Genomic DNA, 230,686 nt, shown 5'->3' with positions numbered 1-230,686 from the left:
TGGTCTACATATTGTAAAATGATTGCGTAGTTTCTTAAAACGTCCTCTCGCATATCAGGAATTGAAAGGCAACCTTCTACTCCCTTACGCATCAAAGCGGAACGCCATACGATTTTAGGATTGATGTAATAATTAAAGTCGTTTTCGTTTTTGTCAAAACGCTGCACACATATAATGTTTTTATTAATGCCAACCTGTGGAGCCGCAATTCCTACGCCCGGATGTTCGGGGTCGGTGACTGTTGCGTACATCCTTTTGGTCAGATGTTCAAGGAGTGGGCTATCAAATTTGATGTCATCCGATTGGGTCCGTAAAATGATAGAATCTTTTTCTAATGTCGTTTGTAACACGTACATTTTTTCATCAGGTTCACCAGATAGTATGATTTTTTTTTCTCTAGCAGTAAAATCTTTAGCCATAATGGGTTTTTCTTCTCGATGGTTTTTTGGGCCTGTATATTTCTTTTCGCCTACAGGAATGGCAATGTTAATGAAATTTTCTTTGGGTGGTTGGGGGCAACGATAACCATTGCTATATGCACAATAAGGGTTATACGCTTTGTTGAAGTCAATACGCACTTTTCCATTCTTAATATCTTGACGTTTTAAATCAATATAACGCCCGCTCTCGTAAGTGCTGTCACCGGTGGTAAGATCCATAATCGGGAAAAATAGGTAATTAGCTTGCATCTTCGTTTGGAAAAGACTCGCATTTTCGTATACCGGCAGGCTTAAATCATTTCCCTGAAGACTAAAATGTAACAATGCAAATCGTTTAAACACTTTACTGGTTCCATCAGAAGTCGGCAAACGAATAGTTGGTTCCTCGTATAGAAATTCGACCGTTGCTTCAACATCGAACTCTGGATCGAATGAGAAATAATTTACAAATCGGATATTTTCCGTTGCAATTGGACCGCCCGCGCTTTTTTCTAGCGAACGACGTTGATTTTCTCGGAATACTTCTATTTCATTATGGTCATCTTGCGCAAAGCCAGTTTGTACAGCAGCGAGCAGTAGCGTCAAAATAATAGATGCGTATTTCATGCATATTAAATTAGTATAGCAAAGATATAGATTTTTTATTTCAGCGGGGTTTCGTAGAACATCCTAAATGAATTGTACTTTTGTATAAAAATTGTTTTATGCGGATAATGGCTTTTGATTATGGCACCAAGCGTATTGGAATTGCGGTCACAGACCCGATGCAAATTATTGCTACTTCGTTGACAACGGTTCATCCTGAAAAAATTTGGGATTTTTTGATGACCTATTTGGAGCAGGAAGACGTTGAAACGTTTGTGGTGGGGAAGCCCTTGCAAATGGATGGTACGGCATCGGAGTCGGCGCAGTATGTGGTGGGGTTTGTTCGTCGATTAAAAAGGACTCATCCAGCTATCAATGTCGTTGAAATTGACGAGCGCTTTACTTCAAAAATGGCGTCCAATGTAATTGCACAAAGCGGGATGAAAAAAGGTAAGCGTCAACAAAAGGGACTTATTGACACTGTTTCAGCGACTATCATTTTGCAAACCTATTTAGAAACTAGAATACAATAATAAAATGGCGTTAAGAGATATTGTTTTTTTCAATGAAGAGATTTCCTATACTATAAAAGACAAGCAAAAGATTCGTCAATGGATTTTCGATACCATTAAGGCGGAGGGGTTTCGACGTGTTGGGGAACTTAGTTTTATACTCTGTTCTGATGAGTATCTTTTGAGTATTAATCAAGAGTATCTCGACCACGACACGTATACGGATATCGTTACTTTTGATTCCTCGGAAGAGGAAGATATTATCGAAGGTGATATCTTTATTTCTGTTGAAAGGGTGATCGAGAATGCCCAAAAATTCAACGTGTCGCAAAAGGACGAGCTACATCGTGTTATCATACACGGAGTTCTTCACTTATGTGGGTATTATGATAAAAACAAAGAAGATAAGGAGCTTATGACGCAGAAAGAGAATGAATATTTATTAAAAAGAACATTCTAAAAAACACAAAGGAGGCCGTTTTCAAAAAACGCCTCCTTTGTGTTTAATTTATGTGGCCGATTAGAATCGTTCGAATTGTGAAAAGTAGAAATTACCCTCAATTTCTGCATTGTCATCAGAATCAGATCCATGAACAGCATTGGCTTCGATTGAGTTTGCATATTTATTTCGGATCGTTCCCGGTTCAGCTTTACTTGGGTCTGTAGCGCCGATTAATGTGCGGAAGTCTTCAACAGCATTATCTTTTTCTAAGATGGCAGCGACAATTGGGCCAGAGGACATGAAGCTAACTAAATCATTATAGAAAGGTCTTTCCTTGTGTACGGCATAAAATGCGCCAGCAGTTTCCTTTGAAAGCTGGATATATTTCATTGCGATAATTTTGAATCCACCAGCGTTAATGTCATTTAAAATAGCACCGATATGGCCATTTGCTACGGCATCGGGCTTAACCATTGTAAAAGTTCTGTTTGTAGCCATCGTTTTAATTGTTTGTGCAAAGTTAATAAAATCATTTTTAGTAGATGATTAAAGTTGTCTCCATTTTCATGATAAATTACCCTTGAATGCGTAACTTTGTGTTATGGCTAAAGATCTTCAAGTAACGATAGATAAGGATTCGGGCTTTTGTTTTGGGGTAGTATACGCAATTGATATGGCGGAAGAAATCCTAGAGGAAGACGGATACCTGTACTGCCTAGGTGATATAGTACATAATGATGAGGAGGTTGCTCGTTTGAAAAACAAAGGGCTGCGAATCATCGAGCACGAAAATCTTAAAGATCTAAAGAACGAAAAGGTGCTAATTCGTGCACATGGCGAAGCGCCAGAAACCTATCGAACGGCGTTAGAAAATGATATAACACTCATCGATGCCTCCTGCCCGGTAGTTCTGAAGCTACAAAATCGAATAAAGACATCTTTTGATTCCCACGAAAAAATCTTAATTTTTGGTAAGCATGGACATGCCGAAGTTGTTGGCTTACAAGGGCAGACCAATAACGAGGCTTTAGTGTTTCAAGATATTGCTGAACTTGACGAGGTGGATCTACCGGATTCGTTTACTTTATATAGTCAGACTACAAAAAGTGTCGATAAATTTTATGCGATCAAAGAGGAACTATTAAACCGTGGTTACGACGTAAAGGCCAATGACACGATTTGCCGCCAAGTATCGAATCGGTATGAAGACTTAGGTGATTTCGCCCGCGGTTATGATAAGGTTGTGTTTGTTTCTGGTAAAAAGTCATCAAATGGGAAGGTGCTATTCGACGTATGTAAATTGGCGAACGAAAATAGTTTTTTCATCTCCGGTCCTCAGGAGCTTGACCCAACGATGTTTAATGATGGCGATTCCATTGGTATCTGTGGCGCGACCTCTACGCCAATGTGGTTGATGAAAGATGTCAAACAGGCTTTAGAGCTGTTTTAAGCGTCATGATATTCTCATTTTCTATAACTTGGACCTTGGTCGCATAAATTATAACTATTTTTGCTTTAATGAGTAAGCGTGCAACGAAAGGTGTGTTATTAGTACAATTAGGTACTCCTAATGCCCCGACTACCCCCGAGGTTCGTAGGTATTTGACGGAGTTCCTCATGGACCCGCGAGTTATGGATATTTCTTATTTGGGGCGATCTTTACTAGTGAAAGGGTTAATCGTACCAAAACGTGCGCCGCGCTCGGCGGCAACTTATAAAACGATCTGGGATGCGAAGACCGGATCTCCGTTGTTATATTACAGCGAAATACAGCGAGATTTATTACAGAAGGAGCTCGGAGATGATTATCACATCGAATTAGCGATGCGTTATCAAAATCCATCGATTGAATCTGCTCTTAAAAACCTTGAAGAAATGATGCTCGATTCAATTCGCGTCATACCTCTTTTTCCGCAGTATGCCTCGGCTACAACAGGATCCATTATTGATAAAGTAATGGAAATCATGCGAAAATGGCAATATTTTCCAACGCTTTCATTCGTGAGTAATTATTGCGATGATCCGCAAATGTGTGGGATCTATGCGCGGCACGCTTCGAAAAATAAGCTTGAAGAATTTGATCATATTCTGTTTAGCTATCACGGTTTGCCGGTACGCCAATTGGGAAAGGTTGACCCGAGTGGACAACTTCGCTGCCCCGATTCCGGATGTGACAGATGTAAGGTGGAGAAAAATAGTTTTTGCTACTTATCCCAATGCTACGCCACCACCCGTGCAATAGCAGAAAAGCTCGGGCTCTCTGAAAGTCGATACAGTGTGTGTTTTCAATCGCGCTTAGGTAAAACGCCCTGGATACAACCCTATACGTCCGATACACTCCATCAACTCGCACAAAAAGGTGTAAAGAAGCTTTTAGTATTCAGTCCCGCTTTTGTGTCGGACTGTATTGAAACGCTCGATGAGATACAAGTGGAGTATGCCGATGAGTTCAAGGCTGCAGGTGGGGAACAAGTGACAATGGTTGAGAGTTTAAACGATGATCCAGAGTGGATTGAGGTGCTGAGGAGACTTGCACTAGACTAAAAATATTTATATGTTAATTTTTAATGCGATACTACTTCTTATTTTTGATATCTACATCTTTTTTGCCTTACGGGCAACGAAAATTAAGGTCGTAAAAAAGAAATGGTTTTCGATTTTATGGTGGGGGTATTCAATCGGATTATTGTTGGGGGTATTCATTTCGGCTAAATTTAATATTCCGTTGATGTACCGCTCGATAATCCTTGTGGCTTTCTTCATGACTGCGGTCAGTAAATTTTTGTTCATCGTTATATTATTAGTGGATGATTTGCGACGGGGTGGGGTTTGGGTTACGCGACTTTTCTCACCGCGCAGAAACGAGACAATATCCGAACGCGTCGAAGAATTAAGTGAGCCTCTTCCAGAAAAATCACAGAATGGTATTACGCGTTCCGAATTTCTGACAAAATCCGGAATAGTTATCGCTTCTTTACCGATATTTCCGCTTTCATGGGGAATGATCTCTGGAGGGTACGATTATAAAGTGCGACGGCAGAAGCTATATTTACCGAATCTGCCCGCGGCATTTCATGGGATGCGTATTGGACAGATATCCGATGTGCATTCTGGTTCTTTTTACAACAAAAAGGCGGTTCTTGGTGGCGTGGAGATGCTTTTGAATGAAAAGGCTGATACAATCTTTTTTACAGGTGATTTAGTAAACAACGTAGCCTCTGAGATGCGTGATTACCAAGATATTTTTTCAAAAGTAAAGGCCGATCTTGGCGTTTACTCGGTGTTGGGGAATCACGACTATGGCGATTACTATTATGGACGTGAAGATTCGTCAGCCAAGCGTAAGAATTTAGTGGATGTTAAACAGACGCACAAAGCTATGGGCTGGGACTTACTGCTAGATGAAAATCGTGACCTGATTGTTGATGGCCAGAAAATATCCATTGTTGGAGTCGAGAATTGGGGAACGGGGAGATTTCCAAAAAAAGGAGACCTGAACCGAGCGCTTAGGGGGACTGAAGAGTCTCCAGTTAAATTATTGCTATCCCATGATCCGTCGCATTGGCGCGCACAAGTGCTCGATACAGATGTCGATGTGATGTTCGCTGGACATACACATGGCATGCAGTTCGGCGTGCGTGGAGAACATTTTCAATGGAGTCCTGCAAAGTACGTATATAATGAATGGGCTGGTCTATATCAAGAGAAAGCGCAACAACTATACGTCAATGTTGGGTACGGCTTTCTAGGCTACCCTGGACGAGTGGGTATTTTGCCCGAAATAACAATTTTCGAACTCATTAAAGGTGAAAGGCCCATAACGGGTTAATTGAAGCTGCACGGTAAAGTATAAGCCTATAAATTTTATAGGCTTTTTTTGTTTTTAACTTTTAAAAAATGGATATTTAAAAAAATATTACATGTTAGATTTCTCAGAACAACCCCATAAACGAAAGAATCTGTTGACCGGTGAATATATATTAGTTTCACCCCACCGCAGCAAGAGACCTTGGCAAGGACAGCTTGAGGATTTAGCACCGGATGATCGACCTTCTTATGATTCGAAATGTTATTTGTGTCCAGGTAATATGCGTGCCGACGGTACTCAAAACCCTGATTATAAAGATAGTTTTGTATTCGTGAATGACTTTTCTGCTTTATTGAAAGATACACCCGAAGAAAACTACGATGAAGGTGGTCTTTTGGTTGCGGAATCCGAAAGAGGAATATGTAAAGTAATCTCATTTTCTCCGCGCCATGATCTCACCTTACCACAAATGAGTTCCAATGAAATAAAAGCGGTGGTAGATCTTTGGCAAAAGGAATTTGAAGAACTCGCTAGTAAAGACTGGATTAAATATATTCAGATTTTCGAAAACAAAGGCGCAATCATGGGGTGTAGCAATCCGCACCCCCATGGTCAAATCTGGGCACAGAGTTCTATTCCGGTCGAAATTGAAAAGGAAACCAAGCAGCAACAGGAATATTTTGATAAGTACGGCCGAAGCCTCCTTTCGGATTACCTTAGTTTGGAGCTGAAAAAGAAAGAGCGGATCATCGTTGACAATGAGTATTTTGTAGCGCTTATCCCATTTTGGGCTGCGTGGCCCTATGAGACAATGATCATCAGTAAGCGCGCGGTGCAAAATATTGGTGAATTTTCAAAGGCGGAGAAAAAAGATCTAGCGCGCACGATCCAGGAACTGACCGTGCGTTACGATAATATTTTTGAGACTTCATTCCCATATTCTGCTGGAATGCACCAAGCTCCAGTGAATTCCGGTGATAGCCCAGCATGGCATTGGCATATGCACTTTTACCCGCCACTTTTACGGTCAGCGACTGTGAAGAAGTTTATGGTGGGTTACGAAATGCTAGCCACACCACAACGTGATATAACGCCAGAACAGGCAGCTAACACGTTACGAGAACAATCGACCATACATTACAAACAGAAATAAAAAAATGATCGCTAAGCAACAGATAGAAGAACGATTTACAACATTATTTCACACGAACCCCGCACATATTGTTCGATCCCCCGGACGGATAAATATTATAGGCGAACATACGGATTATAATGAAGGCTTTGTTCTGCCAACAGCAATTGATAAAGCTATTTATGTAGCGGTTTCAAAGCGGGAAGATAATCTTATAGAACTATATGCGGAAGATTTTCAGGCGTCGTTTGAAGTTGCCCTAGATGCTATTCAACCGGTAGAGCAAGGCTGGCCGAACTATATCTTGGGTGTGGTTAATCAGCTTGTGGAAAGAAGGCTGCCCGTTGGAGGGTTTAATCTATATGTCAACGGTGATGTTCCTTTGGGGGCGGGCTTGTCATCTTCCGCCGCTTTAGAATGTGCGACTGGATTCGCGTTAAATGTATTATTTGACCTCCAGATTGAACGCATGGAACTCGCAAAGATTGGTCAACTAGCAGAACATACATTTGCAGGTGTGAACTGCGGTATCATGGACCAATTTGCATCGGTGATGAGCAAAGCAAATCACGTTATTAAACTCGACTGTAGGGATCTTTCGTTTGACTACAAGCCACTTGAGCTGGGCGAATATGCCATATTGTTGTTAAACACCAATGTGAAACACTCTCTTGCTTCTAGCGCATACAATGATCGGAGAGCATCGTGCGAGAAGGGCGTTGCAATTGTGAAGGAGCATCATCCACAGGTAAACAGTCTTCGCGACGTTTCTGTCGAGATGCTTGATGAATTTGTCAAACCTGTCGATCAAGACATGTATATCAAGTGCCGGTTTGTTGTTCAAGAGAACGAGCGTCTAAATGCGGCATGTAATGCGTTAGAAGCTGGCGATCTGGAAACCTTAGGTCAAGAAATGTTTAAGGCGCATATGGGGCTAAGTCAAGAGTATGAAGTTAGTTGTGATGAGCTGGATTTTCTGGTTGAATATGTAAAACAGTTCCCAGAGGTACTCGGTGCACGGATGATGGGCGGAGGCTTCGGCGGTTGTACCATCAATCTGGTGAAAACGTCCTTCGTGGACCTGCTTATCGAACGTATAACACCTGTTTATAAAAATAAGTTTGAGCTTGATCTCACAGCTATTAACGTTGTCCCTTCGGATGGAACTTCCCTCATGTAAAAGTAAAGATTTTCGTATTTCGTAAAGAAAAGCTCCTGTGCAGGAGTTTTTCTTATACGATTAAAAGGAACTTCAAAAATCCGCTTCAGCGGTTACCACATCGGCCGTGCCAGCAAGAGGTGACCTTTAACTAATGCTCTGTGCTTAAATTTTTGCAAGTGCTTGGCTGAAGTCTGCGATTAGATCCTCGATATGCTCAATTCCGACAGAGAGACGTAAAGTGCCATCTGTGATACCTGATTTTTTCTTTTGTTCTTCGTTACTGGAACTCCACATGCTTGCTGGATGCGCAATTAATGACTCAACGCCACCTAAACTTACCGCATTGGCAAAGACTTCAAGGCTATTGAGGATTGTTTGTGCCTTGCCAAACGCATCATTCCCTTCAATTTCGATGACTAGCATTCCCGTATATCCTTTCATCTGCTTTTTAGCTAGTTGGTGTTGTGGATGACTTTCAAGACCCGTATAACCGACCTTACTAATTTGGGGTTGCTTTTCTAACCACTGGGCAAGGGCAAGGGCATTTTCATTTATCTGACGTACGCGTAAGGCCAATGTCTTTAATCCACGCAATAATAACCAGGAGTCAAATGGACTTAACGATGCGCCTAAGAGTAACGAACGTTTCCATACTTTAGCAATCATCTCCTTACTCCCGCAAACAGCGCCAGCGGTAAGGTCACTATGCCCACCGAGATATTTGGTTGCACTATGGACCACAACGTCTATTCCATATTCGGCTGGTACTTGATTTATCGGAGAGGCAAATGTATTGTCAATCATCGTGAGGATTCCTTTATCCTTGCCTAATTTGCCTATATATTCGAGGTCAGTTATCTCTAAGTTCGGATTGGAAGGGGTCTCAATATAAATTAGTTTGGTGTTCCCTTTGACAGCGCTTGCAAACGCCTCGTTATCGATTTGATCCACTAGCGTGACTTCGACGCCGTAATCGCTAAGGAAATCCAGAAGGAAAGTACGCGAAGCAGCGTAATGAGTGTGCTGAGCGATTATGTGGTCGCCCGATTTTACGGCTGCCAGAATCGCTGTACTTATTGCGGCCATTCCAGTAGCGAGGATCAGCGCATCTTCCGTTTTTTCAAGACTGGCAATGACGGCCGCTGCTTGGCTACTAGTTGGGTTACCGTGACGGTGATAGAATTCTGGAAATTTTACGGTCGAGGTTGAATGCGCAAATTCGGCGATATCCTCGCTGACAAAATAAGTTGAAGTTTGGTATATGGGGCTAACAACGGACTTCGTGGTGTTATGTTCTTCACCTTCGTGAATCAATTTTGTTTCAAGTTTTGCCATAATTTGTTTCTGTTTACTAAAGGTAAATAAAAAAAACTACTGATTTAATAGATATTATGTCTGTGTTTCTGATTAAACCATCTCCTGAAGCAGTGTTAAGGCATAGCGTATGCTGCTCACATTACTTAAGGCCAATCGTAGCTGACCTTTCACTTCTTTTAAATTCGAAATTGTCGGATGCTTTTGTACAAATGCTAATACATTGCCAAATTGATCTGACTCGAAGTAGCTTGATTTCGCATTATTAATGAAATAACCCCGAAGCATATTTTTCTTGTAGGAAATCTTCTCAAAACCAATCTGTTTGCCATACCATTGTAATCGAAGCGTACTAAATAACTCATAGACGGGGGGCGGTATAGGACCGAAACGGTCCTGGAGTTCCTTTTCAAAACTCACTAATTGCTCTTCGTTTTCCAGCTTAGCAATTTCATTGTATAAATTATATCGTTCCCCAATATTTGTAACGTACTCATCGGGAATCATTACTTCTAAATCTGTGTCAATTTGGGTAAAGGTGACATATTTACGGTTTGAGTCCTCAGTAAACAGCGTACTAAATTCATCGTCTTTAAGCTCTTGTACAGCTTCGTCGAGAATTTTATTATACATTTCGAAACCAATTTCTGCAATAAAACCGGATTGTTCGGCGCCCAAAAGATTTCCTGATCCGCGAATATCAAGATCGCGCATTGCTACATTAAATCCGGATCCCAGTTCGGAGAACTCCTCAAGAGCTGACAGCCTTTTGTACGCCTCGTTTGTTAAAGTAGATAGTGGAGGACTCAAAAGGTAACAAAACGCTTTCTTGTTAGAGCGACCCACTCGGCCACGCATCTGATGTAAGTCACTCAAGCCAAACATATGCGCATGATTGATAATTATCGTGTTGGCATTTGGAATATCGAGTCCTGCCTCGATGATTGTGGTTGCGACAAGAACATCGAATTCATGGTTGATGAATTTTAACATCACATCTTCGAGCTCGTCACCTTCTAGTTGCCCGTGCGCTATTCCGACACGTGCACTCGGGACAAGTTTTGCAATCATACCTCCGAGTTGCTTCAAGTCTGCTACCCTGTTGTGAATGAGAAATACTTGACCACCACGCTCGAGTTCGAAGGATACGGCTTCTTGTATTAATGTCTCATTGAATACGTGAAGCTCAGTTTGTACAGGCTGCCTGTTGGGTGGGGGGGTAGAGATTATGCTCAAATCACGAGCACCCATTAATGAAAAATGTAACGTACGGGGGATAGGTGTCGCTGTTAGCGTTAATGAATCGACATTAGCGCGCATTACTTTTAGCTTCTCTTTGACCGATACACCGAATTTCTGTTCTTCGTCGATAATCATTAATCCCAGATCTTTAAACTTAACATCCTTACTCACCAGACGGTGGGTACCGATAATGATATCTACCTTCCCTTCTTCTAGTTTTTTTAATGTCTCTTTTATCTGCTTGGAGGATTTAAAACGATTGATATAATCAATATTGGCGGGCAGTCCTTTCAGACGTTCACTGAACGTACGAAAGTGTTGCAGTGCTAAAATCGTTGTCGGCACCAAGACTGCGACCTGTTTGCTGTCTGCTACTGCTTTGAATGCCGCGCGGATAGCGACTTCTGTTTTCCCAAAACCAACGTCACCACATACTAATCGGTCCATTGGATGAGGCGACTCCATATCGCGTTTAACGTCATTGGTGGCTTTTTCTTGATCCGGCGTATCTTCATAGATGAAGGAGGCTTCGAGTTCATTTTGAAGATAGCTGTCGGGACTAAAAGCATTTCCGGTTTGGGCTTTACGTTGAGCGTATAGCTTAATCAAATCGCGCGCAATATCCTTGACTTTCTTTTTGGTGGTACGTTTGAGCTTTTCCCAGGTGTCGGTGCCTAATTTATTCATTTTAGGTATTGCGCCTTCTTTACCCGAGTATTTAGAAATGCGGTTTAACGAGTTGATATTAACGTAAAGTAAATCGCTATCGGCATACACCAGTCGAATCATCTCCTGGGTTTTTCCATTTACTTCAACTTTCTCCAGACCGGCATATTTTCCCACCCCGTGGTCTATATGGGTGATATAATCTCCTGGTTTTAGTTCGCGGAGATCTTTGAGGGTAATAGCCTGCGAACGTTCATAACCTTTTTTACGTTTATATTTATAATAACGGTCGAATATTTGGTGATCGGTATAACATGCATATTTTAAAGAGTCGTCACGAAAGCCCTCACGTAGTGCATGGTGAATCGGTGTGAAGGTAACGGACTTATCGATGTCATCCAAAATACTGTATATCCGCTCAATCTGCTTTGGAGAGTCGGAGAATATGAAATTGTGGATGCCTCGACTAATGTTTTCATTAAAATTATGAATAAGTAGATTGAAATCTTTATTGAATGATGGTTGGGGGTGTGTGTCGAAGCTGAAGTCGGCATCTGCTTTGTAGAAAAATTGTTTACCGAACTCGACATTTGGAAAATCGAACATAATTTCACTGAGCATTCGCTCGGCAGTGAAGGTTAAGCGTGGATCCACCCATTCGGCATTGGCCTTGATTTCTTTTTCATCTAATGCATTCCAAACTGTGGAGGCCTGTTTGTAACCATCTTTGATCACATCAAGCGTAAATTGTACGTCTTTATGCCATATAATGGAGTCTTTATCTGTATATTCTAGTAGTGATATGTGGTTGTTGCTCAGAAATTTAGCTTGTACATTGGGGATAATGGTCACCGTATGCATTTTGTTAACGGAGAGTTGTGTTTCAATGTCGAAGGTGCGTATACTTTCGATTTCATCACCAAAAAACTCAACGCGATAAGGGAGGTCATTGGAAAAGGAGAAAATATCCACAATGCCGCCACGGATAGCAAACTGCCCCGGGCGATAAACAAAATCGACACGTTCGAAGTCATATTCATAAAGAAATTCATTTATGAACTCGATACTGAGCTTCGTGTCTTGCGTAATAGGTAGTGTATTTTTCTCGAGATCGCCGCGGTTTATTACCTTTTCTGCAATTGCCTCTGGATACGTTACGACCATTTTAGGTAGATCCGATGTACGGTTTAGCGCATTGAGCGTTTCTGCACGCTGCAATACGTGGGTGGAATCAATTTGCGTAAATTCAAAAGCCTTACGGTAGGAGGCAGGAAAAAATAAAATTTGTTTATCCAGGATACTTTCGAGGTCGCTCAGAAAGTAAGAAGCTTGTTCGTGTGTTGGAAAAATAAATATAAAAGGACGCTCAAGCATGGTATATGCAGCTGCTGCAACCATTGCATCGCTCGAACCAATTAAGCCTTTAAGATGAATTTTAGGATTTTTGCGTTGAAGAGCTTGAGCCAAAGCGTTTACTTGTTCACTTTGCGTGTATTGTTCGAGAATTTCTTTTATACCCACGATTAACCAGTCTTTTTTGCGAATTTAAGAAAATTATCGATGGTAGGCTTATCTCCTTCCAGAAAAAACGTTTCAAAATGAATGGAAAAAGCCTGCCCATTGGCAGGCTTAATGAATTATTGCGGGTGAATTTAGGTTTCCGGGTAGGTAGATACTACTTTAGTTATTTTCCACCCATTCTCCTGGCGACATAATGTGATGTAGTCTACGCGCGAGAAATTAGCGAAATTCATTGTGACTTTCGCGACGCATGCTTGTTCGGTTTCATCTAAAATTTCATAGCTGTTAGTACTGTTAAGCTGTAAGTTTTTCATGTTGCTTAAGTACTTTAAATATTCTGACTTGCTGTATGTTTTTTGTGCGGCGGAGTTTGTAAACTGGAAGTCTTTGCTAAACAAGAAGTTATTGAATTTGGTGTTTCCCATTGTGGACGCTTCGAGGTAAGTTTGGACGATTTGTAGCGTCTTGAAATTTTTTAATGGGTTTACAATTGTAATTGCCTTAGTTTGGGCTGCGGCAATCATGATTACTGCAGCGATAATGAATGTGATCTTTCTTTTCATGGTAGTATTGCTTAAATTTTTCTGTTAATTGATACATCAAAACTACAGCACGAATGGATATTGGGGAATAGCAAATAGATCAGTGCAGTTTTTTTTTCGGTGAAGGGGAATAATGTTTCGGTGAAATATATCGATACGAAAATACAGTCGGTAAAAATCCTTGGAGTGCTGGGGTTTCTTACAAAGTGCTAATATATAGTGGTGTGTGATGAAGTTTTGTGTGCGATAATGGCGGAAAATGCTATTTCCGTATACGCGACGGTGTGCGCATGCGACCGAGCGATGATTGCATGCTAGCTGCATGCCGCGTTTATTGCCTATGAATTAACTGAAATGTGTGGTTCCTTTATGCTGCTGGCGGGCGAATGTGGTAGGAGACACGCCGAATTTTAGTTTAAAACTCTTTCTAAAATACTCTGGATCATTGAAGCCTACCATATAAGCGATTTCGCTTACGGTTAGTTTTTGCTCGCGCAGGAGTTGGGCAGCGCGGCCGAAACGTACCTCTTTGATAAAGTCACTCATGGAATAGCCTGTTAAAGCTTTCATCTTTCGGTAGAGTTGGGCGCGACTTAAGCCGATTGAATCGCATATTTTGTCAATCTTTAGATCGGAGTCTGCGAGGTGATTTTCTACATAATGCATCACTTTTTTTAGCAGTATTTCGTCAGCAGACTGCACCTCTTGTTTGCTCGGGTGTAGTGCGATTTGCTGTTTGAATCTCTCTTGCATACGTAACCGGAGTGCGAGCTGGTTACGGACCTTAAGGGCGAGAATGGGGAGATGGAACGGTTTGACGACATAATCATCGGCACCGGTTTGGAGTCCTTCAATCTCATATTCAACTAGCGTGCGTGCGGTTAATAGGATCACCGGAATATGACACAAGAATATATTGTTTTTGATGTGCCGTACGAAGTTGATCCCGTCTAACTTGGGCATCATTACATCGCTAATGACAAGATCGGGCAAATGTTTACGTGCGAGCTCTATTCCTTGCAGACCATCCGGTGCTTGGATAACTGTGTACTCCTTTTTGAAAAAGTTTGTCAGATACTCCCGCATCTCTTGATTGTCTTCTACGAGTAGCAACGTGCTTGTACGAGCCTGCGATAGCGCGACTGAGGATGCTGTAATAGGTAGATATGCAGTCTCTTGGGATGTTGCGTCGTCAGATGGTTTTCCTGGCAGTGTTGCATTTCCTACTATCGGTGTTAGGGCGGTGAAAATCGTTAGGTTACGACCTTTTGTGCCACGCCGACTTTGGACGGTAAGGGACCCGCCATGCATTTCCATTAAGGATTGACTGTAGGTTAGCCCTAGACCCGATCCGCCAGGGACGGGCGTTTTACCTTGTAAAAATGGTTTGAAAATCAAATTGAGATCTTCGCTATCGATCCCAATACCATTATCGATCACGTCCAACTGGATTTGAGACTGCCGTGCTCTGATGCGTAGTTTTATTATTCCGTCCTGGGTATATTTAAATGCGTTTGAGAGTAGGTTGTATAAAACTTTCTCGAGTTTGTCCGCATCAGCAAAGATGAACAACGTAGGCGGTCTGACAGCGAGTTTAAGACGGATGTTTTTTCGCTTTGCTTCCTGATCAAAGGAGTTTAATACTTTCCTAGCCAGGGCAGTAAGATCGAAGTGTTCACCGTGGAACGTCTCTTTTCCATTCTCAAAACGACGTATATCTAATAACTGGTTTACCGTTTTTAATAATCTAGTACCGTTTTTCTCCATGGTTAGGAGCTGTTCTTGGGCTTCGGGAATTTTCTGATACCAATCCTTGAGTTGCTGGATAGGAGAAAGGATTAAGGAAAGCGGCGTTTTAATTTCGTGGGATATATTGGTGAAGAACTGTACTTTACTGTCGTGAAGTTGTTTTTCTTTCGCATGAAGTAACGCCTCGTAATTTAGTCGTGACTTCAGCCTAGTGTAGCGCTTGATATAGTAATAGAAAGCATACAGCATCGCAATGCCTATCAATGAATATAATGCATAAGCTGGACCACTCGCCCAGATAGCCGGAGCGACCTGGATTTGTAGTTCCGCCGGTTGACGTGTCCAAATTCCATCGCTATTACTCGCACGAACTTTAAATGTATAGGCTCCCGGGGCTAAATTCGAATAGCTCGCTACCCGTTTTGTCGCCCCGGTATATATCCAATCTTGATCAAAACCTTCCAACATATAGGCGTATTTGTTTCCTCCGGGATTTGCAAAATGTAGCCCTGCAAACTCGATGCTTATCGCTTTGTCGCGGTGGTTAAGGCTAAGCTCCTTCTGCAGGTACAAGGGTTCGTGCAGTACTACGCGGCCGTTAACCTGTTGATTTACTTCGACCGACTCGTTTAAAATCCTTAATTCGGTGAATACAATTTTTGGCGGTCTGGTGTTCGTTTTGATACTGTCTGGAGAAAAATGAGTAACCCCTTGGTTTCCTCCGAAATACAATCTATTCTCACCCGCTGATTTAAAAAGGGATCCCTCAATGAATTCACTGTTCAACAGCCCGTCTTGTTTAGTGAAAGTACGTATAGAGAAGTCCTTTTTATCGACCCTGGAAATGCCCTGCTTGTGGCTCACCCAAATATAGCCCTGCTCATCTTCGAGAATGCCGGCAATGGTACCTTTTGGCCATTGGCTCGATACACGGGAGAGGTGTTTTATCGTTTCGGTGTTAGGCTGGTAAAGGTCTAATCCATTTCCCGTACCGATCCAAATACGGTGTTCGGTGTCCTCAAGTATGCTATAGATACGGTTGTCGCTTAGTGGTCCGGTACCGTCGGGCTGATGTTGAAAGCGGTTTAGTGTTTTAAGTTTGCCTGCCCCTTGTTCGCCCAGTACAACAATTCCGCCGCCTTCGGTGCCAACCCAGAATTGTTTTTTGCTATCCTGGATTACGGTCCAGACATGCGTATTGGACAGAGGAGTGTCTGTTGAAAGGAGTTGAAGCTGGCCGCTCTGACGGGTATATTTATACAGTCCGTTCCAGGTACCAAACCAGAGGTTTGTGTCTTCATCCTCCATGATGCTGAATACCGCGGTGTTGAAGATCGATGGATCATCAATGCGGTGTATGCTATTGTCTGCAGGGTCGTAATAGTCGACGCCCGTTTGACTGCCGATCCAAATTAAGCCGTCAGAGTCGCTAAATACTTTTTTTATGTAGTTGTTCTGTATGGAATGGATGTCATTAGGGTTATGTTGAAATTGATGATAGGTCCCGTCCGAAGTAATTAGGTTGAGTCCTTTGCTTCTCGTTCCCAACCACAAGTTTCCCAACTTGTCTTTTGTAAGGGAACGTATGGTATTCTCGATCAGGGTGTTGTTTCTTCCAGGATGACGATATATGTTGTGAAAAGGGGTAGCATCTAGGTAGCTGCGGTTGATGCCATTTCCGTAGGTCCCTAACCACAGCACATGCTCATCGTCGAGAAAAATATCACTAATATAGCCGTCATTGAGCCCCCACGGTTCGCTCGCCGTGGCATGATAAAATTTTTCTTGACCTGTGGGTAAAAAGGTTTCCACGACCGAGGTGGTTGCCTCATCTAGGTGCCACCGGGTTTGATTGTAAGAAAAATTGATGCTGAGCTTATGTGAGCGTCGGTTGATATTCGTTTTGAAATCGATCGGTAAAGTCTGTAGTGCGATCCGGTCGAAATCATCCGTTGTGTAATTGTACCGGCAGATGAAGTCTTCATCGAAAGTAGATATCCATAGATCACCCTTTTGGTCGAGTAGGATGTTGTGTATTCTATTATTTACGATACTTTTTGGGTTTTGATTGTCGTATCGGTATATCCGTAAGTTATAGCCGTCATATCGGCATAGCCCGGACCAAGTTCCAAACCACATGAACCCATATTTGTCTTTAGCGATGCCGTGAATTGTACTGTGAGGGAGTCCGTTGCCGGCGGTGATATGGTCGAATTTTAACTGTAAAAATTGTCCATATGCCATGTTAGGTAGACCCCAAATGCTGACAAGCATAAAGGTGTATAGGACCAAATTTAGGGATCTATTTATAAAAGGTATCACGACAAGTTAAATTGTATGGGCTAAAAATACGAAAAAGTATATAGAATATCATGAGCGCGTTACGTAGCGCTAGAAACCTCTTGGATGAATCAATATTATGGGGATTTTGAGTCAATTTTACGGGGTAACGACATGTAATCTCCGTTAGCTTTGATTAACTGATATATAAATCCAATTCCTATGGAAACTTTAATACTCCCGTCGAGCCCGCGAAGCGTCGTCAACGCGGACTTAATACGCTCAATTCGAATAAATGATTTTTCTGCGACGCCTAAATATATACAACTGGCTGAAGCAATTATCGAGGCGATAAAAAGTAAAATCGTTGTCGTTGGCGACCCACTACCCTCCATAAATGACTTAAGTTATCAGCTACAGATCGCCAGAGATACGGTTGAGAAAGGGTACAGAAAATTACGTAACGAAGAAATCATTGCTTCCTCACCGGGTAAAGGTTATTTTGTGGCAAGCGAACGAACTTTTACGCTACGTATTGCGGTATTTTTAAATAAACTAAGTGCCCATAAAAAAATTGTATACGATGCCCTCGCCGAAGAGCTCGGTGCGCAGGCGTCTATCGATTTATTTGTGTACAACAGTGATATCAATTACTTGCGCACCTTGATTCAAGGGCTTTCGCGCAATTATGATAACTATGTTGTCTTTCCGTATTTCAAGGACGGCCGTGATAAAGCGGTCGAGGTACTGCAGCTGATACCGCAGGGCAAACTGCTGCTATTAGGTCATGCCGTGGAGGGGCTCAACGGTTCCGTTTCCGGGGTGTATGAAAACTGTGAAAAGGATATCTATGAAGCCCTTTCGAGTATACGGGTTCCGCTTTCAAAATATGGCCGGATGAAATTGGTATTCCCGGACCATAGCGATTACCCAAGAGCCATCATTAAAGGGTTTTACAAGTTTTGTCAAGACTATGCTTTTGAACACTCATTAGTGGACTCGCTTAGAAGCGAACATATCAAAGAGGGCACCTGTTATTTAAATCTCGTAGAAGACGATCTTGTTTATTTGCTCGATAAAGTGAGTGCCAAGGGGCTCGAAGTTGGACGTCAAGTAGGGGTGATATCCTATAATGAGACACCTTTGAAAAAGTTTATTCTCAACGGGATCACTACCGTGTCGACGGATTTCAAGTTGATGGGTGAGTTTGCTGCCGCCGCTATTTCGGATAATCTCAAAATAAAGCTTGAGGTTCCATTTTACACTATATTACGCCCATCGGTTTAGTCTTTTTGCATACCGGGGAGCAATTGCCTGCAGGATACCTCAGGATGCCAGATTGATTATTCCTGCATAGTTTCGTGGCTATATCCGCAAAAATTATTGATTATCATGTTTAGTTTAGCTCGCCATATTTTAACTTGTATTTTTATCCTTGTAACCCTAGTCGATTTGCGCGCGCAATCACAAAAGCTAGTGCACTACCTTTCCGGGAAGGATAATGAACATACCGTTGCGTGGGATTTTTGGGTTACTGGGGGGCGGCAATCCGGAAAGTGGGCTAAGATCCAAGTGCCCAGCCATTGGGAGCAGCAGGGTTTTGGTTCGTACAACTATGGACGGGATTATGTCACCTATGGCAAGAACTTTCGTTTTCATGACGAAAAAGGGATATACCGTCACACTTTCCAGGTGCCTGCGCAGTGGAGAGGGAAAAAGATTACCATCGTATTTGAGGGCTCGATGACCGACACGGAAGTGAAAATAAATGGGCAACTCGCAGGCAGTATTCACCAGGGGTCTTTCTATAGATTTGAATACGATATTTCTGAGGTCGTTAATTATGGCAAAGAGAATCAATTGGAAGTTACGGTTTCAAAAATGTCGTCGGATCGGTCGGTGAACAATGCAGAAAGACTAGCAGATTATTGGATTCTTGGTGGAATTTTTCGCCCGGTTTACCTGCAGATCACCCCGAAAGAGCACATTACTTGGAGTTCGATCGATGCAAAAGCCGATGGGGCGTTTGCCAGTCAAGTGTATTTAGAAAATATTTCACAGGCCACAGCGCTTCAAGTTGCTATTAAAGATAATAATGGTAGGGTGGTAGGCACAAATCGAGTCCCTGTATCTTCGGCTGACAGCGTTAAATTAATCAATCTTACTATTCAGGGAATAAAGCAATGGACAGCCGAGTCGCCAAATCTTTATCATGCGGAGTTTACCCTGCTTGATGGGGATACTCCGTTATATTTAACTCGTGAACGATTTGGGTTTCGAACGATAGAAGTCAGGCAAGGCGACGGGATCTATGTGAATGGCGTGAAGGTAAAGATGAAAGGTGTCAATCGTCATGTTTGGTGGCCCGAAACCGGTCGGTCGGTTAACGCGAAGGTGGACTTACAGGATGTGGAACTCATTAAGCAGATGAATATGAATGCAGTTCGTTGTTCCCATTATCCGCCAGATAAATCGTTCTTAGCATATTGTGATTCCTTGGGGCTTTATGTGCTGGACGAGCTCGCTGGCTGGCAGAAAGCATATAGTACGCCTGTAGGGAAAAAACTCGTTCGCGAGATGGTGATCCGCGATGCGAATCATCCGTCGATTATCTTTTGGAGCAACGGTAATGAAGGAGGGCATAATATGGAGCTGGTAGACGAGTATGCAAAATATGATTTTTCCAACAGGACAGTCATTCATGCGCATCATCGGCCCGGTCATGCTATTCACGGAATTGACGGGAATCATTATGAAGACTACGCCTCGACCCAAAAGATTTTACAAGGTCCTAATATTTATATGCCTACGGAGTTTCTTCATGCCCAAGATGACGGCGGCGCGGCTGCAGGACTCGCCGACATGTGGGAGTTACATTGGAATGCGAAGCTGGGAGCGGGTGGTTTTATCTGGGACTTTGCGGACGAGGGCATTGTACGGACTGATTTTAATAATGTTATCGATGTAAATAAGGTTAACGCACCCGACGGCATACTAGGCCCGCACCGCGAAAAAGAAGGGAGTTTCTACGCGATCCGCGAAATATATGCGCCTATCCATATCACGATGAAAAAAATCCCGACGGATTTCAAAGGCGATATTTTATTGGAAAATAGATATCATTTTACGGATCTATCCGCATGCCACTTTAGTTACAAGCTTGTGGAATTTCAGGCTCCTTTTTCGGATGCGGCGGGCATCGCAAAGGAAAAGTCATTTTCTGTAGACGCTCCCTCTATTGCCCCGTTAAGGAAGGGGACTCTTTCCTTGGACCTACCGGCAGACTGGCGGAACTTTCATGCTATTGTGCTAACTGCGAATGACACATACGGAAAAGAGATCTACACATGGACTTGGCGTATCGCGAATAACCAAGAGATTATCACACATATGTTACCTGATCAGCCAGCTGGAGACGTTGATCTTCGATTAGACAGCGCTAGTGGGAACTACGAGCTTAAAGCAGGTGGAATCACTGCTTTTATTGCCAAAAACACGGGGTTTCTTGTGGATTTAGCTAACGATTACAGCATGAAACTTGCTTTCAATAATGGCCCGGTGTTAATTGACGGTTCTTCAACATTGAAATCTGCCAGCGTGTTTGAAGAAAATGGCGTGAAAGGAATTTTATTTTCCTACCAAGGCGATCTTTCTTATGTGCGCTGGAGTATGCGGTCAGATGGTTGGTTGAAGCTAGATTACAAATATCGGATGCTTGGTGAACTCCCTTATGCTGGGGTGAGTTTCGATTTTCCGGAAAATTATATTATCTCGGCAAAATGGTTGGGAAATGGTCCTTACCGCGTATGGAAAAATAGACTGCAGGGTGTTACGCTGAATACATGGCAAAATATGTATAATGATTCAAAAGCTGGAATTGGACCCTGGGTATTTCCGGAATTTAAAGGTTATTTTTCTGACGTCAGCTGGGTGCAGTTCAACACCACGCAAGGGAAGTTCGTGGTTGCAACTGCGCAAGAAGACATGTTCTTGCGCTTATTTGATTTTTATGGCATTTCCGGTCCGAAGAATTATCCGGAGCTTCCACAGGGCAATATCTCCTTTCTTGATGCTATCCCAGCAATAGGTACCAAGCTAGCGATGGGGATCAATAGTCGACCACAAGTAAATGGGCCTGCCGGAGCAATGAGTAAAATGGAAGGCCCCATTTCGCGAACCTTGTATTTTTATTTCGGCACTCCTAAAAATCAGCAAGCACCGGTGCAATTCGTGATGCCCGAGGAGAATATACTTACCGACTAGTTTATTTGCGGCAAGGGAATGATTTAACAGTTTAGTTAGTTTATGTAAGGATAGGATGGCGCCACTCGGTTAGTCATCCTTCCTGTTTGTAAACCCAGGGGTGGCGCGCAGCGATAAGGTCTATTCGTTTTTTTTTCGCACGCTCAGTGTGCTGCAAGCGAGAGACGCGGAAGTATCAAAACCGAGTAATACTAACATAAACAGCTGCTATTTCGCTAGTCGAGCAACAGCATTTTTACAGTCTAAATGCGGGTGATAAAATCAGGGTTTATCGTCGCCTGCGTGCCGTTTCTAAGGTTAACGGTTTTTTATAACAGGACACTACAGGTTGCCCTTGATTGTATTTGTTGATAGATTAGGACAATAATAACATCGTATGGGACATCGGTTTGTGGCCGATTTGCTTAGACGCCCGGACGAGTAGCTTTTGCTATCACGCGGCACGGTCAGTCGTGTTGGGGGAAGCGCTGATTTTAATGTGGTTTCAAGTTAATCGCCAGGGCAAACATAGGTGTCACACGTTAGTTTATTTAGTTAAAAGAATGCTGAAAGAACAATACTAACCACGAGTAGTTCGAAGAATCTACTGTTTAAAGAGTAATAGAATATCCATGAAAAATAAAACTGTATTATCGTTTATCTTTTTAGTTTTGATGACCATGAGCGCACTTGCGCAGGGTCGTTTTCCCGACGGAACACCTATTTCAGATTGGTTTACTAAAGTCCAGGAAACACGAATTGAAACGTTAGGTAAAGCCTACCGCATTACTGACTACGGTGTGCTACACGATAGCACAAGTTTGCAGACCGAGAAGATACAGGCTGTAATTGATAAAGCTTACGAGAATGGTGGCGGCGTGGTCGTAATTCCTATGGGTACGTACCTGAGTGGTTCGTTATTTTTTAAACCGAATACCCATCTGCATTTGGAAGAAGGTGCCGTTTTAAAGGGGAGTGATGATATCAGCAATTTCGCCTTGCTAGAAACCCGCATGGAGGGCCAAACAGTTAAATATTTCTCGGCGTTAGTGAATGCCGATAACGTTGATGGCTTTACCGTATCGGGCTCTGGTGCGCTCGACGGTAACGGCTTACGATACTGGAAAGCATTTTGGTTACGCCGCAGCTTCAACCCGGATTGTACGAATATGGATGAGATGCGTCCGCGGATATTATATGTATCTAATTCGAAGGATGTGCAGATCTCCGGTATAAAGATGAGAAACTCACCGTTTTGGACCTCACATTATTACCGTTGCGAGAACTTGAAGCTTCTCGATCTCCACATTTCCGCACCAGAGAAACCGGTAAAAGCACCGAGCTCCGATGCTATCGATCTGGATGTATGTCATAATGTTCTTATCAAGAACTGCTACCTTTCGGTTAATGATGATGCTATCGCCCTCAAGGGCGGAAAGGGCCCACATGCTGATAAAGATCCGAACAATGGTGCCAACTACAATATAATTATCGAAAACTCTGTTTTTGGATTTTGTCATAGCGCCCTAACGTGTGGTAGTGAATCTATTCATAGTTACAATATTATTTTTAGGAATAACACCTTGAATAAGGCTAAAAAATTATTACAGCTTAAGATGCGTCCGGACACGCCTCAACTATACGAATTTATCGTATTAGAGAATGTGAAAGGAAATGTGGGAAGTATGCTTTTTGTAAAGCCGTGGACTCAATTTTTTGATTTAAAAGGAGAAGAGGGCATCAAGAAATCTTTCGCGAAAAATATTACGCTCTCAAATATCGAGTTGGATGTCAATATTTTGTTCGATGTGGTTAATTCAAACCAATACGAGCTTTCTAATTTCGTGTTTGAGAAAATGAACATTCAAGCCAATAAGCCGGAAATTCACCAAGACTATATTAAAAACTTTACAATAAACGATGTAACGGTGAATAATAACGCTCTCAAGTCGAATTAATACTTGTAGCCTCTCTAACCTAACTTTAAAAAGATGTATAAACATCCTATTCATACTTCAAGGGTAACGCAAGGGAAAATACTTATCCTTACGCTTGCGCTGCTACTATTAGGCGGCGCTGTACGCGCGCAGCGCTACATGGAATACCTTGATCGAGGGATGGTAGGGGTAAAAACCAGTAACTCGTCTTCATTTATTAGTTGGCGTTTGCTAGCTTCCGATGAATTTGATACTCCGTTCCACCTTTACCGCCAATATGCGGGCGAATTAAAGGTCCGTTTAACTCAAGGGCCGCTAGTGACGAGTACTTGCTTTGAAGATAAGGATTTAGACCCCGGCAAAAGTGCGACCTATATCCTAACGCGGGTGGTTGGCGAGCAGGAGGTGACCGAATGTCAAATCCTCATCAAGCCGCAGGCTCCCGTTCAGCCTTATTTTGAAATCCCCATGAACACGCCGGAAGGCTATTCGCCAGGTGATATGTCCGTGGGAGATCTCGACGGGGATGGTAGCTACGAGCTTATCGTTCACCAGACGGGTAATGCCCACGATAATTCACATGTTGGGTTAACTGATAACGCGATTTTTCAAGCATATCGGCTCGACGGTACGATGCTATGGGAAATTGACTTAGGCGTAAATATTCGTGAAGGTGCACACTATACCCAGTTTATGGTTTATGACCTTGATAGCGATGGAAAAGCCGAATTTGTATGCAAGACGAGTGATGGAACACGTGACGGACAAGGGCGGGTAATCGGTGAGGCAGCAGCCGATTACCGAGTGCTTGATAGCAGCTCCCGACATTATGGACATATTCTGGAAGGTCCGGAGTATCTAACTGTATTTGACGGATTGACAGGTGGTGCGGTATCCTCTGTCGATTATTTACCTCAGCGTGGTGCGTTGAGTTCCTGGGGCGATAACAACGCGAATCGTAGTGAACGCTACCTTGCAGGTATCGCGTATTTAGACGGTATTCACCCGAGCCTAGTCATGACAAGGGGGTATTATGAGCGAACTTCGTTAGCGGCGTGGGATTACAAAGATAAAAAATTGGTTTCGCGCTGGGTGTTTGATACCAAGTCCGGTGAACATCCCTACGCGGGGCAGGGCTTCCACAGCCTAGCAGTCGCCGATGTGGATAGCGATGGTAAAGATGAAATTATTTTTGGCGCTATGTGTATCGACGATGATGGCACAGGTTTATATTCCACCGGATTAGGTCATGGCGATGCCCTTCACGTTTCGGATCTCGATCCGGATCGGGCTGGACTTGAAGTTTTTGGAATCCATGAGTTAAAAGGAGGGAAAAAAGGTGTCGGTGCCTCCTTAACAGATGCTAAAACAGGGGACATGCTCTTTCAGGGCGCTATCGATCAAGATGTTGCGCGCGGGGTGGCGGCTAATATAGACCCTAACCATCGCGGAGCTTATATGTGGTGGCTTGGATCAAAGCTCTATGACATGCAGGGGGAGATCGTAGGAGCGGCTCCTAGGCAAGCTAATTTTTTAATTTGGTGGGACGGCGATTTGAGTCGGGAGCTGCTTGATCATCAGTCGATCTCAAAATTTAAACAGGGCGTTATCTTCCAAGCCGAGGGCGCGACATCGAATAACGGTACCAAACGAACGCCAGCGCTCAGCGCCGATATCCTTGGCGATTGGCGGGAGGAGCTTATCCTCCGGCAAGCAGACAATCGGGCGATCAGAATATACACCACGAGTATCCCGACAAAGCATCGTTTATATACGCTGATGCATGACCCTGTATATCGTCTGGGGGTCGCGTGGCAAAACGTCGCGTACAACCAACCTCCTCATACAGGTTACTACCTTGGTACAGGGATGGACGAGCCTAAAATAAATGAAAATATTCGCATTGTTGATGCACGGAAGAATAGCGCCGTTCAGAGCCCCAAACCGCTCTACCGAGATCCCGTATACGACGGGGCTGCCGACCCTGTAGTCGTTTGGAACAAAGCGTTAAAGAGATGGTTTATGTTCTATACTAACCGGCGCGCAAATAAGGATGGTTTAACGGGTGTAGCGTGGGCCCATGGCACGGCAATAGGTATTGCCACCTCGCCCGATGGCGTGAGCTGGACCTACTTAGATACCGCTAAATTTGATGGACCTGATAAGATGGAGACCCTGTGGGCGCCTGAGGTGATAGAGCATGATGGAGTCTACCATATGTATTTAACGATCGTGCCGGGTGTGTTTGATGATTGGAATCACCCGCGGCACATCGCGCATTTCAGTAGTAACGATTTGCTGAGTTGGAATTACGAATCAACCCTAGCGCTTGCAAATAACAAAGTTATTGATGCGGCAGTAAAGGCGCTACCCGGAGGGGGATGGCGCATGTGGTACAATAATGAGAAAGATGGCAAATCGGTGTATTATGCCGATAGCGACGATTTATATCACTGGCACGATAAAGGTAAAGCGCTGCAAACAAGAGGCGAAGGGCCGAAAGTTTTCGCTTGGAAAGATTTCTATTGGATGGTTGTTGATACCTGGAAAGGACTCGCTATCTATAGATCGCAAGACATGAACGATTGGACGCGGCAGACGGAACTTATATTGTCGGATCCAGGTACGGGGCGAGATGATCAGGTGATTGGTGGACATGCGGACGTGCTCGTGGTGGGCGAACAGGCCTATATATATTATTTCACACATCCTGGTCGCAGAGCAGACAATAAGGATAAAGATTCATACGAGCAGCGGCGTAGCAGCATACAGATTGCGGCGCTTTCATTCGATAATGGAGTTATTAGATGCGACAGAAACCAAACGGTACCAGCATTTTCCAGAACCGACGTGCAGAAACATACTGCCCGATACACAACTACAGTTTTTCCATGACAAGAAGGAACTTGACCGTATTGCTTATTACAGGCTTTTTATTGTCGTTCACGATGCAGCATCGGCCCACAGTTTACCTGATTGGAGACTCTACTGTTCGTAACGATAATAAAGTAAATTGGGGATGGGGCAGTCTGCTTGCAAATTTTTTGGATACCACGCGGATTCAAGTGGACAACCAGGCGATGGCCGGACGCAGTACACGGACATTTCGAACGGAGGGGCGATGGGATCGGTTATTAGCCGTTATGAAGCCAGGCGATTATCTGTTGATTCAGTTTGGGCATAACGAAGGCAGTCCGCCTGATACCAGCCGCCAGGGATACCGTGGGGTACTAAAAGGAATTGGAAAGGATTCGTTGGTGCTCGACTGGGGAGACAATAAAAAGGAAACGGTGTATAGCTACGGCGAAAATCTACGACGATTCGTGCTACAGGCTAAAGCGTTCGGTGTGCAGCCGATCATTTTATCGATGATTCCTCGAAATCAGTGGGATGATTCGGGGACGGTAAAACGGGCAGATAAGGATTATGCACTTTGGGCCAGGCAAATCGCCGAGGAGCAACAAATTCCTTTTATTGACCTTAATGAAATTACTGCTAGGCGTTACGAGGAACTGGGACAACAGAAGGTGAAGGAATATTTTCCGCAGGATCATACCCACACTAATTATCAAGGCGCATTGCTAAATGCCAGATCGGTGATACAAGGCTTATTAGTAAGTGGGCACACATTAGTGAATTATATTCGGACAAATTAAATATGAGAAAGAAAAAGAAAGTTTTGGGAAACCTGGTGCCGCTTCTGCTATCCGTGATCATATTGAGCTCGTTTTTACCAGAGAGGGAAAAGCCGACTCTATTCATCATTGGAGATTCGACCGTTAAAAATGGTCAAGGTAAGGGCGGGAATGGACAGTGGGGGTGGGGAAGTCTCTTAGGTGAGTACTTTAGACCAAGCGACATCGAAGTGCGTAATAAAGCTTTAGGTGGTACCAGCAGCAGAACATTCTATAATAACCCAAAGTTGTGGCAACAGGTTCTCGATAGCATTCAACCTGGGGATTTTGTAATGATGCAGTTTGGGCATAATGATACTAGTCCGGTGGTGGATACAACGCGTGCACGGGGTACTTTTAAGGGCAATGGTGATAATTATGAAATTGTTAACAACCCATTATTGGAACAGAAAGAGGTCGTATATAGCTATGGTTTTTACCTGCGACGATTTATAAAAAATATACATGATAAAGGGGCGGTTGCGATCGTCTGTTCGCCAATACCACGCGATAGTTGGGTGGATGATCAGGTTCGTCGGAACGATTACCCTTTATGGGCAAAGCGGGCGGCCGATCAAATGGGGGCACTCTTTATTCCGCTGAATAGTTTAATTATTGATCATTATGAAAAAGAAGGGATGGAGCATGTTCACGCCACCTATTTTGGGGATCTTGATCATACCCATACAAGCTTAGATGGAGCGCGCCTGAACGCGGAAATACTCGAAGCTTTCATCGCTGAAAATGATCTTGCCGGACTCTCGGATTACCTACGTTGAAAATCTACATTGAGGTGTATCCAAAGAGGGACCCGTAGGAGGAACGATAACCTTTTTCTGGAGCGAGATGCAAGTAAAATATTATTGTCAAATTGAATTTATAAATACACTATTTACATGCCACAAATTAAAATATTCTGTTGTTTAATTGTCTTTTCCCTATTTCTTGGGATCGGCTGCGCGAGTAAACGTAATATACCGGTAGCACAACCCCAAAAGACCGAGATAATTGCTGTGCTTCGGCAAGCGAACGACTATTTTATGAATAAATGGCCGGATACAGGAGAACCATTATATACTACCCGCTGGCGTCCTAGTAATATTTGGACGCGCGCAGTGTATTACGAAGGTTTGCTGGCGTTAAATCAGGTTGATCCGCAGCGGCGGTACTATGATTATGCGGTAGACTGGGGTGAAAAACATCAGTGGGGAATGCGTAATGGGATCCAGACAAGAAATGCCGATGATCAAGCTTGTGGGCAAACCTACCTGGACCTTTATCAGATCGACCAGCAGGAAGAAAGAATTGCAGCGATAAAGGAAAATATTGATTTTATTATCTCTTCAGGAAAAATTGATGACTGGACCTGGGTGGACGCCATACAGATGGCTATGCCAGTGTATGCCAAGATGGGTGTTTTATTTGGGGATGAGAAGTATTTCGATTATATGCATCAACTCTATCTTTATTCGCGTAATGTGGAGGGCGGCGGTTTATATAATGCAGCCGATAAACTCTGGTGGCGTGATAAAGATTTTGTTTCGCCGTACAAGGAACCTAATGGAGAAGACTGTTATTGGTCGCGTGGAAATGGCTGGGTCGCTGCAGCACTGGTTCGCGTGTTAGAGGTGTTGCCCATCGATGCGCAGTACCGTGAGGTATATCTGCAGGACTACCAAGAATTGATGGCAGGCGCGCTTGCCGCACAGCGGGCCGACGGTTTTTGGAATGTCAGTATGCATGATCCAAGTAATTTTGGTGGCCGCGAAACCTCCGGTACAGCACTTTTTGTATATGGCATGGCTTGGGGGGTACGCAACGGCATACTCGACGCCTCGATATACAAACCCGCATTACACAGAGGTTGGACGGCAATGGTCCAGGAGGCTGTACATCCGTCGGGTTTCCTGGGGTACTTGCAAGGTACCGGGAAAGAACCCAAGGATGGCCAGCCTGTTAGTTTTTCGAGCGTTCCGGATTTCGAGGATTACGGTCTAGGATGTTTTCTATTAGCCGGGAGTGAAGTTTATAAGCTCCTTGATATAAAAGATTAAAATATGTGTGTGATAGTAAACGGTAATAGTTTGAAGTTATACATATTGTTGGTCTTTCTTGCGTTTTTTCAGGCGCGTGGCCAACGGCAACAACTGAGCTTTAATGCGGGATGGCGTCTGCATGTGGGGGAGTTACCGCAAGCACACGCTGCCGACTTCGATGATTCTCAGTGGGAGCAGGTGACCCTACCACATGCGTGGAACGAGAAAGAAGCCTTCGCTAAAGCCATCCACGAACATAGCACGAATGTCGCTTGGTATCGAAAGAAGTTTATCCTTCCCGACAATGTACCCTGGGACAAAGTGTTTTTGGAATTTGAAGGGTTGCGTCATGGCGCGGAATTTTATATTAATGGAAAATTTGCAGGGCGGCATGAAAACGGTGTGATGGCCGTTGGTATCGATATTTCAGAACAATTATTGCGAACAGGAGAGAATGTGATCAGCGTTCGTACCGATAATTCCTGGGATTATCTTGAAAACGATAGCCAGAGCCCTTATCAGTGGAACGACAAAAACTTCAATGCAAATTACGGTGGTATCCCCAAGAATGTATGGATTCATTTTACTTCGGCAGAATACCAGACGCTTCCGTTGTACGCTAATTTAGGTACTACGGGTGTATATGTTTATGCAAAAGATATCGATATTTCTGCAAAGACGCTCGAGTTGAACGTGGAGTCGCAAGTTCGAAATGAGACGCAAGTTTCAAAAAATGGTACCTTCTTAGTTCAGGTGCTTGACGCCGCGGGTAAACTAGTGAAAGAATTTGCTACCGATTACCAACTTAAGGCAGGCGAAACCAAAGTCCTTAAGGCCGTCGATAAGCTGCAAGAGGTGAACTTCTGGAACTGGGGCTATGGGTATTTATACACCGTAAAGACCAAACTTGTGCACCAAGGTACGGTCACCGATCAGGTAGACACAAAAACTGGATTTCGTAAAACGGACTTTCATTCGGGGATGGTTTATCTCAATGATCAGGTGTTGATGATGAAAGGCTATGCACAACGAACGAGTAATGAATGGCCTGCCGTTGGTCTTTCTGTTGCACCCTGGTTGAGTGATTATAGTAACAAGATGATGGTCGAGAGTGGTGCCAATTTGGTGCGATGGATGCATGTTACACCATGGAAGCAGGATGTCGAATCGTGTGACCGTGTTGGTTTAATGCAGATGTTACCTGCCGGGGATGCCGAGAAGGATGTTCAAGGACGTCGCTGGGAGCAGCGCAAAATGCTCATGCGTGATGCTATTGTGTATTTTCGCAATAGTCCGAGTGTACTTTTTTACGAGAGTGGCAACGAATCAATATCGGAAGAGCATATGGCCGAGATGATTGACATAAGAGACCAGTACGATCCCCACGGAGGACGGGCGATCGGATCCCGCGAGATGCTCGATAGTAAAATTGCTGAATACGGAGGGGAGATGCTTTATGTTAATAAATCGGCACGACACCCGATGATCGCTACAGAGTATATGCGCGATGAGGGGCTGCGGAAATACTGGGATGAATATACGTACCCCTATCATAAAGAGGGCGATGGTCCTCTTTACAAGGGCAATGATGCTAGTGATTACAATCGCAATCAAGACCAACACGCTATCCAAGCGGTACGTCGTTGGTGGGAATTTTACCGCGTTGGTCCCGGGACCGGCTCAAGGGTGAGCGCAGGCGGATTAAATATTATATTTTCGGATTCCAATACACATTTTAGAGGAGCCGAAAACTATCGTCGTAGTGGCGAGGTTGATGCGATGCGGATTCCTAAGGATGCCTTTTTTGCACACCAGGTGATGTGGGACGGTTGGGTAGCCCCGGATCCCACAGGCCTTCATATTATAGGACACTGGAATTATTCTCCAGGAATTAAGAAAGATATTTTCGTGGTGAGCGCAGCCGCCAAGGTAGAGCTTTTTGTGAATGATCAAAGTCAAGGTTTAGGCACACGTTCTGACGGGTTTTTATTTACCTTTCCCAATATTAACTTCAAGGAAGGAGTTATTAAAGCTCAATCTTTCGACGATAAGGGCAATATGCTTAACGAATCCGCCATACATACCGCTGGCCGGCCGCATCATGTGAAGCTTAACTATAAACACGGGCCGAATGGACTTTATGCCGATGGGAATGATATGGTTTTGGTGGAAGTAGAAGTGGTTGATAAGCAAGGGCGCCGTTGCCCGATCGCAACCAATATGATTGATTTCTCTTTCCACGGCCCGATGGAGTGGCTCGGAGGGATTGCGCAAGGTCCTGATAATTATGTCCTCAGTGAATCATTGCCGGTGGAAGGAGGGGTGAATAGAGTCTTGCTTCGAACGCGCTATATGCAGGAAGGGATAACGAAACTTTATGCGCACTCGAATGGACTTTCCTCCGATAGTATAACATGGGCAGTTACACCGATAGAGGAAAATAACGACTTGTTTGTAAAGCAGTCTAACCGAGGATTGCCGTCAAATCTCGATCGTGGTGAAGGGTTGAATGAGTCAGCATTAGATCCGGTGCGTAAAAGTTTACCCATTAAACAGGCCAAGGCAGGGGCTAACAGTGCACAGGTTGGCGCTTCGTTTGACGACAATGAACTCTCTGATTGGGCAAACGATGGGGTGCTGGAAAACGGTTGGGTGGAATTCACCTTAGAAGAAACCGCCAGGGTCGATGAGCTTGAAATTAAGTTTAACAACTTTCGTACGCGCAGCTATCCGATTAGCGTGTTTATCGACGATAAACTCGTATTTGTCGGGCGATCGAAGACTTCATTAGGTTACGATTGTATTTCCCTGGAGCCCACCCGTGGACGCCGAGTGAAAATACAATTGAACGCCGCCGCTCAACTAGCGGGTGAGAATATGCATGCCGAGATCGGCGGCAAGAAATTGGATGATGGCGTCGCACGCGAGGAGGCGTCGTCCTCGCAAATTTTAAGTATTATTGAAATTGATATTTACCAAAGGATTAAATAATGGAAAAGATTGCATTTAAGATGAAATTGAAGCCCGGAATGCGGGAGGAGTACGAGCGGCGACATGCAGCGCTATGGCCTGAAATGGTTTCCTTATTAAGCGAAAATGGTATTAGCGATTACAGTATTTTTTTGGATGAACAGACCGACACATTATTCGCTGTACAGTGTCTTACTAAAGGATCTTCGCAGGATTTAGGAGGTAATGAACTCGTGCAACGCTGGTGGAAATATATGGCCGATTTGATGGATACCAATCCGGATTTTTCACCCGTTACCATCCCTTTAATTCCAATGTTTCATCTTGATTAAATGAGCAGAATGAACAAAATTTTTATAGCATTACTTTGCATTTGTAGTTGGTGCACGAATCCCGCTGCAGGGCAAGCACTGTGGCCTGAGGTGACCAAAGAGATGAAACCCTGGACACGATGGTGGTGGTTGGGTTCGGCCGTGGATAAGGAAAATATTCAACGCGAGTTAGACCTGTTTAATAAGGCCGGGTTTGGTGGTGTTGAAGTGACACCTATTTATGGCGCCAAGGGATACGAATCGCGCTATATTCCGTTTCTTTCGCCTGAGTGGATGGATATTCTTGATTACACCACCCGTACAGCCGAGGCACTTACAATGGGTGTGGACATGAATCTTGGAACCGGCTGGCCCTTTGGAGGTCCTCAAGTAAGCCAGGAGCAGGCTGCTACAAAGCTCTTTTTGGATGAGATACCTTTAGAAAAAGGAGAGACTATAAAGTTCCCTATCAAAGTAAGCGATCCTAAGCAAACCTATGTGCATCTAAAAGCCCTTCGTGCTTTTGATAGTTCGGGCGCGGAAATAAACTTAGATCAATACCTAGATGACACTATAGGAAGTTGGAGCGCACCATCAAAGGTGCGGTTAATAGCGCTGTTTTCAGGTCGTACGCGTCAACAAGTGAAGCGAGCCGCACCTGGAGGTCAGGGGTATACCCTGGATCACCTGGGATCAGCGCCGGTGCAGGCATATTTTGAGCGTTTTAGAAAAGCTTTCGGTGGTCGCAAACTGAACGTAGAAAATTTTTTCAACGATAGTTATGAAGTGTATGGAGCCAATTGGACGGAAGGCTTTCTTGAGGAATTTTCATCACGCAAACATTACAAACTCGAAGATCATCTACTTGCATTTTCTGGGCTTGGAACGGAATCGGATTTAGAAAAGCGCGTGAAGGCAGACTATCGGGAGGTTGTAAGTGACGTGCTGCGCGCAAATTTTTTAATTCCATTTACCGAGTTTGCCCATGAGAACGGAGCTTTGTCTCGTAATCAGGCGCACGGCTCGCCCGGTAACCTCATCGATTTGTATGCCAGTACTGATATTGCAGAATGCGAAACATTTGGCTCGAGCGCTTTTGATATCCCTGGCTTGCGCCGTGATTCGAACGATGTACGTAACGTGGATCCTGATCCGATGATGTTTAAATTCGCCTCGTCGGCTACGCACACCGCCGGTCGGAAATATACAAGTTCGGAGACATTTACATGGCTGACAGAACATTTTAAGACCGCGCTCTCACAAACCAAACCGGAAGTGGAACAGCTATTTCTAGCAGGTGTGAATCATGTGTTTTATCATGGCACGACCTATTCGCCGCAAGATGTTCCGTACCCGGGTTGGCTGTTTTACGCGTCCGTAAATTTCACGACCAATAATTCCTTTTGGCCGCATTTGAAAGGACTAAATCAGTACGTTACACGTGTGCAGTCTGTCTTGCAAACAACCAAAGCGGATAACGAGCTGTTGGTCTATTGGCCGATCTATGACGTATGGCACGACACCAATAGCGCATTTAAAACGCTTTCGGTGCACCATGTTGATCAATGGCTCCATCCAACGGAATTTTATAAGCAGAGTGTTAACTTGCAGCGCCGCGGCTACAGCTTCGATTTTGTGAGTGATGCGATATTGTCGGGATCGAATGTTCACGAAAATAAAATTCAAACGGCGGACGCTGCACACCCCTACAAAGCATTATACATTCCGTCTAGCCACTATTTCTCAGAGAAAACGATGGCCGCTATTTTAGAACTTGCAGAAAATGGGGCAACGGTCGTATTTGAATCCCTGCCGGCAGATGTACCAGGTCTTGCCGATTTGCAGGCACGCCGTCAGCGTCTACAACAGCTTATCAAAACATTAGGATTTAACGGTCAGGATGCCAACCAATATACAAAATACGGCAAAGGTAAAGTTTATCTGACGCGTGATGCTTACTCTGCATTCGAAACAGAGCAAATTTTCGCCGAAGGGATCACCAGGACGGGGTTAAAGTTCGCCCGACGCGTGAACGAAAATGGATACTATTATTACATGGTGAACCATACTGCAGAGACTATTGACAGGTCTATTCGCCTTTTAAATAAAGCGGCAAATTACGTTTTACTCGATCCACAGACAGGACAGACATTTTCCTTACCGGTGAACGATCGGGGGGAGGTTCGTTTGCAAATTCCTGCAGGCTACGCTTGGGTCGTTCTGGCGGCGAAAAAGAGTGTTACATTGCCTGATTATCAGTATATAGACCAGCTGCGCGAGGTTGCTGTCTTCAACCAACCTTGGGAAGTGTCCTTCATTCATGGAGGTCCGAAATTACCGAAGAGCCGCAAGATCGATGCGCCAAGCTTCTGGACGAGTTGGGACGACCAACAGGCAAATAGTTTTGCGGGTACGGCAGCCTATCAAACGAACATTTCCCTAGAGAAACGGGATGGGAAATCATATCGACTGAATTTAGGGAAGGTTGGCCACAGTGCTGAGCTGATTATAAATGGAAAGCGAGCCGGCATCTTATGGGCGTACCCTTTTGAGCTGGATATCACTCCGTTACTTACGACAGGTACGAACACCATTCGTATCGAGGTTGCCGGATTAATGGCGAACCGGATGCGCGATATGGATAAGAAAGAGATACAGTGGCGAAACTATCATGAGATAAATTTTGTGAATATCAATTACAAAGATTTTGACGCAAGTGTATGGCCAGTTATGGATAATGGTCTTCAGGGTCCAGTGCGCTTACTAGAATATTAAATATTTTTAAATTAATCAGGCGGCTACCGGGTTGGGTAGCCGCTTTTTTTTTGGGGTCAAATGCGCTGGTTTACGCTGTTTGAAGCAGCATCTTGCCTTGGGAGCCATACTTCTGGAAACTGGGTGGGCGAATTGGTGCTTACGGTACAGGTCTTTCTTGTTTGAGCTTTGTTACTTAATTTATGTTTATCGCGCCTCCTTAGTGGTTGAATATTATGTTATTGACCGCATTGCACAAGATGTTCGCTTTCGGGCATGAAACCACATGACGGTTATCTTTTTTTGACTTGCTACATTAGGAAATCGTTAACTATTATTACAAATATAAGTCCTAATATTAATTCTATGTTTACAAAAAATTGGTTAAGATACTTGCTCGTTCCTTTGGTCTGTTGTTGGTCAACAATTTATGCTCAAGAGCTATTACACGGGACCGTGCAGGATCTTTCGCAGTCTCCTATAGTGGGAGCTTCGATTAACGTGGTGGGGCACAGTGATCGTGCCACTTCTTCGGACACAAATGGAGCTTTTGTTATCGCGGTCAAACTCGGCGAAACACTACAATTTACGTCCGTCGAATATCAAACGCAAACTTTTAAAGTTGCCTCGATGCAACCGATTACAATAACTCTACAGGCGCAAGATGAGCTTCTTGACGAGGTCGTAGTTATCGGTTATGGATCGCAACGTCGTTCTAATTTAGTCGCACCGGTTTCAAAGTTTAATGCGGAGGGATTGGAGGAGCGTCCTGTTGCGCGCGTCGACCAAGCACTTGTGGGGCAGATGTCAGGTGTACGGGTGAAACAAACCACTGGTATACCCGGAAAAGGCATGAGTGTCCAGGTACGCGGTTCTGGGTCGATTACTGCCGGTAGCGAGCCTCTTTACGTTGTTGACGGCTTCCCGCTTAATACAGAGGGGCCTAATGGATCGGGGAATTACAGCAGCGGAAACCCCTTAGATAATATGAACCCCAGCGACATTGCATCGGTGGAGGTACTTAAAGATGCTTCTGCGGCGGCTATTTATGGTTCGCGTGCCGCAAATGGCGTTGTGCTCATTACCACGAAAAGGGGTAAATCGGGTGAGGCAAAAATAAATTTCAATACCTACGTCGGATCTTCCAAGGCGTACAAGACACTCGATATGTTGAGTCCTACCGAGTGGATGGACCGCTCTATTGAGATGACAAATGCCCAGTGGGTTGCATCGGGTTCGGGAAGAACAGCTTCCCAGACCGTGGATGAACGCCGGGATATATTGGGACTTGCCCCCGGAACATACAACACGACCTACATGTATGATGAGCGTTGGGATCAACAGGGCTATCCTGGGTTATATTTGATCGACTGGCAAGATGAAGTGTACCGCAACGGATTGGTTCAAAATTACCAGCTTGCAGCGTCCGGTGGTACCGATCACGTGAATTATTACGTTTCAGGAAACTATATGGATCAAAAGGCGATCGTTAAAGGGATTGACTACAAGAACTACTCGATGCGGGCAAATGTGGATGTAAAAGCAAATGATAAGATCACTCTGGGTATGAATCTGGCACCGACTTATTCTATTCAGAATGACCCCGGTACCGAGGGGAAAGACAATATTATGCACCAAGTATATTCCATGAGTCCCGTGCAGGAACAGCCGGCTGGTCTGGTTAATGTATTTGAAAATGATAAATACCCGTGGAGCACCTCGACAAATGACCCACTGGCGAAATTAACCAACAATATTGGAGAGAATAAAACGACCCGGATCCTGGCTACCGTATACGGCTCATACAAGATCCTGGACAACCTTACTTTCAAGACGACGGTCAACTACGATCATACCGATAGGAATGCTTTTAGTTTTCGGCCGTATACCATTGGTAGTACGCTTGAAAACCGGTTAAGAAAACCTAATGAAGCGACTTATGGCGCCGATAATAAGTTTACTAAACAAACATTTGTCAATGAAAATACGCTAAACTATGACTTAGAGGTCGGTAAACACAGTATAAATGCACTATTAGGGCACGCTTATAATTACTACCGTTTTGACGCATCTTCGATTTCTTCACAAGGCGGATATACAAACAGCTCGATCAAAACGTTGAACGCAGCGGTATCGACGGTCGCTTCAACCGAGGCCTCGAAAAACTTGATGATTTCCTATTTTGGCCGCGTGCAATATGCTTACAATGATAAATATTTGCTATCTACAAGTATGCGACGTGACGGATCGTCTCGGTTTGGGTTAAACACAAAATGGGGCTGGTTTCCGTCAATGTCAGTAGGCTGGAGACTCTCTGAAGAATCATTTTTAAAGGGAAAGAATATTTTTCAAGATTTAAAGCTTAGAGCAAGCTACGGAGAATCAGGGAATAATAACATCGGTGACTATAGCTCTATTGCACTGCTTGACTTCTACAGCTATGCCTGGGGAGAGAATTTAGGTTCCGGTCAAGCGCCAAGCAATATCATTAATCCAGATTTGACCTGGGAGAAATCAAGAACGTATGACGTGGGTGTCGATTTCGCTGTGCTGGACTCACGCCTGTCGGGATCATTTGATTGGTATAAACGCAATAGCAGCAACCTATTGTTGAACGTGCCTACCATGTATTCAACAGGTTTCTCCTCCTTTTTGGATAATGCCGGCGAGGTGGCGAGCAAGGGATGGGATTTGGAACTAACCTCCCGAAATATCCAGCGTAGCGACTTTTCATGGTCCACTTCACTTAATATTTCTCATAATAGCAATAAAGTCACCAAGCTCGTTGGTGATCAACAAGAGATACTTATTCCTTCGTCTTTTGATATCGAACATTCGATTTTACGTGTGGGGGAACCCATGTATAGTATTTATGTCGTTCAACAGGACGGTATTTTATCTCAACAAGATATTGACAGAGGTGCTGCGTTATATGGGACGCAGAAAGCTGGGGATCCACGTTACGTGGATGCCAACGGTGATAATGTTATTGATGCCAATGACCGGGTTATTGTTGGTCACCCGAATCCGGATTATGTTTGGGGAATCACCAATAATTTCAAATACAAGAATTTCGATTTGAGTTTTATGTTTCAAGGCCAACAAGGGGGGCATATTTACTCGCTACTAGGACGCGCACTTGGCCGTACTGGGCAGGGCGCTACGGACAATGCTTTAGGATTTTTTCGTGACCGCTGGCGCTCAGAAGAAGATCCAGGGGGAGGGCGTGTAGGTGCAGCATATTCAACGTTTGGGCGAATCAAGAATACGGACTGGTTGTATTCCTCGGATTACTGGCGCCTGAGAAATGTAACGTTTGGTTATAATTTCAAGGACCTTAAACTTGGCGGAAGTTCGCAGCTTAATGCCGGAAGATTGTATGTAACTCTAGAGAATTTTTGGGGGCACGATAAATACGACGGAGGCTTGAATCCAGAATCGGCCAATACGAACCTTAGCGGGAGTACGACTTTTCCTGAAGCGGGTGACTACGGCGGATTAGCCTTACCCAAGACCTTTACATTTGGTATTAATTTAACATTTTAAGATCATGAGAAAGATATTATATATAACGTTGAGTTTAGGCCTGCTGTCATCTTGTGACATAGACCTGGATCAACAGCCAATTTCGGAAGCATCCTCAGAAACCTACTTTGTTACCGTGAATGATTTCACCCAAGGGCTAAATGCGGTATACAGCTCCACACGGGGCTATCCCGATAGACTTATGAACCTCTCCGAGACGCGTTCAGATAACCTTTATGCAATTTCCGATGGCGGGGTGCGTGATTGGGAAGGGATAAACAGTTTTCACAAAACGATTGATGCCAACCCTTACGTAACGGAAGCATGGCAAACTAATTATACGGGCATCTTCCGCGCGAATAATTTTCTAGAACAGTTACAGACTAAAGGAGAGAATGTCATTATTGATGCGGATGTGCGTACACAGATGGAAGGGGAGGCGCGCTTTTTACGTGCTTTTTATTACTTCGATCTCATTCGTTACTTTGGGCAGGTGCCTTTGATTGATCATGTAGTTGAGGCTGCCGAAGCGAAAACAATTCCGCGCAGTGCTGTTGCGGAAGTTTACAATTTTATTATTCAGGACCTTACTCAGTCCGCCGATATGCTGCCTGCCAAGAGTGAGTACGAAGGTGCAGAAAAAGGACGCGTGAGTAAGCACGCCGCAAAAATGCTATTAGCGCTCGTGTATATGACGCGCTCGGGACCAGATTTGGGAGTACAGGGCGCGGGAATGAATAGTGGTGAGTGGGACCAAGCAGCCGTACTTTTGAATGAAATCATAGCAAGTAATGAATATCAGTTACTAGACTCGTATTCCGAGATATTCGATTACGCCAAAGAGCGGAATGATGAGGTAATCTTTAATATTGAGTATGCTACGGGATTGACTCCGGTTGCCGGAGCCACATTTCCGTGGGTGCTGGTACCCGACACTTGGTTTCAATCGGAAGGCTTCGCTACACAAGGCGGATTGACGATTCGTCCGGTATCGACCGATCTTTTGAATACATTTGAACCGGACGACATTCGCAAAAGCTTCGGTATTCAACAAGGCTATAAAAACGGCACGGTAGTAGAGAACCGAGCTTTTATTAAAAAGTTTGTGGATCTGAATAATGTTCCAACCTCCAGCCGGATGGATTGGCCGATAAATTACATTGTCTTTCGCTATACCGACCTGTTGCTGCTAAAAGCGGAATGCGTGTTGAACGGTGCTGCTGGATCCGTGGTGAACGATGTGGACGTTGTTGTAAATAAAGTGCGCGAGCGGGCAGGTATTAGCGATGATTTGACTGATGTGTCAAAGGAACAGTTGCTGGCCGAACGGCGGCGTGAATTTATTGGAGAAGGGGTACGTTGGTTTGACCTTATCCGTTCGGGCACTATCGAGCAAACGATGAGTAGCTGGATTGAGGCGGAAGATGGGGGACGACAGATGCAAAGTTTTAACGTGAATTATGTGTTATATCCTGTGCCGCAATCGGAATTAAATACAAGCCCGGGTTTGTATGAGCAGAATATGGGTTATTGAGCGGGTTAGAGAATACAATCAATATGCATGAGCAGTTAGTTTCACCCCACGGAAACTAGCTGCTTTTTTTTGTTTTTGTTTTCAGAAATTGTTGACAAACCAGCACGCCGCGGCTAATTAAAATTGGAAATTAATCTAAAAAAGTGTTTCTTTAGCGTGCCGTATGTAAACACATGTCATGAACAATATTGATTTTATTAAGAGTATTCAGATAAGTGACTTTTCCTCAACACCTAAATATCTACAGCTCGCCGATGCAGTCACCGATGGAGTGCGCAATAAGCAACTGAAGCTTGGCGATATATTGCCTTCTATTAACGAATTAAGTGTGCACCTTGATATTTCACGTGATACGGTTGAAAAAGGTTATAAGCATTTGAAAACTCTTAATATTATTTCATCCACCCCTGGCAAAGGGTACTTTGTAGCTAACGCTGAAGTGATAAGCAAGCACAAGATCGCCCTGTTTCTCAATAAACTTAGCGCACATAAAAAAATTGTTTATGATGCATTCGCCCGTGAATTGGGGGAGGCTGCTTCTTTAGATTTGTTTGTTTATAATAGTGATATATCACATTTACGTACCCTGCTGTTAAACCTCACAAAAAATTACGACCGTTACGTTGTTTTCCCACACTTTAAGGAAGGCCGCGATCAAGCTGCTGGAGTCTTGGCGAGTATTCCCCAGGATAAGTTACTGCTCCTGGGAAAGAAAATTGAGGGAATGGAAGCCTGTGATGCGGTCTTTGAAAATTATGAAAAAGATATCTTTGGAGCTTTAGAGAAGGCGCAAGAGTCGCTCTCGTGTTACAGCCGTTTGAAGCTCGTATTTCCGGATAATACCGACTACCCGAAAGCTATTATAAAAGGATTCTATAAGTTTTGCCAACAGTATGGATTCGACCATATTTTAGTCGATAACCTGAACGATGAACATATCAAAAAAGGTGAATGCTATATCAACATCGCCGAGAATGATTTAGTACTTATTCTTGAGAAGTGCATCGAAAAAGGTTTTAAAGTTGGTAAAGATATTGGTGTCATTTCCTATAATGAAACACCGCTGAAAAAGTTTATTCTTAATGGTATAACCACTATATCTACCGACTTCGAGTTGATGGGTAAATACGCTGCCCAGATTATCATTGAACAAGAAAAGAGACAAGTAGAAGTTCCTTTTTACATCAATATTCGCCCTTCAATTTAATTCATTTTCAACCCGCACAGGATGCGGCAGGTTGCGGCCTCTATATGCTTTCTTTACCTTGGATACTAGAAATTCAAAATAGTATTTTGTTAACCAATTTTTAAGGAAAAGTAAATCAATTAAGCATAATTTTCGAACGGTCTATACCTTGCCTGCAATTTCTTTTGCGCGTGTTAGTGTTAATCCTTCTCGTTGTAAGCTATTAATTGTAGAAACGACATTTAACACCGAATCGGTATGCGCCCATGTTGCTCTTCTGATTTTTCATTGGTGGCAAACTATTTATGGATAAAACAATCAATTATAAAAGTTAAAATCTTGATCATGCAAATGAAACAAAATGTGATTGAAGGCGGGGTAGGCTTGTTTATGAAGCAATTTATGCTTGTCTTTTTAGGGGTATTGCTGGCATTCCCCTCATCGGCGCAGACGGCAGTTTCGGGCGACGTAAAGGATGAATTAGGCGGCGCCTTGGTTGGTGTGACGATCACTCTCAAGGGGAGCACGACTGCCACAACGAGTAACAGTACAGGCGCATTTGTCCTGCAAGTACCGGCATCGGCGACACTGGTTTTTAAGATGCTCGGGTATCAGCAAAAAGAGGTTCCAATTGCGAATCAAAATAGGCTGTCTGTTGTTTTGAGTGAATCGAGTGAGCTTGTTGAGGAAGTGGTGGTCGTGGGTTATAACGTTGTTAAACGTTCGGATCTCACCGGATCGATCACTTCGATCGGGAGTGAAGAAATTACCGCCATGCCAGTGACCAACTCGTTGCAGGCCTTACAAGGACGCACGGCGGGGGTTGATGTAACCTCTAATGAACGTCCCGGGGAAATGGGCCAGATTCGCGTGCGCGGGAACCGCTCATTACTGGCTTCAAATTCGCCACTGTATGTGGTGGACGGCGTTCCGCTGAGTTCCGGGGGGATTGAATTTATTAATCCCAAAGACATTGCCACAATGGACGTTTTGAAGGATGCTTCGGCAACAGCTATTTACGGATCTCGCGGGGCCAACGGTGTGATCATCGTTACCACCAAACGAGGAAGCGCAGGACGGTTGACCTTAGATTATTCGGGAACAACGACAATCGAGAATCTACAGGATCGAACAGAGATGATGGATGCGGCACAATATATACAGTTTAGAAGGAATGCCTACCGTCAAGACGGGAAATATCCCGCCCAACCTGATCAAGCGCGCGACCAAGAGATTTTTGGTTCTGACCCCACAGCGTGGGCCAATGTATTAAAGGGTTGGGCAAACGGCGCTTGGGATCCGTCGGCCGTTTCTACTACCGACTGGACCGATTACGTGACGCAAACTGGATTTACCCAGGATCATATCCTGTCTGCTTCCGGGGGAACCGATAAAATGCAGGCTTACGGGTCATTTGGTTACCTCAAACAGGATGGCACCCAGCTCGGGCAAGATTATCAGCGTTATTCGGGAAAAATGAGTGTTGATATCACGCCGGTAGATTGGTTTAAACTGGGGGCGGTGATGAATACCACCTTTGGTGATCAAAACTATGGTTTCGCTACCAGTAACGCCACGGGGCCGGGAAACCTTTATTTTGCAGCGCAGGGAATGCTTCCTTATGCGCAACCCTACGATGATGATGGTAACAGAATTAATCTCCCGGGTGGCGATGTAAATATTCAAAACCCGATTCTGGAGGCAGATTATAATATAAATGAAAGACACGTATGGCGGAATTTCGGAAACATTTTTGCCGAGGTTGAGCCGATGGCAGGTCTACGTTACCGCGTGAACTTCGGCCCCGATTACTATAGTAACCGCAACGGCCGTTTTATGGATGCCAATTCCATAAATAGGGGCGCTGGCGAGCCCGGGTCGACTAACTATGCGCAGCTCAATAATACGATGCGTTTTTCGTGGACTTTAGATAACCTGATTTATTATAATCGCACATTTAATAAACATAACGCTGGACTAACGATCTTACAAAGTGCGACTTCCACGCGTACAGAGACTTCTTCGATGACGGCATCAAACTTACCATGGGACAGTCAGAAGTGGTATCAACTAAATTCAGTAGATGCATTGGATCGCTTCTCGAGTGGCCTTGTGGAGAGTCAATTATCTTCGTATATGGTGCGGGGTAATTACGATTATGACGGCAAATATTTATTTACTGGTTCGGTACGTTGGGATGGTTCCTCGGTGCTGGGTGATGGCTATAAATGGGACTGGTTCCCGTCGATGGCCTTAGCATGGCGTCTTGATAGGGAAGCATTTTTAGAAAATAGCAGTTGGGTGGATATGCTTAAAGCGCGTATCGGATACGGGGTCGTTGGAAATTCTTCTGTTGATCCGTACGGTACGCTGGGTGGGCTACAGACCCTTTACTATACCTGGGGAGCAATTGTAGAACCTGGCTACGTACCCTCCGACCCTTCCAGCGCTGATCCGCAACCGATGCCAAATAAGGAACTGGCGTGGGAACGGACCGCACAGATCAATTACGGCGTTGATTTCTCCCTCCTCGGCGCACGTGTATCGGGGTCTTTAGATTATTTCACATCCAAAACGACAAATTTATTATTAGCGCGGGAAATACCTTCAGTAAATGGATATACCTTTACGTATGATAATATAGGGTCTACCTCGAATAAAGGTGTCGAACTGACTTTAAACACGGTGAATATCACGAACCCAAATTTCACATGGGAGTCAACACTAAGCTTTACGCATACGCGCGACCGTATCGAAGAGCTCTCGTTGGGGAAAATGGATGAAGTGGGAAACGGGTGGTTTATTGGTGAGCGCCTTTCTGTTTATTATGATTACGTAAAAGAAGGCATCTGGCAGGATACTCCTGAAGACCGAGCCGAGATGGCGAAGTTTAACGCGGACAACAACGCAAACTTTGTCCCGGGTAGTATTAAGATCAAAGATTTAAACGGAGATTACATAATCGACGCCAACAACGATCGCAAGATTGTAGGCCACTCTACCCCAGACTGGAACTTTGGTTTCGGTAATACATTTACCTACAAGAATTTTGATCTTTCCTTCTTCATATACGGTAGAGGAGGTTTTATGATTGAGTCAGGGGAAGAGGTTTTGCAGGGGCGTTACGCTCAGCGTGTGGTGGACTACTGGACACCCGAAAACCCGACAAATAATTACCCTTCACCAAATTATGCAAGTGCGGCAGGGGATACTTATAAAAGTTCAATGAACTACCAAGACGGCACTTTCATAAAGCTTAGAAATGTATCATTTGGCTATTCATTCGGAGAAAGCGTGCTGGAACGCTTAAAGCTGTCCAAGCTACGGATTTATGCGCAGGCGATGAATCCAGGTTTGCTCTACTCGAAAGTAGATTGGATTGATCCTGATTTAGGTGGATCCACATTCAATAGAGGTGTTGTTTTTGGTTTGAATATAGGTTTGTAAAAGTATCAATTATGAAAATTTTAAGAAATAAATATACGTATTGCTTGCTTGCAGCGCTCCCATTTATGGCCATGCAAAGCTGTAACAAGGACTTTTTAGATGAGGATTTAATCACCGCGCGCAACACGAGCGACTTTGAAACCGTTACCGGACTTGAGGGTTTGGTTACAGGATTATACCAAACCTTAAAATTCCACTTTAATTATGAATGGGCCTACGCCACAACAAACTACGGTACCGATGAATTTTGGATTGGTGGAGACCGCACCAAAGAGATGTGGGGAACCTATAATGCAACCTTAAATAGCTTTACTGGAGAAACGGAGAACGTTTGGGATAATATGTACGGCGCTATAAATTCAGCCAATACAGTCATCGCTCAGGTGCCTGTAGTATATACCGCAGAGGGGCAGAAAAATACACGACTAGGAGAAGGATATTTTATGCGGGCATTCAATTACTTCAAGCTCGTTAAGCAGTACGGCGCTGTACCGCTCAAATTAGACCCTTCTTATACAGTTCAGCTGGACTTTATTCGCAACTCTGAGAAAGAAGTATACGATCAAATCATTAGCGACTTTACAAACGCCTACGAGCTACTTCCAGATGTTGGCGAGCAAGAGGGGCGCCTCACCAAATGGGCAGCAGCGCATTTTCTGGCCAAAGTACACCTGTTTCGTGCTAGTGAACTCTATGCGAGCTGGAATGGAGCAAGTCAACAAGAAGACCTGCAGAAGGCAGTTAGCTACGGGAAAATTGTTATTGAACAAAGCCCGCATAGCTTAGCGCAAGACTTCCGGGATTTATGGAACTATACAGCGCCCGACGGTGCGAACGAGCAGTTGTCAGAGGTGATACTTGCTGCCCAGTTTTCTAATAATACGGCGACAGCCGGTCGCTATGGCAATCAACTGCATTTACATTTTCCGTCGGTTTATCAAACGCTACCCGGTATGCAGCGCGATGTGTCTGGTGGACGGGAATTTCAGCGTCTTCGCACTTCGGATTATGCGGTCGATGTGTACGACCGCGTGAATGATTCACGCTTTTGGAAAAGCTTTAAGACGGAATATCTTTGCAATAAACCCGATGCCGCACCTGTTTGGGACGCGGCATCGGCGCCAAGCGTAGCAGATATCGGTAAACCCAAGTTTCTGGGTGGTCAGGTGTCTGTAAAATATATCGTTAACGATGCTGGAGACAACCGCTATACGGCCGAAAATATTAAAAAGCGTGCGCCCCACATGTTCGTACGCTACTTCAACGGTAACAATAAAGATTATAAAGGTGCGCATGGGAATTACGACGCAAGTCGTTATTTGACGATGTCTAAGTTCGCTGACGGATCACGGAATTCCGTTGCTAGTCAGTTCGGCAATAGAGATGGTATTTTGGCGCGCATCGGTGAAACTTATCTCATTGTGGCTGAAGCACTAGGGCGCCAAAGGAATTATGATCAGGCCTTAATGTACATCAATGCTATTCGCGAACGTGCCGCTTACAAGGCTGGCGAGGACCGTGCAGAGTATGTCGACGGAGGAATTGCTTATAAAACGAACGCCGTTGTCGCGCAAGGATCGCTCGTTTCCTTTTCGGATCGTAATACGTACTTTGAATCCAACAATATTGATCTAACCACTTCCGCTACAGTTAGCGAGATGCATATCGGCTCGCCCGCAGAGATTTGGAATGCAAGCGACCAATTTTATAAGGAGCTCGAGGTAAACTCCAACGAAGAGAAATTCATTGCTTTTATCCTTAATGAACGCTCGCGGGAGCTAATGGGTGAATTGATGCGCTGGGAAGATCTCGCGCGGACAAAGACTCTTGTGAAAAGGGCCCTGCAGTTTAATAACGAAGCGAGACCGACGGTAAATAAGCACTATTACCGTCCGATTCCGCAAAGCTTCCTAGACGTCGTACAGAAAGATGGCATACCGTTGAATAATGATGAGAAACAAGCGATGCAGAATCCGGGGTTTTGATAGCATCGCATTTTTAATAATATATTTTACAATAGTTGTTTTTCAGATCGGACATCTGGTAGGGTGGCCGATTTTATGTGCAATTGTAATAAATCTGTTGGACTTGGACAACGACCGTTCGTTGTGCGTTTTAAGAGCCTATTTAATCCATTCGGCAGGACAGGGCAGGACACGGTAGCTATGTGATTTTAATATATTGCGGATTAAATTGATGATGCTAACAAGAACTTCAGGGATAGTTATGCGCAAAAAAAATATGAACTCATTAGGCAGGAGGCAATTTATCGGCTCGGGTACATTTTTACTGTCGAGCATGTTGGTTGCTCCTAAACTTTGGGGGAATCCTGTGGCAGACCCGAGCGGTCCCACGCCCGCTTTTCGATTGAAGCCACTAGGGCGTACACTTGAATTAGAAGATTATTATATATGGTGCTCCTCACCCATTTGGGGTGAGGATGGAAAGGTTCACTTGTTTTATTCGCGATGGAAAAAGGATAGGGGAATGAGCGGGTGGATTCGCGGATCCGAAATTGCACATGCTGTGGCTGATTCGCCTTATGAGCCGTTCGTACATCAGGCAGTAGTGCTCGCGCCGCGCGATGGTTTTTGGGATAGCACCACCTGCCACAATCCGTTGATTAAAAAAGTGAACGGCAGCTATTACCTGTTTTATATGGGGAATTCCAACGGTAAAACCGACACCAAACGAATTGGTATTGCCCAGGCGAGTGATTTGGAAGGCCCTTGGACGCGGCCAGATGAGCCGTGTTTACTTCCCGGTGAATCGGGAGCTTGGGATGATCACTGCTCCACGAACCCAGCTTTTGTTCAAGGGGATGACGGTAAGTACTGGCTTTATTATAAATCATGGAACACCAAAGAATATGAACAGTCCACCGGATCAGTACGAGGAAACAGGAAATATGGGTTAGCAAAAGCGGATCATCCGCAGGGACCTTACCGAAAAGTGAGTGCGAATCCGGTTATTGATTTTTCGGCTCGCCCAGAAAACGCGCAGCTTGAAGATGCTTTCGTGTGGTGCCAGAACGGCACCTATTATATGATTGCTCGAGATATGGGTTTTTATAATCATGCTTTTGGATTACTCCTCACTTCATCCGACGGGATTGGGTGGTCGGAACCCACCGTGTCTTACCTTGATCTGCCAAGCTACCTACATGAAGGTCCGGCACCAAAACATTTGAAAAGATTTGGGCGGCTCGAACGCCCCATGTTACTGCTGAATCCCAAAACGGGCGAACCCCAATTTTTATTTGGCGCGAGTCAAGGCGGCACAGCACAAACCTCAACGACGGTGGCTTTTGAAATACTGTCTTATACTTTGTAAAATTTTATTAATACTATAATTATGAAAAAGTTTATCGCTTATTTAATGACCTTCCTGTTTGTTGGTGGCGTTTTTAGTCAGGAAAATCAATGGACGAATACCAAGGAAATATTAAATGAAGTAGCAGCACTTAAGAAGCAAATTACAAAACCTAGTTTTCGAAACAAAGATTATCTTATCACGGATTTTGGTGCTAAAGCTGACGGCATTACTAAAAATACCGAAATCATCAACAACCTGATCGCTACTTGTAGTGATGAAGGTGGTGGTCGGGTGCTCGTGCCAAAAGGAGTGTTTTTGACCGGTGCTATTTATCTAAAAAGTAATGTAAACCTGCATGTGAGTGAGGGAGCGACGTTACTGTTTTCGCGAGATAGCTCGGACTACCCCATGGTGTTTACGCGTTGGGAAGGGATGGAATGCATGAACTATTCACCCTTTATATACGCCTATCAAGAAGAAAATATTGCCATAACCGGTAAGGGCCTGCTCGACGGGAACGCAAACGCCGATCATTGGTGGTATTGGTGCGGAGCTCGCGCGTACGGCTGGAATGAATCCCGTCCAGGAGAGCAAAAACCTGCGCGTGCACGCTTGCACCAACAGATGGCTGATGAGGTGGATGCGAAAACACGTATTTATGGTGATGGACATTTCCTACGTCCTAATTTCGTACAGCCTTATCGCTGTAAGAATGTGTGGATCGCGGACGTGAAGATGGTGAATTCACCGATGTGGAATCTCAACCCCGTACTGTGTGAGAATGTGCTGATTGATGGTGTTCGTATTGTGAGCCATGGGCCGAACAATGACGGATGTGATCCAGAAGCAAGTAAAAATGTATGGATCAAGGACTGTTATTTCGATACGGGCGATGATTGTATAGCTATAAAATCAGGACGTGATGAAGACGGTCGTAATATTGGCCGCCCCGCAGAGAACCATATCATTGAAAACTGTTTCATGAAAGAAGGTCATGGAGGCGTGGTTATTGGTAGCGAGATTGCTGGTGGCGCACGAAATATCTATTCGCTAAACAATCAAATGGATAGTCCTAATCTAGACCGTGCGTTACGTCTTAAAACTAGCTCTAGTAGAGGCGGAACGATTGAAAATGTGTTTTTCTACAACACCAAAGTTGGTACCTACAAGGATGCTGCCGTGCGCTTTAATATGTTCTATGAAAAACCAGGAGAGCATATACCTACGATCCGTAATATTTGGGTAGAGAATTTAGAAGTGACAGACGGAGGAAAGTACGGCGTACTTTCGGCGGCCTATGAATCCTCTCCAGTTAGGGGGCTAACGATGATTAACTGCGTGATCAATGGGGTCGAAGAACCTTTCAAAGTTGATTATATGAAGGGAGTAAAGTTGCAGAAAGTGACGATAAACGGAAAAGCAGTTACTACATTTAATTAATGATGCTTAAAATGATTGTTACGGGTTGCCTATTGGGAGCGATCATGTGTGTAGGAACGGTGGTGGAGGGGCAATCAAAGCACTGGCAAAACAACGACCGGGAGCTGCACTATACCGAAGACCAAGGTGACTTTTTGCTAGTGAACGGTGCGTACCGATTTAACCGTGCTTTGTATGGCGATAATCGGGCCTCCCGCGTGGAAGCGGGCGACTTGCCGGAGTTTGCTTTGTATATGCCCGGTATGGGCGGCAATTTACAGTTTGCGCTCCAGCGAAAAGGAAGTATTAAAAAGCTCATCCACGCCCAGGGGATCCAGACTCGCTACCGTGCCGGCTCGATGATCTATCGTATTGAAGACCCGTACCTAGGAAAGGGGCATCTTGATATTGTGGTATTAGCGCAAGCTACTGCTGAAGGGATGGTCGTACGTATCGAGGCTACCGATATACCCGCTGAAACAAGTCTTATCGCTTTATTTGGGGGCGCCAGTGGCACGCGTTTTAGTCGTAACGGTGATATTGGTGCGGATCCTGAATCGGGCTTTTACTTACTAGGGGAATACTGTCGAAATAATACGTATACTGTCCAGGAGAATTTATTCGATCTCGTGTATTTGGGCCGTAAAAACGCCAAGCAATTTCTGCAAGGAAGTTTCACGGGAACCCAAGAGTTACGACTGGCCGATGCAACGCGATGGGAAACCCAGGGGAAATTAAAAGACGATCCGGCAAGTGCGACACCGCTCGTGTATGCCCGTTATGAAAATTTCAAAAATCCGATATACATACAAATCGCTATACCTCAAGAGGACCAGTCGCGGGTAGATGAAGCGCGCATTTTTGCAGATGCACAAACAAAAAGAGAGCAGCTTGCCAGCCGCGTTATCTTGCATACACCTGATCGATTTATTAATAATTTGGGGGCAACGATGGCTGTTGCCGCAGATGGAATTTGGGAGAACCCCACGTATTTACACGGCGCGGTCGCGTGGCGTATGCGCTTGAATGCCTGGAGAGGTGCTTATGTCGCGGATGCCTTAGGGTGGCATGATCGGGCAAAAGTACATTTTAGCAGCTATACAAATTCCCAGGTATTGCACCCCAAAACTGGCCCTGTAGTCATGGATACCGCGTTACATCTGGCTCGGCACATGGAAGAAATGGGAACGTCTATGTTCAGTAGTGGTTATATTTCGCGTCACCCAAATAACAATACGGTAGCGCATCATTATGATATGAATCTGGTGTTTTTTGATCAGATTTTTACCCATTTTGATCATACAGGTGATCGTGCATACTTGAAGGAGATATGGCCGAGTATTGTACGCCATTTGGCATGGGAGCGCCGTAATTTTGATCGTGATGGCGACGGATTGTATGATGCGTATTGCGCGATCTGGGCTAGCGATGGTTTGCAATATTCCGGCGGAGGAGTAAGCCATACTTCAGCGTATAATTTTCGGGCCAATACCGCAGCCGCTAAGCTTGCGCACATTTTAGGCCAAGACGCAACGGTATACGAGCAAGAAGCGCAGAAGATTGCAAACGCGCTCAAAAACATCTTATGGATGTCTGATAAAGGTCATTTCGCAGAGTTTCAAGACTTGCTGGGTAATAAGCTGTTGCACGATAAGCCGGGGATTTGGACGATATACCACGCTGCTGACGCGAATCTGCTCGACGCATTCGAAAACTACCAAAATCTACAATACGTACAAAACGAATTGCCGAAGATTCCTATATCGGTCCGAGGGCAGCAGCACCACGGGTTGTATACTTTGGCGACGACCAACTGGCAGCCTTACACGTGGTCGATCAATAATGTGTCGCTGGCCGAAAACTTGCAGGCTTCACTCGCGTACTGGCAAGCCGGAAGGCCAGAAGACGCTTACCATTTGTGGAAAAGCAATATCATCGAGAGTATGTACCACGGCATAAGTCCGGGTAACTTTCAACAGCTTTCTCATTATGATGCCTTCCGGGGAGAACTTTACCGTGATTTTGCCGACCCCATTGGTGTAGCTTCGCGCACACTGGTGGAGGGACTCTTTGGGGTACGCCCTAAGCTCATGGATGGAACAATTCATATTCGCCCGGGTTTCCCCGACGATTGGCAATACGCACAAATTAGTCTGCCCGAGTGGAGTTATGATTATAAAAAGGAGCAAAATGCCTTGACCTATACCTTGCGCACCAATTATGATCGCCCGGTAAAATTAGCAATGGAAATACCCGTAAATTTCAGTAGCATCACTTCGGTTACCGTAAACGGGAAGGAAGTGACATGGCACCGTAAAGCTAAATCCATCGGCCGGCCGTACGTTGTATTGGAAGCCGCGCAATCTAAAGAATTTAATGTGCAGGTCGTTGGCCGCGGGAAACTTTCGATTTCACCCGACTCCGTTTTGGAGCACGCCTACAGCGCTCCGATGGTTCTTGATCTTCCTCAAGGGCAACACACGCTGGCTATTTATGATCCACAACAGTTAATTAAAGAGCATCACGGAACATCGATTAGATTTAAAAATAAGGCACGCAAGGGGACTTTTTTTGTGCAAGTAGAGCAGGACGATATGAGCTGGTGGAAACCCTACAACGTAGCGCTTGTAGCTCCTGTTACGCATCGATTCGAGAAACAAGAAAATCAGCTCGACCTAATCATAACGAATATTGGCGAGTCTTCCTTAAGCGGTCAAATCACCGCGGCGGGTTTTCATAAGGACATTAAGCTTCGTGCAAACGCGGACGAGAAGCTCGTTATTCCAATAAGTGAGTTAAGCAATGGAACGAATCGGTTTACCTTTACTTTTGGACAGACAGCCTGGGAGGTCGATTACGTGGATTGGGAACTCACACAGGGCGAGAGCTTTTCAACCCAGGATTTATCGTCTTTCTACAATGCGCGTTTGAATCAGATATTTACCCAACAATATTTATCTCCCCGGCCTCAGGGGCCTACTTTGCAGCTCCCTTGGCAAGGGATTGGAAACTGGTGCTACCCGCTTACCACTGCTTCGATTGATGACAGTGGGATCATGGGAGCTAGAAAGGACAATCAGCTAACTTACCTTGGCGTACCCTTTGAAATCAAAGGAGATAACGCAAACGTTATTTTCACTAGTCAGTGGGATAATTATCCCAGCAGTACCCGCATTCCCCTGTCGGGAAGCGCTCGTAAGGCATATTTGCTCGTTGCGGGTTCGACAAACCCGATGCAGTCGCAGCTGGTTAACGCACAAGTGGAAGTTCGTTATAAAGACGGTACGACCGAATTGTTAGATTTGAAAAACCCGGAAAATTGGTGGCCCATCGAGCAGGATTTTCTCGACGACAACTATGCTTTTGAGGTGGACAATCAGCGGATACCCTACCGAATAGCGTTAAAAACGGGAGAGCTTTTTAAAGGCGGGCAATACAAAAACTACGGCGAAATTAAGGGCTATTCAACCCGGTCGATCGATGGCGGTGCGGCGAGCTTGCTAGATCTTCCGCTTAATCAAACGAAACAGTTAGAATCTCTAACATTAAAAGCAAGGGCTAACGATGTGATCGTTGGACTCATCGCCGCCACTTTATTACGGCCTTAAAAAAAGAATATTAATATGACAATACTTGTATTATTAAAACGATGAATATGAAGGGATATATAAATGTATGTTTGGTGGGATTACTCTTGTTCGGTTCCTGCCAGCAGAATGGAACGGGAAGCGCAATAGATCGCAAGACCGTCGTTGAGCGGCATAATGTGACCAATAATTCGATGGATACGCTCGCTTCCTTAACGGTTGGAAATGGTACTTTCGCTTATACCGTTGATGCCACAGGGATGCAGACTTTCGCCGACAAGTATGTCAATGGAGTGTCGCTGGGAACACAGTCCGAATGGGGTTGGAACAGCTTCGATAATGATCGGGATTATACATTTGACGAGACGTTAAAGTCCTACGACTTCAATAACGAAGGACGAGACGCGAAATATAGCATTCAGCATAAGGTTTCAGGCACTCGTGAGCAGCAAGCGACGGAGTATTTTCGCGTAAACCCGCACCGCCTACAGCTGGGTAATGTTGGCCTGGAGTTGCATCTTGCAAGTGGGGAGCTTGCTGGTGTTCAAGATATTCAAAATATCGAGCAGACTTTAGACCTGTGGACAGGGCTTATCCATTCTAAGTTTTCGCTGGAAGGACAGCCTGTCGAGGTATATACCGCGGCAGGGCAGGCTGCCGACCAAGCGGCGGTACAAGTAAGCTCCCCGCTGATTGCTAAAGGGCGTCTTAAGGTGTTTATCCGCTACCCATTTCCATCGGGGAAGTTTTTAGATGACGCTGCTTTTTATGGGAATACTGATGAGCATAGCACCAAGTTGATTGTTAATAGCCAGGAATCGGGCGTTATCTCGCATAAACTATCGGGCACAACGTACTTTACAGGTTTGCACTTTTCCAATGGACAGCTCAGCGAGCAGGATAAACATTATTTTGTTTATACCCCAGATCCAGAATTAGAAACCTTCGATTTTTCGTTTGCGTTTAATACGGGAAATAACTTTGAACTAGCGCCGATTGATTACGAAAGCACGCGTAAGCAAAGCACGACAGCATGGACCGAATTTTGGCAAAGTGGCGCCGCAGTCGATTTCGATGGCAGCACGGATCCGCGGGCACATGAATTGGAACGTCGCGTCGTTCTTTCACAGTATTTGACCAGGGTGCAGTGTGGTGGTAGCAATCCCCCGCAGGAAACGGGATTAACATTCAACAGCTGGTACGGCAAACCGCATACCGAGATGCACTGGTGGCACGGTGTTCACTTCGCGCTATGGGGGCGTGCGGAAATCATGGAGAAATCCTTGGATTATTACTTCCGTACGTTCGATAAAGCAAAAGCGCTTGCCGAACGCCAAGGCTATAAAGGTGTTCGCTGGATAAAAATGTCCGATAATGAGGGTAATGAAAGCCCTTCATCGGTCGCAGCGTTCCTAATCTGGCAGCAACCCCACGTTATCTACATGTCGGAGCTAGCTTACCGCGATCACAAAGACAAATCCGTGTTGGCGAAATACAAAGACATCGTATTTGCTACGGCCGAGTTTATGGCAGACTATGCTTATTACGACAAGGAGAAAGATCGTTACAACCTGGGACTGGGTGTTATCCCTGCACAGGAGGTATTTCCCGCGGCAAAAACAAGAAATCCGACTTATGAACTCGCTTATTGGGATTGGGCATTACGTACCGCCCAAAGCTGGAAAGAACGGTTAGGCGAACCGCGCGTAGCGACGTGGGACAGCGTGATCAACAAGCTGGCCGAGCTACCCGTGCAGGATGATGTTTATTTGGCAACAGAGACCGCAACGGACTCCTATACATTTCCCAAATGGATGACGGATCACCCATCGGTGTTGGGCGCTCTAGGCATGGTTCCCGAATCGCCTAAGCTTGATAAGGTCATCATGAAAAATACCTTAGAAACGGTTTGGGAAAAATGGTCCTGGGGAAACACATGGGGTTGGGATTTTCCGATGACAGCAATGAATGCGGCACGCCTAAATATGCCAGAAAGAGCGCTCGATGCACTTTTTATGGATATACAGACCAATACCTATCTAAAAAATGGACATAATTATCAGGACGGTAGGCTCCGACTCTATTTGCCGGGCAATGGGGGGCTTTTGACTGCCGTGGCGATGATGCTCGAAGGATGGGATACCTCGAGCGGCGATCTGCCAGGTTTTCCAAAGGACGGGACCTGGAAAATAAAGAAAGAAGGATTTAGCAAAATGCCTTAAAATGATGATGAAAAGATTAATTCTATTTACCTGCTTGTTTACTTTAACAGCAGGGGTTCACTCACAGGATTTTACGAGCAAGCAAGACGTTGTTCAACAGCTGCGGGCGGCCAACGCTTATTTTATGAATAAGTGGCCAGACCCAGGGAAGACAATCGTTACGAATAAAGAGCGGCGCGGAAATATTTGGACCCGAGGGGTCTACTACGAGGGGCTTATGGCATTTTATAAAATTGATACCGATCAGGAATATTACGACTACGCAGTCGACTGGGCGCAAAAGCACGACTGGAAGCCTGTACGGGGGGAGGTATACACGCGGCATGCCGATAACCAAAATTGCGGGATGACCTATATCGATCTATACCGTGCCGACCCACAGCCCGTTCGCATTCAGGCGATCAAGGAAAATATTGATTCAGTTATTCGAAGTGGCCGTGTGGATGATTGGACCTGGATTGATGCTATCCAAATGGCGATGCCGATCTATGTGAAGCTCGGGGTCACGTTTAACGATACTACATATTTCGATTACATGTATAAATTATATCACCATATAAAGTACAGTGAGGGAGGGACGGGGTTATATAATGCAGCGGATCAACTCTGGTGGCGCGATAAGGATTTTTTGCCTCCCTACAAGGAACCAAATGGTCAAGACTGTTATTGGTCTCGCGGCAATGGATGGGTGCTTACGGCTTTAGCGCTTGTCTTGCAAGAGCTCCCCAAAAGTGATCCGCACTATGCCGAATATCTGGCTGATTTCACCAGCTTAGCTGGTGCCGTGAAGCCCCTTCAGCGTGGCGATGGGTTCTGGAATGTGAGCCTGCACGACCCAGCACATTATCAAGGTAAGGAAGCCTCAGGTACGGCATTATTTGTTTATGGGATGACGTGGGGCGTTAATAACGGAATTTTGGACAAAGAGACATTCCTTCCAACGATCGAAAAAGGTTGGCTAGCACTTTCTACGGAGACCATTCAGCCGAGTGGTTTCCTAGGTTACATGCAATCAACAGGTAAAGAACCCAAAGACGGACAGCCGGTAACGGCCGATAAAATGCCTGATTTTGAAGATTATGGTTTGGGTTGCGTGCTACTTGCCGGATCGGAGATCTATAAGTTGGTTTCTCAGTAAATACTGTACCAGCACGACGCTAAAACGCTACCGTTTTTATAGATGTTGTTTTTCGTGTTGTAGAGGCATATTATCCAGATGATATATGCCTCTTTTTTCGTGCTTAGGACAGTATGGAGCAGGACGGTCGCACGTGCTATTTTAATTATTTTAGCGCTTGCTAATTAATTTATGTAAACATACTACTAGTTACATGCTAAAATCAATATATAACAAGGCGAAGCCTAAGTGCTCCCTACGTAAAAATCTATTGACCTTATTTTTACTTACCACGATGATTTCACTGTCTTGGGCGCAAGAATTTAACCTTAAGGGGAAAGTTATCGACGCAAGCAATCAAGCAATTATCGGTGCCAGCGTACAGGTGGGAGGAGAAAAAAGTGCCACGCTGACGGATCAAGACGGTGCTTTCACGTTAACCGCCTCGCTGGGTGATGTCCTGACGATATCCTATGTCGGTTATTCCCCCGAGCAGATCAAAGTAGCAACCCAACAGCCGTTGACGGTGATTTTATCGGGTTCTAATAACGACCTTGACGAAGTCGTTGTTATTGGTTACGGAACGGCCCGCAAGCGCGACTTAACCGGCGCGGTGGGTACGGTAAAAGCAGACGATATTCGAAACGTTCCGGTAACGACCGCAGCGCAAGCCATCACCGGTAAGGTTGCGGGTGTAAGTGTGGTTACCCAGAGTGGGGCCCCCGGCGCGGGCGTGAATATTTTGGTCCGCGGCGGGACATCCATCACGGGGTCTACCAGTCCATTATATGTCGTCGACGGTTTTGTGATGGAAGATGCCCTGATGAAAATCGATATCAACGATGTCGAAAGTATTGATATCTTAAAAGATGCATCGGCCTCGGCCATCTATGGTGCGCGTGGTGCTAACGGGGTGGTGCTCGTGACGACCAAGTCCGGGAAATCAGGACGAACCACTGTGGACTACAACGGTTATGTGAGTATAGAAGGGTTAAGTAAAAAGCTTGACCTACTATCGGTAGCGGACTATGTGAAGTATCAATATGAATTTCAAAGCTTGCAGGGTAATCAGCAAGATTTTGCCACGATGTACGGTGGGGATCCCTCATCAGCAGACTTCGCTTCAGGAGCGTACGCGCGGATAGCGGCGGACTATGGGTCTCGTTCGGGACTTGATTGGCAAGAAGAAGTTTTTGGTGGGCAGGCTATATTGCAGAACCACAATATTAATGTTTCAGGCGGTAATGAAAAAACTAAGATGATGCTATCGTTCAACAATACCAATCAGGACGGTATTTTGGCAAAATCCGGATTTCGCAGAAATAGTATACGCGCCAAAATAAACCATGAGTTGGTTAAAGGATTGAATTTAGATTTCAGCTCGATGTTTCAGGATGCCAATACGCAGGGAGACGGCTCGTTAGGGGGGATGCTGAAGATGTCTATTCTTCAGCCGGCAACCGGTGGCGTCCGCTTTACTGATGAACAGTTACTGTATACAGATATTGCCGATGAGCTGCAAGCAATCAATTCCCAATATGATGTGTACAATCCGATTATTATGAACGATGCGATTACAAAAGGGAAGGCGGCTCGGTTAGCTAATGTAAACTTGGGACTAACGGCAAAATTTTTAGATGATTTCACCTTTCGTACTTCGGGAACCTATCAGTGGGAGCAAACACGTAGCGACTCGTGGGATGATGGGCGCACCATGAACGCCAGAAATAATGGAGGACCATATGGATCTATTAACAATAGTGAGGGGTTTCAATGGCAATGGACAAATACGCTCTCTTGGTTAAAAGATTTCGGTAATCATCATCTTAACCTGATGGCTGGTCACGAAATACGTTACGAAGAGAGCCAGGCTCTTGGACATGATTACTATGAATTTCCTTCCAGCAACTTCGGACTCAAAGATGTAAGCTTAGCAGGTAGGACTGAGCGTGGTAAAGCCGAAGCGGCACGCTATGGTATTGTCTCGGGCTTCTTCCGTGCAATGTATAACTACGATGATCGCTATCTGGTCACAGCAACCGTTCGGGCCGATGGTGTCTCGACATTTAAGACTGGAAACAAGTGGGGAGCATTCCCATCGGCATCTGCCGCGTGGAATATCCATAATGAATCATTCATGGCTGATAACGGGATCTTCGATCAACTAAAATTGCGTGTGGGCTATGGCACAACGGGTAACGATAAAATTGGAAGTACCCGATACACAACACTCTATGGGTCGACAGTACTTGGAATTGGTAATGCAAATGTTATCGGCGTGAAGCCGGGTGATGTGCTGGGAAACCCACTACTTGTATGGGAGAAAACACAGACAACCAATCTAGCACTTGATATGTCCGTGTTGAAAAATCGCATCAACCTGACCGCAGACTTTTACAACAATGAATCAAAGAATTTATTGTTACAAGTAGAAATTCCAACTTCTACGGGCTACAAGCAGCAATACCAAAATATAGCATCGCTTCGGAATCGCGGTGTGGAACTTTCCCTGAATACGCTGAATATCGCTAAAAAAGATTTTCAATGGAAATCTGCCTTTAACATCACATTCAACCGCTCGAAAATAAATGGTCTATACAATGGTTCGGCAAATGATTATTTGTTAACATCCTATGAATCGCGGATAAATTTCTATACGCAGGTGGGCGGGCCGGTGAGCACATTTTATGGCTATAAGTACGATGGCGTGTATACCACCGACGACTTCCAGCAGCAGGCCGACGGAACCTATTTGTTAAAAGACGGTGTCGCCTCACAAAAAGGTAAGAATCGCAATACCGTGAAGCCCGGGGATGTAAAATACCAATCGGTTATCGGAGAAACCGACGAAGCGGGAAACCCGGTATGGTCGGCTGAAGATCGTACGTCCATTGGTAGCCCGGAGCCGAAGTTTTTCGGTGGGTTTAACAATGAATTCATCTTCAAGAACTTTGATTTGGGGGTTTTCTTGAATTTCTCGTATGGTAATAAAGCCTTTAATATGAACAGTCAGCGTTTCATGGGACCGTACCTACCTAACCAGAACTCCTTAGCCGCTATGGCTGAATATTACACTTTGATCGATCCTGCCACGGGTATGGAAACCAAAGATCTTGCCAAATTAGCAGAAATTAATCCTGATCAACGAAGCAAAAAACAGCTATGGAGTTTAAATCCAACAAATAATATTGCGATTTCTGATCCGCTGGATTATTACCTAGAGGACGCCTCTTTTTTACGTATTAACAATGTTACGCTTGGATACACGCTACCGACAGATGTTTCAAAGAAATTGTTTATGCAGAAATTACGTGTTTATGTGACACTCAACAACCTACATACATTCACCAATTATTCGGGTTACGACCCCGAAGTGTCGGCGAGTGAATCGCTATTAACTAGGGGAGTAGATAACTCTGCGTATCCGCGTACCAAGAGCTTTGTTGCCGGGGTTAATTTGACGTTTTAATAAAAATCACTATGAAGAAATTAATATATATAATATTTGCAGGTCTGCTTTTGATGGGGAGCTCGTGCAAGGATTTTCTAGATCTACCCTCAGAAAAAGATTTTGACAGCTCGACAATTTTTGAAGAGGTGGGTAAAGTAGAGATGGCCGTTCTCGGTGCATACACCAGTACGTTTAATGCAGAGCTTTTTTATCAGTTTGGGATGGGATCAGACGAGGTGTTTTCAACTGAGGGCGAGACAAATTCGAAAAACCAGGTTGCTAACTATGTCTATAGCCCGGCCGTAAGTCCATCTTCGACCTATGCAGCGATGTACGCCGGCGTGGAACAGGCAAATATTTTGATTAAAAATATACCGTTGATGACGGGCTTATCTGAGGCCGATCAAGCGAAAGTCGATATGTTGCTTGGCGAGGCCTATGCCATACGTGCAATGAATATGTTGCAGGTGGTTCGTCACTTTGGTGACGTTCCCTACCCAAGGGTGCCGGTCGTTGAGATGGAAACTTTCGCCTCATCACGCGTGAGTCGCGATACCATTTTAGACGGATGTGTGGCTGACTTGCAAACAGCCATCGACCTTATTCCCTGGAAAAGTGAATCGGGACTCGCCGTAGAACGCATCACCAAGAACGCCGCCTATGGGCTGCTTGCTCGTGTGGCGTTATACGCTGCTGGCTACTCGCTTCGTTGGGACTTGGACAGCTATGCATCATCGAGCGTAACCTTGGCGCGGCGCAGCGATACACAACGCATTACTGAACTCTACGAAATTACGCGGGACGCGTGTGCTGCGGTGGTGCAGCGCGGCGAGAATAGTCTGATAGATTATGAAACTATTTTCCGTGATTTGGTGAACGGACGCTATAACAGCGAATCGATGTTTGAATATGGTCAGTTGGGCGAGGATCGTAATGAATTACGTATGGGTTATACCAATGGCATGTTTGCGCACCAAAACTCGTTCTATAACAAAGCGCAGCCTGCGATGGCAGCTTTTCCAACCTATTATTTTGAGTTTAAAGAAGGTGACCTTCGTCGAGATGTGACGATTGCAAACTATGCTATCTCTAGCGACAGTAAGCATGAGATGAATACCTATGCGAGCAATACCATCGGTAAATTTCGCGTAAACTGGAAAGCCGATCAGGGTGTTTCTGCTGCCAAGCGCAATATCAACTGGATTCATTTGCGCTATGCGGACGTACTGTTGATGTATGCCGAAGCGGAAAATGAGTTGAACAATGGCCCTTCGGGTGTAGCTAAGGAGATGCTTGAACAGGTGCGCCTCCGCGCCTTTGGCGATGATCGCTCGAAGATTGGAAGCATACCGGGAAACTACGAGGGATTTAAAGAAGCAATTATGCAGGAACGCAAGCTAGAGCTTGGTTTCGAGGGCTGGCGCAGGACAGATCTTATACGCTGGGGTATATTATTTGAAAAGTTGAATGAGGTAAAGCATGATCTTTTGGCTCTTAGTGCCCATCAGGGTAAATATCAGGACGTAGACAGGTATCGAGCTTATAAAAGTACCCCGGCTACTGTGTTTAATGACCCGGTTATTGCGATTGATTTTATTGGTCTAAAAGAGCAGCCGAGCCAAACCGAGAAAGCGGCGCTTGAGAATCAAGGTTATACCGTGTTGGATATGTACGGTTCCTCTTCTTTATTCTTCGCTAACGCATTGCAGAGCGATGCTGTATGGGTACAGAATATTTTCCGCGGGTTAGAAAAGAACAAAGTCGAACTTTTTCCATTATCGACTTCCACAATAGACAATAATCCAGGGCTGCAGGGACAGCAGCACCCTTTATATTAAGGGATACGCAGCTGGGCTGCGGAGGGAATAAATTTGCTACCGGTGGGGCATGCCATTAAAAAGGTGATCGGTGGGCTGGCAGCTTCTGAACGAAGTGAACGCCGAAACAGAAATGTTAAAAATAGAGTATGATGATAAACTTATTTAAGTTGAACAAGACACTTTGTCTATTGGTGCTGGTAGGTGCCTTTGGTTTTTCTAGTGCACAAACTAAAAAGCTCTCGGCGCAGTTTGCCGAATCGGAGATGAAACGCTTTCCGGAAGCCTGGCAGTTCGATCATGGGAAACGCCTTTACTTTGGTTACACCCAGGGGCTGGGGGGCATGGCTATGCTGAAAATGTGGAAGCAAACCAACGAACAAAAGTATTTCGATTACGTGGAAAAATGGGCTGATACGATTATCAACGACCAAGGGGAAATTCATATGTATAAGGTTGAATCCTATAACATTGATTATATCAACTCGGGGAAAGTGTTATTTCCGCTTTTCGAAAAAACTGGAAAGCAGAAGTACAAGCTAGCTATTGAGCGGTTAATGAAGCAGCTCGAGCACCACCCACGGACACATGAGGGCGTATATTGGCATAAATTGATCTATCCGCATCAAATCTGGTTGGACGGTTTGTACATGGGCGATCCCTTTGTTGCAGCTTATGGAAAATTCGTCGGCGATGATACCTATTATGACGATGTGATAAATCAATTTATCGTTACGGCTAAGCATACCTATGACAAGAAAACCGGCCTTTATTACCATGGCTGGGACGAGAGTAAAAACCAACGTTGGGCCAATAAGCAAACTGGTCAGTCTCCAAATTTTTGGGGACGTAGTAACGGTTGGTGGTTTATGGCATTAGTGGATGTGTTGGACTTCATACCAGAGAGTTATCCAAAGCGCGATAGTCTGCTACAAATTATTAATGACCTTGCCGAAACCTTGCCGCGATACCAGGATAGCGACGGCTTATGGTCGCAAGTACTTGATCAACCGGGCCGCGAGCGGAATTACCAAGAAGCATCGGTAAGTAGTATGTTCATGTATTCCTATGCGAAAGCGGTAAACAAAGGTTATATCGACAAGAAATATCGCGCGGTGGCCGAGAAGACTTTGGCGGGTATCCAGAAAAAGCTGTTGAAAACCGAATCCGACGGGACGCTCACTTTAATACAATGTAATGCGGTATCGGGACTCGGAGGAAATCCGTACCGGGACGGTAGTTATGATTATTATGTTGGCGAACGTGTTCGCGAGAACGACGGCAAAGCGACAGGACCATTTATAATGGGGCTTCTGGAGCTCGGTAAATAATTCACGCGCAAACAAAAAAAGCTACACATCGACATTTTGCTGTTCCTGTGTAGCTTTTTCGTTTAGCGGGCTTTTGTTCTTAGTCCTCCACCGACCAACTCGGTAAGTAGCGCAGAAATGACATGATTTTCTCTTTATAAATAGCTGTATTTAAACGGAAATAAAAAGCGCCTTTTTTTGAGCTTTCTTTATCTTTTTCCTTCAATTTGATGATAAGTCCGGAAGAGAGTAGCTTGCGGCTAAAGTTTCTTTTGTCTAACTCTATATCGTAAACACATTCGTAGAGCGCAGATATCTGCGGGATCGTGAATTTTTCGGGTAGCAACTCAAATAAAAGCGGATATAGCGCGGCTTTAGTGCGTAGCTTTCGTTTTGCTTTATTAATCATTTGATCATGATCGAATATAAGCTCGGGATGATCATCTAACGGAAACCAGCGCGCTTCGTATTCATTGGATAGGATATGCTCGTATTGATGGGTGTCTACGAGTGCAAAAAAGGCGATACTGACCACGCGCTCGTCGTGCTCGCGATTAGGCGTGCCAAAAATGCCGCAATCTTCCATATAAACATTCTCGAGCGCGGTTAGTTTCTTTAGAACGCGCGAAGCAGCGTCGTCGGGATTTTCATTGGGCTGTACAAACCCACCCATCAAGCTCCATTTACCGCGGTGGGGCTCGAAGTCGCGTTTAATTAGTAGTATTTCAAGTGATTCCCCATTAAATCCAAATATGATACAATCCACCGCTAATAGTAAGGCAGCTTGACTTTTATAATAATCCATATTCTCTTGGTTATTTTTAATTTTATTCTCAGGCATTTATATCTGGTTATCCGGTGTTAGTTCACGCTAGACCGAAATTTACAAAAAATCTTTGTAGATCAATCAATCTGTTTGTGGAATCAAAATAATTTACCACAAATGGATTGTTCTTGCAAAAAAACAATAAAAATTTCATTTTGTAAGAATATAAATGTTAATTTGACACTAATAATGATAACGCACGCATTCCATACCTTATCGTTTGAGTATCTGGAAGAGGCATATGTGTTTTTTGTAAACCTTAAAAAAATGGAAGTTTAGTAATGGATAAATCGTACGTGATTGGAGTTGACTATGGAAGCGACTCCGTGAGGTCTGTATTAGTTGACGCAGCGAATGGGCAGGAAGTTTCCTCATCCGTATTTTACTACCCGCGGTGGAAGCGTGGTGAATTTTGTGACGTCGCTGCTAACCAATTTCGTCAGCATCCCTTGGATTATATTGAAGGGTTAGAAGCGACTATTAAGGACTGCCTAGCGCTGTCCGGTATTATTGGAATAGCTCAGCAGGTGAAAGCAATTTCCGTAGATACAACGGGCTCTACACCCGTAGCGATCAATGAACAGGGCGTGCCACTGGCGCTTTTGGACGAATTTTCCGAGAACCCCAACGCGATGTTCGTGTTGTGGAAAGACCATACGGCTGTTGCCGAGGCACTGCAGATTAATGATCACGCAAAAAAATACGAAACTGATTACTTGAAGTATGTTGGCGGAATATATTCTTCGGAATGGTTTTGGGCGAAGCTTTTACATGTCCTTCGGGCTGATTCACAGGTTCGGCAGGCGGCTTACAGCTGGGTTGAGCATTGCGATTATATCCCATTCTTACTCACCGGAGGTAACGATGCCGCGCAGATCAAGCGCGGAGTGTGTTCCGCTGGGCATAAATCTCTTTGGGCGGAGGAGTTTGGCGGTTTGCCCCCCAACGACTTTTTTAAACAACTTGATCCACTTCTCGATGGGTTAACCTCTAGACTATTTTCGCAAACATATACAGCAGACAAAGCAGTGGGCACGCTGTCGGCGGAGTGGGCAGAACGGTTAACGCTCCCAACGAGTGTGATTGTTGGGATTGGCGCATTCGATTGCCATATGGGCGCCGTAGGTGGGCAAATAGAACCGTATTACCTGAGTAAAGTGATGGGAACATCGACCTGCGATATGCTCGTGGCACCTAAAAATGAAGTTGAAGATAAGCTTGTTCATGGTATCTGTGGACAGGTCGATGGCTCGATTATCCCCGGAATGATCGGAATGGAGGCTGGCCAATCTGCATTTGGCGATGCATATGCATGGTTTAAGCAACTATTAATGTGGCCGCTCACTAATTTACTTGGTGAACTAAATGATCTCACCCTCGAGCAGCGGCAAAAGATAAATCAGGCAATGGAAGATAAAATAATCCCGACGCTAAGCAAACAGGCCGAAGCCTTGCCACTATCAAGTTCGGGCGAGCGGGCTATAGATTGGTTTAATGGTCGGCGAACGCCGGATGCGGATCAGACTTTGAAAGGCGCTTTATTTGGCCTCGATTTGGGTTCTGACGCTCCACATGTGTTCCGCTCTATTGTTGAATCAACTTGTTTCGGAGCCAAAAGCATCGTCGATCGCTTTATCGATGAGGGAATTGCGGTAAAGGGCTTAATTGGATTGGGGGGGGTGGCTAAGAAATCACCCTATATCATGCAGATGATGGCCGATGTGATGAATATGCCAATCCGTATTCATAAGTCAGAGCAAACATGCGCGATTGGAGCGGCGATGTTTGCCGCCACTGCAGCCGGATTATATAATAAGGTGGAAGATGCTATGCAGGCAATGGGGCAGGGGTTCGAGTGTACTTATGAACCGAACCCCAAGCGGGTAGGCTTTTACCGCGAGCGCTACGAACACTATAAGCAAGCGGGCACATTTATAGAGAGTGCTAACGTATAATTTATAGTTTTGAGAGATGATTTATAATTTTTAGTATGTACAAATCAATAAAAGAAGAAGCTTTTCACTGCAATATGCAGTTGCCAAAATTAGGATTGGTACTTTTTACCTTCGGCAACGTAAGTGTTGCGGATCGCGATAAAGGCGTGTTCGCAATTAAACCAAGCGGCGTTCCCTATGAGGATCTTAGCCCCGAACAAATGGTAATCGTGGATTTTGAGGGTAATACGGTGGAGGGAAATTTACGCCCTTCATCGGATACAAAAACCCATGCTGTATTATATAAACGGTGGGAAGATATCGGCGGAATTACCCATACACATTCCACCTATGGTACGGCTTGGGCGCAAAGCCAACGGCCGATTCCGATTTTTGGAACTACACATGCGGACCATTTAACGACAGATATTCCTTGCGCACCGCCGATGAGTGACGAGATGATATTGGGAAATTACGAATATGAGACCGGTTTTCAGATCATAAATCATTTTGAGCAGGAGAAGTTAGATTATCGCGAAGTAGAAATGGTGCTAGTGGGAAATCATGCACCGTTTGCGTGGGGCAAAACAGGAGAGAAATCGGTATATAATAGCGCCGTTCTAGAGACTGTTGCACAAATGGCAATGTTGACGGAACAAATAAACCCACAGGCACCCCGCTTAAAGGAGGCTTTGATCAAAAAGCATTACGATCGAAAGCATGGAGGTCAAGCCTATTACGGACAGGAATAATTCATCACATATAACGAAATACAAAAATAAAACATGAATATAGATTTAAAAGCTTTTGAAGTTTGGTTTGTTACAGGAAGTCAAGATTTATATGGTGAGCAAACGCTCTTAGAGGTAGCAGAACATGCGAGGGAGATTGCGCGTTACGTGTCTGCCCATGATAATATACCCGTTCAAGTCGTGTATAAGCCGATTGTAAAAAATAGTGAAGAGATTTATAATACAATCGCACAGGCGAACGCACAAACCAACTGTGTGGGGATCATTACTTGGATGCATACATTTTCTCCTGCGAAAATGTGGATTCGTGGCCTTCAAGCGTTGCAGAAACCGCTACTTCATTTACATACACAATATAATCGTGATATCCCCTGGGATACAATGGATATGGATTTTATGAATTTGAACCAAAGTGCACATGGCGACCGGGAGTTTGGGCATATTGTCTCGCGCTTAAATATTCCGCGTAAAGTAGTTACCGGGCACTGGCAAGATGAAGAGGTGATCGAACGCATTAACGTGTGGACCCGTGCGGCAGCGGCTTGGCAAGATTGGCAAGGCGCAAAGTTTGTCCGATTTGGTGATAACATGCGTAATGTTGCGGTGACCGATGGGGATAAGGTAGCAGCGGAAACGCAATTTGGTTTTTCGGTTAATACGTATGCTGTTGGTGATCTGGTTGCCGTTATCGCGCAGGTGAGCGCGCGAGAGATCGACGAATTGCTCGACGAGTACGAGCGCAGCTATGAAATGGCTGAAAATGTAAAAACAGGTGGTGAAAACCGTGATAGCTTGAAAGAAGCAGCACGCATAGAAATAGGAATTCGCAAATTTCTCGTGGAGGGTAACTTCAAAGGGTTTACAGATACCTTCGAAGACTTGCATGGCATTGCCCAGCTTCCAGGCATCGCTGTTCAGCGTTTGATGGCCGATGGATATGGCTTTGCAGGTGAGGGAGATTGGAAGACGCCGGCACTTGTTCGTGCTTGCAAAGTGATGGGGGCAGGCCTGAAAGGAACGACTGCATTCATGGAAGATTATACCTACAACTTCACGCCCGGTAGCGCTATGGTTCTTGGCTCGCATATGTTAGAGGTGGATGCAGCTTTGGCTGCAGGTAAGCCGCGTGTTGAGGTCCATCCGCTAGGTATCGGCGGTAAAGCTGATCCAGCACGCCTAGTGTTTAACGGTATTAGCGGCGCAGCGCTAAATGCCTCGCTCGTTGATATGGGTACACGTTTCCGTCTTATCGTTAATAAAGTGGAGGGGGTGCCGGTGACCAACGATTTACCAAAACTACCCGTGGCACGCGTACTCTGGAAGCCACTTCCAGATATGAAAATCGGATGCAGTGCATGGATTTTAGCGGGCGGGGCGCATCATACGGCGTATAGCTTATCGTTAACTCCGGAATATTTGGAGGATTTTGCGCGTATTGCGGGCATCGAGTATGTTGCTATCGATGAAGACACAACGCTCACGAAATTAGAAAATGAACTCAGATGGAATGAGCTGTACTACATGCTCAGAAAATAAATGATAGAGACTTTCCTTTGCGCGCTCCAGGTTCGATTAAGGAAAGTCTCTTTACTAACCTTTATAAATAAAAATGGAAAAATTTGCCACAGTAGACTATGTAATCTTTGTAATCTATTTTTTCTTGGTAGCTGGATATGGCTACTGGATCTATCGCAAAAAAACGAGTACGGCCGGCGGTAGTAAAGACTACTTTCTTGCTGAAGGATCATTAACTTGGTGGGCGATCGGTGCCTCACTGATTGCCTCAAATATTTCGGCTGAACAGTTTATCGGAATGAGCGGAAATGGTTTTGAAGTCGGAATTGCGGTTGCTGCTTATGAACTGATAGCGGCCGTTGCCTTGATCATTGTTGCCGTCTGGTTTATCCCGGTATACCTGAAGAATAAAATCTTTACGATGCCGCAGTTTTTGAATAATCGTTATAATGAAACGACAAGTCTGATTATGGCGGTCTTCTGGTTATTTCTGTATGTGTTTGTAAATTTAACATCCATCTTATATTTGGGTGCGATAGCCATTTCCAGTATGGCTGGGGGCGGCGAGAGCTTTCATATTATTATGGTCGCTTTAGCTGTTTTCGCCGTGATAATTACACTCGGCGGTATGCGCGTAATTGGTTTTACAGATGTAATTCAGGTCGTGGTGCTCATTGTCGGTGGTATTGCCACAACCTATGTGGCGTTGACGCTTGTGAGTGAGCATTTTGGCTTAGGCAAGGATGTTATTGCCGGATTCAACATGTTGATGGAAGATTCACCGGGCCACTTTAATATGATTGTGGACAAGCCTGGTGCTGGCGCCACGCAGGAGGAAATCAATAAATATTTGATGCTCCCCGGGGTTGGAATGTACCTCGCGGGGATCTGGATTGTGAATCTAAATTATTGGGGTTGTAACCAGTACATTACCCAGCGTGCACTAGGGGCTGACCTGAAGACGGCTCGTAAGGGTATTTTATTTGCCGGTTTTCTAAAACTGTTGATGCCAATTATCGTCATGCTACCGGGGATTGCGGCCTACGTGCTTTATAAGAATGGCGCCTTGCAAGAAGAGATGGCTCCGGGAGGCGTATTTCACGCCGATAACGCATATTCTGCCATTTTAGGCTACCTGCCTAGTGGTATGAAGGGGCTAGCGCTAGCTGCATTAACGGCAGCCATTGTGGCCGGACTTGCCGGTAAAGCTAATAGTATTGCTACAATCTTTACGCTTGATATTTATAAAAAGTACATCAGTAAAGAAGCCAGCGAAGCAAAAATGGTTTGGATAGGGAAAATAACGATTGTAGTTTCTATCTTAGTATCTGTACTTTTCACATGGAACGACACCTTAGGTATCGGTGGTGCGGGTGGATTCACCTTCATACAGAAATACACGGGCTTTATTAGCCCTGGTGTATTTTCGATGTTCTTATTGGGGATGTTCTGGAAACGTACAACGGGAGCCGCTGCAATTACAGGCCTTATTTCGGGTTTTGGACTTTCAGTGTTCTTTAATGAGTTTGCAACCAAAGTGTTTGGACCGGAAACTTGGATCTATACAGCCTATTTAAACAAAAGTGGCGAGTATGAAATTCCATTTCAAATCTGTATGGGGCTGGCATTTGCCTTTACGATTACACTGATGATTATTGTCAGTCTTTTCGGGCCAAAGGAAAATCCGAAGGCTTTCGCACTGGACAAAAAAATGTTCAAAGTAGAACCATCCATATTGGTACTTATTGTAGTTACTTTACTTTTAGTTACTGCAATTTATGTGCGCTTTTGGTAAGTAGGAAAACACAATATAAACACTTAATCAATATGAAAAACAACATTTTAGCAGCTGCCTTAATAGCATCGACGGTAACCTTTGGTTGTCAGCAGGGAGCGAACAATCGAAATGACAAAGCAACAAGCGGTGATGCAGATAGCAGCACTACTATCGCGGCAGAGTTTGATGCCTCGATCGACTCGAAAGACGTAAAACTTTATTCCTTAGAAAATGGTGGTGTTTCGGCAACCTTAACTAATTACGGCGCGCGTCTGGTGAGTTTAAATGTACCGGATAAATCCGGCGCAATAAAAGATGTTATCCTGGGTTATGATACGGCTCAGGAGTATAAGGACAATGCAAGTAATTTCTATGGTGCTGTTGTTGGACGTTACGGGAACCGAATAGGAGATGCGACCTTTACACTTGATGGCGAAAAATACGAGCTGGAAAAAAATGACGGGAAAAACTCGTTGCATGGTGGAGCCAATGGTGTGTATAATAAGGTATGGGATGTTGCTGCGAGTAACGATACATCGGTCACTTTAACCTACGTTTCGCCAGACAAAGAGGCTGGTTATCCGGGAACTGTAAACATGAGCGTGACCTATTCGGTAGATGGTCAAGGTGGATTGAATATCGCTTATCAAGCAACAACCGATAAGAAAACGGTACTAAACCTGACCAATCATGCTTATTTTAATTTGAACGGTGCAGGTGCCTCGACGATTCTGGATCATCATTTGCAAGTGGATGCGGAGGCAATTACGCAGGTCGATGAGACATTGATTCCTACAGGCGAAAGCCTCAAGGTTGCAGGAACGGCTTTTGATTTCCGGGAACCTCATGCCATTGGCGAGCGCATCGATCAGGATGAAGCGCAGCTAAAGATTGGCGGAGGCTATGACCACAACTTTGAGCTGAACAAGAAAGATGGGTTCCAGAAGGTTGCCTCGGTGTATGCTCCACAAACGGGTATCGAGATGCAAATTCTTACAACCGAGCCAGGGTTACAGTTTTATAGTGGAAATTTCATGAAACAGGAAGATCCAAAAGGTAAACAGGGACTCGCGTATCCTTTCCGTGCAGCATTTTGCTTGGAAACGCAGCACTTTCCCGATGCGCCTAATCATGAGAAATTTGCTTCGACCGTATTGGAACCGAACCAAACATACACATCAAAAACGACTTATAAGTTTTCGGTACGTTAACCTGGAGGATTAAATTATGAGGAGAAAAAGTTTGAAATTAGGCGCTATGCTATTGCTAGCTAGCGCCTCGTTATACGCACAAAATAAAGTAACACTCCAAACCGCGCACGAACCTGTTACTATCAGTAAGCATATCTACGGCCATTTTGCTGAGCATCTAGGCCGCTGTATTTATGGCGGATTTTATGTTGGAGAAGCGAATGATAGTATCGCACATACACAAGGGGTGCGCAACGACGTTGTGCAAGCACTTAAAAAATTGCAAATACCCAATTTACGTTGGCCTGGCGGTTGCTTTGCCGATACCTATCACTGGAAAGATGGTATTGGAGATAAGGCTGGTCGACCTTCTATTGTCAACAGCTGGTGGGGCGGGGTTACCGAAGATAATTCCTTCGGCACGCACGATTTTTTAAATATGTGCGAGCTTTTAGGTACCGAACCCTACCTTTCCGGAAATGTAGGAAGCGGTGAGGTGCAAGAACTTGCCGACTGGGTGCAATATGTGAATTTTGATGGAAAAAGCCCGATGTCAGATTTGCGCGTGGAAAATGGGCGAGAGCAGCCCTGGAAGGTGAGTTATTGGGGAGTTGGTAACGAAGCCTGGGGCTGCGGCGGAAATATGACGGCTGAATACTATGCCGACATTTATAAAAAGTATGCCACCTTCATGTCGGACTGGGGGAATAAGGACGGACTTTATCGTATAGCCTCCGGCGCGAACTCTGCAGACTATAACTGGACTGAAACGTTGATGAAAAAGATCCCGCACAGTTTAATGAAAGGCGTGGCGCTGCATCATTATGCCGTGATAGACTGGGACAAAAAGGGGCCATCGACAACATTTTCGGAGGAACAATATTTTAAGACCATGAAATCTGGTTGGTTCATGGAAGAACTTATCCAAAAGCATACAGCGATTATGGATAAGTACGATCCGCAGGCTAAAATTGATTTGGTTGTTGACGAGTGGGGCGGATGGTATGAGGTTGAACCCGGAACTAACCCTGGATTTTTATATCAGCAAAATACGATGCGTGATGCAATGCTCGCCGGAATGACCCTAAATATCTTTAACAACCATGCCAAACGGGTAAAGATGGCTAATCTGGCCCAAGCTATTAATGTATTGCAGTCGGTAATCCTCACGCGCGGTGACCAAATGATTTTGACGCCTACTTACCACGTGATGGAGATGTATAAAGTGCACCAGGACGCGCAGCAAATCCCATTAGCGCTCTCCAGCGATAGCTTCAAGTATGGTTCGGAAAGCATTCCAGCCCTTTCGGCATCGGCATCGAAAGATGCCCACGGTAAGGTGCACCTTTCGCTCGTTAATGTTGATCCGCATAAAAGTAAGAAGGTATCCGTTGCTTTAGGCGAAATACATATTTCAACTGTACAGGGACGCATACTGAAAACCGAAAATCTACGTGATTATAACACCTTCGAATCACCTCAAACGATTACACCTAAAGCGTACAAGGGAGCTAAGCTTAGCGGGGGGGAAATAGAAATTGATATTCCCGCATTTTCGGTAATCGTACTGGAATTAACTTAAGCGAGTGATGAAAAAAAAACTAAAATTTACCGCCGTAGTCACCCTATTGGTCGGTAGTCTCTTTGCGCAGGCTCCCGTCGAAATGAAAATTGCCCTTGATGCGCCTACTGGGGAGATATCACCATCGATGTGGGGCGTATTCTTCGAAGACATTAATCTAGGTGCCGACGGTGGTATTTACGCCGAATTGGTTAAAAATAGATCCTTTGAATTCGACAGCCCGCTGATGGGTTGGAAGCAGCTAGGCGAACTACCTGAAGGCGCAATGCTGATCATTAATGACGGTAAGCGCAAAGGAAATCGACGTTCGTTACGAATTAACAAGAAGACCGATAGCATTATAGGGCTGCAAAATGAAGGCTTCCGCGGGATGGGGATAAAGCAAGGCGAAAATTACGAATTTTCGTTGTTGTACCGCCAAATTTCCCCGGGACTAAAATTACATGTGGAGCTAGTCGATTCGGCGAATAATGTGCTGAGCGAAGGACTACTGCCTCTTCAAGATGGTAACGGGTGGCAGAGTGGTTCGGTTAATTTTTCCGCAAAGGCCACTAACGCGTCGGCAAAACTTAACGTTTGGTTCCATGGAACCGGAACAGTTCAGGTCGATATGTTGTCGTTATTTCCGCATGACACCTGGAAGGGACGCAAGAAAGGGCTACGAAAGGACATGGTACAAATACTCGATGATATGAAACCCGGGTTTCTACGATTCCCTGGCGGATGTATCGTCGAAGGTAGAGATCTAGCTACACGCTTTCAGTGGAAGAAAACCGTAGGTCCTATTCAGGAGCGCGAGCTTATTATTAACCGCTGGAATACAGAGTTCTCACAACGGTTAACACCCGATTATTTTCAAAGTTTTGGACTCGGCTTTTACGAGTATTTCCTGCTTTCCGAAGATATCGGTGCCGAGCCGGTGCCCATTTTGAACTGCGGAATGGCCTGTCAATTTAATACCGGCGAGGTTGTGCCGTTGGATGAACTGGATGAGTATGTGCAAGATGCACTAGATCTGATTGAATTTGCCAATGGCGCCGTAGAAACCCCTTGGGGTAAGGTACGTGCAGAAATGGGACATCCAGCTCCTTTTAATTTGAAAATGCTCGGCGTGGGTAACGAAAACTGGGGCCCGCAATACGTAGAACGATTAGCTATATTTAAAGACATCCTCCGGCAAAAGCACCCCGAAATCCAGATTATCGCGAGCTCGGGGACAGGTCCCGACGGAGAGCGATTTGAATATTTGGATGAAAAATTACGTGCAATGAAGATCGATATCATTGACGAACATTACTACCGTCCGCCGGCATGGTTTCTCTCGGGTGCAGCGCGGTATGATGATTATGACCGCAGTGGCTCGAAGATTTTTGCAGGTGAATACGCATCGCACACCACGCGCCCAAATGGTCCGGGACGTAGCACGTGGGAGGCAGCCCTCTCGGAGGCCGCATTTATGACCGGTCTGGAGCGTAATGGCGATGTCGTACAGATGGCCTCTTATGCACCATTATTTGGACATGTCGACGGCTGGCAGTGGTCGCCCGATCTAATTTGGGTGGATAATTTAAATGTATACGGAACGCCGAGCTACCATGTTCAGAAACTCTTTTCGTTGCATAAAGGGAACGATATCATCCCGATGAAGTATGCCGGAGAGAATGTTACGGGCATCGATGGTCTCTATGCTTCTAGCGTATACGACAAGCAAACAAAGGAGTTGATCGTAAAGTTCGTAAATTACAACAGCAGCTTGAAATCGGTTAATTTTCATCTTGATTCCAAGAAAAAGATTAGTGGTGAAGCCGCAAAGATAACCTTAGCAAATGTGGACTTAAATGTTTCCAATAGCATCGAGCAGCCGCTGGCTATTCAGCCCGTGACTAAAACTGCGAGTTATAATGGAAACATGATCAACGAGACATTTGCTCCTTATTCGTTCACGGTATTACGTATACCTGTCCGGTAAATCAGTTAAACAATCCGGACGAGTGTGGCAAGCAAAAGCTATCCTGCGCTTTCTTTACTTCAACGAACCTACTTTTTGGCGGCAAAAAGGGCGATTTCTCATTTGAGTATAATAAACGTGTTTTTTTACGTTTATTAAGGCGCCAAGGTTCGTTGAAATTCGGAAGGTACCAGCTGATGGCGAAACACAAACAACCAATATTTAAACAGATGAGAGGTATTATTATTTTATTCGTTTTGTTTTTCTTGTGGCCGCCCGTTCAAGCGAGTGTACCCGATTCCGCATACATCTTTGCCTACTCTACGGCAAAGAATAATAACCATAATGGCCTGCATTTCGCTTGGAGCATCGACAAGAAGCATTGGCAAGGAATCGGACAAGAGCGAACATACCTTTCCTCCGATTATGGTCGGTGGGGTACGCAAAAAATGATGTTTGATCCGTATTTGTATAGAGCGCCCGACGGTATGTGGCATTGTGTCTGGGGATTAAACGATAACGATGGTGTGTTTGCGCACGCTTCCTCGAGGGATCTCGTTTCTTGGAACAGCCAGTCGTACCCTTTGGTGTATCCGCAAGGGAATCTCAAGTCACCCGTACTCACCTTCGAGAGTAATTTAGGCGAGTATATCATTATGTGGCAAACGGATAAAATCGAGGCGAGAAGCTACAGCGTACGCACCAAGGATTTTAAAGTCTACTCGAAACCGAAAAAGGAGGCATACCGCAACAAGAAGGACAAAATTTCGCTCGCCGGACAGCCGTTAAGTGGAACGATGCATAAAGTGGAATGGGCACAGCTTGAAAAGTTATTCCAAGCTGATAAAATGGAACAGCTTAAACAGAAGTTATATAGCGAGCGCGCCCAAGATGATTCGGCTCGTTTTGCGGGGTTGAAGCCCCTGGAGGGAACCCTGGCACTAACGGATGATAAGCCGCGAGAAATTAGTGACATTTTTATGGGTATTTTCTTTGAGGATATCAATTATGCCGCCGACGGCGGGCTCTATGGAGAACTTCTTCAAAATCGCGGTTTTGAATATACCTCGTCCGATAAAAAGGAGTGGCATGGACTTTCGTTTTGGAAAGCAAGTAATAACGACGTTCGTCTAAGCATCGATTCGATTGCTCCGGTGCACCAAAATAACGGACATTACCTAACCTTAGTAGCTCCAGAAGGGCAAGGGGTCATTAATGAAGGTTTCGGTGGTGTTACCCTGAAAGGGGGAGAAAGGTTTGATTTTACGGTATTCGCCAGAGGTAAAGATAAGGATGTGGGAAAACTTATCGTGCGCGTTCTGGACAGCGCGGGGCACATGATCGCGCAAGCACAAACCAAGCGGGTAGCGGCAAACCAGTGGGCAAAATATGAGGCCATCTTGGAGCTGGCGGATACCGTGCATAATGGGCAGCTCATGGTGTTGACAGAAAGTGGCGCTGCGGTGGATTTAGATATGGTCTCTTTGTTTCCTATAAACACATTCCACAACCGAAAAAATGGAATGCGCGCAGACATTGCACAACATATTGCTGACATGAAACCCCGATTTGTCCGCTTTCCGGGAGGATGTGTCGCACATGGTGATGGACTAGAGAATATTTATCATTGGAAAAATACGATTGGTCCTTTAGAAGAACGTATTGGACAGCGTAATTTATGGGGATACCATCAATCCTATGGACTCGGTTATTTCGAGTATTTTCAGTTTTGTGAAGATTTAGACGCAGAGCCCATTCCCGTTGTTGCCGCGGGTGTTCCCTGTCAAAACTCAGGACATCATGGGCATCCGATTGGCGGACAGCAGTGCGGAATAGCGATGGGGGATATGGACGCGTATATTCAGGATATACTGGATTTGATTGAATATGCCAATGGAGATCAGACGACTACCTGGGGACGCAAGCGTGCCCAAGCTGGGCATCCTGAGCCTTTTGGATTGAAGTATATCGGTGTAGGCAACGAGGACTTGATAACGGATGTATTCGTGGAGCGGTTTACAATGATATATCAAGCCCTGCAGGAGAAACACCCCGAAATTAAGGTTATTGGAACCGCCGGTCCTTTTTATGAAGGCAGCGATTATACACAAGGATGGAAACTCGCTGATTCGCTAGCCATACCGCTGATCGATGAACATTATTATACTTCACCAGGATGGTTTATTCACAATCAAGATTTTTACGACAAATACGATCGGAGCAAATCAAAGGTTTATTTAGGGGAGTATGCAGCTCATATTACCGGCAGAGTAAGTACTGTCGAAACGGCGCTAGCTGAAGCGCTGCACTTATGTAATTTAGAGCGCAATGGTGATTTGGTGACCATGACCTCCTATGCGCCGCTTTTGGCGAAGGAAGGAAGTACACAGTGGAATCCCGATTTGATCTATTTCGATAACCTAAGTGTGAAGCCCACCACGGGTTATTATGTGCAGCAACTTTTTGGGCAAAATGCAGGGGAAGAATACTTGTTTTCAAATTTATCGCTTTCCAGTGCCGACGACGCGGTAACTAGGCGGATTGGAAAATCAATTGTTCGTGATCGAAATACGGGTGATCTGATTGTGAAATTGGTGAACCTTTTACCTGCCGCGGTGAGCCTGAAGACAGATTTTTCGTCCCTCGGCATACAAACAAATACGTCACAAGCGTTCGTGCTTTCTGGGAACTTCGATGATAAAGAGGTAGTACCCAAGTCAATGGAGCTGAATCCCAAAGGCTTCGTCCTTGAGCCTTATTCACTCACCATTTTGCGGATTAAAACGAAATAGGTTCTACAAATATATTGACCTCGGGTCACGTTTAGCGCGCCGCTCACGAATCTCACGGCGAGCCTAAGGTTTACGGTTTATTTTCGGCCGGCATTTAAAATGCGCACTTCTAATATTTTGTGGCTCGTTTTTTTGGCTCCCGCTTGCAGTTTAATTTCGTACTGCTCTCGCGCCGGTAGATTACGCGGCCAGGGAAAACGGGTGGCGGTGATTCCTTTATTTTTCGATGTTTTCAATGTTGCAATGCGCTGGCCATCGATTGTAATTTCTGTTTCCAGTGGTTCGGCATCGTTAAGATATTTGATATACAACTCGAGATTTTCGTCTAGCGCGACATTCATGCGGTAACTGAACCATGTTTTAGTTTGACGCCAGCGGACATCCCCCATTACGCCGGAGTTGCTGTGCTGCTGGTTAAAAAAATGATCCGATTCGGGTTGCTGCTCGCCGCACACAACTTTATCAATTGTATTGGCGTTGAGCTGTAGCGCTGCGATCTCGCTTTCTGCTATTTGTTTTTGAATTTCAATGCGCTCCAATGCCGTTGCTTGTGGCCAATATATGATGTACCGCGCATCGTGGATACTGTAGAAGGGCTCGAGTTCCATTTGCAAGCTATCTTCGCCGCGATATAGACTGGTCAGGCTAAAATGCAGTGGTTTGGAATCAATAGGCTCCACTAACCGGGGAAGAGTAGCGGGGTCCCCCGTAAGAAGCGGTACGGTAGCCATGGGTACTTGTTTACCACTAGCGATATGCCCCATGCGGCTATCATCGGCGCGAAGTCCTTTAAGATCCTGGTCCCCATAACGCGCCGCTAGAACAATAGGGCCATATAGGAAGCTATAAAAATTGCTTTTGTCCGGAAGCTGTTCAAGATGAATCCCCATTGGAAGTGTGAGCTCAACGCAGTCGCCTTTTTTCCATGTTCGTTCAATACTAATATAATCGGCGGTAGATGATGATGGGACGACTTGTTTTGAATTTATTCGCAAGATAGGCGCCGCAACAAGCCAACTAGGTGTTCGGATATGAAGAGTAAATGAAGTCGAAGTCGGCACATCGATGGTGATCGATGTGCTGGCCGTTGCAGGGAAGTTATTGTTTTGTGTAATTTCGATATTCTTTTCGTGCCAATTTAATTTCGAGGGAATAAAAAGATTAACATACAAACTATCTCCTTTTGATGCGTATATCATTTCACCATATTTGGCGTGATTCTCCATGCCTGAGCCTACGCAACACCACATGCTGGTGTGCGGTTGAGAATACACTCTGTAGTGCGCTGGCCGCATTTGTGTAAAGTATACAAAGCCCCCATGTTCAGGATGCTGTGTGGAGAGGATGTGATTATATAGACTGCGCTCGTAGTAGTCCAGATATTTACCTTGCGGCGCAGTCTGGTATAACATTTTCGTAAGCCTGAGCATATTATACGTGTTGCAGGTTTCTGGACCTTCAACGCTATGCATCATCTTTGAAAAATCCTGTACAGGATTGAAATGTTCGCTGACGCTATTTCCTCCGATCGATATGGTTCGCTGTTGTACGACATTGTCCCAAAAATAGGCTGCGGCGTCCGCCCATTTCTCGTCGTGATCGAGGTCGGCAATGCGTTTATATCCCAGTACTTTCGGTATTTGGGTATTGGCGTGCAAGCCAGTTAGGCTATCTTGATGCTGTATTAAGGGATCCAGAATAGTGCGTTGCGAGAATTTTCGGGCTAGGGCTAAGTATTTTGGGTTTTTCGTGATTGCACATACGTCGGCAAAAGTTTCGTTTAATCCACCGTGTTCGCTGGTTAACATATCCTGAATTTGTGCCTCGGATAGTTGTGCTACGAGTAGAATGGCCCAATCGGTCATGTTAATGAGCATAGCTTTTGCACGTTGACTTCCCGTTAAAAGGTAGGCATCACGAAGGCCAGCGTATGTTTTGTGAATGTTATATAAGGGAACCCACTTGTCATTAAGGCTGAATCCGCTGGCGTTGATTTGTCCATCCTTGATTTCTTGCCATAATTGCTGTCCTCCCGGGACGCCCCCGACATAGCCGTTATTATTTTCTTTTTGACACCTTTCGAGATTTGTCAACATATAATCTAATCGTTCTTTGATACGGGAATCCCCGGTAGAGGCGTACATGTAGGCTAGTGCAGAGATATAGTGACCACCAATATGTCCGTCGAGCCCGGTATTTTCCCAGTTCCCATAAGACGGTTTACGCGTAGGGAGATTCGACTCCCGTAAGAATGGGGCCAATAGGCGATCCGCATCCATACTTAAGAGATAATTTAAGTCTACGTCTTGGGCGTTTTTAAAAGGGCTTTCCAGAAGCCTTACATCCTTGAGGTCAAAATAATCGAGTTTCTTGGCTGTTTGTCCTTGCAGTGCGGGTGCAAGCAATATACTCAGGAATAAATATGTGATGATTTTTTTTTGCTTCATATTTGTTGGTATTATCGTGTTATCACGTATAATAGGGTGTCTTGGAATTTTGGTTAGTCAGGGTTGCTTGATGTTGAGCTAGTACCTAATTCAAATATAATCAATGGCAATGTTTTTTTAAGTGTTTTTTATACATTTATTTTTTTATGGAGTTAATACGCTGAAGTTCGTTCGTTAAATGTTATTTTAGTACTTCTAATCAGCTAAATCTATGCGAATTATCAGATTTTTCATTGTGACTTTTTTTTAAATTATATGTTGTCGAATTTCAAAATCAATAATTCAATGCGAAGTAAAGCAATCGCTAAATTATTTTTAACGGTAAGCGTGCTATGCTGTTTTTGTTCTCCAGCGCGCGCCTCAAACATATCCCAGACGACCGATGATCGAACTTTTTGGTTAGCAGAAATGGACCGCATGGCCCGCCCGGTGATCCGCAGTCTAGCGCATGACAGCCTGCGGATTAATATGCCCACGCTTACAGCACCTAATGTGGATAATCAAGTAAATCGTATCCAGGTGCAGTACGTCGAAGTATTGGGACGCGTGCTCTCGGGGATCGCCCCTTGGTTAGAGCTAGAAGGGGGCGATCAATCCGAGATAGCGCTCCGTAAACAGTATCGAAGCTGGACGTTAGCAGGCTTAAAAAATGCACTCGATAGCGGCGCGCGCGATTTTATGTCATTTGATCTGGGCGGACAGCAGCTTGTCGATGCCTCTTTTATCGCATTGGCTTTTTTGCGCAGTCCTTGGCTGTGGAAAAATTTAGACCAAGTGAGCCGCGATCGGCTGATACGGAGTATTGCAACGACTCGGAAATATCGTCCCTCGTATTCCAATTGGCTCCTTTTTTCTGCTGTTAATGAAGCTTTTTTCGCAAAGATAGGTCAACCTTGGGATGCTATGCGTGTTGATTATGCGCTGCGGCAGATGGAGCAGTGGTATGTGGGAGATGGCATGTATAAAGATGGTATATCTTTCGCGTACGACTATTACAACAGCTATGTGATTCATCCCTACCTTAGCGCGCTTAAGGATGTGATACAAGAGAAGACGAATATATATAAGGCCATGTTTACCGATATTGGGTCGCGCAATGCGCGTTACGCAGTTATTTTGGAAAGGTTAATTAATAGCGACGGATCGTTTCCCCCTTCGGGCCGATCTATTATCTATCGTGCGGCTGCTTTTCATCATCTGGCGGACATGGCCCTTAAAAAGCGACTACCCGAGGAGCTTCCTGCCGGACAGGTGCGGGCGGCACTCACGGCCGTTTTACATAAAGTGACCGAAAGTCCGTCGACCTATACAAACGGCTGGCTAACAATAGGCCTTTATGGGGAGCAGCAATCGCTGGCCGATTCGTATAATAATCAAGGTAGTCCTTATTTGAGCTCGGCAATATTTTTGCCTTTAGGCCTTCCGAAGGAAGATGCCTTTTGGAGTGGCCCCGCGATTCCTTGGAGTGCAAAGAAAATTTGGTCGGGAGGGCGGGGGACAAAGGATCACAAGATGGTGGAATAATGATTGGGACAAGGCGCACTTGTTGAGGTATAATACACACTCTCGCCGCTGAGAAGCGTACGATAAAAAAAGCCACCTCAACCTTATGCAGGTCGAGTATGGCTTTCCTATATAATTAAAATGAAAAATTTTGTTTCTTATTTGCTGGGGTATTCTTTGAAAATACCATGAATTACTTTTGGCAGGTTGTTTATGGCTTTTTCAGGTGAAGATATTGCTGACGAGCCACGTGCTTGCCATATTACTGAGTTAGTCGATTTGTCAAGCGCTTCTACGATAAGATGAGCATAGCGGTATTTTTCACTACCTGCAGGATATGTATAGCCATAGCCATAACCGAATCCATATCCCCAAGGACCACCCCAACCCCATGGACCGCCCCATCCATAGTGTGAATGGTATACGGGACGACTCTTGTTATTAACAATGGTAATATAGCGGAATAAGATATCTGGATTCTCCTTGCTGTATTGCAGGCCTAAATCTGCCAGCTCGTTGTTTGCAGCATTTAAAATATTGGTCTGCGCGATATCATTTGAAAAATAGTCCTTGGAAAGGGAGTCTATTGGCGGAAGCCATCCATATGTTTTATACTGACCGAAATCAAGGTCAACTACTTTAGTCGTGTTATATTGTACCGAAGCACAGGCACTAAGGAGTGCGAGGACTCCAAACATGAATATATAATTTAGCTTTTTCATAAGACTGAAACGTTAATAGTTGTTAGACTATACTTTTGTAAATAAGTTTAAAATCAAAATGGATATTTTGCGACAAGCGGCATCACGCGCCCATTACCAAATGCTTTGGAACTCACCCGAAGGATCGGCGGACATTGGTGTCGTTTAAATTCGGCATTATTTAGCAAGTTTCCGATTCGCCGCACGGTAGGCTCATCAAACCCAGCATGAACCACTTCGGATGCAGGTTTCTCTAGTTCTATGAGTTGATAGAGTATGGCATCTAAGATCTCGTACGGCGGCAGCGAGTCGGAGTCTTTTTGATCCGGACGCAACTCCGCGGATGGTGGTTTTACAATGGTGTTTTCTGGGATGATTACTTTATCTCTATTTATATATTTTGCTAAGCTGTAGGCTTGTGTTTTGTACACATCGCCTATCACACTAAGGGATCCCGCCATATCCCCATATAGGGTTCCATAGCCGACAGCGGCCTCACTTTTGTTGGACGTATTTAGCAATATGTTTCCATATTTGTTCGAAAGCGCCATGAGGAGCGTTCCTCGAATACGCGCTTGGATATTTTCTTCAGTTAAATCTGCCGCACGTCCTGCGAACGCATCAGTAAGCGTTGCCTCGAAGCTACCTGCAATATCCTTAATGGGTATTATCAAGTGTTCACAACCTGTGTTTTCCACCAGATCCAGGGCGTCTTTCAAGGAATGATCGGTAGAATATACGGAAGGCATGAGCACAGCCAGCACATTTTCTGCACCGAGCGCCTCACTGGCCAAGGCTGCCACTATTGCTGAATCCAATCCCCCAGAGAGACCTAAAACGGCCTTTTTGAAACCTGATTTTTGAAAATAATCTCGAATGCCGAGTACGAGCGCATGATGAATCAGGGCTATTTCTGAATCTGATTCCACCGATAGCGTGTTTGGGCTCGCAAGTTGGTTGCTGTCGATGATTCTAAAGTCCTCTTTGAATCCGGCAAGCTGCGCTGATTGGTGGCCCGTACGATCGAGTACAACTGAACGTCCGTCGAAAATAATATCTGCGTGCGCTCCAATTTGGTTAACATAAACTAGGGGGCATCCTGCTTTTATTACATTCCTTTTTAGAACGTTGATGCGGTTTTCAAAATGCACGTACGAGAATGGAGAGGCGGCTATGTTAATAATAAGTGTCGGATCTTCTTTGCGCAGCTCGTCCATGAGGTCGCCAATATAGGAATTGGAGGCATCATCATCCCAAAGGTCTTCGCAAATTGTAAGGGCGACTTTTTCTCCCTTGATGTCGATGCATGATACCTGGCGACTCGGTTCAAAGTAACGGTATTCGTCAAAGACGTCATAGTCCGGTAAAAGGCTTTTTTTGGAGTTGCTTTTTATTTGCCCGTCATCGATATAAACAGCCCCGTTATACAAAGCTTTGCCTTCAGGATCATTATTGGGCAGCGGAGCGCCAATGATGCAGCTTATCCCCTGACAGGCTGCTGCCACTTTTTGCAAACTTTCATCACATAAATCTAGAAACCTCCTGTTGCGTAGTAAATCTTTGGCGGGATAACCGCCGATCGCTAGTTCCGCAAAAACAACGAGGTCTGCACCATGCTGTTTCGCTTTTTGAATTGCGGATACTATTTTCGTTGTATTTTGTTCGAAATTACCGATGTGGTAATTTAGTTGCGCTAATGCTATTTTCATCCCAATCGTTGTTTGTCAGTTCTTGCTCTAGTTCGTTGGTAAATTTACTAAATTACTTTTGTGCATGGCGTAAAAATAGTAACCGCACCGTGCGAAAAAATGGCCTTATAAGAAGCCGATCGTTAAGATTTAGGGGACAAAAAAATGTCTTTGGATTTTCCAAAGACATTTTATGATTGTATTGAAGTTGATTTTAGTTAATTTCTAATACTTCAAATTCATATACCAATGGTGTGTTTCCAGGAATTTTTCCAATCGTTTGCGCGCCGAATGCCCAATATGACGGGGTAACAACCTGTATTTTGCTTCCCACTTTCAGGCCTTTATTTGTCAAACCTCCTACAGGATAATTATTTCCGTTGTATCGAATGGTACTTGGTAAAAAAGCTATTCGCCAAATAGCATTGATTACATTGGGGTTGCCTGCTGCCCCTAACTCATAAGTGCTTCCTTCAGCGTCTTCAATATAAAGATCTCCATTAAGTCCGGAAACCGAATATTTAACTTTTGCTTTTGGAAAGATGATCGAGTTTCCATTAGTAATTTGATATTCATACGTTGTATCCGTCGGGATACTTTCTATCGAATACCATATGCCGCGTTCCGTGGAATTGTCGATGTAATTATAAGGGACCTTGATTGTATCCTGTTGAGGGGCGTCAAAATTACTTTCTGCATAAGCCTTGATTTGAATGCTTTGCGCTTTTATTAACGAATCAATTTGTAGTTCTTGTTTGCGGTATTCTGCCGTGTTGTCTACATTGTCGTCCTTCATGCATGATGTTAAGGATACAGTAGTTAGAGCCAGAGCAAAAAGTGGTTTGATTAGATTTTTCATAAATTATTAATGTGTTTTACATTGCATAGAACGGGTACTTATGAGTTCGCGCTACACCTAGATTTTACCTTTTTAAAATTAATTATATTAATTGATTCCTACTAAAGGAAATACGTTGGTTATTCGTAAGAGATATCCACCACTTCCATTTCGAAATATAGCGGTGAATTTGCCGGTATTTTCTCCAATTCCTTTGCGTCATACGCCCAAGGTGATGGCGTAACGAATTTGATCACGCTTCCTTTTCGAAGTCCTTCTGTTGTTAGTCCTGCCATTGGAATAGAATACCCGTTATAGTTGACGACCTTTGGTAGGAATGCACTCTGCCATGCCCTGATCATTCTGCCAAGTTCAAATTCTCGGGTTTCAACTTTGTCTGCTGTATCCTTATCATCGGATTCATCGAATACCGTTCCATCGAGTAAAGTACCTTTGTAGATCACTGTTATTTTAGGACTTACGACACGACCGCCGGATATTATGTACGAAAAGGGATCCGCTTCTCCCGGGTTTACGACGTCATACCAAATACCAAGTGAATCATGGTGAATAGGGGTTTCGAAGTTTGTTTTCGCGAATTGTTCGAGCTCGCCTGCCTGCTCCGCAAGAACCTTTTGGATGCGTACATTGTTAAGCGAGTCTTGGATGCGCGCCTCTTCTTGCGCTTTTTCGTAGTCAAAATCGTCGTTTTTAGAACAAGAGGCTAATGCGAGCGCTGTGAGGGTTAGTAATAAAAATGGTTTAAATAAAGTCTTCATAAATAAAATTCAGTTCGTATTTCAGGCATTATAACGCGTAACGGTTGGTAGATGCGACAGCAAACATAAATAAAAACGTTCGAAAAAACCACGTGAAGGCGAGTTGTTTTAATAATCAACGAGTTAGTATTTGGGATATGGCTTTCGGACCAAGGTAGGTGAAATATCGTTTTTGTACCGAAAAATCAGCGTGGAGTATGATCGTTGTTGGGAAGATGAACTTTGCATCTTTGCGCGCGAGAAGGGTGGCGATATCGTGGTTATGACCTACCCGCTTTTTGTTCGACGCATTTTTTAGCAGATGCCCTTCGAAATAGATGCTGTCGGTACTTTCCGCGTCAAAGGATACGGCATAATAACGCTCGTTGATATCGTTAATGACCTGTGGATTTGTGAAAACCTCATTTTGCATCTTTCGGCAATAGGCGCACCATTCGGTATGGAAGAAAAGCAGCACCTTTTTGGGTTTTATCTGCAAGGAGTCGGAGAGCTGCTCGAAGGTGATCCAGTTTACTGATTTCTTTTGTTGCGCGCTAATGCGTGAACAGAGGAGTAAAGAGAGGATTGTTAATGTTAATACTTTCATGGGTTAATTGTTTTCAAGCGGGCCCAGCACTACAGGTGCCGGGTCGCGCGTGCTTTTAATGAAAATGACCGATTTTAATGCCGAATGTAAATGTTCTCGGCTTGGTCGGGCCGTAAACGTAGTCCGAATCACGCAGTGGCCCCGTGTCGAAGTCTTTTTGGAATGCGTTAAACATGTTCTGTACGCCGGCAAAGAGCTCTATATTGAAGTCGTTTTTTACAGCAAAAACGTAACCGAATCGAAGGTTGAGTTCCATGAAGTCGGGTGATTTTGTAATAATCATTCGTCGATCGGTTTGGTAGTGGGGGACTTTCATTGTGCCCGTGTATACACCGGTCAGATCGATCGATAGAGGCATAGTTGCTTTGAAATTGGTATTCAAATAGCCATATACATTTGGGGTCCGCATGTATTGCTTGACAATGAGTTCCTCACCTGGGTTTTCGCCATCGAATATGATCTGTCCTTCGTTGTAGGTAGCACGTTGAATAGTACCACCTGCTTGAAAAGTAAGGTTTCCGGATGGGGCAGCGCTTATCTCGATGTTACTCCCGTATACTTTCGAGTTACTCCCATTACGCATTTCTTGAATAATGACCTGTTCGTTTTGAGTTGTCATAACCGTTGTGAATGGGTTTTGAAGATCGGTATAGAATCCCTCAATGAGCACGCTTGTTTGTGTACTCCCGAAGTTACGTGTGTAATTGAACGAGCCGGTGTAAGCGTTTGAATATTCGGTTTTTAGATTCTCGCCCATCAACACAAATACTTGCTGCCCCCCGATCGAGGTCACGTGCATGTCCTCGTTGAAAGCTTGCGGAGCACGGAATCCGCGGGCATAACCACCACGAAATTGAAGAGTTTCTGTGATATCATATAGTAGTGTGAATCGCGGGCTAATGGTGCCGAAGTTTTCTGCCGATGAGCGAACTTGATTTAATAGACGATAGTCACCATCGATGTGGGTATAATCGTAACGGCCGCCAATTAATGCTTTCAAAGGATCGGCTATTTTCCACTCATATTGAACGTAACTGCCCAGCGCATGTGTGCTCTGATCGATCGATCGGCCATAGGATGGGATATCGTCGGTCGTGCGGTTGGTGTTGTATTCAACACCTGCGGTTAGCACGTCGTTTTCGAAATTATAAGTGTACTGTCCACCACCGACCATTGCAAAGTCCTCGGTGATGCCGTAGGAGTTTGCCGCGGTGATACTGTCCTGCGGGTTGGTTGAGCCACCTAACCCGCCGTAATAGCTATCTCTCTTGCTTTTTTGCGCGGAAAGGTAGAGGGAGAATTTATGTTTCCAGTCTTTCGAATAGTGATCGTAGGTAATTCCTCCAATTAAGGAGTTGGTTTGTAGTTGTTCGGTGATGTCCGTGAAATGCGGAGCAAGGTCTATTCGATCTCCGCCTCGACGAAATTCATTCATTACGCTTAGATCGAGGGTAATTTTGTTTTGTTCGCTCGGTTTATAGAAAGCCTTGGTGCCAAAGGTGGTGTTTTTGAGTTTCGTGATTTCCGAAAATCCATCGTCGTTGGCATCCCAAGGTTGTCGCTCGCGGTGCATCCCGTAGAACGTCGCTCCACTCATCAAGTCTTGATCGACATACGAGGTGTTAAAGTCGAGCGTATTATCCCAAGAGGAACCACCTGTGATTGAGTTGGTTGATTTTATTTGCCAATCGTTTTCTACGGGATCTTTGGTGATGATGTTTATTGTCCCTGCGATGGCGTTCGCGCCGAAAAGTGCTGACCCGCCACTCCGCACGACTTCAATGCGATCAATCATGCTCGTGGGAATCTGGTCTAAGCCGTAGACACTATTTAATGCGCTAAATACCGAACGGCTGTTGATCAATATTTGTGAATAAGCGCCGTCCAGACCGTTCAATCTTACCTGAGAGAAGCCACAGTTTTGACAATTGTTTTCGACCCTGACGCCAGGCTGGTAGGAAAGCGTCTCGGACATGGCTACTGATTGCGTAGCGTTAAAGAGTTTAGGTCCGAGTACATTCACAATTACCGGGGCCTCACGGCGGTCAAGGCCATATCGTGTGGCGCTGACAACGACTTCATTGATATTGAGATTATCCTCGAGCAGTGTAATGTTGATCGTTTGTGCCGCTGGTAGGTTAGCGACAGATTCTTTATGCGTTTGGAAGCCGACCGCGCGCGTAATTAAGGTAACGTCCGATTCGAGAAGATTGGTCAATGTAAACTTACCCTGCTCGTCGGTGGTCGAACCATTGGAACTTCCCTGAGCTAATACCGTCGCATAGGGGACAGGCTGGCCGCTTGTAGTTTTGACTGTTCCGGAAATCGTCGTCTGCCCCAAGGCCGCTCCGGGTAATATATAGTATACGGCGAAAAGTAACGCCTTAATAGTTGTAGACATGTTAAAATAAAATATTGTTCGTGTTGCTTTACGAATAGGATAAACGGATAATAGGGGAATGCCCATAGGTATGTATATAGGCGGAAACAAACGCGTTATAGCATCGATTAGACAATGAAAATTTCCTTTGTTTAAATGCGTATAGGTGCACCACGGTGGACTCTTATTTCAAAATAGAAATCAATAGCCGGATCGTGCTAAACTAAAAGATGCTAAAAAAGAGAATGTTCGCGAAGATTATCCTTGGAGCGGCGGGCCACGCAAATGATAGTGGAGGATGAGAAGTGTTACGGGGTTCTGGACGAATTCGGCGTATTTGATGTATCCGGTCAGTGTTCTTAACGGCGCTTGGAAGACAAACATCGTAGAGGGCAGAAAGCTGCCCGCAAATACGACGTTCAAATATTGGATTTGCCCATCGGATTCGTGATGGTGTGAAGTGCCTTTTTTCGTAAAATCGTAGGGGTGGACGTGGGTGATGATCTCGCCCGAAGATGTTACCTCTTTATGCATGAAAACCACCCCACTGACGATAATTACCGTCATCCACAGGCTTAGTAGACCCGCGACACTAGAACGGTATGTAGTTGTTAGTTGATGCATAAAAAAAGCGTTCCGACTAAGGTAACGCTGTAAAAATATAGAATGTTTTTGAGATTATCGGATTAAATTATTGTTATCATCCGGGAAGATTAACGCAGGTTTGTGTACGCGCGCCTCGTCGGGCGTCATACTTGCGTAGGAGATAATGATTACAATGTCGCCAACTTGTACTAAGCGTGCTGCCGCACCATTTAGGCATATCGTTCCTGAACCACGTTCACCCGGGATGACGTACGTTTCTAGTCGTGCACCGTTGTTATTGTTGACAATTTGGACACGCTCATTGGCGACAATGTTTGCAGCATCCATTAGATCTTCGTCAATTGTGATGCTTCCCACATAGTTTAATTCAGCCTGTGTTACCCGCACACGGTGAATCTTTGACTTCATTACTTCAATTAACATACTGCAAAATTACCGCATTTGGAATACAAATAGGAACAATGACCAATTAAAATGACATTTAATTTAAAATAATATTGTCTATTAACCGCACCCCTTCGATCCATACAACGAGCATTGCTACATGAGAAACGTTAAAGTCGATAGTTTGGGTTTCTTTTAAATTACGACTCTCGCAAATCGCTATATATTCGATCTCTAGGCCGGTTTCCCGCGTTATAATGTCGGCCGCATTTTCTTTCAGGACTGCTGGCGGATGCGTGGTGAAATGTGTCTTTATATAGCTTAAAGCGCGAAATAAGGCTAAAGCTTTGTTTTTTCCTTGCTCGCTTAATCGCATGTTTCTGGAACTCAAGGCGAGTCCTTCCTTACTGCGAATAGTTGGACAAATCTCTACAGTAATGGGTAAATCTTTGATTTCGATCATTCGCTTTATGACCATGATCTGCTGAAAATCTTTTTGACCGAAACAAGCCACATCAGGCTTAACTAAGGTGAATAGTTTGTACACGATTTGTGTAACACCCTGGAAATGTCCTGGACGCTTCTGACCTTCCCAAACCGAATCTAGGTCACCTAGGTCGATATTCCATGCGGGTTCATTCTGCAGGTACATTTCTTCCACGGTGGGCATAAACACCACATCACACCCCGCTTGCTTGAGCAGTTGAAGATCGTTTTCAATAGGTCTCGGGTATTTTTCGAGATCCTTCGGGTCATTAAATTGTGTGGGATTAACGAAGATGCTGCAAACGACAATATCGGCGATTTGTGTTGCCCTATCGAGCAAAGATAGGTGTCCCGAGTGAAGAGCGCCCATGGTTGGTATAAGTGCTATCCGAAGTCCATCTTCACGCTGCTTACCGAGGTAAGATTGTAAATCTTTTTTGGTTTTAAATGTATTCACCTTAAAACGTTAAATAAAGGCGCAAATTTGCATAAATAAATTGGTATTATAAAGTGATGAAAACGAACTAATTGTAAAATTCATATATTTTCCGTACCTTTGTATACCGATTTTACGATTCGATTAATTAAAAAAAACAATTGGAGATGGCAAAAACGAAAATATTGTTTGTAACCCATGAGATGTCGCCTTTCCTTGAAACAAGTAAAATTTCTGAAATAACACGCCAGTTACCGCAAGCTATGCAAGAGAAGGGTTTTGAGATCCGTATTCTTATGCCTCGTTTTGGTAATATTAATGAGCGCAGAAATCGTCTTCATGAAGTGATAAGGTTGTCGGGAATGAACATCGTGGTGGATAGCAATGACAATCCGCTAATTATTAAAGTGGCTTCATTGCCTACTGCTCGGATGCAGGTATACTTTTTAGATAATGAAGAGTATTTTCAGCGGAAAAAGGTTTTTCGTGACGACAAGGGAGTGTTTTTTCAAGATAACAACGAACGATCGCTGTTTTTCTGTAAAGGTGCATTAGAAACTGTTAAAAAATTAGGCTGGGCTCCCGATGTGGTACATTGCCACGGTTGGTTCTCTGCAATGGTTCCTGCCTATTTGAAAACGGCTTATAAGGATGATCCTACGTTCAAGGATTCGAAAGTCATTTATTCGCTATACGCAAATGAGGATTTTGATTCGGTAGGTCCCAAGTATGCCGCTTTAGCAGTGAAAGACGATTTGACGGCTGAACAAGTTGCTCCTTACGGTGATGGCTCGTATGTTGACCTGTACAAAGGTGCGTTATCTTATGCTGACATCGCAGTTTACATGGATGAGGAGATCGACCCTGAGTTGAAATCATTTGTAGAAGAAAAGGGTATCCGGAGTTTTACGCCAATGGGCGATGCTGATTACGATGGATTCGCTGATTTATTTGATGAGTTTTCCTCGGTTGACGTCGACGTAGCAACGGCATAGTATTTTGTTCAGATGAAATTGAAAGACTGCTTCGCGCAGTCTTTTTTTTGTAAAAGCGGTTTCTCCTTATTTTTTAACATTTATGGAATGAAATTCTAATACTTTCTCGACCTTTGTTTGATATAATTACTAGGAATGAATTGGTTAATATTGATTGTGGCAGGCCTATTTGAAGTTGGATTTACCTCCTGTCTTGCAAAAGCAAAAGAAACAACTGGAAGTGAAATGTACCTTTGGTACGGCGGATTCGTCACGTGTCTCGCGATAAGTATGTTTGGGTTGATGAAGGCGACGCAGTCCCTGCCACTGGGTACGGCTTACGCTGTATGGACGGGTATTGGCGCGGTGGGTACGGTGCTTGTTGGTATAATTGTCTTCCATGAATCGGTTGACTTTTGGCGAGTGTTTTTTATTTTCACGCTTATCGCATCGATTATTGGTCTCAAGGTGGTTTCATCTCATTAATAAAAAAAAAACTGTATTTTTGTCCCTACGAAAGTGATTAACAGCATGTGGCTGTTATGACGATGTTGAATATAATTATGTTAGAAAAACTCCAAGCTATAAAGGAACGATGGGAAGAGGTCGAAGCTGAATTAAGCAAGCCTGAAACCATCAACGATATGAAACGTTTTGCTAAACTCAATAAAGAGTATAAAGACCTTGGCAAGATCGTTGATCAATACCATATCTATAAAAATATTGTTAGCAACATTGATTCAAACAAGGATATTTTATCGAACGAAAAGGATCAAGAGTTACGTGAAATGGCAAAAGAGGAGCAGGATCTTCTTATTGAGCAAAGAGCGGAGAAAGAAGAAGAAGTTCGATTGATGCTTATACCAAAAGATCCCGAGGATGGTAAGAATGCAATATTGGAGATCCGTGGCGGATCTGGTGGGGATGAAGCGGCGTTATTTGCTGGAGATCTTTACCGTATGTACACGCGTTATTTTGAAACAAAAGGATGGCGTAACGAAGTCATGGATGTGACGGAGGGAACATCAGGAGGGTATAAAGAAGTTATCTTAAAAGTTACCGGTGAGGATGTATATGGGCAGTTAAAATACGAGTCTGGCGTACACCGCGTGCAACGCGTTCCAGATACGGAGACTCAAGGTCGGGTGCATACCTCAGCGGCGTCGGTGGCCGTGTTACCGGAAGCCGAAGAAGTCGATATCGAGATAAACCCAGCGGATATCGAATTGCAGACCTCACGCTCTGGTGGTGCTGGAGGACAAAACGTGAATAAAGTTGAAACCAAAGTGCAGCTGACACACAAACCTTCGGGTATTGTGGTGGTATGTCAAGTGGAACGTTCGCAGCTTGCAAATCGTGAACTGGCCATGGAGATGCTTCGTAATAAATTATATGAACTCGAAGTTCAACGTAAACACGGTGATGTTGCAGCTAAACGTAAGACAATGGTGTCAACAGGTGACCGCTCAGCTAAAGTTCGTACCTATAATTATCCACAAGGGCGCGTAACCGAACATCGTATCGGATTAACGATGTATAATCTGCCTGCGGTTATGGATGGTGATATTCAGGGTATTATCGACGCGCTACAATTTGCGGAGAATGCCGAGAAAATGAAAGACGGTACGGTAGCGTAGATTTTTTCAAAAAAGTTTAGTGTAGTTCGAAATAAACGCTATATTTGCACACCTTCTAGAAACAAGGAAACGGTCTGGTAGTTCAGCTGGTTAGAATACATGCCTGTCACGCATGGGGTCGCGGGTTCGAATCCCGTCCAGACCGCTTAAAAAGGAAAGCTTAGCTTTCAAAACGTTCTTTAAATAAGTATACAGTAAGAGATTTAGGTCTGGTAGTTCAGCTGGTTAGAATACATGCCTGTCACGCATGGGGTCGCGGGTTCGAATCCCGTCCAGACCGCTCAAAAGACGATCCCCTTGGTAACAGCGCATGCTATCAAGGGTTTTTTGTTTACGCTCGTCATTGATGATAGTTTTTAGCGCGCGATAGCGATTTTACGCCCTAAAAAAATAAGCCACATTTTTTAGGTTTGATTTACGTCTCTTCTCAATTATAAATAGTTTCTTTGTCAGATAAAAGTCCCGTTATGAAAAAATATTCATTACTGTTTCTTCTATGTTTTTTTTGGTGTGCGTTTTCTTTTGCCCAAGGAGATGCAAGTTTTAGTTACACGCAAGAAGAAGCACTATATAAGATAGCTGAAAATGGGGATTCGCTTAAGTTGGATGTTTTTTTACCCACGGGTCAATCCCTCGACAAGAAAAAACCTGTTCTTGTCATGGTTCATGGTGGCGCATGGGTTGCGGGAGACCGCTCGTTAGATCACAATTACTATAAGAGTCAACTTCGGGAAAAGATCACCCAAGCGGGTGTTGCTATAATTTCAATAAGTTATACCTTGGTGAACGACAGCACGCATTTTCCAAGACCTATTGAGGATTGTAAAGATGCCGTAAGATGGGTTCGGTCACATGCAGAGAATTACAATTTCGATACCACAAATATTGGCCTTTGGGGAGAGTCTGCTGGCGCGCACCTTGCGTTAATGGTGGCCTATTCTGGGGAAGAGGACTGGATAGGTAATCATGCCCCGATGAGCCAACAAGCTGGGGTATCGTATGTCATAAATAATTTTGGCCCGACAGACTTGAATACGCTGTTGCAAACTGACGCCGGTTGGTTCCGGCTTTTTATGGCACGTATTTTTATGCGGAAGTTGCTTCCATTAAGAGAACGTTTAGCAGTTGCGATTACGGGCTACAGTCTAGAAGCGCAAAAAGATCAAGTGGTCAATTATGCCAGTATATATTCGCCTATATCCTTCGTTGATTCTTTGGACGTTCCGACGTTAATTTTACACGGAACCAAAGACCGAATTGTGCCGTTTAATGAATCCGAGAAGTTAAAGAAAGTGCTTGATCAGTACGGCGTCGAAAATGAGCTGATTGAAGTCGATGGTGGCAATCATGGCTTTCGGAATATTTCCGAGGAGCGAATCGACGTGTTAGTGGATAAAACTCTAGATTTTTTAGGTGTGCAGCTTGAAAGGAAACAGACGCTTTAATTTAGTTAATGCTTAAAAACAAAAAATTGGTGCTTGAGCATACGTGCGAGCTATTGATCAGTTGACGGCGTAGCTGCCCAGGATTTGAGTTGTAAGGTTAAACCGTCCCATGTTGCGTAGGTATAATGGTTCATCCACTCGCCTAAATTTATAACCCGGCTATTCTCCGAGAGCGACACATCATAAGGGAGATGCCGGTGACCAAAGATAAAATAATCGTAGTGCTCTTTTTGAAGTTCGTATGTTGCAAATTGTATGAGCCACTCTTTCTCGTTTCCTAGAAATTTTTCCTTTTCATCATTTGCTGCACGGCTGTGTTTAGACCACCGTTGTGCGATTCCAATGCCTAAGTTGGGATGAAGACGCGCAAACAGCCATTGGCATGCTCGGCTTCGGAAAAAAGTTTTTAGAAATTTATACTTTCTGTCACCTGGCCCTAGTCCGTCACCATGGTGGATATAAAACTTTTTCCCATCCATTTTCAGGATGAGCTCATCGTCGATAATTCGCGTGTTTAGTTCATCTTTTAGATAGCTGAACATCCACATGTCATGATTGCCCTTAAATAATGTTATTTCTATCCCGAGATCCGCGAGTTCAGCCAGCTTCCCTAAAAAACGAATATATCCTTTGGGCACAACGGTGTTGTATTCGAACCAAAAATCGAATATGTCGCCGACCAAATAAAGCGCTTTTGCGTCATGTTTAATAGCCTCTAGCCAAGATACAACAAGACGCTCTCGTTCGCGAGCGCTGGAACTGGGGGATACACCCAGATGGAAATCGGAAGCAAAATATACTTTGTCTCTCATGAAATTGAATCGCTTCAAAGCTAGAAAAATATTGACGTATATACAAGGCTTGAAGGGTATTCGGGGTAGTACGCCACATTCGGTACGGCGTGGCTCAAACGGGCTCGTAAACTGTATTAGTTTGCTATTCAGGCTGCATTTTGTATCTTGCGTGGTAACTTAATTGTTGATTATGAATAAAAGTTTGGGAATTATTCTCTTTGCCATTGGACTAACCGCATGCCAACAAGAGAATGTGATAGAATCAAATAAGAACATGGAAGTAAAAACATATCCTACATCCGAGAAGATCGATCATCGTGATGATTATTTTGGAACGCCGGTCGCCGATCCGTATCGTTGGTTGGAAGACGGACTGTCGGATAAAACCAAGGAATGGATTGCCGCTGAAAATGAGGTGACCAATGACTATTTAAGTCAAATTCCTTTCCGAGAATCAATTCGCACACGTTTAGAGAGCCTCTGGAATTACGAAAAGGAAGGAGCTCCATCGAAGGAAGGCGATTATTACTATTATTCAAAAAATGATGGTCTGCAAAATCAATTCGTCATTTATCGCAAGAAAGGAGAAGATGGTGCGGAAGAACTTTTCCTAGACCCGAATAAGTTCTCTGAAGATGGAACGACGTCATTGGCGGGGCTTTCATTCAGTAAAGATGGCTCTTTGGTCGCATACCAAATATCGGAAGGAGGGTCAGACTGGCGGAAAGTGATTGTATTAAATGCGGCCGATAAAACCGTTGTAGGGGATACGATTATCGATGTAAAGTTTTCTGGGCTAGCCTGGAGAGGAAACGAGGGGTTCTATTATAGCAGCTACGACAAGCCCAAAGAAGGTTCTGCGTTGTCAGCAATGACTGATCAACATAAACTCTATTTTCACAAATTAAATGAAGCACAATCTTCCGACGTTCTGATTTTCGGTGGTAAAGAATTGCCACGTCGATATATAGGTGCGTGGCTCACCGAAGATGAACATTTTCTCGTGGTATCGGCAGCTAATGCGACTTCGGGCAATGAACTTTATCTCAAAGATCTTTCAAATTCCAATTCGGAGTTTGTAACCGTGGTGGATAACATGGAGAAAAATCACAGTATCATGGATGCCCAAGGCGATAAGCTTTTTATCTACACCGAACTCGATGCGCCCAATGGAAAGGTCGTAACTGTGAACTCGAAACAGCCACAACCCGCTAATTGGGAAGATTTAATTAAAGAAACGGAACAGGTTCTTTCTCCCTCAACGGGCGGTGGAAAGATTTTTGCCACGTATCTTAAAGATGCGACCTCCCTTGTTAAACAGTACGATCGAAAGGGGACGCTAGAACGCGAGGTCGAGCTTCCTGGTGTTGGATCGGCATCGGGATTTCGGGCTAAACCGGAGGAAGACTATCTGTATTATTCGTTTTCTAATTACGTTAATCCAGGCACCATATATAAATATGATATCGCCTTGGGGACTTCAGAAGTGTATAGGAAACCTACTATTGACTTTGACCCAGCAAAATACGAGTCAGAACAAGTTTTCTATACGTCGAAAGACGGCACCAAAGTTCCATTGATCATTACGTATAAGAAAGGGATTCCGCTGGACGGTACCAGCCCAGCGCTACTTTATGGTTATGGGGGCTTTAATGCTAGCATAACGCCTTCTTTCTCCCTTAGTAATGTTATTTTCTTAGAACAGGGCGGCATATTTGCTGTCGCCAATTTACGTGGGGGCGGTGAATATGGAGAAAGTTGGCACCTTGCTGGAACCAAGTTGCAAAAGCAAAATGTGTTCGATGACTTTATTGCAGCCGCGGAGTACCTGATCGCCGAGAAATATACGTCATCAGCTAAACTGGCAATTTCCGGAGCGTCAAACGGCGGACTGTTGGTGGGTGCGGCGATGACACAACGACCGGAGCTCTTTAAGGTAGCTTTTCCTGCCGTAGGCGTTATGGATATGTTACGCTATCATAAATTCACAGCGGGGGCGGGGTGGTCATTCGATTACGGTACATCGGATGATAATAAGGAAATGTTTGAATACTTGTATAAATATTCGCCATATCATGCCCTAAAAGAGGATACAGCGTACCCAGCGACTATGGTGACCACTGCGGATCATGATGATCGCGTTGTGCCAGCACATTCCTTTAAATTTGCTGCACGCCTTCAGGAGTTTCACAAGGGGGCGAATCCTGTTTTAATTCGTATCGATACCAAAGCCGGTCATGGTGCGGGTAAATCCACAGAAATGGTGATCGCTGAGCAAACCGATAAATGGGCGTTTTTATTCCAAAATATGGGGCTGGGGTATCGCGAGATTAAATAATACATATACAAGAGTCACTGGTTAATAATTTTTGGTAATTGTTTATCATGGACTTCCAGCAAGGACAGTACGACTGCCTCTGCTGGAAGTTCTATTTAATGGATATCGGAGCGCAATTAAACTCAGCGTACACGTACGAATGGAGCATATTGTATCTTTCTCAATCTCACGGTATTTGACTTTTATCAATCCGAATATTATTCGGTAATATGGGGGTTAGGCCTGTTTATTTCTCACGTGATATGATTATTACACGAATAAGTCGTTGTTTTTCCCAGAAAATTATAAATTCGTAAAATTTCTAACACAATGAACTGGAATAAATCGATAATTCTGGCAGCGGCATTGCTTACAGCCACTGTTCAGACCAATGCGCAGGATAACCTTATCAATGCGTTAAAAGGTAATGTAACTGATAACAGTAAAGAAGGCTTTAACTTTACGGAAGTTATCAACTTAGGGAATACTTCCATTAAGGATCAAGGCTCCTCGGGTACATGTTGGTCTTACTCAGGAAACTCTTTTTTGGAGTCTGAAATGATGCGGATGGGCAAGGAACCTGTTGAGATCTCACCGATTTTCACAGCGCGAAACACGTATATCGAGAAAGCAAAGAACTTCGTTCGGTTACATGGTAAACAGGCTCAAGGAGACGGAGGACAATTGCACGATGTGCTAACCATCTTTCGTAAATATGGCGCAGTTCCACGTGAAGTTTATACCGGTCTGCCTGAAGGACAAACACGTAACAACTTTTCGGAAATGAGCCCGATACTTCAGGGTATAACGAAAAATGTTGCGGCGAGTAAAAAGCCATCCAACAATTGGTTAGATGCCTTTACGGCGACGATGGACTCTTATTTAGGTGAAGTGCCTGAGTCTTTCCAATACCAAGGGAAAACGTATACTCCACGTAGTTTCGCCGACGATGTGATTGGTATCAATCCCGATGATTACGTGGGAATTTCTTCTTTTGCCGAACACGCCTACTATAAACCATTTGTATTGTTGATTCCGGACAACTGGTCTTTTGAGCGTTTCTACAATGTGCAAATTAATGACGTTACCGATATTATCGATAATGCACTTGAGAACGGATATACGGTCGCATGGGCGACTGATGTCTCGGAGAAAACTTTTAGCTGGAAGAACGGTGTTGCTTTTGTTCCTGAGAAACCCGTAGACCAGATGAGCGCGGATGAGGTGAATAACCTGTTTAACGGTCCAAAACCCGAACGGACTATTACGGCGGAGCAACGTCAAGAATCGTTCGATAATTATAGGACAACGGATGATCATGGAATGCACATCGTTGGAACCGTAAAAGATCAAAACGGTAAGGAGTATTACATTGTTAAAAACTCTTGGGGTGAATCAAATGATTATAAGGGCTACATGTACGCGACAAAGGAATTTGTTCGATACAAAACTATATCAATTTTGTTACACAAGAAAGCGCTAACAAAAAATATGCAATCGAAATTGGGCTTGTAAAAGCTTAATAGTAGGCGAAATAACTTAATCCCAAGAAATCTACTTGGGATTTTTTATGTTTTTTTTTGTAGCTTAAGATAAATGCAATAAGGCTCCAATTAAAAAAACGCATTATGAAAAAGTTATTATTCTTATTACTTATTGTACCGTTTATCGGTTTTTCTCAAGATAAAGGTGTCACTTTTGAGCACGGCGTAACATGGCAAGCTGTCAAAGAAAAGGCCAAAACCGAAAATAAATTTATCTTTGTCGACTGCTTTACCACCTGGTGTAAACCTTGTGAGTACATGAGTAAAACAGTGTTTCCTCAAGACACCGTTGGTGAATTCTTTAATGCCCATTTTATAAATCTGAAGGTGCAAATGGATCAAACTGATCACGATGCGCCTGAGACTAAATCGTGGTATACGGAAGCGCAACGGTTCGCAGACGATTACCAGGTTGTTGCTTATCCAACGTTTCTGATTTTTGACCCACAAGGTGAATTAGTACACCGGATTGTTGGAGGCGGAGAGGCCAGTGAATTCATCGCGCGTGCCAAACAAGGACTAGACCCGAAAACTCAATATGTTACATTAGTGAACAAATATCACCAGAACCCGGATGATGCCATGCTAAGTAAGCAGATGCTGAATGCCGCTCTGGGGGCATATGACCGGCCACTTGCACAGGAGGCAGCTTCACGGTATATTGAACTTCTTGGTGAAGAGGCTATGCTAACACCAGGTAATATTGATATCCTTCTGCGCGGTGCCAAGAGCAGTGATTCACCCGCATTTACAATCATCAAAAACAACAAGGACAAAGTAGACGAGCTTCTATTGAATGCTAACCAAACAGCGAACGATATACTTTCTTCCGTACTCGCGTCGGAATTGGTTGTCCCGAGGATTCGTAACAAAGAAGAGAATATTGACTTTCTTGCTTTAAAAAATAAAATTGAAAAGGATCATCCTTATGTCGATATGATTTCAACGATTGCACGCGCGAAAACAAAATATTATTTTTCGCAGAATAATTGGCCGGCATTTAAGGATGCGGTGCAAGAATATATTGAAACCAGTGACCACAATATTTCGCCAGCTGAGCTAAATTCATACGCTTGGTCTGTCTTTGAAAATTGCGATGATATAGCTTGCCTACAGGCAGCGTTGGCTTGGAGTAAAACATCAATTTCAGAAACGGAGGTTCCTAACTTTGTAGATACCTACGCCAATCTCCTATACAAATCAGGCGATGAGGAAAAAGCTATACGTTGGCAGCAGAAGGCCGTTGACAATACGGCCGGTCATGATAAGGAAACATTTTCGGCGACTTTGCGAAAGATGCAAAACGGTGAACCTACTTGGTAGGTTTGTCAGGAAAAGTTGAGCTAACGCCAATATATAGAAGAGCCGTTAATTACATAGGAATTAACGGCTCTTCTATATATTGATTATTTTTCGTCTTAAATCGAGGTGCTAGGCTGAAATGTTCGGTTTTTTAGGAAACATCAGTGAAGCCACCACACTGATGACTAATATACCAATAATGATTATCAATGAATGGATTGTTTCGAAGCCCATCGATTCCAACCAACTGTGAAACAACATTTTCACGCCGATAAACACCAATAAAAACGCTAAGCCAACTTTCAGGTAATGGAACTTGTGGATTATGTTCACGAGTAAGAAAAACATCGAACGTAAGCCTAAAATTGCGAAAATATTGGAGAAAAATACGATGTAAGGGTCTTTGGTGATTGAAAATATAGCCGGGATAGAGTCCACAGCGAAAATAAGGTCGGTGAATTCGATCACCAAAAGCACCAAAAATAGAGGAGTGACGTAACGTACGCCATTTTCCATATGGAAGAATTTTCCACCGGAGAAACTAGGTGTTACCTTAAAAATCTTAGAGGCATATTTGACAACCGGGTGTCCTTGTGGGTCAACTTCTTCTTCTTTATTACGGTTGATAAACATCGTGATTCCTGTATATACGAGGAAGGCACCAAATACGTAAAGTATCCATCCGAATTTCGCAATAAGGGCAGCGCCAACGAAGATAAATATACAACGTAATACGACTGCTCCGATGATTCCCCATACGAGTACTTTATGGTAATATTTCTCTGGTATACCGAAGGATGAGAAAACAAGTACCATGACGAAGATATTATCGACTGATAACGCGTATTCAACCACGTATCCAGTCAAGTATTCTATCGTTAATGTCTTGTTATATAGTTGCATGCTGGCCGCTAAATCGTTCTCGTTCACCTTGATGTTATGATAATGACGTGCGATTACCTCCTTTAATGCAGCAAAATCGTGGATATTATGAAGCTCGTTCCCCCATATGTACAATACAAGTCCGAACAAGAGTGCAAAGAGCACCCATATTCCGCTCATAATTGCCGCAACCTTAAGGGTGACCGGTTTGTTTCCTTTGGAAAACACACCTAGGTCGATCGCCAACATGATAATTATGAAGATGATAAAACCTGCAAAAAACAATAATTCGTGACTCATAATATTTCTATTTATTTCTTTCCGTTGTAAACCGAACAAGCTGTTCCAATGCCGTACGGTATGTGTTTTCTGGGAATTGGCGCAAGATCTCGAAGGCCTGTTTTTGATATTCAAGCATTTTACGCGTTGCATATTCCATTCCTCCGCTACTGCGAACGAATTCGATCACTTCAGCGACCTTTTCTTTGTTGTCGCTATGGTTCTTTACGAGTTTGATAATTCGGCGCTTCTCAGAGCTCGTTGTCGTTTTAAGAGCATAAATCAGTGGGAGAGTCAGCTTCTTTTCCTTGATATCATTGCCCAGTGGTTTGCCTACATCGTCCAATCCGAAATCAAATAAGTCATCTTTGATCTGAAAAGCGATACCAACGTTTTCCCCGAAAGTGTGCAGTAGTTTCACTTGCTGTGGGTCTGCACCGGCGGACAACGAACCACTGGCACAACAGGAAGCAATTAAGGAAGCTGTTTTTTTCCGAATGATTTCGAAATAAATATCTTCTTTGATATCGAGTTTTCGAGCCTTTTCAATTTGGAGGAGCTCGCCTTCACTCATTTGTTCGACTGCCTCAGATACGATTTTTAAAAGACCATGTTCATTGTGTTTGACCGATAGCAGTAAACCTTGGGACAATAGATAGTCGCCAACCAGTACGGCTACTTTATTTTTCCATAGTGCATTTATTGAAAAAAGTCCCCGGCGCTCATTCGCATTATCCACCACGTCATCATGTACGAGCGAGGCTGTATGTAGGAGTTCTACCAGTGACGCTCCACGATAGGTTGAATCATTGATTTTTCCACATAAACCCGCCGATAGGAAAACAAACATCGGACGCATCTGTTTTCCTTTTTGCTTAATAATATATTGTGTTATTCTATTTAGCAGAGGAACGGAACTTTTCATCGATTCTTTAAAACGTTTCTCGAAAATCTCAAGTTCTTCTGCTATAGGTGTTTGTATATTTTTTAATTTCAGCATGAAAAATGGCTAATAAACCATGTCAATTAAACGGTTAAAATTGCAATAAATATAAGAAATAGATTTAATACGCTCGGGCGGCTAATTCCAATTCTTTATACCATTCTTCACCATATTTTCGGGTCAGGGGGTCTTTTAAAAATTGATACACCGGCACGCCCAGTTCTTTTCCGAAGGTACAAGCGTCGTGGCATATGTGCCAGCGGTCGTAGTGCAATACCTCAAACTCCGGGTATTGGGTCGTCCTAATCGGGTAGAGATGGCATGAAATTGGCTTTTTCCAGTCTACGTCGCCATGTTCAAAAGCCTTTTCGATGGCACATTTGGTGATGCCATTTTCCCAGGTTACATAGGCGCATTCTTTATTTCCGTCGACACAGGTTGTTGTTAGGTCGCCGTCTGCATCAATTACATGTGTACCTTGTTCTTCGATAGCCTTGATTCCGGCTTCGGTCATGTATGACTTTACTTTTGGATATACTTCCTTTAAGATGTCTGTTTCACGGGCTTCGAGCGGCGCACCAGCATCACCCTCCACACAACAAACACCTTTACATTTAGTTAAATTACAGACGAACTCATTCTTTATGAGATCCTCATGGACTAAAACATGACCAACTTCAATCATTTTACTGTATTATTTTGAATAACTTACGCGTTTACCTAAGGGGTATTTCAACCCACTGGCGCTTACTAGCTCCATGGTTACCGAGCCGATTATAATTTCTACTTGCGCCTTTACTGGGATCCGATTTCCATCGTTTGTCACCCAAAGATATAAGCGGCTGTCTTTTTTGAAAATACGTCCAGGACTTATCTCTGGACTAAGTTTTATGCATTCAATCGTACCTAAAGAAGTCTTTATTTTCTCGACCCCTATATATTCAACCCCGAGTTGATCGACCTCATCGTTTAGAAAATAAGTGAGTTTAAACTTGTCCCCTTTAACAAGTGAAGAGAGGTCTAAATTACGTGAAAAATAATATGCGGATAGCAGATCGAAAAATTGGTTGTTGGGACTCGTAAACGTTCCTTTTCGTCCCGATACTTTTTTATTTCTATGATCGAATGTGGCGTATTCACTCCTTGTGTAGCTTCCCTCATGAATGTCTTCCGTGTAAAGGTACGGAAGGTACGTATCTCCATCGATATACGAATCGTATTGGTTCTTCACCGTGTAAAAAACAGAGAAAGCCCCCGAGGTTTCGCCAAAAGCAGAAAGATGAAACGCGTTTGGATTGCTGAAACGGAGCTTTGAGTTCTCGATTTTTAATGTGCCTGTCGCAGCCGAAATAATACCGTATTTGAGTTTGTAAGTTAATTTTTCACCATCTTGATACGTCGGGTTCGGTAGATAGGGGAGAGTTTGTGCAAAGCCGGCAAGACTTGCCCCTAGAATGAAAATCAGCACTAAGGAAAAGTATCTCATATCGTTTTGGACAGCTAGACGCATCGAAAGTTTAAGATTTACGCTTAAATACCGGTACGGTCGAGCAAGGCTCACCATACATCATACTCTTGGCTACTTTACTCAGTCCCAAGGTAAACTTGATGAATGCTGATTCTGGAATATAGATCTCTCCACATCCTTTTACGACTACCCGCGCGTCTTGGTAGGTGTTGTAATCGATCGTATCAAGCGATTGTATAAAGAGATTCTCTAGTACGGTATCTTTGTCTCCGAAATGAACGGATTTCGCATAGGGCTCGAGTTTGTTGGCTAGAAGCATATATGCCCACGTTGGCACGATAGCATCGGTGGAGCACACAATCCCAATATGTAGTCCTGTGTATTGGCTCCAATCGTGTTCTTTGATAAATGTACGAAAGTCTTTTTCCTTCAAAAGCAGGCCGTGAAAGAGGTTATCTTTGATGTCATATACCTGTATATCCTCTTTAGGGGCATATGTCGCTAAATCAATGGTCACTAAGCCGCTTTGTGCTACTTTGTTAACGATGTTTTCTTGGATATCCATTTGTATTTATATAAAAAAACCGGACAATATTTGCCCGGCTATAAAGTTAATGATTATATCTTAATAGAATCTAATTCGATTGTCATCTATATTTGCATTGTTTTGTAGCGCTTGGAAGATCGACGACCATGCACTTTGGCTCCGACTTGTTTGCAATTGCTGTTTTTGTGTTTCTAGCTCGCTTGAAACAAGTTCTTTGGGATTGGTGAACCCTGTAACCTGCACCGCGTACACGCCTTGCATACCTTTGATAGGGCTTGAGAGTTTGTTCGGTTGAAGTCCAAATGCTGTTCCTACGACTGCTGGTTCTAAAGACACGCCGGGAAGTACAGGGTTGGCTAAAACAATGTTTTCTGCGGCAACGGCTGATTTAGAAAGCTTTTGTGCTGCTTGATCGATGTCGGAAGCACCCTTGAGTGCGTTAGTTAATTTCTCTGTTAACATTTTAGCTTTCACTTCGTTTCTAACTTGCGCTTCGATATTCGGTTTTACCGCATCTAAAGAAAGCAGTCCTTTTGGTTGGATCTTTTCAACTTTAGCGACGACAAAATGTTGATCTGTTTCGTATACTTTGTCCGATGTCGCTCCTTTTTCAGCCTCGAAAATCCAGCGAACTAACTCGCGAGAAACTTCAACACCATTGAAGTTGTTATCCATGGCGACCACGCGGTCAACTTTGTCAAGTTTTACGCTATGCTTGTTTGCCGCTTCTGCAATGTCTCCTTTACTGGCTTCGGCGAAGAAGCTGTTTGCTTTCGCATAAGCAGCGTCCGTAGTGGCTTTACTTGCATTGATTGTTTTGTCTACAATCGCTGCTTTAACAATTTTGGAGTTGCCGACTTGACGCTCGATTTTGATAATATGTGTTCCGAAGCGGCTATTTACAATTTTCACCTCACCCGGTTTTCCTGAAAATACAGCTTCATCGAATTCAGGTACCATTTGTCCGCGCGCAAATGTGCCTAGATCACCTCCATTGACTTTGCTACCTTCATCTGTACTGAACTGGATTGCTAAACCACCGAAATTTTCTCCGGATAAGATTAGCTGTTTAATCGAGTCTGCTTTTGCACTTGCTTTATCAACACCACCTTCTGCCGTTGCGTTTAATAGGATATGAGATGCTTGAACCGAGTCTGGACTGAACGTTGCATCAGTCACTTTGGCGATCTCATAAGCACCATCAGATAGGTATGGACCGACAGTCGTTCCTACCGGTACGTTGAAGATCACTGAGTCCAATGCAGGGCTTACCTGTCCTTTTTGGAGGTAGGTGTACGGATACTTGTTGTCTGAATTTATCGAGGCAAATAACGAATCTGTTTTGGAATTAATAAGTTCGGTTTTTAATTGATCTATAGTCGATTTTGTCGCAGCGGTGTCGTTCGCCGTGGGGCGCGCATCGAACAGAACGTACTGAACGGTTCTTGATTCTTCTGGATTTTTGAATCCATTTTTATGCGTATCGTAATAGGCTTTGTAGTCTGCATCAGTCAATTTGATTTCTGCGTCTTTAACGGACGAGTAATCGAGCATTAAATATTTGAAATTTGCGAGCTTATTTCTTTGGGTATACTCGTTTTCCGCTTCTAATGATGTTATATAAACACTATTAGCGAGTAGGTTTGAGTATTTTTGGTTCAAACGATCTGACTTGATATTCGCTAATAACATTTCCCATTGTTGAACCATTTCTGGTGTGCCTTGGGTGTTAATTTGAGCAATAAAGTTGTTCAATTGATTTTTATCAAACACGCCCGTTTCTGGATTGGTGAATGCTTGAACAATTTGTGGAGATGGGGTGCTTCCAGTAACTAAGTTGTTTAACTCATCTTTACTCACGGTGAGACCTATGTTTTCGATTTCTTGCTTTAACAATCCTTGCGACAAGAATTGATTCCATACCTGTTGTACTGCATAATTGCGGATTTGAGGCGAAGCTGCACCTCCCATTTGTTGTTGGTACATTGCAGTGGTTTGTTCCACTTGCGCATTGAATTCTTGGTAGTCCATTGCTTCCCCGTTGACACTACCAACTTGATTTTGATTCTTCATCCAAAATGGGGTACCGTAGTTTATGATATCTCCCAATAAAAACGCAACAATTGCTAAACCGATGACCGTAACAACTAGTCCTGCTCGGTTACGCAAAAAGCTCATTAATCCCATAGTCTATATACTGTGTTTATTGTAAATGCTAATTTCAGTTATTTACTTTAGTGTCACTAAAATAAAGGCGAAGATACAAATTTTATGAAAAATATTGTAAAAAAATACGGAGAGGCCAAACATAAGTTGGTGTTTTTTGATACGCAACTTTTGTTACGCGACGGTTTATTGACCAAATGATGGAAGCTGCTGTTCCCCTGATGGTATATAATAGCCAGTCATGTTTTGTCCATCAATTTGATTGAAATCCGTGTCGGAGATGAAAGAAGTGGCTTGTAGGCTACCGCGATCGTCTTTGAAATCAAAAGTAATTGGGACGGTATTGTAATAAATCGCTTTCTTTTCGTCGTAATAGAGCTCCTCGGTTTTTATAATGGAGCCATTCGCCATGTGGATAACAACGTTGTTACGAAACTCGGTGAGTCCCTGTTTTATCTTCTGGATGGCATAATCAGACTTGATACGTTGCGTTTCGGTACCTTGATCATCAAAAAAACGGATAACCACGCCTTTTTTAAATTCGTACGCGCCCACACTATCTGGATACTCGCGTAACTCGGGTGCTTTGAGTTCAGCTTTAACGGTTGCCGAATCACTATAGACAACGATTACGTCTTTGGAAACATTGACATTTTCTTCCTGCTGGATGTTTGCGATCTTCTCGACATCACGAAGATCATTCTCACATGCCATTAAGAAACTTGCCCCGAGTAACAACAGTACTATTCGGGGCAGTTTTTTTTTTATGTTTATTTGCTTATAAAGCATTTTAGTCTAAGCTACGACGGATAAACCACGAGTCATTAATCGTAAACCCTATGTTCAAGTTAATATAACGTTCTCGGATCAAGTTATTTTTCAAGGTACCTTGCTGACCAAATTCGGCAGAAATATTTATTTGCGAAAAAGTTCGACCGAAGTTTGTTTCCGGCAGCGGAAATCCCATTCCTACGGAGATTGCCATATCATTGATTTTTTGACTGTGGTAAGTTACCGGTGTTTGCTGATACCTAAAGCCCACGCGGTAATCCACTTGGTTCCAGTAGCGTACCGAAGTAGGGTCTGGTTTTATCTGACCACCAATTGCCACGCCATAGCTTTTCCCTAGATTATTTTCTCCCTCACGAACTTGGAAATCAGACCAATCGGCGTATTTGAAATCGGCACCGACCATCCAATTATATCCTTTAGATAAGGTGAATCCGAAGTTGTGCTTCAACGGTAAATTTATTTTCCTTGAACCGGTCGCATTATTGCTTGTGGTATCTAATGGAGGAGCCTCGAAGTCTGAATCCGTTGAGCGGTCGGTAAGCGTTATCAGCCGAGATGTTTTCTCGGTGATCGAATTGTTTAATGATCCGTTATAACCAACCGTAAGGTTAAGTTTGTTACCAAGTGATTTACTATATTGCACACCGTAATCCACTGTTACACCGTGAATATTCCGTGTTTCTTTTAATTGCGTGTAGTAAGATGCTGCCGTGGTCGGAAACTCAACCCGTGTAATGTCGTATAAATTTCCAAATAGTAAACCGACGTTCGCTCCAACACTCAAACCTTTTATCGGGGAAACGCCATAACCGATAAATGCTTTATTGACGCCCCCCTCACCATTTACCTTTTTGTTAAAATTGAGCGAATCGATTGATTCGGAGGAAGCGGCAGAATAGCCTACGTCCGAATAAGGGATTAACCCGAAGGCCATGCCTCCAAATTTACTCAGTGGTATGGCGATACCTAAATGACTAAATGCAAAATCTGCAGTATTGTCTGATTTATTATTTTTTGTTAATTCTGTAATGTTACCATACATTCCAGCTTCAAGTATCGTTCTGTTTAGTGCGGAATAGGAAGCCGGATTGGCGATATTGAATGTAGGAATTCCCGATAGGTATCGCACACCGCTTGAAATACCGCCCATAGCACGAGTTTGTGGTAAGAGGTCCTCTCGCATTTGTCCAAGTCCAAACTGCGAATAAGGGGAGTGCGAAGTGGATTTCTGGCCATAGCCATCTTGTACCCCTAGTAAGCATACCGCTGAAAATAGACTTAGTACGATTTTAGTAAAACTACCTATTGAATGTTTGTGCATATTTGTATGTGTTGCATTTTAGCGAATAGAGCTTATGATATTCATTTTTAGGTCTCTTTTCATCGCTTGGCTTGTACATTGTTTCAATTTTGAAAGTGTACAGACCCTAAAAATTTGTTACAAAACTATCTAATTTTTAATTATTCCGTTAGTTCTATTTGTTAAAAAAGGTTAACGAAGTGTCCTTCAGTATTTTGCGATTTTGTCTAGTGGAGTGCGACACATTTACCTCCCAGAGGTTAAAAGAACTGGAAATAGACAATGGTCAGTATAATAATTGCATAAAGGGACTCATAAACCCACTTCGTTTGGGCGTGCGTAAAATAGTATGCAAGGTATATCGATACAGGAGGTGCGCAAAGTAGGAAGTGGTTTACGGTAATGTGCTCGTTCATGTAAAATGACCCCAGAGTCAATACTACCATGAAAAAAAGTAACTGGAAAGCTTTACGCAGATGGACGACACTTTTGAAAAAATGTTCTTTCAATACCACGAGAAAATAGAGCAGCACGACGATAATTGGTACCACGACGATGTAATCGTATATATTTAACGTGAACTCCGTGGGGAAAGAATAACTAAGTGGTTTGAAGATGGCGTAAAATTCATCAATACGGCCGATCCAATAATAGATAACCCCTAACAGGAAATATATCGTAATGAAGCCTAGCAGAGGGGTTATCCATTCGCGCCAATTGAACGCTCGAAAAATAATTAAGGAGACCCAAAGTAACGCGAGCATGATGATAAAGGGGAAGTAGATTAAGCTACCCAATGCCACGATCATTCCCAGATCGAACATTAAGCTTTTTACTTCATGCTGTTTGTAGAGGTCGAAAAGCTTCCAAAGCATCCAGATGGCGATAAAGTTACAGATTACTGGGGGAGAGAGTACCAAGAAGGGTGTGAACAGACTCACTAGGGTCATGTACATCAATGCGACCAAGAAATTTGGTTTACCCAAGAAATTGAAAGAGTTAACGATACGGTTTAAGAAGAATGCCTGCATGAGTGTAAGAAGAAGTGTGATAAACACGTTCACACCAGGCGAGAAGTTCTTGCCGATACGCACACCAATCAAATTATGAACCGCAGGTTCTAATAATATCGGCGTAATTTTATGTGGTAAGTGCAGGAAAACCCCTACGCAGAGTGCTAAGCCAACAATAGATACCGACAGCATGTTTAATGGCGTGAACTTCCTGTGGTGGTTGATGAGCATTTTTTTGGCTTACTTTTCTAGTTTTTTTATACGACGTTCTAGGCTAAATAGGAATACCCCTAATAGTGCAAAAATGGTAAGCAGTACAAGTACTACTACATATATTTTACCTGAACTGCGTAAGCCAGTTGCCATTTCAATATCACCTTGCGCAAAGACAAAAGATGTAGATAATAAAAGGGAAACCAGAGCTGCTGTTATCTTTTTCATATAAACTTTGTTAATCTATTTGATTTCTTTTTAATTCGATGAGTCGCATGCGGTAACGTAGCGAACAGATCCATGTTCCAATAAGTATCCAGCCGATTACTGCCGTGTAAAATATAGGCCGTATTTGGTCGTTCATATCCAAATCGCTGAACGTACCATTTCCTCCACTTCCGGGGTGTAATGAGTCGGTCATTTTGGGAAGGATATAAAGAAGTACGACCATTACCGGGAATGCGAAAATATTGTATATCGCGGAAATTTTTGCTCTTTTCTGTTCTTCTTCCAGGGCGTTGCGCAATACTAGGTATGCTAAATACATTAAAGTGGCAATGGCCGAACCATTAAGTTTTGGGTCGTTAGGCCAAGGTTCCCCCCAGGTGATATTTGCCCATAGCATGCCTGTGCATAAACCCATAGCGCAAAATATGATGCCGGTATTTACGGCTTCAACAGCCATTAAGTCATGTTCAACTTTGCCTGAGTTTAGGTATTTTATACTGTAAATAACTGAAATTAAATACAAGATGATCATGGCAAACCACATAGGAACATGGAAATAGATGTTCCGAATTGTTTCGTGTAATATAGGTAATACGGGTACGGGACCTAGCAGACCAGCGACTATAGATATCGCTACCATGACAAGCCCTAAAATTTTCCACCAAGATTTTTTCATGTCTGAAATTGAAGAATTAATCACGCCAAAGGTACGGAAATAACAATAAAGAAATTGTAACAGTAATTACATTAATTGACAGGAGTACGAAAACCTCACCACTACTAACCGCTCTGTCCAGACCGCTGAGGGCATTTTGAGATAATTTGATTAAAACAATAAGCAGCGGAATGATGACGGGGAAACTGAGAATGGCCATCAGCGTACTATTGTTTCCTGCTTTTGCAGAGATACCCGAAACCATCGTGAATACCGAAGCGAAACTTATACTCCCTAAAAAAACAGCGACAAGATAAAGGAAAGGGTCGCCAACAGGATTGTTGAATGTTACCGAGTATGCGGCGTATGCAATCGTGGATAGCACCACCATGACCAAGCTGTTATATATTATCTTGGAAAGGATAATTGCTCGCGGATTTATAATGGTGTAATAATAAAGCTGTCGGTACGAACTCTCCTGGATAAAACTTCGACTAATCGCATTGATGCTAGCAAAAAGCAGAATGATCCAGAATAGTGCGTTCCAAACAAGTGTATCTACGGACTTAAATGCTTGGTAGCAGACAAATACCGTAGATACAACATATAATAAAATACCGTTGATAGCGTGTTTTGAACGCCACTCGAGTATGATATCTTTATATACTAATGTTTTAACCTGTTGGAGAATGTTCATTTTCAATGCAAAGATACAAATACTTCACCTTGAAAACTTCTTTTCGATCAATTTGAATTAGGATTTCCCGATCTCAGACTTCGCATCGGCAATGGCGTCCTGTGCGTGACTTTCAGCGTTGTTTGCAGCCTCCGATGCTTTACTTGCCCATTGACTAGCTTTCTCGGATGCAACATCCATGGCTTGTTTACCAGCATCTTTCGCTTTGTTTTTAAACGATTTTAATTCTGATTTTGCAGATTTGGCTAATTTTGCGGCTTTTTTCGATTCTTTCTCTGATAAATCTTTAAGCGAATCGGTCAACCCTTTTATTCCTTCATTAGCACGATCTAATTGACGTTTTCCATCCTCTGTTCCTAATAAATAATAAGCTGCAGTTCCTACTGCTAACCCTAATAGTGCAAATGCGACTAATCCGTTCTTATTTTCCATGATTTATAACTTTATTTTGTTCCTAACCTAATATACTAAACTAACAGGAGAATATAGAAAAGGTTTTGTTAAAGTTTGATTTAACAGAATTTTAACGAAGGCTTTTTAGTTTTCTATTTTTTGTGCCGATTGTAGGGAATACAGGTGACGATACAGTCCTGCATGCTTGATTATAAGTTCTTCATGGCTACCCGATTCGGAAACTTTTCCATTCTCTACGACGACAATTTGATCGGCGTCTTTTATGGTGCTCAATCGATGTGCAATGATGATTGATGTACGTTCGCGCATGAGTTCCTCTAAGGCGAGCTGTACGAGTCGTTCCGATTCGGAATCCAGCGAAGAGGTTGCCTCATCAAGTATTAAAATTGATGGATCCTTAAGCAGTGCGCGAGCGATCGCGATACGTTGGCGCTGACCACCAGAGAGTTTGACGCCTCGTTCACCCACCAATGTATCATAGCCCTGTGGAAAACTCATAATAAACGCATGTGCATTGGCGCGCTCGGCAGCATTTACGATGTCTTGCGCATCGGCGTCAAGTCTTCCGTATCCGATGTTTTCACGGATTGTTCCGCCAAAGAGCAAGACGTCTTGGGGAACAATTGCTACCTGATTACGGATGTCCGTCAAGGAAAAACTTTCACTCGGTTTGTTATCGTAACTTATTGTTCCCGAGGTTGGGTTGTAGAATTGTAATATCAATGAAGCTATGGTAGATTTCCCGGTGCCACTCGGGCCAACAATCGCTAGTTTTCGTCCGGCTTCAATTTTAAAGGAAATGTCTTTAAGGATTTGAATGTCCGGGCGTGATGGGTAACTGAAACCTACGTTTTTGAATTCCAGATTTCCGTAAATTGGGATGGTTATTGTCTTATTTTCTTCGGAGACCTGGATGTTTTCAGCCTGTTCATCGAGTATTTCCATGACGCGTTCGCTCGCTCCAAGGGAGCGTTGCACGTTGGCATATAATTCGGGGAAACTCCCCATCGACCCTGCGACGAACATCGAATAAAGGATGTATGTTGTTAAATCTCCAACACTAATTTCACCGGCCGACACGAGTGTTGCACCGTACCAGATGACGACAATCACAGCTCCAAAAATGCAAAAGATAATAAAAGAAGCAAATATTCCGCGGTAGGTGGCGCCTTTGACGGCTAATGCGACCACGGCATCTAGCTTACTCGAGTAGCGCTGGGATTCGTGGTATTCATTAACGAATGCTTTAACATTGCTAATACCCAGTAGCGTTTCTTGAACAATACTGTTGGAATCTGCGAGTTTGTCTTGCGCCTGGCGCGATAAATTACGGATGAAGCGTCCAAATATAATTGCAGTGATGACAATTACTGGAAGTATACAGAGGTTCATTAATGCCAATTTTGGCGATACAAAAATTAGCAGTACAACCCCAAAAGCCAGCGAGATCGTTTGCCGTAATATTTCTGCGAGCGTAGTAGTTAACGTATCTTGAATTTGGGCTAAATCGGAGGACAGTCGGCTGTTTAACTCCCCGACGCGCCGATTGGCGAAAAATTCAAACGGCAATGTTATCAATTTGTGATAAGTGTCTTTTCGGATATTGCTCAGCGCTTTTTCAGCGATTTCTACGAATAGGCGTATGCGGCCAAACGAAACAATAGATTGAAAGAGTAGGATAGTAATTGAAATCCCTCCAATTGAATATAAACTTGCCGGGAGCCACGTGTAAGTCTGGCGGCCTTGCGCAGCGTCAATCATCGCTCCTAATAAAGCCGGGAACGTAAGCATCGTTAAGCTCGAAAGCGTTAAGAATAACATTCCCAAAATAAATTGCCCACGAAATGGCCGTAGGTAGGTGAGTATCCGCGCCGCTTTCTTAAGTAATTCCTTATTTAGCTTAGGTTTGGGTAAGTCGTCCGACTGTGTATTACCACTGTTCAATTGTGCTCTCGCCATCCGTATTGAAAATTTAATGCCAAAAATACGGTATTATTTACCGGTGCATATCACTCTTTCGTCAATTTTTTGTCCTTGTTTTGGTTATAGATTCGATATAAGGTAATTAAGAGTATGATTATAACAGCAATAAGGAAATAATCGAACACATTACTATCGTGGTCTTTCGTGTCGAGCAAACCAATCTCTCCGCGTAGCTTCTCATTTTCGTTTTGAAGTTTGGTAATCGTTTTCATGTACGCCGAGACCTGATTGTCATATTCCGTAGCTAAAGCTGCATAGCGCTCACTTTCGTAATTCTTGAGATCCAGTAGCTTTTTGGTTTCTAGAAAAATTTTATTGTCAGTGATGACGACCTGTTTAAGGATGTCAATTGACTTTTGCATATCACCTTTGGTTTTGAAAATCCCAAAAACGCCTGTTTTTTGCTCTAGACTTGTGTCGAAATCCGCGAACCGTTTGCTTCGATCGTCTAAATACTGATTCACCCGTTCACGCTGCTTCTCATAGGTGAGTGAGTCGTTGTTAACATTTAACTGCGCGCAGACCTGGTCCATCTTGGTTATGCATAATAACATAATCAAGAAAGGCAGAATGTTTTTTGATTTTTGCATACTAAATATTTTGTTTGCCGGGTTTTAAATCCCGAGCAATTAGACGCCTTGAAAAAGAAATGGATTAATGTGTTTGTAATTAGGTGAATTCCACCATGATAATTTCATCTTGTTGCAAACCTAGTAGTCGGCTGGCATGCCCTTTGTTTATAGCGATTTCTAAGAAATTGCTAATACCGAACAGGCATAACTTTTCTCCTTCGGGTACTTCGTTGTAGTGCCAGCTCAAACTGTTTATCGTTTCATTGCGTTTGAAATGTAACTTGAAGCTACGCCCACGCTGCACTTCGTTAAACAAATCTTTGCTGATGTTGCTAATCACGTTGCCAAATGAGTCGATATAGGAGACATGCCCTTTGATGCTGTTCCCATTCACGTAGGGCTGGATCATAACTCTTTTTAAGGAGCGTTCCATCGGCTGCCCGATGGTTTCGAGTTTACCGCCGTTTGCGATATGGCAAGCCGCTTTGGTGAGGATGTCAGCAAGCGGAAAATGCAAATAGCGCAAGTCTTGCATGATGTCAATTTCAAATAACTCTTGTGCATCATTTTCGCCCAAAATTATACTGAAGATACCGTTGTCCGCTCCGACGAAATAGTGGTCTTCGTACTTCATCATGGCATAATGAGCCCCCTCTTGGAAAACCGTGTCGATTCCAATAAGGTGAACTGTTCCTTGCGGGAAGTAGCGAAATGCATTGCGCATAACCACGGCAGCTCTTTGGATATCGAAGGAGGGGATTTCATGGGTAATGTCCACAATACGAACATCAGGCAACTGTGAAATAATGCTGCCTTTTAACGCTGCTTGGTAAAAGTCGCGGTGTCCTAAGTCTGTTGTAAGCGTGATTACTCCCATAGTGTACCTCTGAAGATACTAAAATCTTATAATAATGTGGTGAACTTCTTTTTGTAAAAGCGAACCACAAAAGTAATAAAAGAATATGCAATATTGCCTATGGTATTTGTTAAAATAAGCTTTTTTAGATCTTCCAATGAAGTTGATGATAATTGTTTGTATTTTTGAATTGATAAATTGCTTGCAGACAAAAGTTTGTAAAGAGTTCTTTTAGTTTCCGATAAATAACAGCGAAAAAACACTTATATTTAATACCAAAGAACAAAACCCAAAATAATTTGAATGAAGCTATAATTAATCTAGAAGACGTAAACTTAATTACGTTATGGGGCGCTCAGAATGAGCATTTCGAACTGATAAAAAAGGGCTTTCCAAAACTCCGCTTAGTAGCGCGAGGTACCGAACTTAAAGTGCTCGGTGAGGAGATCGAACAGGAGCGATTTAAGCAGGTTTTTGAACGAATATTGGATCATATTCAGCAATTTCAATCGCTCAATGAAAATGCATTGGAAGATTTGGTGGGGAAAGCGCCTAGTAATGACTCAGCGAAGGACGAAAAGAAATTAGGGGAACCAACTGCCTTCAAGGGAGAGCCAATCGTTTATGGGCCAAATGGTATAATCGTTCGTGCGCGAACGCCCAATCAACGGCGGATGGTGGATAGTATCGTAAAAAACGATATATTGTTTGCTATAGGCCCTGCGGGTACGGGTAAGACCTACACCGCTGTTGCGCTTGCCGTGCGCGCACTTCGTAATAAGGAAATTAAACGTATCATCTTAACCCGGCCAGCTGTGGAAGCTGGGGAGAACTTAGGATTCTTGCCGGGTGATTTGAAAGAAAAAGTTGACCCTTATTTACGCCCCTTGTACGATGCCCTGGATGATATGATTCCAGCAGAGAAGCTTAAAGACCTACTCGAGCGGCGGGTGATCGAGATTGCGCCGCTGGCGTTCATGCGAGGACGTACTTTAGATAATTGTTTTGTAATTTTGGATGAAGCGCAAAATGCGACCGATATGCAACTTAAAATGTTCCTCACCAGGATGGGCCCTACCGCTAAATTTATCGTAACGGGTGACCTCACGCAGATTGATCTACCGAAGAGGATTCAATCCGGACTCGCTACGGCTGTGAAATTGCTTGATAGCATTGAAGGCATCGAGGTCATACAGTTGAGCGGAGCAGACGTTGTACGCCATAAACTGGTTCGGCGTATATTAGAAGCATACGGAGATATTTAAAAAATTAAAACGAAGGACGTGCTTGCCACGGTACCATTATGAATGCAATAAAAGAAACAAATTTTAATTTTCAAGGGCAGCGGTCCTTTTACAAGGGTAAAGTACGTGACGTATACGATATCGCAGGTGGATATTTAGTAATGATAGCCTCCGACAGGATTTCAGCATTTGATGTAGTTCTGCCGGAAGCGATTCCCTACAAAGGGCAGGTGCTAAATCAAATCGCTGAGAAATTTCTTGCTGCAACCACCGATATTCTTCCCAATTGGGTTGTCTCTGTTCCCGATCCAAGCGCAACCATCGGTTACCGCTGTGAGCCGTTTAAGGTCGAAATGGTCATCCGGGGGTATTTAGCTGGGCATGCCTGGCGAACCTATAAAGCCGGTGGTAGAACCCTTTGTGGTGTGGTCTTGCCTGATGGATTGAAAGAGAATGACAGGTTACCCGAGCCTATTATCACACCGACAACCAAAGCGTCCGTGGGGCATGATGAAGATATTTCCCGTGAGGAAATTATTAAACAAGGGATCGTAAGCGAAGTGGATTACGAACAACTCGAGGACTATACGCGCGCATTGTACCAACGTGGGGTCGAAATAGCGAATGAACGCGGACTAATCCTTGTAGATACAAAGTATGAGTTTGGAAAGCGCGACGATATTATCTACTTAATGGATGAGATTCATACCCCAGATTCCTCGCGTTATTTTTATGCACAAGGGTATAGCGAGCGCCAAGAGAAAAATGAGCCTCAGCGCCAACTCTCGAAAGAATTTGTGCGACAATGGTTGATTGAAAATGGGTTTCAAGGTCGACAGGGGCAACAAGTGCCCAAGATGACAGGGGAAATCGTCTCGTCCATATCTGAGCGTTATATTGAACTTTTTGAACACATAACCGGTGAAAAGTTTCAGTATCCATCGGCCGGTGATGTACGTGTTCGATTAGAAACAAATATTACAAAAGCGCTTGAAAAACTAGGCTAAGCATAACAATTCCTTTTGGTTTTAGTCGGCAAGTCAAAAGGAATTGCTATTTTAGAAGTCATGATTATGGGTATTCCCCGCACATTATGAATTAAATAATGTTAATTTTTGTCACTTATGAAGTTTACGGTAGAAAAACACGAACGATATGTAATCATTGAGCCACTAACAGAAGTATTGGATGGCAAGGGAGCGAGTAAACTGAAGGGAGAGTTCATGTTGCGCAATACTGGCGGGCAGCGTAATATCGTACTAAACCTTGGTCAAGTCAATCGTGCTGATGAAGATGTACTCCGTATGGGATTACTGGCGCGTAGGCTATGCAAAGCTTCAGGAGGTTTGTTTATTCTCACTGGATTAAACCAAGAATTGATCGATATGTTGAAATTGGCACGTATGACCGACTATTTCAAAATCACACGCTCGGTTAGCGAAGCGGAGGATATGATTTTTGGTAATGAAATTCGATTAGATTTGAAAGAAGAACAGGCATGAGTCGGTTCGAAGTCCTTATTTTAGGGAATAGTTCAGCTACCCCTATGTATGGCCGTCATCCTACCTCCCAAGTTGTTAACTTCAACGAGCAGTTGTTTTTGATAGACTGCGGCGAAGGAACCCAAATGCAGCTCTTTCGCTATGGGATCCGGAGTAACCGGATCAACCATATTTTTATAAGTCATCTGCATGGTGACCATTATTTGGGGTTGGTCGGACTGTTGTCCTCGCAGCACTTGATGGGGCGAAAGTCAGATTTGCACCTTTATGGACCCGCTGCGCTCAAAGAGATTCTTGATCTACAGTTCAAGTATTCTGATACACATTTACGTTACGACCTAATTTTTCACCCTACCAATCCGAAAAATGCCGAAGTTATTTTGGAACTACCGAAATTGACGGTAAGCAGTTTTCCCCTCCAACATCGCGTGGATTGCACCGGCTTTCGCTTTGATGAAGGTAAGCGCGCGGCACCACTGAACATGGAAAAGGTGGAGGAATTAAATATCCCAACTCCGTATTTGAAGATGCTTAAGAAGGGAATTGATTACGTGTCCGAGGATGGTACAGTGCACCGTGCCCAAGAACTTACGTTTGCCGCGCCTGATCCGCGTAGCTATGCATTTTGCTCGGATACAAAAATGTGGGATGGTTACCATGACGCTATCCGAAATGTTAGCTTATTGTATCATGAGGCCACATTTCTTGAGATTCTTGCGGACCGTGCGACAGAAACGTTCCATTCTACCGCCCTGCAGGCAGCTACAGTCGCCCAATCGGTACATGCAGGGCAGTTGCTTCTGGGGCATTACTCGGCTCGCTATAAAGATTTACAACCGTTTTTGCTGGAGGCTAAACCTGTGTTTGCTAATACCCTCCTTTCTGAACAAGGTAAGTGGTTTTTAGTATAGGGATTTTGTAGATTTTTCCCCATATTTACAAATTCAAAAAAAATGATATGACAAAGCCTTTTAGCCTAACCACTTTGCTGAGGGATAATATTAAGAGATTGGTACCTTATTCGTCCGCTAGAGATGAGTTCAACGGCGAGGCGTCCGTGCTATTGGATGCAAATGAGAACGCGTTTGGCTCACCCTATAGCAGAAATTATAATCGGTATCCAGACCCGAAGCAGCATAGAGTAAAGAATCGACTTCATCAAATTAAAGGTGTGCCCGCAGAAAATATTTTTCTAGGAAATGGCAGTGATGAGGCTATCGATATTTTGTATAGAGCATTCTGCGAACCGGGAGTGGATAATGTTATTTTAGTGCCGCCGACCTACGGAATGTACGAAGTGTCGGCAAATATTAATAACGTACAGTGTAAAAAGGTGCCCTTAACGCCCGACTATCAGTTGAATCTGGATGGCATTGCTGAGGCGATCGACGCACGCACTAAAATGATTTTTATTTGCTCGCCAAATAACCCCACCGGAAACAGCATAAACCGTCAAGATATTGAGACTATTTTAGTGAATTTTGACGGGATCGTTGTGATTGACGAAGCTTATATAAACTATGCTAAACAACTCTCTTTTACCAAGGATTTAGCGGAATTCTCGAACCTTGTGGTTTTACAGACCTTGTCAAAAGCATGGGGACTAGCCGGATTGCGTTTAGGGATAGCGTTTGCAAGCACCGATATCATTGCTGTGTTTAATAAAATAAAACCACCTTATAATATCAATCAAGCGACCCAAGATATCGTTCTGGAAGCACTCGAGCGAGTAGACGTGGTAAATGAGTGGATTAAGGAAACGGTCTTCGAGCGTGAGAAACTGATCTCGGCGTTAATCGACATCCAGCAGGTACACCACGTTACGCCTTCTGAGGCTAACTTTGTGCTCGTCAAATTAAATGCACCGAGTGAACTGTATGCTTATTTGGTGGACCGTGGCATTATTGTTCGTGACCGATCTAAAGTGGAACTTTGCGCAGGTTGTTTACGTTTAACAGTGGGTATGCCCGATGAAAATAAAATAATATTAAATGCTATCCATAGCTTCTACAAGGAGAGCAATTAGTGAGATTCAAACGTGTACATCAGCCCAAGTTGGCCGTCGTATGCGGTATATTTTAGAAGAATATTAGATTGACTATAGATATTATGTCTGATTTAGTGAAAAGAATTTTGTTCATCGATCGTGATGGAACGTTGATTTTAGAACCAGAAGATGAGCAAATAGATTCGTTTGCGAAGCTTAAATTTTACCCTGGAGCGTTACAGTATTTACCACGGATAGCTAGGGAACTAGATTTTGAGCTTATTTTGGTTTCCAACCAAGATGGATTAGGCACGGATTCACACCCCGAGGTAAACTTTTGGCCGGTGCATCAATTTATCGTTGATACGTTTGCTGCCGAGGGCGTTAAATTCGCTAAGGTGCATATTGATAAAACGTTTCCCCATGAGAATGCTTCTACGCGTAAACCCGGAATCGGTATGCTGGGGGAGTATTTTAATACCGATCGATACAATTTGACCGAATCATTCGTTATCGGTGATCGTGTAAATGATGTTAAACTCGCAGAAAATTTGGGTGCCAAAGCAATATGGATTCGGGAAAATGAAACCCTTGGGCAAGCCGAAAACCTGCAAATTCAGGCTGCATCGGTCGCTTTAGAAACGACAGACTGGAAATCCATATACGAATTCCTGAAGCTGTCCACACGTAGCGGTGAGCACCACCGAAAGACCAATGAGACAGATATCTATATCCAATTGAATCTCGACGGTTCCGGTAAAGCAGATATTGACACGGGTTTACCATTTTTTGATCATATGCTTGATCAAATTGCACGTCATGGAGCTATAGATCTTGTGGTGAAAGCCCGAGGAGATTTACATATTGATGAACACCACACGATCGAAGATACCGGCATCGCCCTAGGAGAGATCTTCCTTAAAGTATTGGGAGATAAGCGTGGAATTGAACGTTATGCCTTTACGCTGCCGATGGATGATTGTCTAGCGCAAGTAGCTATCGACTTTGGCGGGCGTAACTGGATTGTCTGGGATGCCGAATTTAATCGCGAGAAAATTGGCGATATGCCGACAGAAATGTTTTTTCATTTTTTTAAATCATTTTCGGATGCGTCTAAATCAAACCTAAATATTAAAGCTGAGGGTGAGAACGAACATCACAAAATAGAAGCGATTTTTAAAGGTTTCGCCAAAGCGATAAAAATGGCCGTACGCCGAGATGTGGAGAATATGCAACTTCCTAGTACAAAGGGAGTCTTATAGGAATAAAAAGAGATTTGAATCTCGAATAATTATGATTGGAATAGTTAACTACGGGGCGGGGAATATTTTTTCTTTAACCGCGGCATTAGACCGTTTGAATATTGGTTACGGTATGATCAATGATCAAAATGCCTTTGATCTTTATGATCATATTATAATCCCTGGTGTTGGTCATGCAGGTTCGGCCATGAATAAGCTTCATGAATCGGGGTTAGCCGCCCGGATAGATCAGCTGGAGCAACCTGTTTTAGGTATATGTGTAGGAATGCAATTACTGACCGCGTTTTCCGAGGAGGGTAATTCGGATTTGCTCAACATTATGCCGATTCGGACGTTACATTTTGATAAACAATTAGCGGGGAAAGTGCCGCATATGGGCTGGAATAGTATATCTCCGAAAAAGGACAGCGCTATTTTTCAAGATATAGCAGATAAAAGCTACTTTTATTTTGTACACTCTTATTATATTGAGGAACACCCGCGGTATACGGCAGCGATATGTCACTATGGGATTGACTTTTCAGCGGCTATTGAGCACAATAATTTTATTGGTGTACAGTTCCATCCGGAAAAGTCTGGCGTTGCCGGGGAACAATTACTGAAGAATTTCTCCCGGTTATAGGAGAAAATTGAATTTATTATAATTATTGCATTTACTAATTTATAGATATGTATATCATTCCTGCTATTGATGTCTTGGACAAGAAAGTCGTCCGTTTACGTGAAGGTAACTACAGCGATGTTACCACGTATGAAATTTCCTTGGAAGAACAGATTAAGAAATATCACGCTAACGGAACGGAGATCGTTCATATCATTGACCTGAATGGTGCAAAAGGTGATTTTAGTAATCAGGATTACCTGTTCGAAATTATCCGTAAAACGGAGATGAAAGTACAATACGGTGGGGGGGTGCGTAGTATTGAAAAGGTCAAGGAGCTTGTTGATGCTGGCATTTATCGCGTTATTGTAGGTACACAAGCCATTACCAACCCATCCTTTTTAGAGGATTTAAGTAAGCTTAACGAAGGTCGTGTAAAGTATGCAGATCATATCGTGATAGCGATCGACGTCCTTGATGAAGTGATCAAGTATTCGGGCTGGCTGGAAAGCTCTCCGATTAAGCTCATTGTATACATCGATAAATGTCTGGCGCTGGGGTTCTTTCGCTTCCTTTGTACTGATATTAGTAAGGACGGTAAGCTTGGAGGTGCGGGCATTGAACTTTATGAGAAGCTGCTTGATCATTCCCCAATTATCAAATTGATCGGTTCGGGTGGTATTAGTTCGATGGAAGATATTAAATCGCTTGAATCCTTAGGTCGCATGGAATCTTGTGTTGTCGGAAAAGCAATTTATGAGAATAAAATAACGATCGAGGAGATCAAGGATTGGAATTTAAAATCGCTAATTAAATTTTAATTATGTTAGCCAAACGTATCATTCCATGTTTGGATGTGAAGGACGGCCGTACAGTAAAGGGCGTGAATTTTGTTGATTTACGTGACGCTGGTGATCCGGTGGAGCTTGCCTGGCAGTACTCGCAACAAGGCGCGGATGAATTGGTGTTTTTGGATATCACCGCAACACACGAGAAACGTAAAACAACGATTGATCTAGTCAGCGCGGTTGCCCGTCAAATAAATATTCCTTTTACCATCGGAGGTGGAATTAACGAACTTGCCGATGCGGAGATACTTTTAAACGCGGGGGCCGATAAAATATCAATTAATTCCGCTGCGGTTCGAAATCCAAAATTAATCGACGACCTAGCAAAGTCTTTCGGACGTCAATTTGTCGTTGTCGCTGTCGACACGCGCGTGGTTAACGAAAAGAACTATGTACATTTGCGCGGTGGTCGCGATAAGACGGATATCGATACCCAAGACTGGATACAAGAGGCGGAAAGCCGTGGTGCTGGGGAAATTTTGCTTACTTCGATGGACCACGATGGAACAAAGGGAGGTTTTGATAATTCCTTTTTAAAGCGTATCAATAGCTCCATACATATACCGTTGATCGCTTCGGGCGGGGCAGGGAATGTACAACACTTTTTGGATGTCTTTGAACAGACAAATGTGGATGCTGCACTAGCGGCGTCTGTTTTTCACTATGGAGAGATTCTAATACCCGAACTAAAAGGTGCCCTGCGTAAAGCAGGTACGGTTGTTCGGTAAATGCATACACAGTAGAATAGGCTGTGGCATGCTTTATTTTTTAATTACATAATTACTATGGTAGATTTTGCAAAGGGAGACGGTTTAGTTCCCGTTATCGTTCAGGATAGTCAAACACTCGAGGTATTGATGCTCGGCTACATGAACGAGCAGGCATGGGAAAAGACGCAAAGCCAAGGCCAAGTGACGTTCTACTCACGAAGTAAAAAGCGCTTATGGATAAAGGGCGAAGAAAGCGGAAACTTTCTGAACGTGGTATCCACGCATATCGATTGTGATAACGATACGATTTTGATCAAAGCCAAACCAGTCGGAGCAACGTGCCATACAGGTGCCCGCAGCTGTTTTGATACGTCGTATAATCAAAATTTCTTATTCGAATTGGAACGTGTCGTTAATAAGCGGTTTGATACTCCCGAGGCGGGTTCGTATGTGAATCGCCTTCGCGAAAAAGGGCTAAATAAAATTGCTCAAAAAGTTGGGGAAGAGGGTGTGGAGACCGTTATTGCTGCTTTGGCCGAGACTGAAGAAGATTTTATTAACGAATCATCTGATTTACTTTTTCACTTAATCGTGTTAATACGTGAAAAAGGGCTCGATTTGAATACAATTGCTAAAAATTTGGAGTCCAGACACCAAAATCGACCGTAGACTTTAATTTACTACATTTAATTGAACCTATTCAATCCGCCTGCTATCGTATGTGTATGTACGATAGCTTTGCTCTGGCCATTGATTTTTTATACGTTATCTTATGATTGATCTTACTTTATCCCAAAACTTACAAGGGCATCAGAACCCGATTTTCGCGTTATCTGCCGGTTTGGATTCTTCTACTTTTTATTCGGCAGGCAACGATAAGGGAGTAGTGGAATGGGATCTTTCAGAAGGGAAGTTCCGTCGTATTCTATGTGCGGTTCCGGCCTCGGTATATGCGCTACATTTACTTCAAGAACAACAAATCTTAGTACTAGGACTGCGTTCGGGGGAAGTCTGGGTTGTCGATATTAACGAGCAGCGGCTGGTGGCAAAACTTCTGACAGGTAAGGGAGCTATTTTTTCGGTGCAGTCGATACATGAAAAAAATGAACTCGTTGCTATCGGTGAGGAAGGGGTGGCATACGTTTGGTCACTCGATAAATTTGAACTGTTGTATAATTTTCGTGTAGCGGAGACGGCAGTTCGCTGTATGGCACTTTACAGCGGCGGGAACCACATTGTGTTTGGTGACAAGAACGGGGTTATTCATTTATATGATGTATCCGACTTTAAGGAAGTCACTAAGTCTAAGGTGCATTCAATGCCCGTTACCACACTTGTTGTTGATGATATTTACTTGTACTCTGGTGGTCGCGATGCGAAACTACATCAGTTGAATTTATTCGATTTAACGAGTAAAGAAACGATTTCCGCTCATATGTTCACCGTCTATGCGGCAATTCCTCACCGAAATTTACCGATACTTGCGACCATCAGTCGTGATAAATCTATCAAATTATGGGACACGCCGAGCCTCGCGTTACGTAAGAATATTAGCCGTGAACGTGGAAGCGAAGACGGACACCGTTTATCAATTAATACGGCAATATGGATCGGAGATCGGTTGGTGACCGCTGGCGACGATAAAATAATTAAGGTTTGGGACTTATCGGGTAACCTTTAGCCCACCAAATCAATGCGATAATTTTGAGAAATCCACTTTTTGGAGAATAACTTCTAGATACGCTGCGTCTATTTGATCGAAATGTGATAAGTTTTCACTATCCACGTCGAGTACCGCCACACACTTATCGTCGAGGATTATGGGGATGACAATTTCGGATTTAGACAGCGAGCTACAGGCGATGTGTCCGGGAAAGTTATCGACATCATCAACGATAAGAGTCTTTTTCTCTTTCCACGCCGTGCCGCACACCCCGCGGCCATATGCGATTCTTGTGCAGGCTACAGGTCCCTGGAATGGTCCTAGGACTAGTTGATCATGTTTTACAAGATAAAATCCTACCCACCAAAAATTAAATTGTTCTTTGAGTGCTGCAGCTATATTCGCCAAGTTAGCGATCGTGTCGCTTTCACCCTCCACCAAAGCCGCGATTTGTTTGGTAAGTAGGTTGTACTGCTGCTCCTTAGTGCCTGTTGCAATGCTTAAATCCTCTGCCATTATTTTTGTCGTTATTGATGACAAAGATAAGAAAGCATGTTCGGGATTCCATGGGTAAAAGAACGGATAACGGGTAATGTGGCAATTTAACAAAACACCGCATCGTTGGTTTCGCGTTTTCGCGCAGGGAGACGGTTATTAAAGCCGCTTTAAGGCCATTTTGATTAACTCCTCGACCGTTTGATCCGGGTTAGCCAGTACGAGTGTTCCGAGCACTTTATCAACCTGCTGTTTGGTGAAGCCTAACATAAGGAGCGCTGAGAGCGCCTCTCCGGAAGTAGATTGTTTGGTATTAGTAACTGGAATAAGGGCATCCGGTCCTTGTTTCTTTAATTTATCTTGCAGTTCCAATATCACTCGTTGCGCGGATTTTGGACCGATACCTTTGATTTTTTGAATAACCTGAACTTGCCCATTAATAATAGCGGATTGTATTTCCTCTGGAGTTATAGAAGATAGCATCATGCGGCCGGTATTGGGACCGATGCCGGATACGGAGATTAAGTGATTAAACAACTGACGTTCTGCTTCTGTAGCAAAGCCATACAGTGTTTGGGAATCTTCACGTACCTGAAAAGAGACATATAATTTGCAGTGCTCTTGATCTTTGATAGATGAAAAGGTGGTGAGTGATATGTGAATATGGTACCCAATTCCGCCTGTTTCGAGGATAACATGTGTTGGCGCTTTAAACGCTAATTTTCCACTAAAATAATCGTACATTCAAATTTGGGTTTAAGAAAAAATAGCGACACCAACGGTGGAGTCGCTATTTTTGGTAACGTTTTATTTGCTTTTTTCGTACTCTTGAACGTCGACAACGGCAATAGTCACCATGTTTACGATCTCACGAACTGAACTGTCTAATTGTAAGACATGAACCGGCTTATTCATTCCAAGTAGAATTGGTCCAACGGCCTCCGCATGGCCTACTTCTTGTAATAGCTTGTACGCTATGTTGCCTGATTCCAAGTTTGGGAAAACAAGGGTGTTTGCTGCTTGGTCTCCTAAAGCACTGAAAGGAAAATTCGCTTTCAATAGTTCGCTGTTTAAGGCGAAATTCGCTTGAATATCGCCGTCGACAATCATCTCTGGAGCCCTTTCATGCAAGATTTTTGCGGCTTCACGCATTTTGTTAGCGATGACTCCATCGTTCGATCCAAAATTTGAGTAAGATAGAAGTGCTATGCGCGGTTTTATGTTCAATCGTTTTATAGCACTCTCAAGTAGTACAGTGATCTCCGCTAGCTCTTCTGCCGAAGGATTTTCATTTATTGTCGTGTCGCCGAAGAAAATGGGGCCATTGCTTGTCAGCATCATGTACATACCCGCAACGCGACTATTTGGTTTGACACCGATTACTTGTAGCGCCGGTTTTATCGTGGCAGCATAGTTTCTAGTGAGACCGGAAATTAACGTATCAGCCTCGCCGAACTCTACCATACTCGCGGCAAAGTAATTCCGATTGATCATTAGTTTACGCGCATCGTGTTCCGAGACACCGCGACGTTGTCTTTTCATATAAAGATGATCGACAAACTTGTTGAATCTTTCGGAGCCTTGTTCTTCGATCGGGTCGAGGATTTGCGTGTCTTTTAAATCGAATTCATATTCTTGAATAAGACTTTCAATCTTTTCGCGGTTACCCAGTAGGATGGGGTAAGCAATCTTTTCCTCTAAGACGATTTGTGCTGCGCGAAGTGTTTTGTAATTATCGGCCTCGGCAAAAATAACACGTTTAGGATTCGTTTTTGCTTTGGTGGTTAATTTACGGATGATTCCATCATCTTTACCTAAACGTTTACGTAATTCCTGTTTGTAGTTCTCCCAATCGGTGATCACAGTCCGTGCGACGCCCGACGAGATAGCTGCTTTAGCTACTGCGACAGAGATTTCTGTAATCAAACGCGGATCTGTCGGTTTTGGAATGATATAGTGCGGCCCAAATTTAAGGTTGTTTGTATCGTATGCTTGATTGACCTCTTCAGGTACCGGTTCCTTGGCGAGCGCAGCAAGTGCATGTACTGCTGCGATCTTCATATCTTCGTTGATACGTGTTGCACGTACATCTAGCGCGCCACGGAAAATATAAGGAAAACCTAATACGTTATTTACTTGATTCGGATAATCTGAGCGACCTGTTCCCATAATAACGTCCGAACGGGTTTCAGTGGCTAATTCGTAGGTGATCTCTGGGTTCGGGTTAGCCATTGCTAACACGATCGGATGATCATTCATTGATAACAGCATTTCTGCGGATAAAACATCCGCAGCGGATAAGCCAATAAATACGTCAGCGCCATTTATTGCCTCTGTAAGGCTGGTGATGTCGCGATCTGTCGCAAATTCCGCCTTCGTTTTATCGAGCGACTCGCGGTCTTTACGAATAACACCTTTGCTGTCGAGCATAACGATGTTTTCTAACTTCGCGCCTACAGCAACATACATACGCGTACAGGAGATGGCTGCTGCTCCAGCACCGTTGACAACAATTTTTGCGCTCGTAATATCTTTACCTACAAGTTCACATGCATTAATCAACGCCGCGCCAGAGATGATAGCCGTACCGTGTTGATCGTCATGCATCACCGGAATGTTTAATTCGTCTTTTAGGCGACGTTCAATTTCGAAACATTCAGGAGCTTTAATATCTTCTAAGTTTATACCACCGAAGGTCGGTTCGAGCGCTTTAACGATGTTTACAAACTCGTCGACATTTTTTGTATCAAGTTCTAAATCGAATACATCGATGTCTGAAAAAATCTTGAACAAAAGTCCTTTACCCTCCATAACAGGCTTGCCCGCTTGCGCGCCAATATCGCCTAAGCCCAGAACTGCTGTTCCATTACTGATTACAGCAACTAGGTTACCTTTTGAGGTGTATTTGTAAGCGTCTTCACTATTTTCTGCAATGGCTAAACACGGCTCTGCTACGCCGGGGGAATAGGCTAGTGCAAGGTCGCGTTGCGTACTGTGTGGTTTCGTAGGAACTACTGCTATTTTGCCGGGCCTACCTTTTGAATGGTAGTCGAGGGCATCTTTTTTCTTATTGCTGCTCATTTTTCTCTTAAAGTTACAAATGTAAAGCTAAAAAGGATAAACCTATGGTTTGTCGTTTGTTGGTCAAGCTTTCAGTATTGTTTTTACCAGTTATAAATATAATATACTTTAGGGTGCAAATCTAAAGTTTCAATCCAATATTAACTAATTTTTAACCTATTTAAGTGTGTCTAGTACTTTATACATTTGGCGTCGCATGGCCGCCGCGCCTCCGCTATAATTATTCACTAATAATGTAAATACGAATGTATTACCTGATTTGTCTTTTTGATACCCAGTGTATCCCAGAACGCCACCAATTGTTCCACTTTTCATCGTCATGCCGTTAATCGTTGGCAGACTCTCGTTAAATTCGGTGAACCAAGGGCGGCTTTGCGCGTAATGCATAATTTTAGACATAGCCATGGTAGTGACCCGCGCTTGCGGTGATAAACCAGACCCATCGATCGCGCGGAGTTCGCCGGTGGGTATGTCTAGTTTCTGCTCCCAATATTTGGCCATAAGTTTCGATGCTTCATCACTGTTGATTCGGTTACCACTTATGAAGCCAATTGATTTTAGTAGCGCCTCTCCATAAAGGTTGATGCTTTTTTTATTAAACCAATGTACAATTTGGAAGAGTTTTGGTGATTCGTGCGTATTCAATGCTATTAAATTCTTGGGTACGGAAATACCCTGATCGGCTAATATTTTACCTGTAGTAGCCATACTATCAACGCGTACCCCCTGGCCATTTAAGCTGGCCCGTAAATGGTGCGCAAGGGTAAGTGCTGGATTAGGATCAGATATTTCGATAACCTTTTTTAGATCTTTTCCGTATGTTCCACGTAAATATATCAACTGGGAGTAGGGGGCTGAATATGCATAAACGTTATCCCCTGAGCCATTTTGTGCTGTGGAGACGTTGTTGACGATCGTACGTTCTGGCAAGCTATCGGTTAGCGCTAACAGCTGTGCAGGGGATCCGACCGAGCCGGGTCTGAATGTCAAACCTATTTTGTTTTCACCCCAGTTTACACCGGAGATCCCCGCGCCATAATAATTACCGATATCAGTCCAAGTCCATCCGCCAGGCACATCGTTGCCATTTAGAAATAAGTCGTCGATGATGATCCGGCCGGTGATTTGCTTAATCCCCGCATCTTTTATTTTTGATGTCCATTTGTTTAGTATCGAGTTTTTCATGGTTGCTTGGTAGCGGTCGCTCCCAAGGGTAGGGTCCCCCGTTCCTGTCACGACAATATCGCCGGTAAGAACACCCGCCGTGTCTAATTGACCGGCATAACTAAGGGTTGTTTTAAAGGTGAAGTCTGCCCCCAGTATGTCGAGCGCCGTGATAGAGGTGATTACTTTCTGCGTTGAGGCCGTTGGCAGTCCAATCGAAGCGTTGCTGCTATAGATTGTTTCGCCGGTTTTTCCGTTCAACACAGTAAGTGAACTAATGCCATTTTTTAATTTTTCATTTTTGGAAAACGATTCATAGGCGTTGGATATTTTTTTATCCGATGTCTGTGCTTGCATGCAATTGGCGGCAAACAACAAAGTTACCAGCGATAATATATGAGTTCTTTGTTTAAGCATAGTGCGTCTTTTTAGCAAATATTGACCCAAATATACAAACCTAGAACGCAAAAAGTAGGGATATTGCATTCTACAGACGCCTTACTCGTACATATTTTTTAACTTGCGAGCAGAATAAAAGTACAGTTAAGATGACATATAAAGAACGATTACAGGCTATTCGCCAACAAATGAAGGCTGCTGGAATTGATGCTTACATTATCCCTTCCTCAGACCCTCATATCAGTGAATATTTACCCGATAGGTATAAATGTATTGCGTGGAGCTGCGGCTTCACCGGGTCGGCAGGAACGCTGGCGATTACGCAGGAATTCGCCGGACTGTGGACCGACTCACGGTATTTTGTTCAAGCTGCCGATCAGCTTAGGGATACCGGCTTTGAACTCGTTAAGCTCAAAGCGCAGACTGCAGCGGAGTATGCGGACTGGTTGGCAAAACAATTGCCAGCAGGAAGTATTGTGGCTTTTGACGGTAAGCTTGCATCCATGGCGCTTGCCAAGTCAGTACAGCAGGCCCTATTGCCTGCCGGGATATCAGTCAACGGGCACGTGGATATACTAGAAAATATCTGGATTGATCGTCCCGCACTCCCTACCGCGGAGGCCTATTTGATCGAAGAGAGAACTACAGGCGAATCGGTAGAAAGTAAAATAGGGCGTGTAAGGGAGCAACTGGCCGTAAATCAGGTAGATGCACATTTAGTCTCCTCATTAGATGATTTGGCATGGATTTTAAATATCAGAGGAAATGATGTGAAATGTAATCCCGTTGTTCTTGGTTTCTTGTTGATCGAGAAGGAGCGTTGTACGTTGTACATCGATCACGCGAAATTGCATCAGCGGGATCAAAACACGCTGCAAGCTGCGGGCGTTTCCTTGAGCTCTTATGATGAGGCCTTTGAGGCGCTACGTTCGATAGATGCCAAGCGTATCTGGATCGACCCTAAGCGCACGTGTTTCACGGTGTTCGATTCGATTGGTGATGCGACTGAAATTTTAGAATTAATCAATCCGTCGACGCGATTAAAATCCGTAAAGAATACCACGGAAATTAGTCATACGCGAGGTGCGATGATTAAAGATGGTATCGCTTTAACGAAGTTTTTTAAATGGGTCGAAGAGCATGTGGAAAGCGGGAAGTTAACAGAGATTTCCATTGCCGATAAGTTACAGGATTTGCGTGCGCAAAGTGCTGGCTTTGTCGATATTTCTTTTGATACGATTGCTGGTTACCTTGCGCATGGTGCATTACCGCATTATAAGGCAACAGCGCAGAGCGACGCTACATTGAAAGCCACCGGTCTGCTACTTGTAGACTCTGGCGGGCAGTATCACGATGGCACCACAGACATAACGCGTGTGGTCTCCCTGGGTGAAATTACTGCAGCGGAAAAAGTTGATTATACCTTGGTGTTAAAAGGAATGATTGATGGATCGACCTGCGTTTTCCCAATTGGGACCAGAGGCTACCAAATTGATGCGATCACGCGCCGCCCTTTATGGGAGCAAATGCGTAACTATGGGCATGGTACCGGACATGGTGTAGGATTTTTCCTCAATGTCCATGAAGGGCCGCAGGTGCTTAACCCATCGAATATAGATATCCCGGTAGAACCTGGCATGATTACTTCAATTGAACCTGGTTTATATCGAGAAGGTGAATATGGGATACGTATTGAAAATTTAGTGCTTAGTAAAATGGCCGGTGAGAATCAATTTGGAGAGTTCCTTGATTTTGAAACTTTGACATTATGTTACATAGCTACGGACCTCGTTGACAAATCGATGCTTGAGGATAAGCATATCATATGGTTGAACGGTTACAATGCGTGGGTGCTTGAGAAATTAGGTCCTTTTTTAGACCAAAGGGATCGAGACTGGTTGGCGGAGAAGACTGCCGCTATTTAGGCAAGAAGTTATCGCGGGACAAGTTTGATGCTTGTCCCTTTTTTTTGCTTAGTTTGCTTGCTCGATTAAACGGTCAGTCGCTTTTATATGGTCTGCAGGCTTCCAACTGTCATGCCCGGGGATTACCATTTCAATATCGGGGTAATTTGCTATAAGTCGCGCCAACGATGGTTTCCACTGCTTAATGTCGCCATCGCCTACAAATCCTAGATCGGTAGCTTCTGCGCTTTTAATGAAGCAGCCTCCTTGTAGGACGCGGTAAGACGGAAACCATATCACCGTATTATCCAAAGAATGACCTGCACCGAAAAAATCCATTTGAAATTTTTCTCCGCCCACGCTGATCATTTCTCCGGTGTTCACAATATGCGTCGCTGTGGTCTTTTTATTGGCCGCTAATAGCTGATTGGTTAGGCTCGTGGCATATGTAGGAATTCCTTTTTTGTTGTAAAAATCAAAACCTCCCGCTCGATCATCATGCCAATGTGTTGCATATACGCCGATAACGGACAGGCCGTGTTTTGCTTGAATACTGTCGAGTAGAGGTTGGTATTGTGTCGAATCCCAAGGTGTATCAAACAGAATTGCGCCGTCGTTAGTTAGTAGGTATATCGCGTTTGCAGACACTAGCGTTCCTTGGAAATCGTGATAAGTGGTATAAACGTACAATCGTTCATTAAGTTTATCTATGACCAATGGTTTTTGTTGGGCCTGTACATTTTTGGTGGAAATTAATGTCGTGAAAAAATATAGAACGAATAAAGGGACGCTAAGAAGGCTCAAGACGGACCTGAGTTTGAAATTATCCATAGAGAAAGTTTTGTGTTGTCTAAAGGAACGTCATTGCAATTTCAATGCCTTAAATCTCAAAATGTAAATTAAAAATAGAACATCCGCCGGCAACCATTTGGTTGTTTGGCTTTCCTTAACGTATTTTTACTTTAAAACCCGATTATTCATAGGTTACTTGAGATCCCGAGCGACCTTTTTTTGCGAGAAAAAGGGTAGGAGGTCTGGTAGTAAATACTAGTTACGACGAAGGACCTGATCACCGTGAATATTTGTTCGTTGTTATATATTAGTTTGATGACGCGTCGTCGTAAATCTGTTTTATGGTTGCTATTGTATAAAACCTGATGTCCGAAATTTTTAGACGAAGATAAAATTCTTCTAAAATATTGACGATACTCTTTTTTTTAGTTGCTAAAACGTTATTTTAGGCAACTCAAATAATAAACGCGTTCTAATATGCCGTTGATTTGAAATATCATTGTTTAGAGTACCTCAGTATAAATAAGAGCATATATGTTTAGATTTAAAAGTTTTGTTAGGGGTCTGCTTTATTGTGCGGCACCATTAATGGCAATGACTTCATGTGAAGCTGTTTCCAAAGTAGGCTCGAGCGATTCATTGACCCAGTATGTGGACCCATATATTGGGACAGGTGGACACGGGCATGTATTTGTTGGTGCGAATGTTCCTTTTGGTGCAGTACAATTGGGACCATCGAATGTCTCCACCGGTTGGGATTGGGTTTCGGGGTATCATATCTCCGACTCTACTATTATTGGCTTTGCTCATCAACATTTGAGCGGAACCGGAATTGGAGATCTAGGTGACGTAGTTTTATTGCCCTATACTGGTGATATACGTTTTGACAGGGGGGAACCCGGTGATCAACAAAGTGGAGCATTTTCTTTCTTTCGCAGAGAAACCGAGAAAGTTCAACCAGGATATTACGCTGTGCATCTAGATCGTTTTGACGTGGGTGCTGAATTGACAGCCACCGCGCGAGTGGGGTTTCACCAATATCATTTCCCTGCCAGCGAAGTGCCGAAGGTTTTGATCAATTTAGACGCAGGTATAGGTTGGGAAGGGGAAAAAGAAGGTCATGTAACTATAGAGAATGATACCGTAGTTTCCGGTTATCGGCGCTCGGTGGGCTGGGCAAAAAATCAAAAAATTTATTTTACAGCAACATTTTCACAGCCGATTGTACAGTATAAACTTTCTGATAGTGCGTCAATCAAAGACGGTAGTGGTATTACCGCATCCCGCACATACGCGGAACTGGAGTTTGCTGCCGCAGAAAATTCTCAAAAAATTCAGGTAAAGGTTGCCGTATCTCCAGTGAGTATAACGAACGCAAAGCTGAACATGCAGGAGGAACTTCCGGGCTGGGACTTTCAAGCGACGCGAATTGCAGCGGATCGGGATTGGAATGAGCAGTTACGTAAGGTTAAGATACAAACAGCAGACACCGTTGCTCGTAAAATATTTTATACGGCGTTATATCATACGATGATCGCACCCTCTTTATTTAACGACGTAAATGGAGACTATATGGGGGCAGATTTCAAGCCACATCGTCTGAATAGCGGAGACAATTATACTACATTTTCGTTGTGGGACACCTATCGAGCCGCCCACCCACTTATGAGTATTATTCACAGAGATAAAGTTCCAGATATGATAAGCACAATGCTGCGTATTTATCAGCAACAGGGGAAGTTACCTGTATGGCATTTGGTAGGGAATGAAACGGACTGTATGGTTGGTAACCCGGGGATTATTGTGGTAGCGGACGCCTATTTGAAAGGTATTGAAGGGTTTGATAAAGATCTCGCATATGAAGCGATGAAGATTTCGGCGATGAAGGACGATCGCGGTTTGAAATGGTACAAGGAGTATGGTTACGTGCCTTTTGATAAGGAAAAAGTAGAATCTGTAGCGAAAGGGCTCGAGTTTGCAATTGCGGATTGGAGCTTGTCACAAGTTGCCAAGTTACGTGGTGAAATTGATGATTACGAATATTTCCTTGGCCGTAGTCAAGCCTTTAATCATTATTTTGATAAACAAGTGCAATTTTTGCGTGGTAAAGACTCAAAGGGAAATTTCAGAACCGGAAAATTTGATCCATTTCATTCGGCCCACTTGGCGAATGATTACACGGAAGGTAATGCGTGGCAGTACACGTGGCTAGTACCCCATAACGTTAACGGTTTCATCGAATTATTTGGTGGGGAAGACAAATTTATCACTAAACTAGATTCATTATTTGTTGTTCAAGGAGATATGGGTGATCAAGCATCACCCGATATAAGTGGATTGATTGGGCAATATGCTCATGGGAATGAACCTAGTCACCATGTGATTTATCTGTATCCCTACGCTGGTCAGCCTTGGAAGGCTGCGAGCCTTGTAAGGGAGACTCTATCGACGTTGTACACGGATCATACCGATGGACTATCGGGAAACGAAGACGTTGGACAAATGTCGGCATGGTATGTTATGTCCGCGCTGGGGTTTTATCAGGTTTCACCGGCTGGAGGTCCTTTTATATTTGGTAGCCCTCTATTTGATAATGCAACATTGGATCTAGGAAATGGTAGTTTCTTCGAAATAATTGCACATAATAATAGTAAAGAAAATAAATACATACAAGGGGTTAGGTTGAACGGACACATATATAAAAAATCGTATATTTCATATGCTGATTTAAGTCAGGGAGGTCGATTGGAGTTTGAGATGGGACCTGACCCCTCGACAACTTTTGGCGTTGCAAAATCAAGTCGACCAGTTTCCGATCAGTAGTCTCGTATTTGATTTATATTGATTTGCACTATGAAAATTAAAAAGATTATATTATTAGGTTTTGTGTGTGTAAGCGCACAAGTATTTCCACAAGAAGCTCCGTATAAAAATAAAAACTTACCCATCGAAGATCGGGTCAGCGATCTTATCGGTCGAATGACATTAGAAGAAAAAGTGGGGCAACTATCTAAGGTGCTCGGATGGGAAATGTATGAAAAGGATACAGATGGGATACGCGTAAGCCAGAAATTTAAAGAAGCAGTTCAAAAGCAACGTATTGGTTCCTTATGGGCGACGTTGAGAGCTGATCCATGGACACAGAAGACGCTGAAAAATGGATTGAGTCCCCAGGAAGCTGCTCAGGCAACGAACGCAATACAACGATATGTTGTTGAAAACACCCGATTAGGAATTCCACTTTTACTTTCTGAAGAAGCACCTCATGGGCATATGGCTATTGGTGCGACAGTATTTCCTACAGCAATCGGACAAGCCAGTACTTGGAACCCACGAATTATAAAACAAATGGCTGCGTCGATTGCACGGGAAACCTATGCTGTGGGAGGTAAAAATGGATACGGTCCTGTGCTAGATTTAGCACGGGATCCACGATGGTCGCGGACAGAGGAATCGTATGGTGAGGATCCGTATTTGATTGCTCAAATGGGGCAGGCAATGGTGAGCGGCTTTCAAGGAGATAAGATTGGTAGTGAGGATAAAATCATTTCTACTTTGAAGCATTTTGTTGCCTACGCAGCTCCTGAAGGTGGGCACAACGGGGGGAGTGTCAGCATTGGTGAGCGCTCATTACTACAAGATTTTTTACCTCCATTTGAACAGGCTGTACGCGTAGGGGCAGGATCAGTTATGACTGCTTATAATTCGATAGACGGCATACCTTGTTCATCGAATAGTTGGCTTTTGAATACTGTACTTCGGGAGCAATGGGGGTTCAAGGGGTTTGTTGTGTCGGATTTACTTAGTATATCGGGTTTAACTGGGGCACATAGTACAGCTATTGACGCGGTAGATGCTGCCAAGCAGAGTTTGGAGGCTGGTTTGGATGTAGATTTGAGTGGTTCGGGCTATGGTGAGAATCTCCTTTCGGCAATCAAGCAAGGGCACCTGGATGTGCAGTTCCTTGACCAAGCTGTTTCGCGGTTATTGTATATGAAGTTTGCATTAGGCCTTTTTGAAACCCCGTACGTGAATGAAAAATTGGTTTCGAATAAAGTGGGTACCCAAGAACATGTCAAACTCGCCAGGTCTGTAGCTAGGGAAGCCATAATATTATTGAAGAATGAGAATGGTACGTTGCCTTTGTCAAAATCGTTGACGCGTATCGCCGTGATTGGTCCCAACGCTAACAATGTATATAACCAATTGGGTGATTATACAGCACCTCAGCCAGAGGGTAAGGTCAAAACGGTATTGGACGGCATTCGAGCTCTTGTTTCGAAAAAGACACAAGTAGACTATGTTAAGGGGTGTGCGATTCGGGATACCACAGAATCTGATCTTAGCGCTGCGGTTCGTGCTGCCGAACTGGCCGATGTGACGGTGGTTGTTTTGGGAGGATCGAGTGCTCGCGATTTTCAAACGTCTTATCAAGCAACCGGTGCCGCTACAGTTGGTGTTGGTAACAGAGTAATAAGCGATATGGAAAGTGGTGAAGGTTTCGATAGGTCAACGCTTGATCTTATGGGGCATCAGTTACTACTATTGAAGCGTTTACAAGAAACCGGCAAACCAGTTGTGCTTGTCACTATTATGGGGCGTCCTCTAGATCTGAGTTGGGCGGAGAATCATATTCCGGCGATTGTGAACGCTTGGTATCCAGGACAGGAAGGAGGAATGGCAATTGCGGATGTGCTTTTCGGAGATTACAATCCTGCAGGACGTTTGCCTATATCAGTTGCTAAATCAATCGGACACCTACCTGTGCATTATAATCATCATAAACCCATTCATCACGATTATGTCGAGTCGAAAGCAAAACCATTGTTTGCTTTCGGTCATGGGTTAAGTTACACTACATTTGACTACAGTAATTTACGTTTAGAAGTAGAAGAAGATAATAATGATTTCCTCGCGAACGTTCGATTTACGGTGACAAACAGTGGGACAAGAGACGGCGACGAAGTGGTTCAATTATATGTCGTTGACAATGTAAGTAGTGTAGTTACTGCGGTTAAGCAGTTAAAACGTTTTGAAAGAAAATCTTTTAAAAAGGGAGCAGCCGAGGAGTTTTCTTTCAATCTAACAAAACAGGATTTTAAGTTATGGGGTGTTGACCGTAAATGGAAAACCGAGAAAGGCAAGTTTACCATTTTAATTGGGTGTTCTTCGGAGGATGTTAAGCTGTCAGGAGAACTGACTTTGACGAAGGACTATACTTTTTAGTTTTGTACTAGAGGACGGTATTTTGTCGTGAATACTTTGTAACCAATTGGCGTCCGACATAATATATAATTAAAGGGAGTATCACACTTGCAGTACTCCCTTTTACTTTTAATTATACTTTTATGTATATTTTTCGCTTATCCAGCCAATAACATATTGCCCACATAACAGATAGAAAGCATAGTGAATAGATGAATGATCCGAGTTCTGGGGGACCAGGCAATGGTGCGCAAACATTGATGTAGAACCAATTTAGCGCATTGGTATACTTTTCGGTTCCATCTTCGGAGATCCCATTCGGGATCCGAAATAAACTTAATAAGCGAGGTAAAAGCCCGCTAAGCACAAAGATAAATAGCGGATTTTTACCAAAAACGTCAAAGAATTGGGTCATTTTGTTTTTTGTCCCGAGCACTTCAATATACCATATCATTGCGCCAATTGTCAAAACGCCTAACCCCGTCGTGTATAAAACGTAAGAACTTGTCCATATTTTCTTGTTAATTGGGAACCCCAAAGACCAGACCCATCCTAAAACTAATAGGAGGAATCCCGTAACAAGTAGTCCGGAGAGTAGTTTGAAGTGAGGCTCTTGGCTTTTAGGGCTATTGACCCATATCCAATCGGCATCCCCTTGTTTTTTTATAAATGTTCCAGCTAAATAACCAAAGACAATTTGAATAATTGCAGGTAAAGTGCTCACGAGCCCTTCGGGATCAAACGGAACACCTTCCCCCTTATACATATGGGCCGTTCCTAAGACAGCTTTGTCGATTTTGGTACCAAACCATCCTTCTAGTGAATAAGAGTCACCAAAACCTAAAAATGCCGTAATTCCCCAGTACCCTAACAGTATAAACGCCGAAATATAAATGAGATTTTTAGGTTTGTTGTAATAGGCTAATATCGAAGCGAAAAAGTAGGCTATCGCGATACGCTGAAGCACCCCTAATATGCGTATCCCTCGATCTGGATTTTCAGAGTTCACCCACTCCTTGAGCTGCAGGGTATTACCTGACCAATTCACAAATGGCCACCAATTCAAAAATAGTCCTATTGCGAAGATAAGAATGGAGCGTTTGACTACTTTCTGCCAAAAAACACGATCGCCAGCTTCCTGCAATCGGGGCATAACAAATGCCATTGCATTTCCCACAGCAAAAAGGAAAAAAGGAAATACCAAATCAGTTGGCGTGCATCCATGCCATGGAGCGTGCTTTAACGGTGTAAACATGTGGCTCCATGTACCGGGGTTATTGACCATAATCATGAGAGCAACTGTGGCCCCCCTGAATACATCCAGGGAATAATAACGTTGTTTCATTGTTGTGTTAGATTGAACGACGAATCTACCAAAAAAAATATAATTTGATGACCAAGTCGCACTAAATATCAATATTATAAGCTCTCCCGATTAGTTTAATACAGACATGTAGATTGCAAGAATTTTATTCTAAACTATTTTTAGGACCAGGGTCGCTATTAAATAGAATAGGGGCGGTCTAATTTTTATACTTGATTGAATATATAACTACCCTAAGCTTTTGATCAATTGTTTTGTTTATATGAAGGTAAAGAACGAGAAACTTAATAAAATATTTAATAAGTTTCTCGTTCTTCAAAACTTTTTTTAATTTCACTTTTGAATACTAGCAATACTAACCGATAAATTAATAATGAATTTAATTGATCAAATTATTAAACAACTATACTGTTTCGAGCGCCAATCTATCTCGGAATTAAGCTTTTTAACGAAAAAGAGTGTGCCGAAAGTTACGGAGGAGGTTGGAAAACTTGTTAGTGAAGGGATCCTTTTGGAAGCCGGTTCTGCCGCTTCTACTGGCGGACGTCGAGCAATGCAATATCAACTTAGCGTAGAGAATTTGCCCTATATTGTTACAATTGCCATAGATCAATATTTCACAACAATAGCGGTGTTGAATTTTAGAAATGAATTTGTTGTTTTGCCAAATCGCTTTCCAACAAACATAAATAACGACCAAGAAGCCGTGATCTCGATAACTAAGGAGACAAAAAAGCTACTATCGGCATTGGATAAAAACGGAAATTTTATTGTCGGTGTGACGATGCCGGGCTTTGTCGATAGTGAAAGCGGACTCAATCGTTCCTTTCCGAAGGATTCACTGTGTTATTCTATCAAGGAATACTTTGAAAATGCCCTTGGTTTTCCTGTTCAACTTGCAAACGATTCGAGTGCTATTGCAATCGCGGAACATCGATTCGGAGATGGTCGAAGAAGTCAAAATGTACTGGTTGTTAACCTAAACTGGGGCGTCGGACTAGGGATTATTATTGAAAATCAATTGTATAAAGGACATTCGGGCTACGCAGGAGAATTTAGTCATATTCCATTAGCCAATTCAAAACGTTTGTGTTCTTGTGGAAAAAAAGGTTGCCTAGAAGTTGAAGCCTCGCTGTCATGCGCTTTGGAGTATGTTCGAGAATTTTTAGAAGAAAAGGAGCCTTCAGTTTTGCAATCTGTACTTGCTAAAAATAGAGTGATTGATCTCTCAGATTTAGTTAGGGCATTTGAAGCTGGAGATCAAACAGCAATTAAAGCAGTTAAGGCAATAACGTATATGTTAGGAAAGGGCTTAGCGACATTAATTCATATCATGAATCCTGAAAAAATTATCATTAGTGGAAATGGGGCTGCTTTTGGTCGCGGGCTATTACCTACAATACAAGCTGCATTGCAAGAGTATTGTATACCTCGACTATCGCACTCTACGGAAGTCATAATATCCAACCTGGCTCACATTCAAATAATCTCAACTGCGTGTATAGCGGTTCTGCAAACCAATATGTATCAATACCAACACAAATAAATCAAACTCGAATAACTATGAACAAATTTTACAAACATTGTTGTAGTCTAGCTTTGCTGATGCTATTAAGTATCTCGGTGCTATATGCACAACAAACAGTTACCGGAACGGTAACAAACACAAATGGTGCAGTACCAGGTGTCACGGTAGCTGTTCCCGGAACAGCTAAGGGGGCTCAAACTGACGCACAGGGTAGCTATTCCATCGAAGTAAACAACGGCGAGAAAATTCGCTTCTCAATGATAGGGTACCTTACCCAGGAATTAGCACCTGATGGCGCTGTTCTAAACGTTGTATTAATAGAAGATGTAGGTGCTCTTGACGAAGTAGTCGTCACGGCGATGGGTATTAAGCGAGAATCAAAAGCTTTAGGCTACGCCGTGAGTAACATTAAAGCGGAGGAAATAACAAAAGCTGGGAATACCAATTTCGGCTCAGCGTTGTATGGTAAAGCTTCCGGTGTGAAAATTACGACAGCACCCGGAGGGGCTTCAAGTGCTGTTAATGTACAGATACGGGGTATTAATTCCCTAAATTACCAACGTCAACCGCTATATGTGGTGGATGGAGTGATCATTCGTAATGACCAACAATATGGTGCAGGCGGCTCGAATAACAATAACTACTGGGATGACCAACGTATTCGAGGTAATGGTATGTTAGACATTAATCCTGCAGATATTGAGAATTTGTCTATACTCAAAGGTTCTGCTGCGAGCGCATTATATGGGTCTGATGCGGCGAGTGGGGTTATTGTTATTACAACTAAAAAAGGCACAAAGGCCCGTGGTTTAGGTGTAGATTTTAATTACAGCGGATCTTTGGAGCGTGTTGCTTTTTTACCTCGTTTCCAAAATATTTACGGTCCCGGCTATGATGCTGCGACTAATGTTGCCAACGGAGCTACGGAAGAGGGATGGATTCTAGATAGCGAATCTCCATCTGGCAGACGACCGTATTTTCGAGCGTATGGAAACTTTGGACCAAAATTCACCGGTGAACAAGTTCGATGGTGGGATGGTTCGACGCGTGCCTACGAAGCGCGCAAAAATAACTACCAGGATATTTTTGATGTTGGTTATAATTCAAATATAAATTTTGCAATCTCGAATCAAACCGATCGTTTAAATTATCGGTTGAGTGGAACTCGTATGGATTATAAGAGTACAAGCCCGGGATCAAAACAAAATAGAAATACCTTTAACTTGAATAGTTCTTTGCAGTTGCATGATAACGTTTCATTGGATGTTGTTGCAAATTATATCAATACGAACACGCATAACAGGTCACAGTTACTTGGGCAGGTATTAGGCTCTTTCGACGGGTTTATAAGCAGAACAGAGGATATATCTGTTTTGAAGTCAATGTACCAGACAACGGATGGGTATAAGTTTTCTCCATTCGGAACAGGGCGGCCGGAAGATTTTCAATATACGATTCGTCCAACGAACCTTCTAAATTATTTTTGGTCTCAATATAAAAACAATTATGATGAACAAGAAAATAGAATCTTGACAAGCGCGACATTGAACTGGGACCTGGTGAAAAATCTGAAGTTTAGAGGTAGAATCGGTAATGATTATACGACAGCGGGGATAACGAACCAACAACATAATGAATATGCTACACGTTACAACTCCACCGGGAGTAGTTCTGGTGGTTTCGAAACGTCAAAAGGTATCTATTCGATTTTATATGGGGATTTGTTATTAACCTACGCAAACAAGATTAATGAAGATTGGGATTACAGTGTTAGTGCCGGATTTCAATCTCGCCAGGAAAAATATGACGATCAATCATCGAGCACAGCAGGAGGCCTAGTTACGGAAAATTGGTTTAGCTTAAGCAATAGTTACGCACAGGCGACCACAACCAACACACGTAAGGAGATGATTAAATATGCCTATTTCGGGATGGCCAACATCGGGTATAAAGGATTCGCTTATTTAGACGGTACATATAGATCCGAATATTCCTCTACATTGCCGATTCAGAATAATAACTATCAGTATGGGTCAGTAAGTGGTAGTTTCATATTCAGCGATGCATTTGGGTTGCAGTCACAAAAATTCAATTTTGGTAAGTTAAGGGCGTCTTACGGCATAGTAGGTAACGACGCTCCTATTTATGCTGCAAATATTGCGAACACTCAAACGGCTATAGCTTCAATAAATGGTTCCGTTCCTTCTTTAACTTATGATCAAGCCTACGGCAATCTCGGCCTGTTGCCAGAAACCAAATATGAATGGGAATTTGGTTTGGAAATGAAGTTTTTACAAAATAGATTGGGATTAGATGTTAGTTATTATGACAACTATATTAAGGACCAGATCTTGGGATTAACGACTCCAAGCTCAACTGGGGCGACTACTCAAATTGTAAATATTGGACGTGTAGCGAATAAAGGTTTGGAAGTTTCGCTTACTGGTACCCCAATTCAACGAGAAAACTTTAGCTGGAATGCTAGGTTGAACTATTCATTTAACCGTTCTGTATTAGAAAAGTTAACAGAAGGAGTCGACGAGCTGACATTTTATAGCGCAGATGAAAACTCTTTAAGAATTGTAGCGAAGGAAGGGGAGAAACTTGGTAATATATATGTGTACGATATCGCAAAAGACCAAGCAGGCAATAATTTGATTTCCGACGACGGGCTATATGTTATTGATAAAAGTAAATATAAGCACGTTGGTAATATTTTACCAACTGCGATAGGTGGGTTAACGAATACATTCAATTATAAAAACTGGATGTTAGACTTTACAGTTGATTATCGTTTCGGCGGCAAGATGGTTTCTGAAAATTTGAAATATGGTATGGGGGCCGGTCAGTATGAAAACACGCTAGAGTACCGGGAAACAGGCGTGACGTTGGAAGGTGTAAACCAAAATACTGGTGAACCGAACGATGTGCATTTAAGTGCGGCAGATTACTATGTAAATACATTTAATTGGGGAGCGGATACATGGACTGAGAAAGGTGCCGTTTACGATAACTCGTTTATTAAGATGCGTGAAATGTCCGTTTCCTATCGCATTCCTTCGACGCTAACTGAAAAGCTACGAATCAATAATTTACGAGTATCTGTTATCGGACGAAATCTGTTCTATTTCTATCGAACATTGAAAAATCTGGATCCTGAATCACCGGTCGGAAACATGTGGTGGTCACAAGGGGTTGATGTTGGCTCAAATGCGGCAACAAGAAGTTTTGGAATCTCTTTAAATGCAAATTTTTAACTGTAAATTATCATGAATAAATTATTTCAAATTATATTGTTTTTGATGCTTTCTGTCTTTTGTTTTACAGGATGTAAAACAGAGTTAGAGGATAGCTTCGAAAATCCAGATCAAACAACAGAAGCCAGTATACCTGGATTCTTTACCGATATCTTGAATAACGATCGAGTTCGCCCGTCTTATTGGCATTATAGAACGTTTATTTTATCTAGACAGGCAATCTATACGCAAACAGCGTCGTTCATTCCCTCAAATAATATGTATCAACCAAACGATGGTTACTCTTACGATTATTGGAAAGATTTCTATTCGCCAGGCGTTCTTGGTGTTTATAGAAAGATGGAGGTCGCATATGATGCACTTCCTGAGGAAGAAAAAGCAAATCAAGAGATTTTTATGCAGGCTGCGAAAGTCATTATCTATGACGAAGCATCGAAGATGATTGATAATTTTGGGGATATTCCCTTTTCAGAAGCAGGGAGCCTTCCTGGAAATGGTACGATCGTGAAACCGAAATTTGAGGATCAAAAGGAACTTTACTATTCGTTTATTACTTCTCTTAAGGCAATCAATGAATTCTTTTCGACAGCGGAAACTACGCCGTATTTTTCAAAATACGATATATTGAGTTCAGGTGTTGTCGATAAATGGAGACGCTATACAAACTCTTTGCGGTTACGTTTATTGATGAGGATTTCAAATGTAGATGAGGCTATGGCACAGACAGAGGTTATGGAAATGCTGAGCAACCCTTCTGATTATCCGCTAATAGATGGAAATGGAATTGCAAACTATTCGCCGGGCAGTTTGGATATGCTGTTGCAGCCCCTGACTACCAATACATCGACATTGAGAGATGCGCTACTCGAAGGGCCTAACCATTACGCTTCGGATTATATGTTAAACGAAATAATGAAGCCCGCAGATGACCCAAGGATTCCGGTGTTTTACGATAAATTTGGGGTAACAACGAATGGCAAGTTTGTACAGAATAAAGAATATAATGCTATGCCGATCACTTTTACGGAAACACAAATGTTGTCGAATTATCAGAAGTATGCGGTCATTGACTCTGCCACTTTTTTCGACAATAAGCATCTACCCGGAATTGTAGCGACGGCCTCGGAAACAAATTTCAATAAAGCAGAAGCTTATTTGCGTTGGGGGGATGATGGCGCTGCGAAAGACGCTTACAATATGGCGATCAAACAGTCTGTGACATTTTATTATTACCTTAACAATCTTATGGCAACAGAAGGATTGAAAGTAGAACCGTTACCAGCCGATAATGTCGTGAATGATTTTATTGAGAATTCAACGGTAAGCTATACGGGGGCTGCCTCCGCGAAGTTCGAGTTAATCTTGACGCAAAAGTGGTTGCATTACGGTTTCTTGCAAGGTCAACACGCGTGGTCAGAGTACAGACGAACAGGCTATCCAAAGATTACTGTTTTAACCGCTGGGTTGGCAAATTACGCAACACCGCCAATGCGGTTCTTGTACCCAACAGGCGAGGTCTCAAATAACTCTGAGAATTATGAGGCGGTAAGGGCGAAAGACACGAGAGAAACGAAAATCTTTTGGGATGTCGATTAATTTTTTTTAACGCGATAATGCATTATAAGAAAAGCCACATGGAGGTGGCTTTTCTTATAATGTTGCAAAATTTTCATGAGTATCAAACCATATATGAATTCTATCTTTTTGAATGAATTAGATTATTATTAAACGCAGAGTAAAGACGAGACGGTTATGAACGTATTCCACTTGTCCGACGGTGATATTTTTGATGCTCCTTCTTATTTCGATTTTCTATTTCTACTGATTTACGAGTGAATGAAGTAAGCAGACTTGGGTAAAAGGTAATCTAAAATGGTCGAAGAAAGGGAATAAATTACGCGTTCAAATGCCAAACGTAAAGTTGCATTATACAGCAGTTATTCAATTAGAAACAAAATAGGTTAATGTCTAGAACGCTGGGGATTATAGGTTTATTTATCACCGTATTCAATATACAGACACTGCATGCACAGTTTGCCGTGGTGTCGGCTGAATTTCTTTTTGAGGAAGGGGTGTTTTTTGAACAGTGTCATGCGTCTACTTTAGAAGAGTCTGAAGATGGTATCTTATTGGCCAGTTGGTTTGGAGGTACGCATGAAGGGAGCGAAGATGTCGCTATTTGGGGCGTACGATTGATTGATGGAAAATGGACTGATCCAGAAATGTGGGCGAATGGTGAGACTGAAGACGAAAAACTATATCCTTGCTGGAACCCTGTTCTTTTCAGACCGAACAATACACATATAATTTATCTTTACTATAAGGTCGGCCCAAATCCAAGAGAGTGGTGGGGAATGGTTAAAACATCCGATGACGGTGGTGAAACTTGGTCAACTCCGGTAAAATTACCAAATGGAATCTTCGGCCCGATTAAGAATAGACCACTTCAACTTATGGATGGAAGCGTTTTGTCGCCTTCTAGTGTTGAGTTTAGTGAAGATCGATGGTTTGCTCATGTTGAATGGAGTGACGATGATCAGGCCACTTGGAAAACGTACCCAATCGATCATTCGTCCGTGTTTAACGTGATTCAACCCAGCATTATTCAGCACGTCGATGGACGCTTACAGGTTTTGTGCCGGAGCAAAGAAGGAGTGGTTGCCTCCGCTTGGTCAACAGACCGTGGAAAAAATTGGTCGAGACTTGAAAAGACTAATTTGCTAAACCCCAATTCCGGGACGGATGCAATTCGGGTAGGCGATAGGATTTTTATCGTTTACAACCCGGGTCCTCCTGGCGATCAGTGGTGGGAAGGACGTGCAAAACTTCGATTGGCTTGGTCTAAAGACGGAATGGATTGGACGGATATATTAGTGTTAGAAAATGAAGATAAGGGGGAGTTTAGCTACCCGACGGTTATACAAAGCAAGGATGGTTTAATACATATTACATACACCTATAATCGAAAGAATATTAAGCATGTCACCCTGAGGTTAGACACCGATAAAATAAATATTTTTGAGGGTGACAACGGTCCTTAAGTAGATTATTATCTCTTTTTATTTTTTTAATTCCTATATTTGCATGCAATTAATTAAATTTTTAACGCTTTAATATTATTCAAGAGATGTATTTAAGTAAAGAGTACAAAGCTGAAATTTTCCAGGAGTTCGCTGGAGCAGCAGTAAACACTGGTTCTACAGAAGGACAAGTTGCTTTATTCACTAAGAGAATCGCCCACTTAACGGAGCATTTGAAAAAAAACAGAAAAGATTTTAATACACAACGTTCTCTACAAATGTTAGTAGGTAAACGTCGTTCTTTATTAGCATATCTGTACAAGAAAGATATTAACCGCTACCGTGCTATCATTAAAGGATTAGGTTTGCGTGAGATTATCAAGTAATTTTCTTTAAATAGAATTTTAAAGGGCCATTTGCGAAAGTAAGTGGCTCTTTTTCGTACTAGTATTTTTTTTATCTTTTTAATAGCGGGAAGTGAATTGATTATTTTTTATCTTTGTGTGGAAAATAAAGGTCTATAAATAAGATGACATACGTCTAAGAAAGATGTACCCGTATGTCGAAATGAATTAAAAATGAGTTACAACGAAAAGAAAGTAACGATCGAGCTAGGCAATGGAATCGCCCCGATCGAATTATCTACTGGTAAGCTAGCTAAACAAGCAGATGGATCAGTAGTATTGAAACAAGGAGGGACGATGCTTTTAGCGACGATCGTTTCTTCTAAAGAAGCAAAGGAAGGTGTCGATTTTTTACCATTATCGGTCGACTACCAAGAAAAATATGCGGCAACTGGACGTATTCCAGGTGGATTTCTTCGTCGTGAGGCGAGATTATCCGACTATGAGGTATTAATATCACGTTTAGTAGATCGGGCATTACGTCCATTGTTTCCAGAAACCTATCACGCCGATACGCAAGTTGCGATTTCGTTAATTTCTGCAGATAAAGATATTATGCCGGATGCGTTAGCCGGTTTAGCCGCTTCCGCAGCAATCGCGGTTTCAGATATTCCATTTAATGGGCCAATTTCTGAGGTGCGTGTGGCAAAAATAGATGGTCAGTTGGTTATTAACCCAGGGCTTATCGCACTTGGACGAGCTACCTTGGAGTATATTGTTGCTGGCTCAGCGCAAGATATCGTCATGGTAGAAGGAGAGTCGAAAGAGATTTCGGAGGCTGAAATCGTGGAAGCGATCGCTTTTGCGCATGATGCGATCAAGAAACAAGTGGCAGCACAGGTTGAACTTGCTAAGTTAGTCGGCTCGTCTGAGAAACGCGAATCTAATCATGAACCATCAAATGATGAGTTGCGTGCCGCAGCTTTTGCAGCAACCTATGACCAAGTCTACGCAATCGCTAAATCAGGATCGTCAAAACAAGAACGTTCAGAAAAGTTTGGTGAAATTGGTCAAGCCTTCTTTGAAACCTTAGGTGAAGAGTTAGATGATGAAACTAAATTCCTGGCTAAAAAATATTTTCATGATGTGCAGTACGATGCTGTGCGTAACCTTGTGCTAGAAGAAGGAATCCGTCTAGATGGTCGTGAGGCACGTACAGTACGTCCGATCTGGTCGGAAATTGATTATTTACCCAATGCACATGGATCTGCGGTATTTACGCGCGGTGAGACGCAATCATTGACGTCTGTTACTTTGGGTGCCAAAGATAGTGAGCAAATGGTTGACGGTGCTTTTATACATGGTTATAATCGTTTCATCTTACATTACAATTTCCCGTCTTTCTCAGTTGGCGAAGTGCGTCCAAACCGTGGTCCAGGTCGTCGTGAAGTTGGTCATGGTAATCTTGCGATGCGTTCGTTGAGGCAAGTGTTGCCAGCGGATTCGGAAAATCCATATACGATTCGTGTTGTATCGGATATTTTGGAATCTAACGGATCCTCTTCGATGGCAACCGTCTGTGCGGGTACCTTGGCTCTGCTCGATGCGGGGGTGAAATTGAAAGCGCCAGTTTCAGGGATAGCTATGGGGTTGATTACGGATGAAAAGTCTGGTAAATATGCAATTCTTTCCGATATTTTGGGTGACGAAGATCATTTAGGTGATATGGACTTCAAAGTAACCGGTACCGAAAAAGGGATTGTTGCTTGTCAGATGGATCTAAAGATTAATGGTCTGAAATGGGAAGTGTTGACACAAGCTTTGGATCAAGCCAAAGAAGCGCGTCTACATATCTTAAATGAGATGAAAAAGACGATCAGCGAGCCGAGAGAAGATTATAAGCCGCATGCTCCACGTATCATTTCGATGACGATTGATAAAGAGTTCATCGGTGCGATAATTGGGCCAGGTGGTAAGATTATTCAAGAGATGCAACGTGAAACGGGCGCTACCATTTCTATCGAAGAGATCGACGGTAAAGGAATTGTCCAGGTGTTCGCGGACAATAAAGAAGCAATTGATGGTGCGGTATCTCGAATTAAAGCAATCGTTGCTAAGCCGGAAGTAGGTGAAGTCTACGAAGGTAAAGTGAAATCGATAATGCCGTTCGGTGCATTCGTAGAAGTAATTCCAGGAAAAGATGGATTATTGCATATCTCGGAAATCGATTGGACACGTTTAGAAAGTATGGACGGTGTTTTTAAAGAGGGAGATATTGTAAAAGTCAAACTTCTTGATATCGATAAACAGGGTAAAATGAAGCTTTCTCGTAAAGTGTTGTTGCCACGCCCTGAAAAGCAAAATTCTGGAAGTGCACCGAAAGATGCGCCAGAAGCCTAATTTAGCTTATTTACAAAGCAAAAGGGTATGTCATATTGGCATACCCTTTTGCTTTACTTAATGTTTAAAGCATTATTACGGACTCGATCGCTGAAACCTTTTTATAGTAATCGATGACTTCATCAGCACTGTTGACAAAAGTCTCAACCGTGATGGAATTGTATTTCCCTTTAGACGATGCCTTTTCACTAAATTTACTACTCGGGTGGGTGAAGATAGCTTTTACTTCCTCTACCTTTTGTAGATCGGATTTTATAATGAATTTAAACCGATAAACCATTGGAAACTGTTCTACGGCCTTGAGTTTTTCACGAAATGTGTCGTAGAAATTTTCGTTGTTGGTGCCTTCGTTGTTCGAAAGGTCTTGGATGTTGATGTTTTTGAAATCACTCATTTATTTTACCTCCTGCTATTTACTAATCAATAACTATACCTTTTATAATCCATGACGTAATGGCTTGCTCTATTGATCAAGGTGTGATCGTGCGCGAACATCTGCTAAAGTTATTCTCTTGTGGGCGTCTGACTTGCTAAAATTATAACGGTTATTAACAGGTTCTATATGGTTGTTTGGTTTGTTATTTAAAAGATGTGTATTTCGTTTTAGTAAAAAAACAGGGTATATTTTGATTATGTGCTAAATAAATTTAGTAGATTGCTTTATTAAACTTAAGGAAAAATATGAAAAAACGTGTGTTAATAAGCGATATTGCAAAGGCACTTGGTATTTCCGTTACCACAGTGTCTTTTATTTTAAATGATAAAGCCAAGGAAAAAAGAATTAGTGACGCATTGATCAAACGCGTATTGGATTATGTAAAGAAAGTCGGATATAAGCCCAACCAATTAGCGAAAAGTTTGCGAACGGGTCAGACCAAGATTTTAGGCTTGTTGGTAGAAGATATTGCGAACCCGTTTTTCTCGAACGTCGCCAAGTATATCGAAATGCAAGCGTATCAGGCAGGTTATCACATCATATATTGTAGTATGGATAATGATGAGATGAAGGCTAAAGAATTGATTCAGCTATTTATGGATCGGCAAGTGGATGGCTTTATCATTACCCCATCAGAAGGTCTGGAGGCAACGATCGAGAATATAAAGCAAAATAACACTCCGTTAGTCTTATTCGATCGATTTATGCCCAACGTGGAAACTAATTATGTTGTTTCTGATAACAAGCGTGGCGCTTATGATGCGACTAAGCATTTGCTTGAGGCAAAAAATAAGCGCGTGGGATTGATTTCATTGTATTCGAACCAAACGCAGATGCGCGATCGGCTCGAAGGGTATATGGAGGCAATGGATGAATTTCGTACACAATCTTTTGTGAAGAAAATCGATCTCGTGGGTACGGACGAGGAATCCAAAGCCCAGATTTTGGAATTTGTTGTCGATAATAATCTCGATGCCGTTTTGTTTGCAACGAATTATTTAGCGGTTGACGGCTTGAAAGCCCTCAAAGAGGCGAAGGTGCCGTTGCCGAAGATGGTTGCATTTGATGAGCATACGTTATTTAAATTACATGATCCTTCGATTTCTGTCATATCTCAAGATATTGAGGCTTTAACAAAAGAATTGATCGCCACGTTGATCGCAGAAATCGAAGGAAAATTAAAAGAGGTGCGCCAGCTGACCATCCCGTGTAGCCTTATCATCCGTGAGTCGTCTATTTAGTCGCGGGCACGAATTTCATGGAAAGGGAGTTCACGCAGTGACGTGTGTTTTTTTCCGTGAATTGCTCGCCTTCGAATACATGACCAAGGTGTGCGCCACATTTGGCGCATAGAATTTCTACACGGCGGCCGTCAGCATCCACCTCGCGGCGAACCGCGCCCTGGATCTCATCATCAAAGCTGGGCCATCCGCAGTGCGCTTCGAATTTGTCCGTGGAATTGTAAAGCGGTGCATCGCATCGCTTGCATATATACGTGCCGTTTGCATCGTTATCTAGTAGTTCACCTGTAAACGGGCGTTCTGTTCCTTTGTGAACGATTACGTATTCTTCTTCTTGGGTAAGTCTATTGTGTTTCGTTGTATCTGTCATTGTTATTTGTTTTGCAGTTGGATTTATTGTTGTTTTTATCGTCGATGCACGTGTGCAAGACAGGAGTGCATGGGTAATAAGAATGCCGATAATGTAGAATTTATACATGCACACTAAGGTCGGAAATTTTTGGCAAAACATTGTAGATTAGGTGTAAAGAATGTGGTATTCAAATTCGGCCTAAATCCGTTCTTATTATTTAGCTAAATCGCCTGTGAAAACCTGTTTTAACGCTGTTTTAAGCGAGTTATTTAGAATGGTTTTAAATTGATAATTAGAGTCATTAAATTGTCAGGGATTGCTTAAATAGTTATACTTTTGTGCATTGTTTGAAGGGATTAAACCGTTTGGACGACGTGTTTTAAATGTTTTATATTACAAATAAAAAGTATAAAGTGCTAAATATGAGAAATGTCTCATCTGTTTTGGGAAAACTTGCAAAGACGATGTCAATCAGTTTGATGTTGTTGTTTGCCGTTACGATGGCGCATGCGCAGGACATTAAAGAGGGGCAGACGCTCTTTAAGTCGAAATGTACAACGTGTCATGCTGTGTCTAAGAAAGTGGTAGGGCCAGCGTTAGCTGGAATGTCGGAAAGGCACCCTGAGGAATGGCTAGTTAGTTGGATTCATAATTCGCAAGCAATGATTGCTGCGGGGGATGAAACAGCCGTTAGATTGTTCGAAGAGAATAACAAGCTTGTGATGACTTCCTTTACGGATTTATCGGAAGACCAGATTAAAAACATCATTGCGTATGTGAAAGATGAAGAAGCAAAAGCTGCTGCTGGACCTGCCGAAGGAACTGCTGGTGGAGCGGGCGCTGCTGAATCGGAAGGTGCAAACACGTTAATGATTCTCGGCTTAGTTGCTGTGGTGGTGTTAGCTATTGCAATTATCGTTGTTTTAAATCGTGTTATTCGTTCTTTAGAAAAAATAATTGCGACTAATCAAGCTGCGATTGAAGCTGCGGAAGCTGCGAATACAGGTTATCAAGAGAGCCGTTTTTCGAAGTTTGCTAAAGCTTTTGTTAAGAATAAGAAGTTGGTTGGTTTCACGGTGTTATTGTTCGTGGTGTTATTATCTTTCGCTGGGTGGAATACACTGTGGAATGTAGGTGTTCATCAAGGGTACGAGCCGGTGCAACCGATTAAATTCTCTCACCAGATTCACGCTGGCGCAAATCAAATCGATTGTCAGTACTGTCATGGAGGTGCGTTCAAATCGAAGAATGCATCAATTCCTTCTGCAAATGTTTGTATGAACTGTCACAATACGGTAACCGCATCAGATCACTATGATGGTGAGATTTCTCCGGAAATCGCTAAGATTTACAACGCAGTTGATTTCGATCCGGAAACGCGTACTTACGGAGATAACACGTCGCCGATTGAATGGGTTAGAGTACATAACTTACCTGACTTTGCATATTTTAACCACTCGCAACACGTTGTAGTTGCAGGTGTTGAATGTCAAACTTGTCACGGTCCAGTTGAGACAATGGAAGAAATTTATCAATATTCACCACTTACAATGAAATGGTGTGTTGAGTGTCATAAGGCGACTGAAGTTGATTCGGATAACGCTTATTATGACCAATTGATTCAAGCACACGAAAAACTTAAGAAAGGTGAGAAAATGACTGCAGCCATGATCGGTGGTCTTGAGTGTGGTAAATGTCACTATTAATAATTATTTTTAGGAATACGCAATCTTATATATAGCTTAAATGGATAGCAATAAAAAATATTGGAAAGGTTTGGAAGAACTGCAACAAACGCCTGCTTTCGTAGAAAAGAGTAAGCAAGAGTTTGCCGAGCCTATTCCTGTAGAAGATGTCTTAAATGAAGCAGGCTTAAGTACGAAGACACCTCGTCGTGACTTCTTGAAAGCTTTGGGATTCGGCTTGGGTGCTGTAACATTGGCGGCTTGTAATCGCACGCCAATTCATAAAGCGGTGCCTTACGTGATTAAGCCAGAAGAAATAACACCGGGTGTGCCGAATTTTTATGCTTCGTCTTTTAATGGTCAGAGTGTTTTAGTTCGGACACGTGAAGGTCGTCCGATTTCAATTACGGCGAACCCTAATTCAGTTGGACTATCCCAAGGTACTGACGCGACTACGTCGGCAGCAGTTTTAGACCTATACGATATGTCTAAATTGCAAAATCCACAAATCGGTGGAAAAGACGTTGAATGGGCTGATCTTGATAAAACGGTTATTGCCGCTCTAAATAAAGCGGCAAGCGCAGGGAAACAAATTTCGATCGTATCAAATACGGTGAATAGCCCTTCAACTTTAGCGGCGATAGAAAGTTTCAAATCAAAATACCCAACAGCAAATCACGTTCAAGTGGATGCTGTTTCTTACAGTGGTATTATTGAAGCAAATAAATTGAGCCTAGGTAAGGCGGTAATTCCTTCTTATCATTTTGATCAAGCAAATGTTGTCGTATCTGTAGCTGCAGATTTCTTAGGTACCTGGTTATCAGGTGAGGAGCATACGCAAGATTATGTCAAGAATCGGGACAGCAAGTCGTTGAAAAGCGGTAAAATGTCGCGCCATATTCAGTTTGAATCTGGATTAAGCATGACAGGTTCGAATGCGGATGTGCGTATCGCTATTAAACCATCAGAAGAGGGAGCAGTATTGATTTCATTATTCAATGCGATAACCGGACAGTCTGTTTCTGGTGGGGTAACAAACAAGAAAGCGCAAACAGCAATTACGTTAGCAGCGAAAGAGTTAATTACGAACAGAGGAAATGCAGTCGTTGTTGCTGGTTCCAATGATGTCAATATTCAGTTATTAACTAATGCAATCAATAGTGCCTTAGGTGCTTACGGGTCTATTATTGACTTAGATAACTTCTCAAAACAGTATCAAGGCTCCGACGCAGATTTCCAACAGTTCCTAGCAAGTGCTAACGCTGGTCAAATCGGTGTCGCATTTTTCTTGAATACCAATCCGTTTTACGATTATATCAAGGCCGACGACGTTACTGCGGCGCTGGCGAAGGTCGAGTTTACACTTTCCTTTTCTGATCGTGCAGATGAGACAGCGTCTGTGCTTAAAGCTATTGCACCGACCTCTTCGTTCTTGGAATCGTGGGGCGACTCTTCTTCTAAAGAAGGATATTACACAATCGTTCAACCGACAATCAACCCTGTATTTAATACCCGTCAAGCCGACCAAAGTTTATTAGTTTGGGCGGGTAGCACGACAAATATATACGAGTTCGTTAAAGAAAATTGGGAAGCTAATGTTTTAGCTGGTACAGGTAAGGTATGGAACGACGTATTACAAAGTGGTTTCATTTATAAAGGAACAGACTCAGGTTCTTCCTATTCGGCAAACGTGGATGTCAATGCGGTTTCGGCAGCAATTCTAACTTTGTCGAAAGCTATTGCGGGAGAGGTAGAGTTGAAATTATATGAGCCATCGGGACTTCGCGACGGTCGTTATGCAAATAATGCATTTCTTCAAGAGCTTCCTGATCCAGTTTCTAAAGTAACTTGGGACAACTATGCCGCACTAAACCCTAGATTCGCTGAAGAATTAGGAGTAGGTGAAAATGATAAAGTAAAGGTTGAGGCTAATGGGTATGCTATTGAACTACCCGTGGTCTTACAGCCAGGCCAAGCATTAGGCACAGTTTCTATTGCTTTAGGATATGGACGTACAAAAGTTGGTAAGGCGGGTAACGAAGTAGGACAAAATGCATTCCCATTTGCGCGTTTCGCTAACGGTTCTAAACAGTTAGAGTCTAAAGCTACGGTTACTAAAGCGAGTGGAACGTATCAACTGGCACAAACGCAGACACACCATACGATTGAAGGACGTAACATTGTCCGTGAGACAACGTTTGCTAAATACTTAAAAGACCCAAATTCGGAATCGGGCCGTTTCGCGGACACACATAAAACATACGATCTATGGAATAAGTTCGAGTCGCCTGGTCACAAATGGGTCATGGCAATAGATTTGAATGCGTGTACTGGATGTGGTTCATGTATTGTTGCATGTAGTGTAGAGAATAATGTTCCTGTTGTTGGTCGTGACGAGGTTCGCCGTCGTCGTGAGATGCACTGGTTGCGTATTGACCGTTATTATACACTTGAAACTTCCGAAGGTAAATTAACCAAGGAGAAAGAAATAGCAAAAGCTGACGCTTACGATTACGAAGATGTAACCGTGGTCCACCAACCTATGTTATGTCAACATTGTGACCACGCTCCGTGTGAGACTGTTTGTCCGGTATTAGCAACCGTTCACTCTTCTGAGGGCTTGAACCACATGGCATATAACCGTTGTTTCGGTACGCGTTACTGTGCGAATAACTGTCCATATAAAGTTCGTCGTTTTAACTGGTTTAACTACTGGAACGATTCGCGTTTTGATAACTATTTAAACAATGAGTTTACACAATTAGTACTTAACCCAGATGTAACTACACGTTCACGTGGGGTGATGGAAAAATGTTCTATGTGTATTCAACGTATACAAGCTGGAAAATTACAAGCTAAAGTTGAAAATCGTAAATTAAAAGACGGTGATGTGCAAATGGCTTGTCAGCAAGCATGTTCGGCGAACGCAATTATCTTTGGGGATGTAAATGATCCTGACTCAGAGGTATCAAAAGCCCTACGTAACGAACGTGTTTATTATGTGTTGGAAGAAATCAATGTTCAACCTAACATAGGTTACATGACGAAAGTTAGAAACACATTTGAAGCGTAAATTTTACTCTAATTTGAAATTAATAAACTATGTCATCGCATAACGAATCAATATTAAGAGAACCTTTAATCACCGGCAAGGATATCACATATGCTAAAATAACAGATGATATCTTACTACCGGTTGAGAATAAACCGAATAAAGCTTGGTGGATCGGATTCACTTTGGCTTCCTTAGGTGCTATGCTATGGGTTGTCAGTGTTGGATACACATTTTGGACTGGTATCGGCGCTTGGGGTCTGAATAAAACTGTTGGCTGGGCCTGGGATATCACTGACTTTGTATGGTGGGTTGGTATCGGTCACGCGGGAACGTTGATCTCCGCCGTATTACTTATCTTTCGTCAGAATTGGCGTAACTCCATTAACCGCTCGGCAGAGGCGATGACGATCTTTGCCGTTATTTGTGCGGCTACGTATGTTGTAGCGCATATGGGCCGTCCATGGTTAGCGTACTGGATTTTCCCATTACCTAATCAGTTTGGTTCATTATGGGTTAACTTTAACTCACCATTAGTATGGGATGCTTTCGCGATCTCTACATATTTCACCGTGTCATTAGTGTTTTGGTACTGTGGACTATTACCTGATATAGCTTCGGTCCGTGACCGCGCATCAGGCTTAAAACGAAGAATATACAGCGTGCTCTCTTTTGGATGGAATGGTTCGGTCAAAACGTGGCAACGGTTTGAAATCGTTTCATTGATTTTAGCTGGTATATCAACGCCGTTAGTACTTTCCGTACACACGATTGTATCGATGGACTTTGCGACTTCTGTTATTCCAGGTTGGCATACGACAATTTTCCCTCCTTATTTCGTGGCAGGGGCGATCTTCTCTGGGTTCGCGATGGTACAAACATTATTATTGATTCTGCGTAAAGTGATGAATTTCGAGAACTATATTACGATGTTCCATATCGAATCTATGAATAAGATTATCATGGTAACTGGTTCGATCGTAGGTGTAGCATACTTGACCGAGTTATTTATCGCTTGGTATTCCGGATCTGAGTATGAAATGTATGCTTTTGAGAATCGTATAGCTGGACCTTATGCTTGGGCTTACTGGTGTATGATGACTTGTAACGTGATCTCGCCGCAATTATTCTGGTTCAAGAAGATTCGTACAAGTATCCCTATTTCATGGATATTATCTATTGTAGTAAATATCGGGATGTGGTTCGAACGTTTTGTTATTATCGTAACCTCATTACATCGTGACTATTTACCATCATCATGGGCAATGTTTACACCGACCTGGGTTGAAGTTGGTATCTTTGTGGGTTCAATAGGATTGTTCTTTACCTTATTCTTGTTGTTCTTACGTTTCTTACCTGGTATTGCAATTGCGGAGGTTAAATTATTATTGAAATCGTCTTCATTGCAACATAAAACCAAATTAGCTCAAGAAGGGGTATTCCCTGCTGAACAAGTAGAGCACTTTGCCAATTCACTTGAGAAGTACGATTCTGTTTCAAAAGAAGATATTAACGCGTTAACACAAAAATAATAGCAATGAGCAATACAAAATATATATTAGGTAGTTTTGCTGATCCCGATGAAATGATGGAAGGGATTGATAAATTGCAAGCAAACAATATCAGCATATATGATTGTTTCACCCCGATGCCAATTCACGGTATTGAAGCAAAATTAGGTGTGAAACCATCTCGTTTACCAATCGCAGCGTTCATTTTTGGAGCTATAGGTACCTGTTTAGGTTTTAGCTTGATTTACTTCACGATGTCGTATGATTGGCCGATGAATATTGGAGGGAAACCTTCCATGCCGTTGCCAAACTTTGTACCAATTACTTTTGAGGTAACAATTCTGTTGTGTGCACTTGGTATGGTAGCGACCTTCTTTTATAGAAATCACTTATTTCCAGGTCGTGCTCCACGTGTGATGGATATGCGGGCGAGTGATGATCGGTTCATCTTGGCAGTTGATGCTAGTGAGAATGCTAATCACGAACTTATCGATTCGTTACTAAAAGAAGCCGGTGCAGTTGAGGTTAAATACAATGAAAGAAAATATGTTAGTTATGAATAAGAAGAGTTTTCTTGGATCTGTATGTGCTGCGCTTGCTTTGGCGGCAGTAGTATCCAGCTGTGGCGACGGTAAATCGCGCAGCGCAGGGTGGGAATTCTCGAGAAATATGTATGATCCGATCGCATACAATCCGGATCAACCCAATAATAACTTTGAGAATAAAATTACGGCACAATTGCCACCAGTAGGTACTAACCCGATCGGTTTTGAGCGTTTCGAGTTCGCAAATTCTATTGAAGAATATGAACGCGCAGGTCTGGAGTTAACCAATCCATTAGCCGTTACCCAAGCAAACCTTGCGCAAGGTCAGGCGCTTTTTCAGACATACTGTGCAGTATGTCACGGAAAAGAAGGAAAAGGCGATGGGCCGATCACGAAAGATCGTTCAGTTGATGATTCACGTGGATCACGTCAATTAGAGACTTTTCCACCTCCACCATCGTATCAGAAATCTGATGCTGCAAGTTCATCTAGAGGGGGGGCGATGAGTGATTTAACCGACGGTAAAATCTATCATACGATTTACTACGGTCACAACTCGATGGGATCACATGCTTCTCAATTGTCTCCAGAAGAGCGTTGGAAGGTTGTTATGTACGTACACGAATTACAAAAAAAATAATCTAACATCAATATAGTAAATGGGAACTCACAATCATCATCACGATTATAATTTCAGCGAAAAATTTCAATTTGCTGGTATCGGAAAGATACTCAGTCTTCTTGGGATTGCTGTAGGTGTTATAGCCATTGTTATAGGCCTAATGTCAAGTGACCATATTATGGTTGAACGTACGTACGCAAACCTGTTATTGATGGGTTATTATTTTACATGTGTATGTGCAGCTGGAGCGTTTTTCGTAGCACTCCAAATTGTAACGCAATCATCTTGGTCCGCTGGTTTGATTCGTATACCGCAAGCGATGTCTAGCATTTTGCCTATCGCATCAATTATTTTGCTGATCATCGTTGGACTCGGGTTATACAGTCATAATTTATACCATCATTGGAATGCCGATGGTATTACGGATCCAAACAGTCCTAACTTTGATAAGTTAGTAGCAGGAAAGTCGTCATTCCTTAATGTCCCTGGATTTTTGATTCGTCAAATCATATTCATGGGTACATATAGTATTTTTGCGTTTATTTTAGCAAAATTGTCCTATAAAGAAGATCTAGAAGGCGGACTTAATTCTTATAAGAAGAGCTTCAAACTTTCTGCTATCTTTTTGGTAATCTTTGGTTTTACTACCCCAATTTGGTCGTTTGATACGGTCATGTCTTTAGAAGCACACTGGTTTTCTACCATGTTTGGTTGGTACAATTTTGCTGCGATGTGGGTGAGTGGCCTAGCGGCAATCACCGTAATTGTGGTTCTTGTCAAGAAGGCAGGCTATTTAGGTTGGGTGAACGAAAATCACTTGCATGACCTAGGAAAATTGATGTTTGGTTTTTCAATCTTTTGGGCCTATGTTTGGTTTGCACAGTTCATTTTAATTTGGTATGCGAATATGCCTGAGGAAACAGTCTATTTCTATAAAAGATTTGAGCCTGAGTACAAGCCTTGGTTTTGGTTGAACATCATCCTTAATTTCGTAGCTCCGCTATTGCTTTTGGTGGATCGTGATACGAAACGTAAAGGGAATATCATGCTCTTTGTTTCGATATTGCTATTGTGCGGACACTGGTTAGACTATTATGTTATGATTATGCCAGGTACGGTAGATATGCACCGTGGATTTGGTTATATTGAGATTGGAACTGCGTTAGGGTTCGTAGGACTGTTTACCTTCTTAGTTATGAACAAGCTTAGTAAACATCCGTTAGGCGCTAAGCATCATCCACTCTTAGATGAGAGTTTACATCATCAGTTATAAGTTCTAGTCATTAGCAATACTACGTTTAAACGTTTTTAGAAGAAATGAAATTCAAAATTAATAACAGATTCAAAGGCGTGTTGGGATGCTTACTAGCCGTAGGGCTATTTGTCTCTACACCTAGTTTTGCTCTTCAGCAAGATTCATTAGCGCAGGATTCTGCGGTCACCGCGGTTGCAGATTCTTCTGCAACAGTAGCACCAGTGGATTCCGCAACAGCGGTACCAGCAGCTGACTCAGCATCAGTTGCGCCAGCGGCAAAAGCCTCTTCGTCGTCAAGTTCGCCGTCTGTAGAACCGGAGAGCACAATTGACCCGCAGGTCTACAAGGACCTTACATACTATGTTTTACTGTTTCTTATAATCTGTACAGTTGTTGCAGTTATTGGAAAAGTTTTATCGGTCTACGAGTTGACTAGTAAAATGAATGGTAAATATAATCCGTTTAGCAACAATAAGTTTCAATCGGTTTTATTCTTGGTTTTCCTTGTAGCATTTTTAGGATTTGTCTACTATGGTTATGCAGTGTGGGGAAGTTGGGCATGGAGAGCGGCTGTTACCGAGCATGGTAAAAGTGTAGATACCATGTTTATTATAACGACAGTTATTATTACAATCGTATTGGTACTGATCCATATTTTACTCTTGGGCTTTCCATACATCTATCGTATGCGTGCTGACTCGAAAGCATTTTATTATCCGCATAACGACACGATTGAGAAAATCTGGACCATCGTTCCTGCAATTGTATTAACGGTGTTGGTTTTATTTGGGTTCTTTACGTGGAGATCAATTACGAATGTTCCTGAAGATTTGCAAAAGTCAGCGATACAAATTGAGGTACTTGGCGAGCAGTTTCAATGGCAAGTTCGTTACCCTGGTAATGATGGTGTGATTGGTAAACGTAATTACAAGATGACTACGCCAATGAACTCATATGGTATCGATTTCAATGACCAGGGAGCTTGGGATGATCTTCAAGCATCTGACATCGTGATCCCGGTAAATAAATCGGTTAGATTCCATATTATTTCCAAAGATATTATTCACTCGTTTTTTATTCCTGACTTCCGTGTTCAAATTAACGCGGTACCTGGAATGACGAACTATTTCCAATTCACACCGACCGTAACGACAGCAGAGATGCGTGAGCGTATGAATGATCCATTATATGATTATGTAATGCTATGTAATAAAATATGTGGTTCGGGTCACTTTAACATGCAGAAGAAGGTCATTGTAGTCACTGAAGCGGAGTATAAAGAGTGGTTGAGTACCCAAAACAAGTATTTTACTGAAGATTTGCAGAAAGAGTTTGCGGACGCAAAGGTCCAAGAGCCTAGTCACCTTGCTTCAGCTTCACTAAATTAATTGAAATAAGAAATTATTAAAAGAATATGTCAAGTACAGTTATATCGCACGGCGCAGCGCATCATGATGCAGACAATCATCATCATGAGACATTCTTAACTAAATACATATTTAGTCAAGATCATAAGATGATTGCGAAGCAGTTTTTGATCACAGGTATTGTGATGGCCGTTTTCGCTATGGTGCTTTCTATTTTATTCCGAATCCAATTAGCTTGGCCGGATAAGGATTTCCCAATCTTAGAAGTTTTCTTAGGTAAATGGGCAGAAGGTGGGCGAATGAAGCCCGAGTTTTTCCTGTCGTTGGTTACCATCCATGGTACCATGATGGTTTTCTTTGTATTAACAGCTGGCCTATCTGGAACGTTCAGTAACCTGTTAATTCCTTATCAACTTGGCGCGCGAGATATGGCGTCACCGTTGATGAATATGATTTCGTACTGGCTTTTCTTTACCGCCTGTGTTTTGATGGTCTCATCTTTCTTCGTGGAGAGTGGGCCAGCATCAGCCGGATGGACGATTTATCCACCGCTGTCAGCAGTCCCCACGGCGATCGCTGGTTCGGGGTTAGGAATGACACTATGGTTGATAAGTATGACATTGTTTATCGCCTCGCAGGTAGTCGGTGGTGTGAACTATATTAGTACAGTATTGAACTTGCGTACAAAAGGAATGGACCTTTGGAAAATGCCACTTACGATTTGGGCGTTTTTCTTAACTGCGATTGTAGGTCTATTATCTTTCCCAGTTTTGGTTTCAGCAGTGGTCCTGTTATTTTTTGACCGTTCGGTAGGAACATCATTCTACTTGTCTGATTTGGTGGTTCAAGGGCAAATTCTTCCGAATGAAGGTGGCTCGCCGATTTTGTTTCAACATTTATTTTGGTTTTTAGGTCACCCTGAGGTATATATTGTAGTAATGCCAGCGCTTGGGCTTACTTCCGAGGTTATCTCCACGAACTCACGTAAACCTATCTTTGGTTACCATGCAATGGTTTATTCATTGGTCGGTATTAGTGTACTTTCGTTTATTGTATGGGGGCACCATATGTTTGTAACTGGGATGAACCCGTTCCTAGGTGGTGTATTTATGATAACGACGTTGATTATTGCAGTACCGTCTGCGGTAAAGGCTTTTAACTACATTGCTACGCTGTGGCGCGGTAATATACGCTTCACACCGGCGATGATGTTCGCAATTGGGATGGTTTCATTCTTCGTATCGGGTGGTTTAACGGGGCTTTATTTAGGTAACGCGGCACTTGATATTAACTTGCACGATACATACTTTGTTGTAGCTCACTTTCACCTTGTAATGGGATCTGCATCAATATTCGGAATGCTGTGTGGTGTTTACCACTGGTATCCGAAGATGTTTGGTAGAATGATGGATACCAAGCTAGGTTACCTTCACTTTTGGTTAACTTTCCTAGGTGCTTACTTGGTGTTCTTCCCGATGCATTTTATGGGGATTGATGGTGTTCCACGTCGTTATTACTCGTTCACTGCATTTCCTTTCATGGAAAAATGGGTGTCGGTTAACTTGTTAATTACTTGGGCTGCTATTATAGCCGGGTTAGCACAAGTTGCTTTTCTTTGGAACTTCTTTAGCTCGATTTGGAAGGGTAAGAAAGCACCGCAAAATCCTTGGGGTTCGAACACGCTTGAGTGGACGACTCCTGTAGAACATATTCATGGTAACTGGCCGGGGGAAATTCCAACAGTATATCGTTGGCCTTACGATTACAGTAAGCCGGGACATGATACTGACTTTATTCCGCAGAATGTTCCGCATTCGGAAACAATGAGCTCTAACTTAGCACACGATTTCGAAGGAAATGAAGAAGCTGTTCGTATTCAGAACGAATGGAATAAAGCGAACAATAGAGAAATTATAGAGGAATAGGTGTCAGCCTATTCTTCTATAACCATACTTGTTAAGTAAAAAGCGAAGGTGCATGTATCCAGGTGGGGAAAAGCGATTCATAATAATAAATAGACTATCAATTGTCGTTTTATTTCTAGTCATTTTGGCTGGAGGGGTCGTCCGAAGCACAGGATCAGGTATGGGATGTCCAGATTGGCCGAAGTGTTTTAATCGCATAATACCGCCGACTGATATTTCGCAATTGCCGGATGGCTATCAGAAGCATTACGTGGAGGGGAGGGTAGAAAAGAATTTACGCTTCGCGAAGATGGTAGAGTTTTTTGGATACCGGGAGTTAGCTGACAAAATTCGGCACGATGAGTCAATACTAATACATGAGGAGTTCAATGCAGCGAAAACTTGGACGGAATATTTGAATAGGTTGGTTGGTGTGGTAACTGGTTTTTGTTTATTATTTACAGCCATTTTTTCCCTCACTTATCGAAAATTTAAGCCATCAATTGTTTGGTGGAGCGTTCTTAATCTTTTTGTAGTAATTCTTCAGGCGTGGTTAGGTTCCATTGTTGTTTCCACGAATCTAACACCTTGGATAATTACCGTCCATATGCTTTTAGCGCTTGTTATTGTTGCCATCAGTATTTATACTTTTTATTTGGCTTCGACACTACGGAACTGGGATATTCTAGCGAATAGACACTCTGGTGTTTTGAAAGCCTTAGCGGTTGTCTGCCTACTTGTAACCGTTGTTCAAGTGGTATATGGAACCGAGGTGCGAGAAGCAATTGATCATCTCGATGATCAGAATCTCTCTCGATCTTCGTGGATTGCTAATTTACCGGACGCGTATCTGGTGCATCGTGTGTTAGCTTATATCGCATTAGGATTGACAGTGATCATGTTTTTCCTAGTGAAGAATAAATTTAGTTCATTGACATTACAAAGTAGATTTGCTTGGATAGTACTAATTTTGGTCGGAATTCAGATGCTTTCTGGTATTGTTCTAGCTCGTTTTGATGTACCCGCTGCAGCGCAAACAACGCATTTGGTTGTAGCTAGTTTGTTTTTTGGAGCGCAGTATTATTTGATGCTTTTAATGACGAAATTAAAACGATAGTTTGGGCAAAGATGTGGAGATTTGCGTTTTCTAATTTGTGTTCAATAATAGGTAAGGGATAATATATTCATGAATCAATTCATTTCTGATTTCAATAAGTTAGTAAAACTAAGGCTAACATTAACCGTAGTTTTCTCCGCTTCGATTGCATTTTTAATTGGTGCAACGCAACAAGGAGACATCATTTGGTTGAATTGGTTGATTCTTACCGTTGGGGGGTTTCTTGTTACAGGTTCGGCAAATGGTTTCAATGAGATCATTGAAAAAGATCTTGATAAACTGATGAAGCGCACCGCTGATCGTCCACTGCCGACAGGTAGAATGACTACTGGTCAGGCGTTGGTGCTAAGCTTGTTTATGGGACTTTTTGGAACACTACTGCTTGTGCGGTTGAATTTTTTAGCTGGGCTGCTTTCGGTTTTTTCAATTATTTTATACGCTTTCGTGTATACGCCATTGAAACAAAAGTCGCCTATCGCAGTGTTTGTTGGTGCTTTTCCAGGGGCATTGCCGCCGCTGATTGGTTATTACGCGGCATTTAAATCGGCTGGTTTTGGTTTCGAGTATTCTGCAGTAAGCGAGGCTGCGATTGTGTTAACGCCGTGGGTGTTGTTTTTGATTCAATTCTTTTGGCAGTTTCCCCATTTTTGGGCAATTGCTTGGGTCGCAGATGCGGACTATAAGAATGCCGGTTTCAGATTGCTGCCAACCACGAAAAAAGATTCTATATCAGCGTGGATGATTTTTCTTTCCGCAATGATAATGATTCCAGCGGGTTTTCTGCCTTGGTACTATGGGTTTGGAGGGATGATATTTACCATTGTTTCGTTGGTAGGTGGTTTGGTTTTTACTTACTACGGGTTCCAACATTTGCGTCACCAAACAGATAGTACAGCAAGAAAGGTTATGTTTACTTCGTTTTTGTATTTGCCGTTGACGCAGTTAGTTTTATTGTTTGATTTTATTCCTCTTAAATAAATGGAAAATACAGGATACAGCATCGAAGAAGAGTTGATACAATCACGAAAGGCGAAGAAATTCAATCTTTGGCTGGGGATGATTGGTATGTTTATGATGTTTGCCGCGTTGTCCAGTGGTTTTATAGTATATACGGCTAGCGGGGTGGATAAAGGTATTAAGACTATTTTACCTAGTATTTTTATATGGAGTACGATTGTAATTGTCGTGAGTAGTATAACATTGCATTTTGCGTTTCAAGCTGCCAAAGCAGAGAAGTTGGCACGACAAAAGCTTTTGTTAATCATTACCATTGCGCTCGGGGTAACGTTTTTTGTTTTACAAAACGATGCCTGGGGCGTGCTAATATCGAGAGAGATCTATTTTATAAATAGCAATGCATCGCAATCCTTTATTTATATTTTTACGGGATTACATCTTGCGCATATTATTGCGGGTTTGATCGTATTGGTTAGATGTTTTATTGGGGCGGCCAAGCCACTTCCGTTTCAAGACAACCAATTCCGCATGAATTTGGCGGTTATTTTTTGGCATTTTCTAGATCTTTTATGGATTTATATTTATGTTTTCTTACTTTTGAATCAATAATAGTAAAAAATGAGTACAACAACTGTATCGCAATTAGATAAGGTAAAAGACGGCCCTTGGAATGGTGGGAAGTCACCTTGGAACTTAGAGTATGGAAAAATCATGATGTGGTTTTTCTTAGTGTCGGATGCATTTACCTTTTCAGCGTTCTTGCTTTATTATGGCGCTCAGAAATTTGCGCAACCGACTTGGATTGATGCGGATAAGATTTTTCAATCGATTCCCGGAATAGCAGAGTCAGGTCAACCGCTTGTGTTTGTCGGTATCATGACCTTTATTTTGATTATGTCCTCTGTGACGATGGTTTTGGCTGTTGATGCAGGACATCGAAATAAAAAGGATGAGGTCGTTAAATGGATGCTGTGGACGATTTTAGGTGGTCTATGTTTCGTAGGCTGTCAAGCGATCGAGTGGACCCACTTACATCATCAGGGGTTTTGGTTTGGTAGGAATCCAGGTACAGGTCTTGAGGGTGACGCATTAGTGGAAGCGCTCGCACCATATTTTACAAAAGATATATCGTATACCGCGGCGCTGCAATTTGCAAACTTGTTCTTTACGATTACTGGTTTTCATGGTTTCCACGTTTCCATTGGGATATTGTTAAACATTATTGTATTAAGTATGACGTTGAATAATACGTTTGAGCGTAGAGGTACTTACCTGATGGTGGAAAAGGTCGGTTTGTATTGGCACTTTGTGGATTTAGTGTGGGTATTCGTATTTACATTCTTCTACTTGATCTAATTGATTTATTGTATTTAAATTTAAACAACAGAAATGTCACACCATAACGAAAATATAGCGGCGGCGCACGGTCACGAAGATCATGCTGGAATGGACAAAAAGGGTATATGGAGAGTATTCTTCATCCTATTAGCCTTAACCGGTCTTGAATTCTTGATTGCGCTGGGCTTTGTGCACCATTGGGGTATTATTGAAAAGGGAGCAGTGTTAAATACCGTTTATATAATACTGACGCTCATTAAAGCGTTTTACATTGTAGCGTATTTTATGCACTTGAAATTTGAGAAATCTGGATTCATAGTATGCTGTAGTATTGCGTTTATCTTCATCATATACTTTATTATATTGTTGTTGATTGAAGGCGAATATCTACTGCATCATTTTCAATCACATCCACTATTTCCACACAGTTAATATTTAGAGGGAGGACTAAGTGAGTAATAAAGCTCGACGAAGTAATTCAAAATTAATTATCCTGGCATTAATACTACTAGTGCCAGGATTTTTATATATAGCCGTGAACAGACTCGGCTCAAACCATTATGTTGCCTTACCTATTTTTGGGGAGAAATCCCTGAGCGGGGAAATGAAAAGGAATTGGGGACGGGAGTATCCAGATACGATCTATCATACGGTCCCTTGCATTAAGTTTCTTAACGCAAAGGGCGATTCAGTTTCTTTTCCTGCGCAAGATAGTTGTATTTCGGTGGTTCACCTTTTTTACAGCGAAGATGTGTCGTTTTCTAGGTTAATCATGGATCAAGCGCATCAGATTGCTGATAAGTTTAAGGACAATCCTTATGTAAAGGTTTATTCGATTTCGGTTTCCCCGCTGGAGACGGACTCTTCAATAAATGCATTTATTATGCCTTATAATACGTACGGCCTTGATAACTGGGAGAGTTTATACGATCCTTCGGTTGATATGTTTTCGTATATTCGAAATGCGATGCTGATCGATGGAATGGAGGATCCTGCCGATAGTTCGCGCTTTCTTATTAGCAACAAACTTGTACTCCTCGATTCGAAATCTAGGTTGCGCGGGTTTTATGATTCAAGCTTGAAGGGTGAGATTGACCGGTTAGAGGATGAAATAAAGTTATTGATGGTCGAAGAGATAAGAAATCGACCTGCTAAATTAGAGGTGAAATAATATGGGGATGACTGAAGAAGAAAAGAAATACAAAACGTTAATCGTTGTTTTGTCGATCGCTATTCCGGTTGTAGTTGCACTTTTGTTCGGAGTTAATTTGCGTAAAATGGGTTACGATGTGGAGCCTTTGAGTTTTCTTCCGCCTATTTATGCTACGATTAATGGATTTACTGCAATCTTTCTTGTGGCCGCGGTTATAGCTATAAAGCGTGGTAATCAGAAATTACATGAGCGGTTGATTAAGCTGTGTGTGTGTTGTTCAATTGCATTTTTAGGAATGTATGTGGCCTATCATATGACGTCGGAGTCGACGGTCTATGGTGGTGAAGGCAATATTAGGTATCTTTATTATTTTATTCTTATAAGTCATATTTTACTGTCGATTATTGTAATTCCTTTTGTACTCATTACCTTTGTACGAGGTATAGCAGGAGCGTATGAGCGGCATAAAAAGCTAGCTCGTATCACATACCCGATATGGTTGTATGTCGCCGTAACGGGTGTTATTGTTTATTTAATGATTTCGCCGTACTACGCAAATTAAAATTGTAAGGGAGAACAAAATGAAGAGAGTCTGGATTTATCAAAGTAGCCGATTTTTTAACTTATCGGAGAAACAAAGGGTAGAAGAGATATTAGAAGGTTTTGTCACGCAATGGACCGCGCATGGGAATCAATTGGCGGGTTCTTTTGAGATCCGTGATAGCTTATTTATTGTGTTGGTTGTTGATGAAACCAAAGCTATGGTTACCGGCTGTTCCATTGACAAATCCGTGCATTTGTTAAAGCAGATTGAAGACGAACTTGGCCTTAAACTTTTTGATCGGTTGGTTGTCGCCTATCGGGACCGTGCGGCGCAAGGGGATATTAAGCTAGTTTCCCGTGATGCTTTTCAAGCGCTCATTGATAGCAAAGAGATTGATCAGGACACCATTGTTTTTAATAATATGATTACCAGCGTAGACGAACTCAACGAGAATTGGGAGGTGCCACTGAAATGCAGTTGGCACGCTAAAGTTTTTCTATAGCGCATAGTTATTCTCATAAAAGATATAATATGTCCCCACGTCAGTTTGATGTGGGGACATATTATTATATAGACACCGTTGACGTCTTGGGCGATGCATTTTTGATCGCTGCGCTCGCGGCATCTTTATACTGTTCAAAGTTTTTAACAAACAGATGTGCTAATTTTTGGGCTTGTAAGTCGTATGCGATTTTATCCTGCCACGTGCTACGCGGGTTTAGCACTTCGGTGGGCACATTCGGACAGGCTTGTGGTATTAATACACCGAAAGTCGGATGTGTCTGGTAGGTTTGGCCAGTTAGCTTTCCATTCAATGCAGCTTCGACCATTGCTCTTGTATAGCGTAGGCTAATTCGCTTACCTGTTCCGTACGCACCGGCAGTCCAGCCCGTATTGACGAGCCATACATTTACCTCCGGATGTGCCTCGAGTTTCTTTCCGAGTAGTTCGGCGTATTTGGTAGGATGCGCCGGAAGAAAGACTCGCCCAAAGCATGCGGAAAAGGTGGATTGTGGTTCATTAATACCGACTTCAGTTCCCGCGACTTTTGCGGTGTATCCGGAAAGGAAATGGTACATGGCCTGGCCGGTGGTTAGCTTGGAGATGGGGGGTAAGACGCCAAACGCGTCACAGGTTAGAAAAAAGATATTTTTTGGGATTTCACCAATGGATATTTCTTTGGCGTTATCGATATGATAAATTGGATATGCCGCTCGAGTATTTTCGGTTAAGCTTGCATTAGCGTAGTCTACTTCGTTAGTATTCGAGTAAAAGCATACGTTTTCGAGTATCGTAGGGTGTTTGATTGCTGCAAATATTTGAGGTTCCTTTTGCGCACTTAGGTCGATGCATTTTGCATAGCATCCGCCCTCAAAGTTGAAAACGACATTTTCTGCCCAACCATGTTCATCATCGCCAATAAGCTTCCGATTCGCATCGGCAGATAGCGTGGTTTTTCCCGTTCCACTCAATCCGAAAAAGAGCGCGAGGTCGCCATCGAGACCTTCGTTGGCAGAACAGTGCATGGGGAGAACCTTGTGAACATGTGGAAGCAAAAAATTAAGTACCGAAAATATACCCTTTTTCATTTCCCCCGTATAGGCTGACCCACCAATTAAAATCATCTTTTTAGTGAAGTCGACAACCGTAAAATTTTCTTGACGGGTTCCGTCAGTTTCCGGATCAGCGAGAAATTCGGGTACTTGTAATATTACCCACTCCTGAAGGTAAGATTTGAGGTCCGTTTGGGAGGGACGTAAGAATAAGTGGTGGCAAAATAGATTAGCCCAAGGACTCGTGTTTATTACGGTCACATTCATTTGAAAATTAGGGTCTGCTCCAGCATAGCAATGGCGTACCCAGACCTCTTTATCTTTGATGTGGAGGCTCATTTTTTCCAGTAGCCTTTCGAATGTTGCGGTCGAAATTGGAATGTTTACTTCGCCCCAGTCAATGGTGTCTCTGGTAAAGTCATCCTTGACGATAAATTTGTCCTTTGGTGAGCGCCCTGTGAATTTTCCGGTTTGAATACACAGTGCGCCTGTGTCACTTACTTCGCCTAACTTGCGCGTTAATGTTTGTTCAACTAAAGTGTTGGCGTCAAGTTGAAAATAGACTGTTTTAGCTAATGTTTCAATTTCGCTTGTTACGCTAAGCGGATTTGGATTTTGGATCTCCATAACCATATCATAATTTGTTTTACGACGCTAAGTTAGGGAGAATATAGACACGAAAAAGGACTCCAATTGTTTTCGTGAAGAATTAAACAAAAGCTATATTTTCTTAAAAATTGATCATTAAAGTTGTCTATTCAGCTAAAGAATACGAATTCTTTTGACCAAATATTAGTAAAATTAAAATGGTATATTCCAAATAAACAACACCTATATCAGGTATTTAAGCGAAGTTTCTTCGTTTGTAACGGTGAGTTGAACCTTACGTCCAAGGATTAGCGCACGATTGTCATCAATGTGACCAGCCGGAAAAGAGAAGCAAACCGGGAAGTCATATTCCCGAATTTTATCCATAATTATATCTTCAAATCGTTGACCAAAGCAAGGGTCACTATCTTTGAGCGAAGTAAAGCCACCGATAATTAACCCGGCTAGTTTAGCGAGTTTGTTAGCGCGCTTTAGCGTCCACAACATACGATCGATGTTATATAGCGCTTCGCCTACATCTTCGAGAAACAAGATCTTACCGTCAAAGCTTCCGTCCGAGGGAGAGGATAGGATACTGTGTAAAATGGCCAAATTACCACCGATTAACGGTGCAGACGCATTACCAGGTCGATTAGGATAATCCTTTTGCATGTATGTTAAATCCACAGAGCCGCCGAACAGGGCACGGTGCAGCGAATCGAGTGCCTGTTTGCTGCTGTCTTCAAACGTTTTGGGCATCTGTCCATGGATCGTGGCTACGTTAACCACGTTATGCAGGTGGGAGTGTATAACAGTAATATCGCTGAATCCGATAAGCCACTTGGGGTTGTTCTGGAAAAAGGTGAAATCCAGAGAGTCGATGATGCGCACACTTCCGTACCCTCCGCGCGCAGCGAATATGGCTTTTATAGTGGGATTGTCTAATGCTTGTTGTAAATCTTCTTGACGTTCCTGATCTGTTCCGGCGTATTGGTGAAATTGGGCCGAAACGGTATGTCCAAGCTGGACGTTAAGTCCCCAGTTGGTAAGTGCTTGGATTGCAATATCGATGTTGCCTTTTATGTAGCTCGCTGGACATAGAATTGCGACTGTATCGCCCTTTTTAAGAAATTCAGGTATTTTCATTCTGTTCACTTATTTTACCCGCAAATTGAGGTATCTTTGTCAAACAAACAAATCTTTTGTTTTTTTAAAGTTCTTTATAATATATTAAAATTGTTATACGTTGAGTATCTTATCTAAAAATCGTTTTACTGTTACTTCGGCCTTACCCTATGCAAATGGGCCTCTACATATCGGACACCTTGCTGGGGCCTATATCCCGGGGGATATCTTTGTCCGTTTTCTACGCCTAAACCATAAGGATGTTGTTTATGTCTGCGGATCCGATGAACATGGTGCAGCCATTACAATTAAAGCAAAAAAGGAAGGGGTCACACCCAAGCAAATTATTGATAAATATAATTCTCAAATAAAGGAGAGCTTTGAAGAGTTTGGTATCGGGTTCGATATGTATCACCGTACTTCTGAACCGATTCACCATGAACTATCGCAAGAGTTTTTCTTAAATTTGTATAAAAAAGACGAATTCATAGAGAAAGTTTCCGAGCAATATTACGACGAAGAATTTAATCAGTTCCTCGCCGATCGATATATCATTGGAACCTGTCCGCACTGTCATAATGAAGGTGCGTATGGTGATCAATGCGAAAAATGTGGTACGTCGTTAAATCCCACCGATTTGATAAACCCTAAATCGACGCTTAGCGGAAAGTCTCCCATATTAAAAGAAACCAAGCACTGGTATTTACCTCTGGATAAATATCAGCCCTGGTTAGAGAAATGGTTGATTGAAGGGAAGAAGGATGAATTGAAATCAAATGTTTTTGGGCAGTGCCAGTCGTGGCTTAAATCTGGCCTACAGCCGCGCTCGATGACAAGAGATTTAGATTGGGGTGTTGACGTTCCATTAGAAGAAGCAAAGGGAAAGAAATTGTACGTTTGGCTCGATGCACCTATCGGTTATATTTCAGCGACTAAACAATGGGCGTTAGACAACGGTAAAAATTGGGAATCGTATTGGAAAACGCAGGAAGATCCACGGGACGACTCTACGTTAATTCATTTTATCGGAAAAGACAATATTGTTTTTCACTGTATCATATTCCCAGCCATACTACATGCACATGGTGGGTATATTTTGCCGGATAACGTGCCTGCAAATGAATTTTTAAACTTAGAGGGAGAGAAATTATCTACTTCCCGCAATCACGCTGTGTGGTTACACGAATATCTTGAGGAGTTCCCGGGTAAACAAGACGAACTCCGTTATGTGCTTACTTCAATTTTGCCGGAGACTTCCGATAGTGAATTTACGTGGAAGGATTTTCAAGCACGTGTTAATAATGAACTGGTCGCAATTTTTGGGAATTTCGTGAATCGGGTTATGGTACTTTCACATAAGTATTTTGCCGGGACGGTACAAATTGGTTCTGCCCTTACTCCAGCGGACACGGACGTTCTTGCGGAACTCGCTAGTTTTCCTAAGCATATTGAGCAGTCGCTATCGCAATATCGTTTTCGCGAGGCCTTGTCACATTTCATGAATCTCGCACGACTTGGTAATAAATACTTAGCTGATGAAGAACCGTGGAAAGTTTATAAGCAAGATCCAGAACGCGTGAAGACCGTACTGTATGTTGCCTCCCAAATTGTAGCTAATTTAGCAGTCTTAGCGCAAGCGTTTCTACCTAAAACAGCGGAAAAACTATTTGCTATGCTCAATATTACACCGATGATGTGGGATCTAGCCGGCAATGCCGATATCATTCCTCAGCAGCACATACTCGGGCAGGCGCAACTATTGTTCGAAAAAATAACTGACGAACAGGTCATATTTCAATTGGAAAAATTAGCCAGAGCGAAGCTGACAAATGCCGCAGATAGTAAGCCTGTTGCACCTTTAAAGGGGAATGTTAGCTATGATGAATTCATGACGATGGATATTCGTGTTGGAACGATCATCGAGGCAGAGAAAGTCGCCAAAACGAAGAAGCTTCTTAGATTACAAATCGATACAGGGATTGATCAGCGTACGGTCGTTTCGGGAATTGCAGAATATTTTAATGCAGAAGAAATCGTTGGTAAACAGGTTTCTATTTTAGTAAACCTCGAGCCGCGTGAAATCAAAGGAATTACCTCTCAAGGGATGATACTTATGGCCGAAGATGCAGATGGTCGGTTGGACTTCGTTAGCCCGAATACAGGGATCAAAGTGGGAAGTTCAGTTCGGTAAGATTTTGCAATGGATAACTCCATCGACTCCATATAAAATGTTGTTTTTTCGAACATTTAATTTGTAAAATAAAAAAACCTGAAGCGGGGAGCTTCAGGTTTTTTACTAACTAACCAATTATTAACCTAAATTATGAATTACTACTATAACTGCAATTTAGGGACCGATATTGTATTTGACAGCCTGTATTAACAGTTTTTAACTAAAATATTTATCCGTTATGCGATTCACGGCCTGCCAGTTTGCCATTTTGACGGTTAATCAATAAGGCGACGCCAAAAAATAAAATGGATGGCAGTACCCAGCCTAACTCATATTTGAATAACGGAATTTTATTAAGAATCGTTAGCTGAGATTCCTCTAGTAGACCTAGTATTTTTAACAGGTTAATAGCCGCAACAATTGTTGAGGCGCTAATGGCCGCAATATAAGGTCCTTTTGATTTTACCCAGTGTCCGAAAATAACAATATAGAGGACAAGTGTAATCACTATTGGATAAACGAAAGCAAGTGGCGGATATGCGAATTTAATGATATTATCTACCCCAATAACGGATAGTACCCCAGATAAAAGGCAGCATAGTGTAACCAATAGTTTGTAGCCAAGACGCCCATTTGTTATTCCACTGAAATAGGTTCCTACGGCTGAGGTTAATGCAATCGCGGTGGTTAGACAGGCGAGCGTGATACAGACGTTGATAGCGAGCGTGCCGTACGTTCCGAAAATGCGATGGGAAATCGATAGCAATAGCTCCGAACGGCTTATTGTAACGGATTCCACGCCAGAGGATGCACCAAGGTAAATTAATCCCCCGTAGATAAAAAGTAAACAGGATGCGGCTAGGATGCCCGCAGCGATAACCACCTTATTCTTTTCTTTAAGGGAGGTATAACCCTTTGCTTTGGCCGAGGCGATAATAATTCCGGCAAATACGACCGATGCCAGTACGTCGAGTGTTTGATAACCTTCGGTGAACCCAAGCGTAAAGGACTGCCCGGTAGTTAAACTTTCCGTTACTGGTGGAGCGATTGGTGACACGATCCCCTTAATGATTAGAAACGTGAGGATAATTAATAACAAAGGTGTTAAAATCGTCCCAACAATGTCAACTACTTTACGTGGAACGATAGCGAAACACCAAACGGCTATAAAGAAAATAAGCGATGTCCAACGGGGGCTACTTTGTGGGAATGTAGGAAGGATGCCCACTTCAAAGGTTGTCGCGGCGGTACGTGGAATGGCAATTAATGGTCCAATACAGATCATAATGACCGTACCGAGTACAACTGCTAACGTTTTATTCACACGGTGCCCCAGATCGTTAAAATTCTCTCCTGAATTGGTAACGGCTAAAACCCCTGTGAACGGAAGTAAGATCCCGGACAAGCCGAATGCAAGTATTGTGGTCCATATGTGGGTGCCAATTTGCAGCCCGATATAGGGGGGAAGTAATAAATTACCCGCTCCAAAAAACATCGCGAAAAGAGCAAAGCCGATCGTAAGTATGTCTTTAAATTTCCTCAAAATATATTTTCTAAAAGATTAGGATTCGTTAAAATAAAAGGTCAACCAGCTGCTTAGCTTCCTTCACGTCATGTACGCGCAGTAGTTGAACGCCCTTACTAAGAAGTAATGTGTTTAATGCCGTGGTTCCAATCAACGCTTCCTCTGGCGTAATATTAAGTTTTTTGTAAATCATCGATTTACGGGAGATGCCGCCGAGTATGGGAAGATCGAAGTATTGCAACTCATCCACCCGGTGCACCAATTCATAATTCTGTTCGATTGTTTTTGCAAAACCATAGCCCGGATCAAGTATGATATCACGTACGCCCAATGCGCGAAGTTCCGCGATCTTTTGCCCGAAGAAGGTCGCCACATCGAGTACGATATCTTCATAATTTGTCAACTCTTGCATATTTTCGGGCTTACCGCGCATGTGCATAAGGATATAGGGGACCTGCAGCTTGGCTACCGTCGAAAACATGTTCTTATCAAGGGTTCCTCCTGAAATGTCATTTATCATATGTACACCAGCCTCGACGGACGCCTGGGCAATCTGTGATCGAAAGGTGTCGATCGATAATAGGGTACTCGGATAGCGTTTTGATAGCGCGTTAATAAGCGGTAGCGCCCGATCAGCCTCTTGTTTGACGCTAATAAGTGGTGCCCCCGGACGCGAGGAGTAGGCACCAATGTCAATAATATCCACCCCACTTTCTATTAATTCCGCTGCTTTTCGAATCGCAAGTTCCACGGTATTATGCTGCCCGCCGTCGAAAAATGAATCTGGTGTCAAATTTAAAATGCCCATAATTAATGGCTTTTCGAACGAGATTAGTTTTCCGCCAGCAACTATAGATTGTGAGGATTTAGTGCTAAGGTGTTTCATTATGTGTTAAAGTAACAAAATATTTTGGGAGTAGACCGGGGTGACCAGCTTTCCGAAATCAAAAAATGTATAAAAGGTTATCTACATGTGAGGAGATAACCTTTTATAAAAATTCTTTTCGTTAAAAAGAGGAATTAGTTTAATAAGACAACGCCGTCCGCCACGATGCTAATGTCTTTTCCAGGCTTATCTATTTTTGCAATTTCTTCCTTCGATGCCCCTTTATCCTCGGCATAGTGTTTTAGCCAATCGACCGATGTTTCTTTAACTTTCGCGCGCCCTTCAACGGCGACAGTTTTTCCAATTATATCTTCAGGGACAAAGTAAGCGTAATCAGTAAAACGTACCATTACGGTTTCTCCATTGTCGCGTTTAAGCGTTAAGAAACACCCCTTCTTTTTACACACTTCAACAACCTTTCCTTTAACTTGTCCACTAAATTTGCCGGCCGATTTTAATTTTTCTGACAATTCTGATACAGTAATAGCGTCGGCGCCGTCAATCTTTTTTCCGTATTGCACACCTTTGCTGGGTTGCGTTATTTCTTGTTGGGCAAAACTTAACTGCATTGCTGCAAAAACACATATAAGAACACTTGATAACTTTTTCATTTGATCTTACTATTTACGTATAAACTCGAATTTACCACTTGGGTCAAGTTTCATGACGGTCGACGATTTGCTGTTCCTCACGATGTCTTGTTCGTACTGAACTACGTAATCTACTCCGTCAAGTATCTCTTGTGAAATTTCATTAAAAGTCGTAGGGGAGGCTACTCCACTGATATTGGCTGAGGTCGACACAATAGGCTTTCGAAATCGTTGAAGTAGTTGCTCACAAAATGGGTGTGTAACAACACGAATGCCAATGCTCCCATCTTCTGCGGTGACATTGTTAGGTAGGTTCTTTGCGTTCGAATAGACGATCGTCAACGGCTTGGTTGAATACTCAATCAATTCATAAGCCACTTCGGGCATTTCCTGAACATAGCTTGCTAATTGATTGTCGTTATGTAACAAGACGATCATACTCTTTGATTTATCTCTGCCTTTTAATGCAAAGACTTTTTCTACCGCCTCTTCGTTGGTCGCATCGCAGCCAATCCCCCAAATGGTATCGGTGGGGTAAAGAATCAGCCCGCCATCTTTTAACGTTTGGAGGGCTTGATTTAAGTCTGCTCTATCTACCAATAAATGGCTCATTAAACCGCTACATTATGTTCACGTAAGGCATCGTTTAACGACGTTTTCTTGTCGGTTGATTCCTTTCGCTTGCCGATGATTAGCGCGCAAGGTACTTGATAATCTCCAGCAGGGAACTTTTTAGTGTATGATCCCGGGATAACAACCGAGCGTGCGGGCACGTATCCTACATATTCGACGGGCTCTTCTCCAGATACGTCAATAATTTTAGTAGATGCTGTTAATACGACATTTGCCCCCAGTACGGCTTCTGTCTCTACACGAATGCCTTCGACCACGATCGCACGTGAACCGACAAACACATTATCTTCAATTATTACTGGCGCCGCCTGAACAGGTTCTAGTACGCCGCCTATGCCCACGCCACCACTTAAATGTACATTTTTCCCGATTTGGGCGCAAGATCCGACGGTAGCCCAAGTGTCAACCATTGTTCCTTCATCAACGTAAGCGCCAATATTCACATATGAAGGCATCATGATCACACCTTTTGCAAGAAAAGCGCCATATCGCGCACTCGCTCCCGGTACGACTCTAACACCGAGCTTCTTGAAGTTCGTTTTTAACTTCATTTTATCGTGATAGATAAATGGACCGTTGTCGATTTCTTGCATATCACGGATAGGGAAATACAAAATCACGGCTTTCTTAATCCAATCATTCACATGCCAGCGTGTTCCGATGAGTTCAGCAACGCGAAGATCACCTTCATCTAAGCGGTCGATAACCATATTGATGGCTTCGAAATATTCTTTGTAAGTTAGTAATTGCCTGTCCTCCCAAGCTTCTTCGACTAGTTTTTGTAATTTTTGTATTTCCATTTTTTATTGACGCGCTCCGCGGTGTAAAATCTTGATAAATGAAGGACCCTGAGCGCAAAATTGTAGGGTACCTATTTACTTACAAATATTAGCATTTTTTGTCTAATCGCCGACTATATTCGTTAAATTTCGCTATTTGACGTATTTTTGTATATGGCAACCGAAATTGAAAAACTTCGTATCGATAAATATTTATGGTCCATCCGTCTATTTAAAACGCGTAGTTTGGCGACCGATGCCTGTCGGGCTGGGAAAGTCAAACTTAACGGGCAAAATATCAAACCTTCGTATTTGGTGAAAATAGGGGAGGTATATAGCGTTCAAAAAGGGATTGAGCGTAAAGTGATTAGGGTGTTGGGTTTGTTGGATCGCCGAGTTGATGCCAAAACCGCAGTACAGTTTTATGAAGATCAGACGCCTGAAGAGGAAACATACACTTATAAATCCAAATTCCATGCTCCCATACTCAAGCGCGATCGGGGTACGGGACGTCCGACAAAAAAAGACAGGCGCGAGATCGATGAGCTTACCTCAGAATGGCGTGAAGAAGATGAATAAGAAATAAATCAATCGGGAATTTTGTAGTATTTGAGATAACGAACAATATTGTTAGCTCGACGATTGACATACGCAGACGGGCTCCGCGCATCCCATTTGTTGGGACTAGGGAGGATAGCAATTATGAGCGCGGCTTGTTTTCGACTGAGGCTGCTGGCTGATTTATAAAAATAGTACTTCGATGCTGCCTGCGCACCATAAACACCCTGTCCCATCTCAATAACATTGAGATACACTTCTAAAATACGTTTTTTGCTCCAAAATATTTCAATAAGCACTGTGAAGTAACTTTCCAGGCCTTTTCGGAACCAAGACCGCTTTGGCCAGAGAAACACGTTTTTTGCAACTTGTTGACTAATCGTACTACCTCCCCGTAGCTTTTTACCAGCTTTATTTCTCTCAAAGGCTTTTTTTATAGCGTCTGTATCAAAGCCGTGATGGGTGAGAAAGTGTGCGTCTTCCCCGGCGATGGCCGCGCGTTTTAAATTATCCGAAATATTTTCGTAGTCTACCCATTGTTTATCGATCTTCCATTCTTTACCCGCTGACTTACGTTCAAAGGCACGTTTGATTTGTAAATAGGTGATTGGGGGATTCATGAAAATGAGTAGGGCAACCCAAATGATACTGAAGATAAAACATGCAATTACCATGCGTGCAAGCCAGAGTCCTACCGACTGCATCGGGGTTGGTTGCTTGCTTGTTTTCTTTCTCGGTTTTCGTTTTCTCGTGCCGCTTCGTTTGATAGCCATGCCTGTTCATTTGTGCTGCAAAACTAGGTCATTTTTTTTAAAAACTTCATTATTGATCCAAAAAGTATCGGCACTTCGTCAGATTTCTGGTTTAAAATTCGGGTAGGTGATTTCGATTTTTTAGCATGAAAACATCGTTGGGAATGTTTGTCAAATCGAGGCATTTAACTTATTTTTACGCCTTACTAAAAACGGAGTTCAATTGGCCAAAGCGAAAAAACAAACGCCTTTAATGCAACAATATAATACGATCAAGGCGAAATACCCGGGTACGTTATTGTTGTTCAGAGTAGGAGATTTTTATGAGACATTTGGAGAGGACGCGATAAAAGCGGCGGGTATATTAGGTATTGTTCAAACCAAACGCGGAAATGGTTCGGAGTCTGAAACAGCGTTAGCGGGTTTTCCTCATCATTCGCTGGAAACCTATCTCCCTAAATTGGTGCGTGCTGGACAACGCGTAGCGATATGTGACCAATTAGAGGACCCAAAGCAAACAAAGACAATCGTTAAGCGGGGAGTGACCGAACTGGTAACGCCAGGGGTATCCTATAACGATAATATTATAAAGCAAAAATCGAATAATTACCTTGCGTCGATATTTACCGATAAAAAGGACGTAGGTATTGCATTCTTAGACCTTTCTACGGGTGAGTTTTTAGTCGCGCAGGGCGATGTGAACTATATCGATAAGTTGCTTCAGAGTTTTAAGCCTAGTGAAGTAATATTACCCAAAAAGCAGTATACAGAGTTCCAAGAGCACTATGGTAAGCAGTATTATACGTACACTTTGGATGAATGGCCTTATACGGGTGATTATGCGGCAGAAGGCTTATTGAAGCATTTTCAAGTGAATTCACTCAAAGGATTCGGCATTGAACGTATGCCGACCGGCATTCTTGCTGCTGGTGTTGCTTTACATTATTTAAACGAAACGGAGCACCGAAACCTGCTACATATATCCAATATCTCGAGAATTGAGGAAGATCGGTTTATGTGGCTCGACCGTTTTACGATTCGAAATTTAGAACTTATTGGGTCAACTAACGAAAATGCGATTGTACTTTCGGATGTTTTGGATCAAACAGCAACGCCGATGGGCGCGCGATTGTTAAAACGGTGGATGGTTATGCCATTAAAAGATGTTGGATCGATCCAGGAGCGGCTTGACAGTGTAGAATATTTTGACGCCAATAGAGATTTGCGTGATGAGCTGATCAAGGAGATTCGTCAAGTTGGTGATTTGGAACGGTTGATTTCCAAAATTGGCCTCCAAAAAGCGAACCCTCGTGAGATTATTCAACTGAAACGTTCCCTATATGCGGTCGAGAAATTGAAATCCTTGACCAATATTGGGGCCTCGCCGGTATTGACATCGATGTCTGAACAGCTCGATATTTGTGAGCGTATTCGCGAAAAAATTAAACAGACGGTGCAAGATGAGCCTCCTGTCGCCTTGAGCAAAGGCAATGTGATTAGTGACGGTGTTGACGAAGAGTTAGACCGTTTGCGTAAAGTAGCTTTTGGCGGTAAAGATTATTTGTTGGAGATTCAAAAACGAGAATCTGACGCAACGGGGATACAATCGCTAAAAATAGCTTTTAATAATGTTTTTGGATATTACCTTGAAGTAACCAATACCCACCGTGATAAAGTTCCCGAAGTATGGATTCGTAAGCAAACTTTGGTTAACGCTGAGCGCTATATTACCGAAGAGCTAAAAGAATACGAGGAGCAGATTTTAGGAGCAGAAGAAAAGATCCAGGCAATTGAGAATCGACTCTACGGGGAACTTTTGCTGGAGATTGCTGCTTACATCAAGCCCATCCAGCGCAATGCCCAAGTGATTGCTAAACTAGACGTTTTACTGAATTTTGCGTGGATCGCAGAGAAGAACTATTACAGTAAGCCACAGGTTTCCGATAGTAAAATGCTGGATATCAAGGGAGGACGTCATCCGGTTATTGAACAAAATCTTCCCATCGGGGAAGACTATATTACCAACGATACCTATTTGGATCCCGAAACACAGCAGATTATCATCATTACAGGTCCTAACATGGCGGGTAAGTCCGCTTTGCTACGTCAGACAGGACTCATTGTTTTAATGGCCCAAATCGGTTGTTTCGTTTCTGCGAAAGAGGCGCGTATCGGTGTGGTTGATAAAATTTTTACGCGTGTTGGTGCGTCTGATAATCTTTCTTCGGGTGAATCTACGTTTATGGTAGAAATGAATGAAACAGCGAGTATTATGAATAATCTTTCCGAGCGTTCATTGATCTTACTCGATGAGATAGGCCGGGGGACCAGTACTTATGATGGTATCTCCATTGCATGGGCAATTGCTGAATATTTACACAACCATCCCACTTGTCGTGCAAAGACGTTATTTGCTACGCATTATCACGAGCTCAATGAGCTAACCAATTCAATGCCGCGGATAAAAAACTATAATGTATCGGTTAAGGAGTTGCAAAATAAAGTTATTTTCCTGCGTAAATTAGTTCCGGGCGGATCGGAGCATAGTTTCGGGATTCATGTTGCGAAGCTCGCTGGTATGCCCAGTAAGCTCTTGGCGCGCGCCAATGAGATTCTAAAGCGCCTAGAACAGGAACGTACAGGAGGGGAGGAGATTAAAGATAGTATGCGTAAAATTCAGAAGCAGGCTTATCAATTGCAAATGTTTGCGATCGACGATCCTGTTCTTTTGAAAATCCGAGACATGCTCAATAATTTAGATGTTAACGTATTAACACCGGTTGAGGCGTTGATGAAACTTGACGAAATCCAGCGACTGTTGAAAAATTGAAGCAGAGAAAGCGGATGGAAATCAAGACAACTTAATCAAAAGTAGCAGGGGGCTGTTCTAAAAGCGGAAAAATACCTGTAGACTCGCGTAATTTGGTTGGATCTCAGTGAGTAAGTTCTTTTCCCATTCGTATGAGATGTAATGATAGGCTCCCTCTAATCCAATATATTGTTTTTTATAAAGATGGCGCATGAGCGAAAGGGCGACGGTGGTACGCATAGCATTTACGTTGTGGTAACGTACACTACTTGAGCCTTGTTCGTAATCGTCGTAATAATAGTCGTCATAATAATAGCTATCAGTCACCTCGGATAACCCCGTGCTCGTAGCTTCATAGTATAGGCCGATTTTTGGCGAAATAATAAACTTATCGTTGTCAAATATTTTATACCCTATGTTCCCGCCCAAGCTGAAACTTACAGCCGAATTGACCGTTTCGATTTCGTCATAAAGCAAAAAATCAAATGCGCGGTCATTTGTATTTACGCGAATTTTAGCCCCTAACTCGTAGATAAACGGCACTGATAATTTAGAAGAGTACATCAGGCCAAATGCCGGACTTGCTTTGAAAACAGGGTCATTGCCACTTATCGGAAATTCCACGCCAGCAGATATAAGTATACCCGCTCGATATTTATCATCTTTGGCTACTTTGACGAATTTAGTTTCCTTTGCGGGTGCTACTGTCGGCTGGTTATCTTGATAGGTTTGGTAAAAATCGTCTATATTATCGGAAAATAGGAATGCGATTTTTCGTTCCTGGTCAGTCAGCGCGTAGCTTGCAGAGTTTAATAAGGCTGCTGATTTGAGTTTTATAAGCGAATCGACCGGATGATTTAGCGGGACATAATTGAACGCAGATTTGTTCTTTTTGTAAATGGATTGATATGCTGGCTCGACGCTATAATCCCAGCGCATTATCAATATTTCTTGGTAGTCTTTGCTAAGGTAATCCGTAATTAATGCTTCCGTCGAGTTTTTCTCGATCAGTGCACGTAAGATGCGAAGACGTTGCGTAAACTCACTTTCCCCGCAACTACTTTGTATCGTTCCAAGCACTGGTTCTAAGCTCGAAAAATCATTTTCCTCGAGCACAGTAATCAGTTTCTCTAAGGAGACCTGCGTGATTTTGTCACAATCTTGGAACCCTATCCGCGTCTTAGCGCTTGCTAACGATGATGAAAAGATGAAACTAGCAACATAAAGGAGCGTTAATAATTTGTTCATATGGTGTAATTCAAAGCTAAAGTAACGATTATAATTGGTTTTTTTGGTGTTTATGCACAGTGTGGTAATTGTATTTTAATTTTAACTTTGATGCAATGAATTCTATTTTTCGATTTAAACGATTTCAAGTTGATCAAAGTAATTGCGCGATGAAAATTAATACTGATGGCGTTTTACTTGCCGGAATCGTTCAGCCCTTTAATGCGCAGCGTATCTTAGACATAGGGACCGGGACGGGCGTTATAGCTATGATGCTTGCGCAAAAATTCCCAAGTGCATCGGTTCACGGTGTTGAGATCGATGAGGCTGCATGTAAGCAAGCCAGCTTAAATTTTGGGGCGTCGGACTTTAACGAGCGACTCGAAGTTATCGCTTCTTCTTTTCAGCAAATGAAGCCCGCGATGCCGTATGACTTAATCGTATCAAATCCTCCGTTTTATACCCGTTCACTACACAGCCCGGATCCACGCAGAAGGATAGCAAAGCATGCCGATGAAGTTTTCTTCGAAGACTTAATGTCATTTGTCGAACGGAATCTATCGGCAAGCGGTAAGTTTTATTGCATTTTACCAACATTGATGGCTGAGAAGATTACTAATGAGTTGTTGCCCGTGCTGGGCTTATATTATCACGGGGCGACCCATATTTACTCCTTTCGGTCGGAGTCTCCGATACGAACCGTGATTGAGATTGGTAAACAAGATTCGAAGTTTTCGTGTAGAGAACTTGTTATCTATGCGTCCAAAGGCGTTTATTCGGCCGAATACCAAGAGCTGCTTCAACCTTATTTTTTAAATTTTTAGTTATGCGGAAAATTGGACTACTTTCAGATACACACGGATTTTTGGATGACGTTGTATTTAGGCATTTTCAAAGCTGTGATGAAATTTGGCATGCTGGGGATTTTGGTGACGTGAAAATCATCGATGCGTTATCCGAATTTAAACCCTTTCGCGGGGTGTGGGGGAATATCGATGATCAATCTATTCGAGCAGCATGCCCGGAAAATCAACGCTTTGTTTGTGAAAAAGTGGATGTATGGATGACACATATCGGCGGGTATCCGGGACGCTATTCTCCAGCGGTAAAGCAGGGTATCATGACAAACCCACCCAAGTTGTTCATCAGTGGACATTCCCATATTTTAAAGGTGCAGTATGATCCGAAATATGGATTATTACATATTAACCCCGGTGCTGCCGGAAAATACGGATGGCATAAGGTAAGGACGCTCGTGCGGTTTGATATTGATCAGGAAAAAATTTTAAACCTGGAGGTAATCGAACTAGGGCAACGCTAAACTAGAGGCTGTCACGAACCTCGACTAGGAACGATTTAAGCCGCTCAAGCGAATCGATGACACGTTGATTTTCTTTCACCTCATTTTTATTGGAACGTAGATACTCGCGTGCGCCTTGAAGGGTGTACCCTTTATCTTTTACCAAGTTAAAGATAATCTTTAGATTCGAAATATCTTCTGGCGTAAATAAACGATTACCTTTTTTATTTTTCTTGGGTTGGAGGATATCGAACTCTCGTTCATAAAAACGTATCTGTGAGGCGTTGACTTCAAACATTTCAGTTACCTCACCCATAGTGTAATATAATTTGTTTATTTCACGTTCTTTGTACGGCATAGTTGTGTATCTACTTTAACAAATATACAACGTATGTTTGGTATTCAAAATTTTTCGGGGAGTGAATGTTTTTTTTGAATTTAGGGGTGTTCGGCAGCGGTGAAATGTACTTGGTCGTTATTTTGGGTTGGTTATGAAAAAGGGAATTGTAATCGTTAGTTCGTTTTGGACGAATTTTTTTTCTGCAGGCAAAGCCTCTGCGGTCACTATATTCCCGTTTATTTTTCTGCAAAAAAAAGTATTCCTACAAAACGTTGTGTTAATCAACCACGAACGGATACATATTCGTCAGGCAATTGAACTGTTGGTCTTACCTTTTTATGTATGGTATTTGATTGAGTTTATGATTCGATATATTCATTTTCGTGACTTTAAACGCGCGTATTACAGTATCAGTTTTGAGCGCGAAGCGTATGAAAATCAACATCGACTTAATTACTGTTCAACGCGGCCATTTTGGTGCTTTTTGAATTATGTAAAGCGGCGCCGATAATGTCGCGCGTTTGTTAAAAAAAAAGCTCACGATCATCCATAGGATGATTGCGAGCTTTTTTTGTTGATTTATGTTTTACTAGTTTAGTAAGCGTAAAAAAGTAGCCACTTTAGACTTTAGATTACGCCGATCGACGATGAAGTCCAAGAAGCCGTGTTCTAAAACAAATTCGGAAGTCTGAAAGCCTTTTGGTAAATCTTTTTTGATTGTTTCTTTAATAACACGAGGTCCCGCGAATCCAATAAGTGCTCCCGGTTCGGCTATATTGATGTCTCCGAGCATTGCGTACGATGCGGTAACACCGCCAGTGGTTGGATCGGTAAGTAAACAGACGTATGGAAGTTTTGCTTTGGATAACAGCGCTAACTTAGCAGATGTTTTTGCCATTTGCATCAGCGAAAAAGCGGCCTCCATCATACGTGCGCCACCCGATTTGGAAATGAGCATAAAAGGTAATTTGTGCTCGATACAAAAATCAATGGAACGCGCAATCTTTTCGCCCACCACGGAACCCATCGATCCCCCGATGAACGTAAAGTCCATACAAGCAATTACGATATCCTGACCTTCCATTTGTCCATGACCACATCGAATAGCATCTTTGAGACCTGTTTTCGCTTGGCTGTCCGCTAAACGCACCGGATAAGGTTTTGTGTCGGAAAAATTAAGCGGATCGCCTGAAGTAAGGTTCCCAAACAATTCCGTGAAATTATTGTCGTCAAATAAAATTGAGAAGTATGCTGTGGAACCGATACGAATGTGGTAATCACAATATTGACAAACGTATTTGTTTTCAATCTGTTCACTATTCAGTAACGGCTTTTTACAGTTAGGGCATTTATTCCACATACCGTCAGGGGCTTCCTTTTTATTTTCGGTTGCAGTGTTTATGCCTGCTTTATTTCTTTTAAACCAACTCATAAGTTTTGCTAATTCGGACTACAAATAAACGAAAAATATCGTAAAAAGTAATATCGCGAGTGATTGAACGATCCTAAAGATGGATTTACTTTCTTTAGGCATACATCAACATACTGTTAACGGATTCCCTTATTGGAAACTAATGCCTACAAAAAAAGCGCCATTAAGCGCTTCAGAACCATTTAAAAAAATGGGCAAGCTACTCCTATCGCACCGCTCAACCAAATACCCTTGCTTTGTTCCCAACCTGGGGGAGTCAATGGGAGCTGGTCGTAGGAGACTTGCCCGGGACAAAAGTAGCAAAAAAATAGGTTTAAGGAAAACTTTTTGCACTACTTTATGTACAGGCTTGATTGTCAGTAAGCAAAATTACATTTTACTTTTGTCGTATTCGCCTTTCCAGGCATAATAGCCAAATATTCCTAAACCAACACTGATAATTGGCGTTAGGATGAACAAAACAATAATACCAAATACCAAGTCTTCTTGGTGTCCTGTGTTTAACTTGGGTATGCCGAATTGGAAGATGCAGAAATACGCGGTTAGAATTGCAAGAAGGATCCATAGGAGTCCAAATACTTTTTTTATACTTTCCATATTAGTCGTTCGTCGTGTTAGCAGTCATATTTTTTGTGATATATAGCGCGCCGATGATGAAACATACCGCTGATATAATGATAGGGTACCACAGGCCCTCTAAATAGTACGTGGGGTCACCTTGGCTGAGCGCGTTGCTTGCTAGGTATGTCGATACCGCCGGGAGTAATCCCCCAAAGATTCCATTACCTATGTGGTAGGGTAGGGACATCGAGGTATAGCGAATTTTTACAGGGAAAATTTCGACTAGAAAAGCAGCTATAGGTCCGTAAACCATGGTGATGTATAGTATCTGTATGAAAATCAAGGCGACTAACATCACATAGTTGCTTCCGGAAATTGTGACCAAACTTTTTGAGGTAATTTGGGGCACCGTATCCTCCATCACCGGGGCGCTGTCATTCAAAAATTTTTGTGTAGTTGTTACAATTACATTCGTGCCGTCGGTATAGGTGCTTTCTAATCGTTTTATCTCTTGCTTACCGTGCTCTATTGGTACAGTTTCGTTGCTTTGTACGCGTGCTTCAACGATTTCAGTTTTATGCTCTAGGTTGGTGATTTGGTACATCGCCTCATAAATCGGCCGGTATGTAAGTAGGGCTAAAAGCATACCGGCCAGCATGATCCACTTACGCCCAATCTTATCGCTTAATCGGCCACAAACGACAAAAAAGGGTGTTCCAAACAGTAACGCAATTCCAAGAATCAGATCAGCTTGATTACTATCTAAAAACATAACGGTCTTCATGAAGCTCATTGAATAGAACTGTCCGGTATACCAAACGACACCTTGTCCCATTGCAGCACCGAAGAGGGCTAATAAGACGAATTTTAGGTTATATTTATTGCCAAAACTCTCTCTTAAGGGGTTAGTCGCCGTCTTCCCTTCGGACTTTGCTTTGGCAAACTCCGGCGATTCATCCATGTTTTTACGAATAAGGTACGATACATAAACCATGATTATCGATAGGATGAAAGGGACACGCCAGCCCCACTCGTCGAATTGTTCTTCACTAAGGCAGAATCTGGTTACTAATATGACTACAAGGGAGATGAATAGTCCGAATGTTGCGGTCGTTTGTATCCAAGAGGTCCAGTATCCACGTTGTCCTTCAGGACTGTGTTCAGCGACATAGGTCGCGGCGCCACCGTATTCGCCACCTAGGGCTAGTCCTTGCAAGAGTCGCAGTACTAAAACGATGAGCGGCGCCAAAAATCCTATTGTTTCATAGCTTGGGGTAATCCCGATAAGAAATGTGGCTCCCCCCATAAGGACTAAGGTGACCATGAACGTATACTTGCGTCCGATCAAGTCGCCTAAACGTCCAAAAAAGAGCGCGCCGAATGGACGGACAACGAAACCTGCGGCAAACGTTGCTAGCGTAGATAAGAACGCGGCTGTGGGATTATCTGCAGGGAAAAATTTTGTGGAGAGTACAACGGACAGACTTCCGAAAATAAAGAAATCATACCATTCGATGAGCGTACCTAAGGATGATGCTCCAATTACTTTCCATAAGGCTCTCTTGTTCGTTTGCATATATAGGCTAGGTTTACGTATTGTTTTTCAATTCGAAATTTTTAAGAAAATTGTATTTCTTGTGATAATTAGCGGAGATGAAGGTCTATCAAGGCAGGTTTTACATTGAAATTGACCAATCTCGCCGGAAATTAGACTTGTTTATAATTGAAACCCTAAATTAAGAATTTTGATTAAAAATCCTAACTTTGAATGAAAATTTAGATATGGAATTAAAAGGAGCAGAAGAACCGTTTGATATCGAACTAGATGATATCGTTTATGCCGTGTTTCCCGAAGAAAAAGATGTGTATGTTGTCTTTAAGGAAGGACGTGAATATGTCAAGTTATTGAAGGACACCGAAAAATCTTGGTTGATGTTGAATCCTGAAACCGAACTTCCTATGTTTGGATTGGACGAAGAAGTAGACCGTCTTGGAGAAAAAATTAATGAAGTACTTAGCCAGAGATCAGGAAGTGACTCATAAAAAAGCGTAGCGTATAGGAGGAATTTCCCCTATACGCTTTCTTAGTTGATCTTTCTTGTGTGCGATGTACTACATTGGAATGTAAGCTACGTATTTTGTTTCAAAGAAATCTTCTTTGAAGTAGTCAGAAAGGCGGTGGAGCTCCACCTTGAGCTTGGACTCTTTGATTTCCACTTGAAGATCGCCACCTTTGAGGTACAAAATTCCATTAGGTATACCGTTTTTATCTTGCTTTTCGAATTTGTTCCGCACCCAGGGCGCAAAATCTACCAACTGCGTCACTGCTCTTGAGACTACGAAATCATATTTGTGATCGATTTCTTCAGCCCGGATATGATCAGCCTCTATATTATTAAGCCCTAGCGCTGCAGCAACCTCGCGAACCACCTTGATTTTTTTTCCAATCGAGTCCACTAAATGGAATTGCACCTCCGGAAAGAAGATAGCCAGCGGGATCCCCGGGAAGCCTCCACCGGTCCCCACATCTAGAACTCTGGTGCCCGGCGTAAAATCACCAACAAACTTTGCTATCCCTAAGGAATGTAAAACGTGATGAAGGTACAGACTGTCGATGTCTTTTCTAGAAATAACATTGATCTGATCGTTCCAAAACGGATATAGTTCGCCAAGCTTTGCAAACTGCTCCTTTTGTTGGTCAGTTAGCTTGGTGAAATACTTATAAATGATATCTACGGTAGGATTCATGACTTTAAAATTAAAATGACAGGGCAAATAGCGAAAATTATTTCCAGGCGATTTCTTTTTTTCGGCGGTTAAATAATCCATTCAGGCAAATATAAAAATAGTAAACCAGGTCTAAAACCGGAAGCCACAATAAAAGATCGCGGACATCAAGTTTCCGGTAAATACTACTAAAAATAATCAGCTGACTCAGGAGCCGAAGGATATAGGCTCCTAGCGGGAGGAACCATAAATAAGGGTTCATAATAAGACACACGAGCGTCATGACATAGAACAGTAATGCAGAAATAAGTTGCGTTGCGAGCATGCGTTTGTGGCGCCCTTTGTAGAGTACCGAAGCGCCAGCATGGCGCGCTTTTTGTCTATAGTAGCTCTTCCATGTTTCCTTAGGCTTAGAATAAACATGAGCATCGGGATGAATGGTAATATTCACATTTTTTCGGTTTGCATTTTGGTTAACGAATAGGTCGTCGTCTCCCGATTTGATATGCATATGTTTTGTGAATCCCTTTGATTTAAAAAACAGTGATTTTTTATAAGCGAGGTTTCGCCCGACCGCCATGTACGCATTCCTTTTTATCGCGTAAGAAAGGTAGCTCATGGCTGTGTGCGAGGTTTCAAAACGTATCACTTTATTTAAGAAACCCGGGAACTTGAAATAGGGGGAATACCCAATGATAATCTCTTTTTCCTCTGTAAAGGCACCAGCCATTTCACTAATCCAATTCGAGCTCGATGGCTGACAGTCGGCATCGGTAAATAGTAGGTGCTCATACTGGGCGCCTTTTATGCCCATGGTCAGCGTGAACTTTTTGGTATTCTTTAGCCTGATGTGTTCTTTAATTTCAATGACCCGTAGTTTATCGGGGTATTTTTTGACGAATTCTTTCAGCACCCATTGTGAGTCATCGCTCGAGCAGTCGTTGACCACGATCACTTCAAATCGGGGGTACTGTTGCTCTAAGATGATCGGCAAAAACTCGCTCAGATTATCTTGTTCATTAAAAGCGGAAATGATTACGCTGACCGGTGGTTTCTCGCTGTTATCCTGATAGGGTTTGACTTTTTGTACAGCAAGCTTACCATACACGAATAATATATAGTAAAGTTGGATTAGTAATAAAATCCCCAATATCGCTAAAGGAATGTAGGGGATATAGGGTGTCAATTGTTCGAGTTCTAACATATTCAAGATTCAAATATAAGGTGTTCTTTGATGAAATTGGGGAGAATTAGTTAAGTTTTATTAAGAAATTAGCCCGTGCTCGTTTCCTTCTGTTTTTTATCCTATTTTTGCAAGGATTTTAATAAAGAGGGCATTAATAGTATATGAAATTTACGCTTCAAGCAAAGGATAACGGATCCAGTGCTCGTGCAGGGATTATAGAAACAGCGCACGGGAATATTCAAACACCAATATTTATGCCCGTTGGTACCGCAGGTACCGTTAAAGCGGTTCATCAGCGTGAACTTATTGAAGATATTCAAGCACAAATAATTTTGGGTAATACCTATCATTTGTATCTCCGACCAGGTTTAGATGTCTTGAATAAAGCTGGAGGCTTACATAAATTTATAAACTGGGAACGACCTATTCTTACCGACTCTGGCGGCTATCAGGTGTATTCGTTGACGGAAGTTCGCAAAATTAAGGAAGAAGGCGTTACATTTCGCTCCCATATTGATGGGTCGAAACATCTGTTTACCCCCGAGAATGTAATGGATACACAGCGTATCATCGGTGCAGATATTATTATGGCGTTTGATGAATGCACGCCGTACCCATGTGATTACAACTATGCACGCCGCTCGCTGGATATGACCCACCGCTGGCTCAAACGTTGCGTAGACCGTTTTGATAGTACAGAGCCACTTTATGGCTATGAACAAACATTATTTCCAATAGTACAGGGATCCGTGTATAAAGATCTACGGGAGAAGTCGGCCGAAGTGATCGCCTCGTTCAATAGAGATGGTAACGCGATTGGGGGACTTTCTGTCGGTGAACCGGCCGAAGAGATGTACGCGATGACGGAGGTTGTTACCAATATCTTGCCAGAAGATAAACCCCGGTACCTGATGGGTGTGGGAACTCCGGTAAACCTGCTGGAAAATATTGCCCTTGGAATCGATATGTTCGATTGTGTTATGCCGACACGCAACGCCCGCAATGGGATGCTATTTACCCAGAATGGGATCATAAATATTAAAAATGAGAAATGGAAAACCGATTTCTCGCCCATCGAAGAAGAAAGTGACCTCTTAGTGGATCGCCTACATACCAAGGCCTATTTACGTCACTTAATTAGATCGCAAGAGATATTAGGGGCACAGATAGCCTCACTGCATAATTTACATTTTTACCTTTGGTTAGTAAACCAAGCGCGTGAAAAAATTATTGATGGGACTTTCTATTCTTGGAAAGATAAAATGGTGAAAATATTAGGACAAAGGTTGTAACTTCGGAAAAACAGTAGATATTACCGCACAAGCGTTATGAACATCATCGATCGTTATATCATAAAGAAATACCTCAGTACATTTATATTTACTGTGGCGATTTTTATTATTATTATCGTCGTTTTTGATGTTTCGGAAAAATTGGATGATTTCTTGAAGAATAAGGCACCAATGTCGAAAGTCTTTCTCGAATATTATGCCTTAGGAAGTATTCCCTTCTTTCTAAATATGCTCACCCCATTGATAAATTTTATTGCCGTAATATTCTTTACTTCGAAAATGGCGGATCAGACAGAGATCGTCCCTATTTTGAGTGGAGGTATGAGTTTTAATAGGTTTTTACGTCCTTACCTTTTTTCTGCGGGGCTCATCTTCGCTTTTACTTTTGTATCGAACATTTGGATTATTCCCTATACCAACAAGATAAAGGTTAATTTTGAAAATGTATATGTCAAGCCACAGAAGGTAAGTACTTCAACGCTATCGACACATATGCAGATTGATTCCAATACCTATGTGTATATCGATAACTTTGATACTAAACGAAATATCGGTTATAATTTTTCACTAGAAAAGTTTGATGGCGACAGGTTGACCGAGAAACTAATGGCCAGCCGGATAACATGGGACTCTACGGCGACTAAGTGGAAGATTGAAGATTATAGCGTGCGCTTTATTGATGGGTTAGACGAACGGATGGAGAAGGGTGCCTCGCGCGATACGACACTAGATATGTTGCCACGAGATTTTGAAGTTTATGACAACGTATTCACCGCGATGGATACCAAGGAGCTTAACGATCGGATTCGCAAGGAAGAGACAAGAGGGACGGGAATGATGACGGATTTATTGCTGGAAAAATATAAGCGATACATCAGTCCATTTTCCGCCTTTATACTGACTTTGATGGGCGTTTCACTGTCTTCGAAAAAAGTACGCGGTGGGATTGGTCTTTCTTTAGGGATAGGGATAGCATTGAGTTTTACGTACTTGATACTTGTTCAGTTCTCTACCATGTTTTCCCTCAAGGGGGGCTTACCTCCGCTAATTGCAATGTTGATTCCTAATGTACTGTTTTTGCTACTAGGTCTGTGGCTCAAATATAAAGCTCCGAAATAATCATGACTCTTCCTTCTGTTAATAAGAACGTTCTTATTCTACACTTCACGGTGTTAATTTGGGGGTTTACCGGTATCCTTGGCGAACTTATTTCTATCTCCGCTCTTCATTTGGTTTGGTACCGCGTAGTTATCGCTGCACTTTCGTTATTTATCTACTTTATCGTCATCGGGAAGTCGGTTCATGTGGCCAAAAATACGCTTATTCAAATCATTTTAGTTGGCGGTGTTGTCGGCTTACATTGGGTGCTTTTCTTTCACGCTATAAAAATTTCTACCGTATCGGTAACGCTCGTCACCTTGTCCGCGGCGACGCTTTTCACCTCGATTCTCGAACCGTTGATCAATAGAAAACGAATTTCAAAGGCCGATGTTGGTATTGGTATAGTCATCCTGTTTGGTATCTATTTGATATTTAAATTTGAATTTCAATATGTGTGGGGGATAATCTGCGGTTTATCATGCGCGCTATTAGCGAGCATATTCTCGATACTTAATGCACGATTAGTTAAACAGACAAGCGCGACGGTCATCACTTTCTACGAGATGCTCGGGGCGTTCCTTTGCGTGTCAATTATCATGTTAGTGACCGGTAAATTTGACGATACGATGTGGCTTGAAGGTAATGACTGGGCCTACCTTTTACTGCTTGGGGTCCTATGTACGGCTATTTCCTATGTACTCGGTGTAGCAGTGATGAAAGAGCTTAGTGCATTTACGGTCGCATTGACAACGAATATGGAACCGGTATATGGAATTGTTTTGGCAATCTTAATTTTCGGGAATAGGGAAACGATGAGTGCGGGATTTTATGCCGGCGCAGTAATCGTTTTAGGGGCTGTATTTTTGTATCCTTATATCAAGACGAAGATTGAAAACAAGGAGCGGTCGTTGGTTAACCGCAAATTACACTAAACAAGCAAACAAAAGACCCGGAATCGTTCCGGGTCTTTTGTTGTTTGCTGCTAATAGGAGTTTAAGCGTACGAGACTGATTTGTCTTTGCGCTCAAGTTCTGAATACCCCATTAAGTATTCATCCACTTTTCGAGCGCATTCGCGCCCTTCGGAGATGGCCCATACCACTAGTGATTGGCCCCGGCGCATATCCCCTGCCACGAAGACATTGTCCAATGAAGTTTTATATTCTCCTTCTTGCGCATCAACATTTCCTCTTTCGGTGAGTTTGACACCTAACTGTTGTAATAAACCATCATACTGTGGGTGCAGAAACCCCATGGCTAAAGTAACTAGCTGGCAAGGTAGTTCACGTGCGGAACCCTCAATCTCCTTGAATTTTACAGGACGTCCTGATGCGTCTACTTCCCATTCGAGATCGACTATTAGCGCCGCCCGGACGTGTCCGTTTTCATCACCGAGAAACTCCTTGGTGCTGATGCTCCAATGCCGCTGACAGCCTTCCTCATGCGAGCTCGTTGTTTTTAATAACATAGGGTAGGTGGGCCAAGGCATATTTTCCGTACGCTCTGTGGGTGGCTGCGGCATCAGTTCAAACTGTGTAACGCTCGCTGCGCCGTGACGGTTAGACGTCCCTACGCAATCCGAGCCTGTGTCTCCGCCACCGATAACCAATACATTTTTTTTTGCCGCGTGAATTTCTTCGACTTCAATAGGTGAGTTTCCCACGCGTTTGTTTTGTTGTTTTAAGAATTCCATTGCGAAATGAACGCCCTTAAGATGACGGCCTGGGATCGGTAAGTCGCGCGGAATTGTTGAACCGCCAGACAATACGACGGCGTCATATTCTTTGAGCTCGCTGACAGGGACATTCCCACCTACTTCGGAATTTGTCCGGAACACTACACCGGACTGTTTCATGACTTTTACACGGCGGTCTATTACCGTTTTCTCGAGTTTGAAGTCAGGAATGCCGTAGCGCAATAATCCGCCAACTTTATCATCCCTTTCATACAGTACAACGTCGTGCCCTGCTTTGTTTAGCTGCGCAGCGGCAGCCAAGCCCGCAGGGCCCCCTCCAACGACGGCAACACGCTTGCCTGTTTTGATGAAGGACTGATGCGGTTTTACGAAGTTGTTCTTAAAAGCGATTTCGATAATATGCTTTTCTATTTCTTCGATAGCTACGGGTGATTTGTTTATTCCCAGTACACATGCGGATTCGCAGGGGGCTGGACATATTCTACCTGTGAACTCAGGGAAGTTATTGGTGGAAGAAAGAATTTCGTATGCTTCTTCCCAACGAGCGTCATAAACGGCATCGTTGAACTCGGGGATGACGTTCCCTAACGGGCATCCTGAATGGCAAAATGGAATACCGCAATTCATGCATCGCGCCGCTTGGTTATTCAGCTGTTCCTCGGAATATGGTTCGACAAATTCCTGATAGTTTTGTTTTCTATTCTCTGCAGAGTCTTTCTGAGGAAGTACTCTTTGATATTCTATAAATCCTGTTGGTTTTCCCATGATATGTTCCTCCTCTGATTAAGCTTCGATTAATTTTTTACGTAATACATTTTTGTATTCGCGAGGGAATACTTTTACAAATTTACTTTTTTGCTGTGCCCAGTTCTCTAAGATGAAAGTAGCTCGGTCACTATTGGTTAAGTTGACGTGTCGTTTTAGTAGCGCTATGATTTCCGATTCATCTTCAGTTTCTAAGGGATCTAAATCAACCATTTCTTGATTGCAGTTATCCCGAAAGTTGCCAGCAATGTCGTATACCCACGCAATTCCTCCGCTCATTCCGGCGGCAAAGTTGCGCCCCGTTTGGCCCAGTATTAAAGCACGCCCACCAGTCATGTATTCACACCCGTGGTCCCCGATTCCTTCGACGATAGCCGTTGCCCCCGAGTTTCGTACCGCAAAACGCTCACCCGCCATACCGTTGATAAACAGGTGGCCTGAAGTTGCGCCATACAACGCTACATTGCCAATAATGATATTTTCGTGAGCGGTCAATGGACTATCTGCGGTAGGGTAGATCGCGAGTTGTGCTCCCGATAAGCTTTTGCCAACATAATCATTTGCTTCGCCTTCGAGCTCAAAGGAAAGACCTTTTGCGGCAAATGCGCCAAAAGATTGCCCGGCTGAACCTTCGAATTTAAAATTGATCGTATTATCCGATAAACCATCTGCCCCGTATCTTTTGGAGACTTCGTTTGAAAGCAGGGTGCCGATCGTACGGTCCGTATTTCTGACTTTAAATGTTCCAAATACAGGCGTTTTTGATTCCAGCGCAGTTTTGGCTTGCACGAGTAGACCCCAGTCAAGGATCATGCTTAAACCATGGTCTTGTTCTTGAGTATTATATAGGCTTTCAGAAGGGGCGTTGCGCGCGACATAAAGTATTTTGGAGAAATCTACTTTTGATGCTTTCCAATGATCGATGTCTTCCCGTTTTTTTAGAAATTGTGCGCGACCTACCATTTCGTTAATCGTGCGGAAGCCTAATTCGGCCATCGTCTCGCGAATCTCTTCGGCTAAAAAACGGAATAGATTGACGATGTCTTCGGGTTTTCCAGAGAATAATTTTTGTAGCTCTGGGTCTTGTGTCGCCACTCCCACGGGACAGGTATTCAAGTGACATTTACGCATCATAATGCATCCACCAGCAATTAATGCTGCCGTGGCCACTCCCCATTCTTCGGCACCTAATAATGTTGCAATGACTATATCTCTACCAGTCTTCATCTGACCGTCGGCCTGTAAGACCACACGGCTGCGTAGTTTGTTGTGCACTAATGTTTGATGGGCTTCGGCTAGCCCTAATTCCCACGGTAATCCCGCATGTTTGATAGAGCTTACCGGAGAGGCGCCTGTTCCACCATCAAAACCGGCAATGAGGATCACATCGGCGTGCGCTTTGGCAACGCCTGCAGCAATCGTTCCCACGCCCGCTTTAGATACCAATTTTACATTGATTCGCGCGTTTCGGTTTGCATTTTTCAAATCGAAAATAAGTTGCGCTAAATCCTCGATGGAATAGATGTCGTGGTGCGGCGGTGGGGAAATAAGCCCGACGCCCGGGGTTGCGTGACGAAGTCGTGCGATAAAATCGTTAACTTTATGCCCAGGTAGTTGTCCGCCTTCTCCTGGTTTAGCACCTTGCGCCATTTTAATCTGTATTTCATCAGCTTCACTCAGGTAATGAGATGTTACGCCGAAACGTGCTGAGGCAACCTGCTTGATAGCCGAGCGCATAGAGTCACCGTTGGGTAAAGGCTGGAAGCGTGCAGAGTCTTCGCCACCCTCACCGGTATTGCTTTTGGCTCCAATACGGTTCATTGCTATCGCTAGTGTGCTGTGTGCCTGGGTAGATATCGATCCCATGGACATAGCTCCCGTGGCAAATCGTTTCATAATATTCTCAATCGGCTCTACCTCACTCAGTGGTACAGGCGTGCGATGTTTTGCGAAATCTAGTAACCCACGAAGCGTGAACATACGCTCTTTCTGGTTGTTGATGATCGCAGCGTATTGTTTATATGATTGATAGTCAGTACCGCGGCATGCTTTTTGAAGTAGGTGGACAGTCTCCGGACTCCAAAGATGTCCTTCCCCGCGACGTTTCCATTGATAAAGACCACCTTCGGGTAATAGCTTTTTCTCATTACGCGATTCGCCAAATGCACGAAGGTGTTTTGCGAGTGCTTCTTGGGCAATATCGTCGAGTGTTAAACCTCCGATACGAGATACCGATCCGCAAAAATATCTGTCAACAACCGACTTGTCGATTCCCAAGACCTCAAAAATTTGCGCACCGTGATAGGATTGGAGAGTGGAGATACCCATTTTTGAAAATATCTTCAACAGCCCCGCACAAATCGCTTTAACATAGTTTTTCTTCAAGTCTTCCCACTCCAACTCAGTGTCGATTTGTCCGAGTTCTTTCATGGTACGAATCGAGGCTAAGGCCATATAGGGGTTGATTGCTGTTGCGCCGAACGCTAAGAGACACGCGAAATGATGAACTTCCCAGACGTCTCCAGCCTCAACGACCAGACCAACGGCCCCTCGGTTGCCTGTTTTTATCAAGTGGTGATGTACGGCTGACACAGCAAGAATTGACGGAATGGCAGCGTGTTGGGAATCGATAGCGCGATCCGATAGTATGATGACTTCAAATCCGTCGCGTACAGCGTCATCGGCATAACGACATAAACGTTCAATTCCGGCTTCCAATGAGCCTGGATTGCCGTCGGCTTTGAAATATAGTTGCAGTGTTTTTGCTTGGAATATGCCGGTGTCAATCGATCGTAGTTTCTCCAGTTCGCGTGAAGTAAGTATCGGATGTTCTAAAGTTACGCAGTGACAGAATTTCTTGTCTTCGATTAGGATGTTACCTGCGTTTCCAATGAATGTCGCAAGGCTCATAACTAACCGTTCACGAATAGGATCTATCGGCGGGTTAGTTACTTGCGCAAAAAACTGTTTGAAATAGCTCGAAAGATGTTGTGGATGTTCCGATAAAATCGCTAACGGAATGTCTGCACCCATAGAACCAATCGGTTCGTAGCCAGTTAAGGCCATGGGTGTTAGTATGGTTTCTAGATCTTCCCTGGAATAGCCAAATGACTGTTGGTACTTGAAAACAGCTTCTTTTTTGAGGTAGGTGTATGTCACCCTCGGTTTTTCTAGTTCGTCCATACGGATCTTATAACGATCGATCCAATCGCCGTATGGTTGGTGGCTGATGAGTTCGTCTTTAATCTCTTCATCCGAGCGAATGCATCCCTGCTCCATATCAACAACGAATATTTTACCCGGTTGTTGACGTCCTTTTTTGATGATAATACTTTCCGGAATTGGTAGCGCTCCTGCCTCCGAAGCAACCACGACACGTTCATCCGAAGTGACAGCATACCTCAATGGACGTAGGCCATTACGATCTAAAGTAGCCCCTATAAGTTTTCCATCCGTAAAACAAAGAGCTGCTGGACCATCCCAAGGTTCCATTAAGGTCGCGTGATATTCATAGAATGCTTTTTTAAGCGGATCCATCTGCGTATTGCCATCCCACGCTTCCGGGACGAGCATAAGCATGACATGCGGTAGGCTCCGGCCTGTATGTAACAGTAGTTCTACGACATTATCCAAGCAGGCAGAATCGGATTGTCCGCGATCGACCACAGGGAGCAATATCTCCATTTCTTCTTCGGAAAAATGCGGTGAAGATAGGGAGCGTGCTCCCGCGTAAAACCAGTTCAGGTTTCCAGTAAGTGTGTTAATTTCCCCATTGTGCGCGATGTTTCGAAACGGTTGTGCCAGGGACCAAGAAGGGAAGGTGTTGGTTGAAAAGCGTGAGTGAACCAGGCCGAAGGCGGAAATGACACGCGGGTCTTTCAAATCCTCAAAGTATGAGCCTACTTGATAGGTCGTCAATTGTCCTTTATATATAATTGTTTTACACGATAATGAGGCTATATATAACGGTAAAGGATATTCCTGTTGTTCTTTTATTTTTTGAATGATTAAACGTCGTAAGACAAATAGCTTGCGTTCAAAATCTTCGGTAGTTGATACCCCATCAGGACGAGAAACGAAAAATTGCACGATTTCCGGTTCAGCACTTAATGCGGTCACGCCGATTCCCTCGCGATTAACGGGCACATCGCGAAAGCCCAAGAATTTCATACCGCGATCTTCGGTAGCTCGGATGATGAGGTCTCGGCAAATCGTATTTATTTCTTCCTCTTTTGGAAGAAATAACATTCCCGTACCGTAATAGCCGGGCTCTTCTAATTGAATGCCGAGGTTGATACATTCTTCCCATAAAAACTCGTGCGGGACTTGAATCATTATGCCAGCACCATCACCACTCTCCGGGTCACAACCACAAGCGCCACGATGCTCCATGTTCTCCAGCATGGTTAAGGCATCTTTAACTTGTTGGTGTGATTTTTTTCCCTTGATATGTGCCACAAAACCTACTCCACATGCATCATGTTCAAAATCGGGATTATACAATCCCTGTTCCGGTAATCTTTCGTTTATCATCTCTCCTCAAAATATTAGGTTGCTAATATACGAAGAAAAATTGGTTTTTTTTATAAATATCGTAAGATAAAATAGTTAATGTTGTTTTATTGATAAATTAAGTGGGTTTTTTTGTTGAATTTGCATTCTCTTTTGCTAGGGTGTGGTTCGGGGGAATATCATTCTGTTGTTCGATCGTCCTAACGAATAATGATGTGTAGAAGCAATTTTTCGTCTTGTAAGTTGGTTTTAAGCAATATTGACAATTATTCATGGGTGAATTTTGTATGGTTGTTAGATGAATCTATAACGAGAATAGCAGTGGAGTATAGAAATAGACTTATCCGTTTTGGGTTCAATTAGATAGTTAATTTATGGCCTCATTTACAGCTAGATTGTATGGAAGAAGAAGGGCAAACGGAGATACTGAAAAACTAATAAATTAACTAAACGAAGGTGAGTGGATTATAACTGTCTATAAATATAGAATTTACCCAGACAAGATGCAACAAGTTTCGTCCGCTAAGACTTTTGATTGTGTTCGTAAGGTATGGAATCTGCATGACTATGTTTTAATTCTGATAAAAAGACGATAACCCTAGTTCAGCATTCAAAATATCTATAGCATATACACAGGAAGTAGCATGGCTGAAAGAAGTTTCCGTAGCTGCAGTTCCACAAAAAGAGAAGGACTTCCAACAGTTCAAGAGACAACTGTTTTCTAAAGGTAACAAGTAATAAGAACCCCTTCCTTCAAGGATACTCAACTAGACTTGTTAATGAATCCGATATCATTGCAAGATAAAGCCTAAATGTGGCGGGAATGGGTTAAAATAGAAGATAGTCAGAATCCATATCCGATGCTTCTGGGGGGATGTTGAGATAAAAGTGTGTATGATACGGGGCAAACTCTTGTCGAAATCGGCAGATGATACCCGAAATCAGAAACTTGTGGCTCCTGTGGTTACATGAAGCAAGACTTAAAATTAGCAGATAGAAACGGGGCTTGTCAAGCGTGTGGAGAGATTCACTACTGAGACCAAAATTCAGCTAAAAATATCGAGAAAGTATGCGTTAATGCTCTCTATAACTGAGTTGCTTAGCGAATGTAAAGCTAACTAGTTAATTGTTTGCGGTGACGCGACTAAAGTTAAGTACGATAGAATTCTATAAAACTTATAACTATATTAGCTCTTCGAACAGACTCGTAGAATGAATAATTTTTTATGAAAATAACCGATATTAAAATCTTTCGTTTAAGCATCCCAATGGAACCATTTGTTATTGCCACGGGCACAATGGATTATGCGCAAAACACATTTATACAGGTATTCACCGATACGGAGCATTATGGCGTAGGCGAATGCTCCGCTTTTCCAATGATCGTAGGGGAGACGCAGGATACCTGTCTAGTTTTGGCCCGAGACTTTGCTAAAATATGGAAAGGAAAGAACCCCCTAGATATCCCTGCGCGGATGGCGGAATTGAACATGTACATTGCCGGAAATAGCACAATTAAATCGGCTTTCGATATGGCTTTATATGATCTGGCGGCTAAAAATGTGCAAATGCCGTTATATCGATTCTTAGCAGGAAGTCCGCGTGAGATTATTACTGATATTACATTGGGTATTGACGAGCCATTAGTGATGGCTCAAAAAGCGTTACAATTGAAGGAGCACGGAGCGGAATCGTTGAAAGTGAAGCTTGGTAAGGCTCCAGGAGATGATATCGCCCGTGTTCGCGAAATTCGTAAGGCTGTAGGATTTGATATTCCTATTCGTATTGATGCCAACCAGGGCTGGTCATTCGATCGTGCTATTGAAGCTCTTCAAGGGCTAGAGCCTTTTAAGATTCAGTTTTGTGAACAGCCGATGCGTACCTATGATGATCACCGGCTGCCCGAACTCCGTACACAAACTATTGTTCCGATTATGGCCGATGAATCGGTATACACTTCTCATGACGCCGAACGTCTCTGTCGGCAAGATGCATGTGATTTGATCAATATCAAATTTTCTAAATCGACGGGTATCGCTGAATCGATGAAAATACAAGCGGTAGCATCGGAGTATAATATTGCTTGTATGATCGGTGGTATGCTTGAATCACGCCTAGCTTTGTCGGCAAAAGTTCATTTTGCGTATGCGGCAGATAACGTGAAGTTTTTTGATTTAGATACCTGTATGGTTGGTCACCTGGAAGATCCGGTAATTGGTGGTGTACAATATAACGGCTATCATGTGAGCGTTTCAGATGCACCAGGGATAGGCGCGGATATCGAACAGTCTTTCCTTGATAAATGTGAGTCATGGGTCGTATAAGGTTGTTTATTAGTTAATTGTATTGAATGTTTATACCGTTGATTATAGCTGTTTGATAACGATTGTGCAACGTTGTACTGTATGGCAAATCGTTCCGATTATGTATCTTTGTTCTAGAATAGAAAATTTAAAACTATGAGTACACAAAAAGGCCCTATTTCCCAATTTTTGGAGAAAAATTATCGACATTTCAATGCTGCTGCAATGGTTGATGCGGCTAAAGGATATGAAACCCACATATTAGAAGGTGGAAAGATGTTAATCTCGTTAGGTGGTGCAATGAGCACGGCAGAATTGGGAATTTCACTTGCTGAAATGATTCGTCAAGATAAAGTTCATATTATTTCTTGTACAGGGGCCAATCTGGAAGAGGATGTGATGAACCTAGTAGCCCACTCGCATTATAAGCGTGTACCCAATTACCGTGATTTGACACCAGAGCAAGAACGTGAACTGCTCGATCAGCATTACAATCGCGTAACGGATACTTGTATCCCAGAAGAAGAGGCGTTTCGCCGTTTACAGAAACACTTGGAAGATGTGTGGCATACTGCTGAACAGAAAGGGGAGCGATACCTTCCGCATGAATTTCTTTATCAAGTAGTAAACTCCGGTGTACTCGAGCAATACTATGAGATTGATCCGAAAGACTCCTGGATAGTCGCTGCAGCAGAGAAAAATTTGCCAATCGTATGTCCAGGATGGGAAGACTCCACAACGGGTAACATCTTTGCCTCGAACGTTATTAAAGGTAAATTGAAAGCGAGTACCGTCAAGTCGGGTATCGAGTATATGATTTACTTAACTGAATGGTATCGTGAAAATTCAGGTGATAGAGGCGTAGGATTCTTTCAAATTGCTGGTGGTATTTCAGGAGACTTCCCTATTTGTGTAGTGCCGATGATGTACCAGGATTTAGAGTGGGAAGATGTTCCGTTTTGGGCCTACTTCTGCCAGATTTCTGATTCGACGACATCGTATGGCTCTTATTCAGGCGCAGTACCAAATGAAAAAATTACATGGGGTAAATTAGATATCGATACCCCAAAATTTATGATAGAATCTGATGCGACAATTGTTGCGCCATTGATGTTTGCTTATATACTAGGCCAATAATATTTATAAAGTAAAAAAGCTTCTTAGGCACTATTCCATGCACTAAGGAGCTTCTTTTCGAAAAAGCAATTGATCGATGAATCTGACAACAAAAAATCCTGTAGCCCTTCAGACATTAATGAATGAAACGATGTATTCAATCGGAGAGCGAGCGCCAGTGTACCCCGCTGCGGAATCATTGGGTACGAATATTTTCGAATATCAGGGCGATAAGACAACTGGCGTGTTGTTTATTCTTCGTTATCCGGAATATCCATACTTTTCTCCGCAAGCTGAGGATGCCTTCGAGAAAACCATTGGTGCGCTGGATTTATCGAAAGCTAACGTCGCTATTGTTAATTTGGCGAACCCCAAAAACCCCAATGATTGGAAATTGATAATGGAGTTTTTTAAACCTAAGAAAGTTACGCTACTTGGTGTTGAACCCGCATCGTTAAAACTACCATTGATCGCACATAATTCCTACATGAAAGGCCGGAGGGCCGTCGTTTTTAACACGTTTAGTTTTGAAGAAATGTTTTCTGATGTCGCTAAAAAGAAGCTTTTCTGGAATGAATTTAAAACATTTATTGGAACATAGCCTCCGCAGCTTGCGGGTAGTGACAAAAAAGTAATATCATTATTAAATCCCAAATTAATGCTCGAATTAGTATTCGCAACAAATAACGCTCATAAGCTTGAGGAAGTCCAGGCAATGGTCAATGATAATTTTGTTTTAAAATCATTGAAGGATATCGGATGTACGGACGATATTCCCGAGACTGGCGAAACCTTTGCCGAAAATGCGAAACAAAAGACCGATTATTTAGCGAATAAATACGGATTATACTGTTTTGGTGATGACTCGGGCCTTGAAATAGATGCGTTAAATGGTGAGCCCGGCGTTTATTCCGCTCGGTATTCTGGATCGCGTGATATGGAGAAGAATATTGAACTCGTATTATCCAAACTAGCAGGAGTTAACGAAAGAACTGCGCGATTTAAAACAATAATTTCTTTGTATCTGAATGAAAAACAGCACTTTTTTGAAGGGGCTATTGAAGGGGTAATTATTGATGAACTGCGGGGGACTTCTGGATTTGGATACGATCCTATTTTTATTCCTAATGGATACGATAGAACATTTGCAGAAATGTCTAACGAGCAGAAAAATAGTATTAGTCACCGCTCGATTGCGGTTGGTAAATTGGCGGATTTTCTGAAGAAATTTTAATAATTTAACAGCCGAGGGTTACACTCGGTTTGCAAAATCCCTGGCGCTTAGGCGCGCGCGAACGTATTAACGGTCTTTTTTCTCGGATATATTTTTGGGAAGAGTGCTTTGATTTACAGGGGTTTCAAACTCTTTTTTTTCTGGTTTTTCAATAATGGGGGAGGCTTCTAGGGGCTCCTTTGGCAAGACGGGGTCAAGTGCATTAATCTCTGGTGTTTGCGTGTTGTTTTCCTTTACCGCAGGTTCTAGGGATTCATCAGGCTCCTGTTTATTCAAGCTCGTCGGGCGATTAATCTCATTTACAGTACTGTCTGCATTCTGCTCTACCGAAGCGCTTCCACTGTCTCGTTTACGACTGATCATATCCTCTTTAGAGGTCGGCCTGTCTTGCGGCCGCCAAGTAAACCCTGGTAACACTTCATTCTCTTGTGTGACCAGTCTAAATGGATAAACGCGTTGATCAACTTTGCGAATTGTTATATAATCAATGATTTTCTTGCCTTCCATCTTAATTTTGATCCGCGCACCTCGGTCGTGAAACATTTCCGTAATGGTATTGGTCGAGTCATTCGTAGAAAAGACCAGATTCTCTGCATTTCCGTCTACGTACATTCGATCTATCGAATTATTTGCAAAAAAGGCGGTGATTTTTCGACCTTTCAGTTGGTTAAATTTGAGCGTGTCCAGTACAGCGTTTACCATAAATGCATTTCCGACCAATAATGCATTGTCTAGCCGTTGGTTTAATGCTTGCAAGTAAATGGTGTCGGATGAAATTTGTGAACCTTCGGTCCAGATCATCGGTTTACCCATAAAACGGAACATGGAATCGGCCATACCGTAATAAACAGAATCAGCCACAGCCTGCAGGTCCGACTTGAACATCCGGACATTGTAGTAAGCTTTTACTATTCTGGTGCGTGCAGTATCGAGATAGGCGGTGTTACTAGTATCTTTGCTCGTCGTATCTGTGGTCTGCGCAGCGGTTAGTGCGTTGTTGATAATGCTATCGGCTTGCGCTGCACTCGGGATAACCGCTTTCATACGGATAATGGAGTCTTGTTCCATCGTTGAGTTAATCATGTTTGCACTGTCCTTTTCGGCCGGTGATAGTGGTGAGACGGCCTTTTTGATGCGCTGCTTCTTGTTGGGTTTTTCTGTGCTGTCAGGAGGTAAATCAGAGATGGCCTCTGGAAGATCCGCATCTAAACGAACGCTATCATTAAGCAGCGTTCTATCGGTATCCACAGTCCCGGAGATCGCAGTGGTACTATCATCTTGGAAATCGCCATAATCCTCTTCGTCTCCGTAATCAATCTCTGGTTCGACTTCTATTGCTCCACCATCTCTGTCGAGATTAAAGTTGAGTGCCTTATAGTCTTTTAAAAAGATCATCTGTGAAAACAGAGTGTCGGCGGTCATATAAACGGAGTCAACCAGAGGAGCTGTGTCTTTTAGGGGAGGTTGTAATAAAGAATCGGTTGCGACAACGCTATCTGCGGTAAATTCCGCCAGTTGGCTTGGATCTTCTTTTACTGTTTTTAGCGTGTCAACAGCAGCGCCTTCTACCTTTACGATTTTGTTTTGCGTCGAGTCGGTTTCGACGGAATCGGTTTTGGTTGAATCGTTTTTTACTATCGTTACGATCAACGGTTTGTCCGTCATCGTGATAGATTCCGTTCTCTGGTCATATAGCCCGTATCCTCCATAGGCGTAGAACTTGTCGAGGGTGTCTACAAAGACGACATTGTTGTACGCTTTACCAATTCCGGAGGCACGGTCATAGTATAAGCTATCGCCCTTAAGAAATTTCGACTCACTATTGTACAAGTTATTTAAGGAAAATTTAGCGATACCGTTTTCAGTCTGGTAGTTGCCTTTTTCAGTATAGAGATTCTCACCTGCATTTCCCTTAATATCTGTAGGCCCGAAAAAATAGGTAGTCCGCAGTGTGGAATTATAACGCATGGTATCGGTGTAGATCTTTACATCGGGTGAACGGACAACAACTTTGTTTCGGAAATAGGCATCCTGCGACCGCTCAAAATAATAGCCATTTTTCGAGGTTATCGTGTCCGTACCTGTGATGATACGTCCACCATCGGTGTATGTTCCAATCTGGTCACGCATTTTATATACCAGATGGTTCGTCGTCAGTATTGACCCTTCATCAACCATTCGGACGTTATTGACCAATGTCGCGATTTGCGGCGTGGCATTATAATGCAATTTATCCGAATAAATAAGCGTTCCTGAAGGTTGTGTAATAACTACGTTTCCAAACGCCTCGAAAAACTGCCTCTTTAGCTCATCTTCATACATGTAACTGCTGTCTGCTGATAAGGTGCTCCCCTTATGTTCAAAAACACCGTTATAGTAGATTGTTCTTCCGGATTGGGAGTTAATGATCACGTTGCGAGAGGAGATAAGCGTCAAACGATCCTCTTGTCCACCGGATTGTCGTCCGACAGGGTTTTGTGCATATGCAAAGAAAATACAACATATGCTGAGTACCGATAGTATATAGCGCTTCACGACGGCAAAAATAGTTAATTAATTAGCAAATTTTTGTTAAAGGATAAATTTTCATTGGAAATACTTTTGCTCAAATTAAAGTTTTAACTTTGGTTTATGCACATGATTGACCGTTTCCAGGAATACCTCCAAAACCCACTTTCGGTGCGTTTTCAAGACAAGGTTTTGCTTGCCGTCAGCGGTGGTCGCGATTCCATGCTTATGGCTTACCTTTTTTTGGAGGCCGGATATAATTGTGTGATTTTGCATTGCAATTTCCATTTGCGCGGAGCCGAATCGGATTTAGATGAGCAGTTAGTAGTTGCTTTTGCTGCGGGTCGCGGAGTGCCTTGTGTGGTTGAACATTTTGATACCCAGCAGTATGCTGAGAAAAATCAGGTGTCTATACAGATGGCTGCTCGGGATTTACGATACAGCTGGTTTGAACAAAAACGTATAGCGCTCGAGGCAGATTGTATTGCTGTAGGCCAGCATCAAAACGATCATATTGAGACGGCTTTTTTAAATTTATCTCGCGGAACGGGTATTACGGGGCTGCAGGGTATCTTGCCACGGCGAGGACATATTATTCGTCCTTTGTTGTTTGCCGGGTCCCAAGAGATTACGGAAGAAGTTAATCGCTTGGCGATCCCTTATCGGGATGACCAGTCAAATTTCTCCACGAAATATGTGCGAAATAAGCTACGACTCGATATTTTGCCGAAGTTCAAAGAACTTACATCTGAATTCGATAAGATCATGGTGGAAAATATGGATCGATTTCGCCAGACTGCAGAACTTTTAGATTTCTTTGTCAAACCAATTAGAGATAAACTCTTTCAGCAGGAGGGAGAGATGCTGGTGATTAACAAGAAGGCGATAAGCGAGTATATAGAGAATGTGCCGTTGTTGTACGAATTGTTCCGAGAGTATGGCTTCACCGTTGAAGTGTTGTCCGACTTACAAGCTAATTTTAATAGTACCGCGGGCAAGGTTTTTCAATCTGCTAGTTTTGAAATGTTACTTGATCGGCAGACGTTATGTCTACGTCCTCGAGAAATAACGCGCATACAAGATGCGGTGACTAATTTACAGTTAGATATGGAATCTGTTAGTTTCCAGGGCGGTAGTTTTTCGATGCATACGAGTACCGACTTACATATTTATAAGGACGTGACGAAGGCGCAAGTTGATTTTGATCTTTTAATTTTTCCACTACATTTACGGCTATGGCAACGAGGAGATGTTTTTTATCCTTTAGGGATGGCTGGTAAGAAAAAGGTCAGTGATTTTTTTATTCAACAGAAGGTAAATTTGTTTCAGAAGAAGCGTGTTCCGATATTAGTCAATGGAAATGGTGATTTAATATGGATTGCTAATTATAGATTAGACAATCGATACCGCGTTACGGAAAACACAAAGAAAGTATATATTATAGAATCCAATTAAGCACTATGGGTGGACATTATCTTTTTCAGGAAAAACAGTATTTGGGACGCGATGCGACATGGATTAGTGTTCGGTTAATATTGGTGTTGTTTTGTTTTATTGCAAGCTATTTGAATATTGAACATCTTCCCTCTCAACAGTTGTTTTTTATTGTGGGGGTGGGAGTCATTATCGTTTCGATGATAATGATATATATGGTGCATTATAAAACAGTTGTCGATGGCAAGTTTTTGATACTTAGTGGTCTTTGGTCTTCAAAGTTGGTGAAGATTGATCTCTTTAATATCAAGAAAGTGGAGCTCAAACCATATAGTACGTTCATTTTTAATAATCCCGTTTATAACTTGCATAAAAATGGGAAGATTCGTTTTTATTCGGGAGGAAAGGATGCTATTTGGTTAACGGATAAGGATGGACTGGTGTATATTATTGGATCTCATAAAGCAGAGGAACTGGCGCGAGCCGTGCAGGAAGCTGTTAGAAAATTAACGAATTAGCTTTTATCTGCATTTAGAGTCATTTTAATCGTATTATTCCTGTTATGAGGGTTAATTAATGTTAACCGACTTCTTGCTGACATTTTGTTGACGGAATTTCTATTAAATTTTTATTATTTTTGGTTTAAAGGTTTTTAGATATGGCATTTTTGAAATTTATAGCGATTTTTTTTATTATATTTTACGCAGTTCGTTTTTTGCTACGGTTGGTAATGCCCTTTGCATTGCGTAAGGTATCTGAACGGCTAATGCGTACTGCGCAGCAGCACGCATCGGCCAGTGCTGGACAAAATCGCCATGCGAATCAAGATCCGTTCAGCCAATTTAGGCAGCAAACTCAACCCAAAGATGAAGGCGAAATCCACGTTCACTATATACCTGGGGTGGATACTAAACCGCGTAAAGGTACTGGTAAGGCAGGGGAGTTCATTGACTTTGAGGAAGTAAAGTAAACGATTTGTTATAGGTGTCGCTATTTGTACTTAAGTCATAAATTGTGCTATACATTTGTTAATTTTGGTACTTATCTTGGCGCACCATGTGGTTGAAGCAACTCTCTGTATTAAATTTTAAAAATTATTCCGAATCTTTTCTTGAATTTTTACCTCAAGTAAATGCATTTGCCGGTGCGAACGGGGCGGGAAAAACCAATCTATTGGACGCAATTCATTATTTAGCCCTTTGTAAGTCTTATTTCAATCCGATTGATTCCCAACATATAAAAAAAGGTTTAGACTGGTTTATGGTTCAGGGGGTTTTCGAAAAGGAGCACTCCTCCGATACCGTCGCTTGTAGCTTAAAGCGGAATCAAAAAAAACAATTCAAGAAGAATAAAAAGGATTATAGCCGTCTTGCCGACCATATCGGACAATTTCCGATTGTTATGATCTCGCCAAATGATACGTCCATTATTAACGATGGGAGTGAGGAACGCCGTAAATTTATTGATAATGTAATTTCCCAGACGGACAACTTGTATCTAGATATTCTGATACAGTATAATAAGATCATGTTGCAGCGTAACACTTTATTAAAGCAGGTGCGTGAAAAGGGGGTGTTAGATATGGGCGTACTTGAGGTATTGAACATTCAACTCACGGACGCTGGTGAACGTATTTTTCATCGTAGAAAGCAGTTCATGATGGAGTTTTTGCCTGAATTCCAACGTTATTACCAGTACCTGAGTGCCGATGCGGAAATAGTGAATTTATCTTATGAATCTCCGCTTATGGAGAATGATATGGAAACCCTTCTTCGCATTAATTTGGAAAAGGACCGTGCATTGGAGAGAACCTCTCAAGGAATACATAAAGATGATCTATTGTTTGCGATTCACGATGGCATGCCACTTAAAAAGTTTGGGTCTCAGGGGCAACAAAAATCATTTTTAATCGGATTAAAACTTGCACAATACAGTTATTTGGCTCAAAAGAAAAAAACCAAACCACTATTGTTATTAGATGATATTTTTGATAAGCTCGATGAATGTCGTACTAAGAAGCTCATGCAGCTTGTTTCTGAAGATCAATTTGGACAAATTTTTCTAACTGACACGGATGGAAAAAGAATTGAACGAATTTTTGATGAAATAGCAAAGCCAATTCGTATTTTTGAAGTTAAAGGAGGTGCGGTCGATGTATAAAAAGAAATTTGACGAAATACCCACGCGGGATGATATCGGAATTAAAGTGGCAATTGAGAAGTGGATTGATGTCTACCGTTTACGTTCGAAATTTGACGAATCGTCGATCGTGCGTGCTTGGCCCGATATTATCGGAAATGCAATCGCTAACCGAACAAAAAAAATATATATTCACGAGAAAAAGCTTTTTGTTAAAGTCGAGTCTGCGGTAATAAAAAATGAACTTGCCATGATGCGCAGACAAATCATAGGACGTGTGAACGAGTACGTCGGCCATGTCATTGTCGAAGAGTTTATCATTTTATAACTAACTGAATCAGCAGGCCACAGGATCCCGCTAGTCGCGCGCGAAGATAACACGGTTATATATAATCCTCGATATCACCTTTTCCCTCGCGCACAACCTCAAATTCACCATTGGTAAGGTCAATTATCGTTGAAGCAACATTATCACCGTAGCCGCCGTCGATAACAAGGTCGACGAGATCTTCATATTTTTCGTGTATAAGTTCCGGGTCCGTAGAGTATTCTATAATTTCATCTTCGTCATGAATAGAGGAAGTGATAATTGGGTTACCCAATTCCTGTACTATAGCCCGTACGATATTATTGTTTGGGACACGGATTCCGACCGTTTTCTTCTTTGAACTTAGAAGCTTTGGTACTTGGCCACTTGCATTAAAAATAAAAGTAAAGGGGCCTGGTAACGCTTTCTTTAAAACGCGGAATACAGCGGTATCAAATGGCCTGGTGAAGTTAGATATCGCAGTGAGATCGTGACAGATGAAAGAAAGGTTTGATTTTGCAGGGTTCAACCCGCGTATTTGACATAGTCGTTCAATAGCCCTGTGGTTTGTGATATCGCAGCCGATACCATATACAGTATCGGTGGGGTAGATAATTACACCACCTTTTTTTAAAACGTTCACGGCCTCTGTTATGGCTTTGGCGTTAGGATTGTCTTCGTATATTCTTATCAGCATGATTAGGTGTTTTCTATATAAACAAAAATCCTCATGAAAGTGTTTTTATGAGGATTTTTTGTTGCGCTTATTGTCTACTAAAATTCTGCGTTTTTAGGTGTTCGGGGGAACGGAATAACATCTCTTATGTTTGTCATTCCGGTCACGAAAAGAATAAGCCTTTCAAACCCGACTCCGAAACCCGAATGCGGTGCGGAGCCAAAACGACGCGTATCTAAGAACCAATCTATTTCTTCCTCGGGGATTCCGACCTCGGCCATTCTAGCTAACAGTTTATCAAGGCTTTCCTCGCGTTGAGATCCACCAACCATTTCGCCGATTCCAGGGAACAAAATGTCCATAGCACGAACGGTGTGGCGTCCCTGCGCATCAGGCTCGTTCTGTTTCATGTAGAAAGATTTGATTTCACGCGGGTAATCGGTTAAGATCACGGGCTTTTTAAAGTGTTTCTCCACAAGATAACGCTCATGTTCAGACTGCAAGTCTGCGCCCCATTCATCGATTAAGTATTTAAACTGTTTCTTTTGATTAGGCTTGCTGCGTTTAAGAATTTCGATGGCATCTGTGTAGGAAACGCGTTCAAAATTGTTTTCTATTACGAAGTTTAGTTTTTCAACCAAGTTTAGCGCAGAGCGTTCGTTCTGTGGTTTAGTTTTTTCCTCCTCGAATAATCTTGTTTTCAGTAGCTCGATTTCATCAGGACAATGCTCCAGCGCATAATTGATTACATATTTCAGTAAGGCTTCAGCCAGATCCATGTTATCTTCGAGTTCATAGAAAGCCATCTCTGGTTCGATCATCCAAAACTCAGCAAGATGGCGAGTTGTATTCGAATTCTCGGCGCGAAAGGTCGGGCCAAAAGTATAAATATTTCCAAAAGCCATCGCTGCTAACTCACCCTCAAGCTGACCGGATACAGTAAGATTTGTTGATTTGCCGAAGAAGTCTTCTTTGAAGTCAATCTCACCAGAATCGGTGCGTGGCAAATTGTCAAGATCTAGCGTCGTCACACGGAACATTTCACCAGCACCCTCTGCATCGGACCCGGTGATGATGGGAGTGTGCAAATAGACAAATTCGCGTTCGTTGAAGAATTGATGCACAGCGAACGATAGTGCATGACGGATTTTGAAAATCGCGTTGAATGTTCCTGTTCTGAATCGCAAATGCGCTATTTCGCGTAAGAACTCGAGGCTGTGTTTTTTGGGTTGAAGCGGGTATTTTTCGGGATCTGAATCGCCTAAAATTTGTAAATCCGTAACCTTAATTTCTACGCGTTGACCTTTTCCTAAGGATTCGATCAACTTACCTTCGACGCGTACTGCAGCACCCGTAGTAATACGCTTTAATAGCGAGTCATCGGTCTGTTCAAAATCAACCACTGCTTGTATGTTGTGAATTGTAGAGCCATCGTTAATCGCAATAAATTGATTGTTTCTGAAAGTTCTTACCCAACCTTTAACAATTACATCATTGTCAAACTTATCTGACTGTAATAATTCTTTAATACGTGTGTGTTCCATTTTTAATAATAATATTCGTTGATGTTCTTGAAACATCGGTTACAAAAATAGCGTATTATTTGCTAAATCCGACACCTAAATCCGCTAAATGCAAATCAAAGCTGCCCGATTTTATTTCTTGGTTTAAGCGGGCCATAGGCTAACAATAGCGTATTATTGCAAATTAAAAAAGCCTTTGGAAATTTCCAAAGGCTTTTTAATATCCTAATAAAAATATTAGTCGTTTAAAACTTTTGTTACAAGTTCGGCAGCCTCTTTAAGTTGGATAGCCGAGTATACCTGTAAGCCTGATTCGTCAATTAATGTTTTAGCTTCAGCAGCATTTGTTCCTTGAAGTCGTACAATAATTGGAACTGGAATATTTCCAATCTCTTGGTAAGCGTCGATTACCCCCTGAGCAACACGGTCACAGCGGACGATACCACCAAAAATGTTAATGAGTATTGCTTTTACGTTTGGATCTTTCAAGATAATGTTGAAACCTGCTTTTACCGTCTCTGCGTTAGCTGTACCGCCGACATCTAAAAAGTTAGCTGGCTCACCACCGGCTATTTTAATGATATCCATTGTCGCCATGGCTAAACCAGCACCGTTTACCATACACCCAACGTTACCGTCAAGTTTAACATAGTTTAGGTTTGATTCGCCTGCTTCAACTTCCGTAGGATCTTCTTCCAATATGTCACGTAATGCAGCATAGTCTTTGTGGCGGTACAATGCGTTTTCGTCGAAATTTACTTTCGCGTCAACGGCGAGTATTTTATCGTCTGAAGTTTTAAGTACAGGGTTGATTTCAAACAGCGATGCATCGATGCTATCGTATGCTTTGTACAGTGAAATGATAAATTTCACCATGTCTTTTTGTGCAGCACCTTGTAAGCCTAAATTGAATGCGATTTTGCGTGCTTGAAAACCTTGTAATCCAGCCTTAGGGTCGATTTCTTCTTTAAAGATTAAGTGTGGTGTTTTTTCAGCTACTTCCTCAATGTCCATTCCACCTTCGGTAGAGTACATGATGATGTCGCGGCCTTTTGCACGATCTAACAATACAGAAACGTAGAATTCTTTTGTCTCACTTTCTCCAGGGTAGTAAACATCTTGTGCAACTAATACTTTATGCACTTTCTTGCCTTCGGGGCCCGTTTGTGGAGTGACCAACTGCATACCAATAATGTCGGTAGCACGTTGTAATACCTCATCGTGGTTTTTAGCTAATTTTACACCACCACCCTTGCCTCGGCCACCAGCGTGGATCTGTGCTTTAATCACAACCCAGTCAGAGTTAAGATCTTGTTTCAACGTTTGGGCAGCCTGTACAGCCTGCTCCGGAGTTTCTGCAAGAAATCCTTCTTGAACTCTTACGCCAAAACCTTTAAGTATTTCTTTTGCTTGATATTCGTGAATGTTCATCTTAAAAAATTTGTGGTAAAATTAGCATTTTTTAATGGAAGGGGCAAGTAAATTGTAGGTAAAATAATGAGAACAATCCGCCTTTAATGACTGCATAAGTATTGCTGAAGTTTTTGTGGCATTTTCATTACCTTCGCATTATGATATTGAAAGCAAGTCATATTAATAAATCATTTGGAAAGTTGCCAATTTTACGTGACGTAAACCTGTCGGTGGAAAAGGGGGAAATCGTTTCGATAGTTGGAGCCTCCGGTGCGGGGAAGAGCACGTTTCTGCACATAATAGGGACGCTTGATAAGCCCGATAGTGGTGATTTGATTATCAACGATGTGAATATAGCGGGCTTGGGTGAGAGAAAACTGAGCTTATTTCGCAATCAACACATCGGATTTGTGTTTCAATTTCATCACCTTCTTCCTGAATTTTCGGCACTAGAAAATGTTTGTATACCGGCATTTATCAATGGTATAAATAAAAAGCAAGCCGAAAGCCGAGCAATGGAGCTTTTAGCGCGTCTAGGTGTTGAAAATCGTGCTCACCATAAGCCTTCGGAAATGTCTGGAGGCGAGCAACAACGTGTTTCTGTCGCACGTGCACTAGTGAATAACCCTTCGCTGATATTAGCGGATGAACCATCGGGAAATCTAGATTCAGAAAATGCAACCTCTTTACACCAACTTTTTTTTGAATTACGCGAGTCTTTACATCAGACTTTCATAATCGTTACACATAATGAAGAACTTGCCGGAATCTCAGATCGAACGATACACATGAGAGATGGTATGATTAGTTAATTGTATGGAAAAAATATTAATTACATGCGGGACGAGGCCATTTGCACAACGCGTTAGTAAGTTGCTAAGCTTTAAATACACGGTGCTTTTTGGAAGTAGTGAAGTGTTTCCCGATGTCTTGCTGAAAACGGGTTATCGAAAAATTCCAACAGGTCGTAATCCCACTTTCGCCCATGAACTCCTTAAGTTGTGTTTAGATGAAGGCTGTCAATTTGTTTTGCCACTTTCAAAACAGGAACTAGCCGGACTCCATCAAGCACGCGTTTTATTTGCGGAATACGGAATACATGTTTTAATACCGGAAAGCTTAGAAGAAACGACGGGTGTTGAAGATCCAGCACCTGGTTTACTGCTTCAAGTATTTAGCAAAGGAGAGGATCTTGTTACCGGTATAAAACTGCCTAATTCAGATTTTTCAGGTGTCGGAATACAGTCGGACGATCAAGAGGCAATCGTTTTATGTTTAACCTAATATTTTTACATGTCTAACAGTATTTTGAGTCAAGGGCATTCAGTATACGCGTTTGAAATCGATGATGTGTTGTTTCCCAGGCGGGAATATATATTACAGGTCTATTATCTTTTTGCAAATTTTGTCGATTATACCGAGGGCACCAGTCGTGCCTCATCGCTGGTAGACTTTATGAAAGCCGCCTATGAGCGAGACGAAGATAACGTTGGGGTAGATGTCGTGAAAGAAACTTTGGCTCACTTTGAACTGCCGGTGAGCTATTTGGAGAATTTTGAGCGTTTGCGCGCTAACGCTACACTTCCGTTGAAGCTCTTTTTAACACCCCAAGCGAAGTTATTATTTAAAGAAATAATAGCGACGGGCAAGGTTGTTACGATTCTTACCGACGGGAATCCGATCGAGCAGCTCAATAAGTTGAAACATATCGATTGGGGAGAATTTACTTCCTACTTGTCGTCGCTTAAAGTGTATTTTGTACAAGAGTTAAGATTTAGAAATATCAATCCTATTGATTATATTGGACTGGAATATGGCGTTAAAGCCACTGATATTCTTGTTTTACGTCAACTTTACTAATCGAAAAATTATGAAGAAATATATTCCAGTTACCGTTTTGATGCTCGTTTTGATGAGTTTCTCAGCGTGTAAGAAGGATAGCACAGCTCCAGGACCAGGAACTGATGAAGATAAAGATGAAATTCTAGTAAAAGAGGACACATTAAAAGATTCCGTTTTTTATTACACTAAATTGTTGTCACTCTGGCAAGATTATTTGCCTCCTCGTAACTTGAATGATATTGAAGACGAAGAACTTGTACGGTCATACACCCGAGATTATGAATCCGCGGAGGATGTATTAGAATGGTTGAAGGATCTAACACGGGCCGGTTCGACAGGAAAAAACTATGACTGGTATAGTTTCTTAGATCGCCAAGGAGTCGTAAGCGGTGAGATCCAAGATGCAGTGGCAACTAGCTTTGGAATGTATGTTTTCTTTCTTCAGACAGAGAGTTCGGGGGAAAATGCAGATTTATATGTACAAATGGTCGATTATAAATCGCCGGCTTATAATGCTGGTATACGCCGTGGTACTAGGATACTCAGTATTGATGGAGATACCAATATTGATTACGATACGCAATTTGCTCAAGATTTTAGAAAAATTAATGAATATTTAAATGCGAGTAGTCTTCAGTTAAAATTTGTGAAGGCAGACGGCACGGTAGAAGAAAAAGAAGTCGGAAGCGTGCAATATGATTTTGATCCTATCCTGGATCACCAGGTCATTACGCAAGAAGGTAAAAAGATCGGATATCTAGCCTTCAGTTCGTTTGTCTCCACCATAAGTGACCAAGGAGCATTTACCACAATGTACCGCCGTTTTGAAGATATATTTAATGGTTTTCAAAATGAAGGGATCGATGAGTTGGTTATTGATATGCGCTACAATGGTGGGGGGGCAGTGGTTACCTCAGAATACTTGGCCGATCGAATTGCGCCAATTTCTGCGGACAAACAACTTATGTACGAGTACAAGACTAATACCTTATTAGACGACGATTGGCAGTGGCTCGAACAAGACTCCGCTTTTGGTCCCGTTCATTATCGTAAACGTGGGACAATTAATCTGCCTCGCGTTTATTTTATTGTGAGTTCCTCGACTGCCTCGGCAAGTGAGCTGCTTATAAACTCATTAAGACCGTATATGGATGTGAAGTTATTAAGTACCTATTCAGTGGATAATAACAATCAACAGGTCGCTGAGAAAACCTTCGGTAAGCCGGTTGGTTTTTTTGGGCTGCCGATAATGGATGATGATATAGAACTCTATGTATCCTCTTTTAAGACACAAAATGCACAAGGAGAAGGCGATTATTTCGAAGGGCTAGAAGTGGATGACAACGTATGGGAATTCAATAGTTTCGAGGATTTTGGCGATAAGGATGAAAGTATGCTAGCGGCAGTGCTTCAGCATATAAAAACGGGTAGTTTTGATCTAAGTGCATCAAAACTTGTAGCCGCACGTAACGGCCAAATCCGACCAAACAAGGCTAAATTTACGCGTTCGATCGATCAAAATCGTTCTAAAAATGGGATGTATAAATTTTCCAAGTCGGAAATGAAATTAAAATAGAATTACTTAATTAAATTAATATGACGCATGAAGAAGAAACCAGCTACAATAAAGGAAATAGCGCGGAAATTAAAGATCTCACCGTCGACCGTTTCTCGCGCTTTGAATGATCATCCAAGCATTGGTCTGGTAACCACTATGCGTGTAAAGAAAGTCGCCGAGGAGCTCAATTATGAGCCGAATCAAACCGCAATCTTTTTTAAACAGCGGCGTACTTTTACGATCGGCGTTATTTTGCCAAGTTTGTCGGAACCTTTTTTTTCTTCAGCAATCAGTGAGATTGAGAATGTAGCGGCAGACCAGAACTACACCGTGTTAATGGGGCAGTCCCATGATGACGCTGCACGGGAGCTTCAAATTATTCATACATTTAGAAAACACCGTGTAGATGGTATTCTTATGTCTCTGGGTAAAAATACCGAAGACCTTAGTTTTGTTGAAATGTTGAGCGAATCGGAAATACCCATCGTGTTTTTCGATTGCGTCCCCAAGATTGAAGCCGTAAATAAAGTCTATAGTGATCTCTCCTCAGGAATGAAAGAAGCGATTCAAGCATTTGCTTCTATTGGGCATCAAAATATCGCGTTGATAAACGGGCCTGAAAATCTCCTAGCATCCCAAGATCGGGATAGTGCTTACCGTACCGCTTTAGAAAGTGAATCGCTGCAATATGACGACAAATATGTCGTGAGTACGGATCTGACTGAGCGGGGTAACATTGACGCTATTGAAAAGTTATTAGCCGTTCCTGATCGGCCTTCGGCGATTGTCTCGTTTAACGACTTTGTGACGCTGGATATAATGAAATACGTGCGGCAGAAAGGTCTCGTACAAAAGAAAGATATCTATTTTATCAGTTATGCGAATTACCCCCTGTGGAAATATATGGAGAACCCACCAATGGGCAGTATCGAGCAGGATCCAGATAAACAAGCCCGCAAGGCTGCCGAGATCTTATTTGAACAAATTGGGGCGAAAGAAGATACAGCTCCCCAAACGGTCGTATTTAAGTCGAAATTAGTTTTAAAGTAGAAGCGTAAATCTCGAGGCCAACTTTTTATAAAAAAATGGGATGTACCGCTAGGCCACATCCCATTTTTTTAATGCTGCTGCTTATATTTATAAGTGAATTACTTCACCGTATGCATCTGCTGCTGCTTCCATAATCGCCTCACTCATTGTTGGATGAGGGTGAACGGATTTTATTATCTCGTGCCCAGTAGTTTCAAGTTTTCTTGCTACAACAATTTCAGCAATCATTTCCGTTACGTTTGAGCCAATTAAGTGAGCACCTAATAATTCTCCATATTTGGCGTCAAATACTAATTTAACGAAACCATCTTTTGCACCCGAAGCGGACGCTTTACCGGAAGCAGAAAAGGGGAATTTACCAACTTTAACTTCATGGCCCGCTTCTTTAGCGGCTTTCTCGGTATACCCCACAGATGCAATCTCTGGCGAACAATACGTACATCCTGGAATGTTATTATAATCGATTGGTTCCACGTGTAAGCCTTTGATCTTCTCAACACAGGTGATACCCTCGGCCGAAGCGACATGCGCAAGTGCTTGTCCTTTGACAATGTCACCAATAGCATATACGCCGTCAACATTTGTCTTATAGAAATCATCTACTAAAACGCGTCCTTTTTCCGTCTTAATACCGGTTTCTTCCAGCCCTAAGTTTTCGATATTTGGAGCGATACCCACCGCCGATAAAACAACTTCTGCTTCGATTGTTTCGGTTCCTTTGGCAGTTTTAATTGATACTTTGCTAAGCGAGCCTGCCGTATCTACAGATTGAACCTCGGACTTAGTAAGGATATTGATCCCGGCCTTTTTTAATGATTTTTCTAGCTGCTTGGATACTTCCTCGTCTTCAACTGGAACAATTCTATCCATGAATTCAACGATTGTCACTTTTGTTCCAATTGCATTATAAAAATAGGCGAACTCAACTCCGATGGCTCCAGATCCAACAACAACCAATGATTTAGGTTGTTGTTCAAGGCTCATAGCTTCTCGGTAACCTATAATCTTTTTCCCATCTTGTGGCAGGTTAGGCAATTCGCGCGAACGTGCTCCTGTTGCCAAGATTGTGTGTTTTGCAGTATACTCTTTTACCGAACCATCTGCAGTTTTAACGTCAATCTTGCCGCCTTTTTTTACCTGTGCCGTACCCATGATCACATCGATCTTGTTTTTCTTCATTAAAAACTGGATACCTTTGCTCATTCCATCTGCTACACCACGGCTTCGTTTTACAATAGCAGGGAAGTCCGCTTCTCCACCTTGTACTTTGATACCATATTCTTCAGCATGGTTTAAATATTCAAATACCTGAGCGCTTTTTAGTAATGCTTTGGTAGGGATACAGCCCCAATTCAAACAGATACCACCTAGCGATTCTCGCTCGATGATTGCAGTTTTGAAACCTAATTGGGATGCGCGAATCGCTGCAACATACCCTCCAGGACCGCTACCGATTACAATGATGTCGTAATTCATAAATATTGTTTTTTTTGATGGTCATGTTTTTTTCGGCTGATGAAGCCTAGAAAAGATGATTATAAAATATTTGTAGTTCAGACTTTTGTTCTTAGTATGATAACATCCCAAAAATACATATTTTTTTGGGTTTCAAGTAACGCTTTTTTTGATAGCACGTTATTTTCAAAGGTATTTCGGTAGAGTTGTCAAACTTCCGTCAATTGATTAATTAAATACCCGGCTTTACGTTTTTGCATGTATTTTTGCCAGCACATCTTTTTATCGATTTTATGCTACGTATTTTTCAACAAGTTGCGCTATGGGAAGCGATTTCGACAGTGATCTTATTTTTCGTTGCCATGCCATTGAAATATTTTGGTGGAGTTCCCGAAGCGGTACAAGCAGTGGGCTCTATACATGGGTTTTTAGTTGTTGTTTTCGTCTTATTGCTTATTCTATGTTGGCGCGAATACAAGTGGCCCTTCTCACGCGTTGCGAAATATCTTGTAATTTCGTTAATCCCGATCGTATCATTTTGGGTTGAACGGGATGTGAAAAAGTTGGTGCACCACCAGAAAATCTAATTATTTGGTCGTACGGTCAATCCCCATGTAGGCGTATGTAATTTCAGTTTTATTGTGTGGAGTCGGGGAGCCGTCTTTATCCAAATTGACGAAGACTAACCTATCTATTGATAGAATCGTTTTTCGGGTGATTTTATTACGGACCTCGCATCGCATCGTCAGCGACGTCCGACCAAAATCGAGCGCTTCAATTCCCATTTCAATAATATCACCTTGAACAGCTGAACTAACAAAGTTTATTTCCGAGATGTATTTTGTGACAATGTATGGATTGCCAAGTTGTATAATAGCGTATATAACTGCTTCTTCGTCTATCCAGCGTAAAAGTGTTCCTCCGAATAGAGTTCCATTAGGGTTTAAGTCTTCGGGTTTTATCCATTTACGTGTATAAAAATTCATATGTTTCTGGTTGGGTTAGGTTGGAGAAAATGAAAAAGCAAGCCTGAAATGTGGCCTGCTTTTTAAGTGTATTTTTTATGCGTGGATCGCTCTGTTTGCTGAAGCTGCTAAAGCCGCTTCTCTGGTTGCCTCGGTAAATGTTGGATGCGCATGACAAATTCTACCGATATCTTCTGCTGAAGCACGGTATTCCATTGCTACCACACATTCGGCAATCATATCAGCTGCCCGTGGACCAATCATATGCACACCTAGAACTTCGTCCGTATTTGCATCTGCTAATACTTTAACAAAGCCGTCAGTATCGCCTGAGGCTTTCGCACGACCGGATGCCTTAAATGAAAACGAACCGGATTTATACTTCACACCAGCTTCTTTAAGTTGCTCCTCGGTTTTACCTACGGATGCAACTTCAGGCCAAGTATAAACCACACCAGGAATTAGGTTGTAGTCAATGTGTGGTTTTTGCCCCACAATATGTTCAGCAACATAGATTCCTTCGTCTTCTGCTTTATGAGCTAACATAGCGCCTCTAACGACATCGCCGATAGCGTAAACACCCTCGACAGATGTTTGCATGTGTTCATTAACGGCGATTTTATTTCCACGTTCTTCTGGCGTGATTCCGATGTTTTCTAATCCTAGTCCGTTGGTATAGGCAGACCTACCAACAGCGACTATGCAGTAATCGCCTTCCAACTGGACGTTTTGACCTTTTGCGTCCTCGGCAGTAACCGTTACCTTTTTGCCTTTAGCCGTAGCACCTGTCACTTTATGATTTGTGAAGAATTCTATGCCTAAATTTTTCTTAAGCACACGTTGTAACTCTTTGCCAAGACCACCATCCATTGTTGCGATGATTGACTTAGCGTATTCTACGACGGATACTTTGGCCCCTAAACGCGCGTAGACGGAACCCAATTCAAGACCGATTACTCCGCCTCCGATCACGATAAGATGTTTTGGTACTTCTTGAAGGTTAAGCGCTTCAGTTGAAGTGATGATTCTGGTTTTGTCGATTGGGAGGAATGGTAAAGCAGTGGGCTTGGATCCAGTTGCGATGATGACGTTTTTGGTTTTTAACTCTTCTATCGAACCATCAGTTTTTGTTACTTTGATTGTAGTCTTGTCGATAAATGAACCTACACCCTCAACCGTGTCGATCTTATTTTTCTTAAATAGGTAAGTAATACCGGAAGTGTTTTGTGCAATCACATCGTTTTTACGATCGATCATTTTCTTGACATCAATTTTTAAGCTACTCAAAGCGATTCCGTGCGCTTCAAAGTTGTGTGCTGCATTGTGGAAATGCTCAGAACTGTCTAAAAGAGCTTTTGATGGGATACAACCTACATTTAAACAGGTACCCCCAAAAGTGCTATATTTTTCGATAACAGCCGTTTTAAGTCCTAGCTGCGCACATCGGATAGCGGCTACATAACCACCTGGGCCACTTCCAATAACGATTACGTCGTATTGCATAGAATTATTAATAAAGTTTCGATTCCAAAGTTAATTAATTAAACAAACTTAATAGTATTCCATTTGTAAAAATGGACGGTTTTATATCAAGAAAGGCACTTGTTGTGTTGCAAGTGCCTTTATATTTTTTTAATCGAATTGACGTTTATTCAGCAACGATTTTACCTTGCATCACGCCATAATGTCCGGGGAAACTACAAAGGAATGTATAAACACCGGCTTCAAGTGTGAAGGTTATTTTATCTTCTTCACCAGGACCCAATAACTTTGTATGGGCAGCAACCGATGATAAAGATGTTTTCGGTAAATAGTCTGCATCGACAGCAGCAACTGCTTCACTTGCGAAAGTAGCAACATCTACACCTGGCTTAACTATGATAAAGTTATGGCCCATCGACTCTTTTGGAAGTGTACCAACATTTTTAAGCGTTAATTCAACAGGCTCACCGGCTTTAACCTTCAGTAGCTCCGTGTCAAATTTCATTTGGTCATTTGCTTCGACAGTTATTGTGTTGGAAGATTCTACATTTTCAATACCTGGTACTGTTTCGGTTGAAGTAGTTGTAGACTGTTCTGTCGTTTCCGCGGTGGTGTTGTTTTCTGAACCACCACCACATGCTGCGAATGTCAGCGCAACGGCGATCGCAGGAAGTGTGAATAATTTTTTCATTTGTTTTATTTTGCTTTAAGCAAACTTAATAAAAAATTACCATAATTGCGAGTCCTAGCCACTCTTGCCCAGTATTGCTCGTATTTGCTTATGCAAGTCCGAGGGGTCGAATGGTTTTCCGATCACGCCGTCGGCACCAGCTTCATATGCCGCGGCCTGTTCGTGTTCGAGTACGGATGCAGAGATCGTTATGATTGGGATATAAGACTTTTGCGTATGGTTCATCTTTTTGATTTCGCGTATCGCCTCAAAGCCGGATAGCACAGGCATATGTGTGTCCATTAAGATCAAATCATAATTCTCTTGACTGACGTGATCCACGGCTTGACGTCCGTTCTTTACAAGATCTACCTGGCATCCCCAGGATTTTAAAATATGAGCAAGCATGAAACTGTTGAGATCGTTGTCTTCGGCAACAAGCACTTTTAACGCTCCCAAAGCTTCTAGGTTATCAATTTTGTCATGTTGATCTTTTTTGTGCCGCCCCATGTCGTCTACTTCTTGGAAAGTTGCTATAAATGCAAATTCAGAACCCTTTCCATATTCGCTCTTGACGGTGATCTCGCCTTTTAGTAGTTCCGCGAGCTTCTTCACAATCGCTAGCCCCAGTCCCGTACCCCCATATTTTTTAGTGATGCCGTCGTCGCCTTGTTCGAACGCTAAAAATACTTTTTCTATGGCGTCTTCTTGAATCCCAATCCCAGTATCGACAACCGAGAATTTTATAGTGATATTTTTGTCTACCTGATCGGTTACTTCTGCTTTTAAAATAATCTTGCCCGATTCCGTGAATTTTATACTGTTTGAGATGAAATTGTTGATGATTTGCTGTACGCGTAACGAGTCGGTTTTGATGAATTTAGGTAACTTCGGGTCAATTTCTAGGATAAAGGCTAAGTTTTTTTGTTCAGCCTTATTTTTAAAAATATGGCTAATATTTTCAAGTTTCTGGCGAATAGAGAAACTTTCCTCCTCAATTTTCATCATTCCAGAATCAATTTTTGATATGTCAAGAATGTCGTTGATAATGAGTATTAGGGAGTTTGACGCGATATCCAGCCGACTAATCCAGTCACGTTGCTCGCTCGTCAATTGTGAACCGCGTAGCATATGAATGATGCCGACAATCCCATTAATTGGCGTGCGGATTTCATGACTCATATTTGCTAAAAATATTTCTTTGGATTTCTTGGCTTCTTCGGCCGCTTGGTTTAGTCGGATCAATTCTTTTTTTGATTCTTCAAGTGCCGAGTTTTTGAGTTTTAATTCTTCTTGTATATAGAGTTGCTTGACAAAGGATTTTACTTTAGCAATAGTAATTTCCGGATTTAGGGGTTTATACAAATAATCGACAGCACCACTTTCTAAACCTTTGAGTAAATATTTATCTTCTTTGGATATTGCAGTGACCATAATTGCAATTATATGGCTCGTTTTTGGGTTTGATTTTAAAAACGAGACGAATTCAAAACCATTTATCTCGGGCATTTGTACATCGACCAATGCAATAGAGATTCCATCTTTCCAACAAATTTTTAATGCTTCATTTGGGTCTGTCGAGCTAATGATGTTTACGTATTCTAAGTCCTGCAGTAGCGCTGTTAGACTGATTATATTTTCCTTTTTATCATCTAAAATCAGAAGGTTTATTTTTTGCATAGTTGCTATTTTAGACTTTTAAAAAACATGATAATTTGAGTGTTGCTATAGATTTCGAATTTTTCATTGGAGTGAATCGCATGTTTGGGCATAAACGACATTCGCGCATTTTCGGGTAGCTGAACGATCGCGTTGCCACCTAAAGCATGTACGAATTGAAGTCCATCACTACCATCTTTGTTGGCCCCAGAAAGAAGAAATGCGGTGCATTTGTTCCTATAGACCTCTGCCGCGGTTTCGAACAAGACATCAATAGAAGGTCGAGAAAACTGGACGCGCTCGGAAACGTCTAGCGAAAAGACATAGTTAGGCTCAATTAGTAAGTGATAACCTGGGGGGGCAAAGTATATATTCCCGCCGGATATTTCCTCCTTATCCGCAGCTTGATGGATTTCGCGACCGAGCTGCTGCGAAAGGGTTTCTTCTATCTGTGTACTAAAGCGTTCGTTTCTGTGCAGTATAACGACAATTGCCGCTTTAAACATTTTAGGCAGTGCATTGAAAATCTCTATCATTAGTTCATAGGCACCTGCACTACCACCGATTAATATTATTTTTTTTGCTTTGACCATCATTTAATCTTTTGGTAGATGTTATAGGTTTGGTTTATCAATTTAAAGTTTGCCATCATTTCTCGATTAAATAATGTTTCTTTTGCGCCCAAACATAAAAAGCCGAATTCGCATAACGATTCGTAGAGTAGTTTAATTACCCGATTTTGGAGCTCTAAATCAAAGTAGATTAACACGTTCCTACACGAAATGAAATTAAATTCATTGAATACAGAGTCTGTTACTAGGTTATGTTGTGAAAAGAATATGTTGCGGCGTAAATCGCTGTGGATTATCGCCGACTCGTACATAGCCGTGTAATAATCCGATAAGCTATTCTTGCCGCCTGAAATAAGGTAGTTTTCCGAATACTGCTTCATTTTTCGTATCGGATAAATTGCTTTCTTTGCGGTTTCAATTACACTGAGATTGATATCAGTGCCATATATAAAACTACGGTTATACAAGCCGGCTTCAGTGAGCAAAATAGTTAACGAGTATACTTCTTCACCGGTAGAACAACCTGCACTCCAAAACTTCAATTGGGGGAATGTTTCTAAGTAGGGAAATACCAGATCCCGAACTGCTGCGTAATAATTCGGATCTCGAAATATTTCGGTCACGTTTACGGTAACTTGATCCATGAAGTAGGTTTGAAATCCTTCCAAATTGATGATGGCATCTTTCAGTTCATGGAGATTCAACTTTTCTAAATCCATGAGCCGTTGGACACGACGCTTGAGGGAAGATTTGCTATACCCGGAAAGATCGAATCCGGAAATATGTGAGAGCAATTCAACAACGGTCTCTAGTTCCTGGAATGTGATGTGGGCACTGTTTAGCTTAACCATACGCGCAAGAGTGAGACTAATTTGTCTACGTCAATTGGTTTACTAATATAGTCATTCGCCCCCGATTGAATTGTTTTTTCGCGATCACCCTTCATTGCTTTGGCGGTAACTGCAATAATTGGGAGGTTGCTGTTTTTTTTATTCGCTCTAATTTTTGCTATGGCTTCGAAGCCATCCATTTGGGGCATCATAATATCCATGAGTACGATATCGATGTTCTTGGGGTCTCGATTAGCGATGTCAACTGCTTCGAATCCGTTATTTGCGATTTCAACGTCCATCTCGAGCTCCTGAAGCGTATTAGTAAGCGCGAAAATATTTCGCATATCGTCATCGGCAATCAAGACTTTCTTTCCTTTTAAGCTATCGGGTTGATTTTTAATATTCGATAGGTGAGGCCGCGAATTGCTCGTGCTATAACCATCTGTGCTAAGTTTGTTTAGAAATAAAGTGACCTCGTCAATTAGTCTGTTGGTGCTTTTTTCGGATTTCAGCACCATCGCTTTAGTATATTGTCGGATATGGTCGATCTGCTTTTTAGAAAGGTCGTACGCCGTGTTGATAATGATCGGTGTTTCTCGGTATTTGGGGTTTTCCTTTATTTTATCAAGTATTTCTATACCGTCAGAATCCGGAAGTTTTACGTCGAGAATAATACAGTCGATATTCTCCTCGATGGCCAGTTGTGATAGTGCATGTTGCCCAGTGAAGGCTTGCAGCACATTGATCTGCCGCTCGGCAAAAGCTGATTTTATAATTTCGCTTTGAAATTCTTCGTCTTCGACTAACAGTACTTTCTTGATGTTTTTGCTAATATTTAGGTTGATATTTTTAAAAGCTGAATTTAACGAGGACTCCGATACTGGTTTGGAAATGAATCCAATTGCGCCGTGTTCAATAAATTCACGCTGATTGTAATTTGCCGCTGACATCATATGTATAGGGATGTGTTTGGTTTGCATGTCGGCTTTTAACGTTTTTAATACTTCCCAGCCGTCCGTGGTCGGGAGCATTACATCGAGGATGATCGCGTCGGGTTTAAATTGTAATGCTTTCTGAATGGCGTCCGTACCATCGTGCGCGAGCATAACTTGGAAACCACGCCCTTCTGCGAAGTCGCGAAGGATAAGTGCGAAGGTCAGGTCGTCTTCGACAATTAGTAGGTGGTTCCCTGTTTCTGCAGCTTCGAGGTTAGCAACGTGCTCGCTGATGGGATTTTGGGTGCCATCGGTTTCACTTGCTAGCGAGGCTTTTTTGGAATCAAAGGAGACAATATTTGGGTCCTGTTCTACTTGCGGAGTCTGTTTGTAGGGGATAAGGAGTGTAAAGGAACTTCCCTTGGTCGGTTCGCTTTCTAAGATGATGCGTCCACCTAGGAGGCTTGCTATTTCCTTCGAGATGGAAAGGCCAAGCCCTGTCCCGCCGTACTTTCTGCTCGTAGAGCCGTCCTCTTGCCTGAAAGCGTCGAATATGAGCTGTTGCTTTTCTTCGGATATACCTTTTCCGTCATCGATGACGGTGAACTTGAAATGGTCATTGTCCGCACTAATTTCTAGCCCTACATGCCCATTTTTGTTTGTAAATTTCAGCGCATTGGAAAGAAAGTTTTTGAGGACCTGTTCTATTCGTGTTTCATCACTAATGAAAAATGTTGGCACCTGATTATCGACGTTTACCGTAAATTCTATTCCTTTTTGTTGGGCGGAAACGGTGAATAAATTTGCAAGCGTTTCGGTAAACGTATTGATATTTATAGTCTCATAATTTAACTCGATTTTCCCAGCCTCTATTTTCGCTAAATCCAAAACATCATTAATTAATTCAAGGAGATCGCTTCCGGCGTCATGAATGACTGCGGCATATTTTACTTGATCAGTGTTGAGGTTTTTTCCTTTGTTATCTTGTAGTAATTTTGCTAAGATGAGGATGCTATTCAGGGGGGTGCGTAGTTCATGGCTCATGTTTGCCATAAATTCTGATTTATACTTACTCGCTTGCTCCACCTCCCGAATTTTTTGATTCACTTGATGTTGGGAAACGGAAAGCTCTTCATTGCTCTTTTCTAACAGTTTTGCTTTTGTTGTCAGTTCGGTATTTGCTTGCTGTAGCTCCTCTTGTTGCACGCGTAGCTCTTCTTCGGACGCCTCGAGTAAATTTGTTTTATGAAGTAGTTCTTCATTGGTGATGCGTAATTCCTCCTGCTGCGCTTCGAGTTCTGACGTTTGCTGTTGTGTTTCTTCAAGCAATGTTTCAACAAGCGTGTGACTTTGCCCAAATTTAATCGACATAGCGATGGTGCGTGAAATTCGCTCTATATACGCCAGAATTCGAGAATGGTCCGCCTGTGGATAATCTCCTCCAATTTCTAAGAAGCCGAAAGTGTAATTTTCATATACTAGCGGAGCAAGAAAATACGTGTTTATTTGATTTTTTAGTAATGCGCTCGAGGAGTGGAGTGGGGGATTCTCATCGCGGCCAATAATTTTCGTTATTTGCGTTTTGGTTACATTTCCCATGAGTCCTTCGCCCTCGTTAAAAGTTTGCGGGATCGCGATTGCGTGATCAACGCCAATTTGTTGTTCTAAGTGGTA

179 protein-coding genes, 2 tRNA genes and 1 other RNA gene (2 of these 182 running past the window's edge) are annotated in these 230,686 nt (G+C 42.8%); 110 read left to right on the top strand and 72 right to left on the bottom strand.

Translation table 11 applies throughout. The annotated features are described in order from the left end of the window. On the bottom strand, positions 1-1,046 hold the 5' portion of the coding sequence (gene def, locus FM107_RS07935) for a peptide deformylase (protein ID WP_086947947.1). The gene continues 190 nt to the left of window position 1, outside the view; 1,046 of the gene's 1,236 nt are visible here — the first part of the coding sequence; its start codon is at positions 1,044-1,046; its stop codon lies off the left edge, out of view. A gap of 98 nt (positions 1,047-1,144) precedes the next feature. Here def and ruvX point away from each other — a divergent pair, with 98 nt between their 5' ends. Both ruvX and ybeY read left to right on the top strand, forming a co-directional pair. Further along, positions 1,145-1,558: a Holliday junction resolvase RuvX gene (gene ruvX, locus FM107_RS07930; RefSeq protein ID WP_086947946.1), complete on the top strand. Its 414-nt coding sequence runs from the start codon at positions 1,145-1,147 to the stop codon at positions 1,556-1,558. Between the two features lie 4 nt (positions 1,559-1,562). Next, the gene (ybeY, locus tag FM107_RS07925) at positions 1,563-1,997 is read left to right on the top strand and encodes an rRNA maturation RNase YbeY (protein ID WP_086947945.1); all 435 of its coding nucleotides are present in this window, start codon (positions 1,563-1,565) and stop codon (positions 1,995-1,997) included. Positions 1,998-2,057: 60 nt separating this feature from the next. Here ybeY and FM107_RS07920 read toward each other — a convergent pair whose 3' ends face one another. After that, the gene (locus FM107_RS07920; protein ID WP_086947944.1) at positions 2,058-2,477 is read right to left on the bottom strand and encodes a nucleoside-diphosphate kinase; all 420 of its coding nucleotides are present in this window, start codon (positions 2,475-2,477) and stop codon (positions 2,058-2,060) included. 103 nt (positions 2,478-2,580) lie between these two features. On the opposite strand from FM107_RS07920, the gene FM107_RS07915 reads away from it, so the two are divergent. The 5 genes from FM107_RS07915 (at position 2,581) to FM107_RS07895 (ending at position 8,099) form a co-directional block, all read left to right on the top strand. Further along, positions 2,581-3,429 carry a 4-hydroxy-3-methylbut-2-enyl diphosphate reductase gene (locus FM107_RS07915; protein ID WP_086947943.1) on the top strand — a complete coding sequence of 283 codons (849 nt, stop codon included), beginning with the start codon at positions 2,581-2,583 and terminating at the stop codon, positions 3,427-3,429. Between the two features lie 68 nt (positions 3,430-3,497). Next, positions 3,498-4,523 (top strand): ferrochelatase, encoded by a 1,026-nt coding sequence (gene hemH, locus FM107_RS07910; RefSeq protein ID WP_086947942.1) that lies wholly within the window; start codon positions 3,498-3,500, stop codon positions 4,521-4,523. Positions 4,524-4,533: 10 nt separating this feature from the next. Further along, positions 4,534-5,808 carry a metallophosphoesterase gene (locus tag FM107_RS07905; RefSeq protein WP_086947941.1) on the top strand — a complete coding sequence of 425 codons (1,275 nt, stop codon included), beginning with the start codon at positions 4,534-4,536 and terminating at the stop codon, positions 5,806-5,808. 91 nt (positions 5,809-5,899) lie between these two features. Continuing rightward, entirely contained in the window at positions 5,900-6,940 is a 1,041-nt protein-coding gene (locus tag FM107_RS07900) for a UDP-glucose--hexose-1-phosphate uridylyltransferase (protein WP_086947940.1), read from the top strand. Between the two features lie 4 nt (positions 6,941-6,944). Continuing rightward, entirely contained in the window at positions 6,945-8,099 is a 1,155-nt protein-coding gene (locus FM107_RS07895; protein ID WP_086947939.1) for a galactokinase, read from the top strand. 144 nt (positions 8,100-8,243) lie between these two features. Here the strand turns inward: FM107_RS07895 and FM107_RS07890 are convergent, their stop codons facing one another. The 4 genes from FM107_RS07890 to FM107_RS07875 form a co-directional block, all read right to left on the bottom strand. Beyond that, positions 8,244-9,416 carry a PLP-dependent aspartate aminotransferase family protein gene (locus FM107_RS07890; protein WP_086947938.1) on the bottom strand — a complete coding sequence of 391 codons (1,173 nt, stop codon included), beginning with the start codon at positions 9,414-9,416 and terminating at the stop codon, positions 8,244-8,246. Positions 9,417-9,488: 72 nt separating this feature from the next. Then, positions 9,489-12,824, bottom strand: coding sequence for a transcription-repair coupling factor (mfd, locus tag FM107_RS07885; protein WP_086947937.1), 3,336 nt, complete (start codon positions 12,822-12,824; stop codon positions 9,489-9,491). 131 nt (positions 12,825-12,955) lie between these two features. Next, positions 12,956-13,387 (bottom strand): nuclear transport factor 2 family protein, encoded by a 432-nt coding sequence (locus tag FM107_RS07880; RefSeq protein ID WP_086947936.1) that lies wholly within the window; start codon positions 13,385-13,387, stop codon positions 12,956-12,958. A gap of 324 nt (positions 13,388-13,711) precedes the next feature. Then, the gene (locus FM107_RS07875) at positions 13,712-17,359 is read right to left on the bottom strand and encodes a hybrid sensor histidine kinase/response regulator transcription factor (protein ID WP_179204427.1); all 3,648 of its coding nucleotides are present in this window, start codon (positions 17,357-17,359) and stop codon (positions 13,712-13,714) included. 258 nt (positions 17,360-17,617) lie between these two features. Here FM107_RS07875 and FM107_RS07870 point away from each other — a divergent pair, with 258 nt between their 5' ends. The 23 genes from FM107_RS07870 to FM107_RS07760 all read left to right on the top strand — a co-directional run bounded on the left by FM107_RS07870 (position 17,618) and on the right by FM107_RS07760 (position 63,270). After that, on the top strand, positions 17,618-18,682 hold the full coding sequence (locus tag FM107_RS07870) for a GntR family transcriptional regulator (RefSeq protein ID WP_086947934.1): 1,065 nt from the start codon (positions 17,618-17,620) through the stop codon (positions 18,680-18,682). Positions 18,683-18,787: 105 nt separating this feature from the next. Then, positions 18,788-21,658, top strand: coding sequence for a glycoside hydrolase family 2 TIM barrel-domain containing protein (locus FM107_RS07865; RefSeq protein ID WP_086947933.1), 2,871 nt, complete (start codon positions 18,788-18,790; stop codon positions 21,656-21,658). A gap of 611 nt (positions 21,659-22,269) precedes the next feature. Next, a complete protein-coding gene (locus tag FM107_RS07860; protein ID WP_086947932.1) occupies positions 22,270-23,595 on the top strand; it encodes a glycoside hydrolase family 28 protein in 1,326 nt (441 codons plus the stop codon). A gap of 33 nt (positions 23,596-23,628) precedes the next feature. Further along, on the top strand, positions 23,629-26,469 hold the full coding sequence (locus FM107_RS19955) for a hypothetical protein (protein WP_179204426.1): 2,841 nt from the start codon (positions 23,629-23,631) through the stop codon (positions 26,467-26,469). Beyond that, positions 26,466-27,230 carry a rhamnogalacturonan acetylesterase gene (locus FM107_RS07850; protein ID WP_086947931.1) on the top strand — a complete coding sequence of 255 codons (765 nt, stop codon included), beginning with the start codon at positions 26,466-26,468 and terminating at the stop codon, positions 27,228-27,230. Before FM107_RS19955 ends, FM107_RS07850 begins: the two co-directional genes overlap by 4 nt. Positions 27,231-27,232: 2 nt before the next feature. Then, positions 27,233-28,027, top strand: a complete 795-nt coding sequence (locus FM107_RS07845) for a GDSL-type esterase/lipase family protein (protein WP_086947930.1) — start codon at positions 27,233-27,235, stop codon at positions 28,025-28,027. Positions 28,028-28,144: 117 nt separating this feature from the next. Further along, the gene (locus FM107_RS07840; RefSeq protein ID WP_086947929.1) at positions 28,145-29,302 is read left to right on the top strand and encodes a glycoside hydrolase family 88 protein; all 1,158 of its coding nucleotides are present in this window, start codon (positions 28,145-28,147) and stop codon (positions 29,300-29,302) included. Positions 29,303-29,332: 30 nt separating this feature from the next. Beyond that, the gene (locus FM107_RS07835) at positions 29,333-32,275 is read left to right on the top strand and encodes a sugar-binding domain-containing protein (protein WP_086947993.1); all 2,943 of its coding nucleotides are present in this window, start codon (positions 29,333-29,335) and stop codon (positions 32,273-32,275) included. Next, positions 32,275-32,586, top strand: coding sequence for an L-rhamnose mutarotase (gene rhaM / locus FM107_RS07830; RefSeq protein ID WP_086947928.1), 312 nt, complete (start codon positions 32,275-32,277; stop codon positions 32,584-32,586). Before FM107_RS07835 ends, rhaM begins: the two co-directional genes overlap by 1 nt. Before the next feature lie 9 nt (positions 32,587-32,595). Then, on the top strand, positions 32,596-35,340 hold the full coding sequence (locus tag FM107_RS07825) for a glycosyl hydrolase (RefSeq protein ID WP_086947992.1): 2,745 nt from the start codon (positions 32,596-32,598) through the stop codon (positions 35,338-35,340). 345 nt (positions 35,341-35,685) lie between these two features. Then, positions 35,686-38,865, top strand: a complete 3,180-nt coding sequence (locus FM107_RS07820) for a TonB-dependent receptor (protein WP_086947927.1) — start codon at positions 35,686-35,688, stop codon at positions 38,863-38,865. Between the two features lie 4 nt (positions 38,866-38,869). Then, positions 38,870-40,378 carry a RagB/SusD family nutrient uptake outer membrane protein gene (locus FM107_RS07815; protein ID WP_086947926.1) on the top strand — a complete coding sequence of 503 codons (1,509 nt, stop codon included), beginning with the start codon at positions 38,870-38,872 and terminating at the stop codon, positions 40,376-40,378. 178 nt (positions 40,379-40,556) lie between these two features. After that, positions 40,557-41,585: a winged helix-turn-helix domain-containing protein gene (locus FM107_RS07810; protein ID WP_086947925.1), complete on the top strand. Its 1,029-nt coding sequence runs from the start codon at positions 40,557-40,559 to the stop codon at positions 41,583-41,585. Between the two features lie 324 nt (positions 41,586-41,909). Then, a complete protein-coding gene (locus tag FM107_RS07805) occupies positions 41,910-45,011 on the top strand; it encodes a TonB-dependent receptor (protein ID WP_256959414.1) in 3,102 nt (1,033 codons plus the stop codon). 11 nt (positions 45,012-45,022) lie between these two features. Then, entirely contained in the window at positions 45,023-46,996 is a 1,974-nt protein-coding gene (locus FM107_RS07800) for a RagB/SusD family nutrient uptake outer membrane protein (RefSeq protein WP_086947924.1), read from the top strand. Between the two features lie 256 nt (positions 46,997-47,252). Beyond that, positions 47,253-48,344, top strand: coding sequence for a glycoside hydrolase family protein (locus FM107_RS07795; RefSeq protein ID WP_086947990.1), 1,092 nt, complete (start codon positions 47,253-47,255; stop codon positions 48,342-48,344). A gap of 21 nt (positions 48,345-48,365) precedes the next feature. Continuing rightward, on the top strand, positions 48,366-49,766 hold the full coding sequence (locus FM107_RS07790) for a glycoside hydrolase family 28 protein (RefSeq protein ID WP_086947923.1): 1,401 nt from the start codon (positions 48,366-48,368) through the stop codon (positions 49,764-49,766). Beyond that, on the top strand, positions 49,766-53,353 hold the full coding sequence (locus FM107_RS07785; RefSeq protein WP_086947922.1) for a DUF4450 domain-containing protein: 3,588 nt from the start codon (positions 49,766-49,768) through the stop codon (positions 53,351-53,353). Before FM107_RS07790 ends, FM107_RS07785 begins: the two co-directional genes overlap by 1 nt. Positions 53,354-53,400: 47 nt before the next feature. Then, positions 53,401-55,554, top strand: coding sequence for a hypothetical protein (locus FM107_RS07780; RefSeq protein WP_256959412.1), 2,154 nt, complete (start codon positions 53,401-53,403; stop codon positions 55,552-55,554). A 1-nt stretch (position 55,555) separates the two neighbouring features. Beyond that, positions 55,556-56,692, top strand: coding sequence for a glycoside hydrolase family 88 protein (locus FM107_RS07775; RefSeq protein WP_256959410.1), 1,137 nt, complete (start codon positions 55,556-55,558; stop codon positions 56,690-56,692). 193 nt (positions 56,693-56,885) lie between these two features. Then, positions 56,886-60,140, top strand: a complete 3,255-nt coding sequence (locus FM107_RS07770; RefSeq protein ID WP_086947921.1) for a TonB-dependent receptor — start codon at positions 56,886-56,888, stop codon at positions 60,138-60,140. 11 nt (positions 60,141-60,151) lie between these two features. Continuing rightward, entirely contained in the window at positions 60,152-61,960 is a 1,809-nt protein-coding gene (locus FM107_RS07765) for a RagB/SusD family nutrient uptake outer membrane protein (protein ID WP_086947920.1), read from the top strand. A 128-nt stretch (positions 61,961-62,088) separates the two neighbouring features. Beyond that, entirely contained in the window at positions 62,089-63,270 is a 1,182-nt protein-coding gene (locus FM107_RS07760; protein WP_086947919.1) for a glycoside hydrolase family 105 protein, read from the top strand. 79 nt (positions 63,271-63,349) lie between these two features. On the opposite strand, the gene FM107_RS07755 is transcribed toward FM107_RS07760, so the two are convergent. Then, positions 63,350-64,090 carry an NUDIX hydrolase gene (locus FM107_RS07755; RefSeq protein WP_256959408.1) on the bottom strand — a complete coding sequence of 247 codons (741 nt, stop codon included), beginning with the start codon at positions 64,088-64,090 and terminating at the stop codon, positions 63,350-63,352. A 266-nt stretch (positions 64,091-64,356) separates the two neighbouring features. Between FM107_RS07755 and FM107_RS07750 the strand changes: the two genes are divergently transcribed. From FM107_RS07750 to FM107_RS07715, 8 genes are all read left to right on the top strand, one after another. After that, positions 64,357-66,030 (top strand): ribulokinase, encoded by a 1,674-nt coding sequence (locus FM107_RS07750; protein WP_086947917.1) that lies wholly within the window; start codon positions 64,357-64,359, stop codon positions 66,028-66,030. A gap of 35 nt (positions 66,031-66,065) precedes the next feature. Then, complete coding sequence (locus FM107_RS07745; protein WP_086947916.1) at positions 66,066-66,761, top strand: L-ribulose-5-phosphate 4-epimerase; 696 nt, start codon at positions 66,066-66,068, stop codon at positions 66,759-66,761. A 33-nt stretch (positions 66,762-66,794) separates the two neighbouring features. Then, on the top strand, positions 66,795-68,297 hold the full coding sequence (gene araA / locus FM107_RS07740) for an L-arabinose isomerase (protein ID WP_086947915.1): 1,503 nt from the start codon (positions 66,795-66,797) through the stop codon (positions 68,295-68,297). Positions 68,298-68,370: 73 nt separating this feature from the next. Next, positions 68,371-70,071, top strand: coding sequence for a sodium/solute symporter (locus FM107_RS07735; protein ID WP_086947914.1), 1,701 nt, complete (start codon positions 68,371-68,373; stop codon positions 70,069-70,071). Between the two features lie 32 nt (positions 70,072-70,103). Further along, complete coding sequence (locus FM107_RS07730; RefSeq protein ID WP_086947987.1) at positions 70,104-71,264, top strand: aldose epimerase family protein; 1,161 nt, start codon at positions 70,104-70,106, stop codon at positions 71,262-71,264. A gap of 16 nt (positions 71,265-71,280) precedes the next feature. After that, positions 71,281-72,825, top strand: coding sequence for an alpha-N-arabinofuranosidase (locus FM107_RS07725; RefSeq protein ID WP_086947913.1), 1,545 nt, complete (start codon positions 71,281-71,283; stop codon positions 72,823-72,825). 7 nt (positions 72,826-72,832) lie between these two features. After that, positions 72,833-74,794 (top strand): alpha-L-arabinofuranosidase C-terminal domain-containing protein, encoded by a 1,962-nt coding sequence (locus tag FM107_RS07720; protein WP_086947912.1) that lies wholly within the window; start codon positions 72,833-72,835, stop codon positions 74,792-74,794. A gap of 209 nt (positions 74,795-75,003) precedes the next feature. After that, the gene (locus FM107_RS07715) at positions 75,004-77,565 is read left to right on the top strand and encodes an alpha-L-arabinofuranosidase C-terminal domain-containing protein (protein WP_218778933.1); all 2,562 of its coding nucleotides are present in this window, start codon (positions 75,004-75,006) and stop codon (positions 77,563-77,565) included. Positions 77,566-77,642: 77 nt separating this feature from the next. Here FM107_RS07715 and FM107_RS07710 read toward each other — a convergent pair whose 3' ends face one another. Then, positions 77,643-80,012 (bottom strand): glycoside hydrolase family 127 protein, encoded by a 2,370-nt coding sequence (locus FM107_RS07710; protein ID WP_086947910.1) that lies wholly within the window; start codon positions 80,010-80,012, stop codon positions 77,643-77,645. A gap of 285 nt (positions 80,013-80,297) precedes the next feature. Here FM107_RS07710 and FM107_RS07705 point away from each other — a divergent pair, with 285 nt between their 5' ends. Further along, positions 80,298-81,536, top strand: a complete 1,239-nt coding sequence (locus FM107_RS07705) for a DUF2264 domain-containing protein (protein ID WP_086947986.1) — start codon at positions 80,298-80,300, stop codon at positions 81,534-81,536. Positions 81,537-81,673: 137 nt separating this feature from the next. Here FM107_RS07705 and FM107_RS07700 read toward each other — a convergent pair whose 3' ends face one another. The 9 genes from FM107_RS07700 to panC form a co-directional block, all read right to left on the bottom strand. Further along, positions 81,674-82,237 (bottom strand): DUF4136 domain-containing protein, encoded by a 564-nt coding sequence (locus FM107_RS07700; RefSeq protein WP_086947909.1) that lies wholly within the window; start codon positions 82,235-82,237, stop codon positions 81,674-81,676. Between the two features lie 53 nt (positions 82,238-82,290). Then, on the bottom strand, positions 82,291-83,925 hold the full coding sequence (locus FM107_RS07695; protein ID WP_086947908.1) for an NAD+ synthase: 1,635 nt from the start codon (positions 83,923-83,925) through the stop codon (positions 82,291-82,293). 193 nt (positions 83,926-84,118) lie between these two features. Next, positions 84,119-84,763, bottom strand: a complete 645-nt coding sequence (locus tag FM107_RS07690) for an FKBP-type peptidyl-prolyl cis-trans isomerase (RefSeq protein ID WP_143559449.1) — start codon at positions 84,761-84,763, stop codon at positions 84,119-84,121. 119 nt (positions 84,764-84,882) lie between these two features. Then, positions 84,883-85,521, bottom strand: coding sequence for an FKBP-type peptidyl-prolyl cis-trans isomerase (locus FM107_RS07685; protein WP_086947906.1), 639 nt, complete (start codon positions 85,519-85,521; stop codon positions 84,883-84,885). Between the two features lie 115 nt (positions 85,522-85,636). Then, the gene (locus FM107_RS07680) at positions 85,637-86,107 is read right to left on the bottom strand and encodes a thioredoxin family protein (protein ID WP_086947905.1); all 471 of its coding nucleotides are present in this window, start codon (positions 86,105-86,107) and stop codon (positions 85,637-85,639) included. Positions 86,108-86,162: 55 nt separating this feature from the next. Next, positions 86,163-88,508 carry a TonB-dependent receptor gene (locus FM107_RS07675; protein WP_086947985.1) on the bottom strand — a complete coding sequence of 782 codons (2,346 nt, stop codon included), beginning with the start codon at positions 88,506-88,508 and terminating at the stop codon, positions 86,163-86,165. Between the two features lie 237 nt (positions 88,509-88,745). Beyond that, positions 88,746-89,111: a hypothetical protein gene (locus FM107_RS07670; protein WP_256959407.1), complete on the bottom strand. Its 366-nt coding sequence runs from the start codon at positions 89,109-89,111 to the stop codon at positions 88,746-88,748. A 54-nt stretch (positions 89,112-89,165) separates the two neighbouring features. Next, on the bottom strand, positions 89,166-89,516 hold the full coding sequence (panD, locus tag FM107_RS07665; RefSeq protein ID WP_086947904.1) for an aspartate 1-decarboxylase: 351 nt from the start codon (positions 89,514-89,516) through the stop codon (positions 89,166-89,168). Positions 89,517-89,574: 58 nt separating this feature from the next. Next, a complete protein-coding gene (gene panC / locus FM107_RS07660) occupies positions 89,575-90,420 on the bottom strand; it encodes a pantoate--beta-alanine ligase (protein WP_086947903.1) in 846 nt (281 codons plus the stop codon). A gap of 146 nt (positions 90,421-90,566) precedes the next feature. Here panC and FM107_RS07655 point away from each other — a divergent pair, with 146 nt between their 5' ends. The 6 genes from FM107_RS07655 (at position 90,567) to FM107_RS07630 (ending at position 94,455) form a co-directional block, all read left to right on the top strand. Then, complete coding sequence (locus FM107_RS07655; protein ID WP_086947902.1) at positions 90,567-91,394, top strand: glycogen/starch synthase; 828 nt, start codon at positions 90,567-90,569, stop codon at positions 91,392-91,394. A 135-nt stretch (positions 91,395-91,529) separates the two neighbouring features. Continuing rightward, positions 91,530-91,859: a multidrug efflux SMR transporter gene (locus FM107_RS07650; RefSeq protein ID WP_086947901.1), complete on the top strand. Its 330-nt coding sequence runs from the start codon at positions 91,530-91,532 to the stop codon at positions 91,857-91,859. Positions 91,860-91,936: 77 nt separating this feature from the next. Continuing rightward, positions 91,937-93,010 carry a peptide chain release factor 1 gene (gene prfA / locus FM107_RS07645; RefSeq protein ID WP_086947983.1) on the top strand — a complete coding sequence of 358 codons (1,074 nt, stop codon included), beginning with the start codon at positions 91,937-91,939 and terminating at the stop codon, positions 93,008-93,010. A 71-nt stretch (positions 93,011-93,081) separates the two neighbouring features. Then, a tRNA-Asp gene (locus FM107_RS07640) sits at positions 93,082-93,155 on the top strand. Positions 93,156-93,216: 61 nt separating this feature from the next. Then, positions 93,217-93,290, top strand: a tRNA-Asp gene (locus FM107_RS07635). Positions 93,291-93,477: 187 nt separating this feature from the next. Next, complete coding sequence (locus FM107_RS07630; RefSeq protein ID WP_086947900.1) at positions 93,478-94,455, top strand: alpha/beta hydrolase; 978 nt, start codon at positions 93,478-93,480, stop codon at positions 94,453-94,455. 50 nt (positions 94,456-94,505) lie between these two features. On the opposite strand, the gene FM107_RS07625 is transcribed toward FM107_RS07630, so the two are convergent. Then, positions 94,506-95,267, bottom strand: a complete 762-nt coding sequence (locus FM107_RS07625) for a UDP-2,3-diacylglucosamine diphosphatase (RefSeq protein ID WP_086947899.1) — start codon at positions 95,265-95,267, stop codon at positions 94,506-94,508. A 172-nt stretch (positions 95,268-95,439) separates the two neighbouring features. Between FM107_RS07625 and FM107_RS07620 the strand changes: the two genes are divergently transcribed. From FM107_RS07620 to FM107_RS07610, 3 genes are all read left to right on the top strand, one after another. Further along, a complete protein-coding gene (locus tag FM107_RS07620) occupies positions 95,440-97,587 on the top strand; it encodes a prolyl oligopeptidase family protein (protein WP_179204425.1) in 2,148 nt (715 codons plus the stop codon). 309 nt (positions 97,588-97,896) lie between these two features. Beyond that, positions 97,897-99,081: an aminopeptidase C gene (locus FM107_RS07615; RefSeq protein WP_086947898.1), complete on the top strand. Its 1,185-nt coding sequence runs from the start codon at positions 97,897-97,899 to the stop codon at positions 99,079-99,081. 113 nt (positions 99,082-99,194) lie between these two features. Next, complete coding sequence (locus FM107_RS07610) at positions 99,195-100,433, top strand: thioredoxin family protein (protein WP_086947897.1); 1,239 nt, start codon at positions 99,195-99,197, stop codon at positions 100,431-100,433. Between the two features lie 108 nt (positions 100,434-100,541). On the opposite strand, the gene FM107_RS07605 is transcribed toward FM107_RS07610, so the two are convergent. The 16 genes from FM107_RS07605 to FM107_RS07530 all read right to left on the bottom strand — a co-directional run bounded on the left by FM107_RS07605 (position 100,542) and on the right by FM107_RS07530 (position 115,441). Beyond that, entirely contained in the window at positions 100,542-101,594 is a 1,053-nt protein-coding gene (locus FM107_RS07605) for a TerC/Alx family metal homeostasis membrane protein (RefSeq protein ID WP_086947896.1), read from the bottom strand. 7 nt (positions 101,595-101,601) lie between these two features. Next, positions 101,602-102,573, bottom strand: coding sequence for a polyprenyl synthetase family protein (locus tag FM107_RS07600; protein ID WP_086947895.1), 972 nt, complete (start codon positions 102,571-102,573; stop codon positions 101,602-101,604). A 64-nt stretch (positions 102,574-102,637) separates the two neighbouring features. Continuing rightward, positions 102,638-103,201, bottom strand: a complete 564-nt coding sequence (locus FM107_RS07595; protein ID WP_086947894.1) for a DUF3109 family protein — start codon at positions 103,199-103,201, stop codon at positions 102,638-102,640. A gap of 9 nt (positions 103,202-103,210) precedes the next feature. Beyond that, on the bottom strand, positions 103,211-104,002 hold the full coding sequence (locus FM107_RS07590; protein WP_086947981.1) for a DUF3108 domain-containing protein: 792 nt from the start codon (positions 104,000-104,002) through the stop codon (positions 103,211-103,213). Positions 104,003-104,033: 31 nt separating this feature from the next. Beyond that, positions 104,034-104,549 (bottom strand): DUF2480 family protein, encoded by a 516-nt coding sequence (locus FM107_RS07585; protein WP_179204424.1) that lies wholly within the window; start codon positions 104,547-104,549, stop codon positions 104,034-104,036. A 60-nt stretch (positions 104,550-104,609) separates the two neighbouring features. Next, positions 104,610-106,718, bottom strand: coding sequence for a SurA N-terminal domain-containing protein (locus tag FM107_RS07580; RefSeq protein ID WP_086947892.1), 2,109 nt, complete (start codon positions 106,716-106,718; stop codon positions 104,610-104,612). 165 nt (positions 106,719-106,883) lie between these two features. Further along, positions 106,884-107,486, bottom strand: a complete 603-nt coding sequence (gene lptC / locus FM107_RS07575; RefSeq protein ID WP_086947891.1) for an LPS export ABC transporter periplasmic protein LptC — start codon at positions 107,484-107,486, stop codon at positions 106,884-106,886. A gap of 1 nt (position 107,487) precedes the next feature. Beyond that, positions 107,488-108,810, bottom strand: a complete 1,323-nt coding sequence (locus tag FM107_RS07570) for a hypothetical protein (protein ID WP_086947890.1) — start codon at positions 108,808-108,810, stop codon at positions 107,488-107,490. Positions 108,811-109,049: 239 nt separating this feature from the next. Then, positions 109,050-110,033: a DUF6427 family protein gene (locus FM107_RS07565; RefSeq protein ID WP_086947889.1), complete on the bottom strand. Its 984-nt coding sequence runs from the start codon at positions 110,031-110,033 to the stop codon at positions 109,050-109,052. A gap of 9 nt (positions 110,034-110,042) precedes the next feature. Continuing rightward, a complete protein-coding gene (locus FM107_RS07560; protein ID WP_086947888.1) occupies positions 110,043-110,243 on the bottom strand; it encodes a CcmD family protein in 201 nt (66 codons plus the stop codon). A 10-nt stretch (positions 110,244-110,253) separates the two neighbouring features. Continuing rightward, positions 110,254-110,919: a cytochrome c biogenesis protein gene (gene ccsA, locus FM107_RS07555; protein ID WP_086947887.1), complete on the bottom strand. Its 666-nt coding sequence runs from the start codon at positions 110,917-110,919 to the stop codon at positions 110,254-110,256. 16 nt (positions 110,920-110,935) lie between these two features. Beyond that, positions 110,936-111,595 carry a heme exporter protein CcmB gene (locus FM107_RS07550; RefSeq protein ID WP_086947886.1) on the bottom strand — a complete coding sequence of 220 codons (660 nt, stop codon included), beginning with the start codon at positions 111,593-111,595 and terminating at the stop codon, positions 110,936-110,938. Positions 111,596-111,652: 57 nt separating this feature from the next. Beyond that, on the bottom strand, positions 111,653-112,027 hold the full coding sequence (locus FM107_RS07545) for a hypothetical protein (protein ID WP_086947885.1): 375 nt from the start codon (positions 112,025-112,027) through the stop codon (positions 111,653-111,655). Between the two features lie 105 nt (positions 112,028-112,132). Further along, positions 112,133-113,968, bottom strand: coding sequence for an ABC transporter ATP-binding protein (locus FM107_RS07540; protein ID WP_086947884.1), 1,836 nt, complete (start codon positions 113,966-113,968; stop codon positions 112,133-112,135). Positions 113,969-114,018: 50 nt separating this feature from the next. Further along, complete coding sequence (locus FM107_RS07535) at positions 114,019-114,582, bottom strand: hypothetical protein (RefSeq protein WP_086947883.1); 564 nt, start codon at positions 114,580-114,582, stop codon at positions 114,019-114,021. A gap of 79 nt (positions 114,583-114,661) precedes the next feature. Continuing rightward, complete coding sequence (locus FM107_RS07530; protein ID WP_086947882.1) at positions 114,662-115,441, bottom strand: S-adenosyl-l-methionine hydroxide adenosyltransferase family protein; 780 nt, start codon at positions 115,439-115,441, stop codon at positions 114,662-114,664. A gap of 278 nt (positions 115,442-115,719) precedes the next feature. Here FM107_RS07530 and FM107_RS07525 point away from each other — a divergent pair, with 278 nt between their 5' ends. The 11 genes from FM107_RS07525 (at position 115,720) to FM107_RS07475 (ending at position 125,255) form a co-directional block, all read left to right on the top strand. Next, positions 115,720-116,685, top strand: a complete 966-nt coding sequence (locus tag FM107_RS07525; RefSeq protein WP_086947881.1) for a PhoH family protein — start codon at positions 115,720-115,722, stop codon at positions 116,683-116,685. A gap of 38 nt (positions 116,686-116,723) precedes the next feature. Further along, positions 116,724-117,671: a phosphoribosylaminoimidazolesuccinocarboxamide synthase gene (locus FM107_RS07520; protein ID WP_086947880.1), complete on the top strand. Its 948-nt coding sequence runs from the start codon at positions 116,724-116,726 to the stop codon at positions 117,669-117,671. 117 nt (positions 117,672-117,788) lie between these two features. Then, the gene (locus FM107_RS07515; protein WP_086947879.1) at positions 117,789-118,166 is read left to right on the top strand and encodes an STAS domain-containing protein; all 378 of its coding nucleotides are present in this window, start codon (positions 117,789-117,791) and stop codon (positions 118,164-118,166) included. After that, a complete protein-coding gene (locus FM107_RS07510; protein ID WP_086947878.1) occupies positions 118,163-119,077 on the top strand; it encodes a ribonuclease Z in 915 nt (304 codons plus the stop codon). The genes FM107_RS07515 and FM107_RS07510 overlap by 4 nt, the downstream gene beginning before the upstream one ends. A 47-nt stretch (positions 119,078-119,124) precedes the next feature. Next, positions 119,125-120,192: a histidinol-phosphate transaminase gene (gene hisC, locus FM107_RS07505; protein WP_086947877.1), complete on the top strand. Its 1,068-nt coding sequence runs from the start codon at positions 119,125-119,127 to the stop codon at positions 120,190-120,192. Positions 120,193-120,287: 95 nt separating this feature from the next. Next, a complete protein-coding gene (gene hisB, locus FM107_RS07500) occupies positions 120,288-121,415 on the top strand; it encodes a bifunctional histidinol-phosphatase/imidazoleglycerol-phosphate dehydratase HisB (protein WP_373407992.1) in 1,128 nt (375 codons plus the stop codon). 31 nt (positions 121,416-121,446) lie between these two features. Next, on the top strand, positions 121,447-122,037 hold the full coding sequence (gene hisH / locus FM107_RS07495) for an imidazole glycerol phosphate synthase subunit HisH (RefSeq protein ID WP_086947875.1): 591 nt from the start codon (positions 121,447-121,449) through the stop codon (positions 122,035-122,037). 47 nt (positions 122,038-122,084) lie between these two features. Then, entirely contained in the window at positions 122,085-122,837 is a 753-nt protein-coding gene (locus tag FM107_RS07490; protein WP_086947874.1) for a HisA/HisF-related TIM barrel protein, read from the top strand. A 2-nt stretch (positions 122,838-122,839) separates the two neighbouring features. Then, a complete protein-coding gene (gene hisF, locus FM107_RS07485; RefSeq protein WP_086947873.1) occupies positions 122,840-123,592 on the top strand; it encodes an imidazole glycerol phosphate synthase subunit HisF in 753 nt (250 codons plus the stop codon). 57 nt (positions 123,593-123,649) lie between these two features. Then, positions 123,650-124,243, top strand: coding sequence for a bifunctional phosphoribosyl-AMP cyclohydrolase/phosphoribosyl-ATP diphosphatase HisIE (hisIE, locus tag FM107_RS07480; protein ID WP_086947872.1), 594 nt, complete (start codon positions 123,650-123,652; stop codon positions 124,241-124,243). A gap of 103 nt (positions 124,244-124,346) precedes the next feature. After that, positions 124,347-125,255 (top strand): WD40 repeat domain-containing protein, encoded by a 909-nt coding sequence (locus tag FM107_RS07475; protein ID WP_086947871.1) that lies wholly within the window; start codon positions 124,347-124,349, stop codon positions 125,253-125,255. 9 nt (positions 125,256-125,264) lie between these two features. Here FM107_RS07475 and FM107_RS07470 read toward each other — a convergent pair whose 3' ends face one another. From FM107_RS07470 to dacB, 4 genes are all read right to left on the bottom strand, one after another. Further along, the gene (locus FM107_RS07470; protein WP_086947870.1) at positions 125,265-125,753 is read right to left on the bottom strand and encodes a GAF domain-containing protein; all 489 of its coding nucleotides are present in this window, start codon (positions 125,751-125,753) and stop codon (positions 125,265-125,267) included. 138 nt (positions 125,754-125,891) lie between these two features. Beyond that, entirely contained in the window at positions 125,892-126,476 is a 585-nt protein-coding gene (gene ruvA / locus FM107_RS07465; RefSeq protein WP_086947869.1) for a Holliday junction branch migration protein RuvA, read from the bottom strand. Positions 126,477-126,539: 63 nt separating this feature from the next. Continuing rightward, entirely contained in the window at positions 126,540-128,813 is a 2,274-nt protein-coding gene (locus FM107_RS07460) for an NADP-dependent malic enzyme (protein ID WP_086947868.1), read from the bottom strand. 156 nt (positions 128,814-128,969) lie between these two features. After that, positions 128,970-130,394, bottom strand: a complete 1,425-nt coding sequence (gene dacB / locus FM107_RS07455) for a D-alanyl-D-alanine carboxypeptidase/D-alanyl-D-alanine-endopeptidase (RefSeq protein WP_256959400.1) — start codon at positions 130,392-130,394, stop codon at positions 128,970-128,972. A 131-nt stretch (positions 130,395-130,525) separates the two neighbouring features. Between dacB and FM107_RS07450 the strand changes: the two genes are divergently transcribed. Then, the gene (locus FM107_RS07450; protein ID WP_086947866.1) at positions 130,526-132,301 is read left to right on the top strand and encodes an aminopeptidase P family protein; all 1,776 of its coding nucleotides are present in this window, start codon (positions 130,526-130,528) and stop codon (positions 132,299-132,301) included. Between the two features lie 48 nt (positions 132,302-132,349). Here FM107_RS07450 and bla read toward each other — a convergent pair whose 3' ends face one another. Then, complete coding sequence (bla, locus tag FM107_RS07445; RefSeq protein ID WP_086947865.1) at positions 132,350-133,111, bottom strand: BlaB/IND/MUS family subclass B1 metallo-beta-lactamase; 762 nt, start codon at positions 133,109-133,111, stop codon at positions 132,350-132,352. Between the two features lie 495 nt (positions 133,112-133,606). Here bla and FM107_RS07440 point away from each other — a divergent pair, with 495 nt between their 5' ends. Together FM107_RS07440 and FM107_RS07435 are read left to right on the top strand one after the other, a co-directional pair. After that, a complete protein-coding gene (locus FM107_RS07440; protein WP_086947864.1) occupies positions 133,607-135,895 on the top strand; it encodes a GH92 family glycosyl hydrolase in 2,289 nt (762 codons plus the stop codon). Between the two features lie 30 nt (positions 135,896-135,925). Beyond that, positions 135,926-138,298 (top strand): glycoside hydrolase family 3 N-terminal domain-containing protein, encoded by a 2,373-nt coding sequence (locus tag FM107_RS07435; protein WP_086947863.1) that lies wholly within the window; start codon positions 135,926-135,928, stop codon positions 138,296-138,298. Between the two features lie 112 nt (positions 138,299-138,410). Here the strand turns inward: FM107_RS07435 and FM107_RS07430 are convergent, their stop codons facing one another. Continuing rightward, entirely contained in the window at positions 138,411-139,622 is a 1,212-nt protein-coding gene (locus tag FM107_RS07430) for an acyltransferase family protein (protein WP_086947862.1), read from the bottom strand. Positions 139,623-139,974: 352 nt separating this feature from the next. Between FM107_RS07430 and FM107_RS07425 the strand changes: the two genes are divergently transcribed. The 6 genes from FM107_RS07425 to pnp all read left to right on the top strand — a co-directional run bounded on the left by FM107_RS07425 (position 139,975) and on the right by pnp (position 150,150). After that, on the top strand, positions 139,975-141,147 hold the full coding sequence (locus FM107_RS07425) for an ROK family protein (protein ID WP_086947861.1): 1,173 nt from the start codon (positions 139,975-139,977) through the stop codon (positions 141,145-141,147). Positions 141,148-141,164: 17 nt separating this feature from the next. Beyond that, positions 141,165-144,386, top strand: a complete 3,222-nt coding sequence (locus FM107_RS07420) for a SusC/RagA family TonB-linked outer membrane protein (RefSeq protein ID WP_086947860.1) — start codon at positions 141,165-141,167, stop codon at positions 144,384-144,386. A 12-nt stretch (positions 144,387-144,398) separates the two neighbouring features. Next, positions 144,399-145,982, top strand: coding sequence for a SusD/RagB family nutrient-binding outer membrane lipoprotein (locus tag FM107_RS07415; RefSeq protein WP_086947859.1), 1,584 nt, complete (start codon positions 144,399-144,401; stop codon positions 145,980-145,982). 368 nt (positions 145,983-146,350) lie between these two features. After that, positions 146,351-147,427, top strand: a complete 1,077-nt coding sequence (locus FM107_RS07410; protein WP_086947858.1) for an exo-alpha-sialidase — start codon at positions 146,351-146,353, stop codon at positions 147,425-147,427. An 86-nt stretch (positions 147,428-147,513) separates the two neighbouring features. Further along, a complete protein-coding gene (gene rpsO, locus FM107_RS07405) occupies positions 147,514-147,792 on the top strand; it encodes a 30S ribosomal protein S15 (protein WP_086947857.1) in 279 nt (92 codons plus the stop codon). Positions 147,793-147,984: 192 nt separating this feature from the next. Then, positions 147,985-150,150 (top strand): polyribonucleotide nucleotidyltransferase, encoded by a 2,166-nt coding sequence (pnp, locus tag FM107_RS07400; protein WP_086947856.1) that lies wholly within the window; start codon positions 147,985-147,987, stop codon positions 150,148-150,150. A 64-nt stretch (positions 150,151-150,214) separates the two neighbouring features. Here the strand turns inward: pnp and FM107_RS07395 are convergent, their stop codons facing one another. Beyond that, on the bottom strand, positions 150,215-150,544 hold the full coding sequence (locus FM107_RS07395; RefSeq protein ID WP_086947855.1) for a DUF493 domain-containing protein: 330 nt from the start codon (positions 150,542-150,544) through the stop codon (positions 150,215-150,217). 287 nt (positions 150,545-150,831) lie between these two features. Between FM107_RS07395 and FM107_RS07390 the strand changes: the two genes are divergently transcribed. Next, complete coding sequence (locus tag FM107_RS07390) at positions 150,832-151,827, top strand: LacI family DNA-binding transcriptional regulator (RefSeq protein WP_086947854.1); 996 nt, start codon at positions 150,832-150,834, stop codon at positions 151,825-151,827. Here FM107_RS07390 and FM107_RS07385 read toward each other — a convergent pair. Then, complete coding sequence (locus FM107_RS07385) at positions 151,820-152,197, bottom strand: methionine-R-sulfoxide reductase (RefSeq protein WP_086947980.1); 378 nt, start codon at positions 152,195-152,197, stop codon at positions 151,820-151,822. The two genes, FM107_RS07390 and FM107_RS07385, sit on opposite strands and share 8 nt — an antisense overlap. Positions 152,198-152,601: 404 nt before the next feature. On the opposite strand from FM107_RS07385, the gene FM107_RS07380 reads away from it, so the two are divergent. The 16 genes from FM107_RS07380 to FM107_RS07305 all read left to right on the top strand — a co-directional run bounded on the left by FM107_RS07380 (position 152,602) and on the right by FM107_RS07305 (position 169,731). Continuing rightward, on the top strand, positions 152,602-153,885 hold the full coding sequence (locus FM107_RS07380; protein WP_086947979.1) for a cytochrome c3 family protein: 1,284 nt from the start codon (positions 152,602-152,604) through the stop codon (positions 153,883-153,885). A 40-nt stretch (positions 153,886-153,925) separates the two neighbouring features. Beyond that, positions 153,926-156,937, top strand: coding sequence for a TAT-variant-translocated molybdopterin oxidoreductase (locus tag FM107_RS07375; RefSeq protein WP_086947853.1), 3,012 nt, complete (start codon positions 153,926-153,928; stop codon positions 156,935-156,937). 29 nt (positions 156,938-156,966) lie between these two features. Further along, the gene (nrfD, locus tag FM107_RS07370) at positions 156,967-158,448 is read left to right on the top strand and encodes an NrfD/PsrC family molybdoenzyme membrane anchor subunit (protein WP_086947852.1); all 1,482 of its coding nucleotides are present in this window, start codon (positions 156,967-156,969) and stop codon (positions 158,446-158,448) included. A 5-nt stretch (positions 158,449-158,453) separates the two neighbouring features. After that, positions 158,454-158,990 carry a DUF3341 domain-containing protein gene (locus FM107_RS07365; protein WP_086947851.1) on the top strand — a complete coding sequence of 179 codons (537 nt, stop codon included), beginning with the start codon at positions 158,454-158,456 and terminating at the stop codon, positions 158,988-158,990. Continuing rightward, positions 158,962-159,612 carry a c-type cytochrome gene (locus FM107_RS07360; protein WP_086947850.1) on the top strand — a complete coding sequence of 217 codons (651 nt, stop codon included), beginning with the start codon at positions 158,962-158,964 and terminating at the stop codon, positions 159,610-159,612. Before FM107_RS07365 ends, FM107_RS07360 begins: the two co-directional genes overlap by 29 nt. Before the next feature lie 19 nt (positions 159,613-159,631). Next, positions 159,632-160,867 (top strand): quinol:cytochrome C oxidoreductase, encoded by a 1,236-nt coding sequence (locus tag FM107_RS07355; protein WP_086947849.1) that lies wholly within the window; start codon positions 159,632-159,634, stop codon positions 160,865-160,867. A gap of 44 nt (positions 160,868-160,911) precedes the next feature. After that, positions 160,912-162,237 (top strand): cytochrome c oxidase subunit II, encoded by a 1,326-nt coding sequence (locus FM107_RS07350; protein ID WP_256959399.1) that lies wholly within the window; start codon positions 160,912-160,914, stop codon positions 162,235-162,237. Between the two features lie 26 nt (positions 162,238-162,263). Then, positions 162,264-164,141, top strand: a complete 1,878-nt coding sequence (locus FM107_RS07345; RefSeq protein ID WP_179204423.1) for a cbb3-type cytochrome c oxidase subunit I — start codon at positions 162,264-162,266, stop codon at positions 164,139-164,141. A 52-nt stretch (positions 164,142-164,193) separates the two neighbouring features. After that, on the top strand, positions 164,194-165,237 hold the full coding sequence (locus FM107_RS07340) for a heme A synthase (RefSeq protein WP_086947848.1): 1,044 nt from the start codon (positions 164,194-164,196) through the stop codon (positions 165,235-165,237). A gap of 69 nt (positions 165,238-165,306) precedes the next feature. Continuing rightward, on the top strand, positions 165,307-166,215 hold the full coding sequence (gene cyoE / locus FM107_RS07335; protein ID WP_086947847.1) for a heme o synthase: 909 nt from the start codon (positions 165,307-165,309) through the stop codon (positions 166,213-166,215). Next, entirely contained in the window at positions 166,216-166,803 is a 588-nt protein-coding gene (locus FM107_RS07330; RefSeq protein ID WP_086947846.1) for a cytochrome c oxidase subunit 3, read from the top strand. Between the two features lie 9 nt (positions 166,804-166,812). Then, complete coding sequence (locus tag FM107_RS07325; protein WP_086947845.1) at positions 166,813-167,550, top strand: cytochrome c oxidase subunit 3; 738 nt, start codon at positions 166,813-166,815, stop codon at positions 167,548-167,550. A 33-nt stretch (positions 167,551-167,583) separates the two neighbouring features. After that, complete coding sequence (locus FM107_RS07320) at positions 167,584-167,964, top strand: cytochrome C oxidase subunit IV family protein (RefSeq protein WP_086947844.1); 381 nt, start codon at positions 167,584-167,586, stop codon at positions 167,962-167,964. A gap of 172 nt (positions 167,965-168,136) precedes the next feature. After that, positions 168,137-168,703, top strand: a complete 567-nt coding sequence (locus tag FM107_RS07315; RefSeq protein ID WP_086947843.1) for a hypothetical protein — start codon at positions 168,137-168,139, stop codon at positions 168,701-168,703. A 7-nt stretch (positions 168,704-168,710) separates the two neighbouring features. Beyond that, positions 168,711-169,247 (top strand): DUF420 domain-containing protein, encoded by a 537-nt coding sequence (locus FM107_RS07310; RefSeq protein ID WP_256959397.1) that lies wholly within the window; start codon positions 168,711-168,713, stop codon positions 169,245-169,247. A gap of 19 nt (positions 169,248-169,266) precedes the next feature. Then, positions 169,267-169,731 carry an ABC transporter ATPase gene (locus FM107_RS07305; RefSeq protein WP_086947841.1) on the top strand — a complete coding sequence of 155 codons (465 nt, stop codon included), beginning with the start codon at positions 169,267-169,269 and terminating at the stop codon, positions 169,729-169,731. 64 nt (positions 169,732-169,795) lie between these two features. Here FM107_RS07305 and pckA read toward each other — a convergent pair whose 3' ends face one another. Together pckA and FM107_RS07295 are read right to left on the bottom strand one after the other, a co-directional pair. Further along, positions 169,796-171,415: a phosphoenolpyruvate carboxykinase (ATP) gene (gene pckA / locus FM107_RS07300; RefSeq protein WP_256959396.1), complete on the bottom strand. Its 1,620-nt coding sequence runs from the start codon at positions 171,413-171,415 to the stop codon at positions 169,796-169,798. Positions 171,416-171,613: 198 nt separating this feature from the next. After that, entirely contained in the window at positions 171,614-172,516 is a 903-nt protein-coding gene (locus FM107_RS07295) for an LD-carboxypeptidase (RefSeq protein ID WP_086947840.1), read from the bottom strand. Positions 172,517-172,616: 100 nt separating this feature from the next. On the opposite strand from FM107_RS07295, the gene metG reads away from it, so the two are divergent. Beyond that, positions 172,617-174,686 (top strand): methionine--tRNA ligase, encoded by a 2,070-nt coding sequence (gene metG / locus FM107_RS07290; protein WP_086947839.1) that lies wholly within the window; start codon positions 172,617-172,619, stop codon positions 174,684-174,686. A gap of 211 nt (positions 174,687-174,897) precedes the next feature. Here the strand turns inward: metG and brnQ are convergent, their stop codons facing one another. The 5 genes from brnQ to FM107_RS07265 form a co-directional block, all read right to left on the bottom strand. Continuing rightward, on the bottom strand, positions 174,898-176,211 hold the full coding sequence (gene brnQ / locus FM107_RS07285) for a branched-chain amino acid transport system II carrier protein (RefSeq protein ID WP_086947838.1): 1,314 nt from the start codon (positions 176,209-176,211) through the stop codon (positions 174,898-174,900). A 28-nt stretch (positions 176,212-176,239) separates the two neighbouring features. Then, complete coding sequence (gene folP / locus FM107_RS07280; RefSeq protein ID WP_256959395.1) at positions 176,240-177,001, bottom strand: dihydropteroate synthase; 762 nt, start codon at positions 176,999-177,001, stop codon at positions 176,240-176,242. Positions 177,002-177,213: 212 nt separating this feature from the next. Further along, positions 177,214-177,690 (bottom strand): DUF4920 domain-containing protein, encoded by a 477-nt coding sequence (locus FM107_RS07275; protein WP_086947836.1) that lies wholly within the window; start codon positions 177,688-177,690, stop codon positions 177,214-177,216. Between the two features lie 9 nt (positions 177,691-177,699). After that, positions 177,700-178,281: an L-threonylcarbamoyladenylate synthase gene (locus tag FM107_RS07270; protein WP_086947835.1), complete on the bottom strand. Its 582-nt coding sequence runs from the start codon at positions 178,279-178,281 to the stop codon at positions 177,700-177,702. Further along, positions 178,281-179,102: a 2,3,4,5-tetrahydropyridine-2,6-dicarboxylate N-succinyltransferase gene (locus FM107_RS07265; protein WP_086947834.1), complete on the bottom strand. Its 822-nt coding sequence runs from the start codon at positions 179,100-179,102 to the stop codon at positions 178,281-178,283. Before FM107_RS07265 ends, FM107_RS07270 begins: the two co-directional genes overlap by 1 nt. Before the next feature lie 153 nt (positions 179,103-179,255). Between FM107_RS07265 and FM107_RS07260 the strand changes: the two genes are divergently transcribed. Beyond that, on the top strand, positions 179,256-179,660 hold the full coding sequence (locus tag FM107_RS07260) for an RNA-binding S4 domain-containing protein (RefSeq protein WP_086947833.1): 405 nt from the start codon (positions 179,256-179,258) through the stop codon (positions 179,658-179,660). 8 nt (positions 179,661-179,668) lie between these two features. Here FM107_RS07260 and mtgA read toward each other — a convergent pair whose 3' ends face one another. After that, positions 179,669-180,343, bottom strand: a complete 675-nt coding sequence (mtgA, locus tag FM107_RS07255; protein WP_086947975.1) for a monofunctional biosynthetic peptidoglycan transglycosylase — start codon at positions 180,341-180,343, stop codon at positions 179,669-179,671. A gap of 301 nt (positions 180,344-180,644) precedes the next feature. Here mtgA and mutS point away from each other — a divergent pair, with 301 nt between their 5' ends. Then, complete coding sequence (gene mutS / locus FM107_RS07250) at positions 180,645-183,221, top strand: DNA mismatch repair protein MutS (protein WP_179204422.1); 2,577 nt, start codon at positions 180,645-180,647, stop codon at positions 183,219-183,221. A 57-nt stretch (positions 183,222-183,278) separates the two neighbouring features. On the opposite strand, the gene FM107_RS07245 is transcribed toward mutS, so the two are convergent. Further along, on the bottom strand, positions 183,279-184,448 hold the full coding sequence (locus FM107_RS07245) for a hypothetical protein (protein WP_086947831.1): 1,170 nt from the start codon (positions 184,446-184,448) through the stop codon (positions 183,279-183,281). Between the two features lie 149 nt (positions 184,449-184,597). Between FM107_RS07245 and FM107_RS07240 the strand changes: the two genes are divergently transcribed. Next, positions 184,598-185,251, top strand: a complete 654-nt coding sequence (locus FM107_RS07240) for a tRNA1(Val) (adenine(37)-N6)-methyltransferase (RefSeq protein WP_179204421.1) — start codon at positions 184,598-184,600, stop codon at positions 185,249-185,251. Positions 185,252-185,253: 2 nt separating this feature from the next. Further along, a complete protein-coding gene (locus tag FM107_RS07235) occupies positions 185,254-185,748 on the top strand; it encodes a metallophosphoesterase (protein ID WP_086947829.1) in 495 nt (164 codons plus the stop codon). A gap of 1 nt (position 185,749) precedes the next feature. On the opposite strand, the gene FM107_RS07230 is transcribed toward FM107_RS07235, so the two are convergent. The 5 genes from FM107_RS07230 to FM107_RS07205 form a co-directional block, all read right to left on the bottom strand. Beyond that, positions 185,750-186,085: a MerR family transcriptional regulator gene (locus FM107_RS07230; protein WP_086947828.1), complete on the bottom strand. Its 336-nt coding sequence runs from the start codon at positions 186,083-186,085 to the stop codon at positions 185,750-185,752. 571 nt (positions 186,086-186,656) lie between these two features. Then, complete coding sequence (gene accD, locus FM107_RS07220; RefSeq protein ID WP_086947827.1) at positions 186,657-187,499, bottom strand: acetyl-CoA carboxylase, carboxyltransferase subunit beta; 843 nt, start codon at positions 187,497-187,499, stop codon at positions 186,657-186,659. Positions 187,500-187,688: 189 nt separating this feature from the next. Beyond that, an RNA gene (ffs, locus tag FM107_RS07215) (signal recognition particle sRNA small type) lies at positions 187,689-187,786 on the bottom strand. Between the two features lie 82 nt (positions 187,787-187,868). Then, positions 187,869-188,096 carry a DUF6814 family protein gene (locus FM107_RS07210; protein ID WP_086947826.1) on the bottom strand — a complete coding sequence of 76 codons (228 nt, stop codon included), beginning with the start codon at positions 188,094-188,096 and terminating at the stop codon, positions 187,869-187,871. 1 nt (position 188,097) lies between these two features. Continuing rightward, positions 188,098-189,636, bottom strand: a complete 1,539-nt coding sequence (locus tag FM107_RS07205; RefSeq protein ID WP_086947825.1) for an MFS transporter — start codon at positions 189,634-189,636, stop codon at positions 188,098-188,100. Between the two features lie 188 nt (positions 189,637-189,824). On the opposite strand from FM107_RS07205, the gene FM107_RS07200 reads away from it, so the two are divergent. Next, on the top strand, positions 189,825-190,103 hold the full coding sequence (locus FM107_RS07200) for a hypothetical protein (protein WP_306298638.1): 279 nt from the start codon (positions 189,825-189,827) through the stop codon (positions 190,101-190,103). Positions 190,104-190,172: 69 nt separating this feature from the next. Here the strand turns inward: FM107_RS07200 and rsmG are convergent, their stop codons facing one another. Together rsmG and FM107_RS07190 are read right to left on the bottom strand one after the other, a co-directional pair. After that, entirely contained in the window at positions 190,173-190,808 is a 636-nt protein-coding gene (gene rsmG / locus FM107_RS07195) for a 16S rRNA (guanine(527)-N(7))-methyltransferase RsmG (protein WP_086947973.1), read from the bottom strand. Between the two features lie 37 nt (positions 190,809-190,845). Continuing rightward, a complete protein-coding gene (locus FM107_RS07190; RefSeq protein WP_086947823.1) occupies positions 190,846-191,991 on the bottom strand; it encodes a glycosyltransferase in 1,146 nt (381 codons plus the stop codon). Positions 191,992-192,134: 143 nt separating this feature from the next. Here FM107_RS07190 and tgt point away from each other — a divergent pair, with 143 nt between their 5' ends. From tgt to FM107_RS07175, 3 genes are read left to right on the top strand one after another with little or no spacing between them, the layout of a single operon-like run. Next, positions 192,135-193,265: a tRNA guanosine(34) transglycosylase Tgt gene (gene tgt / locus FM107_RS07185; protein WP_086947822.1), complete on the top strand. Its 1,131-nt coding sequence runs from the start codon at positions 192,135-192,137 to the stop codon at positions 193,263-193,265. Positions 193,266-193,301: 36 nt separating this feature from the next. Continuing rightward, positions 193,302-194,384, top strand: coding sequence for an LptF/LptG family permease (locus FM107_RS07180; RefSeq protein ID WP_086947821.1), 1,083 nt, complete (start codon positions 193,302-193,304; stop codon positions 194,382-194,384). A 2-nt stretch (positions 194,385-194,386) separates the two neighbouring features. After that, positions 194,387-195,298 carry a DMT family transporter gene (locus FM107_RS07175; protein ID WP_086947820.1) on the top strand — a complete coding sequence of 304 codons (912 nt, stop codon included), beginning with the start codon at positions 194,387-194,389 and terminating at the stop codon, positions 195,296-195,298. A gap of 61 nt (positions 195,299-195,359) precedes the next feature. Here FM107_RS07175 and FM107_RS07170 read toward each other — a convergent pair whose 3' ends face one another. Both FM107_RS07170 and gltB read right to left on the bottom strand, forming a co-directional pair. Then, complete coding sequence (locus tag FM107_RS07170) at positions 195,360-196,826, bottom strand: glutamate synthase subunit beta (protein WP_086947819.1); 1,467 nt, start codon at positions 196,824-196,826, stop codon at positions 195,360-195,362. A gap of 18 nt (positions 196,827-196,844) precedes the next feature. Further along, on the bottom strand, positions 196,845-201,359 hold the full coding sequence (gene gltB / locus FM107_RS07165) for a glutamate synthase large subunit (protein WP_086947818.1): 4,515 nt from the start codon (positions 201,357-201,359) through the stop codon (positions 196,845-196,847). A gap of 443 nt (positions 201,360-201,802) precedes the next feature. Between gltB and FM107_RS20200 the strand changes: the two genes are divergently transcribed. From FM107_RS20200 to FM107_RS07140, 5 genes are all read left to right on the top strand, one after another. Beyond that, complete coding sequence (locus FM107_RS20200; protein WP_143559451.1) at positions 201,803-201,934, top strand: helix-turn-helix domain-containing protein; 132 nt, start codon at positions 201,803-201,805, stop codon at positions 201,932-201,934. 630 nt (positions 201,935-202,564) lie between these two features. Next, positions 202,565-203,662 carry a mandelate racemase/muconate lactonizing enzyme family protein gene (locus tag FM107_RS07155; protein WP_086947816.1) on the top strand — a complete coding sequence of 366 codons (1,098 nt, stop codon included), beginning with the start codon at positions 202,565-202,567 and terminating at the stop codon, positions 203,660-203,662. A 135-nt stretch (positions 203,663-203,797) separates the two neighbouring features. Next, positions 203,798-204,778, top strand: a complete 981-nt coding sequence (locus tag FM107_RS07150; protein WP_086947815.1) for a deoxyhypusine synthase family protein — start codon at positions 203,798-203,800, stop codon at positions 204,776-204,778. A gap of 76 nt (positions 204,779-204,854) precedes the next feature. Further along, positions 204,855-205,358, top strand: coding sequence for a hypothetical protein (locus FM107_RS07145; protein ID WP_086947814.1), 504 nt, complete (start codon positions 204,855-204,857; stop codon positions 205,356-205,358). Positions 205,359-205,415: 57 nt separating this feature from the next. Continuing rightward, on the top strand, positions 205,416-205,991 hold the full coding sequence (locus FM107_RS07140) for a non-canonical purine NTP diphosphatase (protein ID WP_086947813.1): 576 nt from the start codon (positions 205,416-205,418) through the stop codon (positions 205,989-205,991). Between the two features lie 66 nt (positions 205,992-206,057). Here the strand turns inward: FM107_RS07140 and FM107_RS07135 are convergent, their stop codons facing one another. Then, complete coding sequence (locus tag FM107_RS07135) at positions 206,058-208,526, bottom strand: OstA-like protein (RefSeq protein ID WP_256959393.1); 2,469 nt, start codon at positions 208,524-208,526, stop codon at positions 206,058-206,060. A gap of 96 nt (positions 208,527-208,622) precedes the next feature. Between FM107_RS07135 and tilS the strand changes: the two genes are divergently transcribed. From tilS to FM107_RS07110, 5 genes are all read left to right on the top strand, one after another. Next, complete coding sequence (gene tilS, locus FM107_RS07130; RefSeq protein WP_086947812.1) at positions 208,623-209,954, top strand: tRNA lysidine(34) synthetase TilS; 1,332 nt, start codon at positions 208,623-208,625, stop codon at positions 209,952-209,954. A 5-nt stretch (positions 209,955-209,959) separates the two neighbouring features. Continuing rightward, on the top strand, positions 209,960-210,451 hold the full coding sequence (locus FM107_RS07125) for a hypothetical protein (RefSeq protein WP_086947811.1): 492 nt from the start codon (positions 209,960-209,962) through the stop codon (positions 210,449-210,451). Positions 210,452-210,591: 140 nt separating this feature from the next. Continuing rightward, a complete protein-coding gene (locus FM107_RS07120; protein ID WP_086947810.1) occupies positions 210,592-210,903 on the top strand; it encodes a DUF4834 family protein in 312 nt (103 codons plus the stop codon). 86 nt (positions 210,904-210,989) lie between these two features. After that, positions 210,990-212,093 carry a DNA replication/repair protein RecF gene (locus FM107_RS07115; RefSeq protein ID WP_086947809.1) on the top strand — a complete coding sequence of 368 codons (1,104 nt, stop codon included), beginning with the start codon at positions 210,990-210,992 and terminating at the stop codon, positions 212,091-212,093. Next, entirely contained in the window at positions 212,086-212,400 is a 315-nt protein-coding gene (locus FM107_RS07110) for a DUF721 domain-containing protein (protein WP_086947808.1), read from the top strand. The genes FM107_RS07115 and FM107_RS07110 overlap by 8 nt, the downstream gene beginning before the upstream one ends. Positions 212,401-212,455: 55 nt before the next feature. On the opposite strand, the gene FM107_RS07105 is transcribed toward FM107_RS07110, so the two are convergent. The 3 genes from FM107_RS07105 to sucC form a co-directional block, all read right to left on the bottom strand. After that, positions 212,456-213,076, bottom strand: a complete 621-nt coding sequence (locus FM107_RS07105) for an L-threonylcarbamoyladenylate synthase (protein ID WP_086947807.1) — start codon at positions 213,074-213,076, stop codon at positions 212,456-212,458. Between the two features lie 77 nt (positions 213,077-213,153). Then, a complete protein-coding gene (asnS, locus tag FM107_RS07100) occupies positions 213,154-214,599 on the bottom strand; it encodes an asparagine--tRNA ligase (protein ID WP_086947971.1) in 1,446 nt (481 codons plus the stop codon). 216 nt (positions 214,600-214,815) lie between these two features. Then, complete coding sequence (sucC, locus tag FM107_RS07095; protein ID WP_086947806.1) at positions 214,816-216,009, bottom strand: ADP-forming succinate--CoA ligase subunit beta; 1,194 nt, start codon at positions 216,007-216,009, stop codon at positions 214,816-214,818. Between the two features lie 143 nt (positions 216,010-216,152). Here sucC and FM107_RS07090 point away from each other — a divergent pair, with 143 nt between their 5' ends. From FM107_RS07090 to FM107_RS07070, 5 genes are read left to right on the top strand one after another with little or no spacing between them, the layout of a single operon-like run. Continuing rightward, the gene (locus FM107_RS07090) at positions 216,153-216,803 is read left to right on the top strand and encodes an ABC transporter ATP-binding protein (RefSeq protein ID WP_179204430.1); all 651 of its coding nucleotides are present in this window, start codon (positions 216,153-216,155) and stop codon (positions 216,801-216,803) included. Between the two features lie 4 nt (positions 216,804-216,807). Continuing rightward, a complete protein-coding gene (locus FM107_RS07085) occupies positions 216,808-217,275 on the top strand; it encodes a hypothetical protein (protein ID WP_086947804.1) in 468 nt (155 codons plus the stop codon). Positions 217,276-217,284: 9 nt separating this feature from the next. After that, the gene (locus FM107_RS07080; protein WP_086947803.1) at positions 217,285-217,851 is read left to right on the top strand and encodes a hypothetical protein; all 567 of its coding nucleotides are present in this window, start codon (positions 217,285-217,287) and stop codon (positions 217,849-217,851) included. A gap of 10 nt (positions 217,852-217,861) precedes the next feature. Beyond that, positions 217,862-219,409 carry a S41 family peptidase gene (locus FM107_RS07075; protein WP_179204420.1) on the top strand — a complete coding sequence of 516 codons (1,548 nt, stop codon included), beginning with the start codon at positions 217,862-217,864 and terminating at the stop codon, positions 219,407-219,409. A gap of 27 nt (positions 219,410-219,436) precedes the next feature. Then, positions 219,437-220,441, top strand: a complete 1,005-nt coding sequence (locus FM107_RS07070) for a LacI family DNA-binding transcriptional regulator (RefSeq protein WP_086947801.1) — start codon at positions 219,437-219,439, stop codon at positions 220,439-220,441. A gap of 87 nt (positions 220,442-220,528) precedes the next feature. Here FM107_RS07070 and lpdA (FM107_RS07065) read toward each other — a convergent pair whose 3' ends face one another. After that, a complete protein-coding gene (gene lpdA / locus FM107_RS07065; protein WP_086947800.1) occupies positions 220,529-221,917 on the bottom strand; it encodes a dihydrolipoyl dehydrogenase in 1,389 nt (462 codons plus the stop codon). A 272-nt stretch (positions 221,918-222,189) separates the two neighbouring features. Here lpdA (FM107_RS07065) and FM107_RS07060 point away from each other — a divergent pair, with 272 nt between their 5' ends. Beyond that, entirely contained in the window at positions 222,190-222,483 is a 294-nt protein-coding gene (locus tag FM107_RS07060) for a DUF3817 domain-containing protein (protein WP_086947799.1), read from the top strand. Here the strand turns inward: FM107_RS07060 and FM107_RS07055 are convergent, their stop codons facing one another. The 7 genes from FM107_RS07055 to FM107_RS07025 all read right to left on the bottom strand — a co-directional run. Then, positions 222,484-222,882: an acyl-CoA thioesterase gene (locus tag FM107_RS07055; RefSeq protein ID WP_086947798.1), complete on the bottom strand. Its 399-nt coding sequence runs from the start codon at positions 222,880-222,882 to the stop codon at positions 222,484-222,486. 75 nt (positions 222,883-222,957) lie between these two features. Further along, positions 222,958-224,364, bottom strand: a complete 1,407-nt coding sequence (gene lpdA / locus FM107_RS07050; protein WP_086947797.1) for a dihydrolipoyl dehydrogenase — start codon at positions 224,362-224,364, stop codon at positions 222,958-222,960. Positions 224,365-224,509: 145 nt separating this feature from the next. Continuing rightward, positions 224,510-225,034 (bottom strand): plastocyanin/azurin family copper-binding protein, encoded by a 525-nt coding sequence (locus FM107_RS07045; RefSeq protein WP_086947796.1) that lies wholly within the window; start codon positions 225,032-225,034, stop codon positions 224,510-224,512. 54 nt (positions 225,035-225,088) lie between these two features. Then, positions 225,089-226,693: a response regulator gene (locus FM107_RS07040; protein ID WP_086947795.1), complete on the bottom strand. Its 1,605-nt coding sequence runs from the start codon at positions 226,691-226,693 to the stop codon at positions 225,089-225,091. 5 nt (positions 226,694-226,698) lie between these two features. Beyond that, the gene (locus FM107_RS07035) at positions 226,699-227,268 is read right to left on the bottom strand and encodes a chemotaxis protein CheB (protein WP_086947794.1); all 570 of its coding nucleotides are present in this window, start codon (positions 227,266-227,268) and stop codon (positions 226,699-226,701) included. Then, positions 227,265-228,095 (bottom strand): protein-glutamate O-methyltransferase CheR, encoded by an 831-nt coding sequence (locus tag FM107_RS07030; RefSeq protein ID WP_086947793.1) that lies wholly within the window; start codon positions 228,093-228,095, stop codon positions 227,265-227,267. The genes FM107_RS07035 and FM107_RS07030 overlap by 4 nt, the downstream gene beginning before the upstream one ends. Then, positions 228,083-230,686 carry the 3' portion of a response regulator gene (locus tag FM107_RS07025; RefSeq protein ID WP_086947792.1) on the bottom strand. 843 nt of this gene lie beyond the right edge of the window, so 2,604 of the gene's 3,447 nt are visible here — the last part of the coding sequence; its start codon lies off the right edge, out of view; its stop codon occupies positions 228,083-228,085. The genes FM107_RS07030 and FM107_RS07025 overlap by 13 nt, the downstream gene beginning before the upstream one ends.

The organism is Sphingobacterium sp. JB170, from assembly GCF_900163865.1.
In the GTDB taxonomy this organism is placed as follows: Bacteria; Bacteroidota; Bacteroidia; order Sphingobacteriales; family Sphingobacteriaceae; genus Sphingobacterium.
The sequence above is the reverse complement of the archived record's forward strand: the minus strand, read 5'-3'. Positions and strand labels throughout refer to the sequence as shown.

Excerpts from the sequence above, each read along its gene's own strand:
- FM107_RS07360 (WP_086947850.1), top strand. The coding sequence starts at position 158,962 with ATGAAAGAAAATATGTTAGTTATGAATAAGAAGAGTTTTCTTGGATCT.
- FM107_RS07390 (WP_086947854.1), top strand. The coding sequence starts at position 150,832 with ATGAAAAAACGTGTGTTAATAAGCGATATTGCAAAGGCACTTGGTATT.
- FM107_RS07055 (WP_086947798.1), bottom strand. The coding sequence starts at position 222,882 with ATGAATTTTTATACACGTAAATGGATAAAACCCGAAGACTTAAACCCT.
- FM107_RS07350 (WP_256959399.1), top strand. The coding sequence starts at position 160,912 with ATGAAATTCAAAATTAATAACAGATTCAAAGGCGTGTTGGGATGCTTA.
- FM107_RS07385 (WP_086947980.1), bottom strand. The coding sequence starts at position 152,197 with ATGACAGATACAACGAAACACAATAGACTTACCCAAGAAGAAGAATAC.
- FM107_RS07620 (WP_179204425.1), top strand. The coding sequence starts at position 95,440 with ATGAATAAAAGTTTGGGAATTATTCTCTTTGCCATTGGACTAACCGCA.
- FM107_RS07395 (WP_086947855.1), bottom strand. The coding sequence starts at position 150,544 with ATGAGTGATTTCAAAAACATCAACATCCAAGACCTTTCGAACAACGAA.
- FM107_RS07870 (WP_086947934.1), top strand. The coding sequence starts at position 17,618 with ATGGAAACTTTAATACTCCCGTCGAGCCCGCGAAGCGTCGTCAACGCG.
- FM107_RS07355 (WP_086947849.1), top strand. The coding sequence starts at position 159,632 with ATGGGAACTCACAATCATCATCACGATTATAATTTCAGCGAAAAATTT.
- FM107_RS07530 (WP_086947882.1), bottom strand. The coding sequence starts at position 115,441 with ATGGGAGTAATCACGCTTACAACAGACTTAGGACACCGCGACTTTTAC.
- FM107_RS07425 (WP_086947861.1), top strand. The coding sequence starts at position 139,975 with ATGAATTTAATTGATCAAATTATTAAACAACTATACTGTTTCGAGCGC.
- FM107_RS07080 (WP_086947803.1), top strand. The coding sequence starts at position 217,285 with ATGTCTAACAGTATTTTGAGTCAAGGGCATTCAGTATACGCGTTTGAA.
- FM107_RS07610 (WP_086947897.1), top strand. The coding sequence starts at position 99,195 with ATGAAAAAGTTATTATTCTTATTACTTATTGTACCGTTTATCGGTTTT.
- FM107_RS07795 (WP_086947990.1), top strand. The coding sequence starts at position 47,253 with ATGAACTCATTAGGCAGGAGGCAATTTATCGGCTCGGGTACATTTTTA.
- rhaM (WP_086947928.1), top strand. The coding sequence starts at position 32,275 with ATGGAAAAGATTGCATTTAAGATGAAATTGAAGCCCGGAATGCGGGAG.
- cyoE (WP_086947847.1), top strand. The coding sequence starts at position 165,307 with ATGAATCAATTCATTTCTGATTTCAATAAGTTAGTAAAACTAAGGCTA.
- FM107_RS07260 (WP_086947833.1), top strand. The coding sequence starts at position 179,256 with ATGGCAACCGAAATTGAAAAACTTCGTATCGATAAATATTTATGGTCC.
- FM107_RS07860 (WP_086947932.1), top strand. The coding sequence starts at position 22,270 with ATGAAAAATAAAACTGTATTATCGTTTATCTTTTTAGTTTTGATGACC.
- FM107_RS07510 (WP_086947878.1), top strand. The coding sequence starts at position 118,163 with ATGAGTCGGTTCGAAGTCCTTATTTTAGGGAATAGTTCAGCTACCCCT.
- FM107_RS07775 (WP_256959410.1), top strand. The coding sequence starts at position 55,556 with ATGATGATGAAAAGATTAATTCTATTTACCTGCTTGTTTACTTTAACA.
- FM107_RS07630 (WP_086947900.1), top strand. The coding sequence starts at position 93,478 with ATGAAAAAATATTCATTACTGTTTCTTCTATGTTTTTTTTGGTGTGCG.
- FM107_RS07670 (WP_256959407.1), bottom strand. The coding sequence starts at position 89,111 with ATGCATCAACTAACAACTACATACCGTTCTAGTGTCGCGGGTCTACTA.
- FM107_RS07590 (WP_086947981.1), bottom strand. The coding sequence starts at position 104,002 with ATGAGATACTTTTCCTTAGTGCTGATTTTCATTCTAGGGGCAAGTCTT.
- FM107_RS07520 (WP_086947880.1), top strand. The coding sequence starts at position 116,724 with ATGAATGCAATAAAAGAAACAAATTTTAATTTTCAAGGGCAGCGGTCC.
- FM107_RS07115 (WP_086947809.1), top strand. The coding sequence starts at position 210,990 with ATGTGGTTGAAGCAACTCTCTGTATTAAATTTTAAAAATTATTCCGAA.
- FM107_RS07765 (WP_086947920.1), top strand. The coding sequence starts at position 60,152 with ATGAAGAAATTAATATATATAATATTTGCAGGTCTGCTTTTGATGGGG.
- FM107_RS07880 (WP_086947936.1), bottom strand. The coding sequence starts at position 13,387 with ATGAAAAGAAAGATCACATTCATTATCGCTGCAGTAATCATGATTGCC.
- FM107_RS07145 (WP_086947814.1), top strand. The coding sequence starts at position 204,855 with ATGAATCTGACAACAAAAAATCCTGTAGCCCTTCAGACATTAATGAAT.
- FM107_RS07820 (WP_086947927.1), top strand. The coding sequence starts at position 35,686 with ATGTTTACAAAAAATTGGTTAAGATACTTGCTCGTTCCTTTGGTCTGT.
- FM107_RS07030 (WP_086947793.1), bottom strand. The coding sequence starts at position 228,095 with ATGGTTAAGCTAAACAGTGCCCACATCACATTCCAGGAACTAGAGACC.
- FM107_RS07690 (WP_143559449.1), bottom strand. The coding sequence starts at position 84,763 with ATGAAAAATCTAATCAAACCACTTTTTGCTCTGGCTCTAACTACTGTA.
- FM107_RS07710 (WP_086947910.1), bottom strand. The coding sequence starts at position 80,012 with ATGAAGCAAAAAAAAATCATCACATATTTATTCCTGAGTATATTGCTT.
- asnS (WP_086947971.1), bottom strand. The coding sequence starts at position 214,599 with ATGGAACACACACGTATTAAAGAATTATTACAGTCAGATAAGTTTGAC.
- FM107_RS07685 (WP_086947906.1), bottom strand. The coding sequence starts at position 85,521 with ATGAAGACTTTATTTAAACCATTTTTATTACTAACCCTCACAGCGCTC.
- rsmG (WP_086947973.1), bottom strand. The coding sequence starts at position 190,808 with ATGAATCCTACCGTAGATATCATTTATAAGTATTTCACCAAGCTAACT.
- FM107_RS07875 (WP_179204427.1), bottom strand. The coding sequence starts at position 17,359 with ATGGCATATGGACAATTTTTACAGTTAAAATTCGACCATATCACCGCC.
- FM107_RS07595 (WP_086947894.1), bottom strand. The coding sequence starts at position 103,201 with ATGATTGAAGTTGGTCATGTTTTAGTCCATGAGGATCTCATAAAGAAT.
- FM107_RS07150 (WP_086947815.1), top strand. The coding sequence starts at position 203,798 with ATGAGTACACAAAAAGGCCCTATTTCCCAATTTTTGGAGAAAAATTAT.
- pckA (WP_256959396.1), bottom strand. The coding sequence starts at position 171,415 with ATGGTTATGGAGATCCAAAATCCAAATCCGCTTAGCGTAACAAGCGAA.
- ruvX (WP_086947946.1), top strand. The coding sequence starts at position 1,145 with ATGCGGATAATGGCTTTTGATTATGGCACCAAGCGTATTGGAATTGCG.
- FM107_RS07675 (WP_086947985.1), bottom strand. The coding sequence starts at position 88,508 with ATGTCTACAACTATTAAGGCGTTACTTTTCGCCGTATACTATATATTA.
- FM107_RS07450 (WP_086947866.1), top strand. The coding sequence starts at position 130,526 with ATGACATATAAAGAACGATTACAGGCTATTCGCCAACAAATGAAGGCT.
- FM107_RS07190 (WP_086947823.1), bottom strand. The coding sequence starts at position 191,991 with ATGTTAGAACTCGAACAATTGACACCCTATATCCCCTACATTCCTTTA.
- FM107_RS07490 (WP_086947874.1), top strand. The coding sequence starts at position 122,085 with ATGTATATCATTCCTGCTATTGATGTCTTGGACAAGAAAGTCGTCCGT.
- FM107_RS07680 (WP_086947905.1), bottom strand. The coding sequence starts at position 86,107 with ATGAAAGTATTAACATTAACAATCCTCTCTTTACTCCTCTGTTCACGC.
- FM107_RS07650 (WP_086947901.1), top strand. The coding sequence starts at position 91,530 with ATGAATTGGTTAATATTGATTGTGGCAGGCCTATTTGAAGTTGGATTT.
- FM107_RS07560 (WP_086947888.1), bottom strand. The coding sequence starts at position 110,243 with ATGAAAAAGATAACAGCAGCTCTGGTTTCCCTTTTATTATCTACATCT.
- FM107_RS07140 (WP_086947813.1), top strand. The coding sequence starts at position 205,416 with ATGCTCGAATTAGTATTCGCAACAAATAACGCTCATAAGCTTGAGGAA.
- ruvA (WP_086947869.1), bottom strand. The coding sequence starts at position 126,476 with ATGTACGATTATTTTAGTGGAAAATTAGCGTTTAAAGCGCCAACACAT.
- FM107_RS07615 (WP_086947898.1), top strand. The coding sequence starts at position 97,897 with ATGAACTGGAATAAATCGATAATTCTGGCAGCGGCATTGCTTACAGCC.
- bla (WP_086947865.1), bottom strand. The coding sequence starts at position 133,111 with ATGGATAATTTCAAACTCAGGTCCGTCTTGAGCCTTCTTAGCGTCCCT.
- prfA (WP_086947983.1), top strand. The coding sequence starts at position 91,937 with ATGTTAGAAAAACTCCAAGCTATAAAGGAACGATGGGAAGAGGTCGAA.
- pnp (WP_086947856.1), top strand. The coding sequence starts at position 147,985 with ATGAGTTACAACGAAAAGAAAGTAACGATCGAGCTAGGCAATGGAATC.
- lpdA (WP_086947797.1), bottom strand. The coding sequence starts at position 224,364 with ATGCAATACGACGTAATCGTTATTGGAAGTGGCCCAGGTGGTTATGTA.
- FM107_RS07815 (WP_086947926.1), top strand. The coding sequence starts at position 38,870 with ATGAGAAAGATATTATATATAACGTTGAGTTTAGGCCTGCTGTCATCT.
- FM107_RS07070 (WP_086947801.1), top strand. The coding sequence starts at position 219,437 with ATGAAGAAGAAACCAGCTACAATAAAGGAAATAGCGCGGAAATTAAAG.
- FM107_RS07565 (WP_086947889.1), bottom strand. The coding sequence starts at position 110,033 with ATGCTCATCAACCACCACAGGAAGTTCACGCCATTAAACATGCTGTCG.
- FM107_RS07515 (WP_086947879.1), top strand. The coding sequence starts at position 117,789 with ATGAAGTTTACGGTAGAAAAACACGAACGATATGTAATCATTGAGCCA.
- sucC (WP_086947806.1), bottom strand. The coding sequence starts at position 216,009 with ATGAACATTCACGAATATCAAGCAAAAGAAATACTTAAAGGTTTTGGC.
- FM107_RS07105 (WP_086947807.1), bottom strand. The coding sequence starts at position 213,076 with ATGCTGATAAGAATATACGAAGACAATCCTAACGCCAAAGCCATAACA.
- tgt (WP_086947822.1), top strand. The coding sequence starts at position 192,135 with ATGAAATTTACGCTTCAAGCAAAGGATAACGGATCCAGTGCTCGTGCA.
- FM107_RS07625 (WP_086947899.1), bottom strand. The coding sequence starts at position 95,267 with ATGAGAGACAAAGTATATTTTGCTTCCGATTTCCATCTGGGTGTATCC.
- FM107_RS07420 (WP_086947860.1), top strand. The coding sequence starts at position 141,165 with ATGAACAAATTTTACAAACATTGTTGTAGTCTAGCTTTGCTGATGCTA.
- FM107_RS07245 (WP_086947831.1), bottom strand. The coding sequence starts at position 184,448 with ATGAACAAATTATTAACGCTCCTTTATGTTGCTAGTTTCATCTTTTCA.
- FM107_RS07325 (WP_086947845.1), top strand. The coding sequence starts at position 166,813 with ATGAGTACAACAACTGTATCGCAATTAGATAAGGTAAAAGACGGCCCT.
- FM107_RS07330 (WP_086947846.1), top strand. The coding sequence starts at position 166,216 with ATGGAAAATACAGGATACAGCATCGAAGAAGAGTTGATACAATCACGA.
- mutS (WP_179204422.1), top strand. The coding sequence starts at position 180,645 with ATGCAACAATATAATACGATCAAGGCGAAATACCCGGGTACGTTATTG.
- FM107_RS07310 (WP_256959397.1), top strand. The coding sequence starts at position 168,711 with ATGACTGAAGAAGAAAAGAAATACAAAACGTTAATCGTTGTTTTGTCG.
- FM107_RS07265 (WP_086947834.1), bottom strand. The coding sequence starts at position 179,102 with ATGGAAATACAAAAATTACAAAAACTAGTCGAAGAAGCTTGGGAGGAC.
- FM107_RS07085 (WP_086947804.1), top strand. The coding sequence starts at position 216,808 with ATGGAAAAAATATTAATTACATGCGGGACGAGGCCATTTGCACAACGC.
- hisIE (WP_086947872.1), top strand. The coding sequence starts at position 123,650 with ATGGTAGATTTTGCAAAGGGAGACGGTTTAGTTCCCGTTATCGTTCAG.
- FM107_RS07890 (WP_086947938.1), bottom strand. The coding sequence starts at position 9,416 with ATGGCAAAACTTGAAACAAAATTGATTCACGAAGGTGAAGAACATAAC.
- FM107_RS07745 (WP_086947916.1), top strand. The coding sequence starts at position 66,066 with ATGTACAAATCAATAAAAGAAGAAGCTTTTCACTGCAATATGCAGTTG.
- FM107_RS07375 (WP_086947853.1), top strand. The coding sequence starts at position 153,926 with ATGGATAGCAATAAAAAATATTGGAAAGGTTTGGAAGAACTGCAACAA.
- FM107_RS07380 (WP_086947979.1), top strand. The coding sequence starts at position 152,602 with ATGAGAAATGTCTCATCTGTTTTGGGAAAACTTGCAAAGACGATGTCA.
- nrfD (WP_086947852.1), top strand. The coding sequence starts at position 156,967 with ATGTCATCGCATAACGAATCAATATTAAGAGAACCTTTAATCACCGGC.
- FM107_RS07540 (WP_086947884.1), bottom strand. The coding sequence starts at position 113,968 with ATGGCGAGAGCACAATTGAACAGTGGTAATACACAGTCGGACGACTTA.
- FM107_RS07600 (WP_086947895.1), bottom strand. The coding sequence starts at position 102,573 with ATGCTGAAATTAAAAAATATACAAACACCTATAGCAGAAGAACTTGAG.
- FM107_RS07340 (WP_086947848.1), top strand. The coding sequence starts at position 164,194 with ATGTATCCAGGTGGGGAAAAGCGATTCATAATAATAAATAGACTATCA.
- FM107_RS07110 (WP_086947808.1), top strand. The coding sequence starts at position 212,086 with ATGTATAAAAAGAAATTTGACGAAATACCCACGCGGGATGATATCGGA.
- FM107_RS07700 (WP_086947909.1), bottom strand. The coding sequence starts at position 82,237 with ATGAAAAAGCTAAATTATATATTCATGTTTGGAGTCCTCGCACTCCTT.
- FM107_RS07895 (WP_086947939.1), top strand. The coding sequence starts at position 6,945 with ATGATCGCTAAGCAACAGATAGAAGAACGATTTACAACATTATTTCAC.
- FM107_RS07180 (WP_086947821.1), top strand. The coding sequence starts at position 193,302 with ATGAACATCATCGATCGTTATATCATAAAGAAATACCTCAGTACATTT.
- hisC (WP_086947877.1), top strand. The coding sequence starts at position 119,125 with ATGACAAAGCCTTTTAGCCTAACCACTTTGCTGAGGGATAATATTAAG.
- FM107_RS07155 (WP_086947816.1), top strand. The coding sequence starts at position 202,565 with ATGAAAATAACCGATATTAAAATCTTTCGTTTAAGCATCCCAATGGAA.
- FM107_RS07470 (WP_086947870.1), bottom strand. The coding sequence starts at position 125,753 with ATGGCAGAGGATTTAAGCATTGCAACAGGCACTAAGGAGCAGCAGTAC.
- FM107_RS07915 (WP_086947943.1), top strand. The coding sequence starts at position 2,581 with ATGGCTAAAGATCTTCAAGTAACGATAGATAAGGATTCGGGCTTTTGT.
- FM107_RS07865 (WP_086947933.1), top strand. The coding sequence starts at position 18,788 with ATGTTTAGTTTAGCTCGCCATATTTTAACTTGTATTTTTATCCTTGTA.
- FM107_RS07035 (WP_086947794.1), bottom strand. The coding sequence starts at position 227,268 with ATGATGGTCAAAGCAAAAAAAATAATATTAATCGGTGGTAGTGCAGGT.
- FM107_RS07825 (WP_086947992.1), top strand. The coding sequence starts at position 32,596 with ATGAACAAAATTTTTATAGCATTACTTTGCATTTGTAGTTGGTGCACG.
- FM107_RS07535 (WP_086947883.1), bottom strand. The coding sequence starts at position 114,582 with ATGCAAAAATCAAAAAACATTCTGCCTTTCTTGATTATGTTATTATGC.
- FM107_RS07240 (WP_179204421.1), top strand. The coding sequence starts at position 184,598 with ATGAAAATTAATACTGATGGCGTTTTACTTGCCGGAATCGTTCAGCCC.
- FM107_RS07705 (WP_086947986.1), top strand. The coding sequence starts at position 80,298 with ATGCGAAGTAAAGCAATCGCTAAATTATTTTTAACGGTAAGCGTGCTA.
- FM107_RS07580 (WP_086947892.1), bottom strand. The coding sequence starts at position 106,718 with ATGGGATTAATGAGCTTTTTGCGTAACCGAGCAGGACTAGTTGTTACG.
- FM107_RS07125 (WP_086947811.1), top strand. The coding sequence starts at position 209,960 with ATGGGTGGACATTATCTTTTTCAGGAAAAACAGTATTTGGGACGCGAT.
- FM107_RS07040 (WP_086947795.1), bottom strand. The coding sequence starts at position 226,693 with ATGCAAAAAATAAACCTTCTGATTTTAGATGATAAAAAGGAAAATATA.
- rpsO (WP_086947857.1), top strand. The coding sequence starts at position 147,514 with ATGTATTTAAGTAAAGAGTACAAAGCTGAAATTTTCCAGGAGTTCGCT.
- FM107_RS07585 (WP_179204424.1), bottom strand. The coding sequence starts at position 104,549 with ATGGATATCCAAGAAAACATCGTTAACAAAGTAGCACAAAGCGGCTTA.
- FM107_RS07210 (WP_086947826.1), bottom strand. The coding sequence starts at position 188,096 with ATGGAAAGTATAAAAAAAGTATTTGGACTCCTATGGATCCTTCTTGCA.
- lpdA (WP_086947800.1), bottom strand. The coding sequence starts at position 221,917 with ATGAATTACGACATCATTGTAATCGGTAGCGGTCCTGGAGGGTATGTT.
- FM107_RS07920 (WP_086947944.1), bottom strand. The coding sequence starts at position 2,477 with ATGGCTACAAACAGAACTTTTACAATGGTTAAGCCCGATGCCGTAGCA.
- FM107_RS07570 (WP_086947890.1), bottom strand. The coding sequence starts at position 108,810 with ATGCACAAACATTCAATAGGTAGTTTTACTAAAATCGTACTAAGTCTA.
- FM107_RS07295 (WP_086947840.1), bottom strand. The coding sequence starts at position 172,516 with ATGAAAATACCTGAATTTCTTAAAAAGGGCGATACAGTCGCAATTCTA.
- FM107_RS07475 (WP_086947871.1), top strand. The coding sequence starts at position 124,347 with ATGATTGATCTTACTTTATCCCAAAACTTACAAGGGCATCAGAACCCG.
- FM107_RS07305 (WP_086947841.1), top strand. The coding sequence starts at position 169,267 with ATGAAGAGAGTCTGGATTTATCAAAGTAGCCGATTTTTTAACTTATCG.
- FM107_RS07320 (WP_086947844.1), top strand. The coding sequence starts at position 167,584 with ATGTCACACCATAACGAAAATATAGCGGCGGCGCACGGTCACGAAGAT.
- FM107_RS07315 (WP_086947843.1), top strand. The coding sequence starts at position 168,137 with ATGAAAAGGAATTGGGGACGGGAGTATCCAGATACGATCTATCATACG.
- FM107_RS07415 (WP_086947859.1), top strand. The coding sequence starts at position 144,399 with ATGAATAAATTATTTCAAATTATATTGTTTTTGATGCTTTCTGTCTTT.
- hemH (WP_086947942.1), top strand. The coding sequence starts at position 3,498 with ATGAGTAAGCGTGCAACGAAAGGTGTGTTATTAGTACAATTAGGTACT.
- FM107_RS07045 (WP_086947796.1), bottom strand. The coding sequence starts at position 225,034 with ATGAAAAAATTATTCACACTTCCTGCGATCGCCGTTGCGCTGACATTC.
- FM107_RS07060 (WP_086947799.1), top strand. The coding sequence starts at position 222,190 with ATGCTACGTATTTTTCAACAAGTTGCGCTATGGGAAGCGATTTCGACA.
- FM107_RS07460 (WP_086947868.1), bottom strand. The coding sequence starts at position 128,813 with ATGAGCAGCAATAAGAAAAAAGATGCCCTCGACTACCATTCAAAAGGT.
- FM107_RS07730 (WP_086947987.1), top strand. The coding sequence starts at position 70,104 with ATGAAAAACAACATTTTAGCAGCTGCCTTAATAGCATCGACGGTAACC.
- hisF (WP_086947873.1), top strand. The coding sequence starts at position 122,840 with ATGTTAGCCAAACGTATCATTCCATGTTTGGATGTGAAGGACGGCCGT.
- FM107_RS07790 (WP_086947923.1), top strand. The coding sequence starts at position 48,366 with ATGAAAAAGTTTATCGCTTATTTAATGACCTTCCTGTTTGTTGGTGGC.
- FM107_RS07905 (WP_086947941.1), top strand. The coding sequence starts at position 4,534 with ATGTTAATTTTTAATGCGATACTACTTCTTATTTTTGATATCTACATC.
- FM107_RS07345 (WP_179204423.1), top strand. The coding sequence starts at position 162,264 with ATGTCAAGTACAGTTATATCGCACGGCGCAGCGCATCATGATGCAGAC.
- ybeY (WP_086947945.1), top strand. The coding sequence starts at position 1,563 with ATGGCGTTAAGAGATATTGTTTTTTTCAATGAAGAGATTTCCTATACT.
- dacB (WP_256959400.1), bottom strand. The coding sequence starts at position 130,394 with ATGCTTAAACAAAGAACTCATATATTATCGCTGGTAACTTTGTTGTTT.
- FM107_RS07805 (WP_256959414.1), top strand. The coding sequence starts at position 41,910 with ATGCAAATGAAACAAAATGTGATTGAAGGCGGGGTAGGCTTGTTTATG.
- FM107_RS07235 (WP_086947829.1), top strand. The coding sequence starts at position 185,254 with ATGCGGAAAATTGGACTACTTTCAGATACACACGGATTTTTGGATGAC.
- lptC (WP_086947891.1), bottom strand. The coding sequence starts at position 107,486 with ATGCTTTATAAGCAAATAAACATAAAAAAAAAACTGCCCCGAATAGTA.
- FM107_RS07120 (WP_086947810.1), top strand. The coding sequence starts at position 210,592 with ATGGCATTTTTGAAATTTATAGCGATTTTTTTTATTATATTTTACGCA.
- FM107_RS07545 (WP_086947885.1), bottom strand. The coding sequence starts at position 112,027 with ATGGAAAATAAGAACGGATTAGTCGCATTTGCACTATTAGGGTTAGCA.
- FM107_RS07810 (WP_086947925.1), top strand. The coding sequence starts at position 40,557 with ATGAACAATATTGATTTTATTAAGAGTATTCAGATAAGTGACTTTTCC.
- FM107_RS07750 (WP_086947917.1), top strand. The coding sequence starts at position 64,357 with ATGGATAAATCGTACGTGATTGGAGTTGACTATGGAAGCGACTCCGTG.
- FM107_RS07695 (WP_086947908.1), bottom strand. The coding sequence starts at position 83,925 with ATGAAAATAGCATTAGCGCAACTAAATTACCACATCGGTAATTTCGAA.
- FM107_RS07170 (WP_086947819.1), bottom strand. The coding sequence starts at position 196,826 with ATGGGAAAACCAACAGGATTTATAGAATATCAAAGAGTACTTCCTCAG.
- FM107_RS07075 (WP_179204420.1), top strand. The coding sequence starts at position 217,862 with ATGAAGAAATATATTCCAGTTACCGTTTTGATGCTCGTTTTGATGAGT.
- FM107_RS07365 (WP_086947851.1), top strand. The coding sequence starts at position 158,454 with ATGAGCAATACAAAATATATATTAGGTAGTTTTGCTGATCCCGATGAA.
- FM107_RS07770 (WP_086947921.1), top strand. The coding sequence starts at position 56,886 with ATGCTAAAATCAATATATAACAAGGCGAAGCCTAAGTGCTCCCTACGT.
- FM107_RS07410 (WP_086947858.1), top strand. The coding sequence starts at position 146,351 with ATGTCTAGAACGCTGGGGATTATAGGTTTATTTATCACCGTATTCAAT.
- FM107_RS07440 (WP_086947864.1), top strand. The coding sequence starts at position 133,607 with ATGTTTAGATTTAAAAGTTTTGTTAGGGGTCTGCTTTATTGTGCGGCA.
- FM107_RS19955 (WP_179204426.1), top strand. The coding sequence starts at position 23,629 with ATGTATAAACATCCTATTCATACTTCAAGGGTAACGCAAGGGAAAATA.
- FM107_RS07845 (WP_086947930.1), top strand. The coding sequence starts at position 27,233 with ATGAGAAAGAAAAAGAAAGTTTTGGGAAACCTGGTGCCGCTTCTGCTA.
- folP (WP_256959395.1), bottom strand. The coding sequence starts at position 177,001 with ATGGGCATTTTAAATTTGACACCAGATTCATTTTTCGACGGCGGGCAG.
- FM107_RS07655 (WP_086947902.1), top strand. The coding sequence starts at position 90,567 with ATGGCAAAAACGAAAATATTGTTTGTAACCCATGAGATGTCGCCTTTC.
- FM107_RS07435 (WP_086947863.1), top strand. The coding sequence starts at position 135,926 with ATGAAAATTAAAAAGATTATATTATTAGGTTTTGTGTGTGTAAGCGCA.
- ccsA (WP_086947887.1), bottom strand. The coding sequence starts at position 110,919 with ATGAAAAAATCTTGGTGGAAAATTTTAGGGCTTGTCATGGTAGCGATA.
- FM107_RS07175 (WP_086947820.1), top strand. The coding sequence starts at position 194,387 with ATGACTCTTCCTTCTGTTAATAAGAACGTTCTTATTCTACACTTCACG.
- FM107_RS07230 (WP_086947828.1), bottom strand. The coding sequence starts at position 186,085 with ATGCCGTACAAAGAACGTGAAATAAACAAATTATATTACACTATGGGT.
- FM107_RS07605 (WP_086947896.1), bottom strand. The coding sequence starts at position 101,594 with ATGAGTCACGAATTATTGTTTTTTGCAGGTTTTATCATCTTCATAATT.
- mtgA (WP_086947975.1), bottom strand. The coding sequence starts at position 180,343 with ATGCAGTCGGTAGGACTCTGGCTTGCACGCATGGTAATTGCATGTTTT.
- FM107_RS07735 (WP_086947914.1), top strand. The coding sequence starts at position 68,371 with ATGGAAAAATTTGCCACAGTAGACTATGTAATCTTTGTAATCTATTTT.
- araA (WP_086947915.1), top strand. The coding sequence starts at position 66,795 with ATGAATATAGATTTAAAAGCTTTTGAAGTTTGGTTTGTTACAGGAAGT.
- FM107_RS07715 (WP_218778933.1), top strand. The coding sequence starts at position 75,004 with ATGAGAGGTATTATTATTTTATTCGTTTTGTTTTTCTTGTGGCCGCCC.
- FM107_RS07780 (WP_256959412.1), top strand. The coding sequence starts at position 53,401 with ATGAAGGGATATATAAATGTATGTTTGGTGGGATTACTCTTGTTCGGT.
- tilS (WP_086947812.1), top strand. The coding sequence starts at position 208,623 with ATGCACATGATTGACCGTTTCCAGGAATACCTCCAAAACCCACTTTCG.
- FM107_RS07550 (WP_086947886.1), bottom strand. The coding sequence starts at position 111,595 with ATGAACATTCTCCAACAGGTTAAAACATTAGTATATAAAGATATCATA.
- panD (WP_086947904.1), bottom strand. The coding sequence starts at position 89,516 with ATGTTAATTGAAGTAATGAAGTCAAAGATTCACCGTGTGCGGGTAACA.
- FM107_RS07205 (WP_086947825.1), bottom strand. The coding sequence starts at position 189,636 with ATGCAAACGAACAAGAGAGCCTTATGGAAAGTAATTGGAGCATCATCC.
- FM107_RS07840 (WP_086947929.1), top strand. The coding sequence starts at position 28,145 with ATGCCACAAATTAAAATATTCTGTTGTTTAATTGTCTTTTCCCTATTT.
- FM107_RS07720 (WP_086947912.1), top strand. The coding sequence starts at position 72,833 with ATGAAAAAAAAACTAAAATTTACCGCCGTAGTCACCCTATTGGTCGGT.
- FM107_RS07430 (WP_086947862.1), bottom strand. The coding sequence starts at position 139,622 with ATGAAACAACGTTATTATTCCCTGGATGTATTCAGGGGGGCCACAGTT.
- FM107_RS07270 (WP_086947835.1), bottom strand. The coding sequence starts at position 178,281 with ATGAGCCATTTATTGGTAGATAGAGCAGACTTAAATCAAGCCCTCCAA.
- FM107_RS07800 (WP_086947924.1), top strand. The coding sequence starts at position 45,023 with ATGAAAATTTTAAGAAATAAATATACGTATTGCTTGCTTGCAGCGCTC.
- FM107_RS07850 (WP_086947931.1), top strand. The coding sequence starts at position 26,466 with ATGACAAGAAGGAACTTGACCGTATTGCTTATTACAGGCTTTTTATTG.
- hisH (WP_086947875.1), top strand. The coding sequence starts at position 121,447 with ATGATTGGAATAGTTAACTACGGGGCGGGGAATATTTTTTCTTTAACC.
- accD (WP_086947827.1), bottom strand. The coding sequence starts at position 187,499 with ATGAGTTGGTTTAAAAGAAATAAAGCAGGCATAAACACTGCAACCGAA.
- FM107_RS07785 (WP_086947922.1), top strand. The coding sequence starts at position 49,766 with ATGATGCTTAAAATGATTGTTACGGGTTGCCTATTGGGAGCGATCATG.
- FM107_RS07725 (WP_086947913.1), top strand. The coding sequence starts at position 71,281 with ATGAGGAGAAAAAGTTTGAAATTAGGCGCTATGCTATTGCTAGCTAGC.
- gltB (WP_086947818.1), bottom strand. The coding sequence starts at position 201,359 with ATGATAAACGAAAGATTACCGGAACAGGGATTGTATAATCCCGATTTT.
- FM107_RS07760 (WP_086947919.1), top strand. The coding sequence starts at position 62,089 with ATGATGATAAACTTATTTAAGTTGAACAAGACACTTTGTCTATTGGTG.
- FM107_RS07275 (WP_086947836.1), bottom strand. The coding sequence starts at position 177,690 with ATGAAAAAGTTATCAAGTGTTCTTATATGTGTTTTTGCAGCAATGCAG.
- FM107_RS07900 (WP_086947940.1), top strand. The coding sequence starts at position 5,900 with ATGTTAGATTTCTCAGAACAACCCCATAAACGAAAGAATCTGTTGACC.
- FM107_RS07755 (WP_256959408.1), bottom strand. The coding sequence starts at position 64,090 with ATGCCTGAGAATAAAATTAAAAATAACCAAGAGAATATGGATTATTAT.